The organism is Pseudosporangium ferrugineum, assembly GCF_003002065.1.
GTDB lineage: Bacteria > Actinomycetota > Actinomycetes > Mycobacteriales > Micromonosporaceae > Actinoplanes > Actinoplanes ferrugineus_A.
The window spans coordinates 170,010-332,020 of the sequence record NZ_PVZG01000010.1; the positions used below are offsets into that span (position 1 = coordinate 170,010).

The following is a 162,011-nucleotide window of genomic DNA, read 5'->3' on the forward strand; positions in this document are numbered from 1 at the left end:
GCCACCGCGTCGGCCGCCGTCGTCCCCGCCGGCACGACCAGAGCTGCGGACACGGTGGTTCTCCTTCAGTTGACGTTCGGGTTCGCAGACGATGCTAATGGGTCGGCCCGGTCACCCTTCGCGCGACGCGGTCACCCACCCGGGCAACGGCTCCCGCGCGCCGGCCCACTCCCGCGGGATGCCGCCCGCCCCGGTGTACGCGGCCACGACACCACCGGCCATCGCCGCCGTCGTGTCCATGTCGCCGCCCGCGGCGATGCACGCCGTGACCGCGCCCGGGTAGTCGCCGAGGTGGTGCGCGGCGACCCACAGCGCGAACGGCACCGAGTCCTGCGCCATCGCCCGGGTTCCGGTGCCCAGCTCGTACGCCGCCACCACCGGGTCGGCGATGCGGGTGGCGGCGGCGAGGCCGTCGCGTACCCGGCTCTGCGGGGTGTGCGCGAGCACCGCGCCCAGCAGGTCCACCGGCCGTTGCTCCAGCCGGGCGGCCGCGGCCACCGCCGCGGCGACCGCGACCGCCACCCCGCCCGCGATGCCCTCGGGGTGCGCGTGGGTGACTTCCGCCGCCCTGGCACCCTGCTCGGCGGCGCGGGCCGGCGAGTCGGCGTGCCAGGCGCCGAGCGGGGCGGCCCGCATGGCGGCACCGTTCCCGGCCGAGCCCTGCCCGTCGAAGGCGGCAGCCGCCGCGATCGGCCAGGGGGTGCCCTCGCGGATCTGCCGCAGCATCACCACGGCACCCGGGCCGTAGCCGCGGTAGGGGTCGAAATGCCGGCCCAGCAGGTCGGCGAAGCGGTCGGCGTCCAGGTGCGTCTCGTCACCGGCCGTCATCGCCGCGACCAGGCAGCAGGCCTCCTCGGTGTCGTCGGTCCACGGCCACGGCGGTTCCGGCAGCACGCCGGGGCGATGGCCGGGAACGAAGTACTGGGCACCGAGAGCGTCGCCGACGGAGAGTCCGGCGAGGCTGTCGGCGGCCAGCGCGGCCCGGCTGTCCGGGAAAAGCGTGAAGGCCATAGTCGCTACTCTCCGTATCCAAGAGACCGCTCTGAATGACGGATTCGGTCTATCTTGCCAAGGGCAGTACCTTCTTCGCATGGCCACGGTGTTGCTCGTCGAGGACGATCACGTCGTGCGCGGTGCGATGCTCCGGTCGCTGGCCGACCGGGGGCACGCCGTGCACGCCGTCGGCACGGCCCTCGACGCCCTGCGCCGGGTCGCCGCCGAGACCCCCGATCTGGTCGTGCTCGACCTCGGGCTGCCCGACCTCGACGGCTCCGACGCGCTGCGCATGCTGCGTGGCATCACCGACGTGCCGATCATCATCGCCACCGCCCGCGACGACGAGCAGACCGTGGTGCGGCTGCTCCGCGCCGGCGCGGACGACTACATGGTCAAGCCGTTCACCGGCGCCCACCTCGACGCGCGGATCACCACGGTCCTGCGCCGCGTCGGCCGGGCCAGCCGCACCGCCCAGCCCGCCGTGCACGAGGTCGGCGAGCTGCGCGTCGACATCGGCGAGCGCAGCGCCAGCCTGGCCGACCAGCCGCTGGCCCTGACCCGCAAGGAATTCGATCTACTGGCATATTTGGCCGCGCGCCCGGGCCGGGTGGTTTCCCGTCGTGAGCTGTTGGAGGAGGTATGGCGACAGCCGTCAGTCGGCGAGGACCAGACGATCGACGTGCATCTGTACTGGCTCCGTCGGAAACTGGGCGAATCCGCGGCGAAGCCTCGCTACCTGCGCACCGTGCGGGGGGTCGGATTCCGGTTGGTGGCCCCGGACTGAGGGCCCGGCTGGCCTGTGTCAGCGCCGCCACCACCACCATCGCCGCCCTCGCGTTCCTCGTCCCGCTCGGCTGGGAGCTGCGCAACGATCACCGGGACAGCGCCATCGCCGCGGCCGAGCAGCGTAGTGCCACCGTGGCCGGCGCCGTCGCCGCCAACGCCGGCCGCAAGGGCGTGGAGAGCGCGGTCAGGGCGGCCGGCGGCGGGGTGATCGTGCACGCGCCCGGCACGACGCAGGGCAGCCGGGTGCCGGTCGAGAAGCTGGTGGCCGCCGCGCGGGGCCGCGAACCCGTCGAGGTCGGCGTGAAGGGCGGCGTCGTCCGCCTCCAGCCGGTGGCCGTCGGCGAGAAGACGTCGGTCGTCGAGGTCTTCGTGCCCGACGCCGAGCTCGACGCCGGCACCGCCCGGGACTGGTGGATCCTGCTCGGCATCATGGCCGGCCTGGTGCTCGGCTCGGTGATAGTGGTCGACCGGCTGGCCCGCGGCGCCGTCGCCTCGGTGCGCAACCTGGTGCACGCCGCGATGGCGGTGGGCGGCGGTGACCTGGGCGTACGCATCCAGCCGTCCGGCCCGCGCGAGCTCGCCGAGGCCGGGTACGCCTTCAACCGCATGGCGGACCGCCTGGTCACGTCCCGCACCAGCGAGCGGGAGCTGGTCGCCGACCTGTCGCACCGGCTGCGGACGCCGCTGACCGTGCTGCGCCTCGACGCCGAGGCGCTCGACCCCGACGACACCCACATCGGCGAGTTCTCCGCCGCCGAGCTGGACCGCCGGCGCGGCATCCGGCGCATCCGGCAGGCCATCGTCACCCTCGAGGGCGAGGTCGACCAGCTCATCAACACCACCCGGGCCGCGGTCGCCGCGCAGGTCGCCGACGCGGCCGAGGAAGGGCTGTGCGACGCCGCCGAGGTGGTCCGCGACCGCATGGTCTTCTGGTCCGCGCTGGCCGGCGACCAGAACAGGCAGTACCGGGTGGTCGGCGCCCAGCTGCGCATCCCGGTGCCGGTCGCGCGCACCGAGCTCGCGGCGGCCCTCGACGCGGTGCTCGGCAACGTCTTCCGCTACACCCCGCAGGGCACCGCGTTCGAGGTCGGCATCTCCCGCCGCGACGGCTGGGTCGCGTTGCGCGTCGACGACGCCGGCCCGGGCATCGACGACCCGGAGAAGGCGCTGCAGCGCGGGCAGAGCGAACAGGGTTCGACCGGCCTCGGCCTGGACATCGCCCGCCGGGCCGCGCAGGCCGCGGGCGGCTCGGTCAGCCTGGCCCGCGCCGCCATGGGCGGCGCCAGCGTGGTGATGCTGCTCGCCGACGCGGAGGCGCCGCCGAAGCAGGCGAGCCGGTTCGGCCTCGTCGGCCGGCTGGCCCGGGAACGCGATCCGGCCAAGCGGAAATGGCCGCACCAGTACCCGGAAGAAGCATGAGGTCCCCCCGGCAACGGCGCGGCGCGGAATTACCCCGGACGGTAGAAGCATTGCTTAGATCTGTATTAAGGGCGTTCCCCTGGCGGAGCCGGACTGGCACGCTCTACCCCGATCCCGTCCGGCTTCCCGGCCCGGCTCCCACAGCACGTCCCCACACCCCGGGCCGGAGAAGCCCCCGCGCGGTGGGAGGTGGTCACCCCATAACCCCCTCCCACCGCGCCCCCGCAGCACGAGGAGATGGTTTGCCCGCCCACCGACGGCCCGCGCTCGAGGGGGACGCGCCGCAGCGGCGGCGCCAGGCCCCGGACCGCGGGAGGCGGCGAGCCACGCCCCGGGCCCACCGGTTGCTCCCGGTGCTGCTCGGCATCAGCGTGCTCGGCATCGGCGGCGTGGTGGGTCCCAGCGTCGTCGGCGGAGCCTGGAGCCCGGACAGCGGCGGCCAGGACCGCGAACGGATCACCTACGCCTCGCTGCCCGACGACGACCCCGGTCAGGGGCTGGTCTACGACGGCCTGGTCCCGGCGGGCAAGGACTCGCTCTGCACCGGCACGTACGAGCTCGACGCCGAGACCTGCACGCACGGGCCGGACCCCACGCCGGCCGGCCTCACGGTGAACCGCGACGTCGCCCCGGTGACCGGTAAGGTCCCCGAGCCCGCCGAGCCGCGCCGCGAGGCCGCCACGGTGCCGCCGGACGCCGAGATCGTCCGCGACGAGGGTGGCAGCTCGCTCACCCCGGGCGCCCCCGCGCTGATCCCCGACGCGGCGCCGGGCCAGGCCGACTTCGTCATGGGCGCGCACGACGTGGCCTGCCAGGGCGACGGGCGTACGGGCAACCGCATCCAGGTCCTCTACCTGCACGAGTTCGGCACGCCCAGCCGCTACACCGGCTACCTGGGCTCGATCCGCACCTGGGCCGCCGGCGTGGACGAGATCTTCGACGCGAGCGCGGCCGAGACCGGCGGCTCCCGGCACATCCGGTACGTGACCACGCCCCAGTGCCGCGTGGACGTCGCCGAGGTGCAGATGCCCGAGGGCGCGCTGGCGTCCTTCACCCGCAACATCGCCGCGCTGCAGACCCTCGGCTACAACCGCAACGACCGCAAGTACCTGATCTTCGCGGACACCAAGGTGTACTGCGGCATCAGCACGTTCGTCGCCGACAACCGGCCCGGGCTGGGCAACCGCAACAACGGCGGCCCGTCGTACGGCCGGGTCGACGCCGGCTGCTGGGGCTCGGTGGCGGCGGCGATGGAGACCACCCAGATGCTGGGCGCGCTGCTCCAGGACTCCCCCAACTCGACTGGCGCCGGCCGGTGCACCGACGACCACGACCTGCTCTGCGCCGGGGACCGCTCCGGGTCGCAGCTGCGTACGGTATGCCCGAAGAAGCACGAGAACCGGCTGGACTGCGGGCACGACGACTACTTCAGCACCGACCCGAAGCCGGGCAGCTACCTCGCCGAGAACTGGAACGTCGCGCAGAGCGAGTTCCTGCTGCGCAGCGACGGCGGCGACGACCTGCCGGACGCGCCGAACGCGAACCGGCCCCCGCCGGGCACGACCCCGCGCGACACTCCCACGAGCCCGGCGGCACCGACCGCCGCGGCACCTCCGCCGGGCCCGCAGGCTCCCGTGCCGGGCGCCAGCGGCGGCGACGCCTCGGACGGTGGGGGCGACGCCCCGGCCGGTCCGGGCCGGCCCTCCGCGCCGACGGCCCCCGTCCCCACGAGCGCGGCGCCCGGGGCCACCGAGCCGGCCGCCCCCGCGCCCGAGAAGCTCGCCGCGCCGGTGCAGGCGGTGCTCGAGGTCCGCGACCCGACCAGCACCTCGGTGCGGCTGACCTGGAGCGCCGCGTCCCGCGACGCCAGGTACGACGTGGAGGTCGACGGGTCGAAGATCGCCACCACGTCGGCGACCCGGGCGCGGCTGATCGGCCTGCGCCCGGACCGGAAATACCAGGTGACGATCCGCAACGCCAAGCTCGGCTACGCCGCGAAGGGGGTCGCCCAGTCGGCACCCGCGGCCCGCCCTGCCGCGAACGCGTGGTTCGTCCTGACGAACTCGCTGACCGGCGGCGCCGCCGACCTGTACGCGGCCCGCACCGCGAACGGCACTCCGACCACCCTGGGCGGCGCGGACGGCGGCGCCCAGCAGCAGTGGAAGCTCGTCCCGGCCGGGGACGACGCCTTCGCCCTGCAATCCCGGGCGACCGGCAAGTGCCTGGGCCCGCTCGGCGGCAACCCGGTCGCCGGGGCGCCGCTGGTGCAGGGTGAGTGCACCCAGAACGACAGCGGCCGGTGGAAGCTCTACGCCACCGACCACGGGTTCAGCCTGCGCACCAGCGTGGGCGACCTGGCCGCCGGGGTGGGCAGCCAGCGCTTCGGCGCGTCCCGGCTGCTCGTGCTGCAGACCCCCGACCCGGCCCGGCACCAGAGTTGGACGGCGGTGCCCGGCTGAGAACCGGGCCAGGGAGAGGGACGATGCTGGACACGGACGTACGGCCGCAAGCACCCGTCGACGAGGACGACCGCGGACCGGTCTTCAACCGCCGCCGCCTCGTGCGGGTCGTGGCGGTCCTGACGATCGGCATCCTCACGGTCCTCGCGCTGTGGCAGGACCCGCTCTACGCGGACCGCTTCTAGACCCGCGCCTCCCGGACGCCCGTGCCCGCGTCTCTCAGGCGCCCGCTGCGTAGGCGGCGATCTCGGCGTGGAGGCGGTCCTTCTCCGCCGCCGGCAGGAACGACGCCGAGACGGCAGCGGCGGCCAGCCCGGCCACGCCCCGCGCGTCCAGCCCGAGCAGCTTCGCCGCGACGGCGTACTCCTCCTCGAGCGTGGTGCCGAACATGGGCGGGTCGTCCGAGTTGATGGTGACCGGCACGCCGGCGTTCACCAGCGTCGCCAGCGGATGCTCGGCGATCTCGGCCACCGCCCGGGTGCGCACGTTCGACGTCGGGCACACCTCCAGCGGAATCCCGCGCTCCGCCAGGTACGCCATCAGCTCCGGATCCCGCGCCGCCGCGATGCCGTGGCCGATCCGCTCGGCGCCCAGCTCGCGCAGCGCGTCCCAGATCGTCTCCGGCCCGGTGGTCTCCCCGGCGTGCGGGACGCTGTGCAGCCCGGCCGCGCGCGCCTTGTCGAAGTACGGCTTGAACTGCGGCCGCGGCACCCCCACCTCGGGACCGCCGAGGCCGAAGCTGACCAGGCCGGCGGGGCGCTCCTCCAGCGCGATGCGCAGGGTCTCCTCGGCGGCCGGCAGCCCCGCCTCGCCCGGGATGTCGAAGCACCAGCGCAGGTCGATGCCGAAGTCGCGGGCCGCGCCCGTACGGGCGTCCTCGATCGCCTCGCAGAACGCCGGCGCCGGAATGCCCCGCCGCACGTGCGAGTACGGCGTGATGGTCAGCTCGGCGTACCGGACCTGCTGCCGGGCGAGTTCCCGGGCGATCTCGTACGTCAGCATCCGCACGTCCTCGTCGTCGCGGATCAGGTCGACCACGGTCAGGTAGACCTCGATGAAGTGCGCGAAGTCGCTGAACGCGAAATAGTCGGCGAGGGCCGCGGGATCGGCCGGCACCGGCGACTGACCCTCGTGCCGGGCGGCGAGGTCGGCGACGATCCGCGGCGACGCCGAGCCCACGTGGTGCACGTGCAGCTCGGCCTTCGGCAGGCCGGCGATGAACGAGGCCAGCTCGGTCACAATGACTCCCTACAGGTGGGCCACGACGAAGATCCGGCGGAACGGGAACGCCACGTGTCCGCTCCGGGCAGGGTAGACCGCCGCCAGCTCCGCGCCGAGCGTGGCCCGGAAGGCGCCCCACCGCGTGTCGTCCATCGCCGCCCGCACCGGGCGCAGCGCCGTGCCCTCCATCCAGCGCAGCACCGGATGGTCACCGCCGTCGTCCGGAAGCAGATGCACGTACGTCGTCTCCCACGCGTCCACCGTCGCACCCTCGGCGAGAAACCGGGCGGCATACCCGGCGGCATCGTCGACCGGCGCCTCCCGCACGAGCTCCCCGACGGCATCCGCGTACGGCTCACGGCGCGCCACCTCCCGCAGCGCCCGATGCGACGGCGCGTCGAAGTTGCCGGGCACCTGAAGGGCGAACCAGGCACCGGACGGCAGCGCCCGCGCCCACCGGGTGAGCAGCTCGCCGTGCCCGGGGACCCACTGGAGCGCCGCGTTGGTCACCACGACGTCGGTGCCGGGCTCCGGCTCCCACTCCGCCAGATCCCCGAGCCGGAACTCCACCCGGGGCGGCGAGGATCGAGCTGCGGCGGGCCCGGCGTCACCGCTTCCCCGCCCCTCACCGCTTCCCCAGGCCACGCCGCCTTCCCGACCCTCGCCGCTCCCCCGGCCCTCGCCGCCTTCCCCACCCTCACCGCTCCCCCGGGCCACGCCGCTTCCCCGGGCCACGCCGCCTTCCCGACCCTCGCCGCTCCCCCGGGCCACGCTGCCTCTCCGGGCCACGCCGCTTTCCTGGTCCACGCCGCTCCCCCGGCCCTCGCCGGCCGGCGCGGCATGGTTCTCGGCGGGCTCGTCCGCCGGCCCGGGGGCGGTGGCTCCGGCGATCATCTCGGGCGAGGAGTCCAGCCCGGTGACGCGCGCTCCGGGCCAGCGTCCGGCGAGCGTCGCGGTCAGCTCCCCGGACCCGCAGCCGAGATCGACCACGCCCCGCGGCCGCTCGGCGCCGATGCGGGCGACCAGGTCGAAGAACGGGCGGGACCGCTCGGCGCCGAAGCGGTGGTAGACGGCGGGATCCCACATCGCGCTCTCCAAACCGTACGTACGTCTTTTTTGCAGCGTACCACCGGAGGACATAGGCTGACCTCGTGGAAAAGCGCAGATTCGGCCGCCTCGGGCGGGAAGTCGCAGTGATCGGTCTCGGCGCCTGGCAGCTCGGCTCCGACTGGGGCGAGGTGAGCGAGGAGGACGCCCACGCCACCCTCGGCGCCGCCGTCGACGCGGGCGTCACCTTCATCGACACCGCCGACGTGTACGGCGACGGCCGCAGCGAGCAGGCCATCGGCAGCTTCCTCAAGAGCCGCACCGGCCTCACCGTGGCGACCAAGATGGGCCGCCGGGTCGACCAGGACCCGGCGAACTTCACCCTCGCCAACTTCCGGGAGTGGACCGACCGGTCCCGCGCCAACCTCGGCGTCGAGACCCTCGACCTGGTGCAGCTGCACTGCCCGCCGACCCCGGTCTTCAGCACCGAGGCCGTCTACGACGCGCTCGACACGCTGGTGCAGGAGAAGCGCATCGCGGCGTACGGCGTCAGCGTCGAGAAGGTCGACGAGGCCCTCGCGGCGATCGCCCGGCCGGGCACGGCCAGCGTCCAGATCATCCTCAACGCGCTGCGCCTCAAGCCGCTCGAGCGGGTGCTGCCGGCGGCGGCCGAGGCCGGGGTGGGCATCATCGCCCGGGTGCCGCTCGCCTCGGGGCTGCTCTCGGGGCGCTACGACGAGCACACCACGTTCGGCGCCGACGACCACCGCACCTACAACCGCCACGGCGAGGCGTTCGACGTCGGCGAGACGTTCTCGGGCGTCGACTTCGCCACCGGGCTGGAGGCGGTGCGCCGGCTCCGGCCGTACGTGCCCCAGGACGCGACCATGGCCCAGTTCGCCCTGCGCTGGATCCTCGACCACCCCGCGGTGACCGTGGTGATCCCCGGCGCGCGCAACGCCGGCCAGGCCCAGGGCAACGTCGCCGCCGCCGCGCTGGCACCCCTGCCGCGGGAGGCCCACGACGCCGTCCAGGCGGTCTACGACGAGCTGATCCGCCCCCAGGTCCATGACCGCTGGTGAGCCGGTGCCGCCCGCCGCGGAGGACGTGCCGCTGAAGGGCTGGCCGTGGATGACGGGCGGCATGCTGGCCCTCGTGCTCGGCGTCCTGTGGACCGCCCAGGGCCTGGACCTCATCGAGGACAGCGTGATGAGCGGCGTCACCGCCTTCGCCGTGGCCGGCCCGGTGCCGGCCGTGGCGGGCCTGGCCCTGATGGTGACCGGCGTCCGCGTCCGCGCGGCCTTCAAGCGCCGGCAACTCGCCGCCGCCCCGGAGCACCCCGCACCCTGACCGGCCGCGAACAGACCGCCCCGCAAAACGCACGACCCGCGCAGGCAGCCCCGGAAGCGCAGGGCCCGGACAAGCTCAGGGCCCGGACAAGCTCAGGGCCCGGACCGAGAACGCACGGCCCAGGCAAGCAGGAGCGGGCAGGGACGCCGAGCCAAGCGAGCTCGAGGCAAACGGGCCCGGCACGCCAGGGCCCGGAGGCAAGCGGGCCCGGAACCAAGGGTCGAGGCGGTCAGGGCCGCGACGACCCGGGGCTCGGGCAACCAGAGCCGGGGTGGTCAGGGCCCGGGTCGGAAAAAACAAGGCCCGCATCCTGCCGGAACAGGATGCGGGCCCGCTTGGCTAGAGCCGGTCTCCGCCAGGCGACCGACTGCCGGCATCACGGCCGGCCGGTAGGTCTCAGAGGGGGCGAACCTGCTCCGCCTGCGGGCCCTTCTGGCCCTGGGCGATCTCGAACTCGACCCGCTGGTTCTCTTCCAGAGTGCGATATCCGCTCGTCTGGATGGCCGAGAAGTGGACGAACACGTCAGCACCCCCGCCGTCGACGGTGATGAAGCCGAAGCCCTTGTCTGCGTTGAACCACTTCACGGTGCCTTGCGCCATGCTGAACTCTCCTTCTGAAAATGCCGGCCCGGTGATGCGGGGCCGATGGTCGTTTTCGTGCGGTGGAGCCGCGAACGGCAATTCCACTTACACAAAAACTGGCCACACTGTACCCGAAGAACCGCCCCGAAAGCTTCCCCTCGGGCGAATCCCGTCGACTCCGGCAACAACGGAAAAGGCCCCCAGCAGCGCCGAGGGCCTTGACGGTGGTCTATACAGCTATCCCAGATATCAGTCCGGCCACGTGCCCGTAATCTTCCGGACACCTGCGGCGCCGCCGCGGTCGACGAGCGCCTTCACCGTGGCGAAGATGGCGCCCTGCAGCGCGGCCGCGGCGATGACCTCGCCCCAGCCGCGGTCCTCGTCGGTCGCGTTGGGGGCGTCGTCGTCGCCGGAGGCCAGCTTCCAGACCTCCTTGAAGACGAAGCCGGCGAGGGCGCCCGCGCCGATGCCCAGCAGCAGGCCGACCGGCTTGTACGCCACCTTCTGGAGCTTCTTGCTCACCGACGCCTCCCCCGCACGATCAGGATGATGCCCACCAGCGCCACGCCGGCCGCGAGCACCGCGGCGAACGGGACCGGGTTGCGCCGTACCTGCTCGCGGGCCTCCTGCGCCTTGTCGATCGCGCCGGTCTCGCGGACCTTGTCGAGGGCCGGCGTGACCTTGTCCCCGGCCTGCGACGTGGCCGCGCGGACCTTGTCGGACGCCACGGCCGCGGCGTTGGCCGCCGCGCCGCGGACCTTCTCGGTCGCCTCGTGAACCTGGGCCTTCGCCCGGGCCTTGGTGAGCTCGACCTGCTCCTTCGCCCGGGCCTTCACGTCCGCCTTGGCCGCCAGGGCCTGCACGGTCTCGCCCAGTTCGGCCCGGGTCTGCTTGATCTCCGCCCGGAGGGCGTCCACGTCGGGCTTGGCGCCCGACGTGCCGTTCTTGTCGCTCATTCCCGGCTCCTGCCGCTCTTGATCGCGTGCTTGACCTCGTCGACGTCCGCCTTCGCGCTCTCGATCGCGGACTTCGGCTCCGGCGGGACCGCCTGGGACACCTGCTTCTTGCCCAGCAGCGCGAGCAGCCCGGCCGCGGCGAACAGCACCACGGTGACGATCAGGGCGGCGAGCCACAGCGGCAGGAAGAGGTCCAGCACGATGATCAGCGTGGCGATGAGCGCGCCGACGCCGTACAGGGCGAGCACGCCGCCCCCGCCGAACAGACCCACCCCGATGCCGGCGTGCTTACCCTTCTCGGTGAGCTCCGCCTTGGCGAGAGCGATCTCGTCCCGGACGAGTCGGGTGATCTGCTCGCTCGCCTTCTGGACCAATTCCGAGGTGGACTGGTCGGTCCCCGGACGGACCGGGCTACCGTTCAGGACATCGGCCATGGTGTCCTCCTTTCACACCGAGCAGTATGCCCTGCCCAGGGCCGAATCAATCCTCTCCGGCGCAGACCGGACTCACCCGTGGTCACGGGGAGGGACGACGGCCTTGTCATCGGGTCCCGAGAAGGCCGCGGCGCGCTCGTCGCCGTCGCCTATTCCGCTGAAGACACGGGAATCATCTGACGATTCCCGGACGGGCGCGGCGTTGTCGGGCGTGGATTTCACCGGCCCGCGGGGAAGGGTGTCCACGTCGGCGCGCATCCGGGGCAGGGCGTCGCGACGGTGCTCGAAGACCCAGGCGACGAGTCTCTCGCGGACGAGGCAGCGCAGGTCCCACAGCGCTCCGGCATCGTGCGCGCTCACCAGGGCCCGCAGCCGGATCATGCCGCCGATCGCCTCGGTCACCTGCAGGACGCACACCCGGCCGTCCCACAGCTCGGTGCCCTCGCACACCGCCCGCAACTCGGCGCGCATCGGCTCGACCGGCGCGGACCAGTCGACGTCGACCTCGGCGGTGCCCAGCACGGCGGAGCCCGTACGCGTCCAGTTCTGGAACGGCTTGGTGGTGAAGTACGACGTGGGCAGGATCAGCCGCCGGTCGTCCCAGATCTGCACCGCGACGTACGTCAGGGTGATGTCCTCGATGCGGCCCCACTCGCCCTCGACCACCACGACGTCGTCGATCCGGACGGCGTCGCTGAACGCGAGCTGGAGCCCGGCGAAGACGTTGCCGAGCGTGCTCTGCGCGGCGAGCGCGGCGATCACCGACACGACGCCGGCCGAGGCCAGCACGCTGGCGCCGAGCGCGCGGACGCCGGGGAAGGTCATCAGCATGACGCCGATGGTGAGCACCACGATGGCGGCGACGGTGACCCGGCGCAGCATCTGCACCTGGGTCTTGAGCCGGCGGGCCCGCATGTTGTCCGGGACGTCGACCCGCCACCGCGCCAGGGCCAGGTCCTCCAGGACCAGCAGCAGCGCGCCGACCAGCCACGCCACCGCGGCGATCACCAGGATCACCAGGGCGTGCACCACGCCGGCCCGGCCGGGGAACTCGCCGGCGAAGCCGCGGACGGCCACCTGCACGGCGAACACGACGGCGGTGGCCAGGAAAGGCCGGTGCGCGGTGGTCGCCAGGTCGCTCAGCACCGCCGACCGGCGGCCGAAGCGCCGCACGATCCGGTGCACCACCTCGACGGTCACGAGCGCGGCGCCGGCCGCCACCACGACGGCGAGCAGGGCGGTCAGAAGGCTGGTCACGGTTCCCTCTCCTCAGCGGGGTTCGTCGCCAGCGTTCCACCTTGCCCTGCCCGCCGGAGCTTCCACACCGGCCCGCGCAAGATCGGACGTTGCTCACACCGCACCGGGAGGAAGGTTCACACCTTGCGGTAGCGCACCTGGAAGAAGCAGTAGATGCCGAACGCCGCGATGCCGAGCGCGATCAGGCCCAGCAGCCACGGCCCGTACTCCTGGCCGGCCAGGGTCTTGAGCGCGGCGTCGAGGCCGCGCGCCTTGCCCGGGTCGTAGGTCACGGCGGCGGCCACGATCAGCCCGCCCGCGATCCCGTACGCGACACCCTTGCTGGAGTAGCCGGCGACGCCGAGCCGGCGCGTGGTCCGGCGCACCGACGGGCTCATCTGCTGGGTGTTGAGGTGCTTCTCGAACTTCTTCTTGACGCCGTAGATCACCAGTCCGATGCCGACGCCGATCACGATCACGCCGATCAGTCCGACCAGGAACCGGCCGCCGCCGCTGTCCATCAGGCTGGACGCGTTGCGCTGCTGGCTGTCGCCGGTGGAGGCGTTCGCGCCGCGCAGCACCTTGATGCCCAGCCACGCGAAGTACAGGTAGAGGATCGTCCGGCAGCCGGAGATGAAGCGCTCCGCCAGGGCCGTGCGGTCCTGCTTGCCGCTCTCCCCGATGGCGGCCTCGAACGCCTGCCAGAGGGCGAGGCCGATCATGCCGACCACGGTGGCGACGACCAGGGTCTTGCCCATCGGCTGCTTCGCCAGCGTCTGGAGGGCGCCCGACTGGTCGCTCTCCCCGGCGGAGTCACCGAACGCCAGCTGAAGGGCGATCCAGGCGAAGATCAGATGAATGATTCCGTACGCGATGAAGCCACCGCGCGCCAGATATTCGAGGGGTTTGCTGTCGGCCGCGCGCGACGCTGTGCTGCGGACGTGCGAGGAGGCTGTCATGGCTGCCTAAGTGACCGGCCGCCACATTTTTCAAACCTGCCCCGCGCGCCCCCCCAGCTGTGCTAACGCGACACCTGGAAGCTGACCGAGCCGTCGGTGATGCTGTCCAGCGAGACCTGGAGGCCGCCGACGTCGACGGCCTGCTGGCCCTTGGTGAGCTGGATCTGCTCGCCGGCCACCTCGAGGGTGACGGTGTTCTGGTCGGCGCTGACGAACTTCGCCTCGACGCCGAGCACCTCGGCCTTGGCGTCGACGCTGCGGTCGATGGTGACGGTGCACTGGTCGAGGCCGCAGGACACATTGTCGCTGCTGCATCCGGTCAGGAGGGCGAGCCCGAGAGCGGCGGCGGTGAACAGGGCGGCGAGAGGTCGGGCTGCAGTCGTCGTCACGTGGTCCAGGATACGGGGGCCGGGCCAGCCCGGGCCCGCGCCGGCCCGGCGCCGCCGGTCAGGCGGCGAGCGCCTGCCTCGTGCGCTCGGGGACGCCCGCCCCGGCGAGGAGCTCGGCGGCGGCCTGACCGCAGGCGCGGGTGGCGCCGTACGTGGCCACATGCACTCCCCCGCTGACGGCGACCGGCACGCCCATCTCGACCACGATCGCGTCCGGGCGGACGGCGAGCGTACGCGCCAGCGCGTCGGCCACCCACGGGTGCCGGTGGGCGTCGCGGACCACCAGCACGAGCGGACGCGCACCGGTGCCGTCGAGGATCGGCGCCACCGGGTCGGTCACCCCCGCGAGGTCGTCGGCGGAGAGCCGCACCGACGTGGTGCCCGGCAGCAACGTGCCCAGCGGCGCGCCCACGCCCCACGGCGTCTCGGCACCGATCGCGATGTTGCGCGGTGGCGCGAACTCGACCACGTGCGGGGCGGCGGTCAACGGCAGCCGGGGAGCGTTCCCGCTGGTGGTGACCTTGACCGCACGCCGGGCGGCGGCCTGGCCGACCGCCGAGCCGCCGGTCGCCGAGCCGTCGGCCGCCGAGCCGCCGGCCGCCGAATCGCCGGTCGCCGCCGCCTCGGGCCGGGCCGCGGCCTGGCCGTCGGCCGCGCCGCCGGTGAGCGTGGCACCGGGCCGGGCCGCGCCGGCCGCGTCGGCGATCGCGCGGGCCCCGATGGCGGTCTGCGTCTCCAGCGTCCAGGTGGCCAGCCGGCGGACCCGGGCGGCCGCGTCGCGCAGGCGTTCCTCGGACAGCTCGCCGGCGCGTACGGCCGCCACGACGGCGTCGCGCAGGCGTACGGCGGTGTGCTCGTCGGCGTGGTCGCCGCCCACGCAGATGGCATCGGCTCCGGCGGCGAGGGCCCGGACGGTGGCGCCCTCCAGCCCGTACTTGCGGCGTACGCCCTGCATCTCGATGCCGTCGGTGACGATCAGCCCGTCGAAGCCGAGTTCCTCGCGCAGCAGCCCGGTGAGGATGCGGCGGCTCAGCGTGGCCGGCAGCTCCGGGTCGTACGCCGGCACGAGCAGGTGCCCGGTCATGATCGACTGCACGCCCGCGGTGATGGCGGCCCGGAACGGCATCAGCTCGCACTCCTCGAGCCGGGCCAGGTCGTGGTCGATGACCGGCACGTCGTGGTGCGAGTCGACGGCGGTGTCGCCGTGGCCAGGGAAGTGCTTGGCGCAGGCCGCCACCCCGGCCTCCTGAAGCCCCCGGATCCAGGCGGCGCCGTGGCGGGCCACCAGGGGCGCCTCGGCGCCGAACGCCCGTACCCCGATGATCGGGTTGTCGGGGTTGCAGTTGACGTCGGTGTCCGGCGCGTAGTCCAGGGTGATCCCCGCGTGGGCCAGGTCGAGGCCGAGGTCACGGGCGACGGCCCAGGTCAGTTCGGGGTCGTCGATCGCGCCGAGGCCGAGGTTGCCGGGGCGGGAGCTGCCGTGGCGCGACTCGAGGCGGGTGACGTCGCCGGCTTCCTCGTCGATCGCGACGATGACGTCCGGCCGCTCGGACCGCAGCTGCGCCGTCAGGGCCGCGACCTGGGCGGGCGTCTCGACGTTGCGAGCGAACAGCGCGACGCCGCCGAGTCCCTCCCCGAGCCGCCGGCGGACCCAGTCGGGCACGGTCGTCCCGACGAAGCCGGGCTGCAGTACCGTCGCGGCGAGTTCGGGCAGTTCGCCAGAATTCGGCATGAGTCGGCGTACCTCCGGTGACGATCAATACGCGCTCCGCGAGCGCGTCCCCCTCGGTGATCAGCCACAACCGTCATGGGCGCGGCGACGACCTATGGTCACCCACCACCCGGATTTAGTCAACAAACCTTTCTATTAGACCCGGACGAAGGGGCACGAACGGCGCCCGTTCGGTACGCTGCGACACGTGTCCATCCACCCCCTGGCGGCCTCCGGCGTCGACTGGTCCGAGGTGCACGCCGTACGCCTGCTCGGGGTGGCCCTCGCCGCCCTGATCCTGCTCTGGGCCATCCGCAGAATGTTCGGCGGCAAATAACCGGGGTATCCGCCGGTACATGCGAATCGGATACTTCCTGTCCAGCGAGGAGTACACCCCCGCCGAGCTCATCGAGCAGGCGAAGGGTGCGGAACGGGCCGGCTTCTCGGCCCTGTGGATCTCCGACCACTACCACCCCTGGGTCGACGCGCAGGGCCAGAGCGCGTTCGTCTGGTCCACCATCGGCGCCCTCAGCCAGGCCTGCTCCCTGCCCATCAACACCGCGGTGACCTGCCCGACCGTGCGCATCCACCCGGCCGTCATCGCCCAGGCCGCCGCGACCAGCGCCGTGCTCACCGGCGGCCGGTTCCGGCTCGGCGTCGGCACCGGCGAGGCCCTCAACGAGCACATCTTCGGCGACGCCTGGCCCGAGGCGGACGTCCGCCTGGAGATGCTCGAGGAGGCCGTCGAGATCATGCGCGAGCTGTGGAAGGGCGGCGTGGTCTCGTACCGGGGCAAGCACTACACGGTCGAGAACGCGCGGATCTACACGCTGCCCGAGAAGCCCGTCGAGATCCTGGTGTCCGGTTTCGGCCCCAAGGCGGTCGAGGTCGCGGCCCGGATCGGCGAGGGCTACATCCACGTCGAGCCCGACGGCGACGCGGTCCGCCGGTTCCGCTCGGCCGGCGGCGGCGACCGCACCTGTCAGGCGGGGTTCAAGGCGGCGTTCGCGGCCACCGAGGAGGAGGGCGCGCGGATCGCGTACGAGAAGTGGCCCAACGCCGGCGTGCCCGGCGAGCTGTCCCAGGTCCTGCCCTCGCCCAAGCACTTCGAGCAGGCGTCGCAGCTGGTCACCCAGGACATGATCAAGGAGGCGTTCGTCTGCGGCAACGACCCGCAGGCGCACCTAGAGATGATCGGCAGGTACGCGGAGGCCGGGTTCGACGAGATCTACGTCGCCAACACCGGGCCGCACTACCAGGGCCTCTTCGACCTGTACGCCGACCACGTCCTGCCGAAGCTGTAACGGCGTTTCGATGTCGCCGGGGCAGGGCACAATGGCCGCTCGATGAAGATCCCCGTCTACGGGCCCCGCCTGCGCAGGGTGGCCCGCAAACACTTCGGCTGGCCGTCCCTGCGCCCGGGCCAGTTCAAACCCATGCGAGCCGTGCTGCGCCGCAAGGACGCCCTGGTCGTCCTGCCCACCGGGGCCGGCAAGTCGGCGATCTACCAGATCCCGGCGGTCCTGCTGCCGGGGCCGACGGTGGTGATCTCACCGCTGCTGGCCCTGCAGCAGGACCAGATCGCCGCGCTCAACGCCCTCGACGACCCGAAGACCCGCGCCGTACGCGTCAGCTCCGCGGAGACCCCGGCGCAGCAGCGCGAGGCGATCAAGGAGATCCGCGAGGGCCGCGCCGAGTTCCTGTTCATCACGCCGGAGCAGCTCAGCGACCCGGAGCGGCTGGCCGAGGTCCGGGCCCTGCGCCCGGGCCTGGTCGCCATCGACGAGGCGCACTGCATCTCCGCCTGGGGACACGACTTCCGCCCCGACTACCTGTCGCTGGGCCACCTGATCAAGGGCCTGGGCCGGCCGCCCGTGCTGGCCCTGACCGCCACCGCCTCGCCGCCGGTGCGCGACGACATCATCGAGCGGCTGCACCTGCGCAAGCCCGAGATCCACGTGTCCGGGCTGGACCGCCGGAACCTCTTCCTCGAGGTCGCGCACTGCCCGGACGAGGACTACCGCTGGCGGCGGCTGACCGCGCTGCTGGACGAGGCGCCCCGGCCGGGCATCATCTACGTCGCCACCCGGCGCGCCGCCGAGGAACTGGCCGAGCGGCTCACCCGGGCCGGGTACGCCGCCGACTTCTACCACGGCGGCATGGCGGCCGGTGCCCGCGAGCAGCGGCACGAGGACTTCACCGCGGACAAGCTCGAGATCATGGTCGCCACCTCGGCGTTCGGCATGGGCATCGACAAGCCGAACATCCGCTGGGTGGCGCACGTGGCCCTGCCGGACTCGCCGGACAGCTACTTCCAGGAGATCGGCCGGATGGGCCGTGACGGCGAGCCGGGCCGGGCCCTGCTGCTGTGGCGCGCCGAGGACGAGGCCATCCAGCGGTTCTTCACCGGCGGCTCGCCCGACGCCGCCGAGCTGCGCGAGCTCGCCGCCGCCCTGCGCGCCGGGCCAGCCACCAAAACCGCCCTCAAGGAGCGGAGCGGCCTCGGCCCGCGCAAGCTCGGCCAGTTCCTCAGCCTGCTCGAACAGGTCGGCGCCGCCGCCGCGGGGCAGGGCAACAAGTGGACGGTGCCGGTGTTCGCCCCGCTCCCGGCCGCCGCGGCGGAGGCCGCCGTCGCCGCATACGAGCGCCGGCAGGTCGTCCAGCGCTCCCGCACCGACATGATGCGCGGCTTCGCCGAGACCCGGGCGTGCCGCACCCAGACGCTGCTCGCGTACTTCGGCGAGGACATGCGCAAGCCCTGCGGCCACTGTGACAACTGCGTCGAGGGCGTGGCCGAGGAGGTCGAGGAGGCCACCGGGGACGGGTTGTTCCCGGTGCACAGCACCGTGCGGCACCCGGAGTGGGGCCCCGGCATGGTGATGGGCTACGAGGAGGACCGGGTGACGGTGCTGTTCGAGGAGGTCGGCTACAAGACCCTCTCGGTACCCGTCGTCGAGGAGCATGCTCTCCTGGTCGCCGAGAAGAAGAAGTGAAGTGAGGAGACCCGTGACGGACGAACCGTTGTACGCCCAGTTCGGCTTCACCGACCCGGAGTGGGGGCTGCTCGCCGGCCTGCCGCAGTCGGTGCTGACCGCAGCCAGCGCGGCGACGCCCGACAGTGCCCGCAAGACCCGCCAGGAGACCGCGGCGGGCCTCGACCGGATCTCGGACGCCCGCGCATCGGCCAGCCCGCTGGTGGCCGCGGTCGCCAGGGCCGTGCTCGCCGCGACCGGCGACCCGGACCGCGGCGAGGAGCTGCCCGCCATCGAACCGGCCGACCCGGTCGGGTACGTCCAGGACGTGATCACCCGGGCGGCGGAGGCCGCGGCGCTGCTGGCCGCGAAGGCCACACCCGCGGACGCCGAGACGTACAAGCACTGGCTGGTCGAGATCGCCGAGTCCGTGGTCGGCGCCGCCTCGACGGGCGGGGTGCTCGGCCTCGGCGGCGACCAGATCACCGAGAACGAGCGGGAATTCCGCGACGAGCTGGCGAAGGCCCTGGCCGGCTGACCCACCCCGGATCCCGCGTCACGGTCATCGGGCCGTGACGCGGGCCGGGTCCGCCCGGCGGACCCGCCGTCAGCCGCCGAGCAGGCCGCGTTCGAAGGCCGCGGCCACTGCCGCCGCGCGGTCACGGACACCCAGCTTCGCGTACGCGTGCAGCAGATGCGTCTTCACCGTCGCCTCGCTGATGAAGAGCCGGGACGCCGCCTCCCGATTGGTGCACCCGCGCGCGATCAGCCCGAGCACCTCCAGCTCCCGCTGGCTGAGCGGCTCTCGGGCCGGCGAGCGCAGGCTGCCGATCAACCGCCCGGCCACCGCCGGCGACAGCACCGACTCGCCCCGGTGCGCCGCCGCCACCGCCCGGAACAGCTCCTCGCGCGGGGCGTCCTTCAGCAGGTAGCCGGTCGCCCCCGCCTTGATCGCCGGCAGCACGTCGCTGTCCGTGTCGTACGTGGTCAGCACCAGCACCCGCGCGGCGCAACCCTGCTCGCGCAGCGCCCGGATGGCGGTGACCCCGTCCATCACCGGCATCCGCAGGTCCATCAGCACCACGTCCGGACCGGCCGCGCGGGCCACCGCCAGCGCCTCGCGCCCGTCGGCCGCCTCGCCGCACACCTCGAAACGGTCGTCGCCGGCGAACATGCCGCGCAGCCCGTCGCGGACCACCGGATGGTCGTCGACGATCAGCAGCTTGATCATGCGGCGAGCGGGATCGCCGGTACGCACGCGGAGACGGCCGTGCCGGCACCCGGTTCCGACTCGACCTCGAGGGTGCCCGCGATCCGCCGGACCCGCTCGCGCATCGCGGTGAGGCCGAAGCCGCCGTCGTACGCCTCCGCGCGCGGGACCGCCGGGTCGAAGCCGCTGCCGTCGTCACGGACGTCCAGGGTCACGAGATCCTCCAGATAGGACAGGGTCAGGGCGACCCGCCGGGCGCCGGCGTGCCGGGCCACGTTGGTGAGGGCCTCCTGCGCCGTACGCAGCAGCGTCGCCTCGATCTCCGGGAGCAGCGGCTGCACCGTACCCGTGGTGATCATCTCCGCGGCCACGCCGTGCCGCGCCGACCAGCCCGAGGCCAGCTCGGCGAGCGCGGCCGGCAGCGTGGCCTCGTCCAGCGGGCGCGGCCGCAGTGCCCGGACCGAGCGGCGGGCCTCGGCGAGACTCTCCCGGGCGAGCTGCCGGGCGGTGGCCAGGTGCCGCTGCCGGTCGGCGGGGCGGTCACCGGCCTGGTCGGCGGCCTCCAGCTGGGTCACGATGCCGGTCAGGCCCTGGGCGAGCACGTCGTGGATCTCCCCGGCCAGCCGCTGCCGCTCGTCCAGCACCCCCGCCTCCCGCGCCTGCACCAGCAGCTGGGCGTGCAGGCCGGCGTTCTCGGCGAGCGCGTCGGCGAGCTTGCCGTTCGCCTCCTCCAGGCTGCGGACCATCTCGGCCCGGCGTACGTGATGATCCGCGGTGGTCATCGAGAGGTAGGTCATCGACGTGCCGATGACCACGTTGAACGCGACCACGACCAGGAGCGTGCCCCACTGCTGCGGCTCCCCCAGGATCCACAGGCCGCCCATCTGTGCGAGGGCCGTGCAGATACCCACCCCCGACGCACCGATCAGCCGCCAGCGGCCGCGGAGCGCGTACAGGACGTAGAGATAGCCGGTCCAGGCGAAGAAGCCGAACAGCGGGTTGCTCCAGATGAGCACGGCCATGAGGACGAGCAGGCCGGCGAAGAACACCGCCATCAGCCGGTCCCGCTCCTGCCACCGCGGGTGCACGGTGGTCAGCCAGAGCATCCACCCGGCCGTGACCGCGGCGACCGCGAACGACACCCCCAGCGGCTGCCGGGCGATCTCCGGCATGTCCCGGGCCAGCACCACCAGCGCGAGCGATGCGGCGAGGGCCGCGTACGGCAGCAGCCGCACCCGCCCGTCCATCTTCGTGCGCCACCGGCCGGTACCCGCGCCGGGCGCCATCACGTCCACCAGCATCGTCGCCTACTCCCAGCGGAAGAGCCTGGCCGCCGCCACCCCGAACACCACCACGTACGCCCCCAGCACGGCAAGGGCCCCCCACGCCGGCCACGACCCGCTCGTCGCCTCGTGCACGGCCCGCTCCCCCGCGCCCAGCGGCGTCAGGTCGGCGATGTCGCGCAGGAAGCCCGGGAACGCCTCGCGCGGGGTCCACAGTCCCGCGAAGAACATGGCCGGGAAGAACAGCAGCGTCCCGATGGCGTTCGCGGCCTTGCCGGAGGGGGCGAGCGCGGCGATGAACAGCCCGATGGCGAAGGCCGCGCCCGCGGTGAGCAGGAACGCCAGCAGGAAGGCGGCGGGCTGCCGCGGCAACGCCACCCCGAACACGACCCGGCCGACGATCAGCACCAGGCTCACCGACGCCAGGGCGGTCAGCAGGCACATCGCCACCTGGGCGCCGAGCAGGGCGATCGGGCGGGCCGGGGTGGTGGCGAGCCGCCGCAGGAACCCGGACTCCCGGTACCCCGCCAGCACCATCGGCGCCGATTGGAGGGCCAGGGTGGCGAGGGTGAGGACGGTGGCGATGCCGACGTACAGGTCGATCACCCGCAGCCCGCCGATCGCGTCGTCGGCCTCCCGGAACGCCGGGATGCTGCCGACGATCAGCACCAGGATCGACGGGAACGCCAGCGAGAAGAAGACGATCTGCGGTTCGCGCCGGAAGAGCCGCAGCTCGGAGCGGGTCAGCTGGACGAAGACGGACATGTCACTCCTCCCGGGCGCCGCGGCCGGTCAGCCGGACGAACGCCTCGTCCAGGCCGGCCTGCTCGATGCGCAGGTCGTGGGCGATGATCCGATGCGCCGCGAGGGTGGCGGCGACGACCTGCACCAGGTTGCCGTGGCCGTCGACCTCCACCTGGGAGCCGTGCCTGGTCACCCGGTCGACCTCGGGCAGCACGGTCAGCAGCGCGTCGTCGATCGGCGCCGAGGGCCGGAACCGCACCCGCTGCCCGGCCGAGACCCGCTCGACCAGGCCGGCCGGGGTGTCGACGGCCACCACCACGCCGGCGTCGATGACCGCGATCCGGTCGCAGAGCCGCTCGGCCTCCTCCATGAAATGCGTGACGAGCACGACCGTCACGCCGCGATCCCGGACCGCGCCGATCAGGTCCCAGGTGTCGCGACGGGCCTGCGGGTCCAGCCCGGTGGTCAGCTCGTCGAGGATGGCGATCCGCGGGTTGCCGAGCAGCGCCAGGGCGATCGACAGCCGCTGCTTCTGGCCGCCGGACAGCTTCCCGAACCGGGTCCCGAGCTTGCCGTCCAGGCCCAGCTCCGCGGCGAGTCGCCGCCAGTCGGCCGGGTCCGGGTAGAAGGCGGAGAAGAGCTCCAGGGCTTCGCGTACGGCCATCTTCTCGGGCAGCCGGCTCTCCTGCAGCTGTACGCCCACCAGCCGGCGCAGGGCGGGGTCGCGGGGGTCGCGGCCGAGCACGCGTACGGTGCCGGAGTCCGGCGTACGCAGCCCGGCGACGCACTCCACGGTCGTCGTCTTGCCCGCCCCGTTCGGGCCCAGGATGCCGAAGATCTCCCCCGCCTCGACGGCCAGGGAGACGCCGGCCACCGCGACGGTGTCCCCGTACCGTTTCCGGAGTTCTTCGATCTCGATGACTGTCATGCACCGAGCGTCACAGCCGCCGCGCGCCGGCGAATCGACCAGCGGGCGGCGGCCGGGGTCAACCGGTCGGTGGATGCGCCGCTACACCATCGCCTCGGCCTCGTTGTTGCGCCGGCCCGAAACCGCCGCGTAGACGGAGCCGAGCTGCGACGCGACGCGCTTCCAGGAGTACGCCTGACGGGCCCGGTCCAGCGCCGCGGTCGCGTACGCGAACCGCCGCACCTTGTCGTTGACCAGGCGCCGGAGGGCGCTGCCGAGCGCACGGGGGTCCCGGGCCGGCACCAGGTCGCCGGTGAGGCCGTCGACGACGGTCTCGTTGATGCCGCCGACCGGCGTGCCGATCACCGGGATGCCGCAGGCCATCGCCTCGAGCGGGGCCAGCTCGAACTGCTCCCGCCAGGGCGCCGCGACGAGCAGGTCGGCGGAGCGGTACCAGCGTGGCATCTCCGCGGCCGGCACGGCACCGACGAGCCGCACCCGGTCGGCGACCTTGTACTGCTCCGCGATGGCGCGCAGCCGCTCGGCCTGGGGGTCCTTGGCGAGCCGCTCGGCGCTCGGACCGCCGACGACCACGCACTCGGCGCCGGGGACGTAGCGCATGGCCTGGATGACGTCGCCGAAGCCCTTGCGCTCGACGAGCCGGCCGACGCTGAGGATGCGGGGACGCTCCGGGTCGCGCTCGGCGGCCGGGCCGTCCGGGGTGAAACGGTCGCTGTCGACGCCGGCCGGGACGACGGTCAGCCGCGCCCTCGGTACGCCGATCCGGACCAGCCCGTGCACCTCGTCCTGGGTCTGGGCGACGACCCGGTCGACGGCCCGGCCCAGCGCGCGCTCGTAGCCGCCCCGGGAGGTGCCCGGGCCGGCCGGCTCCTCGTCGGCGATCTCGTGGAACGACTGCACCACCGGGATGCCGACCTGCCGGGCCGCGGTGACGGCCGCCAGCCCGCTGGTCCAGAAGTGGGCGTGGGCGACGTCGGGCAGCCAGTCGGTCTCGCGCCACTCGTTGCGCAGCCACTGCGCGAAGTCACCCATGTGCCGCAGCAGTACGTCGTCCTGCAGCGCCTGGGCGGGGCCGGCGGGCACGTACACCACCTTGACCCCGGCCCGCACGCCGGCGCCGAGCGGCACGAAGGCGGGCAGCTCCGGGCTGTCCCGGCGGGTGTAGACGCGGACGTCGTGGCCGAGCTCGGCGAGCGCGGTGGAGAGCTCCGCGACGTGCCGCTGCTGGGCGCCCGCCGAGGCGCCGTCCGCGGGCAGCGGGGTCGCCTGCTCGCTGATCATCGCGATACGCACGGGGTCCTCCTGGCGACAGCTTGAATTCCGGCAGCCTTGATTTCCGGGAGAAGACCGGAGTTGGAGCTGGCGATACGCGGAGCGTCTTGCCCCTGTCCCGAAAGCGTAAACATCCGGCCAGCGGGTATGTGCCGCTCGTGGCTATCGTGCGGCGGGTCGTCCCCGCTCCCCCGGACCAGGTGTTCGCCGTCCTCGCCGACGGCTGGACGTACAGCGACTGGGTCGTCGGCACCGTGCACATCCGCGACGTCGACGAGAACTGGCCGCAGCCGGGGTCGAAACTGCACCACAAGGCCGGGCCGTGGCCGCTGTCCCTGCACGAGAGCTCCGAGGTGCTCTCCTGCGAGCCGGAACGCGAGCTGACCATCCTGGCCGGCCTGTGGCCCCTCGGCGAGGCGACCGTCCGGATACGGCTCGAGCCGGTCGACGGCGGGCGCACCCGGGTGACGATGGAGGAGACCTTCCGGGCCGGGCCGCTGCGCTGGATCCACACCAAGCTCAACGACCTCGTCCTGCACCGTCGCAACATCGAGTCGTTGCGACGTTTGTCGGACATCGCCGCCAGGGAAAAGAGCCGCCCGTGACCCAGAACATCGTGATCACCGGAGCGAGCGCCGGCGTCGGCCGCGCGGTCGCCGTCGCGTACGCCCGCCGCGGAGTCCGGGTGGCCCTGCTCGCCCGCGGCCGGGCCGGCCTGGAGGGCGCCTCCCTGGAGGCCCGCGCGGCCGGCGCGGCGGACGTCCGCACCTACCAGCTGGACGTGTCGGACGCGGAAGCGGTCCGGTCGGCGGCCGACGACATCGCCGCCACCTGGGGCGGCCTCGACGTCTGGGTCAACGACGCGATGACCTCGGTCTTCGCACCCACCTGGGAGATCAGCCCGGCCGAGTTCCGCCGCGTCACCGAGGTCAACTACCTGGGCACGGTCCACGGCACCCTCGCCGCCCTGCACCACATGAGGCCGGCCGGCCACGGCGCGATCGTCCAGATCGGCTCGGCGCTGGCATACCGGGGAATCCCGCTGCAGTCGGCGTACTGCGCGTCCAAGCACGCGATCCAGGGCTTCAACGACTCCCTGCGCGCGGAGCTCCTCCACGACGGCAACCGGGTCAAGCTCTCGATGGTCCAGCTCCCCGCCGTGAACACCCCCCAGTTCTCCTGGGTACGCACCCGCCTGCCCCACCACCCCCAGCCGGTACCCCCGATCTACCAGCCCGAGGTGGTCGCCCGAGCCGTCCTCTGGGCCGCCGACAAGGGAAAACGCGAGATCAACGTGGGCGGCCCCACCCTCAAGACCCGCCTCGGCAACATCGTCGCCCCGGCCTTCCTGGACCGCCTCCTGGCCAACGACAAGCGCGGCTTCCAGGGCCAGCAGACCCCCGAGCGGATCAACCTCGCCGACTGGCAGGACAACGTCGACAAACCCCTCGACGACAACCGCGACTACGGCGCCCACGGCATCTTCGACGACCAGAGCCGGACCAGCTCGTTCGCACTGTGGGCAACAATGCACAAGCCTCTGGTAACAGGCCTCCTGAGCGCAACCGTCGGCCTAGCCGCGGCCACCGCCCTCCGCCGCCGCTGACCCGGCCCTACGGCCGGGCCAGATCGAGGTAGTGGTTCAAGTATTTGTCGAGCATCGCGTCTATGTGCAGGGTCGATTCCTCCTGGAGCCCCTCGAACAAGTCCAGGTAATTCCGGATGTCCGACCTGCCCCGCGACATGACCAAGGTGTTGAACAGGTCGATCAGGAGCCATCTGTCGTCCACGACCTCGAACCCGTGCACCAGGGGTCCGGAGAGCTGAGCGTCCGCGGGAATGATGCCGACCGTGATGTTGTCCTGCCGGGCCAGCTCGCGGATCCGCTGAATCTGACCCACCATCTCGGTGGGACTGCACAACCGGTTGCTGAGGGCGGCCTCCGCCATGACGAAGAAGAACGACTTGTCGGGGTACGCCAGGATCTGGTGGCGCTGAAGGCGTGCGGTGACCGCTTCGTAGATGTCCGCGGGCGGAGGGTCGCCCGCACCGACATCCATCATGCGACGTGAGGCGAACATGACGGCTCGTGCATATTCACTCGTCTGCAAGAGCCCGATCACCGAGACCGGGTTGAATACCCTGATCTGGTGTCCGGCCCCTTCCACCTGGGCGATATCGAGCTGCCGAGTCGCCATGCCGACGCGGGTGGTGCGCCAATCGACCATGTGGTTACGGGCCTGTGTCGCCAGTTCCACGAGCCGGGTGATCTGCGCTTCCGTCAGTTCGAGCGCCCGTGCGAGTTTCTCCACGTCCACCGGATCAGCCGCGGTGACACCGTTCTCGATCCGGGAGACCTTGGCTTGACTCATGCCCGCCAGCCTGCCCAACTGCTGACCGGTGACGTGCTTGGTACGCCGGTATCGACGCAGTTCGGCACCTACCGACCGGTCGCCCTCAGGTGAACCGGACAAGTGTCGCTCCACGTCCCGCCTCCTCCGGGGAGAGCGGCAATCCGCCGGCCTGGGTCAGACGACGCTTCGAGCGGCTTCTTGGAGAAGGTCGACGGGAATCTCCACAAGGAGTTCCCCGGCCGGCAGATCGACCCCCGCCGCCTGAGCACTGACGGCATAGCCCTGAACCACCACCGTGCCTCGATCCGAGCGATACACGGTCGGACAGGTGCCGTGGTTGCAGGAGGCCGCGATCACCTGAAGATCGACGGGCTCGGAGCGATGGCTCGCCGCGGGCGGGGCGTCCGCGGAGGACGGTGACGAAGTCTGCACTGAGCGAGTGTGCCACAGCCGCCCCCTCGTGGATCACTCAAGAATGGAACCGGTGACGCGCATATTCGGAGATGGAGTGCATGACTCGTCGCCAGTTGGCTGACGGGAGTATTTCACACTGCTATGTGGCTGTGAATTTCCAGCTCAAGGGCCTTATTCGCACCAGGTGAATATTCGTTGCTACTCAGCGTGATGACCATGCATATTCAGGCTCAGACCTCGAGTATCGACGCTGTCGTCGCCCGATCGGGTAGGGGGACGGCGTCCGCGCCGGGGATCGCTGCTGTCCATTCCGCCGCCGAGCGGATCACCGATGGAGGTAGCCATGAGTTCCGACTTCCAGATCGGCAACCACCGGTCGTTGTATGTCCTGCTGACTGCTCTCTGCCTGGTCGTCGCGGTGCGCCACGTCAAGCGCGCCATCGCCCCCGTCGGCACTCTGGTCGAGGCGGCCTTCGCGGCCACGATCGTGGCGTTCGCGACCGGCATGGCCGTCGCCTTTGCCGCTGCCGCCGCTCTCAGCCGCTGATCGCCGCGTTCTCCGGGAGGTTGACATGACCCAGTTCCTGATCGCCGCTTCCGTGGCCGCCTTCGTGCTGATCGTCGTGATCGTGGAGTTGGCCGCGGCCGCGCTCCCGGTGCTGATCGTCGTCACGATGGTGCCGCCCGAGCAGCGGCCCGCGCTCGCCGCCTGCCTGGCCGCCGCCGACAGCAGCCGGCGATTACGGCTCTGGCCCGCGCTGCGGGCGGCGGTCGCGGCCCGGCGTCAGCGGTAGATGGCGTGGTGGGCGGCGTTGATCATTGACTGGTATGCCGGGCCCGTCAGGATGCGGTTGCGGGTCAGGGCTGCCCGGGCCGCGTTCGCGCCCGGGGCGCCGTGGACGCCGCCGCCCGGGTGGGCCGAGGCGCTGGCCAGGTAGAGGCGGTCCACCGGGGTGTCGGGGCGGCCGAGGCCGGGGACCGGGCGCAGGAAGAGTTGCTGGTAGGCCGCGGCCGTGCCGCCGCCGAGGGCGCCGCCGACCAGGGACGGGTTCTCGCGTTGGAGGTCCGCCGGGGAGAAGACGTTGCGGCCCGTGACCAGTTGGCCGAAGCCCGGGGCGTGTTCCTCCAGGACCGCCTCCATGCGTGCCACGTGGGCGTCGATCTCGTCCGGGGACCAGTGGGCGCGGTGCGGGAGGTGGGTGTACGCCCACACCGACTCCGTACCCGCCGGCGAGTGGGACGGGTCGGCGGTGGACATCTGGCCGAGCAGCAGGAACGGGTGCGGTGGCACCGAGTCGGTGGCGAGGTGGGCCGCGTACCGGGTCAGTCCGTTGAGGTCGGCGCCGAGGTGGACGGTGCCGGAGCCGGCCGCCGCCGGGTTCTTCCAGGGGAGTTTGCCGTCGACCGCCCAGTCGACCTTCACGGTGGCGCCGTCCCAGCGGAAGAACTCCAGGTCCTCGGCGAACCGGGACGGCAGCCAGCGCTCGCCGACCAGGTCCAGGAACAGGGCGGGCGCCGGGACGTCGGCGACCACCGCGCGCCGGGCCCGCCAGTTGCGGCCGTCCGCCGTACGGACGCCCATGGCCTTGCCGCGCGCGACCAGGATGCGCGAGACCGGAGTCTCGTACTCGATCCGGCCGCCGCGGGCCTCCAGGCGGTCGACCAGGGCCTGGGTGATGCGCTGGGCGCCGCCGACGGGCACCGGCCAGCCGTACTCCTGGCCGAGCATGGCGAGCAGCCAGCCGTAGACGCCACCGCCGGCCTCCTCGGGCGACAGGTCGGTGTGCAGCGCGCAGCCCGCCAGCGCCAGCTTGGCACCCTCGCCCTCGAACAATTCCGACCCGAGCTCGCGTACGGACAGCAGCAGCCGCCGCGCCAGCCGCAGCGAGCCACCGACCCGCAGCCGCCGGGCCAGTTGGAGGCCGGAGCGCACCGGCGGGAAAGGGGTGAACAACACTTTCAGCATGTCGGCGGAGACGGCGCACCAATCGTCGTACGCGTGCTTCCAGCGCTCCCCGTCACCCGGGGCGAACTGCTCCATCGAGGCCATGGTCCGCTCGAGATCGCGGTTGACCGTGGCCGCGCGGCCGTCGGGCAGCAGATGGGTGAGGACGTCCGGGGCGTGCGTCCACTCGAGGCCGTACTCGTCCAGCCCGAGGCCCCGCATCACCGGCGACGCGAAGCCGAGCGGGTAGAAGGAGCTGAACAGGTCGCTGAGATAGCCGGGCGCCGTCACATAGCCGGAGCGGACCGCGCCGCCGGGGTGCGGCGTCGCCTCCAGCACCTGGACGTTCCATCCGGCGTCGGCGAGCAGGTTCGCCGCTACCAGGCCGTTGTGTCCCGCTCCGATGACGATCGCGTCCGCTCGCTCCACGGGCCGACCGTACCCCCGGCAGTTTGCGGCAAACCAACGCCGGGTAGTGGCCGGTGCGCACGGTGTGACGGATGGGAGCCGAGATCAGATGACAGCCGCCACGACCCGCCCCGACGTGACGCCGCTGCCCAGCCGCTTCCGCCAGCTGCGCTGGTCGACGTGGCGCGGGGTGCTGTGGCGCAGCGTCAACGGCTACCTCGACGACGAGTGCGGGGATCTAGCGGCGGCGCTGACGTACAACGCGGTGCTGGCGGTGTTCCCGGTGGTGATCGTCGTGGTCGCGCTGGTCAACCTGGTCACCGACGGGCGTACGGCGGTCGGCACGATCCTGGGCATCCTCGAGGATCTGGGCGCCGGGTCGGTGATCGGCAACCAGAACTTCACCGCGGTCCTCGACGCGATCATCGTCCAGCAGAGCTCGGCGAAGGTCCTGCTGAGCTTCGGCCTGCTCGGCGCGCTGTGGTCGGCCTCGAACTACGTCGGCGTCTTCACCCGCGCGTCGAACCGGGTCTACGGGGTCAAGGAGGGCCGGCCGTTCTGGAAGCTGCGCCCGCTGCAGCTGGGGCTCAGCGCCGTCGGCCTGGTGCTGATGGCGGTGGTCGGCACCGGCCTGGTGATCAGCGGCCCGCTCGTCGACGCGGTCGGCAACGCCCTGCACGCCGGGAGCACCGCCCGTACGGCCTGGTCGATCGGCCGGTGGCCGGTGCTGGTGGCGATCCTCATGCTGCTGCTGTCGCTGCTGTTCTGGATCGCGCCCAACGTCCGCCAGCCGCGCTTCCGGTGGCTCACTCCCGGCGGCGCCGTGGCCCTGGTCGCCTGGGCGCTGGCCTCGTTCGGCTTCGGCCTCTACGTCGCTAACTTCGGCTCGTACGACGAGACGTACGGAAGCCTGGGCGCGATCATCGCCTTCCTGGTCTGGCTCTACCTGGCGAACTCGGCGCTGATGCTGGGCGTCGAGATCAACGCCGAGGTGCAGCGTGGGCGCCAGCTCCAGGCCGGGGAGAAGGACCCCGATCCGCCGCTGCCGCCGAAGGAACCCGCCGATCCGCCGGTTTAGCCGCCCGAGGGGCGGGCACCAAGCTGTCATGCGCAAGGTCTGGGACGCCTTCGACGCGTACCAGGCGGGGAAACCCACAAGGAGGGAAACACCGTGAGTACAGTCACCGAGTCCGTCGACGTCAGCGTGCCGGTACGGACCGCGTACAACCAGTGGACCCAGTTCGAGGAGTTCCCCCGGTTCATGGGTGGCGTGGAGGAGATCCGTCAGCTCGACGCCACGACGACCCACTGGAAGACGAACATCGACGGCGTGAAGCGCGAGTTCGACGCCAAGATCACCGAGCAGCTCCCCGACGAGCGCGTCGCGTGGACCTCCACCGAGGGCAGCAAGCAGGCCGGCGTGGTGACGTTCCACCGCCTCGACGAGACCCACACCCGGGTCACCTGCCAGATGGACTTCGAGCCGGACGGCGTGGTCGAGCAGGCCGGCGACAAGCTCGGTTTCCTGGACCGCCAGGTCAAGGGCGACATGAAGCGCTTCAAGGAGTTCATCGAGAACCGCGGCGGCGTCGAGACCGGCGCCTGGCGCGGCGAGGTGGACCGCCCCCAGCCGTGAGGCAGATCGAGAAGGCCGCCGGATTTCCGGCGGCTTTTTCGTGTCCCCGGCCCGCTGTCCGGGTACGCCGGGAGCATGACTGATCGCAATGACGACGGCGTGTGGCGCGACGAGGACAAGCTCTCGGTGAAGGACCTCGGCGAGGCCATGGCCAGCTGGGACACCGACGGACAGGGCGACCCCACCGGCAACGACGCGGGCGAGGAGCAGGCCTTCGGCCACGACGCCCGGGTACGCCCGGAGGCGGCCACGGACCGGACGGACCCGGACCGCGAGTACCGCCCGAGCACCACGGGCCGCGGCGGCCCGCACTGACCCTCGCTCAGCCCACGACGGTGACGGTGCCCACCTCGGAGTCGACGTCGAGCAGGTAGCGGTCGGTGGCCGTACCGGACCCGGCGGGGGCGACGACGGCGCCCGGCGCGGCAGGGGATCGGCCCGCCCACGGCACCGCGACCATCCCGGCGCCACCGCGGAGCCGCAGCCGGACCGCGGTGGCCGCCGGGACGGCGACGGCCAGCTCCCCCACCGCACCGGTCAGGTCCACCGGCACCGAACCGGTCGGCGCCGGCAGCCGCAGGCTCACCAGCCCGGTGCCGGAGCCCAGCTCCAACCGCCGGATCCGCCCGGCGGCGAGGTCGAGATGCTGCTCCCCGGCACCGGCGGGCAGCCGGATGTCCCACCGCACGCCCCGGTTCAGCAGGATCTCCACGGTGTCGGGCCCGTCGGCGCCGGTCGGCACCAGCCCCACCCGCACCCGCCCCGGCGCCCCGCTGACCAGCGGGGACAGCCCGGAGTCGGCCGGCGTCGTGACCCGGTAGAGCAGCCCGGGAAGGTCGGCCAGGCGCACCTCGACCCGCGAGGCGGCATCCCGGACGATCAGGAAGGCTCCGGTACGCCCGTGCAGGGCGCCCGCCTGCACGTGAGGCTGCGGACCGTCGTCGGCCGGCACCTGCCGCGCCCCGATCGTGGCGGCCGGCGAGCAGGCGGCCACCGCCAGCGTCGCCACCGCGGCCGCCCCGAGCCGGCCTCGGCGGGCGACGGTCTCCACGGACCGGACGAATCGGGTGAGAGACGCAGCATTACGGCGTCCCGAGCGAGCCCCGCTTTCTGTCACGAAAGGTATAAACGCCCCAGAAAGCCGCACCGATGCTCCCACCAGCGATGCATCCTCGGGAGGGCTCGGGCGGCCGGCCCGACCATCCGGCTCTGACCTGGGGAAACGGGAGTTGAGTACGGCTCGTGGAAAGACGACGACGCTGCGCAGTGGGCACTATCGGACAACCCGAGATCGTCCGAACGGGTGACGGCGAAGCGCCCGAATCGGGCCACACTAGCCGGATGCGATCTGCCGGTTTCCTCTCCGAGCGTCAGCGCCGACTCGCCTGGGTGGGCTTCCTGCTCGCCGCGTTCCAGGCGCCGTTGGCCGCGTCGCTCATCGATGACGCCTCCTGGTTCTTCGCCGTCGTGGTGGCCCTCCTCGTCGCCACCGTGATCATCGCGGACGACGCCCAGCGCCGCCGCCCCCGCGCCGAGGCGGAGTAGACCGCCCCGGCCCGCTCCCCCGGCGCCCCGGTCACGGGCGGGCTTCGTGGCCGCGGCGGCCCCGGGTCCGGCGCCGCTCCTTGAGCTCCGCCTCGTACAGGTGCCGCCGGCCTTGGACGAGCTGGTCACGCGCGTCCTTCTCGAGGGCCCGGAACTCCGCGTAGTAGCCGTCGTCGAACTCCTCGACGATCTGGAACGTCCAGCGCCCGCCGATGACGTTGCGGCCGATGAGTTCGTGCCGGATGCGTTCGGCCAGGTCGTGGTGCCCGGCCCGGCCGAGCAGTTCCACCGCGTCGTCGAGCTTGAAGTCCGCCTCGCCGACGAGCTGGTGCAGCGTGTACAGCTGCCCGCGGACGCGCTCGACGACCTCCAGGGCCTCGCTCAGTTTGCCGAGCGCCTCGACCGTGGTGTCGCCGACCCCTTCGGGCCGGCGGTGCTCGCTGTCGGGACCGTCACTCATGCCGGGACCATTTCCCCCCGGTACGCCTTTCAACCAAGCTGCACCGATCGGAAGAACCGTTGGCTACCTCCGCCTCCCTAACGTTTCTTCTCATGAATGGCCTGTTCAGCGGCGCTGCCGCCCGCGCTGCCCTGCGTTCCGCCCACGCCAGCCTCGCCGAGCTGATGTCCAGCGTCGGGGTCACCGGCCTCGAGGCCGCGGCCCACTCGCCGGGCCTGCTCGCGATCGTCGACCAGCACGAGGCCGGCATCCGCGACAGCCTCACGACCGAGGCCCGCCCGCTCACCCCGGTGATCCTCGCCGCGTACGCCGAGGGTGTCCGCGACGCCGCCTTCAAGCACGGCTGGCGCGCCCCGGCCGGCCCGATCGACTGGGCCGCCAACGACTGGGTCCTCAACCGCCTGCTCGCGGTCTGCTCCCTCGCCCGCACGCTGCCCGCGGCCTGACCCGGGACACCCGTCCAGCACCGCCCGGCAGGCCACCCGATCGTCCCGGGGCCGGCACCTCCACCGAGGTGCCGGCCCTTCCTAGTACCCGCTATCCGGGCGTGTGGGACGGCTTGATCACCTGCGTCTCCTCGCCGTCGGAGGGTTCGGCCGGGCCGGGGATCACCTGGGTCCGCTCGTCACCCTGGGGCGAGATCACGAACGCCGTGGTGTCGTCGTCCTCGTCCTCGTCGTCGTCGAAGCCCGGGACCGGATTGCTGCTGCGGCGACGCGGCCGCTTCACCGGAATGACCTGGGTCGGCTCGGAGTCGTCGGCCTCCCCCGCCGCCGTCTCCACCGGCGCGTCAGCCCCCGCCTCCTCGGCGAGTCGAGCCTCCTCGGCCTTCCGCGCCTCCTCAGCCTTACGCGCTTCCTCGGCCTTGCGGGCCTCTTCAGCCTTGCGCGCTTCCTCGGCCTTGCGGGCCTCTTCAGCCTTGCGCGCTTCCTCGGCCTTGCGGGCCTCTTCAGCCTTACGGGCCTCCTCGGCCAGGCGCGCCTCCTCCGCCTTGCGAGCCTCTTCGGCCTTGCGCGCCTCTTCCGCCAGGCGCGCTTCCTCCGCCTTGCGAGCCTCCTCCGCGCGGCGCGCTTCCTCGGCCTTGCGAGCCTCCTCCGCCAGGCGCGCTTCCTCGGCCTTGCGGGCTTCCTCCGCCAGGCGGGCCTCCTCGGCGCGGCGGGCCTTCTCCTCGGCGTACGTGCGGGCGTGCTCCCGGATCACCGCGGACTCGGCGCCCGCGCGGTCGAGCCAGATCTCCCAGCGGCGCTGCATCGGGCGGATCAGCCCGCCGCCCACGCCGACGATCACCACGCCGGCGACCGTGGCCAGGACCGCGATCAGGACGGGCTGGGTCACCGCCGTCGCGATGTGGACCTGCTCGAGGGCGGCGATGATGCCGAGGGCGACGATCAGCCAGTACGCCACCTGGGCCAGCACCCGCCCGTACGCGAGGCCGCCCAGCGCGCTGCCGATCAGGTCGCGGACCGCGCCGCCGATCGCCGCGGCGACCACGATGATGACGATGGCCACGAAGGCCCGGGGCAGCCAGGCGATCAGCGCCGTGAGCAGGTCGCTGACCGCGTTGGGCCCCCAGATGCCGAAGGCGAGCTGGATGGCGAAGAGCAGCACCGCGTAGAAGGCGATCTTGGCGCACAGGTCGCTGGGCTCCAGCCGGCCGCCGAGGGCGCGCCCCATCGCGCCGCGTTCCACCGCGCGGTCGAAGCCCACCCGGTGCAGGGTCTTGGCGACGACCGTACGCCCGAGCCGGGCCAGCACGTAGCCGATGAGCAGGATCGCCACGAAAGCGACCGCCGTGGGAACGAACAGCAGCACGGAACGCCACATGTCGCCGAGCGCGTCGCCCAGATCCGAGCCGTTCATCGTTCTCCTCGTCAGAATGGGGGGCAGGCCTGAGAAGAGGTTAGATCGGCGCTCCCAGCCCCGCAGCGGCCCGGGCCCGGCAGGCACATCGGGTCAGGTGTGGCGCATGGGGCTCCCCCGCGCGTACCGGGTAGAACCGGACGTCCGTACAGTGGCCCCATCGTCCGAATGGCCGAGGCGGGCTAGGCTCAACCCATGGTCGGCATGGGCAGTCCTTCGGCGGCGACGATGGCCGCGCGGGACGGGGGGACGGCACCGCGCACCCCCGACTGCGCCCGGCTCGTCGCCGAGCACCCGTGGGACACCACCTCGCTGGGTCCGATGGAGAGCTGGGATCCGGTGGTGCGCGCGACCGTCGAGGTGGTCCTGTCCTCGCCGGTCCCGATGGCGCTGGCCTACGGCGACGACTACCTGCTCCTCTACAACGACGCGTACGCCGAGGTCATCGGCCCCAAGCACCCGGGCGCGCTGGGCCGGCCCGCCGCCGACGTGTTCGGCGACCTCTGGCAGGCGCCGGGGGTCGGCGGGGTGATCGACGACGTCTACCGCTCCGGGCAGTCCTTCCTGGAGGCGGAGGCCCAGGTGGCCGTCCCGCGTGACGGGCAGGTCGAGCAGGCGTCGTTCACCCGCGGGCATTCCGTCGTCCGCGACCGGCACGGTTCGGTCGTCGGCGTGCTGACCGTGGCGGCCGAGACCACGCAGGTCACCCGCCGGCTGCAGAGTCTCGGCGAGCTGACCGCGCGGCTCGCCTCCACGCTGACCATCGACGACGTCGCGCGCGTCGTGCTGGCGTACGCGATGGCCTCTTTCGATGTTGATCACTGTGTGTTCGCGGTGGACGACGGCGCCGGGTTCCGTTATGTGCGGCGCATCCGCGGCGAGATGGTCGACGAGGTCGACGAGCGCCTGCCCCCGCTGTGGAAGCGGATCGGCAACGACCCGGCGTTCCCGCTGGCGGTGGCCGCGCAGAGCGGCCGGCCCTCGTTCCTGCCCGACGGTTCCCCGCTGGCGAAGGTGGCGACGGACCGGCACGAGCGGCGGATCCGGGCCCTCGCCGCGATGCCGCTGCGCACGCCGTCCCTGCACGGCGCCCTCACCATGGGTTACCGCTCCGCCCACACCTGGCTGCCCGCCGAGCGCGCCCTGCTGTACGCCGCGGCCGAGCTGGTCGCCCAGGCGGCCGAGCGGGCGCGCCGGTTCGAGGCACAGCACGGCACCGCGCAGCTCCTGCAGCGCAGCATGCTCCCGGAGCACCTGCCGGAGCTCGACCGGTTCCGCATCGCCGCCCGCTACGACGTGGGCGTGGACGGCAACGCCGCGGGCGGGGACTTCTACGACGCGTTCGAGCTGGGTGACGGCCGGCTGGCGATGGTGCTCGGCGACGTCGCGGGCCACGACGTACGCGCGGCCGCGGTGATGGGCCAGGTCCGCGCGGCGCTGCGGGCGCTCGCGCTCACCGATCCGGCGCCGCAGACGGTGCTGGCGGGGCTCGACCGGCTCGTCGGGTCGCTCGGCGCGGAGTCGCGCAACGAGGAGATCTTCGTGACGGTCGTCTACGGGGTGCTCGACCAGGCCGACGGGACGATCACGCTGGGCAGCGCCGGCCACCCGCCACCCGTGCTGCGCCGGGCCGGGCAGGGCCGGGCGTCGGCCCAGTTGGTCGCGGTGCCGCCGGGTGCGCCGCTGGGCCTGGGCGGTTCCTGGCGTACGACGACCGTACGGCTGGAGCCCGGCGACACGATCCTGATGTTCAGCGACGGCGTGGTGGAGCGCCGGGGCCGCCCGCTCAGCGCCGGCCTCGACGACCTGGTACGCGCCGCCGCCGCTGCCGCCAGCGGCGACCCCCGCAACCTCTGCGCGCTGGCCACGGCCGCGGTCGCCGGGCGTACGGATGACGACGTGGCCGTTCTCGCGGTCGAGCGGGCCGTGGCGCAGAGCCGGTCCGCGACCATGCAGGTGCCCGCGGAGCCGACCGGGCCGAGCCGGGTGCGGCAGTGGATGACGACGCGGCTGCGCGAGTGGGCGGTTCCCGAGCCGGTCATCGGCGCCGCGATCCTCTGCACGAGCGAGCTGACCACGAACGCGCTGCTGCACGCGGGCACCCCGGCCCAGGTGCACATCGATCTGAGCGCGGAGCGCCTGCTGGTCTCGGTCGCCGACACGGGTACGCGCGGCAGCGTCACCCGCGCGCGTACGGAGACCCTGAGCAGCCGCGGCCGCGGGCTGGGCCTGATCGAGGAGCTCAGCGACACCTGGGGCACGGATCCCACGGTGCGCGGGTCCACGGTGTGGTTCGAGATGCTGATACCCCAGGCGGAAAAGGGGTAATCCGGGAGGCATGACGGCCAAACGGGGAGTCCTCTTCGACGTCGACGGCACCCTCGTCGACACCACGTACCTGCACACGGTGGCCTGGTGGGAGGCGTTGCGTCAGCACGACGTGGACGTACCCATGGCGGAGATCCACCGGGCGATCGGGATGGGCTCCGACAAGATCCTCGACCACCTCCTCGGCAGCGACCGGGACACCGGCGCCGACGACGACATGTCCGCGGCGCACGACATCCTGTACGGCGCCTGGTGGGAGCGGTTGCGCCCGCTGCCCGGCGCCGCGGACCTGCTGCACGCCTGCGCGGAGCGAGGGCTGGCGGTCGTGCTCGCCTCCTCGGCCAAGGGCGCGGAGCTGGAGAAGCTGCGCCGGGTCGTCGGCGCCGACGACGTGATCACGGCGGCCACCTCGTCGGCCGACGCCGAGCAGAGCAAGCCGGCGCCGGACATCCTGGAGGCGGCGCTCGACCAGTCCGACGTGGACCCCGAGCACTGCGTCTTCGTCGGCGACGCGGTCTGGGACGTGAAGGCGGCGGGCAAGCTCGGCATCCCGTGCATCGGCCTGGAGTGCGGCGGCACCAGCGCGGACGAGCTGCGGGCGGCCGGCGCCGTCGAGACGTACGCCGATCCCGCCGCCCTGCTCGCCGCCCTGGACCGGTCGGCGATCACGAAGCTGACGGACTGAGCCTCGCGCGACCGCACGACAACCGCGCGGTCGCGCGCATGTTTTGCCCCCGCGCCGGGCAGTGTGGGCTGGTGCAACTGCCCGACCTCCTCTTCGCGATCTTCGGCGTGGGGGCCCTGCTGGCGGGCATCCTGCCGCGGGTCCTCGAGCGCCGCCCCCTGTCCATGCCGATCGTGTTCCTGGGGCTGGGCGCGGCGCTCTTCGCCCTGCCCCTGGGCCTGCCGGAGGCCGATCCCCTGGCCCACCCGGCCCTGACCGAGCACCTCACCGAGATCTGCGTGATCGTCGCCCTGATGGGTGCCGGGCTGAAGATCGACCGCCCGCTGGACCGGCGGCGATGGTCCTCGACGTGGCGGCTGCTGGGCATCGCCATGCCGGTCACCATCGCCGCCGTCGCCCTGCTGGGCTGGTGGTGGGCCGGCCTGGTGCCGGCGGCGGCCCTGCTGCTCGGCGGCGCGCTCGCCCCGACCGACCCGGTGTTGGCCTCGGACGTGCAGGTCGGCGAGCCGACCGACGAGGAGGATTCCGAGGACGAGGTGCGGTTCGCGCTGACCTCGGAGGCGGGCCTGAACGACGGCCTGGCCTTCCCCTTCGTGTACGCGGCGATCGCGATGGCCACGGCCGCGGTGACGCACGAGAGCTGGCTCGGCGAGTGGGCGCTCAAGGACGTGCTCTACAAGATCGTCGTGGGGGCGGTCGGCGGCCTGCTCATCGGGCGGCTGCTCGGCCGGCTGTTCTTCCGCGCCCGCAACAAGAAGCTGCGTCTCGCCCATCATTCCGAGGGCTTTCTCGCCCTGGCGGCGACGTTCCTGGCGTACGGCCTGGTCGAGGTCGCCGGCGGCTACGGGTTCCTCGCGGTGTTCGTCGCCGCGCGGGGGATCCGGTCGGCGCAGCGCTCGCACGAGTACCACCAGGTGTTGCACGACTTCGCCGAGCAGATCGAGCGGCTGCTGACCGTGCTGCTGCTGTTGCTGCTCGGCGGGGCGGCGGTGGGCGGCCTGCTGTCGGCGCTCACCTGGGAGGCGGCCCTGATCGGGCTGGCCCTGGTGTTCGTGATCCGGCCCGTGGCGGCGTTCCTGTCGCTGCGCGGGGCGCCCGGCCACCCGGCCGAGCACTGGGTCATCGCCTGCTTCGGAATCCGGGGGATCGGGACGTTCTACTATCTTGCGTACGCGATGGGCCACGCCACGTTCCCGGGAGTGGATGTCGTATGGGCGACAGCCGCCTTCGTCGTTCTGGTGAGCGTGGTGTTGCACGGCGTGGCGGTCACGCCCGTGATGCGGCTTCTGGACCGATACAACGAACGGTCGCGCACCCCGGAGGAGCGACACGCACAGTAATCGGCATTGCTCTGAGTAATCGCAGCTCCGCGAAACCGTAGTTTATTTAGGACATTGAACCCGGGTGTAGTGGCGGAGCGTATTCATGGCTGTAAAGTGATCGGCACCTCCCCCAGGCCGGTAGTGAGGATCGCCCCCGTGCGCGACCTCATCCATGATGGAGCGACGAAAGGTGTGGCCGATGCGTATACGGGGCTTTGCGCCGGGAACACCCTGCTGGGTCGAGCTGGCGAGCACGGATCCCGCCCGGGCGGCGGACTTCTACGCCCGCCTCTTCGGCTGGGAGCCCGCCGGCGACCGGTTCAAGCTCAACGGCCGCGCGGCCGCCGGCCTGACCCGCGCCCGTGCGGACCGCCCCGCGGGCTGGCTGACGTACCTGACCGAGCACAACCTCGAGGCCTCCGTCATGCGGGTGCGTGAGGCGGGCGGCCGGCTGGTCAGCGAGCCGGCCGAGGGGCACGGCGGCCGTTCCGCCGTCATCGCCGACCCGGCCGGCGCGATCCTGGGCATCTGGGAGCCGCGCGAGTTCACCGGCGCCCAGATCGGCGGCGAGCCGGGCACCATGACCTTCCCCGAGCTGCTCACCGACGACACGGTGACGGCCGCCAACTTCTACGGCCAGGCGTTCGGCTGGCTGCTGCGCGACGAGTACGGCAGCGACGGCACCCGCGGCGAGTGGATCACCACGGCCCACGACGCGATGGCCGGGCTCGCCCCCAGCCGGGGCGGTAGCTGGTGGCGCGCCGCGTTCCAGGTCGCCGACTGCGCCGAGACCCTGGAGGACGCCCGCGCGTACGGCGCCACGGTCATCTCCGGGGCCAGGGACATGGGCTTCGGCACGTACGCCGAACTGCTCGACCCCTGGGGCGTCCCGTTCTCCATCGCGGCCCCGGCGGTGATCCCGATCGAGTTGACGATGTCCTTCACCCCGAATTCAGGCATGGAGCTGACGTTCGGCGGGTAGTGGTACGCCTGTTCGAATCACCATCGAGGAGGCGGCGCCATGGCGGCGACGGAGCAGGATCCGGCATCGAACACGATCAAGGACCCGGCGGACTGGACCACCGGCGACGAGCCGGCCACCGGAGCACAGCAGTCATATCTGCACACGCTGGCTTCCGAAGCGCACGAGGAAGTGCCCGAGGACCTCACGAAGGCGGAGGCGTCGGAGCGCATCGACGAATTGCAGGAGAAGACCGGCCGCGGCCGGTAGGGGATCACTTTCGCGAGGAGGGCCGGCCCGTCGGGCCGGCCCTCTTTCCGCCCTCGCTGTCAACCCGGGTTGACACCGCGCGAGCTGTCAACGTAAGTTGACAGCATGACCGAAGCAACCGATCTGGCCGCCGCCGCGGGCAGCACCGATCCCCGGGTCGGGCTGCGCGCGGTGGTGGCGCTGCGCCGCCTCCTGGAGGGCCTCGAGCACCTCCAGGTGGCCAACGCCCGCCGCAAGGGCTGGTCCTGGCAGGAGATCGCGGACGCCCTCGAGGTGACCCGCCAGGGCGTGCACAAGAAACACGCGAACCGCGTGCCGATGCAGGACCCACGGGAGGGCTGAGATGTTCGAGCGATTCACCCACGCCGCGCGCGAGGTCGTCGTCCGCGCCAAGACCGAGGCGCTCGACCTCGGCCAGGCGCCGGTCGGCACCGAGCACACTCTGCTGGCCCTGCTGGCCGACCCCACGATCGCGGCGGCGCCCGCCCTCAAGGGCCTCGACGCCCGCACCGTCCGGGCCGAGATCATCCGCCGCGTGGGCACCGGCACCGCCGACCCGGCGGCACTCGCCGACCCCGACGACGCCGACCGCGAGGCGCTCAAGGCCATCGGCATCGACCTGGACGCGGTCCGCCGGGCGATCGAGGAGAACTTCGGACCGGGCTCACTGCACCTGCCCCGCCCGGCGGCCCGCAAGCGCAAGGGCCTGATGCGACGCCTCTCCGGCAGCAACCACACCCCGCTCTCCCCCCGCAACAAGAAGGTGCTGGAGCTGTCCCTGCGCGAGGCCCTGCGGCTCAAGCACAACTTCATCGCCCCGGAGCACATCCTGCTGGGCCTGCTGCGCGAGGGAAACGGCCTGGCCGCCCAGATCCTGTCCGCCAACGGCGTCGACTTCACCGCCCTCCGCGACGACGCGACCCGCTCCCTCAAGTCGGCAGCCGCTTGACCATCTCGGCGTACGAACTGCCGTCCCACGCAGTGGCGAGCCGGTCGAGGACGTACCCGTTGGCAAGGTAGAACCCCCGCGCGTGCAGGGCCACGCCGGCCCGCACGAGCCGCCGGCCGGTCCGCTCGCGCACCTCGTCCTCGACGCGGCCCACCAGCACCGTCGCGATCCCGCGGCGGGTGTATCCGGGATCGACGTACACGTGGCGCAGCCGGTCCCCCACGCACCCCGCCAGTCCGACGATCACCGTGCCGGCGCGCGCCACGAACAGGCGTGCGTCGGCAGCCATCGCGTACAACTCGTCCGGGTCGACGTCGGCGATCAGCGTCTCGACCTCCGCCGGGGAGTACGCCTGCGGGGCGTGCGCGGCGAATGCGGCGTGCCGGATCTCCAGCAGCCGCGGCACGTCCGCGGCCGCGGCCGGCTCGGTCACGATCTCGTTCACAGGCCTATTTTCCCAGCGGGCGGGGTACCGAGGGCGCCATGACGTACCGGGTCGATTACAACGGCGAGGACGCCGAGCTTGCCACGCTGGATGCTGCTCTCGACACCGCCAAGGAGGCGATCGCGGCGGATGTGGGGCCGGTGAGCGGCTGGGCCGTCGAGCACGACGAGACGATCAACGACTGGTTCGTGCAGGGTGTGCTCGACGGCAAGGCGGTGGGGGCGACCGCCGTGGTCTCCGGCCCCGAGCCGACGACGGCCGCCCAGACCTACCCGCGGCCCGCGCCGGCGGCCGGTGAGTCCGCCGTACGCTGCATGACCTTCACCGGGGCGACCCCCGCCGAGGCGCTCGACATGGCCGCCTCCTGGCTCGCCGGGCGGCCCGAGGTCGTCGAGGTCGACGACCTCGGCTGGCACCCCCGGCGTACGGGGTACGTGATGCGGGTCTACTACCGCTCCTGAGCCGCCCACTCCGCCAGGGCCGCCTCGCTGGTGACGTGGTCCAGGCCGAGCACCGCCGCGCCCTGCAACGGTCCGTCCTCGCCGTGGGCCGCGTCGACGACCTCGGGCGGGCGTACCCGGTGGAAGGCCATGAGCGCGTCCCGGTAGGCCTCGTCGAACGCCGCGGGCGCGGCCCGGCGCAGCGGTGCCGCCGCGCCGCCGAGCGTCACCAGCGCCGGGTCGTGCGCGTTGACCAGGGCACCGACGCCACCGCCCAGCGCCGAGGCCACCGTGGCGACGGCGGCGCGCATCGCCGGGTCCGGGGACCGCAGCACCGCCCGTGCGAAGGCGATCGGGTCGGCCGGCTCGGTCACCCCCAGGTGCCGGGCGAGCGCCCGGCCGTCGACCTCCAGGTCCCAGCAGCCGCGGGCTCCGCAGGGGCAGATCAACCGCTTGTCACCGTACGGCTGGTGCCCGTACTCACCCGCGGCACCGTGCGAGCCGGTCACGGGCCGTCCGCCGGCGGTGACCGTGCCGCCGATGCCGACGCCGGTCATCAGGTGCAGCGCCGTGGACGCTCCCACCGCCGCCCCGGTGCGCGCCTCCGCCACCCCGGCGAGGGTGGCATCGTTGCCGAGCAGCAGCGCCGGGCCGCCCGCGAGGTCGCCGAGGTCGGCGTCGCGCCAGCCGAGGGTCGCGGACTGGACCAGGCGGCCGTCGTACACCGTGCCCGCGACCGCCACCGACACCGCGCGCAGCCGTGGCCCGTACGCCTCCCGGACCGCCGTGACACGCTCGCGGACCGCCGCCAGGACCGCCGCCGCGGCCCGCGAGGCGTGCCGGGTGATCGTCACGTCGTGCAGGGCACCGTCGATCGTGACCAGGGCGGAGCGCCAGTCGTGCGTACGGACGTCGAGCGCGAGCAGCACCGGACCGGCCGGGTGCGGTCCCAGCAGGGTCGTCGGCCGGCCCCGCCCGGTCCGCGGCGCGGGCGTCTCGACGAGCAGGCTCGAGGCGCGCAGCCGCCCGGTCACCTCGGCGGCCAGCCCGCTGGCGAGCTGGAGTTCGCTGGTCAGCGCCGCGCGGGTGGCACCGGGGTGCTGCCGGATCCAGGCCAGCACCCGGCTCGCGGTGTGCCAGCGCGCCTCCTCGGCCCGCAGCCGCCCGGGGGTTGCCGTCACAGGGGTTCACCACCTTATCCTCGGAGCACGAGAATATTGGAGGAAGCGTGGACCTGACCAGCATCGAGGCCGTGCTCTTCGACATGGACGGCACCCTCGTCGACTCCGACGCCGCCGTCGAACGCGCCTGGCGGACGTGGGCCGCCGAGTACGGCGCCGACCCGGCGGCCGTGCTGGCCGTCGCGCACGGCGCCCCCGCCGGACGCACCGTCCACCTCGTCCGCCCCGACCTCGGCGAGGCCGCCGTGACCGCCGCCGCGGCCCGCCAGCTCGAATTGCAGTACGACGACCTCTCCGACGTCGTGGCCACCCCCGGCGCGAAGGAGCTGCTGGCCGGGCTGCGGCTGCCGTGGGCCGTGGTGACCAGCGCCGACGTACGGCTCGCGAAGGCGCGGCTCGGCGCGGCCGGCATCGACGTACCCGTGCTGGTCACCGTCGAGGACATCCACGCCGGCAAGCCCGACCCGGAGGGCTATCTGCGCGGCGCCGAGCTCCTCGGCGTACCGGCCGGGCGGTGCCTGGTGGTCGAGGACGCCGAGGTGGGCGTGACCGCGGGCCGCGCGGCCGGCGCCGTCGTCGCGGCCCTCAAGGGCCTGGCCGCCGATCTCTCGATCCGGGACCTCGCCGAACTGGCCGTCCTGCTGCGGCGATGACCGTGGCGACCCGGTCGCGGGTCCTGCGGGCGGGCATCGCCCAGGCCACCCCCGGGTACGCGATCACCGGCCTCGGCGCCTGCATCGTGCTGCTCGCCCGCGACCTGGCCGTGGCACCGCAACGCCTCGCCTGGCTGCCCGCCACGTTCGGGGCCGGCCTGCTGGTCGTCGCGGCCACGGGCCCGGTGCTGCTGCGCGGCGGGCCGGGGCGCGCCCTGGTCGGCGGCTCGCTGGTGCTGGCCACCGGCGTCACGGTCCTCGCGCTCGCGCCGGCCCTGCCCCTGGCGGTGCTCGGCGCCCTGCTGCTGGGCGTCGGAGGGGCCGCGTTCGTCCTGGTCACCCCCGCGCTGCTGGCGGGGCCGGAGGCGGCCGTCCAGCTCTCCCGGGTGGTCGGCGTCTCGAGCGCGGCGGCCGTCCTCGCCCCGGGGGCCATCGGCGCGCTGGACGCCTCCGGGGTCGTGGGCGGGCGGCTCGCGCTGCTGGTCGCCGTACCCCCGCTGCTCTTCCTTGCCTGGAATGCCCGGGAGCCGGAACCGCCGCCACCACCGCTCCCCGCCGCCAGGCCGGCGGCCGGCCCGGTGGCCCGGCGCTGGATCGTCGTGGTCCTCGCCGTGTCGGTCGAGTTCTGCTTCACCATCTGGGCGGTGGCGCGGCTCGCCGACTCGGGGCTGACCCCGTCGCGGGCGGCGGTCTTCGGCACCGCGTTCCCCATCGGCATGGCCGTCGGCCGCCTCGCCGCCCCCCGCGGTCCTCGGCCGCATCCCGGTGGTGCCGATCGGCGCGGCGGTCACGGCCGCGGGCGCCGTCGTCGTGGCCGCCGCCGGCCACCCGGCCGTCGTGATCGCGGGCCTGCTGGTGGCGGGGGCCGGCATCGCCACGCTCTACCCGGTGACACTCGCCGCCCTGACCGGCACTCCGGGCCTCAGCGGCGCTCACGCCGCGTCGCTGGGAGCACTGGCCTCGGGTACGGCGATCCTGGCGGCCCCGGCGGCGCTGGCCCGGGTGGCGGACGTTACCGGCCTGCGCCCCGCGTTCCTGATCACAGTGCCGCTCCTGGCCCTTTTGCTGGTATTTAAGATTTGAAGGAGTTAGTCTCTCTGTCATGGCCGAACCCCTCGACTCCGCGCAGCAGGCGTGCTGGCGTGCCTACATCGAGAGCAGCTGGGCGCTGCAGACCCGCCTCGAGGACGAGCTGCGGGCGCAGACCGGGCTGAGCATGGCCGACTACCACGTGCTCGTGGTGCTCTCCGAGGCGCCCGGGCACCGGCTGCGGATGGGTGAGCTGGCCGGCTTCATGGTCTTCTCGCCGAGCCGGGTCACGTATCAGATCACCTCCATGGTCAAGCGCGGCCTGGTCCGCAAGCAGAGCTGCCCCGCGGACGGCCGCGGCCAGGAGGCCGTCCTCACCGCCGAGGGCCTGGCGGCGCTGGTCGCCGCCGCCCCGCTGCACCTGGCCACCGTCCGCGACAGCTTCATCGACGACCTCGAGGACGCCGAGCTCGCCGTTCTCGCCCGCGTCTTCACCCGGCTCGGCGCCCGCCTGCGCCCCGCCACCTCTTGAGGGAGAGCCATGCCCGCGATCACCGTCGACGACGTCCTGGTTCTGCCGCGCCTGCCGCGGCTCGACCCGGCCACCACCACCTACCGCCCCGTGCGGCGGCTCACCACCGCCCCGAGCGGCTACGAGGGCGAGGGCTTTCCCGTACGGCGGGCCTTCGCCGGCGTACCGATGAACGAGCTGGACCCGTTCATCCACCTCGACCAGATGGGCGAGGTCGACTACGCCCCCGGCGAGCCGAAGGGCACGCCGTGGCACCCGCACCGAGGCTTCGAGACCGTGACCTACATGATCGACGGCACCATGGACCACCAGGACTCCCACGGTGGCGGCGGCACGATCACCAACGGCGACACCCAGTGGATGACGGCCGGCGGTGGCATCCTGCACATCGAGGCGCCCCCGGAGCAGCTCGTCATGAGCGGCGGCCTCTTCCACGGCCTCCAGCTCTGGGTCAACCTCCCCCGCGCCGCCAAGATGATCGCCCCGAAGTACCAGGACCTCCGCGGCCGCGAGGCGGCCCTGCTCACCACCCCGGACGGCGGCGGCCTCATCCGCGTCATCGCCGGCACGATCGCCGGCCACGCCGGCCCCGGCTCCACCCACACCCCGATCAACCTCGCCCACGTGACCCTCCAGCCCGGCGCCCGGCTCGAGCTCCCCTGGCAGCCCGGCTACAACGCCCTCGTGTACGTCCTGGCGGGCCGCGGCACGGTCGGCGCGGAGCAGCGTCCGATCCACCTCGGCCAGCTCGCCGCCCACGCCATGGGCGACGCCCTCCGCGTGGACGCGGACCCGGCGCAGGACTCGAACATCCCGGCGATGGAACTCTTCATCATGGGCGGCCGGCCGATCCGCGAGCCGGTGGCCCACTACGGGCCGTTCGTGATGAACACCCGGGAGGAACTCATGCAGGCCTTCGAGGACTTCCAGAAGGGCCGGCTCGGCGTGATCCCCGCGGAACGCATCCCCCACACCGGCTGACGCCCTGTCACCCTCACGGGGAACGGTTTTGTCGGTGGTCGCCGATACCCTGTCCGGCATGGCTGTGGACATCGGCGAAATGCTGGATCGGCTGCTGACCGAGGGCGCGCACCGCTTCGACGACGCCCACGACTGCCGCATGACCATGATCCCGCTCGGCGAGGTGACCGTGCCGACGGGCCGCATCGTGGCCTGCGACCCCTTGATCCACCCGGGTGAGACACCACCGTTCACCGTGACGGCGCCACCGGGCCGCTACCCGCTGCGCGCCTGGGTGGCGGTGGTGCACCCGGCGGGAAGCATGCTCGCCGCGGACCCACCCGCCACCGCACCCGGCCCGGCCACCACCCGGCCCGGCGGCAACGACGCCGGGGGCGCCGGGCGGCTCGCCGGGCTCCCGATCGAGGCGGACCGGCGCACGGCCGCCCTGCAGCTGGTCGTCCGCGACGAACCCGTGGCCACCTGGGAGCCCGCGGTGCCGGCCGGACCGGGTCCGTCCATCCTCGACGAGGACGGCTTCGCCACCTACCCCGCGGATTCCGGCACCGGCGCCCTGGCCGACGAACGGGCCCTGGCCGGCCTCCGCACCTGGAGCTACGCCCGCGTCGAGCAGACCTACCTCCCCGAACCCGGCCCGCCCGCCCTCAGCGCCCTCGACGCGGTGACCGACCCGGCCACCGGCGCCAACGTGGTAGCGGTGGCCACCGGCGACGGAGACGGCGGCTACGCGACCTTCATCGGCCGCACGGCCAGCGGAAAGGTCGCCACCTTCGTCACCGACTTCCGCGTGATCTGACGCCCGCCCCGGGCACACTCCGGGCGGCCCCGCGCGAGAGCGCCGCCGCACTTTGCCCGCCGGCGCGTTCGACGAGGCCACCGCACCACCGGTCCCGGGTGATCACCCCACGACGCCCCCGGACCCCGCGCATGACCAGCCCGCCGCACCACCGACCCTCACGCGTGACCAGCCCGCCGCGCCGGCGCACCGGCAGTCTTCATCGGTCGGGCGGCCGGGCCGCCGCGCCGCTCAGGGTGCGGGGTCAGTTCGGGAAGGCGTTGGGGTCCACGTCGCTGGTGGAGGCGTTGCCGCCGATCATCGGGGTCAGGGTGATGGTCCAGATCGACGACGAGAACGACGTGGTCGTGAACTTGAACGTGTCGTCGAACTTGCTGAAGTGGCAGTTGCGGGTGAAGCCCTTCTTGCCCGCGTTCCAGTCCTGGCCCGACGCCGTGTAGATGCGGTACGTGCCGTCGCGGATGCCCTTGGCCGTGTAGGTGCCGCCCTTGCGGACATACACGGTGAAGACGGGCTTGGGTTTTTTGCCCTTGTTCGGCACCAGCGAGATCAGGGTGTCCGAGGCGCCGTTCTTGATCTTCAGGTGGCCGAGGCCGCCGGTGCTCGATCGTTTGACGAACGTGCCGGTCTTGAGGCGGCGGTTCTGCTGCTTGGGCTCGGCCGGGAGGAACGAGCCGAACCGGTAGGCCGGGTCGGCCGCCACGAGCTTCTTGGCGTCCTCGCGCAGGCCGTCGGCCCAGCCGGACTGCAGGACCGCCGCGTACGGGGACGCCGCCGGGCATTCCTGCTTAGTGCCCGCGGTCTCCTCGACCATGTCGCCGAGGTTCTCGAGCCCCTGGGTCAGCCGGAAGTGCACGGACTCGGCGCCGGACGGCGGCTTCGTCGACCGCAGCTTCCCGGCCTCGGCGCGGATGGCGTTCGCCGCGGTCGGGGCCGCCCTGGCGAACGCCGCGTTGTCGCCGGTGTTGAGCCTGGCGAACGGCGCCTTGATCGCGGTGTCGGAGGCGGCCAGCACCTGCGCGTACTGCTCGGGCGTGACGGGGCCGGCGGTGGTCGGCGTCGTGGCCACGATCCCGTTGCGCTTCTTGGCCTGCGGGGTGTCGTCGTCCCCACCGGAGAAGAGCCGGACCACACCGCAACAACCGAGCCCGACCAGGAGTACGCCCACAAGCCCGCCGGCGATCAGCTGGTTGCGCCGGCGGGTGGGCGGCGCCGCCGGAGGACCCGCGAACGCCGGGCCCTGGCCTGGCGGATACCCGCCGGGCTGGAAGGCCCCCGGCGGATAAGCACCCGCCGGGTAGGCGCCAGGCGGGTAGGCGCCGGGCTGCTCAGCCCCGGGTGGGTATGCACCGGGCTGACCGGCGCCAGGCGGGTACGAGCCGGGCGGGTACGAGCCGGGCGGATACGCGCCGGGCTGGCCGGCGCCCGGCGGGTAGGCACCGCCCGGGAACGAGCCGGGCGGATAGCCACCGGGCGTGGACCCGTCGGGCGACTGCGGATAGCCGGCTGCGGGCGTGATGCCGGGCGGATAGCCCGCCGCGGGCGGCGGGAACGCTCCCGGCGGATAGCCGCCGGGAACAGGGTGGGCGCCCGGCGCGGGAAAATCGGAAGCCGGTGCACCGGAAACCGGAGGCGGCCCCCAGGCCGGCGGACCCGAAGCGGGCGGCACCGACGAAGGCGGACCCGATGCGGGCGGCCCGGAAGCAGGCGGCGCGGACGAGGGCGGCCCGGACGAGGGCGGCGCGGAAGACGGAGGCGGCGCGGTGGGGAGCACGGCCGTCGGGTCGGCGGCGGGCGCTGCCGGGGAGCTCGGCAGGACGGCCGTCGGATCGGCGGCCGGCGGGTCCGGGACCGGGAAGGGCGGCGGGGGCGTGAAGGCCGACGGCACCCGGATGGTCACCGCGACGGTGCCGCCCGGGGTCTCGACCCACAGCACCGCGCCGTCGGCCGTGCCCGGGGGCACCTCCACCGTCACGGGGCCGTGGGTCGCCGTGAAGACCACCTTCGTGGCGCCCGCGGCGGCCTCGGAAGGTGGGATTTCGATCGATGCGCTGCTGAAAGCCGGCTCCCCCGTCATGCCGACGAGTATGTATGAGCCTCGCGGTCGAGCGCTGCCCGCTTTCCGTCTCGAATTGTCACCGGCTGATGGGACGTACGTCACGGTCCGGGGCGTGGCCGCATCTGAGAAGCGGCGAACCGGGCAAAGGGCTTCAGGACATCATCAGCATCGCGCCCACGCCCAGGAGGACCATGAGCAACATGGCGATCAGCAGACCTCGTTCGGAGGAGGCGGCGGCGTCGGCGGATACGGCGGTCGTGGTCATAGGCTCGCTGCTCATGAGGGGTCCTTCGCGGGGGCGGGCTACGGGCTCAGGGTGCGGGCGGGCGTCAAGGGGCCTACCGTGAGGGCGTCGTCGACCTCGGAGGGGCTGCCCGTGTCACCGGACGACTGGTTCCTGACCGCCGACGAGCGCGGCAACCCGGACTCACAGATACCCACCTGGACGGCGGGAAACACCGCCGAGCCGCTCTTTCACGGCGGAACATATTTCGATCGGCTGGTGACCGAGGTGGAAGCGCTCGGTGACGGCGACCATCTGTTCTTCACCGACTGGCGGGGCGACCCCGACGAGCGGATGCGCGACGACGGCCCGACCATCGCCGAGCTGTTCGCCGCGGCGGCCAAGCGGGGTGTCGTGGTCAAGGGCCTGCTGTGGCGCTCGCACCTCGACAAGCTGGCGTACAGCGAGGAGGAGAACCGGAACCTCGGCGAGGACATCCGGGCCGCCGGCGGCGAAGTGCTGCTCGACCAGCGCGTACGCCGCGGCGGGTCGCACCACCAGAAGCTCGTCGTGCTGCGGCATCCGGGGGCGCCGGAGAAGGACATCGCGTTCGCGGGCGGGATCGACCTGTGTCACAGCCGGCGGGACGACGCCGATCATCGGGGCGACCCGCAAGCGCTGGCCATGGCTCAGGCGTACGGTAGGAATCCGCCCTGGCACGATGTGCAGCTGGCCCTGCGGGGGCCGGTGGTGGGTGCGCTCGACCTCACGTTCCGTGAACGCTGGAACGACCCGGCGCCGCTGGATCAGCACGGTCCCGTGAGCACGGTGACCGACAAGCTGCGGCACGCCGACCTGCGCGCCGACCGGCTTCCGCCGCAGCCGCCCGACCCGCCGGAGTGTGGCTCGCACGACATTCAGGTGCTGCGGACCTATCCTGCGATGCGTCCCGCGTACGGATTCGCGAAGCTGGGTGAGCAGAGCATCGCGCGAGGTTACACAAAGGCCATCAAGAGGGCACGCCGCCTCATTTACCTCGAGGATCAGTATCTCTGGTCCAAGGAGGTGGCGCAGTTGTTCGCCGACGCGCTCAACGACAACCCGGGGCTGCACCTGATCGCGGTCGTGCCCCGGCATCCGGACGTGGACGGGCGGTTCGCGCTGCCCCCCAACCAGGTCGGGCGCGCGGAGGCGATCGCGTTGTGCCGCAAGGCCGCACCCGACCGGGTCCACGTCTTCGACGTCGAGAACCACGAGGGCGATCCCGTGTACGTGCATGCGAAGGTCTGCGTCGTCGACGACGTGTGGGCCAGCACGGGCAGCGACAACTTCAACCGTCGTTCGTGGACCCACGACAGCGAGCTGTCCTGCGCGGTGCTGGACCGCACGCGCGACGAGCGCACGCCGGTGGATCCGGCCGGGCTGGGTGACGGCGCCCGCGTCTACGCGCGCGACCTGCGGCTGGCGCTGCTGCGCGAGCACCTCGATCGCGACGACGACGAAGGTCTTCTCGACCCCGACGACACCGTACGCGCGGTGAGCGAATCCGCCGACGCGCTCCGGGACTGGCACCGTGGCGGCGAGCAGGGCCCCCGGCCGCCGGGCCGCCTGGTGCCGCACGAGACCGAGCGGCTCCCGTGGCATCAACGGCTCTGGGCGGTCCCGGCGTATCGCCTGGTCTACGACCCGGACGGCCGGCCGTGGCGGGCCCGCCGCGCCGGCACATGGTAGTGCTGGGTATACCCGAAGACTATCCGTAGACGGCTGGGACGGGGCTCCACCGCGACCTAGCGTGGCGAGGTGTCCACGAATGATGCCCCGCTGCAAGCCCTCCTGCACCGCCGGTACCTGCTGTCGGCCGGTCCCTGGCGGGCGTTCGTCTACGCGCTGACCACCCTGCCCGTGATGGCGCCCGTCGGTGCCGCGATGGGCCTGCTGGTCCTGCCGTGGGTCGCCGCGCTGTCCTGGCTGACCGAGGGCACCGCGCCGCACCGCACCGTGCTGTTCCTCATGGTGCTGTCGCTGGCACTGTTCGCCGGCGTCGGCCCGTTGTTCGCCATCCCCCTCGGCGTGGTGGAACGCGCCCGGCTCGCTCTGCTGGACCCGCGTCCGCTGCCGTCACCGCATCCGCCGCTCGTCGCCGGCCCGCCGGCCTGGGCGCGGGCCCGCTACGCCGAGACCGCCACCTGGCGCGAGCTCTGCTATGCGGCCTTCCTGGGCCTGATCGTCCCCACCGTCTACTTCGGATACGGCCTGGCGGTGCTGCTCGACGTCGCGTTCGTGCTGAGCCCGCTCTTCGCGAGCACCGGCACGGTCGGCTGGACGTTCGGGGCGTTCACGGTGCATTCCTCCGGGGAGGCGCTGCCGTTCGCGATCCTCGGCGTGCTGCTGGCACCCGTCCTCTGGTATCTGCTGGGACTGATCGCGGCGGGCCAGGCCGCCACCGCCCGGGCCCTGCTCGGCGCCCGCGCCGACGGCGCCGCGCCGCTACCCGTCCCGCCGGCCGGCGACCCGGTGGGTCCGGGCTTCGTGACCGGACCGGGTCCGGCGGCCGACGCGTTCGACCGGGATCGGCGGCGCATCGCAGGCGACCCCACCCTGGTACGGGTCGAGTTCCCATGGCGATGACCTCCCGTCCGCGGTGGCATCGCTGCTCCGGTCCCCTGCGCCTGGCGTCGGCCGCTACCGGTCGAGTTCCCAGGTCGCCGGGCACCAGATCGGGGCGTCCGGGTCGCCGGTGCGCTCCAGCGCGATGCGCCACGCCTGCATCCGGGGGCGGGCCGCCGCGTCCCAGCGGTCCAGCACCTCGGCGGCCTCCGCGGCGTAGCGCAGGGCGTGGCCGCCGCCGGCCAGGATCGCGCCGTCGGACAGGATCGCGGCGCCGCCCGTACCGGTCTCGTCGAGGAGCGTGAGGGTGCTGCCGTCGCGACCCCGGATCGCGGCGTGGGTGGCGCGGGTGCTCCAGACGCCGGCCGCGTAGGAGAGGTCGCGGTAGGCGTACGGGTCCAGCGGTTGCGCCCAGCGGGCGGGGGTGGCCTCCTCGAAGGCGCTGAGGGCGTCCGGTGGCACGGGGTGCGGATGGGAGCGGGCGTGCGCGGCGGTCAGCGGGCCGGCCGCGGTCATGAAGCCCGACGGGCAGACGACCTTCGCGGCCACGGGACCGTCGGCGGTGCCGCGCACGGCCAGCACGGGATGGGTGCCGGCGTGTTCCACGGGCGCGATGATCGGGCCCGGTCCCACCTGGGCGAGCCAGTGCGGCGACACGCCCGCCACCCCGACCGTCACGATCACCCGGTCGAAACGCTCCCCGGGGACGCCCCGGTAGCCGTCGGCCGCTATGACGCGTACGCCCTCGACCCGGGCCCGGGCCAGCGCCGCGCGGGCCCGCTCGGCGACGTCGGCCTGCACGTCGACGCTGGTGACCCGGGCGCCGAGCGCGCTGAGCAGGGCGGCGTTGTATCCGGTGCCGGCGCCGATCTCCAGCACCCGGTCGCCGGGGCGGACGTCCAGCGCCGCCAGCATGATGGCCATCAGCGACGGCTGGCTGGACGAGCTGACCGGCAACCCGCCGTCGACCTTGGTGACCAGCACGTCGTCGCGGTAGACCGTGTCGAGGAAGCCGCGGCTGCCCGCCTCCACCCAGGTGCCGTCCCGGCGCTGGAACCCGCCGGCCACGAAGGCCTCACGGGGAACGGCGGCGAAGGCGGCGGCGAGCGCGGGCGACAACGGCGCGCCGTTGTGCCGGAGCTGGTCGACGAAGCGGCGCCGCAGATCGGTCACCGCTCCACCGTAGGTCGTCCCGGCCCACCCCGCCGCCCACGTCCACCGACCGTGCCACCCACCGGACCGGCCGGTCCACCGCCCGACCCGCCGACCGGGGCACCGCCGGCGCGCCGGGAGCGGGCCGGCCCACCGGGACAGGGCCGGCCGGGACAGGGCCCGCCGGGAGAGGGCCCGCCGGGAGAGGGCCGGCCGGGAGAGGGCCGGCCGGGAGAGGGCCGGCCGTAGGGCTCAGCCGAGCTGGGCGGCGGTCGTGACGGCGGCGTGGAGGCGTTCCGGGACGTCCTGCTCGTGGTAGGGCCGCTCCGAGTCCTCGATGTGGTCGAGGAACTCCTGGTAGAGCGCCGCCGAGCGGAGGGCCGCCACCGGGCGCATCAGCGCCGCCGCCGTCTCCGGGTCGCTGTCCGGGGCGTTCTCCCGCCAGCGGCCGGCCCACTCCGCGATCAGCGCCGCGGCGTCCGGCTCCGGGAGGTCCGCGGTCAGGCGCAGGATGTCCAGCGCGGGATGGGACACGATCGCGTCGCCCCAGTCGACGATCACCCGCCGGCCGGACGCCTCCCGTACGTTGCCCGGGTGCAGGTCGCCGTGCACGAGCGTGTCGGGCATCCCGCACGCGTCGATGGCGGCGAGCCGGGCGGGCAGCTCGTCCATCAGCTCCGCCAGGCCGTCCACAGTGTCCAGCCACGGCTCGGCGACCCGGGCGAACCGGTCGAAGCTCAGCCGCCGGTCGGGCACCCCCGCGGCGAGGAGCTCGCCGGTCCGGGTCGCGAAGTGGGCCTGCACCGGATGGAGATCGGCGGCCACCCGCGTACAGAAGGCTGCTCCGGCGCCGTAACGGTCCTCGCCCGGGACGTGGGCCAGCAGGGTCCGGCCGGCGTCCCCGGCCGCCAGCACGGCCGGCACCAGGCCGGGCGCCGCGGCGGCGACCAGGCGCAGGACGGTGGCCTCGTGGGCGAGGAGGACCGGCACCTGCTTCAGCCAGGCGACCGGCTCGCCGCCGCCGTCCTCGAGGCGCCAGATCGCCGACAGGTTCCAGGTGCGCTGCTGGACGGCCACCAGGTCGCCGCGGCCCAGCGCCGCCGCGGCCCAGCTCAGCGACGCGGCCGGGCCGCCCGGCACGGCCCACGGCGCCCGCAGCGGCGCCGGATCACGGTTGTCGTCCCACGGCTTCAGCGCCACCTCCACCGGCTCGCGGACCTGCGCCAGGTAGGTGACCTCTCCCCCGGGCGGCGCGGCGTTCGCCGCCGACAGAAGACGCAACACCGTGACGCGTACGCCGTAACGGGCGCGCGCCTCCGCGACCACCTCGGAGACCTCCTGCCACCACGGCAGTTCCACGTCGAAGGGTGGCAGCGCGCCGAGCGTCTCCCCGGCGGCGTCCACGAGTACGAGAGTCACGGTCCGGCCCACGCGAGAGACCGTAACGCCCTGCCGCACGCCCGTCGATCAGGTGGTGGCCTCGTAGCGGGCGCGCAGGGCGGGACCGTCGGGCCGGCCGTACAGATGCAGCCGGGCCATGCCCCCGTCCGGGAAGATGTCGAGCCGCACGTGGGTGGCGACCGGCACCACCGGGATCGGGAAGCGGTGCCGGGTGTCCGGGCTGAGGCGCACCTGCGGCAGCAGCTCGAACCAGTCGTCCGGATCGTCGAGCAGCCCGGTACGCGTGTCGATGCCGCGCAGGGTGGCGCTGCCCGGGGCGTTGCCCTTGAAGTGGCTGGTGTCCAGCTCCGCGAGCTCGATCACGGCCGGCGCCGCGAGCTGCACCAGCACCCAGTCGTTGGCGTCGTCGCGGCGGCGGGCGGTCTCCCAGCCGTCGCCCATCGAGCGGGCCAGGCCGGGGTTGAGCATGTTCTGCGGGTGGCCGTAGAACATGTTGCTGCACCCGGCGATCCGGGCGCCGTGTTCGGCCGCGGCGACGTCGAAGACGCTGGGCAGCAGGCGCGGGTCGGGCACCACCTCACCGTGCACGCGCAGGCGCGCCACGCCGCCGTCCGGGTAGATGGTCAGGCGTATGTGGGTGTAGCGCTGCCGCGAGTCGACGGCGAACAGGTTCTGGCTGTCGCCGGCGAGCGGGGAACGGGGCACGAGCGGCACCCACGGCGCGTGCGCCAGCTGCAGCGCGTCCGGGTAGCCGTCGAAGGCGCAACCGTCCACCGAGGCGTACGGCGGATAGTTGCCGGTGAAGAACGCCGTGTCGATGTCGATGCCGTGCACCACGCCGGGGGCACCCAGCCGGATGATCGCCTCGTCGTGCCCGGGTTCGCGGCGGCGGCGCGTCTCCCAGCCGTCGTACACCTGGCCCTTGTGCCCGAAGGTGTGCGGCGCGAACACCGGGGTGGCCGGATCGACGAGGTGGTCCGCCGCGGCGAAGAACTCGTCGTTGGTGAACACCACCCCGCCGCCGTACAGGCGCGACGCCAGGTCGGGCAGCAGCGTGAACTCTTCCATCAGGAGGCCTCCCGGGTGAGGAATCGGCCGTGCGGGGCGGCGCCGGTCACCGTCCGGCCGCGCAGCCAGGTGGTGCGGACCACCCCGGTCAGGGTCTTTCCCGCGTACGGCGTGACAGGGTTGCGGTGGTGCAGGCGCCGGGGATCGACCACGAAGGTCGCGTCCGGGTCGAAGGCGACGAGGTCGGCGTCGGCGCCGACGGCGATCCGCCCCTTGCCGGCGAGCCCGGCGAGGTCGGCGGGGCGGCGGGCCATCCAGTCGGTCACGTCGGCGAGGCTGTGCCCGCGTTCCCGGGCCGCCGTCCAGACGACCGGCAGTCCGAGCTGCACCGAGGCGATGCCGCCCCACGCCGCCGCGAAGTCGCCGGTGTCGCGGCGCTTGAGGTCCGGCGTGCACGGTGAGTGGTCACTGACGACGCAGGTGATCAGCCCGTCGGCGAGCGCTGCCCACAGCAGGTCCCGGTTGGCGGCGTCGCGGATGGGCGGGCAGCACTTGAACTCGGTGGCGCCGGCGGGGATCCCGGCCGCATCGAGGGTCAGATAGTGCGGGCACGTCTCGGCGGTGACCCGCAACCCGCCGGCGCGCGCGGCGGCGATCAACGGCAGCGCGGTGGCGGCGGACAGGTGCAGAATGTGCACCCGCGCCCCGGCGACCCGGGCCGCCTCGATCGCGGTGGCCACGGCGGCGTGCTCGGCCTCGGGCGGCCGGGAGGCGAGGAAGTCCGCGTACGCCGGCGACGACGCGGCCGCGTGCAGATGATCGGGATCCTCGGCGTGGATGACGAACTGCGCGTCGACCGCGGCGAGCGCCTCGGCGAGCTGGGCCGGGTCGAGCGGCGGGAACTCGGGCACGCCGGAGTCCGCGAGGAACGCCTTGAAGCCGTACACCCCGGCCCGGTGCAACCCGGGCAGGTCGCCGGCGTTCCCCGGGACGGCCCCGCCCCAGAAGCCCACGTCGACGTGGATCTGCCCGGCGGCGGCCTCTCTCTTCAGCTCGAGCGCGGCGACCGTGACGGTGGGCGGCAGACTGTTCAGCGGCATGTCCACGATGGCGGTGACCCCACCCGCGGCGGCCGCCCGGGTCGCGCTGGCGAACCCCTCCCACTCGGTCCGCCCCGGCTCGTTGACGTGCACGTGCGTGTCGACCAGCCCCGGCAGCAGCGCAAGCCCCCCGAGATCGACGTCCTCGGCCGCCTCGACGACGGCGTAGTGCTCCCCCACGGCAACGATCCGCCCGCCCGCGACCGAGACGGCAGCGGCCCGCTCCCCGCCCGGCAGGACGGCACGGCGGGACCGCACCACGAGATCGACCATGGACCGAGCCTAACTGCCCAGCGTTACCGGATGGCTACCTCGGGCGAAGCCGCCCCGAGAAGTCGCCGCACCCCACGACACGCATCGGCCGCGGCGGCGCCAGCGCATTCGAGCAGGGCGCGCGGTCCGGGCGGAAGGTGTGCGGGTGACGGCCGCCGGGAAAGGCCGCGCACCCACGATCTGGGCTCGAACCCGGCGGCAGCGCACCCCCGACCCGAGCCGATTCCCGGCCGCGCACCCCCGGCCCGAGCCCCACCCGGCGGCCCACCCCCAGCCCGAGCCCCACCCGAGGGCGCGACCGCGACCCGGGCCCGTGCCGCGCAGGCGGGCGCTCGGTGGCGGGTCAGGTGAGGTCGCGCAGGTCTTCTCGGGTGAAGGGCAGGCTTTCCGGCGGCAGCGCGCCGCAGTCCAGCCCGCGCAGCAGGTAGCCGGCGAGCGCCCGCGCCGTGGCGGGCTCGTCGAGGATTCCGCCCGCCTGGCGGTCGAGATAGCGGCGCAGCCGGCCCACCGCGGCGTCCGTGCCGTCGGTGAAGAAGGCGTAGGTGGCGGCGAAGCGGGTGGGGAGTTGGGCCGGGTGGAGGTCCCAGCCCTGGTAGAAGCCGTGTTCCAGGGAGCGGCGGACGAGGCGGTGGTGCAGGGCCCAGGCGTCGTGGACGGCGACGTCGGTGCCGACCGGGAGGATGTTGGTGGAGCCGTCGGAGAGGCGCACGCCGGTGCCGGCGGCCGCGGCCTGCATGACGGCCTTGGCGTGGTCGGCGACCGGGTGGTCCATCGCCTGGTGGGCCGCCGCCACGCCGGCCGCCGCGCTGTAGTCGTACGTGCCGTAGTGCAGGCCGGTGCAGCGGCCGTCCGCGGCGGTGATGAGGCGGGCCACCGTCGCCGTGCCGTCGGCGCCCAGGACGGCGGACGGCAGCTCGATCTGGATCTCGAAGCGCAGCGCACCGCCGGCCAGCCCGTACGCCCGTTCGAGCCGTTCGCAGAGCGCCACCGCCGCGGCGGCCTGGTCGGGGCCGCTCACCTTGGGCACCGTGATGACGAACGGCTCGGGGTAATGCGTGAGCCACAGGTCGAGGGTGCGCAGCGCCCGGTGCCGGGTCGGCGCCTCCAGCGATTTGACGCGCACCCCCACGAACGGCGGCCGGGGGCCGTCGAGCAGCACCGCGGCGGCCTGTTTGACCGCCGCGTCCTCCTGGTCGTCGTCGCGGACGCCGTACCCGTCCTCGAAGTCGACGCGGAGGTCCTCGATCGGCTCGGTGGTGAGCTTGGCGCGGACCCGGTCGGCGAGCGCGGCGGGAAACGGCAGCGGCGGGTGCTCGTCGAGCACCGCGAGGGCGCGGGCGCCCCACTCGCGGAAGCCGCCGATCCGGTCGGCCGGGATGTACACCGTGTGCACCGGCTGCCGCCCCGGCCGCTCCCCGGGGTAGCGGACGGCCAGGAAGGCGTCGTGGGCGGCGAGCCGGTCGTCCAGCGCGGCGTAGTCGTCGTCGCGGAGCCGCACGATCAGTCGATGGAGTCGTAGGCGGCGGTGGTGAGGAAGTCGGCGAAGTCGTCGGCGAGGGCGACCCGCTCGAACAGCTTGCGGGCGTCGTCGAAGCGGCTCGCCGCCCAGGCCTCGTCGCCGAGGCTCTCGCGGATCCTGGCCAGTTCCTCGTCCTCCAGGCGGCCGACCAGCTCGGCGGTGATCGGCGTGCCGTCGTCGAGGCGGACCTCGTTGTGGATCCACTGCCAGACCTGGGAACGGGAGATCTCGGCGGTGGCCGCGTCCTCCATGAGGTTGAAGATGGCCACCGCGCCGTTGCCGCGCAGCCACGCCTCCAGATATTGCAGCGCGACGGAGACGTTGGACCGCAGCCCGGCCTCGGTGACGGCCCCGCCGGTCGCGGCCACGTCGAGCAGCTGGGCGGCGCTCACCTCCACGTCGTCGCGGCGCTTGGCGAGCTGGTGGGGGTTGTCGCCGAGCACCCGGTCGAAGATCTCCCGGCACACCGGCACCAGGTCGGGGTGGGCCACCCACGAGCCGTCGAAGCCGTCGCCCGCCTCCCGTTCCTTGTCCTCGCGCACCTTGGCCAGCGCCACCTCGTTGACCGCCGGGTCGCGCCGGCTGGGGATGAAGGCCGCCATGCCACCCATCGCGAACGCCCCGCGGCGGTGACAGGTCGAGACCAGCAATTCCGTGTAGGCCCGCATGAACGGCGCGGTCATCGTGACCGCCGCCCGGTCGGGCAGCACCATCGCCGGGTTGTCGCGGAAATACTTGATGATGCTGAACAGGTAGTCCCAGCGGCCGGCGTTGAGCCCGGAGATGTGCGGGCGCAGCGCCCAGAGGATCTCGTCCATCTCGAAGGCGGCCGGGATCGTCTCGATGAGCACGGTGGCGCGGATGGTGCCCACCGGGATGCCGAGCGCCTCCTGCGCGTGGGTGAAGACGTCGTTCCAGAGCGCGGCCTCGTGGTGCGACTCCATCTTGGGCAGGTAGAAGTAGGGCCCACTGCCCCGGGCGAGGAGCTCGGCCGCGTTGTGGAAGAAGTAGAGCCCGAAGTCGACGAGGGCACCGACCGCCGGCTCGCCGTCGACGGGCAGGTGCCGCTCGTCGAGGTGCCAGCCGCGGGGCCGCATCACGATCGTCGGATAGGGGCCGTCGCCCAGCTCGTAGGTCTTCGTGCCGGTCTCGAGCCGGATCGTGCGGCGGACGGCGTCGTGGAGGTTCTGCTGGCCGTCGACCACGTTGGCCCAGTGCGGGGTGTTGGCGTCCTCGAGGTCGGCGAGCCACACCTTGGCGCCCGAGTTGAGGGCGTTGACGGTCATCTTGCGCTCGGTCGGGCCGGTGATCTCGACCCGGCGGTCGGTGAGGTCGGCGGGCGGCGGCGGCACCGTCCAGTCGCCGGCACGGATCTCCGCGGTCTCGGGGAGGAAGTCGAGGGAGCCACCGGCGGCGATCGCGGCACGGCGCTCGGCGCGGCGGGCCAGGAGCTCGTTGCGGCGGGGACGGAACCGGCGGTTCAGGTCGGCGACGAACGCCACGGCCTCGTCGGAGAGGATCTCGGTCACGGGCGGCGACTCCCTTCAACAGGTGGCTCTCCGTACCGTATCGGTCCCGGCGCGGCCGCGCTCCCGGCCTGTGGACAACGAAGAACGGCGGTCCCCGCGGGGAATCGGGGACCGCCGTCTTCCTCATTCCTTCCGACCGGTGGTGCGGGGATGGGTCAGAAGTTTCCGAACGAGTCGCATTTGGCCTTCTGGGTGATGCAGTTGCGGACCCGCTCGGCGAGCGGCTTCGTCTCCCACGCGTTCATGAAGTCGCCGTGCATGGACGAGGCCAGGCCGCTGGCGAGCTGGAAGCCGGCGGCGCCGCCCGAGGTGGGATAGCCGATCACGAAGGACACCGAGGGGATCGCGACCGGGAACCTCCCGCCGGCGCAGGTACCGTCCGGGCCGGTCGGTCCCACGTGCGACCGGTGGTCGGGGCTGTCCAGGTGCTCGCCGTCCCAGCAGTCCGGGAAGGTGAGCTGGAAGGTGACCTCGGCGGTCTTCGCGCACACCGGCCAGTTGCCGTCGGCACTGCGGCCGGTCTCGCCGCCGGCGCCGGCGCACCAGAACTGCCCGGGGGCACCCTTCGGGGTGGCTACCTGCCGCTTCGCGTCCCCAGCGATCATGCGGAAGCCCTCGGGGAAGGGCACCGTCCGGGTCGGGTCCTTCAGGCGCGAGCCGTAGTAGACGGTGACACCGTGCGGGTCCACCGGTCTGCCGTTCTCCAGGAGCGTGGGGATCCAGTACGCGGACCGGTCCTCCTTCGGATCGCAGCTGGTGCCGGCGTTCGCGAACAGCGAGGCGTTCGTGGACGTCGCGCTCGTGCTCCTGTTGCCCATGAACGTGTGCAGGTGGGAGGCGCCCGCCATGCCGGGGAAGACGATCGGGTCGTCGGGGAGCCGGTGGCTGACCTTGCAGCTCGCGTTGAACTCGGGCACCCGCACGTTGCCGGCCGGCACCGGCTCGGCCGCGGTGGCCTGGTACTCGGCGAGTTGCGTGGCCCACCTCGCCTTGTCGATCTTCACCCAACCGGCCGCGGCGGACGGCGACGGGGAGGGGGACGGGGACGGGGACGGGGAGCCGCCGAAGGTGAACCAGTTGATGTTGACGAAGTCGTTGCGCTGCGCGCTCTTCAGCACCGCGAACACCGTCCGCGCACCGGCCGGGACCGAGGACGCCGTCGCGCCGACGGTGGTCCACTTCTGCCAGCCGCCCGTCCGCTTGACCGGGAACGTGGCGAGCAGCGCCCCGGTCCGCGACCCGAGGCGCAACTCGATCGAGCCGCCCGCCGGATTGTCGGACGCGATCCGGGCGGCGAGGCCGGCGCCGCCGACGGTCACCCGGTCGAAGCGCAGCCAGTCGCCGCCGGCGAGCCAGCCGACGTTCCTGCCGCCGTCGGTGTCGGCGGTCCCCTCGGTCCGCGCGCCGGACTGGGCCGCGAACGACTCCGCCTGGACGCGGCCCGGGACCACCGTTTCCGCCGCGTCGGCCGTGGCGACGTACACGCCGCTCGCGCCCAGCGTCGCGGCCACCGCCGCGGCGAGAACGAGGCGGGTGCCGCCGCTACGCTTCCGGGGGTCTCCGGGATTCCGCATGACCGGTCCTTTACCTGGATTGGCGTTTCCAGGAGGGAGTATGCGGAGGTAAGGACGCTTACTACAAGCCGCGAAAGAAGATTTGAGAAAGCCCTCCGGAGGCGCCGCAGGTCGCCGCGATATCCATTCCGGATAACCTTTTTCTCGGGCGCCGGAGCTTAAATGTCGCTTAAGAGTTTCCGATGCGCGCGGCGGGCGGCGCGGGCCAATGAGCCGGCGTCGGCGTGCACCAGCTCGCCGCGCTCGACCACCGGACGGCCGCCGACCAGCGCCAGCTCGACCGGCGCGGCCGGGCCGAACACCAGCGCCGCGACCCGGTCCTCGATCCCCGCGTGCCCGAGCCCGTCGAGGCGCCACAGCACGAGGTCCGCCAGCTTACCGGGCTCCAGGGAGCCCAGGTCGTTCTCGCGGCCGAGGCAGCGGGCCCCGCCCATCGTCCCCAGGCGCAGCGACTCGCGGGCGGTCAGCGCGGCCGGGCCGCCCCGCAGCCGGGCCACGTACAGCGCTTGCCGCAGCTCCTCGCCCAGGTGCGCCGCCTCCTGCGACGCCGAGCCGTCCACCCCGAGGCCGACCGGGACGCCGGCGTCGAGCAGGTCGCGGACGCGGGCCAGGCCGGCGCCGAGGCGGGCGTTGGAGCTCGGGCAGTGCGCCACCCCGGTGCCGGTGGCGCCCAGCTTCGCCACCGCGGCGTCGTCCAGGTGTACGCCGTGAGCCAGCCACACGTCGTCGTCCAGCCACCCGAGGCGCTCGGCGTACTCGACCGGGGTGCAGCCGAACTTCTCCCGGCAGAAGTCCTCCTCGTCGTCCGTCTCGGCGAGATGGGTGTGCAGCCGTACGCCCTTGCGCCGGGCCAGCTCCGCCGCCTCGCTCATCAGCCGCGACGTCACCGAGAACGGCGAGCACGGCGCCACCCCGACGCGCAGCAGGGATTCCGGCGACGGGTCGTGCCACCGGTCGATCGCCGCCTCGGTCGCCGCGAGCGCCGCGTCGGTCTCCTCCACCACGTGGTCCGGTGGCAGCCCGCCCTGCGACTCGCCCAGATCCATCGAGCCGCGGGTGGGGTGGAAGCGCAGCCCGATGCGCCGGGCCGCCTCGATCTCCGCCTCGAACACGTCACCGCCGTCGCGGGGGAAGACGTAGTGGTGGTCGGTGCTGGTGGTGCAGCCGGACAGGGCGAGCCAGCCCAGCCCCGCCGCGGCCGCCGCGCCGACCGTCCCGGCGTCGATGCGGCCCCAGATCGGATAGAGGGTGGTCAGCCAGCCGAACAGCGTCTCGTCCTGGGCCAGGCCGCGGGTCGCCCACTGATAGAGGTGGTGGTGCGTGTTCACCAGGCCCGGGGTGACCAGGCAGCCGGTGCCGTCGACGCGGCGCGCCGCACCGGGCACCTCGCCGGCGGAACCCGGTCCCACGGCCGCGATCCGGCCGTCGTCGCCGGCCACGACGTGGCCGTCGGCGTACTCGGTGCCGTCGCCGTCGACCGTCGCCACCGCGACGTTCTCGATGACGATCACCGGTACCACTCCGGGTCGGCCGACGGGCCCACCGCCGGGTTGTCGCGGGTCACGGTCCCTTCGATGAGCCCGTACGGCCGATCGCCGGCGAGGAACACCTCCCCCGGGTTCTCCAGGTCGAACGGCGACAGGTCGACCAGGTAGTGATGCTTGTTCGGCAGCGCCAGCCGGATCTCGGCGATCTCGGGCCGGCTCTCCAGCACCCGCGTGCCCATCGAGAACAGGGTCTGCTGCAACGAGTAGCTGTACGTGTTGACGAACGCGTTGACCAGCGCGTCCTTGGCCTCCTCGAACGACTCGCCCCAGTCCGCGGTGTCCGAGAGATGCCGCCAGCGGGCGTCCACCTCGGTGGCGAGGATGCGGTCGGTGGTCTCGGGCAGCGTGGTGTAGCGGTCGCGGGCGAACCCGTGGAACTCCGACGCGGTCGTGTTCAGCACCACGAAGTCCTTGAGGCCGGAGACGACCTGGGCGGAGTCCGCCCCCACGGTGACCGTGCACAGCCGGGTGAAGTCGCCCTTGCGCCGGAACGAGTGCGGGCCGAGCCGCTCCCAGCCGTACGCCTCGATCCCGACCCGCGCGGTGACGATCTGCGGCAGGCCGGCGACGAAGTGGCGGCCGAGCCGGAGCGCGAACGCCTCGGGCTGGCCGACCCCGTGCTCGCGGGCGAACGCGTACACGGTGTTCTTCATGGTGTCGGTCGGCAGGACGGCCGAGTTGTCGCCGGTGAAGTGGGTCGCCGTCAGGTCGCCGGAGAGCGCGATGCTGACGTTGAGGTCGATCAGCTCGTGCGTGTCGCCGTCGCGCGTGACGTGCACCAGGCGGGTCTCCGCCTTGCCGTATCGGTGGGGTCCCAGCACGATCGCCACGCGTCAGCTCCCTCGGTAGGTGGTGTAGCCGTATCGGCTCAGCAGCAGCGGCACGTGGTACGGCCTTCCCGGGTCGCGCACGTGGAAGGCGACGGTGATCTCGGGGAAGAACGCGTCGCCGCCCAGGTACGCGTCCACGGCGAACACGAGCCGGTAACCGCCCGCGGCCCACTCGTGCGCGGGCAGCCGGGGCCGGAGCCGGCCGTCGTCGTCCGTGCGCCCCTCGGCGACCGTCCGCCACCCGCCGGCGTCGCGGCGGTCCAGGCGCACCCCGACGCCGCGGGCCGGTTCCCCGGAGACCGTGTCCAGGACGTGCGTGGAGATCGGCTCAGCCGGGTCCATCGAGCAGCCTCTCCAGCCGCAGCAGCGCGATCCTGCGCAGCTCGCCCACGACGACCGGCCGCTCGGTCCGCTCGTCGTGTCCGAGCCGCTCGCGGGCCGCCGCCAGGATCTCCTCCTGCGACCTGCCGGTGGCGAAGATCAGGAACACATGACCGAACTTCTCCTCGTACGCCCGGTTGACCGCGATCAGCTCGGCCTTCACCGCCTCGTCGGTGCCGCCCGCGGCGGTGGACTGCTCGCGGCGCGACCAGGCGGCCTCTCGGGAGTCGCCCCGCGCCCGTTCGCCGATGCGGGGGTGGGCCGACAGCGCCCGCAGCACCTGCTCCCAGCTCAGCGCGTCGACGGCGGCACCGGCGGCGGCGAGCAGCGCGGCGCGGGAGGCGTAGGGCCGTCCCGCCGCGACCGCCGCGGCCCACTCCGGCGCCGCGCACACGGCGAGCAGCTCGGTTTCGGGCAGGGAGTCGAAGGCCTCGATCCGGTCCACGGTTCACCCCCTGTCGTCGGCGAAGATCAGTCAATCACACCCGCCGCACGGCATAGGCGAGACTTGTCCGGTGCTGATCGCCCCCGACGCCCTCCCGGACCTCCCGATCCGGCCGGTCCTGCCCGCGGTGAGCGCCGCCCTCGCGGCGCACGGCGCGGCGGTGCTGGTCGCCCCGCCCGGCACCGGCAAGACCACGGTGGTGCCGCTCGCGGTGGCGGAGGCCGGCGGCGGCCGGGTGGTGGTGGCCGAGCCGCGCCGGGTGGCCGCCAGGGCGGCGGCCCGCCGGATGGCCGCGCTGCTCGGCGAGGAGGCCGGCGAGCGGATCGGTTTCACCGTACGCGGGGAGCGCCGGGTGTCCGCCCGTACGCGCGTCGAGGTGGTCACCACCGGCGTGCTGGTACGCCGCCTGCACCGCGATCCCGAGCTGGCCGGCACCGACGTGGTGATCCTCGACGAGTGCCACGAACGCCACCTCGACTCCGATCTGGCGCTGGCCTTCCTCGTCGAGGTCCGCGCCGCCCTGCGCCCCGGCCTACGGGTGCTCGCCACGTCCGCCACCGCCGAGGCCGGACGCTTCGCCACCCTGCTCGGCGACGTCCCGGTGGTGGCCGCCGAGGCCGCGCTGCACCCGGTCGACGTGTCCTGGTGCCCTCCCCCGCGGCCCGTCACGCCCCCGCACGGCCTGCGCGTCGACCCGCGCCTGCTCGACCACGTCGCCGCGACCGTCCGGCGGGCGCTGGCCGAGGGGGACGGCGACGTCCTCGTGTTCCTGCCGGGCGCCCGGGAGATCGAGACGGTGGCCGGGCTCCTGCGCGGCGTCGATGCCGCCGTGGTGCCGCTGCACGGGCGGCAGCCGGGTGCGATCCAGGACGCCGCGCTGCGCCCCGGCCGGGGGCGGCGGGTCGTGCTCGCCACGGCGGTGGCGGAGAGCAGCCTGACCGTGCCCGGCGTACGCGCGGTCGTCGACGCCGGGCTCAGCCGGGTCCCGCGGATGGACCACGGCCGGGGGCTCGGCGCGCTGGTGACCGTGCCGGTGTCCCGGGCCGCCGCGGTGCAGCGCGCCGGACGGGCCGGCCGGGAGGCGCCCGGCCGGGTCTACCGCTGCTGGTCGCAGGCGCAGCACGACCGGCTGCCCGCCCAGCCGGAGCCCGAGGTGGCCGCCGCCGATCTGACCGGCTTCGCGCTCGACCTGGCGCTGTGGGGACATCCGGACGGCAGCAGCCTGGCCCTGCCCGACGCCCCGCCGCCGGGCGCGCTCCAGGCGGCGAGGGCCACCCTGCGGGCGCTGGGCGCCACCGGGGACGACGGGCGGATCACCCCGCGCGGGCGCCGCCTGGCCGACGCCGGCCTGCACCCGCGGCTGGCCCGCGCCCTGCTGGACGGCGCCGCGCAGGTCGGGGCCCGGCGGGCGGCCGAGATCGTGGCGCTGCTCGACGCCGACCGGGCCGCGGACGACCTGGTCGCGGGGTGGCGGCGGGCACGCGCCGACCGCGACGGCCCGTGGACGGCCGAGGTGCGGCGGCTCACCGCGGCGCTCGACCGGCATCCGGCGGCGGAGGCGGGCGTACGGCTGACCGACGACCTGGCGGCGGGGCTGGTCGTGGGGCTCGCGTACCCGGAACGGGTGGCCCGGGCCCGGGAACCGGGCTCCCGGGCGTACCTCATGGCCGGCGGGACCGCCGCGGAGCTGGGCGGCGGCAGCAAGCTGGCCGGCACGACGTGGGTGGCGGTCGCCGACGCGGACCGCGCGCCGGGGGCACGGACCGCGCGCATCCGCAGCGCCGCCCCGCTGGACGAGGCGACGGCCCGGGCGGCGGCGGAGACCCTGGCCGTGACCGCGACGGAGATCGGCTGGATCGACGGGGACGTGGTCGCGCGCCGGGTCGAGCGCCTCGGGGCGATCACCCTCGCCGAGCGGCGGATCGACGACCCCGACCGGGAACTGGTGCACGCCGCGCTCCGGGAGGGCCTGCGCCGGGAAGGGCTGGCACTGCTGACCTGGACGCGGACGGCGACCGCGCTGCGCGAGCGGCTGGCGTTCGCGCACGCGACGCTGGGCGGGCCCTGGCCGGACGTGTCGGACGCGGCGCTGGCGGAGGCGGACTGGCTGGAGCTGGGCAGCGCCCGCCGGCGCGCCGACCTGGCCCGGCTCGACGTCGCCACGGCGCTGCGCCGGCTGGTGCCCTGGTCGGTCGCGGGCCGGCTGGACGAGGTGGCGCCGGAGCGGCTGCCGGTGCCCAGCGGCTCGGCGGTACGGGTCGACTACACCGACCCCGCGGCGCCCGTGCTGGCGGTGAAGTTGCAGGAGACCTTCGGCTGGCAGGACACGCCGAAGCTGGCCGGCGGCCGGGTGCCCGTGGTGCTGCACCTGCTCTCCCCGGCGGGCCGGCCGCTGGCCGTGACCAGCGACCTGGCGTCCTTCTGGGTCAACGCGTACCCGCAGGTGCGCGGGGAGATGCGCGGGCGCTATCCGCGCCATCCGTGGCCGGAGGACCCGGCCACGGCCGTGCCGACGCGGCGGACCAACCGCCGGGGTCAGTAGCGGAAGTTGCTGATGCTCTCCTGAAGCTCGCCCGACATCCGGGCCAGCGCCGCCGCGGACTCCTTCGCCTCCTCCACCGACTCCGCGGTGCCCCGCGCGGTGGTGGCGACGCCCTCGATGCTGGTGCTGATCCGGTTCGTGGCGGCAGCGGCCTCGGAGACGTTGCGGTTCATCTCCGCGGTCGTCGCGGCCTGCTCCTCGACCGCCGACGCGATCGTGGTCGTGTACTCGTTGATCCGCTCGATCACCCCGGCGATCTCACTGATCGCCTCCACCGCCGAGCCGCTGTCCGACTGGATCGCCTCCACCCGCCGCGAGATGTCCTCGGTCGCCCGGGCCGTCTCCTGCGCCAGGTCCTTCACCTCACTGGCGACGACCGCGAAGCCCTTGCCCGCCTCCCCGGCCCGCGCCGCCTCGATCGTGGCGTTCAGGGCCAGCAGGTTGGTCTGCTCGGCGATCGACGTGATCACCTTGATGACGTCACCGATCTGCCGGCTCGACTCGCCCAGCGTGGCGATCGTCCGGTTCGTCGACTGCGCCACCGAGACTGCCTGGCCGGCCACCTCCGCGGCGGCGTTGGCGCTCTGCGCGATCTCACCGATCGACGCGCCCATCTCCTCGGTGCCGGCCGCGACCGTGTTCACCCCGGTCGACACCTGCTCCGACGCCGCCGCCACGTCCTGCGCCTGCGCTGACGCCGCCACGGCACCCTCGCTCATCCGCGCCGAGATCGCCGTCGTCCGCTGCGCCGCATCCGCCAGCGACTGCGACGCCGCACCCACCGAACCGACGACCTGACGGATACCGACCCGGGCCCGGCCCAGCGCCGCCGCCATCCGGCCCACCTCGTCGCGGCCGGTGACCGGCACGTCGACGGTCAGGTCCCCGGCCGCCATCGCCTCCGCCGAGCGGGTCAGCTCGGTCAGCGGCCGCACGATCAACCGCGCCACCAGCAGCGCGAACGCGATTGCCAGGAGCAGGCCCACGGCCAGGACGACGGCGATCGACACGTAGGCGGCGCGATAGGTCGAAGCTCCGGAGTCGGCCGCCGCGGCCGCCGCGGACCGTTCCTGCGCGGAGAGGGCGTCGATCGACTCGGTGAGGTTGGTGTTCAGCGCGACGATGCCGGGCTCGTCGGTGGGCATCACGAAGCCGGCCGGCGGAGCGGCGCCGAAGAAGAACACGTCCCGGAAGTTCCGGTACGCGGCGAGCGCCTCCTGCGCACGGGCCACGCCCGCCTCCCGCTCGGCGGTCGAACCGCCCTTGGCACGGTAGCCGGCCAGTGAGGCGTCGATCCGCCCGTCGATGCCCTTGACGATCTCCTGGTACTTGGCGACCCCCTGCTTGTACTCCGGGGAGTCGGGCTTGACGCGGTCGCTGAGGGCCGCGGAGCCGATCAGGTAGTAGTACATCTCCATGAGCCCGGCCCGCGTGTCGGACAGCTCGACCATGCGCTCGAGGTTCTGCTCGCGCATGACCTGGAGCCGGTCGTTCATGACGTGGAGGCGGTTCAGGCCGATGGCGCCGACCGCCACGGTCACCACCGCGAGCAGGGCCACGATGGCGAGGATCTTGACGCGGACGGGACGGTTCGCGAGCAGGCCGCCCCGGGCCGGCTTCGCCGATTTTTCAGGCACCATGCAATCATCATCGGCCTGCCGGGAGGCCGACTTGAGCCGTTCTTGAGATTCGGGTCCCGGCGGTCAGGACGTGAGGTTCGCGGTCGACGGCGGGCCGGCCTGCGACGGCACGGCACCGGCGAGGCGGTGCGCCGGGGCCGGCTGGCCGAAGAGGTACCCCTGGCCGAGGGCGCAGCCCAGCGCCGTCAGCGCCTGCGCCCGGGCCGGCGTCTCGACCCCCTCGGCCACCACCGCCACCCCCAGCTCGGCGCAGATCCGCAGCACCGAGCGGCACAGCGCGCCGGCCCGCTCCGGATCGACCTCCACGTCGGTCAGCGTCGAGTCCAGCTTGACGATGTCGACCGGCAGGGAGTGCAGCTGGGCGAGCGCGTTGTAGCCGCTGCCGAAGTCGTCGAGGGCCACCCGGACGCCGTGCCGGCGCAACCGGTGCAGCACCTCGACGGCCCGCGCGAGGTCCGGGATCCGGCGGGTCTCGGTGATCTCCACGACCAGGCGGGAGGCGCGTACGGAGTGCCGCTCCAGCGCCCGCAGCACCGCCTCCTCCACCCCGGGCCGCCCGAGGCGCGCGGCCGAGACGTTGACGTGCACGTCGATCGGGCGGCCGTACGCGTTCGCCAGCCGCGCCGCGTCCGCGCACGCCCGGTCCAGCACGAAGTCGTCGATGGCCGCGACCAGCCCGGTGCGCTCGGCGACCGTCACGAACACGTCGGGATCCACCGGGCCGGCGACCGGATCGGTCCACCGGGCCAGCGCCTCGACCGCCACCACGGCGCCGTCGGTGAGGCGCACGATCGGCTGGTAGAAGGTCGCGAAGCCGTACTCGGCCGGCGCCCCCACGGCCCGGGCCAGCAGGTGCGGCAGGTCCGCGTTGGGACCGCCGTCGGCGCCGGCCGTGTAGCGCTCCATGGCGTTCTTGCCGCGGCGCTTGCTGACGTACATGGCCGCGTCCGCCCGGCGCAGCAGCACGTCCGCCGAGAGCTCCTTGTCGCCCGCCTCCGGCAGGACCAGGCCGAGGCTCGCGCTGACCACCACCGACTGCCCGTCGATCAGGTACGGCTCCCGCAGCGCGTTCAGGATCCGCTCGCCGGCCTCCTCCGCCTCGGGCGGCCGGCGCTCGAGCAGCACGGCGAACTCGTCGCCGCCGAGCCGGGCCACCAGGTCGTCGGGGCCGACGGCGGAGAGCAGGCGCTCCGAGATGAGCCGCAGGAGCTTGTCGCCCATGGCGTGACCGAAGCTGTCGTTGATCAGCTTGAAGTCGTCGAGGTCGGCGAAGACCAGGGCCACCGGCACCCGGCGGTAGTGGTACGCGTCCAGCGCCAGGACCAGCCGCTCGCGGAACAGCGCCCGGTTGGCGAGGCCGGTGAGCGGATCGTGGTACGCCTGGTGGTGCAACTTCTGCTGGCCCTCGGAGACCCGGGCGAGCAGCACCATGTTGTCCACGATGGTGAACATCTGCCGCGCCACCACCAGCCCGAGCACCAGCCAGCCCAGGTACGCCTCGTACGACGTCAGCCGCCCCCCGCTGCCGGTGCGCACCGCGATGAAGACGCCGGTCGCCACGACGGGCACGTACGGCAGCAGCAGGTGCAGCCACTCCCGGTCCACCCGCTCGAGCCCCGGCACGTCGTCGGGGAGTCCCCGGTTGCTCAGCGCCGCCAGCCCGAGCAGCGCCGGCCCGAGCAGGTATCCGGCCGATTCCACCGGGCTCCAGGCGCCGGTGCTCAGGTGCAGCAGCCGCAGCGTGTCGGAGCAGCCGAGCGCGGCCATCGCCGCCACCAGCAGGCGCAGCGGTCCCCGGGCCGCCCGCGAGGACGGCCGGGTGATCATCAGCAGCAGTCCCATGACGACCAGCACCAGGTCCACGACCGGGTACGCCGTCGCGATCCCGACGATCCACGGGTCCTGCCCGGCCGGGTCGAAGAGCCGCCCGGGCAGCGCCGACCGGGCGATCGCCAGCAGCGACCCGCTGATCAGCACGCTGTCGATGACCAGCGCGACCCGGTCGCGGCGCAGCGACGCCTGGATCGGGCGGGGCAGCGCCATCGAGCCGACCACCAGCGCCACGAAGGTCAGGATCGGCAGGGTCAGCAGGCCCACGTCGGCGACCGTGACCGCGGGGGCGCGGCCGGGCTCGCCGAGGTCGCGGACGGTCCACCAGAGCCGCACCAGCGTCCAGGCCACCAGGGCGGCGCCGAGCAGGTTGCGCCAGAGCGCCCGCCGCCCGGTGCGTTCCCGCGCGGTGACGAAGCAGACCGCCGCGGCGCCGGCACCGACCAGGAACTCGGTGACGTCGGCGAAGACCCGCTGGGCGGCACCGGCGGGCACGGCCCACGTGCCGACGGCCGTGACGGCGGCGACGAGCGCCAGCGTCACGAGCAACCGCGCGGGCAGCCGTACCGTCGTCATCACCACCCGCAGAGCCGGAGGAGGTTGCCACCGCCCGGCTCAGCCGCCGCGCGACCGGAGTAAGGTACCGCAGCCCGCGACACCTGCAAGAAGGCTGTTCCGCGGGTCACCCGCGGGGCTCAGCCGGCGACCGTCAGATCGGCGACGATGACGGTGATGTTGTCGGGGCCGCCGCCGCGCAGCGCGAGCTCGACCAGGTTCTCCGCGCAGGCCTGCGGCGCGTCGCAGCCGAGCAGCTCGGCCTCGATGCGGTCGGGCGGCACGACCGTGGTCAGGCCGTCGCTGCACAGCAGCCAGCGGTCGCCGGGCTCGGGCTCGACGATGACGTACGACGGGCTCACCGGCTCGCCCTGCAGTGCCTGCGTGACCACGGCGCGGCGGGGATGGCTGCCGGCCTCCTCGGGCCGGATCAGGCCCTGGTCGACGAGCATCTGGACGTACGTGTCGTCCTTGGTCAGCTGGTTGAGCCGGCCGTCGCGCAGCAGGTAGGCACGGCTGTCGCCGACGTGGGCGAGGGCGGCCCGGTCGCCGGAGAAGATCACGGCGGTCAGCGTGGTGCCCATGCCCTGGAGCGCCGCGTCGCTCGCGACGGTCTCCGCGATCCGCCCGTTCGCCACCTCGAGGGCCTTGTGCAACGAGTCCATCTGATGCTCGTTGTCGATGGGCACGTCCAGCGAGGCCATGGCCTCGACGGCGAGGCGGCTGGCGACGTCACCGGCGGCCATCCCGCCCATGCCGTCGGCGACGACCAGCAGCCGGTCACCGGCGTAGTAGCAGTCCTGATTGCTGCTTCGCACGTGGCCTTTATCGGTGACGGCCGCCCACCGCAGGTGCAAGGTCATGGCGTGCAGCCTGCCAGGTCGGGTCCAGCCTGTCTGCACGCGGTCGGCGGCGCGCCGGGAGGAGTGCCCACGAACTGCGGAAAGAGGCAACCTGTCATGGTTTCAAGGGCCGGCCGAGGCAGCGGGGGTCGACGTCGGTCACCGGTCTGGTGGGCGCCACCCACTCCAGCGCGGACTGATCGACCGCCCATCCGCGTACGGTGATCCGGCTGTGCTGGGCCCGGACCGGCTCCGGGCAGAGGGTCTTGGACCGCACCTCGGCGTTGGGCACGAAGACCACCTCGCCGCCGCGCCGCAGGATCGTGGTGGCCGTGTCGTCGACGGTGATCAGCTGCCCGCGGATGACCTGGGTCGGCCCGGTGCCGGCGCCGACCTCCACGGCGCTGTCGGGCAGGACGGGCGCGCGCAGGAACACCACGCCGACGACGAACGGGGCGACCAGGGCCGCGCCGACGGCCGGCCAGTGCGTGGCGATGCGGGCGGCGCGTGGCGGCACCGGGCCAGTCAGCAGCCAGCCGAGCAGGGGCGGGGCGGTGAGCAGCACGACGGTGCTCATCTCGCCGGCGGAGTGGGCCGCGCGGATGCCGGGCCACACCCAGATCAGCTCCAGCACGCCGAGCACGATCGGGATCACGATGGTGACGACGAGGAGCATGCGGTGCTCGCCCGGATAGCGCTGCACCGCGGTCAGCCCGAGGATCGCCACCACGAGCATCAGCAGCACCGGCAGCATCCGCATCTGCCAGGTGAAGCCGGCGAGGCCCACGGCCAGCAGCACCACCCAGTCGGGCATGCGCAGCGCGGTGAGGGCGAGCAGCGAGCGCCGCGCGGCCTCGTCCTCGTCGGGGGCACTCACCAGCAACAGACCGCCGAGGGTACGCAGCACGAGCACCACCGCCGGCACCGTCCAGACCAGCGTGATGACGAGCGCGCTGATCATGCCCAGCGGGCTGATGTACTGCACCAGCAGCAGCATCGTCGGCAGGTCCTGGCGGCTCAGGTACCAGAGCCGGAGCACGAGCAGCACCAGCGGGAACGCCGGCAGCGCGGTGAACAGCCAGTTGAGCTGGGAGCGCCGCAGCCGCGGCCGCTCGTACGTCCGCACGGCGGCGGTCACGAGAGGACCTCCTCCCACGGCAGCTCCCGCACGTCCGGCCGGCGCGGGGGCGGCTGCTGCGGGCGGGCGAGCGGCACCGGGTGGCCCTCGGGGTCGACGTTGGCGCGTACCTCGGTCGCGATCGTGCTCTCGTACGCCCGCTCCCACCGCGAGTCCTTCGGATCGGTCGCGGAGCGGTAGAGGGTGAGGTCGACGAGGTCGCGCAGCGCCTCGTTGTTGCCCACGCTGACGCCCCACGCCTCGGTCTTGTCGTCGCCGAGGTCCCAGTGGTCGTAGCGGCCGGGATCCCGCGCCTTGTAACCGCCCAGGATGGTGGCGTCGGTGCTGACCGCGTCGACGTGGTTGCGGTTCAGCTCGTCGAAGCACTGCGAGACCCGGTTGCGCCGGATCAGCACGGCCCCGGAGGAGGACGCGGTGTCCGCGCTGGTCGAGGCGGAGAGGGTGCAGACCTTCTTGTTCTTGAACTCCTCGAGGCTGGAGACCTTGTCGTGCCCGCGCAGGGTGATCACCGACTGCTCGGTGTGCAGGTAGGACGCCGTGAACATGACGTTCGGCTCGGCCTCGCGCTTGGCGGTGATGCTGTAGCTGGCGATCACCATCTTCACCGGCACCGGGTTGCCGGCGAGGTCGGTCGCCTCCATCCGGGCCCGGTCCTCGCTCTCGATGCCGTAGAACCGCACGTCGTCGCGGCGGAACCCGAGATCCTCGGCGATCATGTACGCGATGTCGATGTCGAACCCGCGCCAGCTGCCGTCCCCCGGGTCCCGGTAGGCGAGGCCGGGCTGATCGTCCTTGACGCCGATGGGCAGCGTGCGCCACTCGTCGACGCCGGCCGCCCGGCGCAGGTCCTCCACCGAGGGCGGGCCGACGTGGAAGAGCCGCACCCAGGCGAAGCCGAGCACCAGGATGATGACCACGCCGACGGCCGCCAGCCGCCACGGTGCCAGCGAGGCGCCGAAGGTGCGGGCGAACTCCTCCGGGCGCGTGAAGGTGCGCCGCAGCCCGGCCAGCGCGCGGTCGCCCCGGCGTTCCCGGGCACCGGCCGGCCGCGGCGCCCGGCGCCTCGTGATCTTGCGGACCGGCGGGCGGTCCCCGTCCATCGTCGACACTGCACTCCCGTCCGGCGTAGCGGAGCGACCATCGTGGCAAGCCCAGGTCACGGAACGGGGTCGGCCGTCCCGTACGCCACGCCGGGCCGGCACCGGCGCAGCCGTCCGGCGGTCAGGATCAGCCCGCGCCGGGTGCCGTAGCGCTGCACCGCCTCCAGCCCGTACGCGCTGCACGTGGGGGTGTAGCGACAGCGGGTGGGCAACCGGGGCGAGACCCGCCGGTAGCCGCGGATCGCCGCGGTCACCGCGCGGGCGGACCCCGTCCGCGGCGCACCGGCCGCCCCGGCGAACCGGGCGAAGACGAGCATAAGGGTGCTCAGCAGACCGAAGTCGCAACCCGGGAGGTCACAGACATCGCAGTCACAGTCGCAGCCGCCCCTGTCCTTTTTCTTGCGCTTCCGCCGTCGTTCGCTGCCCCACATGGTCACCATGGTGAGGCATGGCCGCGACAAACCCGGGTACCCGGGCACCATGAGAATCGGGCGTGCACTCGTGGCGGCGGGCGTGGTCGCCGCCGGGGTGCGGGTCGCGCACTCCCGGACCCGCCGCTTCCTGCACCCGGACGGGCGCTCGTTCACCGGCGAGCTCGAGGTGTGGGGGCTCGGCGCGCCGACCGGCGCCGCCCTGCTCGACCGCCCGGGGCGGCATCCGGTCACCCTGCGGATCTCCCGGGGCGCGGGCACCCCGCCGGGCTACCCGGACGTGCTCGGCGTGGCGGTACGCGTCCACGGCCCGGTCGCCGGCCGCCGCCACGACCTGCTCTTCTCGACCGCCGGGCGGGGCCGCTGGACCCGCCACCTGCCGGCGCCCCGGTTCGAGTTCGACACCCTGTACGGCTCGCTCCTGCCGTACCGCACGGGCACCGGGCGCAAGCTCTACCTCGCCGTGCAGCCCGACCTGTACGCCCGCGCGCTCGGCCGTACGCTCGAATCGGTCGTCGCCGCCGCCCGCCACGACGGCGCCCGGCTGATGCTGACCGCCGCCACCGGGTCCGGCCCGTTGCGCCCGGCCGGCCGGATCCACTTCGGCCAGGTGCTGCCCGCGGGCATCGACGCGGCGCTGGCCTTCGACCCGGTCCGCAACGTGCCGGCGGACCTGCACCCGACCGGCCTGATCCACGCGTCCCGGGCGCCCGCCTACCGCCTCGGCCAGCGCTGGCGCGGCGCGCGCCCCGCCGAGCCGGACCAGGCGGCGGTGGCGCGCACCGCCACGCACGGCTGATCAGCGGGCCAGGACCACCACGGCGGTCTCCGGCGGCAGCTCCACCCGGTCGCGCTGCAGCACCACACCCTGCTCGGTGGCGAGCAGCACCTTGCTGGGCACCGAGCGCAGGCTCACCGTCTGCGGCACCGGCGCGAGGTTCGCCGCCACCACGCACCGGCCACGGCGCATGACCACGTGCTGATCGCCGTGCCACACCTCGACCCGGTCGAGCCGGGGGTCGGAAAGATCGGCGTGCGCGCGGCGCAGGGCGATCAGCCGCTTGTGCAGCTCCAGCATCTCGGCGTGGCCGGGCTTGTCGCGTTCCGCCCAGTCGAGTTTGGACCGCTCGAACGTCGCCCGGTCCTGCGGGTCGGGCACCTCGGCCTCGGCCCAGCCGTGCGAGGCGAACTCGCGCCGGCGGCCGTTGCGGACCGCCTCCGCGAGCTCCGGCTCCGGGTGGCTGGTGAAGAACTGCCACGGGTTGCCGGCCGCCCACTCCTCGCCCATGAAGAGCATCGGCGTGAAGGGCGACGTCAGCAGCAGCGTCGCGCCGACCCGGAGCAGGCCCGGCGACAGCGTCGCCGACAGCCGGTCGCCGATCGCGCGGTTGCCGATCTGGTCGTGATTCTGCAGGTACGCGACGAAGCGGTGCCCCGGGATCCGGGCCCCGTCCACCGGCCGGCCGTGCAGCCGCCGGCGGAAGCTCGACCACGTGTTCGCGTGGAAGAAGGCGCCGGTCAGCACCGTCTCCAGGCAGTCGAGCGAGCCGAAGTCGCCGTAGTAGCCCTGCCGCTCGCCGGTGAGCAGCGCGTGCAGGGCGTGGTGCACGTCGTCGTCCCACTGGGCGTGCAGGCCGTACCCGTTCGCCTCGCGCGGGGTGATCAGCGTGGGGTCGTTGAGGTCCGACTCGGCGATCAGCGAGAGCGGACGGCCCAGGTGCGTCGACAGGCTCTCCACCTCGGTCGCCAGCTGCTCGAGCAGGTGGACCGCGTTGTGGTCGACCAGCGCGTGCACGGCGTCCAGGCGCAGGCCGTCGACGTGGTAGTCGCGGAGCCAGCCCAGCACGCTGTCGATGATGTAGCGGCGTACCTCGCCGGAGAGCGGGCCGTCGAGGTTGACCGAGGCGCCCCACGGGTTCGACCCGGCCGCGCTCAGGTACGGCGCGAACATGGGCGCGTACGCGCCGCTGGGGCCGAAGTGGTTGTAGACCACGTCCAGCACCACGCCGAGCCCCCGGGCGTGGGCCGCGTCGACGAAGCGCTTGAGCCCGTCCGGGCCGCCGTACCCCTCGTGCGGCGCGTACCAGCAGACACCGTCGTAGCCCCAGTTGTACTCGCCGTTGAAGGCGTTGACCGGCAGCAGCTCCACCAGGTCGACGCCGAGCTCGGCGAGGTGGTCCAGCCGCTCGATCGCGGCGTCGAACGTACCCTCCGGTGTGAAGGTGCCGACGTGCAGCTCGTAGAGGACGGCACCGGGCAGCTGACGCCCCGTCCAGGCGCTGTCCGTCCAGGAGAACTCCGCGTGGTCGTACACCCGGCTGGGCCCGTGCACGCCCTCAGGCTGCCACCTCGACCGGGGGTCGGGAAGCGGGCTGTCGCCATCCGGCAGAACGTACGCGTAGTCCGTGCCGGGCCCGGCCCCGGGCACGTCGAGCCGCCACCAGCCGTCGTCGCCGCGTTCCATGTCGCGGTCGCCGCCGTCGAGCCGGAGCTTCACGGTCTTCTCGGGAACCCACACCTCGAAGAGGGTCATGGCTACTCTTTCACCAGGAGAGCGACGGGGTACGTGTGCAGCAGGTCGGCCACGGCCAGCCGGCTCCCGCCGTAACTGGTGTTCGTGAAGACCTCCGTCCAGGTGTGGCCGTCGAGGGTCAGCGTGGTGTCGTGCCAGCCACCGTGCCGCGACAGGCCGACCGGCAGCCGCGTCGCCACCGCCACCGCACCGCCGCGGTCGAAGGCCACCACGTGCTCGGCGACCCGGCCGTCGGCGAACACCGGCCGGTACCCGCCGAACAGCTCCGGCCGCTGCCGGCGCAGCCGCAGGGTGCGGCTGGTGACCAGGAGCTTGGCGGCACCGCTCCCGTCGACCGGCGGCTGCCATCCGTCGTCGATGCGGGCCAGCAGCTCGCGGCGCAGGCCGAAGTCCACCGGGCGCCGGTTGTCCGGGTCGACCAGCGAGTGGTCCCACAGCTCGGTGCCCTGGTAGACGTCCGGCACGCCGGGCATGGTCAGCTGCACCAGCTTCTGAGCGAGCGAGTTGGACCAGCCCGGCCCGCTGATCGTGCGGGCGAACGCGTCGACCTCGGCGTGCAGGGCCGGGTCGTCGTAGATCCGGTCGACCATCGCCCGCAGCGCGGTCTCGAACCTCTCGTCCGGCCTGGTCCAGGTGGTGCCGACGCCGCTCTCCCGGGCCGCCTTCAGCGCGTACGCGTGCAGCCGCTCCCGGTCGAGCGGCCACGCACCGACCGCGGCCTGCCAGATCAGGTGCGCCAGCGCCGGATCCGGCAGCGGCGCGAGGCGCACCCAGCGGCGTACCACCTCGGTCCAGTCGCCGGGCAGCTCGGAGAGGACGGCGAGCCGGGCCCGGACGTCCTCGCTGCGCTTGGTGTCGTGGGTGGACAGCGACGTCATGCCGGCCGGCCACCGCCGCTGGCGCTCCGCCGCGGTGTCGTGGAACTCGTCCAGGTTCACGCCGAACTTCGACGGGTCGTTGCCCACCTCGTTGCGGGCCGTGAAGCGGGTCCACCGGTAGAACGCGGTGTCCTCGACGCCCTTGGCCATCACCGCGCCGGTGTACTGCTGGAAGCGGACGGCCAGCTCGTCCGCGGGGTTGCGCAGCCGGGCGGTGAGCTGGTCGAGGGCCGGGATCAGCCCCGGCCGGCGGCGGCCCGCCTCGGACCGGGCGCGGGCCAGGTGACGCGAGCCGAACGGCAGGTACGAGCGGTACACCGGGAAGCAGGCGGCCAGTTCGGCGAGGGCCTTCGGCGCCGCCTCGATCTCGGGCACGAGCCGGCACATCCGGGCCAGCTCGGCGGCGAGCTGGGTGGTGGCCAGGTGGTACTTCGTCCCGTGGACCAGGTCCTGCCAGCTGGTCTCCCCGCCGGTCAGGTGGTGGTCGAGCGTGTCGAAGAACCGCTCGGTGGTGGTGTCGACGAAGACGCCGCAGACCTCGGCGAGGGCGTCGTATCCGGTGGTGCCGTCGATCGGCCAGTCGGGGAGCTCCTCGCCGGGCTCCAGGATCTTCTCGACCACGAGCCAGGCGTCCGGCGCGGCGTCACGCAGCCGCCGCAGGTAGTCCCCCGGGTCGCGCAGCCCGTCCGGGTGGTCGACGCGCAGGCCCTGGACGGCGCCCTCGGCGTACCAGCGCAGGATCTCGCGGTGGGTGGCCTCGAAGACCTCGGGGTCCTCGACGCGCAGGCCGGCGAGGTCCACGATGGCGAAGAACCGCCGGTAGTTCAGCTCGGCGTCGCCGCGGGTCCAGGTGACCAGCTCGTAGTGCTGCCGGTCGTGCACCTCGCGGGCGGTGCCCTCGCCGGTGCCGTCCGCGATCGGGTAGCGCTTGTCGAAGTAGTGCAGCTCGCCGTCCTCGACCCGCAGCTGGTCGAGCGCGTCCGGCTCGTCGGCCAGCACCGGGATCAGCAGCCGGCCCCGGGACCAGTCGATGTCGTAGAACTTCGCGTACGCGGACTCCCGCCCGTGCTTCAGCACGTCCCACCACGTCGGGTTGGCGGCGGGCACCCCGACCCCGGCGTGGTTGGGCACGATGTCCACGACCAGGCCCAGCCCGGCCGCGTCCAGGGCGGCCTTGAGCGCGAGCCGGCCCTCCTCGCCGCCGAGCGCCGCGCTGACCCGCGTGTGGTCGACGACGTCGTAGCCGTGCTCCGAGCCGGGCGCCGCGGTCAGGATCGGCGCGGTGTAGAGGTGGCTGACGCCGAGGTCCGCCAGGTAGTCGGCGAGCTCGGCGGTGGGCTTGAAGCCGAAGTCGGGGCGGATCTGGATTCGGTACGTGGAGGAGGGCATGCCTTCAGTCCGGTCGTGGGCGGCGGTGGGGAGGTCGGATCGGGGCATTACACCGTCCTGTCGAGCACGATGAGCGAGCGGTCGGGCACGAGGATCGTGGAGCCGGCCTCGACCACGTTCGGGCGGTCGGGCGATGGTTCGGCGGTCTCGATGACCTTCTCCCATTTCTCGCCGTACTCGGTGGGCGGGGTGGCGAACTCGATGGGCGCGTCGTGCGCGTTGAAGAACAGCAGGAACGAGCTGTCGACGTGGCGCTGGCCGTACTGGCCGCGCTCGCGGATGCCCTCGCCGTTGACGAAGAGCGCGACCGCCCGGCCGAAGTCGTTGCCCCAGTCGTCGCCGGCCATCTGCCGCCCGTCCGGGGTGAACCACTCCAGATCCGGCAGCGGGTCGCCGCCGCCGCGCGCGGTGACCGGCAGGCCGGTGAAGAACCGCCGCCGCTGGAAGACCTGGTGGCGGTGGCGGAACGCGGTCAGCTTGCGGGTGAACTCGAGCAGCGTCTCGTCGGCGTTGTCCCAGTCGATCCAGCTGATCTCGTTGTCCTGGCAGTACGCGTTGTTGTTGCCCTGCTGGGTGCGGCCCAGCTCGTCGCCGTGCGAGATCATCGGCACGCCCTGGCTGAGCATCAGCGTGGCCAGGAAGTTGCGCCGCTGCTTCGCGCGCAGCGCCAGCACGGCCTTGTCGTCGGTCGGGCCCTCGGTGCCGCAGTTCCACGACCGGTTGTGGCCCTCGCCGTCGCGGTTCTCCTCGCCGTTGGCCTCGTTGTGCTTGTCGTTGTACGAGACCAGGTCGTTGAGCGTGAAGCCGTCGTGCGCGGTGACGAAGTTGATCGAGTGGAACGGCTTGCGGCCGTCGTCCTGGTACAGGTCGGCGGAACCGGTGATCCGGCTGGCGAACTCGGCGAGTGTGGCCGGTTCCCCGCGCCAGAAGTCGCGTACGGTATCGCGGTATTTGCCGTTCCATTCGGTCCAGTTCGGCGGGAAGTTGCCGACCTGGTAGCCGCCCGGCCCGACGTCCCAGGGCTCGGCGATGAGTTTCACCTGCCCGACCACCGGGTCCTGCTGCACCACCTCGAAGAAGGTGGACAGCCGGTCCACGTCGTAGAACTCCCGGGCCAGGGTGGACGCGAGGTCGAAGCGGAAGCCGTCGACGTGCATCTCGGTGACCCAGTACCGCAACGAATCCATGATCAGCTGGAGGCTCTGCGGGCTGCGCACGTTGAGGCTGTTACCCGTACCCGTGTAATCCATGTAGAAATTGGGCTGGTCGTCGACGAGCCGGTAGTAGGTCCGGTTGTCGATGCCCTTGAGGCTCATCGTCGGGCCGAGGTGGTTGCCCTCCGCCGTGTGGTTGTAGACGACGTCGAGGATGACCTCCATGCCGGCCGCGTGCAGCGCCTTGACCATGCCGCGGAATTCCTGGGTCTGCTGGCCGAGCGAGCCCATCGCCGAATACCCGTGGTACGGCGCGAAGAAGCCCAGCGTGTTGTAGCCCCAGTAGTTGCGCAGACCCAGGTCGGCCAGGCGGTTGTCGTGCACGAACTGGTGCACCGGCATCAGCTCGACCGCGGTGACGCCCAGCTTCGCGAAGTGCTCGATGACGGCCGGGTGGCCCAGCGCCGCGTACGTGCCGCGCATGTCCTTCGGCACCTCGGGGTGGCGCTCGGTGAGACCCTTGACGTGCGTCTCGTAGATCACCGAGTGGTGGTACGGGATGTCCGGCCGGCGGTCGTTGCCCCAGTCGAAGTACGGGTTGACCACGACCCCCTTGGCCATGTGCGGCGCCGAGTCGAGGTCCGACATCTGGTCCGGATTGTCGAAGTCGTACGCGTACAGGCTCGGATGCCAGTCGATGTCCGCGTCCACCGCCCGCGCGTACGGATCCAGCAGCAGCTTGTGCGGGTTGCACCGCAGCCCCCGCGCCGGGTCGTACGGCCCGTACACCCGATAGCCGTAACGCTGCCCCGGTTCCACCCCCGGCAGGTACGCGTGCCACACGAAGGCGTCCTGCTCGTGCAGCTGAACCTTGCGCTCGTTGCCCGACGCGTCGAAGAGACACAGCTCGACCGCCTCGGCGACCTCCGAGAAGATCGCGAAGTTGGTGCCCGTCCCGTCGTACGTCGCGCCCAGTGGATACCGGTGACCCGGCCACACCTGCATGTGCTGCTCCCACCCTCGACCGTCGGTGCCCGCGGTCGCGAGGTCTCCCCCGCGGGCGGGGCACCGAGTGCCCATCCGAGCGGTGGTTCAATCCTGTGCGGCCGCGTCAGCGGTCATTCTCACCGATGCGACTGACAACGTCTGCGCGACTGTCCGGTTACCCCCAGATACTTCCCCCGGACCCTGTGCGGTCGATCACGGTCCACGCCCGGTTCCCCGCCCCGGACGCCCGGATCGGACCGCCGCGCGGCCGGCGCCCGGTCAGGCGCCGAGGATCTCGTCGGCGAAGCACCATTTCCAGTGTTCGCCCGGCTCGTACGAGCGCATCACCGGGTGGCCCGTCTCCTCGTAGTGGCGGGACATGTGGCGCCTCGGGGAGGAGTCGCAGCAGGCCACGTAGCCGCAGGTCAGGCAGAGCCGCACGTGGACCCAGTCCTGGTACCCGTCCTCCACGCATTCCGGGCAGCCGGCGCCCTGCGGCGCCTGCGGGTCCGGCTCGGTCGCGTTCTTGAGGTGCTCGCAGGTCACTCGTCACTCCGGGTCAGCTGGGATTCTTCGAGGTCGAGCTCGCGCTGGGCGCGGTTGAGCACCTCCTCGGAGATGCGCCCCTCGTTGCGGGCGATCTTGAAGACGTGCCGCTCGGCGGTAATCATCTCTCGGCGCAGGCGGCCGTACGCGGCCGAGGGGGTTTCCTGTTCCTGGTTGCCGAGCCGTTCCCAGGCGCCGTTGGAGCGGCTGTCGGTGAGCGCGCGCAGCCGTTCCACCACCGAGGCGGGCGCGCCGTCCGCCTGAGCCTCGAGCCGTTCCCGGGCCGCCCGGCTGGCCGCGTGCTGGACGTTCGCCTCGGCCAGCGCGTCGGCGGTGGTGGTGTCCTCGCGGACGCCCAGCCGGCGCGCCACCATGGGCAGCGTGGTGCCCTGGACCAGCAGGGTCAGCACGATGATCGCGAAGGCGACGAAGACGAACAGGTCGCGGGTGTACGGGCCCGGCACCTCCTCCGTCGACGGCAGGGTCAGCGCCGCCGCGAGGGTGACCACGCCGCGCATGCCCGCCCAGCCGATGACGGTCGGCACGGCGATCGGCGGGCGTTCCTCGCGGGCCCGGACGCCGGGGAAGAGCCGGGCCAGGTACGTCGCCGGGTACATCCAGACGAACCGCGCCGCGACCAGGGTGAGGAAGACCAGGCCGGTGACCCGTACGGTGGTGGCCAGGTCCGTCTCCAGGTGACCGATCAACTCCCGGAGCTGGAGGCCGACGATGAGGAACACCACTCCCTCGAGCAGGAACGTGATGAGCCGCCAGACGGCGTCCATCTGGAGCCGCGAGGTGGCCGAGAGCAGGTACGGGATCCGGTGCCCGAGGTACAGCCCCGCCACCACGACCGCCACCACGCTGGACGACCGCAGCTCCTCGGCGATGATCACCACGACGAACGGGGTGAGCAGCGACACGGCGTCGTCCAGCAGCGGGTCGGTGATGCGCTTGTGCAGCCAGGCCGCGCCGACCGCCGCCACCAGGCCGAGCAGCACGCCGACCCCCGCCTTCAGCGCGATCTGCCCGGTGATCTCCCAGAAGCCGACCGCGGAGCCGAGCAGGGCGCCGGTGGCGATGCGCACCATCACCAGCGCGGTCGCGTCGTTGAGCAGGCTCTCGCCCTCGAGGATGACGACCATCCGGCGAGGCAGGCCGATGCGGCGGGCGATCGCCGTGGTCGACACCGCGTCCGGCGGCGCGACCACCGCGCCGAGGGCGATGCAGGCGGCCAGCGGGATGTCCGGGAGCAGCGCGTGCACCACGAAGCCGACGATGAAGGCGGTGAACACGACCAGCCCGACGGCCAGCAGCAGGATCGGCCGCAGGGCCCGGCGGAAGGCGACGAGGTTGGTCTGCAGCGCGGCCACGTACAGCAGCGGCGGAAGGATCCCGATCAGCACCAGTTCCGGCTCGACGTGCACCTCCGGCAGGCCGGGCACGAAGGAGAGGCCGAGGCCGGCCACCAGCAGCACGAGGGGGGCGATGAAGCCGAGCCGCCGGGCGAGCGCCGCGCCGAGCACGCAGATCGCCACGATCACGACCGTGTCGACGATGGGTTCCATGCCGGAAAGCTTAGAGAAGACCCGTACGGGCCAGCGCCGGAGCCGCGGGGCCTAGCGAGAATGAGCCGTTCTACTCACGCCGCGGACCCCGGCCGTGCTGAAGGCTGGCGCCCATGACCTCGACCGTTCCCCCCGTGGGCATCACCGCGGTGGCCAGCGTCCTGCCCGACCGGGAGGTGACCACGGCCGACCTGCAGCAGCGGGTCGCCGCCGCGAGCAACCTGCCGCTGCCGCCCGGAATGTTCGCGCAGGCCACCGGCATCGACCGGCGCCGGGTCGCGGCCGCCGACGAGTACGCCTCCGACCTGGCCGTCCGCGCCGCGCGACGGGTGCTCGACGAGACCGGCCTGGACGCCCTCGACATCGACCTGCTGCTGTTCGCCTCGGCCACCCGCGACATGGTCGAGCCGGCCACCGCGCACGTCGTGCAGGCGGCGCTGGGCAGCCGGGCGCACGCGCTCGACGTGACGAACGCCTGCAACAGCTTCCTCAACGGCATCGACCTGGCCCGGTCGATGATCCTGGCGGGCCGGGCGCAGCGCGCGCTGGTGGTGACCGGGGAGACCCCGACCCGGTCGATGCGGCCGCGGCTCGACGGCATGGTCCAGGCCCGCAGCGCGTTCGCCGGGTTCACGTTCGGCGACGCCGGGGCGGCGGTGCTGGTCGAGCCGGTCGGCACAGGCGGGATCCTGGACGTGGACAGCGAGACCCACTCGGAGCACTGGCAGGTCGGCGGCATCTTCGGCGGCGGTTCGCGGCATCCGCGCGGCGACGAGCACACCTACTTCACCGGCGACGGGCACCGGCTGCGCGGCGTCTTCGAGAAGATCGGGGCCGGCCTGCTGGAGCGGGTCGCGTACCGCACCGGGTTCGGGTGGGACGACTACGCCCGGGTGCTCGTGCACCAGGTGACGATGCCGTACCTCCAGCGGTTCGTGGAGGTGGCCGGGGTGCCGGCGGAGAAGCTCGAGGTCACCGTGCCGGAGCTCGGCAACCTGGCCAGCGCCTCGCTGGGCGTGCAGCTCGCGCGCGTCCGCGACCGGCTCTCCCCCGGCGACCGGGTGCTCTTCGTCGGCCTCGGCGGCGGCGTCTCCCTGATGACCATGGTCTGGGAGGTGTCCGCGTGACCGAGTTGTGGGTGATCGTGCCGGCGTACCAGGAGGCGGCGCGGATCGGGCAGACGCTGGCGGCGCTGGCGGACCAGACGGACACGGACTTCGAGCTGCTCGTGGTGGACAACGGCTCCACCGACGGCACCGCGGAGATCGCGCGGGCGTTCGCCGCGCCGTTCCCGGTGCACGTGCTGGTGGAGACCGAGAAGGGCGTCGGCTGCGCGGTCGACACCGGCTTCCGGCACGCGATCTCGCGGGGGGCGGTGCTGCTCGCGCGGACGGACGCGGACTGCCTTCCGCGGCCGGGCTGGGTGGCGGCGGCGCGGGCCGGCCTGCTCGGCGGCGCCGGGCTGATGTGCGGCCGGATCACCGCCCGCCGCGACGAGCACGGACCGGCCGGGCGGGCCCTGTTCCGCCTGCTGGTCGGCGTCGCGGCCACGTTCGGCCGGCTGCGGCCGGCCCATCGGGAGCGGGGCTACCGGGCGCCCTACCGGATGCACGCCGGCAACAACATGGCGATCACGGCGGAGCTCTACGAGGCGTGCGGCGGCATGCCCCGGCGCCCGTCCCCCACCGACCGCACGTTCCTCAACCGGGTACGCCGGACCACCGCCGCCATCCGGCACAGCCGGGACATGGTCGTGGAGAACTCGACCCGGCGGCTGAGCGCGTACGGGATCGTCGGCACCGCGAAGTGGTATCTCGACCGCGGCAGCGGCTCGCTCACGGCGGATCCGCGCTGATGCTCGGCGACCTGATCGCGGGCCTGCGCGAGGACGATCCGCGCCCGGCCGTCCTCGGGGCGCGGCGCGGCGGCCGTACGGTCGCCCGGGCCACCCGCGGCGACCTGCACCGGCTCACCACCGGCTACGCCGCCGCCCTGCACGCCCGGGGGCTGGCGGCCGGCGCCACGGTCGGGGTGGCCGTACGCCCCGGCCCCCGTTCCCTGGCCGTGCTGCTGGCGGCGTACCACCTGGGCCTGCGCGTCGCGGTGCTGGACCCGACCGCCGGCCCGGACGTGCTGCTGGCCCGGCTCGCCCTGGCCCGGCCGGAGCTGGTCCTGGCCGACGCGGCCGCGCAGGCGGTGGCGGGCTGGGCGGCGCCGCTCGCCCGCCGCGCCCACCTCGCGCTGCCCGACCTCGCCGCCCTCGCCCCGGCCGTGACGATCGGGCGGCGGCTGCCCGGCAGCGCCCCCGCGCTGGCGCCCGCCCCGGGGCCGCGCCCGCGCGGGTTCGACGGCGACGGCGACGCGGTGGTGGTCTTCACGTCCGGCACCACCAGCAGGCCCCGGGCCGTGGTGCACACCCGGGCGAGCCTGACCGCCGGCATGCGGACCGTGCACGACCTGGTCCGCCCGGAGCCCGGCCGGCCGGTGCTGGGCGGGACCTTCTTCGTCCTGGTCCCGTCCCTGGCCGGGGGCGCGCCGGTGGCACTGCCCGCGGGACGGCCGGCGGCCCTGGTGCGGCAGGCCGCCGGGCTCGCGCCCCAGGCGACGTACCTGACGCCGCCGCAGCTGCGGGCCGCGCTCGCCGCGGGAATCCGCTTCACCGGCCGGGTCTACAGCGGTTCCGCCCCGGTCAGCGCGGAGCTGCTGTCCCGGGTCCGGCGGGCCGGCGCGGACGAGGCCTGGGGCGTGTACGCCCTCACCGAGGTGTTCCCGGCCGCCGCCGTCGAGGCCACCGCCAAGGCCGCGCACACCGGCGGCGGCGATCTGGCCGGCGACCTGCTCCCGGGCGTACGCGCCCGCACCGGCGAGGGGGGCCAGCTGCTGCTCGCCGGCCCCAACGCGGCCGACCGCTACCTGGGCGAGGAGCCGCACGAGTGGATCGCCACCGGTGACGTGGGCCGGGTCGAGGACGGCCGGGTCGTGCTCGGCGGCCGGTGCAAGGACATGATCCTGCGGGGTGCCGAGAACATCTATCCCGGCCTGTACGAGCCGGCGCTGCACGTGCCGGGCGTCGAGCTGGCGGTGATCGTGGGCGTGCCCGCCGGGGACGGCGACGAGCGGGTGGTCGCCGTGGTGCAGCCGGTCGCCGGCGCGTCCCCGGACGCCGTGCGGGCCGCCCTGCGCGCCCCGCTCGCCCGCATGGGCGCGGCCCGGCCGGACGCGGTGATGCTCGCCGACGTCCCGCTCGCCGGGCGCTCCCGCAAGCCCGACCGCGCCGCGGCGGCCCGGCTGGCGGCGGCCGCATGAGGGACCTCGCCGTGGTGGTTCCCGCGTACAACGAGGCCCGGCTGCTGCCCGGTGCGCTCGCCGCGCTGGCCGCGCAGACCGACCGGGAGTTCACCCTGGTCGTCGTGGACAACGCGTCGACGGACGGCACCGCCGAGGTGGCCGCCGGCTTCCCCGGCGACGTCGTGGTGGTCGCCGAGCCCGCGCCGGGCGCGGGGACGGCCGCCGACACCGGGTTCCGGTACGCGATCCGGCACGGCGCGACGAAGCTGCTGCGTACGGATGCGGACTGCCTTCCCGCACCCGGCTGGGTCGCCACCGGCCGGTCCCTGCTCGACCGGGCGGAGCTGGTGTGCGGCCGCAGCGTCCCGCGCCGCGACGAGGAGCCGACCTGGGCGCAGCGCCGGATCTACCCGGCGGTGGTGCGTCTCGCCGCCCGGATCGGCCGGTGGCAGCACCGGTCGGCGTCCGCCCGAGCGCCGTTCGTGCTGGTCCACGGCCACAATCTGGCCATCACCGCCGACCTGTACGAGCGCTGCGGCGGCACGCCCCGGGAGGCCCTGGAGGACGGCTCCGAGGACGTGACGCTGCTCAACCGGGCGCGGCAGCACAGCGACCGCATCGTGCGGTCCGAGGAGCTGGTGGTGGAGACGAGCCTGCGCCGGCTGCGCGGCTGGGGACCACGCCGGACGCTGCTGTGGCACTGGGACCGGCGCTACCGGCCCGCCGGCGACGCGGTGCACGTGCGATGAGGGCACGCACCCGCGACCGCCGCGTCTACCTGGGCAGCCACCCGGTGCTGTTCGCGCTCCTCGCCGCCACCCGCCGGCGCCCCGTCGTCCGGCTCGGCCGCACGCTGCTCGTGCACGACCGGGAGGCGTTCGTCGCCGGGCTGACCCGGATCCCGCTCGACCGCACCGCGGCCGGCACCACGGGCGGGGCGGCCGGGCGGCTGGCCGGCGGCGGCCTGCTCTTCGACCAGCAGGGCGACGGCCACCGCCACGCCCGCCGGGACGCCGCGGAGGCGCTCGGCGCGGCGGGGGTGGCCCGGCTGCGCCCGGTCTGGACGGACCTGCTGGAGCGCGGCCTGAAGCCGCTGGCCGGCGGCGACCCGGTCGATCTCGTCCCGCTGGCGGCCGAGCTGGCCGGGACCACCGCCGCCGCCCTGCTCGGCGTGGACGTGGACGGGGTCGCGCTGGCCGCCGCGGCGCGCGACGCGGCGGCAGCCGCCGCCCGTGATCACCTGCCCGGCCTGCCCCGCCCCGGCGCCGGGCGCGCGGCCCGCGAGGCGACCGGGCGGCTGGCCGCGCTGCTGGCACCGGCCGGGCCGGACCGCCTCCCGCTGGCCACGATGCTGGCGGTGGCTGCGATCACGACCACGGTCGCCGCGGTGCCGCGGGCCGCGGCGTGGGCCTGCGACGCGGACCTCTGGGCGTACGCGGACAGCCCCGCCCTCGCCGACGAGCTGCTGCGGGTCACCGCGCCCACGCCCCTGCTGCCCCGGGTCGCGGCGGACGCCGGGGAGCTGCCGGTGCCCGGCGGGTGCCCGGTGCGCGGCGGCGACCGGATGCTGCTCGTCGCCCGGCACGTGCTCGACGCCCATCACCTCGATCCGGATCCGGCGCGGCCGGTGAGCGCCCGGATCGCCCAACTCGCCTTCGGCACCGGGCCGCACGCCTGCCCCGGCGCCCGGCTGGCGCGGACGCAGCTCGGCGACGTGCTGCGGGCGCTGGCGCCGTACCGGCCGGTGGTGGTGCGGGCCCGGGTGGACCGGCGCTCGGCCCTGCCGTCGTGGCGCTCGCTGGTGGTGCGGCCGTCATGAGGCTCGCCGTGACCGGTGCCTCCGGCTTCTGCGGTACGGCCGTGGCCCGCCTCGCCGCGGCAGCCGGGCACGACGTGGTGTGCGTGGGCCGCCGCCCCGGGCCGGTCGGCGGGTACGTCCGGTGGGACGCCGCCCGCGAGGTGCCCGGCCTGGCCGGCGCGGACGCGGTGGTGCACCTCGCCGCCGCCGTCGGGGATCCCGCGCCGGGGCGGCGGGCCGAGGCGGCGTACCGGGCGGTGAACGTGGACGGCACCGCCCGGCTGCTCGAGGCCGCCCGGGGACGGCCCGTCGTGTGGGTGAGCAGCGCCAGCGTGTACCGCCCGGGGCCGTACGGGGGCCCGGTGGGCGAGGACAGTCCCGCGGATCGGCAGCGCAGCGCGTACGGACGCACCAAGGCCGCCGGTGAACGGCTGGCGCTCGCGGCGGGCGCGGTGGCCCTGCGGCCGCGGGCCGTCTACGGCGACGGCGACCGGCATCTGCTGCCGCGCCTGCGCCGGGTGGTCCGGGGCGGGCGGGCGTGGCTGCCCGGCCCGGACGTGGCGATGAGCCTGACGGCGGTGGAGAACCTGGCGGCGGCCTGCCTCGCGGCGGTGACCTGGCCGGCCGGGGCCTACAACATCGCGGACGCGCGCCCCTACCGGCGCGACGAGGTGCTGGGCCGGGTGCTGGGCGTGCCGGTCCGGCACGTTCCCGTGGGCCTGGTCCGGGGCCTCGCCGCGGCGGTGCCGTCGCTGACCCGGTACGCGGTCGACCAGCTCACCGACGGCATGGTGCTGGACCTGTCCCGGGCGTACGGCCAGGGTTACCGCCCGGAGCGGGACCTGACCGACTACCTGGTGTAGATGACGTGTGAGCGCAGCAGCGTGCCGGCGTGGGTGCCGTCACCGCTGCGCCGGGTCACGACCGCGTCCAGCGAGAACACGTACCCGGTCTTCCGGTCCAGGTTCCTGATCGTGGCGGTCATCGGGCCGCACGCCGTCCTCGGCTTGATCCGGATCCACCCGATGTCGCGCTGGTTGCCGACCTTCAGGTCGTGGCTGATCGCGGTCAGGCGGTACTCGACCAGGTTGTAGCCGCCGACGTTGTACCAGCTCGCCGTGGCGCTGGTGGTGCCCGGCGTCACGGCCAGCGCCCCGACCCGGGAGAAGTGCACGGTGTCCGGCGCGCACGTCGGGGTGGGCGTGGTCGGCTGCGGGGTCTTCAGCGGCAGGAAGCCGGTCGCGGCGGGAGTCGGGTACGGCGGGATGCCGCTGCTCGGCGTCGGCGAGGGGGTGGGGCTGCCCCGCTCCACCACGAGCCAGGAGTTGCCGCCGCCGGCACCCGCGCCGGCGGCTCCCGAGGACGGCGAGGCGCCCGTGGTGGCGGACCCGCCGAGGCCGCCGCAGCCGGTCAGCAGGAGGGGGGCGAGGACCAGCAGCCACCGGCGACGGTGCTTCATGCGGTCCTCCCTCCGTGCGAGTGTGCCGGGCCGTTACCCGAGACACATCGACAGCGGCGAGCGGAACTTTAGGGGCGTCCGTACAGCTCACGCGTGCGCCGGGCGAGGTCCTTGGTGGCGCTGGAGTTGACCCAGGTGCCCAGGACCACCGCGGCGCCCGGGATCATCTTGGCGAACATCCGCTTGGCCGCGCGTACGCCCGCCATCTGCGCGAGTTTGACGCCCAGCTTGAGCATCACGCCGCTGAGCGGCCGGTCGGCGGAGTCGGCGAAGAGCCGGCTGGCCCGCTCGCGCCCGGCGGCGACGCCCAGCGCCACCCGGGCGGTCTCCGCCAGCTTGTGCACCTTCTGCAGCACGAGGAGGTCGGTCGCGCGGTCCGGGCTGGTCGTGTCGACGCCGTACGCCGCGGCGATGTGCAGCACCATGCGGGACTGGGTCCAGGCCAGCACGCCGACGTCGACGACGGCGCCGGGCAGCCCGGTGGCGCCGGAGACCGCCCCGGAGAGCCGGGCGTGGTTGATGAAGCGCTTGACGGCCTGGTCGGCGAGGGCGTCGGCGGTGATGCCGGGGTGCTGCTCCCGGGCGTGCTCCGCCCAGTCCCGCGCCTGGGGGCCGAGCCGGCGCACGGCCTCGAGGGCGAGGTGTTCCGGGGCGTACTGCGGGTCGGCCTTCATCCGGGCCCAGAGGGTTCCCGGAGGGCCCGCATCCTCGGACGCCGGCGGTGACGGGGGTGACGGAGGTGCGGCGGATTCACTCACCAGTTCGCTCCAGGGGAGGAGGGGGTTCCCATTGTGCCTTGCAGATGCACGTGCATGACAGGTCTGGGGAAGATCCCACGCTCCGCAGCCACGTGGTTACGCGTACCCGGCACCCGTTCTGCTCAATCGCCTCGCAGTCCGACCGATCAGATAACCCGGAAGCTCGGTTCTCCAGGAGGGCAACGCCGGATGACGGTCGACGAACGGCAGGTGGAGCGGCTGCGCCCGACTCCGATGCTGCTGACGGCGGCCGCGGTTCTCGCCGCCTCTGTCGTCCTGTTCACCGTCAACTACGCGGAGCAGCGTACCCAGGTCGTCTGGGGCTGGATGCCGGCCATGGTGGGCACCGCGGTGGCCGGCTGGGAGTGCTGGCGTACCGCCTCGGTCCCGGATCTCGACCGGGTCACCGCGCGGGTCTGGCGCTCCTTCGCCGGCGCCAGCGTCATCCTCGTCCTGGCGATCACCGGCGACGCCCGCCACTACGTGCTCGACCCCGGGGCGCTCGGTCAGGACCACGACCTGCCCACCTCGATCGCGTACGGCGCGGCGGTGCTGCTCCTGCTCTGGGCGCTGCTGCGGCTCCCGATGAGCGGCTACCAGCGCGACCGGCTCATGCTGCGCTTCGTCCTGGACTCCGCCACGGTGACCATCACGCTCGGCGTCTTCTCGTGGTACCTGATCACCGAGGTGCTCGACGCCTGGCAGGCGGGCAGCACCCGGGCCGTGCCGATGCTGATCCTGACCGGCATGGGGCTCGTCGCCGCGCTCGCCTTCGTCAAGGTGGCGGTCAGCGGCTTCGGCGGCCTGGACCGGGTCGCGCTGCGCCTGCTCGCGCTCGCGGCGGCGATCGGCGCGGCCGGCGGCGGCCTGGTCCCGCTCTTCCTCACGCTGCACCCGGGCCTGAGCGGCTCGATGGTGTTCATCCCGGCCGCGATGCTGTGCGTCGCCCTCGCCGCGGACCGGCAGCGCCGGGCCGCCCGCGTGGAGCTCCCGCCGCGGCGTCCCCGCTCGTTCAACGCCGTGCCGTACCTCGCCGTCGCCGCCACCGACGGCCTGCTCCTGTTCGTCGCCGGCATGGCGGGCGCGGTCGTGCTGACCGTGGCCCTCGCCGCGGTCGTCCTCACCGTGCTCGTGGTGGCGCGCCAGATCAGCGCGCTGTCGGAGAACGGGCGCCTGCTGCGCCGGGTCGACGCCAACCTGCTCGAGCTGAACAGCTACCAGGATCAGCTGACCCACCGCGCCACCCACGACGACCTGACCGACCTGGCCAACCGCTCCCTGTTCGAGCAGCAGACGAGCGAGGCGCTCGCCCGGGTGAGCGGCCCGGACGGCGACGCGCCGGAGACGCTCAGCCTGGCCCTGATCGACCTCGACGACTTCAAGGCCATCAACGACCGGCTCGGCCACGCCGTCGGCGACGCGCTGCTGGTGGTGGTCGCCGACCGGCTGCGCGAGGCGGTACGCGCCGACGACATCGTGGCCCGCCTCGGCGGCGACGAGTTCGGCCTGCTGCTGAACGGGCTGCGCAGCGACGAGGCCACCGAGGTGCTGGACCGCATCGCGGAGTCGCTGACCCGCCCGGTGCACGCGCTGGGCTACGACCTGCTCGTCAAGGCCAGCATCGGCCTGGCCGAGGTGTGGCCGGAGGCCAGCCCGCAGGAGCTGCTGCGCCGCGCCGACCTGGCGATGTACGCCGCCAAGGAGCGCGGCAAGGGCCGGCACGCCGTCTACGACGCCCGGCTCGAACAGGACCAGGCCGCCGACGCCCAGCTCGGCGCCGAGCTGCGCCGGGCCCTCGACCACGGCGACTTCACCCTGGTCTACCAGCCGATCGTGGCGCTGCCCGACGGCCGGTGGACCTCGCTGGAGACGCTGGTCCGCTGGAAACACGCCGAGCGCGGCTTCATCGGCCCCGACGTGTTCATCCCGATCGCCGAGCGCACCGGCCTCATCGTGCCGCTGGGCGACTGGATCCTGCGGACCGCGCTGCGGCAGGCGGCCGACTGGCAGGAACGCTTCGGTACGGCCGCACCCGGCGAGATCGGCGTCAACGTCTCGGCGCGCCAGCTGCGCGAGCCGGGCTTCGCCGCCGACGTGCGCGCGGCCCTCGCCGACTCCGGGTTCGACCCGGAGAAGCTCGTCGTGGAGGTCACCGAGACCGCGGTCTTCGACGGCGGCGTGGCCCTGGACACCCTGCAGAACCTCGTGACGCTGGGCGTGAAGGTGGCGCTGGACGACTTCGGCACCGGGCACTCGTCGCTGGGCCTGCTGCGTACCTGCCCGGCGGACACGCTGAAGGTCGACAAGTCGTTCGTCGACGGCATCGGCGGCCGCTCGGAGGAGGCGGTGATCGCCACCGCGATGATCCAGATCACCAACGGGCTGCACCTGCAGGCCATCGCCGAGGGCGTCGAGACGGCCGAGCAGGCGGAGACGTTGTACCGGCTCGGTTACCGCTTCGCGCAGGGCTACCACTTCTCCCGGCCGCTGTCGGCGGAGCAGGTGGACGAACAGCTGCGGGCCCACCGGCCGCTGACCGTCTGAGAAGGCGATCTGGGCCATATAACCTCAGTGGAACCGAGCCGCACCCGATAGTGAGGGCCAGGGGCGATAAGGCCCGAGCCGGAACTACCGCGAGGTCACCACCAGATGCCTTCCGTCAAGAACGTCCTGTCCTTCCGCCGGCCCGCCTTTCGCAACCCCGCCCAGGCCTGGCTCGCCGACCGGTCGCTCAACACGAAGATCATGCTGATCGTGGCCACGCTGACCCTGGTCGCCGCGACCGTGGGACTGGTGGCGCTGGCCCGCCTGTCGCAGGTGAACTCCGTCGGCCAGCAGCTCTACAGCAAGAGCGTCGTCGCGTCGCAGCAGCTCGGCCTGATCACCTCCGACGTCGGCACGATCCACGCCCAGGTGCTCTCGTACGGCCAGTCGCCGACGCCGGAGATCGCGGCGAGTATCAAGCTGCTGGACGCGAAGGTCGACGCCGACAACGCCGCGTACCGGGCCAACACGGTGAACCCCAAGCTGATGGACCAGGCGATCTACCTCTGGGGCAAGTACCGGGAAGCGCGCAACGGGTTCATGAAGGAGGCGGAGGCCGGCAACGCGGCGAAGACGCTCATCGCCCGCGACGTCCTGGTGCAACCGGCGATCATCCGCGCCAAGGCCAACCTCGAGCAGCTCGCCCTGCAGGAGGACGCGGAAGCCAAGAAGGCGGTCGCCTCGGCGGCCTCGTCCTACCGGTCGGCGCGGACCTTCGTGATCGTCGTCCTGGTCGCCGGCCTGGTGATCGCCACCCTGCTGGCCCTGACCGTGGCCCGCGGCATCATCACCCGGATCAAGGGCCTGTCCGCGGTGATCGACAGCATCGCCGCCGGCGACCTGACCGGCCGGGCGGACGTCACGGCGAAGGACGAGATCGGCCGGATGGCCAAGCAGCTCGACCGCGCCACCGGCACGCTGCGCGAGACGATCTCGCGGATCACCGGCAGCAGCCACACCCTGGCCGGGTCCGCCCAGGAGATGGCCCAGGTGAGCAGCCGCATCGCGGTCAACGCCGAGCAGACCAGCTCCCGCGCCGGCCTGGTCTCGGACGCCGCCGGTACGGTCAGCAGCAACGTCGACACGGTCGCCGCCGCCAGCGAGCAGATGACCGCGTCCATCCGGGAGATCGCCACCAGCGCCGCCGACGCCGCCGGCGTGGCCCGCGGCGCCGTCGCGGTCGCCCAGTCCGCCAACACGACGGTCGCCAAGCTGGGCACGTCGTCCGCCGAGGTCGGCAACATCGTCAAGGTGATCACCTCGATCGCCGAGCAGACGAACCTGCTCGCCCTCAACGCCACCATCGAGGCCGCCCGCGCCGGCGAGATGGGCAAGGGCTTCGCCGTGGTCGCCAGCGAGGTCAAGGACCTGGCCCAGGAGACCGCGAAGGCGACCGAGGAGATCTCCAGCCGGATCCAGGCCATCCAGACGGACACCTCGGCGGCCGTCGACGCGATCGGGGAGATCGCCGCGGTCATCGAGCGGATCAACTCGTACTCGGACACCATCGCCTCGGCCGTCGAGGAGCAGACCGCCACGACCAGCGAGATCGGGCGCAGCGTCGCCGAGGCGGCGGGCGGCTCCACCGAGATCGCCCGCACCATCTCCGGGGTGGCCGAGGCCGCGCAGAGCACGAACCAGGGCGTGACCGAGTCCCGGCGTACGGCCGAGGAGCTGGCCCGGCTCGCCGAGGAGCTCCAGTCGCTCGTCGGGCAGTTCCGGGTCTGAGCACCCCCGTTCCGGCACGCCGCGGCCCGCACCGGGCCGCGGCGTCCGGCGTGCTGCGGGCGTACGGAAAGATCATGAAGGCCGGGAATGGACCCGGACGGACGGTTGTTGTTATCCGATTGCCCCGCCATTGCGGGCGTTCGTTTCGAGGAGGTCCGCAGCGTGCTCGACCCACACGGGCTCTACGAGTTGGCCGACGACCTGCCTGACCTGGACGGCGTGGTGCTCGTCCAGGCACTCACCGGGTTCGTCGACGCGGGGAGCGCCATCCAGCTCTCCCGGGAACACCTTCTGGAGCAGTTCGAGGGACGCGTCCTGGCGACGTTCGACCTCGACCAGCTGCTCGACTACCGATCGCGCCGCCCTCCGATGATCTTCGTCGAGGACCACTGGGAGAGCTACGAGCAGCCGAGCCTGGCGCTGCACCTGCTCAAGGATCTCACCGGCACCCCGTTCCTGCTGCTCGCCGGGCCCGAGCCCGACCTGCAATGGGAGCGCTTCATCGCGGCCGTGCGCACGCTCATCGACCGGTTCGGCGTGAGCCTGACCGTCGGCCTCAACGCCATCCCGATGGCGGTGCCGCACACCCGCCCGGTCAGCGTCACCGCGCACGCCACCGACCGCCGCCTGCTCGGCGAGCGCGAGTCGTGGCTGCAGCGGGTGCAGGTGCCGGCCAGCGTCGGCAACCTGCTCGAGTTCCGCCTCGGCGAGTCCGGTCACGACGCCATGGGCTACGCGGCCCACGTGCCGCACTACCTGGCCCAGGCGAGCTATCCGGCGGCTGCCGAGCTGCTCGTCGAGTCGGTCGCGAACACCACCGGCCTGGTGCTGCCCACCGCGGCGCTGCACGAGGCCGCGACCGAGATCCGCGAGGAGATCGACAAGCAGGTCGCCGACGACGAGCAGGCGGGCCGGCTGGTGACCTCCCTGGAGGCGCAGTACGACTCCTTCCTGCGGGGCCGGTCCGGCAACCTGCTCGCCGAGCCGAGCGGCGGCCTGCCGAGCGCCGAGGAACTGGGCGCCGAGCTGGAACGCTTCCTCGCCGAGCAGTCCCGCGACAACGACTGACGGACCGGGCGGCCGGTGCACGCCGGCCGCCCGGTTCCGTCAATCCGCCTCCTGCGGCGCCGCCGTTGCCCGATGATGGGTGCAGCACGGCGTGACGAGTGACAGGAGTGCCCGGTGGTCTCATTCCGATCGCGGGCGGCGGAGACGAATCCGCTGCGTCCGATCCCCCGCGACGTCGAGAGTCTCGAGAAGCTCATTCTGGACCTCGAGAACGTGACCGACGAGGAGACCGCCTGGCAGGTCACCGTGGACAGCACGGTCGACTCGCACAACTTCAGCTACGGCGCGGTCTGGCGGCCCACCGGCAACGGTCAGGTCGTCGTGCAGTACGAGACCGGCGCGATCGTGGACGACCTCCGGGCCGTGATCGCCGGCCGGCCGGTGCCGATGGACGCCGGCCTGGTCGGCCGCGCGGTCCGGACCCGGCAGCCCGTGTACGTCGGCTCGGTCGAGCAGTGCGGCGACTGCCTGCGCTGCCAGGCCGCCGCGGAGGCGGGCATGGAGGCGGCGGTCGTCACCCCGGTGCTGCGCGACGGAGAGGTCATCGCGGTGCTCGAGTACTACTCCGCGGAGCCGCTCTACATCGACGGGCCGCGCAGCGAGAAGTGGTCGACGATCGCCCGCATCGCCGAACGCGCCCGCTTCTCCGCCCTCGCCACCGCCGAGCTGCGCCAGGTGGCCGACGACCGGCTCGCGGTCACCGAGGTGGTCACGGCCCTGGGCCGTGCCAAGGACACGTCGTCCACGCTGCGCATCGCGCTCGACTCGGTGCGCACGGCGTTCGGGTGGGCGTACGGGTCGTACTGGGAGATCGACGACAACGACGACCTGCTGCGCTTCAAGGTGGAGTCCGGCTCGGCCGGCGAGGAGTTCCGCAAGGTGACCCTGGCGGCCACCTTCGCCGAGGGCGTCGGCCTGTCCGGCCGCGCCTGGCGCGCCAACGATCTGGTCTTCGTGAAGGACATCGGCGAGCTGACCGACTGCGTACGCGCCCCCGCGGCGCAGCGGGCCGGCGTCCGCTCGGGCGTCTGCCTGCCGATCAGCCGGCACGGCCGGATCGTCGGCACCATGGACTTCTTCACCACCGACCGCATCGAGCTCTCCGACTCGCGCGCCTCCGCCCTGCGCAACGTGGGCCAGCTGGTGTCGCAGCGCCTCGACATCGTCCGGGGCAACGAGGTCGCCGCGGACAACGCCCGCTCGCTGCTCGACACGGTCTCCCGGCTGCGCGCGGCGAGCGACGACGCGACCCGGGTGGCCCAGGACGCGGTGGCCCGCGCCTCCGAGATGACCCAGGAGGTCGAGGCGCTGGGCCAGGCCTCGACCGCCATCGGCGACGTCATCAAGATCATCTCGTCGATCGCCGACCAGACCAACCTGCTCGCCCTCAACGCGACGATCGAGGCCGCCCGGGCCGGCGAGGTCGGCCGCGGCTTCGCGGTGGTGGCCGGCGAGGTCAAGGACCTGGCACGGGAGACCGCCGAGGCCACCCAGCGGGTGTCGGAACAGATCAACGGCATCCAGCACAGCGCGCGTACGGTATCGAGCGGCATCATGACCACGAGCGACACGATCGGGCAGATGGACGCGGTGCAGGCCCGGATGAACGAGGTCCTCGAGGAGCAGGCCCGGATGGCGTCGGCCCTACAGTCCTGACAGCCCTCAGGTCAGCGGCAGCCAGTCCAGGACCGAGCGGATCTGGGTGTCCCAGTAGCCCCACTCGTGGTCACCGGGGCCGAACCCGGCGTCGACGTCGACGCCGTGCCGGCGGCAGGCGGCCACGAAGCGCTCGTTCTGCGCCAGCAGGTGATCCTCGGTGCCGCACCGCAGGAACAGCCGGGGCAGCACGCGCTTCTCCTCCGGAGACTTGTGCTCCACCAGGTGCACCAGGTCGTCCCCGGTGCCGGCGACCGGGCGGTCGCCGAAGACGCGGGCCACCAGCTCGGTGATGTGCGGCCGCTTGTCCCACTCGTAGAGGTGGGCCAGGTCGACGGCCCCGGACAGGCTGGCCGCGGCGGCGAACCGCTCCGGCTGCCGCAGGGCCAGCTTGAGCGCGCCGTACCCGCCCATCGACAACCCGGCGACGAAGGTGTCCTCCCGCCGGGTCGAGACCCGGAAGAACGACGAGACGAGTTCGGGCAGCTCCGCCGAGACGTACGTCCAGAACTTGTGGCCGTACCGCTCGTCGGCGTAGAAGCTGCGATGCACCTGCGGCATGACCACGGCGATCCCCTTGGCCGCGGCGTAGCGCTCGATGGAGGTGTAGCGCGTCCACGCGGTGTCGTCGTCGCTCAGCCCGTGCAGCAGATACAGCACGGGCGGCGCGGCGTCGGTGGCCTGCCCCGCGAGGCCGATCTGGGTGGCCGCCCGCTGCGGCAGCAGCACGGTCATCGAGGTGCCGAGCGCGAGAGCCTCGGAGAAGAAGTCGCAGCGGATCAGGGCCATGCCCCGAGTATCACCCGGCCGCCGATCACCGAGGCCCACGACCCGCGGCCGGGCACTACACTGCCGCGCGTGGCAGAGACGCACGCCGATGGGCGAGAGCACACTGTGGACACTCACGACGGGCAGCCGATAGGCCCGGTGACCGCGCTGGCCGCCGGCCGCTGGGCGGGGCGGCCGGTGTTCGCCTCCGGCGGCGCCGACGGGGCGGTGCGCTTCTGGGACACGGCCACGCGGCAGCCCGCCGGGCCGGCCCTGACCGCGCACACGGGCGAGGTCGATTTCGTGGCCTTCGCCGGGCCGGACCGCGACCTCCTCGTCACCGGCGGCGACGACGAGGTGCTGCGCTGGAGCCCGGGCGACGGCGCCCCGCACGCCGAACCCGTCGTCCGGTCCGGCTCCGTCATAGCGTACGGAATGACCGAGCTGGACGGCTCCGCGGTGGTGAGCGTCGGCACCCGCGACGGCTGGGTGCGGCTGTACGACGTCGCCACCGGCTCGCCGCGCGGCGAGCTGTACGCCGGCCAGGACGTCCACCTGCTGGAGGGCGCCGACATCGGCGTGCTGGACGGCCGCCTCGTCGCGCTGACCGTGGTGCACGACCGGGCCGTACCCACCAGCGCCATGCTGCCGATCGCGACGGTGTGGGACGTGGCGTCCGGCAAGCCGCTGCACGACGAGCCGTGGCGGGTGCCGGAGGAGACCGCGACCGCCTGCCGGCTCGTGACCGTGGACGGGAGGCTCATCGCGGTGACGGGGATCGACACCACCGCGCAGTACGACGTGGAGGACGAGGACGACTTCCCGTACCAGAGCGAGTTCTTCTACGAGACCGTCCTGCACTTCCGGCTGGCCGACGTGGCGCGGGACGAGGAACTGAACTACTGCACCGTCGGGGCGCCCGGGCACGCGACGGTCGCCCGCTCCGCCCGCGGGCCGGTCGTGCTGGTCGCGCTGGACTCGTCGGAGGTGGTCGCCCTCGACCCGCACCTCGGCGACAAGCCCGGCGAGTCACCGGAGTTCTGCTACACCTGGCACGGCGCGCCGGTCACCGGCGTCGCAACCGCCGAGGTGAACGGCCGGACGATCGTCGCCTCCGGCGATCGGGGCGGCAGCCTGCGCTTCTGGGACCTGGACGCGCCCGACCCGGACCGGACCCACACCATGCTCCACCAGTACTGAGGCCGCACCGGTCCGCGCGCCTGCCCACCCCGGCGGATTTTGCTGCATGCTGATCCTGGATGCTCCGGCGGTCAGCCGACGACGGGGCTGCGGCGTTCGATGAGGGTGACGTCGCGCCAGACGCCGTGATGCCGGCCGACCCGCCGGCGGGTGCCGACGGTGCGGAAGCCGCAGGCGGCGTGCAGGGCCAGGCTGGCGGTGTTCTCGGGAAAGACCCCGGACTGGATGGTCCAGATCCCGGCGGCCTCGGTGGCGGCGATCAGCTCGGTGAGCAGGATCCGGCCGACGCCGCGACCGCGGGCGCCGGGGTGGACATAGACGGAGTGCTCGACGACGCCGGCATAGACGCACCGGTCCGAGACGGCGCTGCACGCGATCCAGCCGAGCACCGCGCCGTCGCCGTCGAGGGCGACGAAGCGGTGCGCCGGAAGCCTGGAGGCGGTGAACCGGGCCCAGTCGGGTGGTTCGGTCTCGAAGGTGGCGTTGCCGGTGGCGATGCCGTGCCGGTAGATCTCCAGGACCTGCTCGGCGTGCTCGTCGCCCATCGCGGCGACGACGACCTCGGCGCCGGCGCGGCGGGCCGGGTTCACGCGTCGGCCGTGGCGGTCATGGCGGACGCGTCGAGCAGTCGCGACAGCGCGGCCAGGGCGGACGGGACGACCCGGTAGTAGACCCAGGACGCACGCCGTTCACCGGTGATCAGGCAGGCGTCGCGCAGCACCTTGAGGTGGAGCGAGATGGTCGGCGCGGTCTGGGTGAACGCGTCGAGCAGGTCGCAGACACAGACCTCGGCGCCGGCGCGGGCGGCGATCATCGACAGCAGCCGGAGCCGGACGGGGTCGCTGAGCGCCTTGAAGGTCCGGGCGAACGCGACGGCATCGGGCTCGCTGACCGGCTCGGCGACCATCGGCGCATCGCAGCAGCCCTCGCCCGGGATCACCCGCACCTCTGGATTCGACACCGGCCGAGTTTGACACCGGTCGAATCCGACGGCAAGCCGCGGATCGGATGGGCGTCTGGTCAGGTTGCGGGTCGCCGACGGGGAGCCGGGCCGGCGATCCCGGAAGCCGAGGTGGTGCGATCCGATTTGGGAGTGCTTCACGTCCTCCCCAGCCGGTTGGGAATGTCGTACCCGTCGATTAGTATGTGTGTACGAAAACAGCCTCTGAGCTGCGGGGAGATCAACGTGACCACGCCTGTTTTGTCCGGTTCGGTGCCGACCGTGCCGCCGTACGCGACGATGCTCGGCTTCACGCGCTACGTGGCGCGCACAGGCCCGGCGAAAGCGACGTTCGTGGGCGGCCTGCGCCGTCAGCGCGAGCGCCGCACCGGCTTCAACCCCCACGGCCAACTCGTCAAGGCCCTCAAGGCGGACATCGCCTTCCGCACCGGGGGCAGCTACCTGACCGGCGTCATCGACCTGGTGAAGCCGCGCTGGAAGCCGCTCTACGAGGCGGTCAGCGCCGGCGCCCTGACCTACCTGCACTCCCTCGGCGACCCCGAGACCGTGAGCCTCGCCCAGACCCGCGAGGCCCTCGCCTCGGTCGGCCCCCTGGCAGTCAAGATCAACCCCCACTTCGGCCTCCGGTACGCCGACAACCGCCGCGAAGCGGTCCGCCTCCACTTCGACGAGGAACCCCCCACCCCGGAAGCCCTGACCGCCACCCTCCACCTGATGGCCCGCCACATGGACCAGATCCTCCCCCACGCGGAACCCACCCTCGTCGACCTCCGCCGAGGCACCACCCACCGCCTCGACCCAGCCGCAAAAACCCACGACGTGGAACGCTGGCTGGCCGGCGAAGCAGCAGCCTTCACCGCAATGTGGACAGCCACAGCAGCCTGACCCCCAGCCCGCCCCGGCAGCCTGACCCCTCGCCCCGCCCCGGCCCTCACCGCCGGGGCGGGCCACACCGCCGGGGCGGGCCACACCGCCGGGGCGGGCCACACCCCGCCGACGGCCCACCACCCGGAACCACCGCCCACCGCATCGCCGCACGCCTTCTGCTCACCGCCCACCCGCGCCCAATCCCGCCCCGCGGGCAATCCCGCTTCCGGCTCACGCTGACAGCCGGAGCACCGCGCCACGCAAGCGCACCGCATCCCGCTCACCGCCCCCGAGCGATCCCGCCCCCGGCTCACCACTAACGACCAGAGCACCGCGCCACGCAGGCACGCCGCATCCCGCTCACCGCCCCCGGAACGGCTCCGCTCACCGCTGTCGGCAGCCGGAGCACCGCGCCACGCGGGCACACCGCGTACCGCTCGCCGCTCGCCGCTGAGCAGGCGACAGTCGGCCGACCGCCCGAGATCGCACGGGCGCTCCACCTCACCATCGCGGCCGGCCGGCCGGCCGGGCAGGCGGGGCGAGCCGCGCGCCCCGACCCGGCCAGCCGCACGCCCCGACCCGGCCAGCCGCGCGCCCCGACCCGGACACCGGGCGGGGAGCACCGGACGAGCACGTTGCGGCCGGTTTCCGGGCTCGCGGCGCGCCGACTTTCGGGTTGTTATCGGGGGTTTCGGGTGGTCTTCGGCGACGGGGTGGGGGCGCTTTGCCCGAACGGCTCGGAAATCTTCTGGTTTCGGAGTGGGAAGTTCTTAGGTGCAGCGCGGTTGCGACGATGCTTCGGAGGTAAGCGGGGGCTAGACGTCGGGGGGCGTAGGTCATGTCGGTGCCGGGGCGGATTGCGGGACATCTTCTGGTGGCGGCGGCGGGGGTCGCCGGGGTGAGTGTGGCCGCTCCGGCGCCCGCGGCGGCTGCGGTGCCGGGCATGCCGAGCCTGATCGCGTACGTGCGCAGCGGGGATGTGTACGTCAGCAAGGGTGCCGCCGAGACGCGGGTGACCACCGGCGGCGGGTGGTCGCGGCCGCAGTGGTCGCGGGACGGCCGGATGATCGCGCTGCTCAGGGGCGGGCAGCTGTGGACCATGAAGGCCGACGGTACGGCGAAGCGGCGGCTGACCACGCGGCCGGCCGCCGGGCCCTCGTGGTCGGCCGACGGCAGGGAGATCGCGTTCGCGTCGCTGTCGTGCTCGGGCGGGCCCGGGGTCTACACGATCTCGGCGACGGCCGTGAACGCCGTGCCCAAGGTGTTGTTCCCCGCGTACTGCCGGGACGAGGAACTGCCCGCCGAGCCCGCCGTGAAGGCCGCCGCGACCGGTTCGCTCAGTGAGCGGCTCCGGTACGACGACGCGGTCGCCTGGTCGCCGGACGGGGCGAAGGTCGCCTTCCGGGGCGGGGACTGCGAGTCGATCGCCGACGACTGCCTCAGCGTGGGCACGGTGGCGACCGGCGGCGAGAAGGCCGTGGACTCGTACGGCGGAGGCAGCCGGCAGAACTCGGGCTTCGCGGTGATCCCCAGCTGGAACCGGAGCGGGACGAAGCTGGCGTGGACGGCGTACCAGAAGGGTGAGACATCGGCCACCGACCTGCCGGTGCACGTGGTCGAGTACGACACGGCGACCGGGGCGAAGCGCACGGTGGGCGCGAGCCAGGACCGCGAACTGGCCTACGTCGACACGACCCGCGCGGTCGTGACCGGCACCTACAAGGCCGGCTCGTGGATCATGATCGTGAACCTGGGCACCGGCGCCCGGACGCCGTTCCGCCAGGGCTCGCAGCCCAGCGTCCAGCCCATCCGCTGACCGCGCCACGCAGAGCACGAGGGATCGGGCGAGCAGGAAAACCGGAACGAGGCGGAAGCGCCGGGCGCAGGGGCGCCCGGCCCTTGGCCGTCAGGATGCGGAAGCGTCCGGCCGCTCGCCGTGAGGATGCGAGAGCGCCCGGCCGCTCGCCCATCCGGCCCGGGGGTGGGCGGCCCGTCGCACGTCCGAGGGTGGGGGTGGCCGGCCCTTCGGGCGGCGGGGGGAGGGGGTCTGGGGTGGTGCGTATCGTGGGGGGCCTGATGAGCGACACGACCGAGCGGGCCATCCGGACCTTTCATCCCCGGCGGGGCCGGATGAGTAACCGGCATGCCGATGCCTTCGCCGAGTTGTGGCCGCGGCTGGGGCTCACCGTCGTCGACGGGGACCGGACGCCGATCGATCTGCGGGAGTTGTTCGGGCGCGATGCTCCGCGCGTACTGGAAATCGGTTTCGGGATGGGTGAGACCACCGCGGCGATGGCCGCGGCCGATCCGGGGCGGGATTATCTCGGGGTCGAGGTGCACACGCCGGGCATCGGGAATCTGCTCGCGCTCGTCGGGGAGGCCGGCCTTTCCAATGTACGGGTGGCGCACGGCGACGCGATGGAGCTGGTGCGGCGGCTCCCGCCCGGCAGCCTCGACGCCGTCCACTCGTTCTTTCCCGATCCGTGGCCGAAGGCGCGGCACCACAAGCGGCGGCTCGTGCAGCCCGCGCACGTGGCCCTGCTGCGGGAGCGGCTGCGGCCCGGCGGCACGCTGCACTGCGCGACCGACTGGGCGCACTACGCGGAGGCGATGGCCGCAACGCTGGACGGCGACCCCGGGCTGGTCGACGCGCACGGCGGGTACGCGCCCCGGCCGGACCATCGGCCCGTGACGAAGTTCGAGCTGCGGGGCGTGCGGGCCGGGCGGGAGATCTTCGACCTGATCTACCGGCGACGCTGAACCGTTTTACCCGCTTTATCGCTTTCGCCGCCGTAGGCTGGGGTGCGGAGGTCGGAGCATGCCGCGAAGTGATCTTGGCCTCGAACGCCGGACCGAACGCACCACCGGCCGCCGCACGCCACCCGGCCCGGAGCCGGAAACCGGCCCCGGGCTGCCGGCCACCCCCACAACGCTGTCCGGCCCCGCGACGCCGGCCGCCCTCACAACGCCAGCCGCCCCCGCAACGCCGACCACCCCCGCAACGCCGACCACCCCCGCAACGCCGACCACCCCCGCAACGCCGACCACCCCCGCAACCCCGGCCACCGCCGCAACGCCAGCCGCCCTCACAACGCCGACCACCCCCGCAACGCGTTCCGGCCCGGCAGCCGATAGGGCGGCCGCGGCCGACGACACGCCCGCCGACGACACGCGGGCCGGTGCGAAGGTGGCCGGCAGCGCGACGGCCTCGGCCGTGGAGGCGCCCTGGATGACCGGCGTCGACGGCCGGGCGGACGCCGGACCCCGCGTCGCCGCCCTCGACCGCAGCGCCCTGACCACCGGCGCCGCCGACCAGGTCGCGGCGCTGATCGCCCGGGCGACCGGCTCGAGCTGCGGGCTGGTGCACTTCGTCGACGGCGACCGTCTCGTGCTCTACGGCGGCCACGGGCTGCGGTCGCTGCGGGAGGAGTACGCCGACATCCCCATCGCCCGCACCCTCGGCGGCCTGGTCGTCGAGGCCGACGCGGAGGTGGCGGTGGAGGATCTGACGGCCGACGAGCGGGTCCCCGGCACCTCGCCGATCCGGCGGCACGGCGTGCGCGGGGCGTACCTGGGCCGGCCGATCCGCGACGAGCAGGGCGCGATCCTGGGGGTGTGCTGCGCCGTCGCGACCCGGCCCCGGACGTGGACCGCGGAGGATCGCGCCGCCGTCGCCGAGGCGGCCCAGGTGGGGACGCTGCTGATCACCGAGCAGCTGGCCCGGCACGAGGTGGACCGGCAGCGGCGGTTCCTCGACGCCGTGCTGGACAGCCTGCACGACGGTGTCACGGCCTGCGACGCGAACGGGCGGATCGTGCTGGTCAACTCCCGGATGCAGGCGTTGTGGGGTGCGGCGCGGATACCCGGGGAACTCGACGACGGGAACGCCATTCCGGGGCTCACCGACGGTCACGGCGATCCGGTCAGGCCGGACGACATCTCGCTGTACCGGGCGCTGCGCGGCGAGCGGGTACGCGACCACGAGCTGGTCCTGTCCCGCCGCGGCAGCCGGACGCGCTACTACGTCGTGGACGCGACGCCGATCGTCGGGCCGGACGGGCGTACGGTCGGCGCGGTCCAGGCGGTGCAGGACGTGACCCGGCGCAAACGGGCGGAGCGGTTCCGTACGTGCCAGCTGAACGTCATCACGGCGCTGGCCGAGGCACCCAGCGTGGAGGCCGCCGGCCCGCGCATCCTCGAAGCCATCGTCAGCACCCTCGGCTGGACGCACGCCGAGCTGTGGCTGGTGGACGAGTCGGCCGGGGTGGTGCGGCCGGCGGCCCGGTGGAGCATCCCGGGGTGGGACGCGCGCATCGAGATACCGGGCGAGCTCCCGTACGGCACGGGCCTGGCCGGCCGGGCCTGGCTGGCCGGCAAGCCGCTGTGGATCCGCGACGTCGGCCTGCCGCAGAGCCTGATCTCCCCCGCGACCGCCGAGGGCTCGCAGCTGCACGCCGCCCTGGCCATCCCGGTGCGGCACGGCCTGGAGACCGTCGCCGTCCTCACGGTCTTCGCCGACACCCCGGAGGGCCCGGACGACGAGCTGGTGGCGCTGATGTCCGGGTTGGCCGCGCACATCGGCCAGTTCGTGGAGCGCCGCATGGTCGAGGACCTGCAACGTCAGCTGACCCGGACCAAGAACGAGTATCTGGCGCTGATCGGGCACGAGCTGCGCACGCCGCTGACGTCGATCGGGGCGTACACGGAGCTGTTGCGGGAGGCGGACGAGAAGACGCTGGTCCAGGACGGCCCGGCGATGCTGGAGGTGATCGACCGCAACACCACCCAGCTGCGGCACATCATCAGCGAGCTGCTGGAGCTGTCCGCGCTGGACACCGGGCACGCCTCCGTGCAGCTGGCGCCGCTGGACCTCGCCGAGCTGGTGCGCGAGGCGGTGGCGGCGACCCGCACGGCCGTGGCGGACGAACCGCTCACGATCGAGGCGGATCTGCCGGAGCATCTCGTCCTGCCCGGCGACCGCCGCCGGCTGCGGCAGGTCGTCGACAACCTGCTCGGGAACGCGGTCAAGTACAGCCCGGACGGCGGGCGGGTCGCGGTCACCCTGCGCGCCGACGGCCGCGCGGCCGAGCTGTCCGTGTCCGACACCGGCATCGGGGTCGCGCCGGAGGAGCGGGAGAAGATGTTCGCCGGGCTCTACCGGACGAGCCGGGCCCGGGACCGGGCGATCCCCGGTTCGGGGCTGGGCCTGACGCTGAGCCGGGCGGTGGTGCAGCGGCATCACGGCAGCATCCAGCTGACCGGGCACGACGGTCCGGGCACGACGGTGCTCGTTCGGCTACCGCTCGACGAGCGTTGACAACCTGTTGACGGTTGTGACCCTGTTCACAGCCCCGTGCCGCGGCAAGGATGAGGGTCATGACCCGCTGGACTCCTGACCCGACGTTCTATCCCTCCCCCCGGGACGCCCTGGCCGCGCCCGCCGAGCAGCTCGCCTACGTCGCGGCCTTCGACCGCTCCGCGACGAGACCCGACGCGATCGTCGTGCTGGACACCGATCCCGCTTCCGGGGCGTACGGGAAGGTCGTGGGCTGGACCGATCTTCCGCACACCGGCGACGAGCTCCATCACTTCGGCTGGAACGCGTGCAGCAGCGCGTTGTGCCCGACCGCACCGCATCCGCACGTGGAACGGCGCTACCTGATCGTGCCGGGGCTGCGTTCGTCGCGGCTCTACGTGCTCGACACCAAGGACGATCCGCGCAGCCCGAAGCTGGTCAAGGAGATCCCCGCCGAGGAGCTGGCCGGCAAGGCGGGGTATTCGCGGCCGCACACCGTCCACTGCGGCCCGGACGGCATCTACGTGTCGGCGCTCGGCGGCGCCTCCGCCGAGGGGCCGGGCGGCATCGCGGTGCTCGATCACACCACGTTCGACGTGCGGGGGGCCTGGGAGCACGACCGGGGGGACCAGTTTTTCGCGTACGACTTCTGGTGGCACCTGACCCGCGACGTGCTGGTGTCCTCCGAGTGGGGCACGCCGTCGATGATCGAGAACGGGATCGATCCCGAGTTGCTCGTCGGCCGCCGGTACGGCCACCGCCTGCACTTCTGGGACCTGGCCAAGCGCACCCTGGTGCAGACCGTCGACCTCGGCGACCAGTACCAGATGCCGCTCGAGCTGCGCCCGGCCCACGACCCGCGCCGGGAGTACGGCTTCGTCTGCGTCGTCACCAGCGTCGAGGACCTGTCCGCGTCCGTGTGGGTGTGGCACCGGGAGAACGGGCAGTTCGCCGTCACGAAGGTGATCGACATCCCCGCCGAGCCGGCCGCCGCCGCGGACCTGCCCCCGGCGCTGCAGCCGTTCGGCGCGGTGCCGCCGCTGATCACCGACATCGACCTGTCCGTGGACGACCGCTTCCTCTACGTCTCCTGCTGGGGTACGGGCGAACTCAAGCAGTTCGACGTCTCCGACCCGTTCCACCCCCGCGAGACCGGCTCGATCCGGCTCGGCGGCGTCACCGGCCGCGTGGCCCACCCCGCCTCCCCCACCGAACGCCTGGCCGGCGGCCCGCAGATGGTGGAGATCTCCCGCGACGGCAGCCGCGTCTACGTGACGAACTCGCTCTACGGCTCCTGGGACGACCAGTTCTACCCGGACGGCGTCGGCGCCTGGATGGCGAAGATCGACGTGGACGCCGGGGCCGGCGGGATGACCCTCGACGAGCGCTTCTTCCCGCACGGCGACGACTTCCGGGGGCTGCGGGTGCACCAGACCCGGCTGCAGGGTGGCGACGCGTCGTCCGACTCGTACTGCTTCCCGTGACCGGTGGCCAGCTGGCCGCGCTCGCCGCGCTGGGCGCCTTCCACGGCCTGAACCCCGCGATGGGCTGGCTCTTCGCGGTGGCGCGGGGCATGCAGGAACGCAGCCGTACGGTGCTGCTCGCGTCGCTGCCCCCGATCGCCGCCGGGCATCTCGCCTCGGTGGCGATCGTGGCGGCCGTGGTCTCGGCGACCGAGTCGGCCGTGGCCGGCAACACCGTGGCGATCGCAGGCGGGGTGGTCCTGGTCGGCTTCGGCCTGTGGCGGCTGCTGTCCGCCCGGCACTTCCGGTGGGCGGGCATGCGGCTGTCGCAGCCTCAGCTCGCCGGCTGGTCGTTCCTGATGTCCTCGGCGCACGGCGCCGGCCTGATGCTGCTCCCGGTGCTGGCGACGACCCGGTCCGGCACGGGGCCGCACATGGCGCACGCCGTGGCCGCGGCGCCGTCCGGCGCCCTCACCGGCCTGCTGGCCGCCGGGGCGCACACCGTGGCGATGTTCGCGGTGATGGGGGCGTGCGCGGTGATCGTGTACGAGTTCGTCGGGCTGAGCGTGCTGCGCCGGGCCTGGTTCAACGTGGACAGGCTCTGGGCGGCGGTGCTGGTCGCCGCCGGCGCGCTGACCATCGCACTGACCGCCTGAGGGAGGGCGGGCCGGGTGGCTCGCCCTCCCCGCGGGTCTCAGCGGCGCGGCACCACGACCGCCGCCGATCCGCCGCCGCGGCGGGCGGGTTCCGCGGTGGCGATCAGGCCGCCGTACGGGGTGAACTCGATCGCCGTGGCCGCACCCAGCTCCACCACGTCCGGACCGAACGTGTGACCGAGCGCTTCGAGGGCCGGACCGTACCGCTGGTGGAACGCCGGCTCGGCCTGGATGCCCGGGCTGTTGCGCTGCGAGGCGCGCGGTGCCGCCATCGCCTCCGGCAGGGTCATGCCCAGGTCGACCCGGTTGATCAGCACCTGGAGGACCGTGGTGATGATCGTCGCGCCGCCCGGGGAGCCCAGGGCCAGGAACGGCTTGCCGTGCTTCAGGACGATCGTCGGGGCCATCGAGCTGCGCGGGCGCTTGCCGGGGCCGGGCAGGTTGGGGTCCGGCGCCGTGCCCTGCGTACCGACGAAGTTGAAGTCCGTCATCTCGTTGTTGAGCAGGAAGCCGCGGCCGGGCACGACCATCGCGTTGCCGCCGGTCTGCTCGATCGTCAGGGTGTACTCGACGACGTTGCCCCAGCGGTCGGCCACGGTGAGGTTGGTGGTGCTCTGGCCCTGCTCGACCGGGCCCCCGACCGGCGCCGGGGTGCAGCCGCTCGCGTTGATGTCACCGGGCGGCACCGGCTTGGTCAACGCCCGCGCGGGGTTGATCTGGCAGGCCCGCTGGGCCGCCCAGCCGTCGCTGATCAGCTTGTCCAGCACCGGCTGCGGCGTGTACGCCCCCACGTAACGGTTGCGGTCCGCGAAGGTGAGCGCGGTGGACTCGGCGTACTGATGCAGGGCCTGGGTGATCGTGGCCTTGGACAGGTCGGTCCGCTCGAGGATGTTGAGGGCCTCGCCCACCGCCGTGCCGCCGCTGGACGGGGTGGACATGCCGTAGACGGTCAGCCCGCGGTAGCCGGACTTCGTCGGTGCCGGGTAGCGCACCCGGTAGTTCCTCAGGTCCGACATCCGAAGATCCCCGGGCCGGATCGGGTACGCCCAGACGCCCGTGGGGTCGTCCGCGACGGGCGGGTGCTGGACCGTACGCACGATGTCCGCACCGACCGCGCCGCGGTAGAAGACGCCCGTGCCGCGCGTGGCGATGAGCCGGTACGTGTCCGCGAGGTCGCGGTTGCGCAGGGTCGTGCCGACCGCGGGCGGGGCGCCGCCGGGCAGGTACAGCTCCCGGGTGGAGTCGAACTGGCCGAACGCGGCGGCGTTGTCGGCGACCTGCTGGCGGAAGGTGGCGTCGACCGGGAAGCCCTGGTCGGCGACCCGGGCGGCCGGCAGCAGCAGGCTGCTCAGCGACCGGGTGCCCCACTTCTTCGCCGCGGCCTCCCAGGTGGCCAGCGTGCCCGGGGTGCCGACGGACAGCCCGCTGACCCGCGCCTCCGGGAAGTCGTACGGCAGCTTGTCGGCCGGGTCGACGAAGATGTCCTCGGTCATCGTGGCCGGCCCGGACTCGCGGCCGTCGATGGTGCTGACCGTGCCGCGCCGGGCGTCGTAGTACACGAGGAACCCGCCGCCACCGATGCCCGCCGAGAACGGCTCGGTGACGCCGAGGGTGGCGGCGGCGGCCACCGCGGCGTCGACGGCGTTACCGCCCCGGCGCAGCACGTCCAGCCCGACCGCGGTGGCGGTCGCGTCGACCGTGGAGACCGCGCCACCGAACCCCACCGCCGTGGGTCCGCCGTTGCGGGTATGGGCGTTCGCGCCGGTGGGCGCGACGGTGACGGTCGTCAGGGCGAGGGTGGCGGTGGTGGCTAGCGCGAGAGTGAACCTCATCGTGCCTCCGGCGCGATAGAGAGAGTGTGGACGATCCCTCTCTGCCTACCGGCCCCGGCCACCGGACACAACCCGGGACACGCGCCTCACCCGCGGTGATCGGCGCCGAAGTCAGCCGGGCTGACGATATCCCGCGGGCCGCCCCGGGCGCTTGCCCACGCCGCCGGGCGCTGGCTCGACGCCGGGGCAGGACGTGCCGGCCGCGGGTGGGCGTACGGTCAGCAGGTATTGATCCACCGCCGCGGTCACGCAGGCGCTGCGCCCGTAGACGGCGTGCCCCCACCCGTCGTAGGTGACGAGCGTCGCCGCCGGCCCGAGCTGGGCCGCCACGGTGCGGGCCCACGCGTACGGGGTGGCCGGGTCGTGGCGCGCGTTGATCAGCAGCACCGGGCCGGTCCGGGCCGGCGCCGGCACCCGCTGCGGGTTGTCCGGCGGCAGCGGCCAGCCCAGGCACCCGGTGACCGAGGCCAGCGCCAGCGGCGACACGGGCATGTCCGGGTTGTCGCGGGCCAGCGCCGCGAGACGGTCGCGCAGGTCCGGCCAGCCCGCCACCGGCATCGACCAGTCGTCGCAGAAGACCGCCGGGAAGCTGTGCTCGACCTCGGTGAGGTCGCGGCGGACGCGGCGGGCCGCCGGGGCGGACGCCTCCTTCAGATAGATGGCGAGCGAGTGCCACTGCGGGCCGTAGAACGAACCGAAGGCGACCCCGAGCAGGTCGTGCGGGCTCATCCGGCGGGCCGGGTCGTACGGGTCGCGCAACGTCCCGCGCCGCGCCCGGTCGAGCAACCCCGCCCAGATCCGGCGGACGTCCCGGCCGTGCAGCGCGCACGCGGTGCGGCGGGCGCACCAGCGCACGAACTCGTCGAAGGAGTCCTGCGCCGCCCGGGTCTCGGCCTCCAGGAACGCTCCGGTGTCGCCGCTGTGGTCCATCACGCTGTCGAGGACCAGGGCGCGGACCCGGTGCGGGTACCGCTCGGCGTACTGCGCGCCCAGGAGGGTGCCGTACGAGACGCCGTAGAAGCTGATGCGCTCCTCGCCGAGCGCCGCGCGGACGGCGTCCATGTCCCGTGCCACGGTGAGCGTGTCGGCGTGGCCGAAGACGGCTCCGGAACGCCTGGCGCAGTCGGCGGCGAGCCTGCGGTTGTAGGCGATCGTGGCGGCGTACGCGCCGGCGCTGTCCACCGGCACGGACGGCCCGGCGGCGAGCAGCGACGCCGAGCACCGCACGGGGTTGCTGCGGGACACGCCGCGCGGGTCGAAGCCGACGATGTCGAAGCGGCTGCGCAGCCGCGCGCTGAGGAACCAGGGGCTGTCGAGCGCGAAGTCCACCCCGGAGCCGCCGGGACCGCCGGGGTTGACCAGCAGGGCGCCGATCCGGTGCCGCGGGTCGGTGGCCGGGCGACGGGCGACGGCGATGCTCAGCGAGGGCCCGTACGGGTCCGCGCGGTCGGCCGGCACCCGCACGGTGGTGCACTGCGCGGTCCGGTCCTCGGCGCAGGGCTTCCAGCCGGGTCCGCGGTCACGGGCGGCGTGGGCGGGACCGGCCACCGTCCCCGCCGCCGTGAGGACGGCCAGGACCACGGCCAGGATCGGCCGGTTGGTTGCTCGCACCGCGTCGTCACTCCGCCCTGCACAGCAGAGCGCCGCGCGCCTCATGTCTAGACGAAGCGCGCGGCGCAATCCACCGAAATGGGGACTTAAGCCCCGAAAGGACTAAACTCCGAGGTGCTTCAGGGCCCGCTTCATGAACGCGTCCCGTTCCGCGGCGGTCAGCGTCTCCAGGCCGAAGCCGGCGTAGACGCTGTCCTTGGTGGTGACCGCCGCACCCGCGTCGAACGCGAGCTGGCTACGCGTCCAGTCGGAGGTGTTGGGCCCGGAACCGGGCGGCGGGCCGGCGACCGTCCAGCCGCCGAGGTCGCTCTCGAACGAGGTCTGCTGTCCGGCCGTGCCGCCGGTCTCCACCCGGACGTCGTCCAGGAAGACCCCGAGGCCCTGCGTGCCCCAGTCGGACACGTAGCTGATCGAGACCTCGACCTGCTTGCCCGCGTACGCGGACAGATCGGCGTCGAACTCCTTCCAGCCGCCGCTGTTGCCGGTGGCCGCGTTCCACGTGCCGGTGGTGCCCGTCGGCGAGCAGTCCGCGCCCTGGTAGTGCGCGAGGAACGGGTGCAGGTCGACGATCCCCGACGCGCAGCTGTCGCCGGTGACGGTCGTGGTGAGCCCGTTGGCGTCCGGCAGGGTCGTCCAGTCGTCGGTGCCCACCGGGTGCGCCTCGACGGTGAAGAAGTCCCACTCGTTCTCCGTGTCGAACGAGGTGCGGAACTTCAGCCGCGCGGCCTGCGCGCCGGTCAGATCGATCGTCTTGGTGAGCCGCTTGTACGACGCGTCCGACTGCCCGCTCCACAGATACCAGGCACCGTCGTACGGGTCGTACGGCGCGGCGCCCGGCAGCTTCCAGTCGAGCGGTGCCGCCGAGTCCGCGAACTGCGGGAACTGCTTCGGCGGCAGGAAGCTCGAGGTGGCCAGCAGGGACGCGGTGTGGCCAGCGCCCGGCGTGGCCGTGTAGCCCTTGAACGCGCCCGCCTCGCCGATCAGCGGCAGCGGCTTGCCGTCGGCTCCGGTGCCGCCCTCGTCGACGTACGAGTACGCCCCCAGCCAGTACTGCTGGAAGTCGTTGAACAGTTGCAGACACGCCGGGTTCTGCGGGTCGGTGCACTCCCCCGGCCCCTCCGGCAGGTAGCTGAACGCGCCGTTGGCGCCCTGCGCGTACCCCGCGTTCTTGCCGCTGAGCAGCAGCTTGCCACCCTCGTTGAGGTAGTCGCGGACGGCGAGCTCGGTCTCCAGGGCGTTGCGGGCCACGGTGCCGGACGGCTGCCCGGACGCGCGCGGGATGATGTCGTCGCCCGTCTCCCACACCACCGCGCGGTAGTGCGACAGCACCCCGAGCGGGTGCGGCGCGACCCGGCCGCGGGTGTCCAGGTCGTAGACGTCCGCCGTACGGCCCGCCTTGCGCAGCGACGCCACGTGCTCGTCGGCGTACCGGGCGCTGGTCGCGCCGTCGGTGGCCGCGGGCGAGACGCCGGTGACGTCCTCCGCCGCGATGACCAGCACGTCACCGCCGATCTTGTCGGCCACGGTGTAGGTGAAGTTCGCCGAGGTGATCGAGGCCTTGCCCTTGCGGGCGGTGAACCAGACCTTGACCTTGTCGCCGGGCCGGGCCCGGGGCACGGTGCCCCGCCGCTCGGCGAAGTAGCGGTCGAGGACGTCGCCGTAGCGCTCGCCGCCGCGCCACTCGGACGTCGGGGCCGTCCGCGCGCGCCCGCCGTTGATCGAGTAGTGCAGGGTGACGGCGTGCAGGCTGCGCCGGGCCGTCACGGCGACCTGCTGGCGGGAGCCGTACGAGACCCCGAAGCTGTCCACCGCCAGGTCGGTCGTGCTGCGGCCGACCGACGACACCGGGTTCGCCGGGTCCTTCGCGGACTGCGCGACCGAGAGCGCGAACGGCAGGTTCTTGACGAACTCGTCCTGGACCAGCTTCTCGTCGTCCGGGAAGTTGAAGCCGCTCTCGCAGTCGGCCGGGTCCCACTGGTCGTCGGGGTCCAGCCCGGAGATGGTCGCGCAGGTGCTCATCTCCGGCGTGAAGCCGATCGCCCCGGTGCGCACCTGGGCGTGGTAGTCGGTGTCGCCGTTGGTGGTGTAGAGCTCGGCCGAGATGTCCGGGTCGTAGCCGGGCACCGCCGGGTGGGCGTCGTCGCCGACCAGGGCCACCGCGATCTGGTCGTCCGGGCTCGGCGTGCTCACCTGCCAGCCGATGCCGTAGAGCAGCAGCTCGGCGGCCGAGTGGTAGTTGATCAGGAACTCGAAGCCGACCCGCTTGGTGAAGGCGTCGATGGCCTTGGTCTCGGGTTCGGAGTTCGGCCCGGTGCCGCGGTAGGTCTCGCTGGCCGGGTCGGGCGACGATCCCTCGTTGTCGTAGCCCCACTTCTCCGCGAAGTTGCGGTTGAGGTCGACGCCGTCGCCCGCGGTGATCTGCCCGTCGCCGTTGTTGTCGCGCAGGTTCTTGCGCCAGAGGCGGTTGCCCTCGGTGAACGTGAAGTCGTAGCCGTCCGGGTTGGCGACCGGCAGGAACCACAGCTCGGTGCTGTTCAGCAGCTTGGTGATGGTCGCGTCGGTGCCGTAGCTGTCGAGCACGTGGTGCAGCAGCCGGCGGTTCATCTCCGGCGTGATCCACTCACGGGCGTGCTGGCCGCCCATGTAGAGCACCGCCGGGCGGCGCCCGTCCGGCACCAGGCGCGCGTCGCGGGTCACCTTCACGGCCTGGATCGGTACGCCCTTGAGCGACGTGCCGATCGTCACGAGCTTGGCGAGCCGCGGGTGGCTCGCGGCCGTGGCGGCCAGTTCCTCGCGGAGGCCGCCCTTCGGCGCGTACTGCCGGAAGACCGTGGGCGCCGCGGCGGCCTCGGCCCGCATCCGGGCGGTGCTGCGCTTCGGCGACAGCGGTACGCCGGCCGCGATGAGCCGGTCCGCCTGGCGCCGGCCGAGAATGGTCTCGACGGCGATCTTGCCGTTCGCGGCCGCGGTGGCCGCACTCTCGTCGTGGTCGAGTCCGACGGCGCGCAGGCGTTGGAGCTGCGCGGCGTCAAGGGTGCCGACGTACACCGCGAGGGTGTCGTCGGAGGGAGCCGCGGCGGCCGGCGCGATCCCCGGCAGCACCGCGGCGGTCGCGGTCGCAAGGGAGAGCACGCAGGCGGTCGCCCAGCGGGCTGGTTTCATGATCAGGGCCTCCATGGCTGGGAAGGTCGTGAGTGGACCCTCGCCGCACCCCGGGAGGCTGTCAAGCATACGGTCGGGTGAATCTTCAGTTTTCTCACAGGATGCCGTAGCACGGTAGAGGGATGACCTTCGCCGCCCGCTGGGGAATCGCCGTCGCCACGGCCAGTGCCGCCCTGCTCACCGCGTGTTCAGGAGGCGAGGATCCGGCCGCCGGCGGGCCGGCCACCGCGGTTCCCCCGGCGTCGTCGGGCCCTGCCTCTCCGGCCACCCCGCCGCCCTCCGGGGGCACCCCCGACCTGGGCGAGCCGGAGACGGTGGCGACCGGCATCGAGACCCCCTGGGGGCTGGCCTTCCTGCCCGACGGCAGCGCCCTGGTCGCCGAGCGGGACAGCGCCCGCGTGCTGCGGGTCACCGCCGGTGGCGGCCCGCCCCGCGAGGTCTACCGGGTTCCGGGCGTCTCCGCGTCCGGCGAGGGCGGCCTGCTCGGGCTGGCGGTCGCGAAGGACCACGCCCGAACCCGGTTCGTGTACGCCTATCACACGGCGGCCGACGACAACCGGATCGTGCGGTTCAAGCTGGGCAGCGACGCCGCGCCGGAGGTCATCTTCGACGGCATCGACAAAGCCGGTATCCACAACGGCGGCCGGATCGCCTTCGGGCCCGACGGCATGCTCTACGCCGGCACGGGCGACGCCGGGGACGGCTCGGCCTCCCAGGACCCGGACGACACCAACGGCAAGATCCTGCGGTTGACCCCTGAGGGCAGGCCCGCCCCGGGCAACCCGACGGCGGGCTCGCCGGTCTGGAGCCTGGGCCACCGCAACGTGCAGGGGCTGGCCTGGTCGGCGGACCGGACGATGTACGCCGTCGAGTTCGGCCAGAACCGCTTCGACGAGGTCAACAAGATCGAGGCCGGGCGCAACTACGGATGGCCCGAGGTCGAGGGCAAGGCCGGCGACGACCGCTACGCCGACCCGCTGATCACCTGGCCGACCGACCAGGCGTCGCCGTCGGGCGCGGCGATCGCCGGCAGCACGCTGTACGCGGCGGCGCTGCGCGGGGAGCGGCTCTGGACCGTACCGCTGGGCGGCGGCAAGCCGAAGGCCGAGCTGTCCGGGCGCTACGGCCGGCTGCGGACCGTGGCGGTCGCCCCGGACGGCGCGCTCTGGCTCACCACCTCGAACACCGACGGCCGGGGGGACGTCCGCGACGGCGACGACCGGATCCTGCGGTTCCCCGCCCGGTGAGGGGTGCGGACGGGGAACCGCAGGAGGTCAGCGGTTGTTCGGGGGCAGCAGCGGCAGGCTGCTGATGACCTGGGCGTACTGGGCGATCTGCCGGCCGTTCGGCACCACGCCGACGCTGCGGAGCTGATCGTTGATGGCCTGCACGACGGCATCCTCGGACTGGCCGCGATGCGTCTGCATGACCTTGTTGACCACATAGTCAACGCGAAGCTGCATCTGCCAGCCGGCGGGGCGCGACGACGCCCCGCCGGCGAGGCTCACTGAGGCGAGGGGTTCCATGCCCCTGAGTATCGGAAGCAGGGCGCCCTCACCGTAACCATCGGGGGGGCAGTGCAACCACCCTGCACCCGAGCGACACCCGATTGTTCCTCAGACCGCATCCGACGGTCACTCTCAGTGTTCGGCGGGCCGATCGCCGGCCGATCGCAGCTCCTCGGCGGAGGGCACCCGCGTGGGCCGCCACCACTGCCAGAGCAGGAACAACCCGCCGAGCACGAGCATGGACAACCCCATCCAGAGATTGATCCGTACGCCCTGAGCCTTCTCCAGGTCGGTGCCCGAGTCGAAGAGCCCGAGCAGCGTGACGATGACGCCGTACACCACGAACAGGCCACCGATCACCCGGCGCACGTCGAACAGGCGCGCCGCCGCCGACCGCTTCTCCAGGTCCTCGCCCTGCTCGACGAACTCGTCGTCCGGACGGTGCAGTTCCTCAGCCATGAGAACACCTCTGTCGCTGTCGGCCGGTCACCAGACCGGGATGTAGAGCAGGAAGGCCAGGACGACCGCGATGGCACCCAGCAGGGCCGGGTTGCGCCACCAGACCCGGTCGGCGGCCAGCACCGCCTCGCCGGAGGTGGCGCCGCCGGCCAGGCCGTACACCAGGCCGCGCAGGTCGCTCTCGGGCTTGGGCCGGGTGAACAGGGTGACCACCACGGCGACCACCACGGCCGTGCCGAAGGCCAGCCCCGCGCCCCAGAAGCTCTCCTCCAGGTCGGAGTTGAACTTGGCGACGTCGGCGAGGTAGAGCAGGTACAGGGTGAGCGACGACAGGGTGCCCAGCAGCAGGGACCAGAAGCCGGCCCAGGCGGACATCCGCTTCCAGAACATGCCGACGATGAACGTCGCGAACAGCGGGGCGTTGATCAGGGAGAACAGCGCCTGGATGTAGTTCATGATGTTGTCGTAGCCGGCCGCGATGAAGGCCGTGCCGATGCTGATGACGATGCCGGCGATCGTCGCGATCCGGCCCACCCGCAGGTAGTAGTCGTCCGGGCGGTCCTTGCGCACGTACGACTGCCACAGGTCGTACGTGAAGACGGTGTTGAAGCCGCTGACGTTCGCCGCCATGCCGGCCATGAACGAGGCGACCAGCCCGGTCACCGCGACGCCGAGCACGCCGTTGGGCAGCAGGTCGCGCATCAGCAGCGGGATCGAGTTGTTGTACGTCAGGTCCCCGGTCTTGGCGCCCAGCCCCTTCACCGTCACGATGGCGATGAGGCCGGGGATCACCGTGATGATCGGGATGATCAGCTTCGGGAACGCGCCGATGATCGGCGTACGCCGGGCCGCGCTCATGTCCTTGGCCGAGAGCGCCCGCTGGACCTCGGCGAAGTTCGTGGTCCAGTAGCCGAACGACAGCACGAAGCCGAGGCCGAAGACGATGCCGATCCAGTTGGCGCCGAGCGGGTTGTCCGAGCCCGCCGTGCCCTGCCACGTGTGCAGCGCGGCGTCGCCGAGCCTGCTGTCCCGCACGGCGTCGAACAGGCCGTCGATGCCGCCGACCTTGACCAGGCCCACGATGGTGATCGGGAGCAGCCCCGCGATGATCACGAAGAACTGCAGCACCTCGTTGTAGATCGCCGAGGAGAGCCCGCCGATGGTGATGTACGTCAGCACGATCGCGGCGCCGACCACGATCGACGCCCAGAGCGGCCAGCCGAGCAGCGCGTCCAGGATGAGCGCCAGGGCGTACAGGTTGACGCCGGCGATGAGCACCTGGGCGATCGCGAAGATCGTCGCGTTCAGCAGGTGGGTGGGGCGGTTGAAGCGCAGCCGCAGGAATTCCGGGACGCTGCGGACCTTCGAGCCGTAGTAGAAGGGCATCATCACGATGCCGAGGAAGACCATCGCCGGCACGGCGCCGATCCAGTAGTAGTGCAGGGTCATCAGGCCGTACTGGGCGCCGTTGGCGGCCATGCCGATGATCTCGAGGGCGCCCAGGTTCGCGGAGACGAAGGCGAGGCCGGTGACCCAGGCGGGCATCGACCGCCCGGAGAGGAAGAAGTCGGCGCTCGTACTGATCGCTCTCCGGGCCGCGAACCCGACGCCCAGGACGGTCGCGAAGTAGATCGCGAGGATGAGGTAGTCGAACACGTCCAGATCGAGCCTGACCCCGGGCCCTTCCGCCGCGAACAGGTACATGCGCACCTCCTGTGCAGTCGGACGCGTCGTACCCCTGTCGAAGATCGTTCACACCTGCTCGTGGCTTCACTCCGGGACGCTTCTGCGATCGAATGTCATGGATATCGATTCCGCGGAAGGAAGCCCCATGCCGGTTCCCGTACCCCGTGTCCTGTTGGCGGTTCTGTTGGCCGCTCTCGCCGTACCGGCCCCGGCGCAGGCCGCGCCCGGCGGCCGGCCGTACGTGCGCGGCGGCGAGACCGTCCCCGTCTACGACTACGCCGACGCCGTTCGGGAGAGCGTCTGGGTGCAGACCCCGGACGACGCCGACGAGGACGGCATGATCGGCAAGTCCTGGGACGGTTCCATCGCCAACGGGGTCGCCGCCACCGGCGTCGAGGGCCTGGAGACGATCGTGCCCATCTCGGCGATCTCCAGCTGGTACGACTACATGCGCTACCGCGGCACCCTGCGCGCCACCGGCTACCCGAGCTACCTCCAGTCGGTGGTGAGCGACCGGATCGGCGAATGCGCCGCGGTCACCGAGTCGCTGGCCACCGACAGCGAGGACGACACGGCCGACTACAACGCGTTCTGGCGGGCGCGCGACTACCGCCCGGCCGCGTCCCGGGTGCACGCCAGCGTGTTCGTGGTGCACGGCGTCAACGACCTGAACGTGACCACGCGGCAGTTCGCCGAGTGGTGGGACGAGCTGGCCGAGCGGGGCGTGCCGCGCAAGATCTGGCTGCACCGGACCGGCCACGTCGACCCGTTCGACGTCCGCCGCGAGGCCTGGGTCGACACCCTGCACCAGTGGTTCGACCGCTGGCTCCAGGGCCTGCACAACGGCATCGAGCGGGCGCCGCGGGCGACCGTCGAGACGGCGCCGGGGGTCTTCACGGACGCCCGGGACTGGCCGCTGCCGGGCACCCGGCCGGTGGCGGTGCGGCTGGGCGCGGGCGTCGCCTCGTACACCGACGCCTCGCTCTCCGAGGAGGAGGCGGTGGCCGACCCCGGGGCGCAGGTCCCCGGCCGGCTCGCCCTGCGATACGGGCCGCTGACCTCCCCGCTGCGCCTGTCCGGCTCGCCGTCGGTGCGGCTGCGGGTGCGGGTCGACCGGCCGACGACCCAGCTCACCGCGCGGCTGGTGGACTACGGCACGGAGAGCAGGGTGGAGTACGACCGCGGTGAGGGCGTCCGGACGCTGTCCACGGAGTCGTGCTGGGGCGCGTCGACGCCGGCGGACGACGCCTGCTACTTCGACGTCGCGGAGCGGATGGCCACGACGGACCACGCGGTGCTGACCCGGGGCTGGCAGGACGCCGCCCACCACGTCTCGCTGCGCTTCGCCACCCCGCTGCGCCCGGACCGGTGGTATGCGATCACCGTGCCGGTCAACGCGTACGACGTCACCGTGGCGGCCGGTCACACGCTCGGGCTGGTGCTGACCCAGAGCGATCCGGAGTTCACTGAGGCGCCGAACACCGGCGCGACGGTCGAGGTCGACCTGGCCCGCAGCACGCTGGTGCTGCCCGTCACCGGCCCGGCGACGCTCAAGCCCACGAAGGGCGCGCCGCGCACCACGAACGGCCTCACCGCGGAGGTGCGCCCGCAGCGCCTGCTGCCCCTGCGATAGGCGTTCATGAATATTGGCCTCTTCCCCGCGTAACGTGTGTGAAATAGAGTCCGAAACCATGCGGACGTTGTCCTTTGTGTTCGGTCTTGTGCTCACCGCGACCCCGTTGGCCGTGCCGTCCCCGGCATCGGCCGCGGCCGGATGGACCGTGAGCGGGCCGGGCGGCGGCGTCTCCGCCCGGCTCGCCCTCGACGACGCGGGGCGCCTCAGCTTCGGCGTCGACCGGCAGGGCGCCCCGGTGCTGGCGCCGGCGCCGATCGGGATCACCACCGCCGGGACGGACCTCAGCACGGGGCTCACCCTCGCCGGCCGCAGCAGCCGTACGGTGCGCGAGCGCTACACCCGCACCACCGGCAAGCAGCTCGAACGTGACGTGACCCTGGCCGAGTCCACGTTCGCCTTCACCGGTGCCGGCGGGGCGCGGCTCGACGTGATCGTCCGCGTCTCCGCCGAGGGTGCCGCGTACCGCTACGTGCTGCCCGCCGGCGGGACGGTGACCGGCGAGGCGTCGTCGTGGACGCTGCCCGCCGACGCGCCCGCGTGGCTGCTGCCGTACAACCCGAACTACGAGAACGTCCGGGTGCAGACGACCGCCGGGAGTGCCGCCGCCGGGGACTACGGCTTTCCGTCGCTGTTCCAGGTGGGCGCGAACTACGCCCTGCTCACCGAGTCCGACGTGGACGGGCGGTACGACGGGGCGCGGCTGACCCATGCGGCCGGCTCCGGGGCGTACCGGATCGTCCTGGCCGACCCGGGCATCACCGCGACCGGCCCGCTGGCGACGCCGTGGCGGGTCGCGGTCGTCGGCGACCTCGCCACCGTGACCTCCTCGATGCTGACCGACGACCTGGCCCCGCCGTCGAGGCTCACCGACACGTCCTGGGTACGCCCCGGCATGGTCGCCTGGTCCTGGCTGTCGGAGCACAGCAGCCCCTCGGATCCGGTGCGCCAGAAGCAGTACATCGACTTCGCGGCCCGCAACGGCTGGCCGTACGTGCTCATCGACGAAGGCTGGAACGCGGCCTGGGTGCCGGAGGTCGTGCGGTATGCCCGCGCCCGCGGCGTCGACGTGCTGCTCTGGCTGCACTGGACCAGCCTCGACACCGACCAGGAACGGGACACCCTGCTGCCGCGGTTCCGCTCGTGGGGCGTGGCCGGCGTCAAGGTCGACTTCATGGACTCCGACAGTCAGGACCGCTTCCGCTGGTACGACGACATCCTCGCGGCCACCGCGGCGCAGCACCTGATGATCAACTTCCACGGCGCCACGATCCCGCGCGGCATCCAGCGCACCTGGCCGCACGTGATGACCCTGGAGGCCATCCGCGGGGCCGAACAGTTCCGCACCCGCGCGGCGACGAACACGATGTTCCCGTACACCCGCAACGTGGTCGGCGGGATGGACTACACCCCCGTCACCTGGGCGGTCACCGACCGGGACACCACCGATGCGCACGAGGTGGCGCTGGCCCTGGTGTACGAGTCGGGCTGGACCCACCTGGCGGACAGGCCGGAGACGTACGAGGCGCACCCCGAGGCGCTGCGCACCCTCAGCCGGCTGCCGACGGTGTGGGACGAGACCCGGCTGCTCACCGGCGCGCCCGGCCGCGAGACCGTCGTCGCCCGGCGCCACGACGACCGCTGGTACGTCGGCGGCATCTCCGCGGTCGCCGCGCACACCGTCGCCGCCCCGCTCGGCTTCCTCGGCGGCGGGCGCTACCTCGCCGAGACCCTCCGCGACGGCGACCACGGCCTGGTACGCGAAAGCCGGATCGTGCGCCGCGGGGACACCCTGGAGGTGCCCGAGCCGGCGAACGGCGGGTTCGTGACGGTGCTGTGCGCGTACACCGGGGCGGCGACCTGCGACCGGCCGGTCCGCCGGGTGCCGGCCACCACCCTCACCCTCGACCCGTCCACGACCGACGTCCACCCGGGCGGGTCCGTCACCGTCGAGGCGGCGTTCACGCTTCCCGCCGGCGGCCCGATCACGGGCGTCAAGCTGGCGGCCCGCGCACCGCAGGGCTGGACGGTACGCGGACCGGCGGTCGCGGACAGCGGCATGCGCGGCGGCGACACCCTCCGCGGCACCTGGACGTTCACCGCCGGCGCCGGCGTGCCCACCGGCGCCACCGAACTCCCCGTCGCCGCCGAGTTCACCTTCGCCGGCGACCCCGGCTCCCCGGACACCCCGGGCAAGCGGCCGGTGCACGTCGAGGAGGTGGTCCGGGCGCTGGTGCCGCCCGCCGACCCGAGCGGCACGCCCGCGGTGAGCGACCTGCCCTTCCTGACCGAGAGCAACGGGTACGGCCCGGTCGAACGGGACCGGTCCAACGGCGAGTCCGCGGCCGGCGACGGCAACCCGATCACCATCCGCGGCACCGCGTACCCGAAGGGCCTGGGCATGCACGCGCCGGGCGAGGTCACGGTCTGGCTCGGCGGCGCCTGCACCCGCTTCTCCGCCCAGGTCGGCGTCGACGACGAGGTGGCCCAGTCCGGCTCGGTCGACTTCCGCGTCCTCGGCGACGACCGCGAGCTGGCCTCGAGCGGCGTACGCCGCAGCGCGGACCCGGCGGCGCCGCTGACCGCCGACGTCAGCGGCGTCCGGATCCTGACGCTGCGGGTGACCGACGGCGGCGACGGCAAGAACTTCGACCACGCCGACTGGGCGGACGCCCGCCTCAGCTGCGGCTCCTGATCAGCGCAGCTTCTCGACGGCCTCCACGGTGAGGTCGTCGAGGGTCTCGATCACCAGGCTCGCCAGCGCCAGCGCGTCGGGCGCGGGCGGGTAGACGCCGTGCGGCACCGCGATCACCGCGAGGCCCGCGGCGCCGGCCGAACGGAGGCCGTTGCTGGAGTCCTCGACCGCCGCGCACGCCCGTGGGTCGAACCCGAGCCGCCCGGTCGCGGCGAGGTAGACGTCCGGGGCCGGCTTGCCGCGGGGAACCTCCTCGGTGGACAGCGTGGTCCGGAAGGCGCCGGTCAGGCCGGCGGTCTCCAGCACCTGGTCGATGAGGATCCGCGCCGACGAGCTCGCCAGGGCCAGCGGGAAACGGTCGGCGAGGCGGCGGACCGCGTCGACCGAGCCGGGGATCAGCGGCAGGGCCTCCCGGTAGCGCCCGGCCATGCGGCCGAGGACGTCGGCGGCGACCTGCTCGGGCGTACGCGGCACGCCCACGTCCTCGCTCAGGTGCCGCGACCACTCGCCGGTGCTCATGCCCATCATCCGGGTCTGGGTGTCGGGCAGGAACTCGCGGCCGTGCTCGGCGACGTAGCCGCGGCGGACCTCCTCCCAGACCTCCTCGGTGTCGATGATGACGCCGTCCAGATCGAAGACCACGGCCTCGACGGTCACAGCGCCTCGATCGCGGGCAGCACCCGGGTACGCAGGATCTCGATCTTGTCGAGGCTGGGGAGGCCCGGTATCCCGCCGTGTCCCACGGTGAACCCGAGGCCGGCCAGGCGGGTGAGCGCGGCGACGATCGCGTCCACGTTCTCGCCCTTCTCCCCCGGGTCGAGCGGCACCAGCGCCGTCTTCTCGATGTCGTCGTAGTCGCGGCCCTCGGCCTCGCAGTGCTGCCGCAGCACGTCGAGCTTGTGCCCGATCTCGGGACTGTCGAAGAGGTTGCAGGAGTCCGCGTACTTCGCCACGAAGCGCAGGGTCTTCTTCTCGCCACCGCCCCCGATGAGGATCGGCGGGTGCGGCCGCGACAGCGGCGCCGGGGAGTTCAGCGGGCGCCCCAGCCGGTAGTGGCGGCCCTCGTACGGCGTCTCGTCGCCGTGGAACATGCGGTGGCAGATCTGCAGGGTCTCCTCCAGGCGCTCGAAGCGCTCGGCGGTCGGCGGGAAGAACAGGCCGAGCCCCGCGGACTCCTCGGCGTTCCAGGCCGCGCCGATGCCGAGCATCGCCCGGCCCCCGGAGAGCACGTCCAGGGTGGTCACCGCCTTGGCGAGCAGGCCGGGATCCCGGTACGTCACGCCGGTCACCATGGTCAGCAGCTTCGCCCGCCGGGTGTGCCCGGCGAGAAACCCGAGCGCCGTGTACGCCTCCAGCATCTCGTGCTCCGGCGGGCCGAGGAAGCCGATCTGCCAGAGATGGTCCATGACGCTGATCCGGTCGAAGCCCGCCTCGTCGGCCGCCGAGGCGATCTCCGCCAGCTGCGGTCCGAGCCGCTCGGCGCCGCCGGGCCAGGTGAAATCGGAGATGTGCAGACCCAGTTTCACGGGGGTTCCTTCCCTCGGGTGATTCCCCTGGAACCCTACTGCGACAGTCGGGATGATCTCCCCATACTGTCCGGTCCGGTTGACGCAACGTAATCAATTGGTAAGTTGTCTCCGGTCCCTGGACCCCGCCCCCGAAAGTCCCGCCGCCGAGGAGCCACCGCCATGCCTCCCTCGTCGCGACGCCCGGTGCCGACCCACGCCGCGTCGTCACCGACCGTGACAGTTGTGATACCCGCCCTCAACGAGGAGGACAACCTCCCCCTCGTGCTGGAGAACCTGCCGCCCGTCGACGAGGTCGTCGTCGTGGACGGCCGCTCCGACGACGACACCGTCGCGGTGGCCCGCGAGGTGCGCCCCGACGTCGTCGTGGTGCGCCAGACCCGGTCCGGCAAGGGCAACGCGCTCGCGTGCGGCTTCGCCGCCGCCACGGGCGACATCGTGGTGACCGTGAACGCCGACGGCTCCGCGGACCCGCAGGAGATCCCGCGCTTCGTCGACGCGCTGCTCTCCGGCGCCGAGGCCGCGCACGGCTCGCGCTTCCGCTACGGCGGCGACCACCGCGACGCCCTGCCCGCCGAGCGCCTCGGGCACGCCGTGCTGAGCCGGCTCGTCAACCTGCTGTTCCGGACCCGGTTCACCGACCTGAGCTGCGGCTACAACGCGTACTGGCGGGAGCTGCTGCCCGTGCTCGGCCTGCCCGGACCGGAGGTGCCCGGGCTCAGGCGCGGCCGCCTGGCCTGGGGCGACGGGCCGGAGAGCGAGACCCTGATCACGATCCGGATGGCGACCCGCGGCCTGCGCGTGGTCGAGGTCGCGACGATCGGCTATCCCCGCATCCACGGCGACCGGCCGCGGCGGCTGCTCCCGGCGGCGCTGCGGGTGCTGCGCACGGTCGTGACCGAGTACGCCCGCCGCTGGCGCCGCCCGCCGTCCCGGCCCGCGCTGCCTCCCGCGTTCCCGCCGGCCGCACCCTCGGCGTCGCCCTCACCCTCATCCTCGCCCCCGCCCTCGCCTTCCGCGGAGTCCGGGCGGCACGCCGCACGGCACTCCGTTGCGCCGCCGCCGCGCACCCGTCGCCGTCCGGACCTGCGGGTGATCCGGGGCGAGGGGCGCGACGAGCGATGGGACGGCCCGTCGCAGTACCGGGCCGTGCCGGGCGAGAACTACCGGCCCTACTGACCCTTGGCGCGCTCGCGGAGGCGGGGCAGCACCTCGTCGCCGTACACGCGCAGGAACCGGTCCTGATCCGGGCCCGGCGCGTGGAACACCAGGTGCTTGAAGCCCATGTCGAGATACTCGGCGACCTTGGCGGCATGCTCGTCGGGGTCCGACGAGACGATCCAGCGGGTCACCGTACGGTCGACGGACAGCGCGTCGGCCCGGCGCTGCATCTCGATCGGGTCCTCGACGCCGGTCTTCTCCTCGGGCGACAGCGCCAGCGCGCCCCAGTAGTGGGTGTCGTTGCGGGCCTTCTCCAGGTCGGGGTCGAAGGAGACCTTGACCTCGATCATCAGGTCGATGCCGTCCAGCGAGCGGCCCGCCTTGCCGGCGCCCTCGCGGACGGCGGGCAGCAGCGTGCCGGTGTAGAGGTCGTGCCCCTTGCCGCTGGTCGTGATGAAGCCGTCGGCGACCCGCCCGGCCAGGCGGGTGGCGGCTGGGCCCGAGGCGCCGATGTAGATGGGCACCGGCTGCTCCGGCTTGTCGTAGATCGTGGCCAGTTCGGTGCGGTAATACGTGCCCTCGAAGGTGACCCGGTCCTCGGTCCAGAGCTGCCGGATGAGCGCCACCGCCTCCTTGAGCCGGGCGAAGCGCTCCTTGCCCTCCGGCCAGGTCAGGCCCAGCGGCACCTCGTTGAGCGACTCGCCCGAGCCGACGCCGAGGATCACCCGGCCCGGGGCGAGGCAGCCCAGCGTCGCGAAGGCCTGGGCCACGACCGCCGGGTGGTAGCGGAACGTCGGGGTCAGCACGCTGGTGCCGAGCAGGACCCGCTCGGTGCCGGCGGCCAGGGCGCCGAGCCACGGCAGGGCGGCCGGGGCGTGCCCGCCGTCGTGCCGCCACGGCTGGAGGTGGTCGCTGACGAACACGGAGTCGAAGCCGTGCTGCTCCGCGTCGATGCCGTAGCGCAGGAGCTCACGCGGCGCGAACTGCTCCGCCGATGCCTTGTAGCCGAACCGAATCATGGTCCGACCCTATCCCGCGGCCTTGTACGCCTTACCCGCCTCGGTCGGCGTCCGCGCATCCCGGTACAGCCCGAAGTCGACGCTGTCGCCGACGGCCGGGAGCCCGAACCAGGCGTAGCGCTCGACGTACGAGCGGGACTCCAGGCCCCGGGTGCTGCCCTTGATGAACGCCACCTCCTGGGCGGCGCTCGGATACTTGGGGCTGCCGGAGAAGTTCATCAGGCCGTACTCGGTGACCCAGACCGGCAGGTCGTACCGGCGGTGCACGGCGTCGACGTAGCCGAGGAACTGGCCGACCGCCGCGCTGCTGAAGTCGGAGCCGTACCAGTGCAGGGTGATGAAGTCGACGCGCAGGTTCTTCTGCTTCGCGCCCTTCATGAACCGGTCGAGCCAGCCGCCCGAGGTGTCCCCGCCGTACGCGACCGCGGGACTGCCCAGCCGCAGGCCGGTCGCCTGGAGCCGGGGCCACGCCGCCAGCGCGTCCTCGACGCTCATGTTCGCCTGGCCGCCCATGTCGGGCTCGTTGAAGCCGAGCAGGACGTCGCCCTCCCGCTTGACCTTGGCCAGGGTGGCGTCGGTGACGTTGGCCCTGCCCCACACCATCGGCACGAACTCGACGTCCGCGGGCGCCGGCATGCTGTCGTTGTCGGGCGCCCAGTTGTAGTACCAGCCCGCGCCCACGTCGTCGAGCGCGCCCTTGATGCCGTCGAACTGCCAGGTGCCGACGCCCTTCTTCGCGGACGTCGCGGTGGGCGGCACCGGGGCGACCGCCCTGGGCTTCTTCTTCGTGGGCGACGGCTTCGCCGACGGCCGGGCCGAGGTGACGCTCGGCGTGACGGACGCGGGAGCGGGCAGCGAGAGCCGCGGCGCGGGGGCCGTCGTGGTGACCACCGCCGCGCTGGCGACCGGCTTGTCGTCGTCGGCGTAGACGACCACCGCCGCGCCGCCGCCGGCCACCGCGCCGGTGGCCAGCACGGCCGTGAGCACCCGCCGGCCGACGCCCACCGTGCCCTTGACCGCGATCTTCGCCGCCAGCGCCTTGCCCGAACCGGCCGCCGCGTGCGCCCCTGAACCCGCCGCGTGCGCCCCAGAACCCGCCGCGTGCGCCCCAGAACCCGCCGCGTGCGCCCCTGAGCCTGCCGCGGCTTGCGTCCCGGCGGTCGCGGCGCCCGAGCCGGCCGCGCCGAGGCCCGGGAGCGCTCCCGCGAGGGTGTGCGGCAGCGGCACCAGGGCCATCCCGACCAGGAGCTTCTCCGCGGCCACCAGGCCCGACCAGGCCGGCGAGCACTGCCGGCAGTCACGGGTGTGGCGGGCGATGCGCTTGCGCCACAGCGGCCCCGGCCGCCCGTCCCAGCCCGCGGTGACCAGGCCCAGCTCCGGGCAGGACGGGGCGGCGGCGAGTGCCCGCACCACCACGCGGGCCGTCTCGAGCTGGCCCTTCATCCGCTGGATCCGGACCGCCGCGTGCTGCCGGGACACCTCGATGGCGTCGACGATCTCGTCGCGGGTCAGCTCCCCGGACGCCTCCAGCCACCACAGCGCCAGCAGCTCGCGGTTGTCCTCGTCGAGCCAGCGGGTGGCCTCCGCGGTCTCCCGGCGCTGACCGGCCAACTCCAGCCGGGTGATCGCCAGGTCGGTGAAGTCGGCGCCGGGGTCGCGCAGGTCGTCCGGGAGCAGCTCGTCGGGGGCGGCCCGGCGTACCCGGTAGCGCTCCCGCACCTGGCGCACGGTGATCGCCACGAGCCAGGACCGGAACGCCGCCGGATCGCGCAGGTCGCCGAGGTTGCGCAGCACCCGGAGCATGGTGTCCTGCACGACGTCGTCGACGTCGGCGTGCCCGTCCAGCGCCCGGCCGACGATCGTGTAGACCAGCGGCAGGTACCCGGCGACGAGGCGGTCGACGGCGGCCGGGTCGCCGGCGCGGGCAGCCACCACCGTCGCGGTGTCCGGTTGAAACGCCATCAGTCCTCAGAACCTCTCCGTGGGGCATCGATCATCGCTCGCGGCCGCGGATCTGACGACCACGGGTAGGGAGACGGCCCGAACGGGCTGCGATAACAGGAAGTTCGGCCGAGGCCCGGGGCGACCCGCGCCGACGAACTCCGGGGCGGCCGTGATTAGGCGGCGGCCGGGCCGGGAACATCAGGACCGGGCCCGGCGGGGGCCGCACCGGCAGCGGAGGAGGCGGGCATGCGTATCTCGGTCCACCTGAATCTGCCGCGCGAGGTCGGCAGCGTCCCGGCCGTGCGGCGGCTGCTGCGGTGCGCCCTGGCGACCTTCGGGGTCGACCGGCAGGACGGGGACGACCTCGAGCTGGCGCTCACCGAGGCGTGCGCCAACGTGGTGAACCACGCGGCCGGCGCGGACAGCATCCAGGTCCGCCTCGACGTCGCCGCCGACCGGTGTGCCATCGACGTGGCCGACAACGGTGCCGGTTTCGACACCGGCGAGGTGGCCGAGCCCGACGCGACCAGCGACCGGGGCCGCGGACTGTTCCTCATCAAGGCCCTGAGCGAGAACGTACGGATGCAGTCCGTCCCGCGCCGGGGAAGCCTGATCCACTTCGAGAAGTCGTTCGCCGGAGCGCGCTGACGCCGTACCCCGCAACGCCCCGGCCGATCGCCACGCGCGGCCCGGCGCGACGCCGCCGTACGCGTTTCCTATCATTCTTGCTCTACAGCAAATATTGCCGTCCCGGCGAGGCGAAAGAGGGGTCCATTGTCCGACCGTCCGACTCCGGTGAGCGCGTCGCTGCGGGCGGCGCCGCCGGACCGGCTGCCCGAGGTGGTGGCCGAGCACCTGCGCCGGCACCACGCCGCCGGCCGGATCGAGGTGCTGCTGGGCGACCTCACCCTCACCGGCCTCCAGCCGCTGCTCGACCCGGACGGGCCGGGCGGCAACGCGCTGGCCCAGCGCTGCTTCGGCAGTCAGCGGCCGGTCGTCGACATCGCGCCGGACGCCAACCGGGCGTACCTGCCGCTGCACGTCTGGGGCGAGCGGCTCGGCGTCCTGGTGGTGGAGACGACCCTGCCCGCGGGCACGCGCCTCACCGAGGAGCTCACCGCGGTGGCCGACGACCTGGCCGTCGCCCTGCAGGCCGCCGCCCCGCTCACCGACCGCTACCGCCGGGCCGTCCGGCTGGCCCGCCTCACCATGGCCGCCGAGTTGCAGTGGGAACTGCTGCCGGGCCGTTCGCTGGGCGACGACAGATTCCTCGTCGCCGGTCAGCTCGAGCCGGCGTACGCGGTCTTCGGCGACCACTTCGACTGGACGCTGAGCGGGGAACGGCTCACCGTCACCGTGCTCAACGGCCACGGCGACGGGCTGGAGGCGGCGCTGCTCACCACGGTCGCGGTCAACGCCATGCGCAACGCCCGCCGCTCCGGCGCCAACATCGTGGAGCAGGCGGAGCTCGCCTCGGACGCCGTCTACGCCCGGTACGGCGGCGCCGCGCACGCCGCCACCCTGCTGCTGGAGATCGACCTCGTCGGCGGGCGGGTCGAGGCGGTCGACGCCGGATCGCCGCGCGCGATGATCGCCCGCGACCGGGACATCCGTACGGTCGCCCTCGAGCAGCAGCTCCCGCTCGGCATGTTCGGCGAGACCCGGTACGAGACCCAGCGGTTCCGGCTCGAACCCGCGGACCGGCTCCTCGTGGTCAGCGACGGAGTGCACGCGGCGTCCCCCGGCGGGCGTACCCCGTACGGTGAATCGGCCCTGCTGAGCGCCCTGCGACGGACGCGGTTGCAGCCCGCCACCGAGGCAGTGGGTACGGTGATGCGCGGCCTCCGCGAATACCATGCGGGAGCCGAACCCGACGACGACGCCGTCACCGTCTGCCTCGACTGGCGCCGGTGACGCTTCAAAACCTCGGCGAACGGGTACGGGCGGCCTGCAACTCACTCAAGTTCCTGCGTACAGAGGACCGGCATGGAGCGCCTCACGGACGTCGCCGCAGCGGTGCAATCGACGGTGGAGTCGCTGCTCGGCGTCTTCGAGAGCGCCCGGCTGGCCCAGTCGCCGGCGGTGCCGCCCGCCCAGTTGCGGGTCCTGACGATCATCTCGCGCAACGAGGACACCAACATGAGCCGGCTCGCCGAGACGCTCGACGTGGTGCCGTCCTCGGCGAGCCGCCTCTGCGACCGGCTCGAGGCCACCGGCCTGCTGCGCCGGGTGCCCGACCCGCGCGACCGGCGCGAGGTCCGGCTGCTGCCCACGCCGGCCGCCCGCCGGCTCCTCGACGAGCTGCGGGAACGCCGCCGGTCGGCGCTGGCCGAGGTGCTGGAACGGATGAGCCCGGCCCGCCGCACCGAGTTGGTCCGTGCTCTGGCCGCCTTCGACGACGCGGCCACGGCACCCGCGGCCGGTGAGGGCGACGGCCTGCGCACGGCCTGATCCACCCCTGGGGTACGGTCCGTCGGTGCGCATCGGCATCGTGATCCTCCCGGACGACCGCTGGGCCTCGGCGCGGCACCGCTGGCGCCGGGCGGAGGAGTACGGCTTCGACCACGCCTGGACGTACGACCACCTGGGCTGGCGCGACCTGGTCGACGGCCCCTGGTTCGACGCGGTCGCCACCCTCACGGCCGCCGCGACGGTCACCGAACGCCTCCGGCTGGGCACCTTCGTGGCCTCCCCGAACTTCCGCCACCCGGTGCACTTCGCCCGCGAGGCGCTGGCCGTGGACGACGTGTCCGGCGGGCGCCTGCTGCTGGGCGTCGGCGCGGGCGGCACCGGCTTCGACGCCGAGGTGCTGGGTGCCGCGGCGCTGACCCCGGGCGAGCGGGTGGCGCGCTTCACCGAGTTCCTCGAGCTGCTCGGCCGCCTGCTGACCGAAGACCATGTTTCGTACGCCGGGAGCTACTACCGCGCGGTGGACGCTCGTACGCTGCCCGGACCGGTCCAGCAGCCACGCCCGCCCCTGCTCGTGGCGGCGAACGGCCCGCGCGCGCTGGCCCTGGCGGCGCGGCACGGCGACGGCTGGATCACCACGGGCGGGCAGGGCATCACCGACGAGAAGGCCTGGTGGCAGTCGGTGCGCGAGGTCTCCGACCGGTTCGGCGCCGCGCAGGAGCAGGCCGGCCGTACGGGCACCGACCGCTATCTGAACCTCGACTCCTCCCCCGTCTACTCGCTCAGCAGCGCGGACGCCTTCGAGGACGCGGTGGGCCGCGCCCGCGATCTGGGTTTCACCGACGTGATGGCGCACTGGCCGCGGGCGTCCAGCTGGTACGCCGGCGACGAGGCGGTGCTGGAAACGGTGGCGGCGATGCTGCCCCGGCTGCGCGCGAGCGGCGGGAACGGATAAGCCCGCAATCCTTGCGGGAGTACAAGCCTTTTTGCGCAGGACTGCCGGGCGCCCGCCCTATCCGCCCCGGAACCTTTCCCGCGGGCCCGGGCGCCCGCACCGCCGCGGACCATTCGCGCGACGGGCGGCGCCATAAGTCGAAACGCGGCGCGCTCCGGCCGGCGATCGGTCGGCATTCACCGCCTGCGATGCACCCGGGCGGCCCCCGCACCGCTGCGCCCGGCCGCGGCCGTCCATTACGACCGGCCTTTCCGCGGAGCGCTGATACCGTTCACACCGTTGCCGCGCCGATCCCGGGCCGACCGATCACGACCCGGATCGGCGAACGGTGGATCAGCGGCCGTGCGCGGCCCGGTACGCGCTGCTGACACTCTGCGGGATGCGCCCGCGCTCCGAGATCTGATGCCCCTGCTCGGCCGCCCACTCCCGGATGAGCCGGTTCTCGTCGCGGCTGCCGGCCGTGCGCGCCGGGGCGGTCCGGCCGGCGACCCGCGCCGCCCCGGAACGGCCGATCCGCGTGCCCGCCTCGATGAACGGGTCGAGCGCCTTGCGAAGCTTGCCGGCATTGGCCTCGGACAGATCGATGGTGTAGGCCGTGCCGTCGAGGCTGAACTCGACCGTGCGGTCGGCCGGCTTTCCGTCGATGTCGTCGATGAGGGTGGTGATTACCTGCCGCGCCATAACGACTCCTGAGAAGAAATCCGAAGAACGGGCTCAGTGTGGCGTGCGATGCGCTCCGGGCGCAACAGTTCTCCCGGAGTTCATAGAATATCGCCGACGCCGGGCAATTATCGAGCCAAGGTCGGCGGTAAATGCGCCGACGTTATTCCGCGGACAATGACCGGGCCCGGCACGGATGCCGGAACCGGCCGCCGGCGGCGGTGCGCGCAGCGGCGGGGAGCGCTTGGAGACTCTGGTGGGCGTCGGCACCGGGATGCCGTTAGGGTCGTCGCCATGGACGCCGACGACCGTGCCGCGCCGCACCGGCCCGACGCTCCGAGCCGGCCCGACACCCTCGGCCCGCCCAACGCCCTCAGCCCGCCCGACACCCTCAGCCCGCCCGACACCCTCAGCCCGCCCGACACCCTCAGCCCGCCCAGCGCCCCTGGCCGGCCCGACACCCCTGGCCGGCCCATCGGTCCGACACCGGCCGCGGGGCACGCGGCCGCGCTCGAGGCAGGCCGTGCCGCCGAGGCCCGGGAGGCGGGCGACCTGCTGGCCGCCTTCGTGCGCCGGGCCGCGGACCGGGGCCTGGTACCGGGCCCGCTGCGGGCGGCCTCCTTCGACGGCCGCACGACCTACCGCACGACCCTCCGCGGCTGGTACCTGAAGAAGAACCGCTCGGTGGCCGTCGGCGCGGACGGCAACTACTACGTCCTGACCGTGCCCTCCTCGCTGCGCGCCCGCTTCTCCGGCGCCGACGTGCCCCCCAGCTCCCCCCGGCTGGTCGTCGGCGCAGGCGGCGGCGACGGCGAGACCATCCCCCTGGCGCTCCTGCTGGAGCGCCGCCTCGAAGCAGGAGCCGTCTGGCCGTGAGCCCTGGCGTGACCCCGCCCCGCCGCATCACCGCGGCCCTCGCCGCGTGCACCCTGTCCGCGGCCGTCCTCACCACCCCTGCCCCGGCCACCGCCGCACCCATCGCCCGGACAGCCGCCGTTCAGCCCGCCGGCGGGTGGGGATTCGCCGCTGCCGGGGGCCACCCGCAAGAGGCCGCGGGACTGCGAGCGCCGGCCGGGCGGGCCGCCGAGGGCCTGCCGCGAGCAGCCGCCGGTCACGCCTCCACGGGGCTGCCGCCGGCCGCTGCCGGGCAGGCCGCCGCCGGGCGGGCCGCCGCCGCGCCGGCCGTGCCGTGTCCCCGGCCGAACGTGGCGCCGCCGCCCGGCCGGCCGCCGCGGCCCACTCCTCCCGCGGACGACCCCGTCCAGCGGGCGGTCGGGGGCGACGATCTGGCCACCGACGGGCTCGTCATCCCGCGCGGGGCGAAGAAGCCGCCCGCCCTGACCGCGACCAGCTGGCTCGTCGCCGACCTGGACACCGGGGAGGTGCTCGGCGGCTGCGGCCCGCACGTGTACGGCACCCCGGCCAGCGTGCAGAAGCTGCTGCTCACCGCGACCGTCATCGACAAGCTGGACCCGCGGAAGACGGTCACGATCACCGAGGGGGACCTGGCCATCGAGCCCGGGAGCTCCGCCGTCGGGCTGGTCCGGGGCGGGCGGTACCCGATCTCGACATTGTGGCTGGGGCTGCTGCTCAACTCCGGCAACGAGGCCGCGAACGCGCTGGCCCGGCTGGGCGGCGGCGAGGGCGGGGTCGAGGCGACGGTCGCGGCCATGAACGCCGAGGCGAAGCGGCTGGGGGCGTACCAGACGCATGCGGTGACGCCCTCGGGGCTCGACGGCCCGGGACAGTTCACCAGCGCGTACGACCTGGCGTTGATCGCCCGGAAGTGCTTCGCGTCGGCGGACTTCCGGAAATACGCGCTGACCCGCACGACGCAGATCCCCGCGCAGAAGCGGTTGCGGCAGGGCGGCTTCCAGATCCAGAACGAGAACAAGCTGATCTTCAACTATCCGGGGGCGCTCGGCGGCAAGACCGGCTTCACCCAGCTCGCCCGGCACAGCTACGTGGGCGGCGCCGAGCGTGGCGGGCGCCGCCTGGTCGCCACGCTGCTCGGCGCGGAGGCCCGGCCGATGCGCGGCTGGCAGCAGGGTGCGGCGCTGCTCGACTGGGGCTTCTCGCTGCCCCGGGACGCCTCGGTGGGCAAGCTGGTCGCCCCCGACGAAGCCACGGGTACGCCCCCGGCCGCGAAAGCACCCCCCGGCCCGGAATCGGCGAACGGCCCCGCCCCGGCACCGGCCGCCCGGCCCGCCCAGTCCGGCCTGTCCCTGGCCGCCGCGGCCACGCTCGCGGTGATCCTCGCGGCCACACCCCTGCTGCTCCTGCTCACTCAGCGCCGCCGCCGCAGGATCCGCCGCCGCCCCCGTCGCCGTCCCCAGCCCATCGCCTGACCCGCCGCCGATCCCGCGGTGAGGGCGGCGCGGCTCGGCCTGCCCGGCGACGGATTGCGTAGCGGCCCGCCCCGAGGTCCGACGGCCGGGGGGGACGGCGCTCGGACGCACCGGCCGGGCCGGGCCGTCGTCGAACGCGCCGCGGGTCGGCTCGCCGCAACCCCGATCGCCCGGCCGCCGGACGGCCGGCGGTCAGGTGGCGATGAGGCCGAAGACCCAGATCACCGCGATGGCCAGCGCCGCGGCGAATTCGACGAGCAGGGACAGGCCGACCGCGCCCAGGGCCTGCCGGGTCGACGGCCAGGCCTGGCCGGGGCCGAGGCGCAGCCGTTCGGCGAGGAAGAGACCGAGGACGAAGCCGAGGACGAGGCCGACCACCGGCACCACGAAGAAGCCGATCACGCCGAGCACCCCGCCGGCGAGCATCGACGAGGTCGGCACCCCGGTGCTCTTCAGCCGGCGGCCCGGCCACAGGTACTTGACCACCGTGCCGCCGACCGCCACCAGGGTGGCCAGGGCCAGCACCACCCAGCGGCCGCCCGACGCGTCGCCGAGCAGCGCCCAGAACAGGACCGCCGCCCAGCAGAGGAGCAGGCCCGGCAGCACCGGAATCACCACGCCCAGCACGCCGGCCAGCATGGCGATGCCGGCGATGACGGTGACGGTCGTGCCGGTGTCGCTGAGGTCCATGGGTCAAGCCTGCCGTAGTCGCGCCACAACCCTCAACACCGGGGCCGGGCCGCCGATGGACACTCAGCGCCGCCCGTCGGGGGTCCGGCCGCGAGGCGAGGAGGGGTCCGGTGGCACGCAGCGTCCTGGCCGTCGGCGCCCGCCCGGGTGATCTGGAGCTGGGCTGCGCGGGCACGCTCGCCGCGCATCGGGCCGCCGGGGATCCGGTGACCATGCTCGTGCTCTCCGGCGGGGACCCGGGCGATCCGCTGACCCGGCGTACCGAGGAGTCCGCCCGCGCGCTCGACTGCCTGCTGGTCTGGGGGCCGGACGCGGCCGAGCGGCGGCGCGACCGGGACCGGCGGGTACGCGCCCGCGCCAACGAACGCCGTACCGGGAGACTGCCGGCCGGAAGGCCCTGGGACGGTGCCGCGATCGCCGCGATCGAGAACGTCCTGACCGGCGTCGATGCCGACGTGATCTACGTGCCCGCCGGGGAGGACGCCGACGCGGAGCGGCGCGCGGCGGCGGCCGCGACCGTGGCGGCGGCCCGGCACAGCCGCCGGGTCCTGCACTATCCCGGCGAGTCGACGCTGCGCTTCGTGCCGGCCCTGTACGTCGACATCACCGCCCACCTCGGCACCAAGCTCGCCGTGGTGGCCGACGCCGAGCTGCCCACCGCCACGGCCCGGCACTACGGCGCCCAGGCGCGGGTGCGGTACGCCGAGGCGTTCGCCCCCGGGCGCTTCGTGTGGGACCTGAGCGGCGCGGACCGGGGCGCCTGACGAAGCAACTCAGCGGCAACTGTCCGCAACCGGAACCTGTACCCCTGGTCACCCAAAGTTTCTCCCTGTCAGCCGGTGCGCCCACCAGCCACGGGCCGCCGACGAATCCGGGGGAAACGACATGACCAGCACCATGACGACCGCTGCCGACTGCCAGGCCGACACCGCGACCGCCGTGCCGGCCCTGTCCGTTGCCGAGCAGGAGGAGTACATCCGCACGCACATGCCGCTCGTCGGGCACCTCGTGCGGGACATGCTCAGCCGCATCCCGAACCACATCCACCGCGACGACCTGACCAGCGCCGGACTGCACGCGCTGGTGACCGCCGCCCGCGGCTGGGACCCGACCCGTGGCATCCCGTTCCCCCGGTTCGCGACCACCCGCATCCGCGGCGCGATCCTCGACGAGCTGCGGTCCCTCGACTGGGCCACCCGCTCGGTGCGGACCAAGGCCCGCGCGACCGACACCACCCGGCAGAACCTCACCACCACGCTGGGCCGCACGCCCACGGCCGAGGAGCTGGCGCAGGCGCTGGGCACCACCACGAACGACCTGCACCAGACCGACAACGACGTGCAGCGCGCCACCGTGCTGTCGTTGCAGGGCTTCACCAGCAGCAGCGCGGACGACCTGGTCACCGAGCCGACCCCGGGCCCGGAGGACATGCTGCTGCGCCGCGAGCAGATCGGCTACCTGCACCACGCGATCGGCTCGCTGCCGGAGCGGCTGCAGTACGTCATCACCGAGTACTTCCTCAAGGAGCGCCCGATGGCGGAGATCGCCGCCGACCTGGGTGTCACCGAGAGCCGCATCTCGCAGCTGCGCGCCGAGGCGCTGTCGCTGCTCAAGGACGGTCTCAACACGCACCTCGACCCGCACCTGGCGCCCGTGCCGGAGAACCCGGAGAGCATCACCGCGCGCCGCCGGGCCACCTACTACGCCACGATCGCCGGGAACACCACGATGCAGTCGCGGCTGTCCATGACCAACGCGTACGGTCACACCCCGTTCGCCCAGGGCGCTGCCTGACGGGTACGCACGAGCAGGGCCGGCGCGGCTGCGCCGGCCCTGCGCCGCTTCTCACGCCAGGGCGTCGAGCACCTTGGGCAGCTCCGCCGTGTGCAGGACGCCGAGGCGCCGGGTGGCGCGGGTGACCGCCACGTACAGGTCGCTGAGGCCGCGGGGGCTCTCCGCGATGATCTCGTCCGGCTGGACCACCAGCACGCTGTCGAACTCGAGGCCCTTCGCCTGCCGTACGGTCATCAGCACGATGTGGTTGCGCAGGTCGGGCTGCTCCCCCACCGCGGCCCCGGGCACCGCGCCGGTCAGCGCGCCGCCCAGCGACTCCTCCAGGGCCGAGGGCACCAGCACGCCCACGCGGCCGTCGGTCACCGTCGCCGCCTCCCGCCGCACGGCGGCGATCAGCTCCTCGGCGAGCCGGTCGGCCGGCACCCGGGTCGCCCACGGCACACAACCCGATTCCCGTACGGACCGGGGCGGCTGCAGCGACGGGTCGACGGCGGCCAGCACGTCCGCCGCGACGGCCATGACCTCGGCCGGCGTGCGGTAGTTGACCGTCAGCTCCGCGATCCGCCAGCGCTGGCCCACGTACGGCTCGAAGACCTGGTCCCAGGTCGTCGTCCCGGCCAGCTCGCCGGTCTGCGCCACGTCCCCGACCACGGTCATCGACCGGCTCGGGCAGCGGCGCATCAGCAGCCGCCACGCCATCGGCGACAGCTCCTGGGCCTCGTCGACGATCACATGACCGAACACCCACGTACGGTCGGCGGCCGCGCGCTCGGCCGCGGTACGCGTGTCGATCACCTCGTGCCGCTCGACGAAGGCGCTCGCGTCCACCACGTCGATCGCGGAGAGGATCTCCTCCTCCTGGTCCTCGAAGTCGAGCGAGCGGGAGCCCTCGACGATCTCCAGCACGCCCTCGGCGTACTCGATCGCCTGCCGTCGTTCGAGGGCCGCGGCCCGGGCCTTGAGGGTGTCGTCGACGCCGAGCAGCTCGGCGAGCTCGTCGAGCAGCGGGACGTCGGCCGGGGTCCAGCGGGCGGACCGGTCGCGCAGCAGCAGCCCGCGCTCGTCGGCGCTCAGCTCGGGCGCCGCCGATTCGAGCCGGTCCGCGTCGGAGAGCAGATCGCGCAGCACCTGCCGCGGGGTCAGCACCGGCCACAGCTCGAAGAGCGCCCGCTGCACGTCCTCGTCCTCGCGCAGCTCCCGGCGGGTCTCCGCCAGGTCCGCCTCCTCCAGCAGGTTGTCGCCGCCGAGCGGGTCGGCACCGATCCGCTCGGCGATCTGCAGCGACAGCGCGTGGATGGCCTCGGTGACGAACATCTGCCGGGCCACGTTGTGCGGACGGCCGGACCGGCGGGCGGCGGCCCGGGCGTCCTCGCAGACCGAACGCTCGATGCGCAGCGGGTAGCCCTCGTGGTCGACCTCGACGTGGTCGTCGGGCACGGTCTGCCGGTCGGCCACCGCCCGCGCCAGCACGTCGAGCATGGCGAGCCGGCCCTTGAGCGCCGCGGCGGCGGGTGACTCGCTCGCCCGCGCGGTGACCCCGGGGAACATGTCGCCCAGGGTGGCGAGCAGCACGCCGGTCTCCGCCAGCGACGGCAGCACCTGGGAGATGTAGCGCAGGAAGGTCGCGTTCGGGCCGAGGATCAGGACGCCCTGCTTGGTCAGCTGGGCGCGGTGGGTGTAGAGCAGGTACGCCGCTCGGTGCAGCGCCACGGCCGTCTTGCCCGTACCCGGGCCGCCCTGCACGACCATCACCCCGGCGAGACCGGACCGGATGACCTCGTCCTGCTCGGCCTGGATGGTCTCGACGATGTCGCGCATCCGGCCGGTACGGCCGGCGTTCAGAGCCGAGAGCAGCGCCGCCTCGCCGGTGACGTCCTCCCGCCCGTCCGGGCCGCCCGCGTTCAGGTCGAGCACCTCGTCGTCGATGCCGGTGAGCTCGCGGCCGCGGGTGCGCAGATGCCGGCGCCGGGTCACCCCCTCGGGGGACACCGCCGTGGCGAGATAGAAGGGCCGGGCGGCCGGCGCCCGCCAGTCGATCAGCAGCGGGTCGCGGTCGCGGTTCTCGGCGAACAGGCCGAGCCGGCCGATGTAGCGCGGATTGTCGGCCGCGAAGTCGAGCCGGCCGAAACACAATCCGTTCTCGACGGCATTCATCTGGGCGACCTGTTCGGCCCAGTGGCTGCGGGTGGCCTCCCGGTGCGAGCGGCCCTGCGGCGTGCCGGCGGCCTCGAGCAGAATCGCGCGCAGCCGCTCCGCGGCCTGCTCACGGAGCTGGTCGAGGCGGCCGTAGAGGCCGGAAAGGTAGGCCTGTTCGGCCTCGATGTCATCGTTCCGCATGGTGTCCGTACCGTCGGCGGAGCTTGACAAGACCACTCCCTATCGTGGTAAAATCCGTCAGTCCGCAGCCATTTATGGCTGCGTTTTTTTGTTGCCTGCAAACGCTCAGAATAGCCGACGGATGTTTCCGGGGACGAGCACGTGAGCGGGGTTACGGCGCGATCCGACACTGTCGGGAATCCGTCATCATCGGCCCTTGCCGTTACGTGGCGGCGGGTCCCGGGTTGAACCGGGTCATGAACCGCAACCACCCGTTCCGGCGTGCCGGCGCCCTGGCCCTCGTCGCCGTCGCCGCCCTCGCCTTCAGCTCCGCCTGCTCCGACGACGCCGACAAGGACCCCGCCGGGAACGCGGCCGCCGCGGCCGGCGGGCCCGAGCCGAAGACCATCGACGGCGCCAAGGCAGCCGCACAGACCGTGTTCGACCGCTTCAGCGGCGGCGACTTCGGCGGCGCGTGGGACATGTACACCGCCGCCGGCAAGGCCGCCATCAGCAAGACCGACTACATCAAGCTGAACGAGACGTGCTCCCGCAAGGGCCTCGCCATCCAGCTGACCAGCGCCCGGATGGAGGGCGCCGACAAGGCCGTCGTCATCGCCAAGCAGCTCGTCGCCGCGCAGTCGTACACGATGGTGTACGAGCAGGACGGCTGGCGCCTCGAGCCCGCCAAGGAGGGCCTGGCGCTGTACGCCAAGGGCGCCGACCGCGCCATCGCCGTCCAGAAGAAGGCCGGCACCTGCGCCAACGCCTGATCCGCCGACAGCACGGGGCCCGGTCACCGCACGGGTGACCGGGCCCCGGCTCTGTCAGGCGGCGACGGGCAGCCCGTCCGGGCCGGTCACCGCGAGCCGGTCCCGCAGCGTGCCGCGGGTGGCGATCTGGTCGTAGTAGGCCGCCCGGCGCCGCGCGACGCAGCCGTCCTTGGGCGCCGCGGCGAGGCTGGGCTCCAGGTGGGTGTTGAGCCCGTCCTTCAGCAGCGACAGCGCCTCGGCCCGCAGCTGCGACACCCGCGACTCGGTCACCCCGAGGTCGGCCGCGATCTGCGCCATCGGGCGCTCGTCGAAGAAGTAGCCGGTGATCACCGCGCGCAGCCGGTCGGGCAGCACGTCGACCGCGTGCCGCAGGTAGCCCATGCGCTCGCGGCGGATCAGCATCTCCTCCGGCCCGGCGCTGGGCTCGGTCACCATGTCGTCCGCGCCGGCCGTGGCGAAGCCCTGGAGGCTGAACACGACCGCGCGCTGCACGTCGTCGTCGGCCGACTCGATGTCCTGGACCGAGCAGCCCAGCCGCTCGGCGACCTCGGGCAGGGTGGGCGTGCGGCCCAGCTCGGCGGTCAGCTCCTGGCGGGCGGAGTCCGTACGCCGCGCCCGCTGCCGCACCGAACGGCTGGCCCAGTCCAGGCCGCGCAACTCGTCGAGCAGGGCCCCGCGCACCCGGGCCGCCGCGAACCGGGCGAACGGCACGCCACGGGAGTCGTCGAAGCCCCGGGCGGCCGCGACGAGCGCCGCGTACCCGGCCGAGAGCAGGTCGTCCCGGTTCACGTGGGACGGCACCCGGGCCAGCATCTCGCGGACCAGGTGCCCGACGAGCGGCATGTGCGCTCGTACGGCGTCCTCGCGACGGCGGTCGACGACCTCAACAGCACCGCTCATAAGGGGGTCTCCTCCGCTGTACCTGGCCGGGTCGGGGGGAGACACCGGCGCTGAGGAGAAACATTCCGGTTCGCCGGGTGCAGGACGGTTCGTCCACGGGTGCAGCGGGGTTGCGGTGGGGCTCACAGCCGGGTGCGGCCGGGCCGCGGCGCGCGGGCGCGTACACTTGATCTCGCGGTCACGACCAGTTCTGCCTCGGGCCGCGTTACGGATCGACCACCACGCGCCGCGACCCGTGAGGTCTGCGCCGGGCAGGACGACCCCTTCAGACGTTCGGAGTTCACACCTACATGTCCTCGTTCACCGACCTCGGCGTGCCCACTGAGCTCGCCGCGGTTCTCGCCGACCTCGGCATCACCTCCCCGTTCCCGATCCAGGCCGCGACGCTGCCCGACTCCCTGGCCGGCCGCGACGTGCTCGGCCGCGGCCGCACCGGCTCCGGCAAGACGTACGCGTTCGTCCTGCCGGTCGTCGCCCGCCTCGCCGCCTCACGCAACCCGCGCCGGCCGGGCCGCCCCCGCGCGCTGATCCTGGCGCCGACCCGGGAACTCGCCAGCCAGATCGACGCCACCCTCGCCCCGCTCGCGACCGCGATGGGCCTGCGCACCCTGACCGTGTTCGGCGGCGTCGGCCCCAACCCGCAGATCAAGGGCCTCAAGGCGGGCGTCGACATCCTGGTCGCCTGCCCGGGCCGGCTCGCCGACCACCTGCAGAGCGGGTACGCGAGCCTCGACGCGATCGAGATCACCGTCCTCGACGAAGCCGACCACATGGCCGACCTCGGTTTCCTCCCGGTCGTACGCCGGCTGATGGACGCCACCCCGCGCGACGGGCAGCGGATGCTGTTCTCCGCCACCCTCGACGGCGGCGTGGACGTCCTCGTCAAGCGCTTCATGCACAAGCCGGTCACGCACCACGTGGACGCGGCGGCCGAGGCTCCGGTCGAGATGGCGCACCACGTGCTGCACGTACGCCACGACGACCGCTTCCCGGTGCTGGTCGACCTCGTCGCCGCGCCGGGCCGCACGGTCGTCTTCACCCGCACCAAGCGCCGGGCCAAGACGCTGACCCGGCAGCTCGTCGCCGCGGGCGTACCGGCCGTGGAACTGCACGGCAACCTCGCGCAGAACGCCCGCAACCGCAACCTGTCCGCGTTCTCGGACGGCAGCGCCGCGACCCTGGTGGCCACGGACATCGCCGCGCGCGGCATCCACGTGGACGACGTGGCGCTGGTGATCCACGCCGACCCGCCGGTGGAGCACAAGGCGTACCTGCACCGCTCCGGGCGTACGGCCCGGGCCGGCGCGCAGGGCACCGTCATCACGCTGATGACCGACGATCAGCAGGGCGACGTGCGCGACCTGACCCGCAAGGCGGGCATCAAGCCGACGACCACCAGGACGCGCCCGGGCGACGCGCTGCTGGCCCGGCTGGCACCCGGCGAGCGGACCTTCAGCGCCCCCGGGCCGGCCGCACCCGCCGACGACGAGCGCCCGGCCACCGGCGGCGCCCACGCGGGCCGGTCCCGGCGCGGACGCGGCGCGAGCCGCCCGGCCGGCGCGGGCCACGACCGGGCGGCCACGGCCACCGGCGGTGGCCGCGGACAGTCCGGCGGGCAGGCCCAGGCCACCCGGAGCGGCCAGCCGGCCCGCGCCGGCCAGAGTGCCCGCGGCGCGCAGGGCGGCACCCGCGGCGGCCAGGCCGGCACCCGCGGCGCGCAGCCGGCGCGCGGCCAGGGCGGCCAGTCCCGGGGTCGCCGGACCGGCGGCACCGGCTCGACGCCGGTCCACACCAGCCAGTCGGGCGGCGCGGCAGCCTTCTCGGCGGGCAGCCGCGTCGGACGCCACGGCCGCTGAGCCTGCCCGGCGTTCCCTGCCCGGCGTTCCCGGTCCTACCTGCCGGCGTTCCCGGTCCTACCTGCCGGCGTTCCCGGTCCTACCTGCCGGCGTTCCCGGTCCTACCTGCCGGCGTTCCCGGTCCTACCTGCCGGCGTTCCCGGTCCTACCTGCCGGCGTTCCCGGTCCTACCTGCCGGCGTTCCCGGTCCTACCTGCCGGCGTTCCCGGTCCTACCTGTCCGGCGTCTTCCCGGCCTCTCCGGCCTTGCGGCCCGCGGTCCTGGTGTTTCAGGACGGCGGGCCGCTGTGCCGCTCCGGTCCGCGGGCCGGCATCTCAGGACGGCGGGCCGTGCAGCACGCAGAACTCGTTCCCCTCGGGATCGGCGAGGACGGTGAAACCCTCCTCGCCGGTCTGGCCCACGTCCGCCCGGCGGGCACCCAGGCCGAGCAGGCGTTCCACCTCGCCCGCCGGGTCGCCGGCGGCGCTCACCAGGTCCGGATGGTTGCGGTTCTTGCCGGACTTCGGCCCCGCCGACGCCTGCAACCACACGGTCTGGGCGCCGGGCGGGGCGTCCTCCGGCGGATACAGCTTGGCGGAGCCGTCGTCGCCCGCCTCGACGCGGTAGCCGAGCGCCCCGGCCCAGAACCGGGCCATCACGGCGACATCCTGCACGTCGAGCGTCCATTGCGCGATGCGACTGGTCATCGGCGTCGCGTACCCGCGGGAGACCCGGGTCACACCCCGGATCAGGGAATGTGGACCGCGATCTCGTCGGCGAGCCGGTAGCCGTCGCACAGCTCCAGGTCGTCGCCGCTCCAGAACCGGCCCGGGTCGTACCAGCTGGGCTGCTTCCCCCGCGGCAGCAGCCCCATCTCCTCGTAGGTCACCGCGACCACCTCGGCGCAGTACGCCGTCTCCAGGTCGGCCTCGGACCGCTCACCCTTCTGCCACGGCAGGCGCAGCTGCGGCACCCGGCCCCGGGCCCAGCGCCAGGCCAGCTGCGCGCTCGACGGGAACGGGGTGCCGTCCAGCCGGGCGACCGTCCTGAGCGCCCGGTCCTCCATGATCTTGGTCACCGGCTGCTCCAGCTGGCGCAACCAGCCGCGCTGGCCGTACCGATGGGCCCAGACCGTCACCGCGTCCCGCAGATCGTGCAGCTGCACCCCGCGCTGGAAGGTGCCCGACCACAGGTCGGGCAGCGACTTGCCCAGCTCGGCGTGCCACATCAGCGGCGGCATGTCCTCGATCACCAGGGACATGCCGACATGGTTGACCGGGCTGTTGGTCATGGCCTGGATGGCACGGTCCGGGCCCGAACGGCCCCGGAAGAGCCAGATGTCACCCGTACGCGTCAGATCGATGGCCTCTTCGAGGCTGATGTCGGCAACCACGTGTCTATCCTCGGCAGATGCGTTGGTGGAAAGTAGCGGGACTGGCCGGACTGGCGGGAGTGGCCGCCACGGGTGTGGTGCTGGCGCGCCAGGAGCGGCGCCGGCGGTCGTACTCGCCGGACGAGATCCGGGAGCGGCTGCACGCCCGGGTCGCCGAGGCGGACCGGGAGCCGCGGGCGACGGCCGGCGAGGACTGAGGCTCACACAACGCCGGTGTCCCGCAGCAGCGACCACAGGCCCGCGCCGTCCGGCGCGGAGAACCACGTCTTGCCGCCCGAGCCGACCGCTTCCGGGCCACCCGACGGCCCGGGTACGGCGCCGGCCAGGACCGCCTGCGTGGGCGACAGCCGCCGGATCGCGACCGCGGCCACGCTGTCCGGATGGGCGTGCGCGAACTCGGAGTAGATCTCCTGGTCGTGCTGGCCGTCGTCGCCGATGAGCAGCCACCGGATCTCCGGGAACTCGCTGGAGAGCCGGGCCAGGGTGTTGCGCTTGTGCTCCTGGCCGCTGCGGAACCACCGGTCCGGGGTCGGCCCCCAGTCGGTCAGCAGCAGTGGCCCGGCCGGGTAGAGGTGCCGCGACAGGAACCGGCTGAGCGTGGGCGCCACGTTCCAGGCCCCGGTCGACAGGTAGAAGACCGGCGCACCCGGGTTGGCGGTGACGAGCCGCTCGTAGAGGACGGCCATCCCGGGCACCGCCGTGCGCGCATGCTCGTCGAGGACGAACGTGTTCCACGCCGCGAGCAGCGGGCGCGGCAGGGCGGTGACCATGACCGTGTCGTCGATGTCGCTGATCACCCCGAACCGGGTCGCCGGGTCGACCACCCGGATCGGCGCCTCGACGGGCTCGGCGCCCTCGGCGACCAGCCGCACACAACCCCACCCCGGCTCCAGGTCGCCGCGGACCCTGGTGTCCACGTAGCCGCTGCGATCCGTACGCGTCTCATGCACGCGGTCGCCGATGTGGATCTGCACGGGCGCGTTGTTCACCGGGGAGGTCGTGAAGCTCCGCCACCCCCGCACCTTCTCGCGCTGCCTGCGCACCTGCGAACGCCGCGTCAGCACCACCCGCGCCATGACCCGGGCCCACCCGGGCGCGCCGTAGCCGGTATACGCGGTGATCACCGGCTGCCACCCACGCTGGCGCAGCCGGCGCTCGATGACCTCGTGCACGGCATCCTCGATCCGTGCGGCCCGGTGCAGCCGCACGGCGGGCGGCCTGCCCGCCGGGGTCAATGACACTTCGGCCTCCTGCCGTCTCACGGTCAACGCCCCTGTGACGGTACCTGGCCTGCCTGAGCGCCGCGTCCCAACGGGTGAACGCAAGCCGTCCACTCTGGAGCGCTCCGGCGTCGATCGGCCGGCAATCCCACCCCGCCCGGCGGGTCGTGCGGAACCGCCGCGCACGACGGGTCTCGACCGGCCAGCATTGCTGCCACACCCGACGGGTCTCGACCGGCGTTGCTGCCACACACGACGGGTCTCGACCGGCCGGCGTTGCCGCCACGCACGACGAGTCTCGACCGGCCGGCATTGCTGCCACACACGACGGGTCTCGACCGGCCGGCGGCGCTGCCACCGGCTGGCGGTGCCGCCACCGGGCGGGTCGACGGACGGCCGGCGGTGCCGCCACGGGCGGGTCGACGGCGGCCGGTGCGCTGCCCGCCGGGCTCGGGTGGCCGTGATGGTTCACCGGTCGTGGCGGTTGCGGGCCCGGCCGAGGCGATGCGGACGGGTGGTCAGTGGGCGGCCAGGGTGGCTGCCGGGCGGGCGACGGGCTCGGCGGTGCTCCGGCGGCGGCCGGCGTCCTCGGGGCGCAGGTCGCGGCCCACGCGGAGGCGGGCCGCCACCGCCTCGGCGCGCAGGCTCCGCAGGGCGGCGGCGGCCTTCTCGACCTCCGTCCACGCGGCGCGCTCCCGCTCGGTCGCCGCCTGGTACGCGGCGAAGCGGTGCTCGCGGACGGCCGCGCGCAGGGCGGTCTCCTGCGCCACCGGGTGCTTGCGGGGATTCCAGCCGTCCCGGTGCGCCAGGACCTCGTTGAGCTGGGCGATCGACAACTCCTTGCGGCGGCAGGCGGCGACCGCGGTGCGGTGCAGGAAACGCTCCCGGTCGGCGATCTCCACCCGGGTACGCCGCTGCTTCAGCACGGGGAAGGCGGCCGCGGCGGTGCACCGCCGGGCCGTCCGGTCGGCGGCGTCGAAGGCGGCCCACGCCTCGTCCACCTCCGCCTGCGCCCGCTCCCAGGCGACCCGCCGGCGCCGGGCGGTCTCGGCGGCCCGTTCGGCGGCGACCGCGACCTCCTCGGCGTAACGGTCGGCGTCGAAGGCGGGATACTCGTGCGCGGGAAACCGCCGGCCCGTCGTCGGACGACCGCCCGCCGCAGGACGACCGGCCGCCGCAGGACGACCGGCCGCCTCGAGAAGGCGGCGACCCGTCCGGGGCCCCCCGGCCGCGCCCCGCCGCCGGCTTGCCCGGTCGGCGCTCTCGTTCCGCGCGGCCACGTCGGCGAGGCTGCGGCGGGCCGGACGGTTGGCGGCTTCGTTGCGCGCGGGTGCCTCGGTGGGGCGGGGGCGGCGGGGGATGGCGAAAGCGGCCGTCGCGGAGGCGACGGCGAGGAGCAAGGTCATCCAGATGACGGCAGCGGTTTCCACGGTTGACACCGGTTTCTCTCGTGCGTCGGGGGGATCGCTTTCGGTGGTGGGTGAGGGGTGCCGGCGCAGCCACGGGGCAGCGCCCGGGACGCGGGGGTCCGGGGTGGGTGGCTGGGGTGGCTCAGGCGAGCGGGGGGCCGCGACCGGCGTGCGGGCGCTGGGCGACGCTGCCGGGGTGGCGGTCGTCGCGGTCGCAGAGCGGGCCGGTGGCGGTGCGGTCGACGGAGAGGACGACCGTGGCGGGGGATTCCGCGGGGGCGCCGGCGGCGGCCGGGGTGGGCTCGGCGATCCGGTCGGCCGCGGAGCCGCTGAGGGGGGCGTCGACCGTGGTGACGACCACGGCGGGGGCCTGCGGCTCGGGCGCGGCGGCCAGCGCGGGCGCCGCGAAGGCGAGCGCGATCAGGGCCAGGCCGGCGAGGAACTGCAGCAGGCGGCGCCCGTCCCAGAGACGGGGAAGCAGGCGCGCGACGTCAGCCACCCGATCAACTTACCGTGATCCGCAGGTCCGTGCACAGATCACATCGACTGAGTGCTTCGTCCCACTCCGCCGGGTGACGAAAGGCCCGAGAGCGAAACGCCGGGCAACGAAAAGCCGGGTGACGAAAGGCCCGGGAGCCGAAACGCCGGGGCAACCAAAAGCCGGGCGACGAAAGGCCAGGGTGACGAAAGGCCGTGGCCGAGAAGCCAGGCGGCGAAAGGCCAGGATGGCGAAGGCCGGGCGACGGGCCGGGTGACGAGGGCGACGGGGCCGCCGGGCGCAGCGGTGAGGGACCATGGAGGGGTGGAACGAGTCGACGAGCTGGCCGGTTGGGTCGGTGACGGTGGGGTGGTCGTGCTCAGCGGCGCCGGCCTCTCCACCGAGTCCGGCATTCCGGACTACCGCGGGCCCTCCGGCGCCGCGCGGCGCACCACCCCGATGACGTACCAGGTGTTCACCCGTGATCCCGTGGCGCGGCGGCGGTACTGGGCGCGCAGTCATCTCGGGTGGCGGACCATCGGCGACGCGCGGCCCAATGCCGGGCACCGGGCGGTGGCCCGGCTGCAGGAGCTCGGGCGGCTGGACGGGATCATCACCCAGAACGTGGACGGCCTGCACCAGGACGGCGGCGCGCACGGCGTCGTCGAGCTGCACGGCAACCTGGCGCGGGTGGTCTGCCTGGACTGCGGGCACCGTACCGGGCGCTCGGAGCTGGAGCGGCGGCTGGACGCGGCCAATCCGGGGTTCGCGGCGGCCGTGTCGGCGGTCAACCCGGACGGCGACGTGGAGATCGACGACGCCGAGCTGGACGGCTTCACCGTGGTCGGCTGCGACGTGTGCGGCGGCACGCTGAAGCCCGACGTCGTCTACTTCGGTGAGACGGTGCCGCCGGAGCGGGTCGCCCGCAGCTTCGAGCTGGTCGCCGGGGCGCGGACGCTGCTGGTCCTCGGGTCCTCGCTGACCGTGATGTCCGGGCGCCGGTTCGTGCTGCGCGCCGCGAAGGACGGCATCCGGGTGGCCATCGTCAACCAGGGCGTGACCCGCGGCGAGCCGTACGCCGGCCTGATCGTCGACGCCCCGCTGGGCCGCGTCCTGCCGGAGATGGTCCGGCGGGTGGAGGGGTCCCCGGCGGCCGGGCGGGGGCGCGCGTAGACTCCGGTCGATTCGTGCACCTTCGGCCGCTCTCGCGCAGTCCTATAACGAGCGTGCCTGCCCTTGGTTACCGTCTCGAAACCTAAATAAAGGCGCCGACGCGTTGACGTGACCCGGCTCACCGGAGTTTACTGCCGGAACCGCTCCCGAAACCGGTTCCGAAACTGCGGTGTTACCGCCCGGACACAAGTCGGAGGACCAGTGCCGATCACCATCGCCGATGTCGCGGCCCGGGCCAAGGTCAGCAAGACCACGGTCTCGCGCGTCCTCAACGGCAAGGGTGAGCTGGACGAATCCACCGCCGCCCGGGTCCGCGCCGTCATCGACGAGCTGGGATACGTGCCCAGCTCCCGCGCCGTCGGCCTGGCCCGCGGCCGCACCCGGGTCGTCGGCATGCTCGTACCGTCGCTGACCTGGCCCTGGATCGGCGAGGTGCTGCAGGGCGCGGTCGACGTGCTGGAGACCGAGCGCTACGGGTTGCTGCTGTTCACGTGCAACCGCGGCGAGGAGTCGATGCGTCAGTTCGGCGCCCAGGTCTCCGCGAAGAGCTTCGACGGGCTGCTGGTCATCGAGCCGGAGGGCACCCTCGACTACATCGCCACGCTGCACGCCCGCGGGCTGCCGGTGGTGCTGATCGACGACCGGGACGTGCAGCCGGGCCAGATCCCGAGCGTGGGCACCACCAACTTCACCGGCGCCGGATCGGCCGCGCGGCACCTGCTCGAGATCGGGCGGCACAAGCCGCTGGTGATCGCCGGGCCGGAGCGCTTCGGCTGCACCGTCCAGCGCCTCGAGGGCTTCGCCACCGAGTACGCCGAGGCCGGCCACCCCATCCCGGACGACCACGTGCTGCCCGGCGACTTCACGATCGCGTGCGGCTTCGAGGGCGTGAACGCGGCGATCGAGGCCGGGCTGGACTTCGACGCGGTCTTCGCCCACAACGACCTCTCCGCCACCGGCGCCATGCAGGCCGTGCTCGACAGCGGCCGGCGCATCCCGCAGGACGTCGCGGTGGTGGGCTTCGACGACATCCCGATGGCGGCACACACCCAGCCGCCACTCACCACAGTGCACCAACCGTTGCGCGAGATGGGCGAGGCCGCGGCACGCACGCTGCTCGCCCACTTCGAGGGCTCACCCCTGCCCAACCGTCCGACCGTCATCCCCGCCACGTTCGTGGCCCGCGCGTCGACCGGCGCGGACCCGGCCACTGCCTGACCACCCTCGCCGGATGCCTCCGCGCGCCCGGCCGCACCGCCGCCCTTCCTCGGGCACCCCTCTCACCCGAATCCGCAATACCTGAGGAGATCCAGAAATGCAGAGAAGGAAATTGTTCGCGGTCGCCCTGGCGGGCGTGCTCGCCTCGGGCGGGCTCGCCGCGTGCAGCGACTCGCCGAACGCGGGCAACAAGAACGCGTCCGGCGGCAACACCTTCCTCACCGTGGGCATGCCGAACGGCCCGCAGACGGAGAACCACAACCCGTTCCTCACCACGTCGGCGGGCGCGTCGCTCGGCTACCGCTGGATGCTCTACGAGCCGCTGATGATGTGGAACCCGGTCAAGCCGGCCGACCCGGCCAAGCCGTGGCTCGCCACCGGGGCCGAGTGGGCGCCGGACTTCAAGAAGGTCACGATCACCGTACGCGACAACGCGACCTGGTCGGACGGCCAGAAGGTGACCGCCGAGGACGTCGCCTTCACGTTCAACCTGATCAAGAAGAACGACGCGATCAACCTCGCCGCCACCCCGTACGGCGAGGTCACGGCGACCGGCAACACGGTCACCGTCACGTTCAAGAGCTCGATGTTCGTCTACAAGGACAAGTGGCTGGGCCAGACCCCGATTGTGCCCAAGCACGTCTGGGAGAAGATCAGCGACCCGAGCAAGGACCCGAACAAGAACCCGGTCGGCTCCGGCCCGTACACGCTGAAGTCCTTCACCCCGCAGACCACCACGCTGTCGGTCCGCACCGAGGGCTACTGGCAGGCGCTGCCGCAGGTCAAGGAGCTGCGCTACACGTCGTACACCGACAACAACGCGCAGACCACCGCCCTGTCGGACGGCTCCAACGAGTGGAGCTTCGTCTTCATCCCCAACTACAAGACGGTCTTCCTCGACAAGGACCCGGCGCACTACAAGGTCTGGGCGCCGCCGGTGCTGGGCATCCACGGCCTCTACATCAACACCACCAAGAAGCCGTTCGACGACCCGAAGCTGCGCCAGGCCATGAACATGGTCGTCAACCGCGAGGACATCTTCAACCAGGCCGAGGCCGGCTACTTCCACCCGCTGATCACCAGCGTGACCGGCCTGCCGTCGCCGGCCGGTGACGCGTTCATCGCGCCCGAGTACAAGGGCAAGAACCAGACCGTCGACGTGCCGGGCGCCAAGGCCCTGCTCGAGCAGGCCGGTTACAAGCTCAACGGCAACACGCTGAACGACCCGAGCGGCAAGCCGGTCAAGCTGACCCTGACCGACCCGAGCGGCTGGTCCGACTACCAGACCTCGCTCGAGATCGTGAAGAGCAACCTCGCCGAGATCGGCATCCAGGCCAGCGTCGACAAGGCCAACCAGGACGCCTGGTTCCGCAACGTCGAGGAGGGTAACTTCGACGCGACGTTCCGCTGGACCAACGGCGGCTCGACGCCGTGGGACATCTACCAGACCGTCATGGACGGCAAGGTCATGAAGCCGATCGGCACCGCCGCCCCGGGTGGCAACTTCGGCCGCTTCAAGAGCGACGCCGCCACCAAGGCCATCGCGGACTACGCGAACGCCTCGGACGACGCCGCCCGCACCACCGCGCTGAACACGCTGCAGAAGATCTTCGTCGAGCAGGTCCCGATGATCCCGGTCGGCGCGGACAACGTCGGCATGGCGTACAGCACGAAGAACTGGGTCGGCTGGCCCGACGACACCAACCCCTACGGCGCCGGCCAGCCCACGCAGGCCAACGCCCTGGACGTCGTCCTGCACCTCAAGCCCGCCAACTCCTGATCCGCTCCGCCGCCCCCGGGACCCGCGTCCCGGGGGCGGCCCGCGGCGGGTCCGACCCCCCTCAAAAGGAACTCGACCATGACGTTGAGCCCCGACGCGAAGGCGCCGGCCGGCGAGGTGGTGCTTGAGGCGATCGGCCTGACCAAGCACTTCCCCGTACGCCGGAAGCTGCGCGACCTGTTCAAGCGCGAGCACGACGCGGTGCACGCTGTCGACGACGTGAACCTCACGCTGCGGCGTGGCCGGGTGGTAGCCCTCGTCGGCGAGTCCGGCTCCGGCAAGTCCACAGTCGCGCGCCTGCTCGCGCAGCTGTACCCGCGGACGGCCGGCGACATCCAGCTGCACGGCGAGTCCACCCGGGTCAAGGGGGGCCGGCCGTTCCGGGCGTACGCCCGCCGGGTGCAGATGATCTTCCAGGACCCGTTCGCGTCGCTGAACCCGGTGCACACGATCCGGTACCACCTCACCCGGTCGCTGAAGATCCACGGCAACGCCGGCACGTCCGCCGACGACCTCGAGCGCGCCCTGGCCGACCTGCTCACCCGGGTCAGCCTGACCCCGCCCGAGCGCTACCTCGACAAGTTCCCGCACGAGCTCTCCGGCGGCCAGCGCCAGCGCGTCGCCATCGCCCGGGCGCTCGGCGCGAACCCGGAGGCCCTGCTCGCCGACGAGCCGGTGTCCATGCTGGACGTGTCCATCCGCCTCGGCGTGCTCAACCTGCTGCGCGACCTGAAGGAACGGCTCAACCTCGCCATCCTCTACATCACCCACGACATCGCGTCGGCGCGCTACTTCGCCGACGAGACCCTGGTCATGTACGCCGGGCGGATGGTCGAGGGCGGCGACAGCGAGAGCGTCACGCAGGCGCCGGCCCACCCGTACACCCGGCTGCTGATCGATTCGGCCCCGGACCCGGACCGCATCCACAACATGCTCGAGGACACCGGGGACCGCGGCAACGGCGAGCCGCCCAGCCTGATCCGCCCGCCGGCCGGCTGCCGCTTCCACCCGCGCTGCCCGATGGCGATGCCGCGGTGCACCACCGACCTGCCGGTACGCCTCGAGATCGGCGACGCCCCCGGTCACTGGGCGGCCTGCTGGCTGTACGACGAGGGCACGGTCGCCGCGCAGCAGCCCGGTTCCGCCGCCGCCGCGGATCTCGTGAACGCGGAGGGCACCCGATGAGGTACCTGCTCCAGCGGATCCTGTTCTACGTCTTCACCGCGTGGGCCGCGATCACCATCAACTTCTTCATCCCCCGCATGATCCCCGGCGACCCGGTCAAGTCGCTGCTCGCCCGCTTCCAGGGCCAGATGAGCACGGACGCGATCGACTCCCTGTACGTCCTGTTCGGCCTGGACAAGGACGCCAGCATCTGGAGCCAGTACCTCGACTACTGGAAGCAGCTGTTCCACGGCGACCTCGGCCTGTCGTTCACCGCGTTCCCGGCGTCGGTCTCGCAGGTCATCTCCGACGCGCTGCCGTGGACGGTGGCGCTGGTCGGCATCACCACCATCATCAGCTTCCTGCTCGGCACCGGCCTCGGCGTGCTCGCCGGCTGGCGGCGCGGCTCGTGGATCGACGGCCTGCTGCCGACCACGACCTTCCTCTCCTCGGTGCCGTACTTCTGGCTCGGCCTGCTGGCGATCTACCTGCTCGCCGGCCCGGACAGCTTCTTCCCGTCCTCGGGCGGCTACGAGCCGGGCCTGGTGCCGGCCTGGGACCAGTACTTCATCCCGAGCGCCATCCAGCACAGCCTGCTGCCCGCGCTGACGATCCTCATCTCGTCGGTCAGCGGCTGGATCCTCAGCATGCGCAACATGATGGTCACCGTCGCGGCGGAGGACTACATCACCGTCGCGCACGCCAAGGGCCTCTCCGAGCGCCGGGTGGCCCTGGGGTACGCGGCCCGCAACGCCCTGCTGCCCAACGTCTCCGGCTTCGCGCTGTCGCTGGGCTTCATCGTCGGCGGCACCCTGCTGGTGGAGATCGTGTTCTCGTACCCGGGGCTGGGTTTCCTGCTCTTCCGCGCGGTGGGCGCCAAGGACTACCCGCTGATGCAGGGCATCTTCCTCGTCATCACCATCTCGGTACTCGTGGCGAACCTCATCGCCGACATCGCGTACCTGATGCTCGACCCGCGTACCCGCAAGGAGGGCTGACCGGTGACCATCCCCACCTCCAGCGTCGAGCAGGTCATCCCCGGGCAGGGCGCGATGGCGCAGCCCGAGCCGGCGAAGCCCGGCCGGGCGCGGCGCAAGCGGTTCCGCTTCGTCGCCAACGGCAAGGCCCTCACCGGCCTGATCGTGCTCGGCCTCTACCTGCTGTTCGCGATCATCGGGCCGTGGGTGGCGCCGTACGACCCGGACGCCCGCGGGCCGGCGCTGACCGCGCCGCCGTCGGCCGACCACTGGTTCGGCACCACCCACCTCGGCCAGGACATCCTCAGCCAGGTGCTGGTCGGCACCCGCGGCGTCATGCTGGTCGGCCTCGCCGCCGGCGCGCTCGCCACGATCCTGTCGGTCCTCATCGGCGTCACCGCCGGCTACCTCGGCGGCGGCTGGGACGACAGCCTCTCCGCGCTGTCCAACGTCTTCCTGGTGATCCCGGCGCTGCCGCTGATCATCATCGTGACGGCGGCGGCGCCCGGCGGCGGCGACACCCTGGTCGCGCTGATCATCGGCTTCACGTCGTGGGCGTGGGGCGCCCGGGTGCTCCGGGCGCAGACGCTGTCGCTGCGCAGACGCGAATACGTCGAGGCGGCCCGCGCCAACGGCGAGTCGACCTGGCGGATCATCATCTTCGAGATCCTGCCCAACCTGACCGCCATCATCGCGTCCGGCTTCGTCGGCACCGTCATCTTCGCGGTCACCTCCGAGATCACCCTGGCGTTCATCGGCATCGGCTCGGTGTCCAGCTGGAACTGGGGCACCATCCTGTTCTGGGCGCAGAGCCAGCAGGCCCTCGCCCAGGGCGCCTGGTGGTGGTTCGTGCCGGCCGGCCTGGCGATCGCCTTCCTCGGCACCGCGCTCTCGCTGATCAACTTCGGCATCGACGAGTTCGTCAGCCCGCGCCTGCGGAGCGCCGGCAAGACCAAGATCAAGACCGCCTCCGGCCGCACGGTACGGATGCGCGTCGGCTTCACCCCGGTGCTGAGCAACTCGTCGGCGCCGCACACCCACGCGCGGCCGATCCCTGTCAACACGGCGGCGGCGACGCCGGTGAACCGCAGCAAGGAGGCCACGCAATGAGCGGCGAGCCGGTCCTGGAGATCAAGAACCTCAACGTCGACTACGGCCTGGGCGACCAGGCGGTGCGCGCGGTCCGCGACGTGAACCTCACCCTGCACCGGGGCGAGGTGCTGGGCCTGGCCGGCGAGTCCGGCTCCGGCAAGTCGACCCTCGCGTACGGCCTCACCCGGCTCCTCGCCCCGCCGGGCGTGATCACCGGCGGCGAGGTCATCTACCACCCCGAGAACGCCGAGCCGTACGACGTGCTGGGCCTCGACGACCGCGGACTCCGCAAGTTCCGGTGGGCGGAGACGGCCATCGTGTTCCAGGGGGCGATGAACTCGCTCAACCCCGTACACAAGATCTCGACGCAGTTGAACGATGTTCTCGAGGCCCACGAGCCCAAGATGTCGGCGCACAGCCGCACCGCCCGGGCCCGCGAGATGCTGAAGCTGGTCGGCATCTCGCCGGACCGGATGGACGCCTACCCGCACCAGCTCTCCGGCGGCATGCGGCAGCGCGTGATGATCGGCATGGCGCTGATCCTGCAACCGCAGGTGGTCATCATGGACGAGCCGACCACCGCGCTGGACGTGGTGATGCAGCGGCAGATCCTGGGCCAGCTCATCGAGCTGCGGGAACGGCTGGGCTTCTCGGTCATCTTCATCACGCACGACCTGTCGCTGCTGGTGGAATTCTCCAACCGGATCGCGATCATGTACGGCGGCCGCATCGTCGAGGAGGCACAGGCGACCGCGCTGTACCGCGACTCGCTGCACCCGTACAGTGCGGGCCTGCTCGGCTCCTTCCCCGCCCTGCGCGGCGCCCGCCGGGAGCTCACCGGCATCCCCGGGTCCCCGCCCGACCTCAAGGGCATGCCGACCGGCTGCTCGTTCCACCCGCGCTGCCCGAAGGCGTTCGACCCGTGCGCCGGCAACATCCCGGTGCTCGGCAACCCGGACACCCCGGACGGGTCGGCCCGCACCGTGGCCTGCTGGCTGCACCCGGTCAAGCAGCCCGTCGCCTAGACAGCGTTCTCCGACGGCCCCGGCCCCCGCGCGCCGGGGCCGTCCCCCATCCCCACCAGGAGAAGCATGAACCCCACCGTCAGCTCCGCCCCCGGGCTGCTGTTGCCCGCAGCCGACTTCCCCCCGTCGTTCAAGTGGGGCGTGGCCACCTCCTCGTACCAGATCGAGGGTGCCGTCGCCGAGGACGGGCGCACACCGTCCATCTGGGACACGTTCTGCCGGGTGCCCGGCGCCGTCGCCGGCGGTGACCACGGCGACGTCGCCTGCGACCACTACCACCGGATGCCGCAGGACGTCGCGCTGATCAAGAGCCTCGGCGTGGACACGTACCGGTTCTCGGTGGCGTGGCCGCGGGTCCAGCCGCACGGCCGCGGCCCGGTCAACCCGGCCGGCCTCGGCTTCTACGACCGGCTCACCGACGAGTTGCTCACGGCCGGCGTCGACCCGTGGGTCACGCTCTACCACTGGGACCTCCCGCAGGAGCTCGAGGACGCGGGCGGCTGGCCGAACCGGGACACCGCGTACCGGTTCGCCGACTACGCGATGCTGGTCTTCGACAAGCTCAGCGACCGCGTCGAGACCTGGACCACGATGAACGAGCCGTGGTGCTCGGCGTGGCTGGGCTACGCCACCGGCGTGCACGCCCCGGGCCGCAAGGACTTCGACGCCGCGCTCGCGGCCGTGCACCACCTGCTGCTCGGCCACGGCCTCGCCACCCAGCGGATGCGGGCCGCGGCGACCCGCGAGCACACCTTCGGCATCACCCTGAACATGGGTACGGCGGACCCCGCGACCGACACGCAGCGGGACCGCGACGCCGCCCGCCGCGCCGACGGCATGGGGCTGCGCATCTACCTGGACCCGCTGCACCGGGGCGCGTACCCGCAGGACATGGTCGACGACCTGGCCGCCCGCGGCGCGTCGTTCCCGGTCCAGGACGGCGACCTCGAGATCATCTCCACGCCGTTCGAGGTGCTGGGCGTCAACTTCTACTTCGGCCAGGACTTCAGCGGCACCGACGAGGACGGCAACGAGGTCGACGCGGACGGGCACCCGGTGGTCCGCGCGGTCATCCCGGACCGTCCCCGCACGGCGATGAACTGGCCGATCACCCCGGAACGCTTCACCCAGCTCCTGGTACGCCTCCACCGCGACTACCCGGGCCTGCCGCTCGTCGTCACGGAGAACGGCGCGGCCTTCGACGACGCGGCGGACGAGTCGGGCTTCGTGGCGGACGAGGACCGCACGGCGTACCTCGCCGAGCACATCGCGGCGGTGGCCGCGGCCCGGGAGCAGGGCGCGGACGTACGCGGCTACTTCGCCTGGTCCCTGATGGACAACTTCGAGTGGGCCGAGGGCTACGCGAAGCGCTTCGGCATCGTGCACGTGGACTACGAGACCCAGGAACGTACGCCGAAGCAGTCGGCCCTGTGGTACCGCGACACGATCAGCCGCCACCGCAACGCCTGACCCGCAACACCTGACGCCGCACCCCCGGGCGCGACGGTCTCCGGACCGCCGCGCCCGGCCGCATTCCAGCCCAGCGCGACCGACCCACCCGGCCGCATCCCAGCCCAGCGCGACCGACCCACCCGGCCGCATCCCAGCCCAGCGCGACCGACCCACCCGGCCGCATTCCAGCCCTGCGTGACCGACCCACCCGAGGTCCGGCAGCGACGACCGGCCGGCGTTCCGTCGGCGCGGGTCGCGGCGGGCATCCGGCTATGGACGCCTGCGGCGACCGGGCCCGACCCGGCGTTTCGGGGGCATCGGACGGGTGACCACAGCTCCACCCCGCGGTCGCGCTCCACCGCCACCACCGCGAGGAACCGCCCTGCCGTGACCCGCCGGCCCCGCGCGTCCGGCCGGCGTTCGCGGAGGCGCTGGGTCAGTGGCGGCCGCGGCTCAGGGAGCGGCGGTGGGCGGCGCGGGACATCGGGGCCGGGCCCGCCGTCGACGGGAGGCCGCCGTCCGCGAGGAGCCGGGCGATCGGGAGGGTCGCCGCGCCCATCGCCACCGCGTCCGGCCCGAGCTGGCACAGGTCGATGCGGGTGCGGGAGTAGGGATGGCGCAGGGCGTTCCGGGCGGCCGCGTCGCGAATGTCGGGAAGAAAGCGCTCTCCCAGGGCCAAGCCGGCCGGGCCGCCCAGCACGATGCGCTCCGGGGAGAACAGGTTGACGAGTCCGGCGATGCCCGCGCCGAGGTAGCCGACGGTCTGCCGGATGACCTCCGCGACCTCCGGGTCTAGGGCGCCCTCGGCGGCGAGCACCCGCGAGAGCAACTTCGGGTCCGGGCTCTGGCCGGTCACCTCGGCCAGGCGGGCGATCACCTTGTCGCTGCCGATGTACGCCTCCAGGCACCCCTTCGCCCCGCACCGGCAGACGTCGCCGTCGTACACGAGGGTGGTGTGTCCCCACTCCCCCGCGTTGCTGTGCGCGCCGCGGTAGCTGCGCCCGTCCATCACGACGGCCGCGCCGACGCCCTGGCCGACCATGACGATGACCGCGTGGCGTGCCCCGCGGCCGGCGCCGAACCACATCTCGGCCTGGCCGACGGTCTTGGCGCCGTTCTCCACGTAGACCGGGACGTCAGTGCCCTCGCGCAGCATCCGGCCCAGCGGCACGCCGTCCCAGCCGGTCGTCTGCGAGTGGACGACGGGTGCCTCGCCGGTCTGGTCGACGACCCCGGCGACGCCGACGCCGAACCCGAGCACCTCGGACTTCTCGATGCCCGCCTCGGCGACGACCGCGTCGAGCCCCTCGAGCACCTTCGCCGCCGCCAGCTGCGGATCCGCCGCGACACCGCCGCCGGCCGGCCGGGTGCCCGCGGTGCCGGCGGCCGTCAGGGAGAACTGGGCGAAGCCGAGGCGGGACATCGCCAGGTCGTACAGCTCGACCGTCACCCGGCTCTCGCCGACGTCGGCGCCCGCGACGTAGCCGTAGCCGGGCGCGACCCGCAGCAGCGCGCGCGGCCGGCCGCCGTCCGAGCCGACCAGGCCGGCCTCCTCGACCAGGCCCTCCTCGATCATCTCGCCGATCAGGTTGCTGACGCTGGCCTGGCTGAGCGCGGTGGTGTCACCCAGCTCCTGCCGGCTCTGGCGTCCGCCGTGGAACAGGTCGGTGAGCAGGCTGGCCCGGTTCGCTCGGCGGACGTCCCGCACGGTCGTACGCCTGGCTTCCACACCCGCACCACCTTCGCATCAACTGTGTCGACCCGCCATCTAACGCTACGCGCTCAATATGATGTGCCACGGGCCGCGGGAAAACCACGGCGCGGGTGGAGGGCCGGTGCTATAGCGTCGGCGATCATGAGCGACTACCGCGACGTCAACCGCGCCAACTGGGACGAGCGCGCGCCCGTCCACGCCGCCTCGGCCGGTTACGACCTTGCCGCCTTCGCCCGGGATCCCGCCCACCTGAGCGACACCGTCACGTTCGACCGGCCGCTGCTCGGCGACCTCGGCGGGCTGCGCGGCATCCACTTGCAGTGTCACATCGGCACGGACACCGTGTCCCTGGCCCGGCTGGGCGCGAGCATGACCGGCCTGGACTTCTCCCCGGCGTCGCTCGCCGAGGCCCGCAAGCTCTCGGAGTCGGCCGGCAACCCCGTCGACTTCGTCGAATCCGACGTGTACGGCGCTCCCGGCGTACTCGGGAACGGCGCTTTTGATCTTGTTTACACCGGCATCGGGGCGATCGGCTGGCTGCCCGACATCCGGCGGTGGGCACGGGTGGTGGCCACCCTGTTGAAGCCGGGCGGACGGCTGTTCATCCGGGAGGGGCACCCGGTGCTGTGGTCGTTGCAGGACGGGCGCGACGACGACCTGCTGGTGCTCGAGTACCCGTACTTCGAGCACGAGGAGCCGTTGATCTTCAACGAGGAGGGCACGTACGTCGAGGCGGACCACACGTTCGTGCACACGACCACCCACTCGTGGAACCACGGCCTCGGCGAGATCGTCACCGCGCTGCTCGAGGCGGGGATGACGATCACCGGCCTGGTCGAGCACGACTCGGTGCCGTGGGAGGCGCTGCCGGGCGTGATGACGCGGCTGCCGGGCGGCGAATGGCAGGTCAAGGACCGTCCGCGGCGGGTGCCGCACACCTACACGCTCCAGGCGGTGCGCACGACCGTTTACTGAGCTTTTGGGGTCAGGGTCAGGGTGGCGCCAGTCCGCTGGTGGCGAGGAATCCGTAGGCGAGGGTCGGCCGGTATTGCATGCGTTTGAGCCGGTTCTTCGCGACTCGGAGTAGGTCGTCGGTGCGGCCCGGAGCGAGGTTGGCCATGCTGCGTTTGAGGCTGGACCACAGGTTCTCCACGGGGTTGAGTTCCGGGGCGTAGCCGGGAAGACGGTAGACGCGTAGCCAGGGCCGGGCGGTGATCAGGGCGCGCATCTTGGCGGATTTGTGCGCGGGTAGTCCGTCCCAGAGCAGGACGATCGGCGCGTTGAGGTGTTGGTGGGCGGCGTCGAGGAGCTTGGCGAAGTGGTCTTCGCCGAAGCCTTTCGGTTCGCCTTTACGTCCTCGGTGGACCATGGTGCGGTAGATGATGCGCGGCTGATGTCCGGCGTGGTAGGCGACGATCCCGGCGAGGGAGAGTTTGCGGCCGCCGCGCCCGGCGACGGTGACGATGGGGGTGGTGCCTCGCCGGGCCCAGGTGCGGGCCCGGGCTGGTCTCAGCGAGATGCCGGACTCGTCGGCGAAGCAGATCCACGCGCCCAGCCTGCG

General features: G+C 73.2%; 152 protein-coding genes (1 of these 152 only partly in view). 77 read left to right on the forward strand and 75 right to left on the reverse strand.

Translation table 11 applies throughout. The features are described 5' to 3' along the window. A protein-coding gene (thrS, locus tag CLV70_RS21785) for a threonine--tRNA ligase (protein ID WP_106128388.1) crosses the window boundary here: on the reverse strand, window positions 1-53 show its beginning. It extends 1,924 nt beyond the left edge of the window; only the first 53 of its 1,977 coding nucleotides appear in the window; the start codon lies at window positions 51-53; its stop codon lies off the left edge, out of view. Window positions 54-111: 58 nt separating this feature from the next. Continuing rightward, complete coding sequence (locus CLV70_RS21790) at window positions 112-1,011, reverse strand: ADP-ribosylglycohydrolase family protein (protein ID WP_106128389.1); 900 nt, start codon at window positions 1,009-1,011, stop codon at window positions 112-114. A gap of 79 nt (window positions 1,012-1,090) precedes the next feature. Between CLV70_RS21790 and CLV70_RS21795 the strand changes: the two genes are divergently transcribed. The 4 genes from CLV70_RS21795 to CLV70_RS40150 all read left to right on the forward strand — a co-directional run bounded on the left by CLV70_RS21795 (window position 1,091) and on the right by CLV70_RS40150 (window position 5,845). Further along, a complete protein-coding gene (locus CLV70_RS21795; RefSeq protein WP_106128390.1) occupies window positions 1,091-1,780 on the forward strand; it encodes a response regulator transcription factor in 690 nt (229 codons plus the stop codon). Between the two features lie 77 nt (window positions 1,781-1,857). Continuing rightward, a complete protein-coding gene (locus CLV70_RS21800) occupies window positions 1,858-3,201 on the forward strand; it encodes a sensor histidine kinase (protein WP_425440195.1) in 1,344 nt (447 codons plus the stop codon). 242 nt (window positions 3,202-3,443) lie between these two features. Then, window positions 3,444-5,660, forward strand: a complete 2,217-nt coding sequence (locus CLV70_RS41765) for an RICIN domain-containing protein (RefSeq protein WP_106128391.1) — start codon at window positions 3,444-3,446, stop codon at window positions 5,658-5,660. Window positions 5,661-5,683: 23 nt separating this feature from the next. Beyond that, a complete protein-coding gene (locus CLV70_RS40150) occupies window positions 5,684-5,845 on the forward strand; it encodes a hypothetical protein (RefSeq protein ID WP_170148644.1) in 162 nt (53 codons plus the stop codon). Window positions 5,846-5,879: 34 nt separating this feature from the next. On the opposite strand, the gene CLV70_RS21810 is transcribed toward CLV70_RS40150, so the two are convergent. Both CLV70_RS21810 and CLV70_RS21815 read right to left on the reverse strand, forming a co-directional pair. Next, complete coding sequence (locus CLV70_RS21810; protein ID WP_106128392.1) at window positions 5,880-6,899, reverse strand: adenosine deaminase; 1,020 nt, start codon at window positions 6,897-6,899, stop codon at window positions 5,880-5,882. A gap of 9 nt (window positions 6,900-6,908) precedes the next feature. Further along, window positions 6,909-7,967 carry a methyltransferase domain-containing protein gene (locus CLV70_RS21815; RefSeq protein WP_106128393.1) on the reverse strand — a complete coding sequence of 353 codons (1,059 nt, stop codon included), beginning with the start codon at window positions 7,965-7,967 and terminating at the stop codon, window positions 6,909-6,911. A 65-nt stretch (window positions 7,968-8,032) separates the two neighbouring features. Here CLV70_RS21815 and CLV70_RS21820 point away from each other — a divergent pair, with 65 nt between their 5' ends. Together CLV70_RS21820 and CLV70_RS21825 are read left to right on the forward strand one after the other, a co-directional pair. Beyond that, window positions 8,033-9,010 carry an aldo/keto reductase gene (locus CLV70_RS21820; protein WP_106128394.1) on the forward strand — a complete coding sequence of 326 codons (978 nt, stop codon included), beginning with the start codon at window positions 8,033-8,035 and terminating at the stop codon, window positions 9,008-9,010. Next, a complete protein-coding gene (locus CLV70_RS21825) occupies window positions 8,997-9,278 on the forward strand; it encodes a hypothetical protein (protein ID WP_106128395.1) in 282 nt (93 codons plus the stop codon). The genes CLV70_RS21820 and CLV70_RS21825 overlap by 14 nt, the downstream gene beginning before the upstream one ends. 396 nt (window positions 9,279-9,674) lie before the next feature. Here CLV70_RS21825 and CLV70_RS21830 read toward each other — a convergent pair whose 3' ends face one another. From CLV70_RS21830 to CLV70_RS21865, 8 genes are all read right to left on the reverse strand, one after another. Next, a complete protein-coding gene (locus CLV70_RS21830) occupies window positions 9,675-9,878 on the reverse strand; it encodes a cold-shock protein (RefSeq protein WP_011905669.1) in 204 nt (67 codons plus the stop codon). Between the two features lie 231 nt (window positions 9,879-10,109). Next, entirely contained in the window at window positions 10,110-10,382 is a 273-nt protein-coding gene (locus tag CLV70_RS21835; protein WP_106128396.1) for a DUF4235 domain-containing protein, read from the reverse strand. Continuing rightward, window positions 10,379-10,816 carry a DUF3618 domain-containing protein gene (locus CLV70_RS42130; RefSeq protein WP_106128397.1) on the reverse strand — a complete coding sequence of 146 codons (438 nt, stop codon included), beginning with the start codon at window positions 10,814-10,816 and terminating at the stop codon, window positions 10,379-10,381. The genes CLV70_RS21835 and CLV70_RS42130 overlap by 4 nt, the downstream gene beginning before the upstream one ends. After that, on the reverse strand, window positions 10,813-11,250 hold the full coding sequence (locus CLV70_RS21845; RefSeq protein ID WP_106128398.1) for a phage holin family protein: 438 nt from the start codon (window positions 11,248-11,250) through the stop codon (window positions 10,813-10,815). Before CLV70_RS21845 ends, CLV70_RS42130 begins: the two co-directional genes overlap by 4 nt. Window positions 11,251-11,322: 72 nt before the next feature. Beyond that, window positions 11,323-12,507: a mechanosensitive ion channel family protein gene (locus CLV70_RS21850; RefSeq protein ID WP_106128399.1), complete on the reverse strand. Its 1,185-nt coding sequence runs from the start codon at window positions 12,505-12,507 to the stop codon at window positions 11,323-11,325. 116 nt (window positions 12,508-12,623) lie between these two features. Then, entirely contained in the window at window positions 12,624-13,445 is an 822-nt protein-coding gene (locus tag CLV70_RS21855; protein WP_106128400.1) for a DUF1206 domain-containing protein, read from the reverse strand. Window positions 13,446-13,507: 62 nt separating this feature from the next. Next, a complete protein-coding gene (locus CLV70_RS21860; RefSeq protein WP_106128401.1) occupies window positions 13,508-13,834 on the reverse strand; it encodes a hypothetical protein in 327 nt (108 codons plus the stop codon). A 58-nt stretch (window positions 13,835-13,892) separates the two neighbouring features. Beyond that, entirely contained in the window at window positions 13,893-15,566 is a 1,674-nt protein-coding gene (locus CLV70_RS21865) for a glycoside hydrolase family 3 protein (protein WP_106128402.1), read from the reverse strand. Window positions 15,567-15,753: 187 nt separating this feature from the next. On the opposite strand from CLV70_RS21865, the gene CLV70_RS41770 reads away from it, so the two are divergent. Genes CLV70_RS41770 through CLV70_RS21880 form a run of 4 tightly spaced genes read left to right on the forward strand, consistent with a single transcriptional unit; the run spans window position 15,754 to window position 19,055 of the window. After that, on the forward strand, window positions 15,754-15,882 hold the full coding sequence (locus tag CLV70_RS41770; protein ID WP_281260481.1) for a hypothetical protein: 129 nt from the start codon (window positions 15,754-15,756) through the stop codon (window positions 15,880-15,882). A 19-nt stretch (window positions 15,883-15,901) separates the two neighbouring features. Then, the gene (locus tag CLV70_RS21870) at window positions 15,902-16,849 is read left to right on the forward strand and encodes a TIGR03557 family F420-dependent LLM class oxidoreductase (protein WP_106128403.1); all 948 of its coding nucleotides are present in this window, start codon (window positions 15,902-15,904) and stop codon (window positions 16,847-16,849) included. Window positions 16,850-16,891: 42 nt separating this feature from the next. Next, complete coding sequence (locus tag CLV70_RS21875) at window positions 16,892-18,538, forward strand: RecQ family ATP-dependent DNA helicase (protein ID WP_106128404.1); 1,647 nt, start codon at window positions 16,892-16,894, stop codon at window positions 18,536-18,538. 13 nt (window positions 18,539-18,551) lie between these two features. Beyond that, window positions 18,552-19,055, forward strand: coding sequence for a hypothetical protein (locus CLV70_RS21880; protein ID WP_106128405.1), 504 nt, complete (start codon window positions 18,552-18,554; stop codon window positions 19,053-19,055). Between the two features lie 69 nt (window positions 19,056-19,124). Here the strand turns inward: CLV70_RS21880 and CLV70_RS21885 are convergent, their stop codons facing one another. From CLV70_RS21885 to CLV70_RS21905, 5 genes are all read right to left on the reverse strand, one after another. Then, window positions 19,125-19,748, reverse strand: coding sequence for a response regulator (locus CLV70_RS21885; RefSeq protein ID WP_106128558.1), 624 nt, complete (start codon window positions 19,746-19,748; stop codon window positions 19,125-19,127). Then, a complete protein-coding gene (locus CLV70_RS21890) occupies window positions 19,745-21,028 on the reverse strand; it encodes a sensor histidine kinase (RefSeq protein WP_245908378.1) in 1,284 nt (427 codons plus the stop codon). The genes CLV70_RS21885 and CLV70_RS21890 overlap by 4 nt, the downstream gene beginning before the upstream one ends. A 6-nt stretch (window positions 21,029-21,034) precedes the next feature. Next, on the reverse strand, window positions 21,035-21,775 hold the full coding sequence (locus CLV70_RS21895; RefSeq protein ID WP_106128406.1) for an ABC transporter permease: 741 nt from the start codon (window positions 21,773-21,775) through the stop codon (window positions 21,035-21,037). A gap of 1 nt (window position 21,776) precedes the next feature. Continuing rightward, window positions 21,777-22,682, reverse strand: coding sequence for an ABC transporter ATP-binding protein (locus CLV70_RS21900; RefSeq protein ID WP_106128407.1), 906 nt, complete (start codon window positions 22,680-22,682; stop codon window positions 21,777-21,779). A gap of 81 nt (window positions 22,683-22,763) precedes the next feature. Further along, on the reverse strand, window positions 22,764-23,975 hold the full coding sequence (locus CLV70_RS21905; protein ID WP_106128408.1) for a glycosyltransferase: 1,212 nt from the start codon (window positions 23,973-23,975) through the stop codon (window positions 22,764-22,766). Between the two features lie 137 nt (window positions 23,976-24,112). On the opposite strand from CLV70_RS21905, the gene CLV70_RS21910 reads away from it, so the two are divergent. Both CLV70_RS21910 and CLV70_RS21915 read left to right on the forward strand, forming a co-directional pair. Further along, a complete protein-coding gene (locus tag CLV70_RS21910; protein ID WP_106128560.1) occupies window positions 24,113-24,559 on the forward strand; it encodes an SRPBCC family protein in 447 nt (148 codons plus the stop codon). Then, window positions 24,556-25,560, forward strand: coding sequence for an SDR family oxidoreductase (locus CLV70_RS21915; RefSeq protein WP_106128409.1), 1,005 nt, complete (start codon window positions 24,556-24,558; stop codon window positions 25,558-25,560). The genes CLV70_RS21910 and CLV70_RS21915 overlap by 4 nt, the downstream gene beginning before the upstream one ends. A 7-nt stretch (window positions 25,561-25,567) precedes the next feature. Here the strand turns inward: CLV70_RS21915 and CLV70_RS21920 are convergent, their stop codons facing one another. Beyond that, window positions 25,568-26,440, reverse strand: coding sequence for a helix-turn-helix domain-containing protein (locus CLV70_RS21920; RefSeq protein ID WP_106128410.1), 873 nt, complete (start codon window positions 26,438-26,440; stop codon window positions 25,568-25,570). Window positions 26,441-26,482: 42 nt separating this feature from the next. Continuing rightward, window positions 26,483-26,740 (reverse strand): hypothetical protein, encoded by a 258-nt coding sequence (locus CLV70_RS21925; RefSeq protein WP_245908379.1) that lies wholly within the window; start codon window positions 26,738-26,740, stop codon window positions 26,483-26,485. A 325-nt stretch (window positions 26,741-27,065) separates the two neighbouring features. On the opposite strand from CLV70_RS21925, the gene CLV70_RS21930 reads away from it, so the two are divergent. Together CLV70_RS21930 and CLV70_RS21935 are read left to right on the forward strand one after the other, a co-directional pair. After that, window positions 27,066-27,269 (forward strand): hypothetical protein, encoded by a 204-nt coding sequence (locus CLV70_RS21930; protein WP_146164118.1) that lies wholly within the window; start codon window positions 27,066-27,068, stop codon window positions 27,267-27,269. Between the two features lie 25 nt (window positions 27,270-27,294). Next, window positions 27,295-27,516: a hypothetical protein gene (locus CLV70_RS21935; RefSeq protein ID WP_106128414.1), complete on the forward strand. Its 222-nt coding sequence runs from the start codon at window positions 27,295-27,297 to the stop codon at window positions 27,514-27,516. Here CLV70_RS21935 and CLV70_RS21940 read toward each other — a convergent pair. Next, window positions 27,507-29,096: a phytoene desaturase family protein gene (locus CLV70_RS21940; protein ID WP_106128416.1), complete on the reverse strand. Its 1,590-nt coding sequence runs from the start codon at window positions 29,094-29,096 to the stop codon at window positions 27,507-27,509. The genes CLV70_RS21935 and CLV70_RS21940 overlap by 10 nt on opposite strands. 88 nt (window positions 29,097-29,184) lie before the next feature. On the opposite strand from CLV70_RS21940, the gene CLV70_RS21945 reads away from it, so the two are divergent. The 3 genes from CLV70_RS21945 to CLV70_RS21955 all read left to right on the forward strand — a co-directional run bounded on the left by CLV70_RS21945 (window position 29,185) and on the right by CLV70_RS21955 (window position 31,026). Then, window positions 29,185-30,153, forward strand: a complete 969-nt coding sequence (locus CLV70_RS21945; RefSeq protein WP_106128419.1) for a YihY/virulence factor BrkB family protein — start codon at window positions 29,185-29,187, stop codon at window positions 30,151-30,153. Between the two features lie 93 nt (window positions 30,154-30,246). Beyond that, on the forward strand, window positions 30,247-30,711 hold the full coding sequence (locus CLV70_RS21950; protein WP_106128421.1) for an SRPBCC family protein: 465 nt from the start codon (window positions 30,247-30,249) through the stop codon (window positions 30,709-30,711). 75 nt (window positions 30,712-30,786) lie between these two features. Continuing rightward, window positions 30,787-31,026, forward strand: a complete 240-nt coding sequence (locus tag CLV70_RS21955; protein WP_106128423.1) for a hypothetical protein — start codon at window positions 30,787-30,789, stop codon at window positions 31,024-31,026. Window positions 31,027-31,033: 7 nt separating this feature from the next. On the opposite strand, the gene CLV70_RS21960 is transcribed toward CLV70_RS21955, so the two are convergent. Then, the gene (locus tag CLV70_RS21960) at window positions 31,034-31,762 is read right to left on the reverse strand and encodes a hypothetical protein (protein WP_245908380.1); all 729 of its coding nucleotides are present in this window, start codon (window positions 31,760-31,762) and stop codon (window positions 31,034-31,036) included. A 290-nt stretch (window positions 31,763-32,052) separates the two neighbouring features. Here CLV70_RS21960 and CLV70_RS21965 point away from each other — a divergent pair, with 290 nt between their 5' ends. Beyond that, the gene (locus CLV70_RS21965) at window positions 32,053-32,256 is read left to right on the forward strand and encodes a hypothetical protein (RefSeq protein ID WP_106128562.1); all 204 of its coding nucleotides are present in this window, start codon (window positions 32,053-32,055) and stop codon (window positions 32,254-32,256) included. A gap of 31 nt (window positions 32,257-32,287) precedes the next feature. Here the strand turns inward: CLV70_RS21965 and CLV70_RS21970 are convergent, their stop codons facing one another. Continuing rightward, on the reverse strand, window positions 32,288-32,716 hold the full coding sequence (locus tag CLV70_RS21970) for a hypothetical protein (RefSeq protein ID WP_106128425.1): 429 nt from the start codon (window positions 32,714-32,716) through the stop codon (window positions 32,288-32,290). A gap of 92 nt (window positions 32,717-32,808) precedes the next feature. Here CLV70_RS21970 and CLV70_RS21975 point away from each other — a divergent pair, with 92 nt between their 5' ends. After that, window positions 32,809-33,162 (forward strand): DUF6401 family natural product biosynthesis protein, encoded by a 354-nt coding sequence (locus CLV70_RS21975; protein WP_106128427.1) that lies wholly within the window; start codon window positions 32,809-32,811, stop codon window positions 33,160-33,162. A 91-nt stretch (window positions 33,163-33,253) separates the two neighbouring features. Here CLV70_RS21975 and CLV70_RS42135 read toward each other — a convergent pair whose 3' ends face one another. Next, window positions 33,254-34,576, reverse strand: a complete 1,323-nt coding sequence (locus tag CLV70_RS42135; protein WP_106128430.1) for a mechanosensitive ion channel family protein — start codon at window positions 34,574-34,576, stop codon at window positions 33,254-33,256. A 195-nt stretch (window positions 34,577-34,771) separates the two neighbouring features. On the opposite strand from CLV70_RS42135, the gene CLV70_RS21985 reads away from it, so the two are divergent. The 7 genes from CLV70_RS21985 to CLV70_RS22015 all read left to right on the forward strand — a co-directional run bounded on the left by CLV70_RS21985 (window position 34,772) and on the right by CLV70_RS22015 (window position 41,091). After that, window positions 34,772-36,904, forward strand: a complete 2,133-nt coding sequence (locus tag CLV70_RS21985; RefSeq protein ID WP_106128432.1) for an ATP-binding SpoIIE family protein phosphatase — start codon at window positions 34,772-34,774, stop codon at window positions 36,902-36,904. A gap of 10 nt (window positions 36,905-36,914) precedes the next feature. Further along, complete coding sequence (locus CLV70_RS21990; RefSeq protein ID WP_106128434.1) at window positions 36,915-37,589, forward strand: HAD family hydrolase; 675 nt, start codon at window positions 36,915-36,917, stop codon at window positions 37,587-37,589. A gap of 71 nt (window positions 37,590-37,660) precedes the next feature. Beyond that, window positions 37,661-38,929: a cation:proton antiporter gene (locus tag CLV70_RS21995; RefSeq protein WP_106128441.1), complete on the forward strand. Its 1,269-nt coding sequence runs from the start codon at window positions 37,661-37,663 to the stop codon at window positions 38,927-38,929. A gap of 181 nt (window positions 38,930-39,110) precedes the next feature. Next, window positions 39,111-39,893, forward strand: coding sequence for a VOC family protein (locus CLV70_RS22000; RefSeq protein ID WP_245908381.1), 783 nt, complete (start codon window positions 39,111-39,113; stop codon window positions 39,891-39,893). Between the two features lie 39 nt (window positions 39,894-39,932). After that, window positions 39,933-40,142 carry a DUF3072 domain-containing protein gene (locus tag CLV70_RS22005; protein WP_106128446.1) on the forward strand — a complete coding sequence of 70 codons (210 nt, stop codon included), beginning with the start codon at window positions 39,933-39,935 and terminating at the stop codon, window positions 40,140-40,142. A 105-nt stretch (window positions 40,143-40,247) separates the two neighbouring features. Then, window positions 40,248-40,484: a helix-turn-helix domain-containing protein gene (locus tag CLV70_RS22010; protein ID WP_106128448.1), complete on the forward strand. Its 237-nt coding sequence runs from the start codon at window positions 40,248-40,250 to the stop codon at window positions 40,482-40,484. A 1-nt stretch (window position 40,485) separates the two neighbouring features. Next, window positions 40,486-41,091 carry a Clp protease N-terminal domain-containing protein gene (locus CLV70_RS22015; RefSeq protein ID WP_106128450.1) on the forward strand — a complete coding sequence of 202 codons (606 nt, stop codon included), beginning with the start codon at window positions 40,486-40,488 and terminating at the stop codon, window positions 41,089-41,091. Here the strand turns inward: CLV70_RS22015 and CLV70_RS22020 are convergent. Beyond that, window positions 41,072-41,536 carry a GNAT family N-acetyltransferase gene (locus CLV70_RS22020; protein ID WP_106128452.1) on the reverse strand — a complete coding sequence of 155 codons (465 nt, stop codon included), beginning with the start codon at window positions 41,534-41,536 and terminating at the stop codon, window positions 41,072-41,074. The two genes, CLV70_RS22015 and CLV70_RS22020, sit on opposite strands and share 20 nt — an antisense overlap. Before the next feature lie 38 nt (window positions 41,537-41,574). Here CLV70_RS22020 and CLV70_RS22025 point away from each other — a divergent pair, with 38 nt between their 5' ends. Continuing rightward, window positions 41,575-41,997 (forward strand): hypothetical protein, encoded by a 423-nt coding sequence (locus tag CLV70_RS22025; protein WP_106128453.1) that lies wholly within the window; start codon window positions 41,575-41,577, stop codon window positions 41,995-41,997. Here the strand turns inward: CLV70_RS22025 and CLV70_RS22030 are convergent. Further along, on the reverse strand, window positions 41,985-43,157 hold the full coding sequence (locus CLV70_RS22030; protein WP_106128455.1) for an ROK family protein: 1,173 nt from the start codon (window positions 43,155-43,157) through the stop codon (window positions 41,985-41,987). The two genes, CLV70_RS22025 and CLV70_RS22030, sit on opposite strands and share 13 nt — an antisense overlap. A 47-nt stretch (window positions 43,158-43,204) precedes the next feature. Here CLV70_RS22030 and CLV70_RS22035 point away from each other — a divergent pair, with 47 nt between their 5' ends. From CLV70_RS22035 to CLV70_RS22055, 5 genes are read left to right on the forward strand one after another with little or no spacing between them, the layout of a single operon-like run. Next, window positions 43,205-43,810, forward strand: coding sequence for an HAD-IA family hydrolase (locus CLV70_RS22035; protein WP_106128457.1), 606 nt, complete (start codon window positions 43,205-43,207; stop codon window positions 43,808-43,810). Next, on the forward strand, window positions 43,807-44,886 hold the full coding sequence (locus tag CLV70_RS22040) for a hypothetical protein (RefSeq protein WP_106128459.1): 1,080 nt from the start codon (window positions 43,807-43,809) through the stop codon (window positions 44,884-44,886). The genes CLV70_RS22035 and CLV70_RS22040 overlap by 4 nt, the downstream gene beginning before the upstream one ends. A gap of 26 nt (window positions 44,887-44,912) precedes the next feature. Continuing rightward, entirely contained in the window at window positions 44,913-45,371 is a 459-nt protein-coding gene (locus CLV70_RS22045) for a MarR family winged helix-turn-helix transcriptional regulator (RefSeq protein WP_106128462.1), read from the forward strand. A gap of 9 nt (window positions 45,372-45,380) precedes the next feature. Beyond that, window positions 45,381-46,352 carry a pirin family protein gene (locus CLV70_RS22050; protein WP_106128464.1) on the forward strand — a complete coding sequence of 324 codons (972 nt, stop codon included), beginning with the start codon at window positions 45,381-45,383 and terminating at the stop codon, window positions 46,350-46,352. 58 nt (window positions 46,353-46,410) lie between these two features. After that, entirely contained in the window at window positions 46,411-47,148 is a 738-nt protein-coding gene (locus tag CLV70_RS22055) for a DUF4241 domain-containing protein (RefSeq protein ID WP_106128466.1), read from the forward strand. A 244-nt stretch (window positions 47,149-47,392) separates the two neighbouring features. Here the strand turns inward: CLV70_RS22055 and CLV70_RS39185 are convergent, their stop codons facing one another. Together CLV70_RS39185 and CLV70_RS41775 are read right to left on the reverse strand one after the other, a co-directional pair. Beyond that, complete coding sequence (locus CLV70_RS39185) at window positions 47,393-49,225, reverse strand: hypothetical protein (protein ID WP_146164119.1); 1,833 nt, start codon at window positions 49,223-49,225, stop codon at window positions 47,393-47,395. 133 nt (window positions 49,226-49,358) lie between these two features. Then, window positions 49,359-49,487: a hypothetical protein gene (locus CLV70_RS41775; RefSeq protein ID WP_281260482.1), complete on the reverse strand. Its 129-nt coding sequence runs from the start codon at window positions 49,485-49,487 to the stop codon at window positions 49,359-49,361. 96 nt (window positions 49,488-49,583) lie between these two features. Between CLV70_RS41775 and CLV70_RS22065 the strand changes: the two genes are divergently transcribed. Beyond that, a complete protein-coding gene (locus CLV70_RS22065) occupies window positions 49,584-51,161 on the forward strand; it encodes a phospholipase D family protein (protein WP_106128468.1) in 1,578 nt (525 codons plus the stop codon). A gap of 69 nt (window positions 51,162-51,230) precedes the next feature. After that, entirely contained in the window at window positions 51,231-52,058 is an 828-nt protein-coding gene (locus tag CLV70_RS22070) for a sensor domain-containing protein (protein WP_106128469.1), read from the forward strand. Between the two features lie 54 nt (window positions 52,059-52,112). On the opposite strand, the gene CLV70_RS22075 is transcribed toward CLV70_RS22070, so the two are convergent. From CLV70_RS22075 to uraD, 11 genes are all read right to left on the reverse strand, one after another. Next, complete coding sequence (locus CLV70_RS22075; RefSeq protein WP_106128470.1) at window positions 52,113-53,210, reverse strand: protein-L-isoaspartate O-methyltransferase family protein; 1,098 nt, start codon at window positions 53,208-53,210, stop codon at window positions 52,113-52,115. Between the two features lie 231 nt (window positions 53,211-53,441). Then, window positions 53,442-54,620, reverse strand: a complete 1,179-nt coding sequence (locus tag CLV70_RS22085) for a phosphotransferase family protein (protein ID WP_106128471.1) — start codon at window positions 54,618-54,620, stop codon at window positions 53,442-53,444. A 36-nt stretch (window positions 54,621-54,656) separates the two neighbouring features. Continuing rightward, the gene (gene alc / locus CLV70_RS22090) at window positions 54,657-55,658 is read right to left on the reverse strand and encodes an allantoicase (protein ID WP_106128473.1); all 1,002 of its coding nucleotides are present in this window, start codon (window positions 55,656-55,658) and stop codon (window positions 54,657-54,659) included. Next, window positions 55,658-56,971, reverse strand: a complete 1,314-nt coding sequence (allB, locus tag CLV70_RS22095; protein ID WP_106128474.1) for an allantoinase AllB — start codon at window positions 56,969-56,971, stop codon at window positions 55,658-55,660. Before allB ends, alc begins: the two co-directional genes overlap by 1 nt. A 343-nt stretch (window positions 56,972-57,314) precedes the next feature. Next, window positions 57,315-58,469, reverse strand: a complete 1,155-nt coding sequence (locus CLV70_RS22100) for a DUF6986 family protein (RefSeq protein WP_106128475.1) — start codon at window positions 58,467-58,469, stop codon at window positions 57,315-57,317. Window positions 58,470-58,471: 2 nt separating this feature from the next. After that, a complete protein-coding gene (gene aceB, locus CLV70_RS22105) occupies window positions 58,472-60,019 on the reverse strand; it encodes a malate synthase A (RefSeq protein WP_106128476.1) in 1,548 nt (515 codons plus the stop codon). A 155-nt stretch (window positions 60,020-60,174) separates the two neighbouring features. Beyond that, window positions 60,175-61,593 carry a DUF1996 domain-containing protein gene (locus CLV70_RS22110; RefSeq protein WP_106128477.1) on the reverse strand — a complete coding sequence of 473 codons (1,419 nt, stop codon included), beginning with the start codon at window positions 61,591-61,593 and terminating at the stop codon, window positions 60,175-60,177. A 158-nt stretch (window positions 61,594-61,751) separates the two neighbouring features. After that, a complete protein-coding gene (locus CLV70_RS22115) occupies window positions 61,752-63,104 on the reverse strand; it encodes an 8-oxoguanine deaminase (RefSeq protein ID WP_106128563.1) in 1,353 nt (450 codons plus the stop codon). Next, window positions 63,101-63,970: a factor-independent urate hydroxylase gene (gene pucL, locus CLV70_RS22120; protein WP_106128478.1), complete on the reverse strand. Its 870-nt coding sequence runs from the start codon at window positions 63,968-63,970 to the stop codon at window positions 63,101-63,103. The genes CLV70_RS22115 and pucL overlap by 4 nt, the downstream gene beginning before the upstream one ends. Before the next feature lie 3 nt (window positions 63,971-63,973). Continuing rightward, complete coding sequence (uraH, locus tag CLV70_RS22125) at window positions 63,974-64,312, reverse strand: hydroxyisourate hydrolase (RefSeq protein WP_106128479.1); 339 nt, start codon at window positions 64,310-64,312, stop codon at window positions 63,974-63,976. Then, window positions 64,299-64,796: a 2-oxo-4-hydroxy-4-carboxy-5-ureidoimidazoline decarboxylase gene (uraD, locus tag CLV70_RS22130; protein ID WP_245908382.1), complete on the reverse strand. Its 498-nt coding sequence runs from the start codon at window positions 64,794-64,796 to the stop codon at window positions 64,299-64,301. The genes uraH and uraD overlap by 14 nt, the downstream gene beginning before the upstream one ends. A 76-nt stretch (window positions 64,797-64,872) precedes the next feature. On the opposite strand from uraD, the gene hrpB reads away from it, so the two are divergent. Further along, window positions 64,873-67,338: an ATP-dependent helicase HrpB gene (gene hrpB, locus CLV70_RS22135; protein WP_106128565.1), complete on the forward strand. Its 2,466-nt coding sequence runs from the start codon at window positions 64,873-64,875 to the stop codon at window positions 67,336-67,338. Here the strand turns inward: hrpB and CLV70_RS22140 are convergent. The 6 genes from CLV70_RS22140 to yidD all read right to left on the reverse strand — a co-directional run bounded on the left by CLV70_RS22140 (window position 67,332) and on the right by yidD (window position 74,760). Further along, on the reverse strand, window positions 67,332-68,978 hold the full coding sequence (locus CLV70_RS22140; protein WP_106128480.1) for a methyl-accepting chemotaxis protein: 1,647 nt from the start codon (window positions 68,976-68,978) through the stop codon (window positions 67,332-67,334). The genes hrpB and CLV70_RS22140 overlap by 7 nt on opposite strands. Window positions 68,979-69,041: 63 nt before the next feature. After that, window positions 69,042-71,384, reverse strand: a complete 2,343-nt coding sequence (locus CLV70_RS22145) for a putative bifunctional diguanylate cyclase/phosphodiesterase (protein ID WP_106128566.1) — start codon at window positions 71,382-71,384, stop codon at window positions 69,042-69,044. A 119-nt stretch (window positions 71,385-71,503) separates the two neighbouring features. Continuing rightward, a complete protein-coding gene (locus tag CLV70_RS22150; protein ID WP_106128481.1) occupies window positions 71,504-72,226 on the reverse strand; it encodes a PP2C family protein-serine/threonine phosphatase in 723 nt (240 codons plus the stop codon). A gap of 94 nt (window positions 72,227-72,320) precedes the next feature. Beyond that, a complete protein-coding gene (locus tag CLV70_RS22155; RefSeq protein ID WP_106128482.1) occupies window positions 72,321-73,343 on the reverse strand; it encodes a hypothetical protein in 1,023 nt (340 codons plus the stop codon). Further along, window positions 73,340-74,443, reverse strand: coding sequence for a transporter substrate-binding domain-containing protein (locus tag CLV70_RS22160; protein ID WP_106128567.1), 1,104 nt, complete (start codon window positions 74,441-74,443; stop codon window positions 73,340-73,342). The genes CLV70_RS22155 and CLV70_RS22160 overlap by 4 nt, the downstream gene beginning before the upstream one ends. 56 nt (window positions 74,444-74,499) lie before the next feature. After that, a complete protein-coding gene (gene yidD / locus CLV70_RS22165) occupies window positions 74,500-74,760 on the reverse strand; it encodes a membrane protein insertion efficiency factor YidD (protein ID WP_245908383.1) in 261 nt (86 codons plus the stop codon). Window positions 74,761-74,923: 163 nt separating this feature from the next. Here yidD and CLV70_RS22170 point away from each other — a divergent pair, with 163 nt between their 5' ends. Continuing rightward, window positions 74,924-75,673 (forward strand): hypothetical protein, encoded by a 750-nt coding sequence (locus tag CLV70_RS22170; protein ID WP_245908384.1) that lies wholly within the window; start codon window positions 74,924-74,926, stop codon window positions 75,671-75,673. Here CLV70_RS22170 and treZ read toward each other — a convergent pair whose 3' ends face one another. The 5 genes from treZ to CLV70_RS22195 all read right to left on the reverse strand — a co-directional run bounded on the left by treZ (window position 75,674) and on the right by CLV70_RS22195 (window position 83,929). Then, complete coding sequence (gene treZ / locus CLV70_RS22175; protein WP_106128484.1) at window positions 75,674-77,407, reverse strand: malto-oligosyltrehalose trehalohydrolase; 1,734 nt, start codon at window positions 77,405-77,407, stop codon at window positions 75,674-75,676. It lies immediately after the preceding gene. Between the two features lie 2 nt (window positions 77,408-77,409). Then, complete coding sequence (gene treY, locus CLV70_RS22180; RefSeq protein WP_245908385.1) at window positions 77,410-79,722, reverse strand: malto-oligosyltrehalose synthase; 2,313 nt, start codon at window positions 79,720-79,722, stop codon at window positions 77,410-77,412. Next, window positions 79,722-81,833 carry a glycogen debranching protein GlgX gene (glgX, locus tag CLV70_RS22185; protein WP_106128486.1) on the reverse strand — a complete coding sequence of 704 codons (2,112 nt, stop codon included), beginning with the start codon at window positions 81,831-81,833 and terminating at the stop codon, window positions 79,722-79,724. Before glgX ends, treY begins: the two co-directional genes overlap by 1 nt. A 261-nt stretch (window positions 81,834-82,094) precedes the next feature. Then, window positions 82,095-82,361 (reverse strand): UBP-type zinc finger domain-containing protein, encoded by a 267-nt coding sequence (locus CLV70_RS22190; RefSeq protein WP_106128487.1) that lies wholly within the window; start codon window positions 82,359-82,361, stop codon window positions 82,095-82,097. Further along, a complete protein-coding gene (locus CLV70_RS22195) occupies window positions 82,358-83,929 on the reverse strand; it encodes a Na+/H+ antiporter (protein WP_106128488.1) in 1,572 nt (523 codons plus the stop codon). Before CLV70_RS22195 ends, CLV70_RS22190 begins: the two co-directional genes overlap by 4 nt. Window positions 83,930-84,042: 113 nt before the next feature. Here CLV70_RS22195 and CLV70_RS22200 point away from each other — a divergent pair, with 113 nt between their 5' ends. Genes CLV70_RS22200 through CLV70_RS22225 form a run of 6 tightly spaced genes read left to right on the forward strand, consistent with a single transcriptional unit; the run spans window position 84,043 to window position 89,878 of the window. Beyond that, window positions 84,043-85,056 (forward strand): 3-oxoacyl-ACP synthase III family protein, encoded by a 1,014-nt coding sequence (locus CLV70_RS22200; RefSeq protein WP_106128489.1) that lies wholly within the window; start codon window positions 84,043-84,045, stop codon window positions 85,054-85,056. Further along, entirely contained in the window at window positions 85,053-85,784 is a 732-nt protein-coding gene (locus CLV70_RS22205) for a glycosyltransferase family 2 protein (RefSeq protein ID WP_211303833.1), read from the forward strand. Before CLV70_RS22200 ends, CLV70_RS22205 begins: the two co-directional genes overlap by 4 nt. Then, on the forward strand, window positions 85,784-87,235 hold the full coding sequence (locus CLV70_RS22210; RefSeq protein WP_106128490.1) for a class I adenylate-forming enzyme family protein: 1,452 nt from the start codon (window positions 85,784-85,786) through the stop codon (window positions 87,233-87,235). Before CLV70_RS22205 ends, CLV70_RS22210 begins: the two co-directional genes overlap by 1 nt. Continuing rightward, window positions 87,232-87,966: a glycosyltransferase gene (locus CLV70_RS22215; RefSeq protein WP_106128491.1), complete on the forward strand. Its 735-nt coding sequence runs from the start codon at window positions 87,232-87,234 to the stop codon at window positions 87,964-87,966. Before CLV70_RS22210 ends, CLV70_RS22215 begins: the two co-directional genes overlap by 4 nt. After that, window positions 87,963-89,036, forward strand: coding sequence for a cytochrome (locus tag CLV70_RS22220; RefSeq protein ID WP_106128492.1), 1,074 nt, complete (start codon window positions 87,963-87,965; stop codon window positions 89,034-89,036). Before CLV70_RS22215 ends, CLV70_RS22220 begins: the two co-directional genes overlap by 4 nt. Next, window positions 89,033-89,878 carry an NAD-dependent epimerase/dehydratase family protein gene (locus CLV70_RS22225; RefSeq protein ID WP_106128570.1) on the forward strand — a complete coding sequence of 282 codons (846 nt, stop codon included), beginning with the start codon at window positions 89,033-89,035 and terminating at the stop codon, window positions 89,876-89,878. Before CLV70_RS22220 ends, CLV70_RS22225 begins: the two co-directional genes overlap by 4 nt. Here the strand turns inward: CLV70_RS22225 and CLV70_RS22230 are convergent. Continuing rightward, window positions 89,866-90,474 (reverse strand): hypothetical protein, encoded by a 609-nt coding sequence (locus CLV70_RS22230; RefSeq protein ID WP_106128493.1) that lies wholly within the window; start codon window positions 90,472-90,474, stop codon window positions 89,866-89,868. The genes CLV70_RS22225 and CLV70_RS22230 overlap by 13 nt on opposite strands. Window positions 90,475-90,542: 68 nt before the next feature. After that, complete coding sequence (locus CLV70_RS22235) at window positions 90,543-91,232, reverse strand: EcsC family protein (protein ID WP_245908386.1); 690 nt, start codon at window positions 91,230-91,232, stop codon at window positions 90,543-90,545. A gap of 189 nt (window positions 91,233-91,421) precedes the next feature. Here CLV70_RS22235 and CLV70_RS22240 point away from each other — a divergent pair, with 189 nt between their 5' ends. The 4 genes from CLV70_RS22240 to CLV70_RS22255 all read left to right on the forward strand — a co-directional run bounded on the left by CLV70_RS22240 (window position 91,422) and on the right by CLV70_RS22255 (window position 98,228). Further along, window positions 91,422-93,776 carry a putative bifunctional diguanylate cyclase/phosphodiesterase gene (locus tag CLV70_RS22240; RefSeq protein ID WP_158277798.1) on the forward strand — a complete coding sequence of 785 codons (2,355 nt, stop codon included), beginning with the start codon at window positions 91,422-91,424 and terminating at the stop codon, window positions 93,774-93,776. 105 nt (window positions 93,777-93,881) lie between these two features. Then, a complete protein-coding gene (locus CLV70_RS22245) occupies window positions 93,882-95,504 on the forward strand; it encodes a methyl-accepting chemotaxis protein (RefSeq protein ID WP_106128496.1) in 1,623 nt (540 codons plus the stop codon). Window positions 95,505-95,666: 162 nt separating this feature from the next. Next, complete coding sequence (locus CLV70_RS22250) at window positions 95,667-96,572, forward strand: proteasome assembly chaperone family protein (RefSeq protein WP_106128497.1); 906 nt, start codon at window positions 95,667-95,669, stop codon at window positions 96,570-96,572. 114 nt (window positions 96,573-96,686) lie between these two features. Beyond that, window positions 96,687-98,228: a GAF domain-containing protein gene (locus CLV70_RS22255; protein WP_170148645.1), complete on the forward strand. Its 1,542-nt coding sequence runs from the start codon at window positions 96,687-96,689 to the stop codon at window positions 98,226-98,228. A gap of 6 nt (window positions 98,229-98,234) precedes the next feature. Here CLV70_RS22255 and CLV70_RS22260 read toward each other — a convergent pair whose 3' ends face one another. Continuing rightward, window positions 98,235-99,017: an alpha/beta hydrolase gene (locus tag CLV70_RS22260; RefSeq protein WP_106128498.1), complete on the reverse strand. Its 783-nt coding sequence runs from the start codon at window positions 99,015-99,017 to the stop codon at window positions 98,235-98,237. Window positions 99,018-99,086: 69 nt separating this feature from the next. Here CLV70_RS22260 and CLV70_RS22265 point away from each other — a divergent pair, with 69 nt between their 5' ends. Beyond that, entirely contained in the window at window positions 99,087-100,196 is a 1,110-nt protein-coding gene (locus tag CLV70_RS22265; protein ID WP_158277799.1) for a WD40 repeat domain-containing protein, read from the forward strand. A 71-nt stretch (window positions 100,197-100,267) separates the two neighbouring features. On the opposite strand, the gene CLV70_RS22270 is transcribed toward CLV70_RS22265, so the two are convergent. Further along, on the reverse strand, window positions 100,268-100,741 hold the full coding sequence (locus CLV70_RS22270) for a GNAT family N-acetyltransferase (protein ID WP_106128572.1): 474 nt from the start codon (window positions 100,739-100,741) through the stop codon (window positions 100,268-100,270). A 41-nt stretch (window positions 100,742-100,782) separates the two neighbouring features. Next, window positions 100,783-101,157 carry an ArsR/SmtB family transcription factor gene (locus CLV70_RS22275; protein ID WP_425440193.1) on the reverse strand — a complete coding sequence of 125 codons (375 nt, stop codon included), beginning with the start codon at window positions 101,155-101,157 and terminating at the stop codon, window positions 100,783-100,785. Between the two features lie 240 nt (window positions 101,158-101,397). On the opposite strand from CLV70_RS22275, the gene CLV70_RS22280 reads away from it, so the two are divergent. From CLV70_RS22280 to CLV70_RS22310, 6 genes are all read left to right on the forward strand, one after another. Then, window positions 101,398-102,042 carry a hypothetical protein gene (locus CLV70_RS22280; RefSeq protein WP_425440196.1) on the forward strand — a complete coding sequence of 215 codons (645 nt, stop codon included), beginning with the start codon at window positions 101,398-101,400 and terminating at the stop codon, window positions 102,040-102,042. Window positions 102,043-102,967: 925 nt separating this feature from the next. Beyond that, entirely contained in the window at window positions 102,968-103,840 is an 873-nt protein-coding gene (locus CLV70_RS22285) for a TolB family protein (protein ID WP_245908387.1), read from the forward strand. Between the two features lie 260 nt (window positions 103,841-104,100). After that, the gene (gene trmB, locus CLV70_RS22290; RefSeq protein ID WP_106128501.1) at window positions 104,101-104,784 is read left to right on the forward strand and encodes a tRNA (guanosine(46)-N7)-methyltransferase TrmB; all 684 of its coding nucleotides are present in this window, start codon (window positions 104,101-104,103) and stop codon (window positions 104,782-104,784) included. A gap of 427 nt (window positions 104,785-105,211) precedes the next feature. Then, window positions 105,212-107,341, forward strand: coding sequence for an ATP-binding protein (locus CLV70_RS22300; protein ID WP_245908388.1), 2,130 nt, complete (start codon window positions 105,212-105,214; stop codon window positions 107,339-107,341). Between the two features lie 59 nt (window positions 107,342-107,400). Continuing rightward, entirely contained in the window at window positions 107,401-108,804 is a 1,404-nt protein-coding gene (locus CLV70_RS22305; RefSeq protein ID WP_106128502.1) for a selenium-binding protein SBP56-related protein, read from the forward strand. Continuing rightward, window positions 108,801-109,439: a hypothetical protein gene (locus CLV70_RS22310; RefSeq protein ID WP_106128503.1), complete on the forward strand. Its 639-nt coding sequence runs from the start codon at window positions 108,801-108,803 to the stop codon at window positions 109,437-109,439. The genes CLV70_RS22305 and CLV70_RS22310 overlap by 4 nt, the downstream gene beginning before the upstream one ends. 38 nt (window positions 109,440-109,477) lie before the next feature. Here CLV70_RS22310 and ggt read toward each other — a convergent pair whose 3' ends face one another. From ggt to CLV70_RS22325, 3 genes are all read right to left on the reverse strand, one after another. Then, window positions 109,478-111,271, reverse strand: a complete 1,794-nt coding sequence (ggt, locus tag CLV70_RS22315) for a gamma-glutamyltransferase (protein ID WP_106128504.1) — start codon at window positions 111,269-111,271, stop codon at window positions 109,478-109,480. Between the two features lie 111 nt (window positions 111,272-111,382). Further along, window positions 111,383-112,882 carry an alpha/beta hydrolase gene (locus CLV70_RS22320; protein WP_106128505.1) on the reverse strand — a complete coding sequence of 500 codons (1,500 nt, stop codon included), beginning with the start codon at window positions 112,880-112,882 and terminating at the stop codon, window positions 111,383-111,385. A 102-nt stretch (window positions 112,883-112,984) separates the two neighbouring features. Further along, window positions 112,985-116,044: a M14 family metallopeptidase gene (locus tag CLV70_RS22325; RefSeq protein ID WP_106128576.1), complete on the reverse strand. Its 3,060-nt coding sequence runs from the start codon at window positions 116,042-116,044 to the stop codon at window positions 112,985-112,987. Between the two features lie 122 nt (window positions 116,045-116,166). On the opposite strand from CLV70_RS22325, the gene CLV70_RS22330 reads away from it, so the two are divergent. Then, window positions 116,167-117,291 carry a PQQ-dependent sugar dehydrogenase gene (locus CLV70_RS22330; protein WP_106128506.1) on the forward strand — a complete coding sequence of 375 codons (1,125 nt, stop codon included), beginning with the start codon at window positions 116,167-116,169 and terminating at the stop codon, window positions 117,289-117,291. A 27-nt stretch (window positions 117,292-117,318) separates the two neighbouring features. Here CLV70_RS22330 and CLV70_RS22335 read toward each other — a convergent pair whose 3' ends face one another. From CLV70_RS22335 to CLV70_RS22345, 3 genes are all read right to left on the reverse strand, one after another. Further along, the gene (locus CLV70_RS22335) at window positions 117,319-117,570 is read right to left on the reverse strand and encodes a hypothetical protein (protein WP_245908389.1); all 252 of its coding nucleotides are present in this window, start codon (window positions 117,568-117,570) and stop codon (window positions 117,319-117,321) included. Between the two features lie 114 nt (window positions 117,571-117,684). Then, a complete protein-coding gene (locus tag CLV70_RS22340) occupies window positions 117,685-118,011 on the reverse strand; it encodes a hypothetical protein (RefSeq protein WP_106128507.1) in 327 nt (108 codons plus the stop codon). Window positions 118,012-118,038: 27 nt separating this feature from the next. After that, the gene (locus CLV70_RS22345; RefSeq protein WP_106128508.1) at window positions 118,039-119,715 is read right to left on the reverse strand and encodes a sodium:solute symporter family protein; all 1,677 of its coding nucleotides are present in this window, start codon (window positions 119,713-119,715) and stop codon (window positions 118,039-118,041) included. Between the two features lie 154 nt (window positions 119,716-119,869). On the opposite strand from CLV70_RS22345, the gene CLV70_RS22350 reads away from it, so the two are divergent. Together CLV70_RS22350 and CLV70_RS22355 are read left to right on the forward strand one after the other, a co-directional pair. Then, window positions 119,870-121,330 carry a CocE/NonD family hydrolase gene (locus CLV70_RS22350; RefSeq protein WP_245908390.1) on the forward strand — a complete coding sequence of 487 codons (1,461 nt, stop codon included), beginning with the start codon at window positions 119,870-119,872 and terminating at the stop codon, window positions 121,328-121,330. Between the two features lie 58 nt (window positions 121,331-121,388). Further along, a complete protein-coding gene (locus tag CLV70_RS22355; protein ID WP_106128510.1) occupies window positions 121,389-124,025 on the forward strand; it encodes an NPCBM/NEW2 domain-containing protein in 2,637 nt (878 codons plus the stop codon). Here CLV70_RS22355 and CLV70_RS22360 read toward each other — a convergent pair whose 3' ends face one another. Continuing rightward, window positions 124,026-124,682 (reverse strand): HAD family hydrolase, encoded by a 657-nt coding sequence (locus CLV70_RS22360; RefSeq protein ID WP_106128511.1) that lies wholly within the window; start codon window positions 124,680-124,682, stop codon window positions 124,026-124,028. Then, window positions 124,679-125,551 carry an LLM class F420-dependent oxidoreductase gene (locus CLV70_RS22365; protein WP_106128512.1) on the reverse strand — a complete coding sequence of 291 codons (873 nt, stop codon included), beginning with the start codon at window positions 125,549-125,551 and terminating at the stop codon, window positions 124,679-124,681. Before CLV70_RS22365 ends, CLV70_RS22360 begins: the two co-directional genes overlap by 4 nt. 216 nt (window positions 125,552-125,767) lie before the next feature. On the opposite strand from CLV70_RS22365, the gene CLV70_RS22370 reads away from it, so the two are divergent. Then, entirely contained in the window at window positions 125,768-126,730 is a 963-nt protein-coding gene (locus CLV70_RS22370; RefSeq protein WP_245908391.1) for a glycosyltransferase family 2 protein, read from the forward strand. Here CLV70_RS22370 and fgd read toward each other — a convergent pair. Next, complete coding sequence (gene fgd / locus CLV70_RS22375; protein WP_106128514.1) at window positions 126,724-127,731, reverse strand: glucose-6-phosphate dehydrogenase (coenzyme-F420); 1,008 nt, start codon at window positions 127,729-127,731, stop codon at window positions 126,724-126,726. The two genes, CLV70_RS22370 and fgd, sit on opposite strands and share 7 nt — an antisense overlap. A gap of 9 nt (window positions 127,732-127,740) precedes the next feature. Next, the gene (locus CLV70_RS22380) at window positions 127,741-129,693 is read right to left on the reverse strand and encodes a sigma-70 family RNA polymerase sigma factor (protein WP_106128515.1); all 1,953 of its coding nucleotides are present in this window, start codon (window positions 129,691-129,693) and stop codon (window positions 127,741-127,743) included. Window positions 129,694-129,921: 228 nt separating this feature from the next. On the opposite strand from CLV70_RS22380, the gene CLV70_RS22385 reads away from it, so the two are divergent. The 4 genes from CLV70_RS22385 (at window position 129,922) to CLV70_RS22400 (ending at window position 133,039) form a co-directional block, all read left to right on the forward strand. After that, a complete protein-coding gene (locus CLV70_RS22385; protein WP_106128516.1) occupies window positions 129,922-130,323 on the forward strand; it encodes an ATP-binding protein in 402 nt (133 codons plus the stop codon). Window positions 130,324-130,449: 126 nt separating this feature from the next. Beyond that, window positions 130,450-131,589, forward strand: a complete 1,140-nt coding sequence (locus tag CLV70_RS22390) for a PP2C family protein-serine/threonine phosphatase (RefSeq protein ID WP_170148646.1) — start codon at window positions 130,450-130,452, stop codon at window positions 131,587-131,589. A gap of 72 nt (window positions 131,590-131,661) precedes the next feature. Beyond that, complete coding sequence (locus tag CLV70_RS22395) at window positions 131,662-132,126, forward strand: MarR family winged helix-turn-helix transcriptional regulator (RefSeq protein ID WP_106128518.1); 465 nt, start codon at window positions 131,662-131,664, stop codon at window positions 132,124-132,126. Window positions 132,127-132,151: 25 nt separating this feature from the next. Further along, a complete protein-coding gene (locus tag CLV70_RS22400) occupies window positions 132,152-133,039 on the forward strand; it encodes an LLM class flavin-dependent oxidoreductase (RefSeq protein ID WP_106128519.1) in 888 nt (295 codons plus the stop codon). Window positions 133,040-133,372: 333 nt separating this feature from the next. Here the strand turns inward: CLV70_RS22400 and CLV70_RS22405 are convergent, their stop codons facing one another. Further along, window positions 133,373-133,720 (reverse strand): histone-like nucleoid-structuring protein Lsr2, encoded by a 348-nt coding sequence (locus CLV70_RS22405; protein WP_106128520.1) that lies wholly within the window; start codon window positions 133,718-133,720, stop codon window positions 133,373-133,375. Between the two features lie 273 nt (window positions 133,721-133,993). Between CLV70_RS22405 and CLV70_RS22410 the strand changes: the two genes are divergently transcribed. Both CLV70_RS22410 and CLV70_RS22415 read left to right on the forward strand, forming a co-directional pair. Further along, window positions 133,994-134,575: a hypothetical protein gene (locus tag CLV70_RS22410; protein WP_342750396.1), complete on the forward strand. Its 582-nt coding sequence runs from the start codon at window positions 133,994-133,996 to the stop codon at window positions 134,573-134,575. A gap of 215 nt (window positions 134,576-134,790) precedes the next feature. Then, on the forward strand, window positions 134,791-136,047 hold the full coding sequence (locus tag CLV70_RS22415; RefSeq protein WP_106128579.1) for a D-alanyl-D-alanine carboxypeptidase family protein: 1,257 nt from the start codon (window positions 134,791-134,793) through the stop codon (window positions 136,045-136,047). A 192-nt stretch (window positions 136,048-136,239) separates the two neighbouring features. Here CLV70_RS22415 and CLV70_RS22420 read toward each other — a convergent pair whose 3' ends face one another. Next, complete coding sequence (locus CLV70_RS22420) at window positions 136,240-136,737, reverse strand: DUF456 domain-containing protein (RefSeq protein WP_106128521.1); 498 nt, start codon at window positions 136,735-136,737, stop codon at window positions 136,240-136,242. A gap of 110 nt (window positions 136,738-136,847) precedes the next feature. Here CLV70_RS22420 and CLV70_RS22425 point away from each other — a divergent pair, with 110 nt between their 5' ends. Together CLV70_RS22425 and CLV70_RS22430 are read left to right on the forward strand one after the other, a co-directional pair. Continuing rightward, window positions 136,848-137,501, forward strand: a complete 654-nt coding sequence (locus tag CLV70_RS22425) for a PIG-L deacetylase family protein (protein WP_106128522.1) — start codon at window positions 136,848-136,850, stop codon at window positions 137,499-137,501. 121 nt (window positions 137,502-137,622) lie between these two features. Then, a complete protein-coding gene (locus CLV70_RS22430; RefSeq protein WP_106128523.1) occupies window positions 137,623-138,531 on the forward strand; it encodes a sigma-70 family RNA polymerase sigma factor in 909 nt (302 codons plus the stop codon). A gap of 51 nt (window positions 138,532-138,582) precedes the next feature. On the opposite strand, the gene CLV70_RS22435 is transcribed toward CLV70_RS22430, so the two are convergent. Next, entirely contained in the window at window positions 138,583-140,868 is a 2,286-nt protein-coding gene (locus tag CLV70_RS22435) for a HelD family protein (RefSeq protein ID WP_106128580.1), read from the reverse strand. A 236-nt stretch (window positions 140,869-141,104) separates the two neighbouring features. Between CLV70_RS22435 and CLV70_RS22440 the strand changes: the two genes are divergently transcribed. Further along, window positions 141,105-141,620 (forward strand): hypothetical protein, encoded by a 516-nt coding sequence (locus CLV70_RS22440; protein ID WP_106128524.1) that lies wholly within the window; start codon window positions 141,105-141,107, stop codon window positions 141,618-141,620. A gap of 54 nt (window positions 141,621-141,674) precedes the next feature. Here CLV70_RS22440 and CLV70_RS22445 read toward each other — a convergent pair whose 3' ends face one another. Further along, complete coding sequence (locus tag CLV70_RS22445) at window positions 141,675-142,520, reverse strand: sigma-70 family RNA polymerase sigma factor (RefSeq protein WP_106128525.1); 846 nt, start codon at window positions 142,518-142,520, stop codon at window positions 141,675-141,677. A gap of 290 nt (window positions 142,521-142,810) precedes the next feature. On the opposite strand from CLV70_RS22445, the gene CLV70_RS22450 reads away from it, so the two are divergent. Then, on the forward strand, window positions 142,811-144,376 hold the full coding sequence (locus CLV70_RS22450) for a DEAD/DEAH box helicase (protein ID WP_106128526.1): 1,566 nt from the start codon (window positions 142,811-142,813) through the stop codon (window positions 144,374-144,376). A 314-nt stretch (window positions 144,377-144,690) separates the two neighbouring features. Here CLV70_RS22450 and CLV70_RS22455 read toward each other — a convergent pair whose 3' ends face one another. After that, window positions 144,691-145,062: a VOC family protein gene (locus CLV70_RS22455; protein ID WP_106128581.1), complete on the reverse strand. Its 372-nt coding sequence runs from the start codon at window positions 145,060-145,062 to the stop codon at window positions 144,691-144,693. 41 nt (window positions 145,063-145,103) lie between these two features. Continuing rightward, entirely contained in the window at window positions 145,104-145,748 is a 645-nt protein-coding gene (locus CLV70_RS22460; RefSeq protein WP_106128527.1) for a hypothetical protein, read from the reverse strand. Window positions 145,749-145,765: 17 nt separating this feature from the next. Here CLV70_RS22460 and CLV70_RS22465 point away from each other — a divergent pair, with 17 nt between their 5' ends. Further along, window positions 145,766-145,945, forward strand: coding sequence for a hypothetical protein (locus CLV70_RS22465; protein WP_106128528.1), 180 nt, complete (start codon window positions 145,766-145,768; stop codon window positions 145,943-145,945). A gap of 3 nt (window positions 145,946-145,948) precedes the next feature. Here CLV70_RS22465 and CLV70_RS22470 read toward each other — a convergent pair whose 3' ends face one another. The 3 genes from CLV70_RS22470 to CLV70_RS22480 form a co-directional block, all read right to left on the reverse strand. Next, complete coding sequence (locus CLV70_RS22470) at window positions 145,949-147,010, reverse strand: App1 family protein phosphatidate phosphatase (RefSeq protein ID WP_425440197.1); 1,062 nt, start codon at window positions 147,008-147,010, stop codon at window positions 145,949-145,951. A 476-nt stretch (window positions 147,011-147,486) separates the two neighbouring features. Continuing rightward, window positions 147,487-148,374 (reverse strand): hypothetical protein, encoded by an 888-nt coding sequence (locus CLV70_RS22475; protein WP_146164122.1) that lies wholly within the window; start codon window positions 148,372-148,374, stop codon window positions 147,487-147,489. Window positions 148,375-148,519: 145 nt separating this feature from the next. Then, entirely contained in the window at window positions 148,520-148,876 is a 357-nt protein-coding gene (locus CLV70_RS22480; protein WP_106128531.1) for a hypothetical protein, read from the reverse strand. A gap of 303 nt (window positions 148,877-149,179) precedes the next feature. Here CLV70_RS22480 and CLV70_RS22485 point away from each other — a divergent pair, with 303 nt between their 5' ends. The 8 genes from CLV70_RS22485 to CLV70_RS22520 all read left to right on the forward strand — a co-directional run bounded on the left by CLV70_RS22485 (window position 149,180) and on the right by CLV70_RS22520 (window position 158,754). Continuing rightward, window positions 149,180-150,028, forward strand: coding sequence for an NAD-dependent protein deacetylase (locus tag CLV70_RS22485; protein ID WP_106128532.1), 849 nt, complete (start codon window positions 149,180-149,182; stop codon window positions 150,026-150,028). A 201-nt stretch (window positions 150,029-150,229) separates the two neighbouring features. Further along, a complete protein-coding gene (locus CLV70_RS22490; protein ID WP_106128533.1) occupies window positions 150,230-151,246 on the forward strand; it encodes a LacI family DNA-binding transcriptional regulator in 1,017 nt (338 codons plus the stop codon). Window positions 151,247-151,343: 97 nt separating this feature from the next. Then, window positions 151,344-153,026, forward strand: coding sequence for an ABC transporter substrate-binding protein (locus tag CLV70_RS22495; protein ID WP_106128534.1), 1,683 nt, complete (start codon window positions 151,344-151,346; stop codon window positions 153,024-153,026). 78 nt (window positions 153,027-153,104) lie between these two features. Then, the gene (locus CLV70_RS22500) at window positions 153,105-154,211 is read left to right on the forward strand and encodes an ABC transporter ATP-binding protein (protein WP_106128535.1); all 1,107 of its coding nucleotides are present in this window, start codon (window positions 153,105-153,107) and stop codon (window positions 154,209-154,211) included. Beyond that, a complete protein-coding gene (locus CLV70_RS22505) occupies window positions 154,208-155,188 on the forward strand; it encodes an ABC transporter permease (RefSeq protein ID WP_106128536.1) in 981 nt (326 codons plus the stop codon). The genes CLV70_RS22500 and CLV70_RS22505 overlap by 4 nt, the downstream gene beginning before the upstream one ends. Before the next feature lie 3 nt (window positions 155,189-155,191). Beyond that, on the forward strand, window positions 155,192-156,277 hold the full coding sequence (locus CLV70_RS22510; RefSeq protein WP_211303834.1) for an ABC transporter permease: 1,086 nt from the start codon (window positions 155,192-155,194) through the stop codon (window positions 156,275-156,277). After that, entirely contained in the window at window positions 156,274-157,284 is a 1,011-nt protein-coding gene (locus CLV70_RS22515) for an ABC transporter ATP-binding protein (RefSeq protein WP_106128537.1), read from the forward strand. Before CLV70_RS22510 ends, CLV70_RS22515 begins: the two co-directional genes overlap by 4 nt. A 66-nt stretch (window positions 157,285-157,350) precedes the next feature. Further along, window positions 157,351-158,754, forward strand: coding sequence for a GH1 family beta-glucosidase (locus CLV70_RS22520; RefSeq protein WP_106128538.1), 1,404 nt, complete (start codon window positions 157,351-157,353; stop codon window positions 158,752-158,754). Window positions 158,755-159,172: 418 nt separating this feature from the next. Here CLV70_RS22520 and CLV70_RS22525 read toward each other — a convergent pair whose 3' ends face one another. Beyond that, window positions 159,173-160,465, reverse strand: coding sequence for an ROK family transcriptional regulator (locus tag CLV70_RS22525; protein WP_106128539.1), 1,293 nt, complete (start codon window positions 160,463-160,465; stop codon window positions 159,173-159,175). A gap of 126 nt (window positions 160,466-160,591) precedes the next feature. Here CLV70_RS22525 and CLV70_RS22530 point away from each other — a divergent pair, with 126 nt between their 5' ends. Then, window positions 160,592-161,425 (forward strand): class I SAM-dependent methyltransferase, encoded by an 834-nt coding sequence (locus CLV70_RS22530; RefSeq protein ID WP_106128540.1) that lies wholly within the window; start codon window positions 160,592-160,594, stop codon window positions 161,423-161,425. A gap of 16 nt (window positions 161,426-161,441) precedes the next feature. Here the strand turns inward: CLV70_RS22530 and CLV70_RS22535 are convergent. Beyond that, on the reverse strand, window positions 161,442-162,011 hold a 570-nt coding region (locus CLV70_RS22535), incomplete at its 5' end, for a transposase (RefSeq protein ID WP_245908392.1).

What these genes read in the sequence shown, in the direction of transcription:
- CLV70_RS21885 (WP_106128558.1), bottom strand. Translation starts at nt 19,748, where the DNA reads ATGATCAAGCTGCTGATCGTCGACGACCATCCGGTGGTCCGCGACGGG.
- CLV70_RS21865 (WP_106128402.1), bottom strand. Translation starts at nt 15,566, where the DNA reads ATGCCGAATTCTGGCGAACTGCCCGAACTCGCCGCGACGGTACTGCAG.
- CLV70_RS22145 (WP_106128566.1), bottom strand. Translation starts at nt 71,384, where the DNA reads ATGACGACGGTACGGCTGCCCGCGCGGTTGCTCGTGACGCTGGCGCTC.
- CLV70_RS22385 (WP_106128516.1), top strand. Translation starts at nt 129,922, where the DNA reads ATGCGTATCTCGGTCCACCTGAATCTGCCGCGCGAGGTCGGCAGCGTC.
- CLV70_RS40150 (WP_170148644.1), top strand. Translation starts at nt 5,684, where the DNA reads ATGCTGGACACGGACGTACGGCCGCAAGCACCCGTCGACGAGGACGAC.
- CLV70_RS22000 (WP_245908381.1), top strand. Translation starts at nt 39,111, where the DNA reads ATGCGTATACGGGGCTTTGCGCCGGGAACACCCTGCTGGGTCGAGCTG.
- CLV70_RS22455 (WP_106128581.1), bottom strand. Translation starts at nt 145,062, where the DNA reads ATGACCAGTCGCATCGCGCAATGGACGCTCGACGTGCAGGATGTCGCC.
- CLV70_RS21955 (WP_106128423.1), top strand. Translation starts at nt 30,787, where the DNA reads ATGACTGATCGCAATGACGACGGCGTGTGGCGCGACGAGGACAAGCTC.
- CLV70_RS22210 (WP_106128490.1), top strand. Translation starts at nt 85,784, where the DNA reads ATGCTCGGCGACCTGATCGCGGGCCTGCGCGAGGACGATCCGCGCCCG.
- CLV70_RS22330 (WP_106128506.1), top strand. Translation starts at nt 116,167, where the DNA reads ATGACCTTCGCCGCCCGCTGGGGAATCGCCGTCGCCACGGCCAGTGCC.
- CLV70_RS22450 (WP_106128526.1), top strand. Translation starts at nt 142,811, where the DNA reads ATGTCCTCGTTCACCGACCTCGGCGTGCCCACTGAGCTCGCCGCGGTT.
- CLV70_RS22410 (WP_342750396.1), top strand. Translation starts at nt 133,994, where the DNA reads ATGGACGCCGACGACCGTGCCGCGCCGCACCGGCCCGACGCTCCGAGC.
- CLV70_RS22335 (WP_245908389.1), bottom strand. Translation starts at nt 117,570, where the DNA reads ATGGAACCCCTCGCCTCAGTGAGCCTCGCCGGCGGGGCGTCGTCGCGC.
- CLV70_RS22380 (WP_106128515.1), bottom strand. Translation starts at nt 129,693, where the DNA reads ATGGCGTTTCAACCGGACACCGCGACGGTGGTGGCTGCCCGCGCCGGC.
- uraH (WP_106128479.1), bottom strand. Translation starts at nt 64,312, where the DNA reads ATGGACCCGGCTGAGCCGATCTCCACGCACGTCCTGGACACGGTCTCC.
- CLV70_RS39185 (WP_146164119.1), bottom strand. Translation starts at nt 49,225, where the DNA reads ATGACGGGGGAGCCGGCTTTCAGCAGCGCATCGATCGAAATCCCACCT.
- CLV70_RS22495 (WP_106128534.1), top strand. Translation starts at nt 151,344, where the DNA reads ATGCAGAGAAGGAAATTGTTCGCGGTCGCCCTGGCGGGCGTGCTCGCC.
- CLV70_RS21845 (WP_106128398.1), bottom strand. Translation starts at nt 11,250, where the DNA reads ATGGCCGATGTCCTGAACGGTAGCCCGGTCCGTCCGGGGACCGACCAG.
- fgd (WP_106128514.1), bottom strand. Translation starts at nt 127,731, where the DNA reads ATGATTCGGTTCGGCTACAAGGCATCGGCGGAGCAGTTCGCGCCGCGT.
- CLV70_RS22465 (WP_106128528.1), top strand. Translation starts at nt 145,766, where the DNA reads ATGCGTTGGTGGAAAGTAGCGGGACTGGCCGGACTGGCGGGAGTGGCC.
- CLV70_RS22515 (WP_106128537.1), top strand. Translation starts at nt 156,274, where the DNA reads ATGAGCGGCGAGCCGGTCCTGGAGATCAAGAACCTCAACGTCGACTAC.
- yidD (WP_245908383.1), bottom strand. Translation starts at nt 74,760, where the DNA reads ATGCTCGTCTTCGCCCGGTTCGCCGGGGCGGCCGGTGCGCCGCGGACG.
- CLV70_RS22220 (WP_106128492.1), top strand. Translation starts at nt 87,963, where the DNA reads ATGAGGGCACGCACCCGCGACCGCCGCGTCTACCTGGGCAGCCACCCG.
- CLV70_RS22440 (WP_106128524.1), top strand. Translation starts at nt 141,105, where the DNA reads ATGAACCGCAACCACCCGTTCCGGCGTGCCGGCGCCCTGGCCCTCGTC.
- CLV70_RS22530 (WP_106128540.1), top strand. Translation starts at nt 160,592, where the DNA reads ATGAGCGACTACCGCGACGTCAACCGCGCCAACTGGGACGAGCGCGCG.
- CLV70_RS22420 (WP_106128521.1), bottom strand. Translation starts at nt 136,737, where the DNA reads ATGGACCTCAGCGACACCGGCACGACCGTCACCGTCATCGCCGGCATC.
- CLV70_RS21870 (WP_106128403.1), top strand. Translation starts at nt 15,902, where the DNA reads ATGCGAATCGGATACTTCCTGTCCAGCGAGGAGTACACCCCCGCCGAG.
- CLV70_RS42130 (WP_106128397.1), bottom strand. Translation starts at nt 10,816, where the DNA reads ATGAGCGACAAGAACGGCACGTCGGGCGCCAAGCCCGACGTGGACGCC.
- CLV70_RS22005 (WP_106128446.1), top strand. Translation starts at nt 39,933, where the DNA reads ATGGCGGCGACGGAGCAGGATCCGGCATCGAACACGATCAAGGACCCG.
- CLV70_RS21830 (WP_011905669.1), bottom strand. Translation starts at nt 9,878, where the DNA reads ATGGCGCAAGGCACCGTGAAGTGGTTCAACGCAGACAAGGGCTTCGGC.
- CLV70_RS22520 (WP_106128538.1), top strand. Translation starts at nt 157,351, where the DNA reads ATGAACCCCACCGTCAGCTCCGCCCCCGGGCTGCTGTTGCCCGCAGCC.
- treY (WP_245908385.1), bottom strand. Translation starts at nt 79,722, where the DNA reads ATGCCCCGATCCGACCTCCCCACCGCCGCCCACGACCGGACTGAAGGC.
- CLV70_RS22355 (WP_106128510.1), top strand. Translation starts at nt 121,389, where the DNA reads ATGCGGACGTTGTCCTTTGTGTTCGGTCTTGTGCTCACCGCGACCCCG.
- CLV70_RS21970 (WP_106128425.1), bottom strand. Translation starts at nt 32,716, where the DNA reads ATGAGTGACGGTCCCGACAGCGAGCACCGCCGGCCCGAAGGGGTCGGC.
- CLV70_RS22405 (WP_106128520.1), bottom strand. Translation starts at nt 133,720, where the DNA reads ATGGCGCGGCAGGTAATCACCACCCTCATCGACGACATCGACGGAAAG.
- CLV70_RS21900 (WP_106128407.1), bottom strand. Translation starts at nt 22,682, where the DNA reads ATGACAGTCATCGAGATCGAAGAACTCCGGAAACGGTACGGGGACACC.
- CLV70_RS22025 (WP_106128453.1), top strand. Translation starts at nt 41,575, where the DNA reads ATGACGTACCGGGTCGATTACAACGGCGAGGACGCCGAGCTTGCCACG.
- CLV70_RS22245 (WP_106128496.1), top strand. Translation starts at nt 93,882, where the DNA reads ATGCCTTCCGTCAAGAACGTCCTGTCCTTCCGCCGGCCCGCCTTTCGC.
- CLV70_RS21795 (WP_106128390.1), top strand. Translation starts at nt 1,091, where the DNA reads ATGGCCACGGTGTTGCTCGTCGAGGACGATCACGTCGTGCGCGGTGCG.
- alc (WP_106128473.1), bottom strand. Translation starts at nt 55,658, where the DNA reads ATGGAAGAGTTCACGCTGCTGCCCGACCTGGCGTCGCGCCTGTACGGC.
- CLV70_RS21855 (WP_106128400.1), bottom strand. Translation starts at nt 13,445, where the DNA reads ATGACAGCCTCCTCGCACGTCCGCAGCACAGCGTCGCGCGCGGCCGAC.
- CLV70_RS22150 (WP_106128481.1), bottom strand. Translation starts at nt 72,226, where the DNA reads ATGACCTTGCACCTGCGGTGGGCGGCCGTCACCGATAAAGGCCACGTG.
- CLV70_RS22340 (WP_106128507.1), bottom strand. Translation starts at nt 118,011, where the DNA reads ATGGCTGAGGAACTGCACCGTCCGGACGACGAGTTCGTCGAGCAGGGC.
- CLV70_RS22050 (WP_106128464.1), top strand. Translation starts at nt 45,381, where the DNA reads ATGCCCGCGATCACCGTCGACGACGTCCTGGTTCTGCCGCGCCTGCCG.
- CLV70_RS22345 (WP_106128508.1), bottom strand. Translation starts at nt 119,715, where the DNA reads ATGTACCTGTTCGCGGCGGAAGGGCCCGGGGTCAGGCTCGATCTGGAC.
- CLV70_RS22240 (WP_158277798.1), top strand. Translation starts at nt 91,422, where the DNA reads ATGACGGTCGACGAACGGCAGGTGGAGCGGCTGCGCCCGACTCCGATG.
- CLV70_RS22015 (WP_106128450.1), top strand. Translation starts at nt 40,486, where the DNA reads ATGTTCGAGCGATTCACCCACGCCGCGCGCGAGGTCGTCGTCCGCGCC.
- CLV70_RS22225 (WP_106128570.1), top strand. Translation starts at nt 89,033, where the DNA reads ATGAGGCTCGCCGTGACCGGTGCCTCCGGCTTCTGCGGTACGGCCGTG.
- CLV70_RS21790 (WP_106128389.1), bottom strand. Translation starts at nt 1,011, where the DNA reads ATGGCCTTCACGCTTTTCCCGGACAGCCGGGCCGCGCTGGCCGCCGAC.
- treZ (WP_106128484.1), bottom strand. Translation starts at nt 77,407, where the DNA reads ATGACCCTCTTCGAGGTGTGGGTTCCCGAGAAGACCGTGAAGCTCCGG.
- CLV70_RS21875 (WP_106128404.1), top strand. Translation starts at nt 16,892, where the DNA reads ATGAAGATCCCCGTCTACGGGCCCCGCCTGCGCAGGGTGGCCCGCAAA.
- CLV70_RS21935 (WP_106128414.1), top strand. Translation starts at nt 27,295, where the DNA reads ATGACCCAGTTCCTGATCGCCGCTTCCGTGGCCGCCTTCGTGCTGATC.
- CLV70_RS22010 (WP_106128448.1), top strand. Translation starts at nt 40,248, where the DNA reads ATGACCGAAGCAACCGATCTGGCCGCCGCCGCGGGCAGCACCGATCCC.
- CLV70_RS22325 (WP_106128576.1), bottom strand. Translation starts at nt 116,044, where the DNA reads ATGAAACCAGCCCGCTGGGCGACCGCCTGCGTGCTCTCCCTTGCGACC.
- CLV70_RS22140 (WP_106128480.1), bottom strand. Translation starts at nt 68,978, where the DNA reads ATGGTGCCTGAAAAATCGGCGAAGCCGGCCCGGGGCGGCCTGCTCGCG.
- ggt (WP_106128504.1), bottom strand. Translation starts at nt 111,271, where the DNA reads ATGAGGTTCACTCTCGCGCTAGCCACCACCGCCACCCTCGCCCTGACG.
- CLV70_RS21825 (WP_106128395.1), top strand. Translation starts at nt 8,997, where the DNA reads ATGACCGCTGGTGAGCCGGTGCCGCCCGCCGCGGAGGACGTGCCGCTG.
- CLV70_RS22305 (WP_106128502.1), top strand. Translation starts at nt 107,401, where the DNA reads ATGACCCGCTGGACTCCTGACCCGACGTTCTATCCCTCCCCCCGGGAC.
- CLV70_RS21990 (WP_106128434.1), top strand. Translation starts at nt 36,915, where the DNA reads ATGACGGCCAAACGGGGAGTCCTCTTCGACGTCGACGGCACCCTCGTC.
- CLV70_RS22055 (WP_106128466.1), top strand. Translation starts at nt 46,411, where the DNA reads ATGGCTGTGGACATCGGCGAAATGCTGGATCGGCTGCTGACCGAGGGC.
- CLV70_RS22285 (WP_245908387.1), top strand. Translation starts at nt 102,968, where the DNA reads ATGCCGAGCCTGATCGCGTACGTGCGCAGCGGGGATGTGTACGTCAGC.
- CLV70_RS21965 (WP_106128562.1), top strand. Translation starts at nt 32,053, where the DNA reads ATGCGATCTGCCGGTTTCCTCTCCGAGCGTCAGCGCCGACTCGCCTGG.
- CLV70_RS22395 (WP_106128518.1), top strand. Translation starts at nt 131,662, where the DNA reads ATGGAGCGCCTCACGGACGTCGCCGCAGCGGTGCAATCGACGGTGGAG.
- CLV70_RS22160 (WP_106128567.1), bottom strand. Translation starts at nt 74,443, where the DNA reads ATGGACGGGGACCGCCCGCCGGTCCGCAAGATCACGAGGCGCCGGGCG.
- CLV70_RS22040 (WP_106128459.1), top strand. Translation starts at nt 43,807, where the DNA reads ATGACCGTGGCGACCCGGTCGCGGGTCCTGCGGGCGGGCATCGCCCAG.
- CLV70_RS22270 (WP_106128572.1), bottom strand. Translation starts at nt 100,741, where the DNA reads ATGGGCGACGAGCACGCCGAGCAGGTCCTGGAGATCTACCGGCACGGC.
- CLV70_RS22170 (WP_245908384.1), top strand. Translation starts at nt 74,924, where the DNA reads ATGAGAATCGGGCGTGCACTCGTGGCGGCGGGCGTGGTCGCCGCCGGG.
- CLV70_RS22230 (WP_106128493.1), bottom strand. Translation starts at nt 90,474, where the DNA reads ATGAAGCACCGTCGCCGGTGGCTGCTGGTCCTCGCCCCCCTCCTGCTG.
- CLV70_RS21890 (WP_245908378.1), bottom strand. Translation starts at nt 21,028, where the DNA reads ATGCTGGTGGACGTGATGGCGCCCGGCGCGGGTACCGGCCGGTGGCGC.
- CLV70_RS21930 (WP_146164118.1), top strand. Translation starts at nt 27,066, where the DNA reads ATGAGTTCCGACTTCCAGATCGGCAACCACCGGTCGTTGTATGTCCTG.
- CLV70_RS21975 (WP_106128427.1), top strand. Translation starts at nt 32,809, where the DNA reads ATGAATGGCCTGTTCAGCGGCGCTGCCGCCCGCGCTGCCCTGCGTTCC.
- trmB (WP_106128501.1), top strand. Translation starts at nt 104,101, where the DNA reads ATGAGCGACACGACCGAGCGGGCCATCCGGACCTTTCATCCCCGGCGG.
- CLV70_RS21895 (WP_106128406.1), bottom strand. Translation starts at nt 21,775, where the DNA reads ATGTCCGTCTTCGTCCAGCTGACCCGCTCCGAGCTGCGGCTCTTCCGG.
- allB (WP_106128474.1), bottom strand. Translation starts at nt 56,971, where the DNA reads ATGGTCGATCTCGTGGTGCGGTCCCGCCGTGCCGTCCTGCCGGGCGGG.
- CLV70_RS42135 (WP_106128430.1), bottom strand. Translation starts at nt 34,576, where the DNA reads ATGAACGGCTCGGATCTGGGCGACGCGCTCGGCGACATGTGGCGTTCC.
- CLV70_RS22260 (WP_106128498.1), bottom strand. Translation starts at nt 99,017, where the DNA reads ATGGCCCTGATCCGCTGCGACTTCTTCTCCGAGGCTCTCGCGCTCGGC.
- CLV70_RS21985 (WP_106128432.1), top strand. Translation starts at nt 34,772, where the DNA reads ATGGTCGGCATGGGCAGTCCTTCGGCGGCGACGATGGCCGCGCGGGAC.
- CLV70_RS22195 (WP_106128488.1), bottom strand. Translation starts at nt 83,929, where the DNA reads ATGGAACCCATCGTCGACACGGTCGTGATCGTGGCGATCTGCGTGCTC.
- CLV70_RS22435 (WP_106128580.1), bottom strand. Translation starts at nt 140,868, where the DNA reads ATGCGGAACGATGACATCGAGGCCGAACAGGCCTACCTTTCCGGCCTC.
- CLV70_RS22200 (WP_106128489.1), top strand. Translation starts at nt 84,043, where the DNA reads ATGACCTCGACCGTTCCCCCCGTGGGCATCACCGCGGTGGCCAGCGTC.
- glgX (WP_106128486.1), bottom strand. Translation starts at nt 81,833, where the DNA reads ATGCAGGTGTGGCCGGGTCACCGGTATCCACTGGGCGCGACGTACGAC.
- CLV70_RS22475 (WP_146164122.1), bottom strand. Translation starts at nt 148,374, where the DNA reads ATGACCTTGCTCCTCGCCGTCGCCTCCGCGACGGCCGCTTTCGCCATC.
- CLV70_RS21945 (WP_106128419.1), top strand. Translation starts at nt 29,185, where the DNA reads ATGACAGCCGCCACGACCCGCCCCGACGTGACGCCGCTGCCCAGCCGC.
- CLV70_RS22505 (WP_106128536.1), top strand. Translation starts at nt 154,208, where the DNA reads ATGAGGTACCTGCTCCAGCGGATCCTGTTCTACGTCTTCACCGCGTGG.
- CLV70_RS41775 (WP_281260482.1), bottom strand. Translation starts at nt 49,487, where the DNA reads ATGAGCAGCGAGCCTATGACCACGACCGCCGTATCCGCCGACGCCGCC.
- CLV70_RS22445 (WP_106128525.1), bottom strand. Translation starts at nt 142,520, where the DNA reads ATGAGCGGTGCTGTTGAGGTCGTCGACCGCCGTCGCGAGGACGCCGTA.
- CLV70_RS22110 (WP_106128477.1), bottom strand. Translation starts at nt 61,593, where the DNA reads ATGCGGAATCCCGGAGACCCCCGGAAGCGTAGCGGCGGCACCCGCCTC.
- CLV70_RS22045 (WP_106128462.1), top strand. Translation starts at nt 44,913, where the DNA reads ATGGCCGAACCCCTCGACTCCGCGCAGCAGGCGTGCTGGCGTGCCTAC.
- CLV70_RS21815 (WP_106128393.1), bottom strand. Translation starts at nt 7,967, where the DNA reads ATGTGGGATCCCGCCGTCTACCACCGCTTCGGCGCCGAGCGGTCCCGC.
- CLV70_RS22215 (WP_106128491.1), top strand. Translation starts at nt 87,232, where the DNA reads ATGAGGGACCTCGCCGTGGTGGTTCCCGCGTACAACGAGGCCCGGCTG.
- CLV70_RS22430 (WP_106128523.1), top strand. Translation starts at nt 137,623, where the DNA reads ATGACCAGCACCATGACGACCGCTGCCGACTGCCAGGCCGACACCGCG.
- CLV70_RS22500 (WP_106128535.1), top strand. Translation starts at nt 153,105, where the DNA reads ATGACGTTGAGCCCCGACGCGAAGGCGCCGGCCGGCGAGGTGGTGCTT.